The following is a 162,958-nucleotide window of genomic DNA, read 5'->3' as shown; positions in this document are numbered from 1 at the left end:
GAGGCTGGGCTGGTGGAATACATCCAGTACTACAACCAGGAGCGCATCAAACTGAAACTGAAAGGTCTGAGCCCGGTAGAGTACCGGGAGCGGGCCCAATCGGCCGCCTGACCCCGTCCAAGTCTCGGGGGTCACTTCACCTTGGGGGCTTGGCCGCGGCATCCATGCCGCGGACACCCCCGCAACCGGACCCACCCCGCCTTCGACAGTTCCCTGCGATCTGCCGGGACGGCGTGCTGTGCGGCTGCTGGTGGGTGTCGACCTTGGTCGACACGGTAGATCCACGCCATGCGTGGATGAGTCCAAACGCGCCGACCTTGGTCGACACGTACCGGATCAGAGGCCCTGCATCAATGCCATCTGCGCAGAATGCGGGGCTTCGTCGTGCGCCGGGGCACGCTTGTGGTAGATGCCGTCGGCATCCAGTTCCCAGGCGTTGAGGTTGTCGTCCAGGTAGTTCTGCAGCACCTCGCGGTAGACTCGCTTGGCCAGCTCCGGGTCGAGGATCGGGAAGCAGGTCTCGACCCGGCGCAGCAGGTTGCGCTCCAGCCAGTCGGCGCTGGCGCAGTACATCTCCGGTGCGCCGTCGTTGCCGAACCAGTAGACGCGGCTGTGCTCCAGGAAGCGGCCGACGATCGAGCGCACGCGGATGTTGTCCGAAATGCCCGGCACACCCGGGCGCAGGGTGCAGGCGCCGCGGATGATCAGGTCGATCTGCACGCCGGCCTGCGAGGCGGCGTACAGCGCGCGCACCACCTGCGGTTCGTTCAACGCGTTCATCTTGGCGATGATCCGCGCGGGGCGACCGGCGGCGGCGATGCGCGTTTCGCGCTCGATGCGGCCGAGGATGCCGGTGTGCAGGGTGAAGGGCGACTGCAGCAGGCGCTTGAGCTTCATCTTCGAGGCCAGCCCGGACAGCTGCTGGAACAGCAGGTGCACGTCGTTGCCGATGTCCGCATCGGCGGTGATCAGGCTGATGTCGGTGTACGCGCGGGCGGTGCCGCTGTGGTAGTTGCCGGTGCCCAGGTGTACATAGCGGCGCAGCTTGCGGCCCTCGCGGCGCACGATCAGCAGCATCTTGGCGTGGGTCTTGTAGCCGACCACGCCGTACACCACCTGTACGCCGGCTTCCTGCAGGCGATCGGCCAGGCCCAGGTTTGCCTCTTCGTCGAAGCGTGCGCGCAGTTCAACGACCACGGTCACGTCCTTGCCGTTGCGCGCAGCCTGGATCAGCGCATCGACAATCAGCGAATCCTTGCCGGTGCGGTACAGGGTCTGCTTGATCGCCAGCACGTTGGGGTCGATCGCCGCCTGCCGGATCAGGTCCAGCACCGCGGTGAAAGCATCGAACGGGTGGTGCAGCAGCAGGTCCTGGCGCGCCGCGGTCTCGAAGATGCCGTCGCTGTCGCGCAGCGTGCGCGGGGTCATTGGCGGGTACTTCAGGTCCGGCTGTGCGATCAGGTCGTACAACTGGATGATGCGGTTGAGGTTGACCGGGCCGTCGATGCGGTACACCGCGTTCTCGGTCAGGCCGAAGTTCTGCAGCAGGGTGCGCACGATCTCGCGCGGCATGTCCTGCGCGATTTCCAGCCGCACCGCCGGCCGGTAGCCGCGATCGACCAGTTCGTCGCGCAGTGCCAGCGCCAGGTTCTCCACCTCCTCCTCGTCCACCACCAGCTCGGAGTTGCGGGTGACGCGGAACTGGTAGGCCCCCTGGACTTCCATGCCCGGGAACAGCTCATCGACGAAGGTGGACAGCACCGAGGACAGGAACACGAAATTCTGCGACCCGCCGAGCTTCTCCGGCAGCTGGATGATGCGCGGCAGCGAGCGCGGCGCACGCACGATGGCCAGATGGCCGGCGCGGCCGAATGCGTCGGTGCCCTTCAGCACCACCACGATGTTCAGCGACTTGTTGAGGATCTTCGGGAACGGGTGCACCGGGTCCAGGCCCAGCGGCGACAGCACCGGCATGATCTCGTTGCGGAAATAGGCGCGCAGCCAGCGCCTCTGCCGATCGGTCCAGGAGTGGCGGCCGAGCACGCCGATGCCGGCCTCCATCAGCGCCGGGCGCAGCGTCTCGTTCCAGCAGCGGTACTGTTGGTCGACCAGTTGTGCCGCGCGGTCGTGGATGGCGTTGAGGATCGCCTGCGGGCTCATCCCGTCCGGTGCCGGTGGCAGGCCGAATTCCTGCGCGTGGCGGACGGCGGCGGCGCGGATCTCGAAGAACTCGTCCAGGTTGGTGCAGGAGATGCACATGAAGCGCAGGCGCTCCAGCAGCGGCACCTGCGGATCCATCGCCTGCGCCAGCACGCGGAAGTTGAAATCCAGCTGCGACAGCTCGCGGTTGATGTAGAGCGCCGGGTCGCGCAACGGATCGTTGTCCGGGCTCACGGGGAGGGGGAGGGATCCGAGGCTGCTCATGGCGTCATTCTTCGATGGAAGTCAGGGGGGCGGACTCGCGCGGGCGCACGTGGTCGGCATCGAAATGGCAGGAAAACACCGAGCCCTTGCCGACCTCGCTTTCAATCTCCAGCCGCGCGTGGTGCAGGCCGAGGATGTGCTTGACGATGGACAGGCCCAGGCCGGTACCGCCGCTTTCGCGGGAGCGGCTGCTGGAGACACGGTAGAAACGTTCGGTCAGGCGTGGCAGGTGGGAAGCCGGGATGCCGTAACCGGAATCGCGCACTGCCAGCACCGCGCCCTCGCCTTCGCGGCGGAACTCCACGGCGATGCGGCCACCGGCCGGCGTATAGCGCACCGCATTGGTGACCAGGTTGGAGAAGGCGCTATGCAGCTCCTTGGTGGAACCCTGCAGGTCGACGCCGGCCAGATCGTCGATGCTGATCTGGTGGCGGCCCTGGCTGTGCGCTTCGGCCTCGCGGCGTAGTGTGGCCAGCATCGGCTGCATGGCGACGGTCTCTTCCTCGCTGTGCTCCTGCGACTCCAGCCGCGACAGGGTCAGCAGGTCTTCCACCAGCTGGGCCATGCGCTGGCTCTGCTTGCGCATTTCTTCCAGCATCGGACCGGTGCCCGGGAAATCCTCCGGGTCCATCATGTCCAGGTAACCGTGGACCACGGTGAGCGGCGTGCGCAGTTCGTGTGAAACGTTGGCGACGAAGTCGCGGCGCACCTGTTCCAGGCGCAGCAGCTTGCTGACGTCGCGGGCGATCAGCAGCCAGTAGTCCGAAGAATACGGAATCAGTCGCAGGTTCAGGCGGATCGCAGGATCGACCGGTGAGGGCACGTCCAGGATCGGCTCGGCGTTGCGGCCGCCGGCCAGCCAGTGCGCCAGCGGCATCGGCTGCAGGCGTTCGACCAGCGCCTCGCCGAGGTCGCCCGGATGATGCAGGCCAAGCAGGGCGGTGGCCGCTTCGTTGAACCACTGCACGCGCTGGCTGTTGCGGTCCAGCACCACCACGGCATCGGGCAGCGCGGCGGCAGCGGCGCGGTAGCTGCGCAGCATGTCGAGCAGGCGGCGCTTGCGAACGCGCATTTCCACCTGGTTGCGGTACAGCAGGCGGTCCAGCTCGTTCCAGACGCCGGTGCCTTCCTCGGCGGTATCCCAGCGCTGGCGCGCGGTCAGCCGGCGCAGCACGCTGCGCAGCCGCCAGTAATGCCAGGCCAGGGTGGCCAGCGCGCCCAGTGCGATGCACAGCCACAGGTGACCCGTGAACCACCCCACCAGTCCGGAGAACAGCAGTACCGCGGCAACGGTGGCCAGGGTCTTCAACCAGGCAGAGCGGATGTGGCGGGGCATTGCGATCTCGTCGTTGAAGTGCGGCGGTTCACTGGGGTGAACCGAGGGTTATAGCAGAGTTGCCGGCGCCGGCACCCGCGGTGCGCGGCGTCGGCACGACGAGACTCAGGTCGCGGTGGAGAAGCGGTAGCCGGCGCCGCGCACGGTCTGCACCATGTTCTCGGCGTTGAACGGTTCCAGCGTCTTGCGCAGGCGGCGGATGTGCACGTCGATGGTGCGCTCCTCCACGTACACGCTGCCGCCCCACACATGGTCCAGCAGCTGGGCGCGGGTGTAGACGCGCTCGGGGTGGGTCATGAAGAAGTGCAGCAGGCGGTACTCGGTCGGGCCGATCGGCACCGGCTGGTCGTTGGCGAACACGCGATGGGCGGCGCCGTCGATGCGGATCGGGCCGACGGCCACGCTGCCGTCCTCGTCGTCCTCGCGGGCGCGGCGCATGACCGCACGGATGCGGGCCAGCAGTTCGCGCGCCGAGAACGGCTTGACCACATAGTCGTCGACGCCGGCTTCAAGGCCACCTACGCGGTCGTTCTCTTCACCGCGGGCGGTCAGCATGATGATCGGCACTTCGCGGGTCAGCGTTTCCTTGCGCCAGCGGCGGGCCAGGTCCAGGCCGCTGGTGCCGGGCAGCATCCAGTCCAGCAGGATCAGGTCGGGGACGCGATCGGCGATGGCGGTCTGGGCCTCACGGGCATCGCCGGCGTGGACCGGCTCGTAATCGCCCTTGCGCAGGGCGAAGGCGACCATTTCACGGATCGCGGGCTCGTCATCGACGATCAGGATGCGTTTCTGCACGAGGACACCGTAGGGCTCGGTTACTGGAGTGGTGTCAGTAGACTACGGTTTGATGACATGTTTGTGACTGCCTGGCCGGAACCGGTCGGGATTGCCATCGACCGGTCACGCAGCACTCAGCGGCGGTCCAGGTCCGGGTCCTGCACGCCCTGGCGGCGCAGCTCCAGCACGGTGGGGGTGATCGCCTCGATTCGCGCATCCACCCGCGCCCGGCCCACGTAGTCCAGCGCCGGGTTGCGCTTGAGGGCCTGCAGCTGCATCAGCGATTGCTCCGGTCGGCCGCTGAGGAAGGCGGCCTCGGCATAGGCCTCGCTGGCGCGCACGCTGTCACCGGCCAGCTCGCTGGCGCGGGCGTATCGCTGCTGGAAGACCGGATCGTTACCACTTTGCGACAGCAGGGGCCGCAGCATGGCCTGCGCGCGCTGGCCCGCCTCGCGGGTGCCCTGTTCGTTCAGGATCTCGGCGTAGGTCAGGGCCACGGGCCGGCTGTTGGGGTGCTCGCGCAGCAGCTGCTCGAAACGGGTGTTGGCCTGCGCGCCCAGCCCGGCACGCGATTCGGCCTCGCCCAGGCCCAGTGCCAGCCACAGGTTGTCCGGGCGGGTCTGCAGCAGGCTGGCCAGGGTCTGCCGGGCCTGCGTGGCACCGCTGCGGCCGCCGCGCATGACCGCCAGCGCCTGGCCATAGCGCTGGGCGTCGTTGAGACCGTCTTTCTGCCGCTTGGCCATGTCCGCGTATTCGCGCTCCAGCTCGGCGGTGGAATCGGCGCTCAGCACGCGCAGGCGCTCGCGCGCCCACTCGAAGTCGCCACTGGCGCCACGGGCCAGCTGGCCGACCGGAACGCGCAGCACGCTGCTGGGCAGCAAGGGGTTGTTTCCGCGCAGCAGCGGCTCGGCCAGGCCCGGGTCGGCTGGATTCACCCGCTCCCTGCGCTCGCCGCTGGGGGTGCTGGTGGTCAGCAGCACTGTGTCCTTCTTCATCTGCTCGGCGCGGGCCTTGGCCTCGCTGATGCGGGTGATGTTGACCGGGTGGGTGCGCAGGAACTCGGGCACGCTGTAGCCGCCCTCGTTGCCGCGCATCGCCGCCGACATGCGCTCGAAGAAGCCGGCCATGGCATCCACGTCGTAGCCACTGCGCGACAGGGTGCGGATGCCGAGGCGGTCGGCTTCCGATTCGTTGGAGCGGGTGTAGTTGATCTGCCGCTGCTGCATCAGGCCCATGCCGGAGCTGATCGCGGCCATCGTCGCGTTGCCGGAGGAGGTGCTGTTGCTGGCCTGCGCGGCCACCACCGCCGCCAGCATGCCGAGCAGGATCGGGATCTGGTCGCGCTGGGCGCGTTCGACCCCGCGCAGCACGTGCTGCTGGGTGACATGGGCGATTTCGTGCGACAGCACTGCAGCCACCTCGTCCTCGCGCTCGGCGGTCAGCACCAGGCCGGCATTGACCCCGATATAGCCGCCCAGCGTGGCGAAGGCGTTGATCTGGCGGTCCTTCATCACGAAGAACGTGTAGGGCTGGCGCGGCTGGTCGCTGTTGGAGCCAAGCCGGGTGCCCATGGTCTGCAGCCAGTCGTTCACCAGTGGGTCGTCCAGCAGGTAGCCGTAGTTGCGCAGCTCGCGCAGCATCATCGCGCCGTACTCGGCCTGGCGCGCCGGGGTCAGCAGCTCGCCGGCCGAGGAGCCGATGTCGGGCAGCTTCTCCTGGGCCTGGGCCAGCGGCATGGCCAGGGCCAGGGTAACGGCGGTAGTCAGCAGCAGGGCTCGCAAGCGGAAGGTCCTCGGGCAGGGCGCGCCAAGCGTGGCAGGGCAGGGGGCAACCATTCGTTAACCCACAGTGTTGCGGCGGTGGCGTGGAATTTCCAGCGCACCGGTACCATATGTAGACCGTCGATCCATCGTGGAGTTTCCCGTGACAGCCCAGACCGCCGGCGGCGCCCCCGCCATCACCATCTATTCCACCGCCGTCTGCCCGTACTGCGTGGCCGCCAAGAACTTCCTGAAGAGCAAGGGCCAGCAGTGGACCGAGGTCCGCATCGACCTGGACCCGGCCGAGCGCGAGAAGATGATGGCACTGACCCGCCGCACCAGCGTGCCGCAGATCTTCGTCGGCGACGTCCACGTGGGCGGCTACGACGACATGATGGCCCTGCACCGTGAAGGCAAGCTCGAGCCACTGCTGGCCGGGCAGGGCCAGGCATGAGCGCGGCCGACGACGGCAGCAAGGACCGCATCGCCGAATTCACCGACTTCCGCAAGCGCATGAACGAACGCATCCTGGGCGAACCGAACCAGGTGGTGCGGCGCTTCTTCGCACTGGACACGCAGACCTACCAGGCCGGCGCGCTGGACGTGAAGACCAAGGAACTGCTGGGCCTGGTGGCCTCGATGGTGCTGCGCTGCGACGACTGCATCAGCTACCACGTGGCCCAGTGCAAGGACGCCGGGGTAACCCGTGAAGAGTTCTTCGAGACCTTCTCGGTCGGCCTGGTGGTGGGCGGTTCCATCGTGATCCCGCACCTGCGCCGCGCGGTCGACTTCCTCGACCAGCTTGAAGGCGGCGCCAGCGCTCCGGCAGCGCACGAGCACTGAGCCTGCGGGAACCGGCCCATTGCGGACCTCCCGGTAGTGCCGGCCGCTGGCCGGCATTCCGTGAACCTGGCAGGGCCGAGGTTGCCGGCCAGCGGCCGGCACTACCGCCAGCGCGCTGGGGCCTGTCCCGCGATCCAACAGCCCAGGAGCCCCTTCTTGTTGAAGGGGCGCGCCGACAGGCGGGGGTAGAGGAAGAATGCGCGGGCAATTATGCCTGAGCCGGGCACTGGGACCATGGTCTATTTGGGACCTCGGCCCCGTCTCAGGCATAATTGCCGGTGAAACTTCCTTTGCGCCGGCGTTTCCGGGCACGTCCGGACGGCGTTTTTCCCCCTGTTCGGAACATCGATCAATGACGCAGAAAATTACGGTCATCCGCGGCGACGGCATTGGCCCGGAAATCATGGACGCCACCCTGTTCGTGCTCGACCAGCTCAAGACTGGCCTGGAGTACGAAGACGCCGACGCCGGCCTGGTGGCCCTGGAAAAGCACGGCGACCTGATGCCGGCGGTGACCCTGGAATCGATCGCGCGCAACAAGGTCGCGCTGAAGAGCCCGCTGACCACCCCGGTCGGTGGTGGCTTCACCTCGATCAACGTCAGCCTGCGCCGCCATTTCGACCTGTACGCCAACGTGCGTCCGGCCCACACCTTCCCGAACACCAAGTCGCGTTTCGACAACGTCGACCTGATCACCGTTCGTGAGAACACCGAGGGTGCCTACCTGGCCGAAGGCCAGGAAGTGTCGGCCGACGGCGAGACCGCCTTCTCCGGCACCCGCATCACCCGCAAGGGCTCCGAGCGCATCGTGCGCTACGCCTTCGAGCTGGCCAAGAGCACCGGCCGCAAGAAGGTCACCGCCGTGCACAAGGCCAACATCATCAAGTCGACCTCGGGCCTGTTCCTGAACGTCGCCCGTGAAGTGGCCGCGCAGTACCCGGACATCGAGTTCCAGGAAATGATCGTCGACAACTGCTGCATGCAGCTGGTGATGCGTCCGGAACAGTTCGACGTGATCGTTACGACCAACCTGTTCGGTGACATCATCTCCGACCTGTGCGCCGGCCTCGTCGGCGGCCTGGGCCTGGCCCCGGGTGCCAACATCGGCAAGGAGGCGGCGATCTTCGAAGCCGTGCACGGCACCGCGCCGGACATCGCCGGCCAAGGCAAGGCCAATCCGTGCGCGCTGCTGCTGGCAGCCGCGCAGATGCTGGACCATATCGGCCAGCCGGAAAACGCCGAGCGCCTGCGCAAGGCCATCGTGGCCACCATGGAAGCCAAGGATTCGCTGACCGGCGACCTGGGCGGTACCGGCACCACCATGAGCTTTGCCCAGGCCATCGCCAGCCGCCTGTAAGCGGCCGGTCGACCTCGGTTGGATCCACAGCGGGGCGCCTTCGGGCGCCCCGTTGCGTTTCTCCGCCGGTGTAGCGTCGAGCCATGCTCGACTGATCTTCGTGTCGGCAACCGCAGAAAGGCCGTCGAGCATGGCTCGACGCTACAGATGTGGCCTGTGCGAGCTTCGCACAGATCATGTGCCTCTGTGGGGCTGGTTCGTGCGCCAGGCGCTCCGCATCCTGTGCTCCACACCCATCGCAGGAATCCGCACATGAACCTCACCACCTTCGGCCTGGCCAGCCTGATCGGCATGGCCGCCACCGCCCCGGTTGCCGCCGTTGATCCGGCCCATCCCACCATCCGCCAGATGGCCGGCGCGCCGGTCGCGACCTCGCTGGATGCAGCGAAGACCGCCGTGCTGGTGATCGACTTCCAGAACGAGTACTTCGATGCCAGCGCCGCACCGGGCTTTGCCGGTGGCCGCATGGTCATCCCCGACGGCATGGCCGCACTGCGCCAGGCGAAGCGGGTGGTCGAATTTGCCGGCGCCAATGGCATCGGTGTGATCCACGTGCAGCATGTGCTGCCGGCCGGCGCGCCGCTGTTTGCGCAGGGCAGCGTCAATGCGGCCTTCCATCGCGACCTGCAGCCGCGCCAGGGCGAGACCGTGGTGCAGAAGGACAACGTCAGCGTGTTCGCCGGCGCGTCCGCCGCCGTGCTCGACCAGGTGCTGAAGAGCGCCGGCATCGACACGCTGATCGTCACCGGCCTGCAGACCCACGCCTGCGTGGCCGGTGCCGCGCGCGATGCGGCCGCCGCGCCGCGCGGCTATCGGGTGATCGTGGCCTCCGATGCCAGTGCCAGCCGTGACCTGGACCTGGCCGGCGGCCAGCGCATCAGCCATCGCGCGCTGCATGAAGCCTCTCTGGCCCAGATCGAGGACACCTTCGGCGATGTCATGACGACTGACGCGATCCTCGCACTGCCGGTGCGCAAGGCTGGCGACGGCGCTTGATAAGCTGGCGGGGCCCGCATGCCGTGGGCCCCGCCAGACGGAGCTGCCCGCCGATGGATCACTTCGCCGCCCTGCGTGCGCTGCGCGCCATCGTTGACGCGGGCAGTTTCACCGCGGCCGCTGAACGCCTGGGGACCACCCACTCGGCGATGTCCCGGCAGCTGCGCCAGTTGGAAGAACACCTGCAGGTGCGCCTGCTCGATCGCAACAGCCGTCGGTTGTCATTGACCGAGGCCGGGCGCGACTACTACCGCGAGGCGGCAACGCTGCTGGACCGCCTGCAGGAGGCCGACGACCGTGCCCGCGCCGGGCAGGCGCAACCCAGTGGCCGCGTACGGATCAGCGTGCCGCAGGTGGTGGCCAGCCAGGAGCTGCCGCACTGGCTGCCCTCGTTCCTGCAGCGCTACCCGCAGGTCACGCTGGACCTGTCGGCGGATGATCAGCTGGTCGATGTGGTGGGCGGTGGTTTCGACCTGGCCCTGCGCATTGCGGCTTCATTGCCGGACAGCCAGCTGGTCGCGCGCGAGCTGGCCAGCTGCCCGCGCATCCTGGTCGCGGCACCGGCCTACCTGGCTCGCCATGGCCTGCCGCGACAGGCAGCAGATCTCGAACAGCACACGCTGCTGGGTTTCAGTCCCACGCCGTCAATGCCGCCCTGGCAATTGCAGGGGCCGCGTGGCGCGAGCGTGAGCGTTGACGCCGGGCAGCGCCTGCGCGTGGATGCCACCCCCGCCCTGTATGCCGCCGCGCTGGCCGGAATGGGCATCAGCCTGTTCACCGCGTTGACCGTGCAGGAGGACCTGCGCGCCGGTCGTCTGATCCGCGTGCTGCCAGCCTGGCATGCCGGCCAGCGGCGCTATTTCGCGCTGTATCCGCATGCACGCGCGCTCGCCCCCAAGGTGCGCGCGCTGGTCGAGCACCTTGCGGCGCACTACGCTGCAGCGATGGGTTCGGCGGGGTAGCCGCGCGGCTGCAGCCGTGGTGGTGATAGCGTCGGTGACTCTGCGGGTTGCCCCGCAAAGGGCTGGGATCAGGCTGGGCGGAACATGCGGAAGCGCTGTTCGGCGCCGATACGGAAGTAATCGGCGGGGCCGCCGCCGCGCAGGATCGGTGCCGCCGCCGCGGTGTCGTAGATGCCATCGACCAGCAACCGTGCATCGATATGCACCGCCACGACTTCGCCCAGCACCAGCCAACCGTGGGTGTCCTGTCCGGCGGCATCGCGCAGGCGCACGATCTGGGTGCAGCGGCATTCCATGCTCACCGGGCTCTGTGCCACACGCGGTGGCGCGACCTGCGTGGATGCCAGCGGGGTCAGGCCGGCGAGGGCGAACTCGTCGACATCCGGTGCAACCGCGCGGCAGCTTTCGTTCATGGCCTCGGCCAGGTCGAAGGTGGCCAGGTTCCAGACGAACTCTCCGGTGGCTTCGATGTTGCGCAGCGAGTCTTTGCGGCCCTGGCTGGAGAAGCCGATGATCGGCGGGGTGTAGTTGAAGGCGTTGAAGAAGCTGTAGGGCGCCAGGTTCAACGTGCCGCCCGCGTCCTGGCTGGAAATCCAGCCGATCGGGCGCGGGCCGATGATGGCGTTGAACGGGTCATGCGGCAGGCGGTGGCCCTCCGCCGGGCGGTAGCTGTGAAAGGTGTCGGGCATGGGGGGGCAGGGGACGTGTGGGCCAGCTCGACTCTACAAAAAAGCCGCGACCCTTGCGGATCGCGGCCTGTCGTTTACGGCGTGGCTGGACTCAGCGCTGCTGGATCTTCGAGAGCAGGCGCAGGAATTCCACGTACAGCCAGACCAGGGTCACCATCAGGCCGAATGCGCCATACCACTCCATGTACTTCGGCGCACGCTGGGCCACGCCGGTTTCGATGAAGTCGAAGTCCAGCACCAGGTTCAGCGCGGCCACGACCACCACGAACAGGCTGAAAGCGATGCCCAGCCAGCTGGCGTCGTGGATCACCGGCACGTTGATGTTGAAGAAGCCCAGCACGAACGAGGCCAGGTAGAGCAGGGCGATACCGCCGGTGGCGGCGACCACGCCCATCTTGAAGTTCTCGGTGGCCTTGATCACGCCGCTGCGGTATGCGAACAGCAGGGCGGCCAGGGTGCCGAAGGTCAGCAACACCGCCTGGAACACGATGCCCGGGTACTTCATGTTGAACAGTGCAGACACGGCGCCCAGGAACAGGCCTTCAACCAGCGCGTACATCGGCGCGGTCACCGGCGACCATTCCTTCTTGAAGATGGTGATCAGTGCCAGCACCAGGCCACCGATCGCGCCACCGATGGCGTACAGGCTTGCGCTGCCGGAAATCTGGCCGTACTCGTCGACCGACTGGCTCCAGGCGAACGCTGCGGTCAGCACGGTCAGCAGCAGCAGGAGGCCGGTCTTGTTGGCGGTGCCGTTGAGGGTCATCACCTGGTCGGGGTGGGTCACCACCGAACCGCTGGCGAGATCAAGGAAGGTCGACTCGGAAAGAGCCGGGTTGCCGCTGCGCATGCGAGTTCTCCGTGCGAATGAAGGTCGGGACGGCCATCCGGCCGATGACTGCGAGCATAGCCGATGACCACGCATGGCGCCGTGGCAGGTTCATGACCGGTCTCGCCTGCGTTGACAGTTCGCGATGTGCTTGGCCACAATGAACGACTCCCCGGGCCCGGCCCGAGGGGATTGCAAGACCGGGGTATAGCGCAGTCTGGTAGCGCGCCTGCTTTGGGAGCAGGATGTCGGGGGTTCGAATCCCTCTACCCCGACCAATCCCACATCACGTCGGATTGGACACCGTTCCGGTTCGGGCGCCCGTAGCTCAACTGGATAGAGCACCGGCCTTCTAAGCCGGCGGTTACAGGTTCGATTCCTGTCGGGCGCGCCATCGGCGAGCACCGGGATCGCATCGGCGGATGTGAAGAAGTGCTTGCAAAAGGGTAAAGACTCCACCAGAATATCGGACTCGCTTCGGCGGACCGGAACTTCGGTGACAGTCTCCAGGCAAAGGTTTGAGGTTCCAGCGTCAGCGGTATCGGCGATGGAGTGAAAGTTTCAGTGGTGGCTGTAGCTCAGTTGGTTAGAGTACCGGATTGTGATTCCGGTGGTCGGGGGTTCGAATCCCCTCAGCCACCCCACTGATTCAACCGCATCGGCGCAGCCGAAACGGTATTGCAATAAACAGAAAGCACGCTACAATGTGCGTCTGAGTTTCACGGGCCGTTAGCTCAGTTGGTAGAGCAGTTGACTCTTAATCAATAGGTCCAAGGTTCGAATCCTTGACGGCCCACCAAGACGGAAGCCACCTGGTACGCCAGGTGGCTTTTTTCTTATTAGTGTGACCCTTTCGTTTCGATGGATCACAGGTTGCAGGGCCCCGCCTGGCGTGGATCTGCAACGCAGCGGGATCGCAGTGCTGGTTTCAACGATGTTGAAGAAAGTGCTTGCACCCTCCGAGCGGATCGGGTCATAATTCGCGCCCCGATTTCGGGCTGTTAGCTCAGTTGGTAGAGCAGTTGACTCTTAATCAATAGGTCCAAGGTTCGAATCCTTGACAGCCCACCAGACGAAAGCCACTTGGTTCGCCAAGTGGCTTTTTTCTTGCCTGTATGCCGGGTTGCGCTTCATCCACGCATGGCGTGGATCTACTGAAGCGATGCTGAAATCAGGGGCATACGCGTCATCAGTGTTTTCAATGCTGTGCGCTGCTTCTCAGCGCATCGCGTCCTGCATCGCACCCAATGGATCTTCCGCGCCGATGGCGCATGTACGAAGGAAGATGTTGATGGCTGGTATCAATCGATTGCACCGCACGCTGTGGGTTCCCTTCGCGCTGATGGCGCTGGCTGCCTGTGCGCCGGCCAATGATCCTGCGCAGACCGTCGAGCGCGATGCTGGCACGGAGAGCACTCCGGCGCGCCCGGTCGGTGACGCCCTGCAGATGCAGCCGGCTCAGCCTGCGGAAGGGGAGGTCCTGCCCGACGCGGTGGACGTGCAGCGCAATGCGGATGGTTCGGTGGATGTGCGCAAGGCCACGCCGGAGTCGGTGGCCCTGCGCCGTACCGACGACGGGGGCGTGGAGATCCGCAAAGTGGATCCTGCGGCCGGGCAGGGAGCCGATGCGGCGCCTGCCGAGGCCAGGTCGCAGCACTGAACCACCGCTGCCCCGGCTGAGCGGCCGCTCGCCGGGGCGGTCCCCGCGCGCCAGTCGCGAGGATGGCCATGTTCAGCTTTGTGCAGGCCTTCCGCTTCCTGCGCCCGCCTGCGACAATGAACGCCTGTGCCGGCCACGCGAAAGTGGCGGAATTGGTAGACGCCCTGGATTTAGGTTCCAGTGCCGCAAGGCGTGGGGGTTCGAGTCCCCCCTTTCGCACCAGTGCCGGCCTGTCCCCCGCCCTGATCGGGCCCCGCTGCCCCCCTTGACCGGCACGCGCTGGCAGTGCAGGCCGAATTGGGCGAAACTAAAGGGCTGCGGCAAGCAGGCGCGTCCCAGACGTCGTGTCCTTACAACCGTTTCATCCCAATCATCGAGCCGGGGGCGTGGGCCACCGGTGGCAGGAGTCAACATGCAAGCTTCGATCGAATCCACCGGCAACCTGGAACGCCGCCTGAGCTTCTCGCTGCCGGAAGACCGTCTGCAGAGCCACATCGTCGGCCGCCTGGGCGAAATCGCCCGTACCACCCGCATCAAGGGTTTCCGTCCGGGCAAGGTGCCGGCCAAGGTGATCGAGCAGCGCTTCGGCGCGCAGGTCCGTGGCGAGGCGCTGGACGGCCTGCTGCGCGAAACCTTCGACGCGGCCGTGCGCGAGCACGATCTGCGCATCGTCGGCAGCCCGCGCATCGACAAGGGCGACGAGGGTGAATTCTCCTTCGTGGCCACCGTGGAAGTGGTGCCGGACTTCGGCGACATCGACGTCAGCAAGCTGACTGTCGTGCGCCACACCGCCGAGATCACCGACGCCGACATCGACCAGATGATCGAGAACCTGCAGAACCAGCGTCGTACCTGGGCCCCGGTCAGCCGTGGCGCGCAGGACGGTGACCTGGTCGCGGTGGAAACCTGGTCGCAGGCCGGTGAAGAGCGCCTGCCGGCCGAAGGCACCGAGAAGGGTTCGATCGTGCTCGGCCAGGGCATGATGTTCGAGACCATTGAAAAGGGCCTGGTCGGCCTGGCCAAGGGCGAAGAGAAGACCCTGGACGTCGAGTTCCCGGCTGACTGGCGCGTGCCGGTGCTGGCCGGCAAGACCGTGCAGGTCACCGTCAAGGTCGCCGAAGTGTCCGAGCCGGTCGTGCCGGCGGTCGACGAAGCCTTCATCAAGAGCTTTGGCGTGAAGGGTGGCGATGTGGAGCAGTTCCGCAGCGACATCCGCGCCAACCTGGAGCGCGAGCTGAAGGGCGCCCTGATGAACCGCCTGCGCCGCGAAGTGGGCGAGCAGCTGATCGCCGCCTATTCGTCGGTGGAAATGCCGCCGCGCCTGGTCGAGAACGAAGCCCGCGCCATGCTGGCCCAGCAGGTCGAGCAGATCCGCCGCAACGGCCAGAGCGTCGGCGAGATCCCGGCCGATGCCCACGAAGGCTTCAAGGAAGCGGCCGCCAAGCGCGTGCTGGTCGGCCTGCTGGTCGGTGAAGTGGCCCGCATCAACGACCTGCGCCTGGAAGCCAAGCGCCTGAACGAAACGATGCGTCTGATCGCTTCGACCTACGAAGAGCCGGAGCAGGTCATTGAGATGTACCGCAACGACCCCCAGCTGATGTCTGGCCTGCAGAACCGTGTGATGGAAGAGCAGGTGATCGACTGGATCGCCGAGCGTGCCCAGCACACCGAAGAGAAGCTGTCGTTCCAGGACGCGATCCGCCAGTAAGCCCGGGCGGATCACCGGATGCCCCGTGCCTTTGCCGGCGCGGGGTTGTTGCCCCCCAAGATAGGTACCTCACGTAATGGACAACCGAACCAAAGCCCTGAACCTGGTTCCGATGGTGGTCGAGCAGACCAGCCGCGGCGAGCGTGCCTACGACATCTATTCGCGCCTGTTGAAGGAGCGCCTGATCTTCCTCGTGGGCCCGATCGACGATCACATGGCCAACGTGGTGGTGGCGCAGTTGCTGTTCCTGGAATCGGAAAACCCGGAAAAGGACATCAACATCTACATCAACTCGCCGGGTGGCGTGGTCACCGCCGGCATGGCGATCTACGACACCATGCAGTACATCAAGCCGAATGTGAGCACTACCTGCATCGGCCAGGCTGCCTCGATGGGTGCCCTGCTGCTGGCCGCGGGCGAAGCCGGCAAGCGCTATGCGCTGCCGAACTCGCGCGTGATGATCCACCAGCCGCTGGGTGGCTACCAGGGCCAGGCCACCGACATCGACATCCACGCGCGTGAGATCCTGACCCTGCGTTCGCGCCTGAACGAGGTGCTGGCCAAGCACACCGGCCAGTCGCTGGAGACGATCGCCCGCGACACCGAGCGCGACAACTTCAAGAGCGCCTTCGAGGCGCAGGCCTACGGTCTGGTCGACCAGGTCCTGGAGCGTCGTCCGGATGAGTCGATCCAGGCCGGTTGACCGGCCTTCACGGGGCCATGGAGGCCTCGTTCCTGCAGGGTCGGGCGGGACTGGTGTCCCCTCGGCCCTGTGCTATTCTCGAATCGAACCCCCGTTCAGCGGGTGGGGTAACTGGGTAAGCGAAGCATGAGCGAAGACCGCCAAGGTCGTTCCACGGACACCGGCAAGATCCTCTACTGCTCTTTCTGCGGCAAGAGCCAGCATGAAGTGCGCAAGCTGATTGCGGGTCCGAGCGTGTTCATCTGTGATGAATGCGTGGAGCTGTGCAACGACATCATCCGCGAGGAGCTTGAGGAAAAGGCGCAGTCGGCGCGCAGTTCGCTGCCGAAGCCGCGCGAGATCCTCGAGGTGCTCGACCAGTACGTGATCGGCCAGAACCGCGCCAAGCGCACCCTGGCCGTGGCCGTGTACAACCACTACAAGCGCATCGAGAGCCGGCAGAAGAACGATGACGTCGAACTGGCGAAGTCGAACATCCTGCTGGTCGGCCCGACCGGTTCGGGCAAGACCCTGCTGGCCGAGACCCTGGCCCGCCTGCTCAACGTGCCGTTCACCATGGCCGACGCCACCACGCTGACCGAAGCCGGTTACGTGGGCGAGGACGTGGAGAACATCATCCAGAAGCTGCTGCAGAAGTGCGACTACGACGTCGAGAAGGCGCAGCAGGGCATCGTCTACATCGATGAAATCGACAAGATCTCGCGCAAGAGCGAGAACCCGTCGATCACCCGCGATGTGTCCGGCGAAGGCGTGCAGCAGGCCCTGCTGAAGCTGATCGAAGGCACCGTGGCCAGCGTTCCGCCGCAGGGCGGCCGCAAGCACCCGCAGCAGGAATTCCTGCAGGTGGACACCAAGAACATCCTGTTCATCTGCGGCGGCGCGTTCGCCGGGCTGGACAAGGTGATCCAGGCCCGTTCCACCGACGTCGGCAGCATCGGCTTCGGCGCCAAGGTGAAGAGCAGCGAGCGCAAGCAGGAAGTGGGCAAGGTGCTGGCCGAAGTCGAGCCGGAAGACCTGATCAAGTTCGGCTTGATTCCCGAGTTCGTCGGCCGCCTGCCGGTGGTGGCGACCCTGGAGGAGCTGGACGAGCCGGCCCTGATCAAGATCCTGACCGAGCCGAAGAACGCCATCACCAAGCAGTTCAAGAAGCTGTTCGAGATGGAGAACGTCGAGCTGGAGTTCCGCCCGGACGCGTTGTCGGCCATTGCCCGCAAGGCGCTCAAGCGCAAGACCGGTGCCCGCGGCCTGCGCACCATCGTCGAATCGGTCCTGCTGGACACCATGTACGACCTGCCGTCGCAGGAAAACGTCAGCAAGGTGGTGGTGGACGAGTCGGTGATCGAGCACAAGTCAGAGCCGTACCTGATCTACCAGACCCCGGCGGCCCCTGAACAGAAGGCCGCAGGCGCCGAGTGATTCTTCCAGGTTGTTGATTGGAAAGGATTTTCAAGGAATGCCTTGCATCTGAAAGCCGATGGCCCCATAACGGGGCCATCGGCTTTTTTTGTCTCCGGAAGATGCCCTCCCGGAGGCGGTTTTCCCCCTTCCCTGGAGCCCCCATGGCCCGTTCCCCAAGTGAAACCCTCGACCTGCCGGTCCTGCCGCTGCGCGACGTAGTGGTGTTCCCGCACATGGTCATCCCGCTGTTCGTCGGCCGTGACAAGTCCATGCACGCGCTCGAACAGGCAATGGAGGCGGACAAGCGCATCCTGCTGCTGGCGCAGAAGTCGGCCGAAACCGACGACCCGCATGCGGCCGACCTCTACCAGGTCGGTACGCTGGCGCAGGTGCTGCAGCTGCTGAAGCTGCCCGACGGCACCATCAAGGTGCTGGTCGAAGGACTGTCGCGCGTACAGGTCACCCACGTCGACGAGCGCAACGGCTCGCTGCACGGCCAGGCGGTGGAGATCGAGGCCACTGACGAGCGCGAAGCGCGCGAGGTCGAGGCCATCGCCCGCTCGCTGATGTCGCTGTTCGAGCAGTACGTCAAGACCAACCGCAAGCTGCCGCCGGAGCTGTTGCAGACGTTGTCGGGCATCGATGAGCCGGCGCGCCTGGCCGACACCATCGCCGCGCACATCAGCGTGCGCCTGGCCGACAAGCAGCGCCTGCTGGAAACGCTGGCCGTGGGCGACCGCCTGGAAATGCTGGTCGGCCTGGTCGACGGCGAGATCGACGTGCAGCAGATGGAGAAGCGCATCCGCGGCCGCGTGAAGTCGCAGATGGAGAAGAGCCAGCGCGAGTACTACCTCAACGAACAGATGAAGGCCATCCAGAAGGAACTGGGTGACCTGGACGACGCACCGGGCGAGCTGGAAGAACTGGCCCGCAAGATCGCCGAAGCCGGCATGCCGAAGGCCGTTGAAGCCAAGGCGCGCAACGAACTGAACAAGCTCAAGCAGATGTCGCCGATGTCGGCCGAAGCCGCGGTGGTGCGCAACTACCTGGAGTGGCTGCTGGGCGTGCCGTGGAAGAAGCGCAGCAAGGTGCGCAAGGACCTGAAGGCTGCGCAGGACACCCTCGACGCCGATCACTACGGCCTGGAGAAGGTCAAGGAACGCATCCTTGAATACCTGGCGGTACAGTCGCGCGTGAAGCAGATGAAGGGACCGATCCTGTGCCTGGTCGGGCCGCCGGGCGTGGGCAAGACCTCGCTGGGCCAGTCCATCGCCAAGGCCACCAATCGCAAGTTCGTGCGCATGTCGCTGGGCGGCGTGCGCGACGAGGCCGAGATCCGTGGCCACCGTCGTACCTACGTCGGTTCGATGCCGGGCCGCATCGTGCAGAACCTCAACAAGGTCGGCAGCAAGAACCCGCTGTTCGTGCTCGACGAGATCGACAAGATGTCGATGGACTTCCGTGGCGATCCGTCTTCGGCGCTGCTGGAAGTGCTCGACCCGGAGCAGAACAACGCGTTCAACGACCATTACCTGGAAGTGGACCTGGACCTGTCCGAAGTGATGTTCGTGGCCACCTCGAACTCGCTCAACATTCCCGGCCCGCTGCTGGACCGCATGGAAGTGATCCGCATCCCCGGCTACACCGAGGACGAGAAGCTCAACATCGCCACCCGCTACCTGGTGCCCAAGCAGGTCAAGGCCAACGGCCTGCAGCCGGAAGAGCTGGAGATCGGCAGCGATGCCATCCAGGACATCGTGCGCTACTACACGCGCGAATCGGGCGTGCGCAACCTGGAACGCGAGATCGCCAAGATCTGCCGCAAGGTAGTGAAGGAGATCGCGCTGGCCGGCCCGCAGCCGGCGGCGAAGGCGAAGAAGGGTGCGAAGAAGAAGGCGCTGGTGAGCGTGTCCAGCAAGAACCTGGACAAGTACCTGGGCGTGCGTCGCTTCGACTTCGGCCGTGCCGAGGAAGAGAACGAGATCGGCCTGGTCACCGGCCTGGCCTGGACCGAGGTCGGCGGCGATCTGCTGCAGATCGAATCGACGCTGGTGCCGGGCAAGGGCCAGCTGATCCTGACCGGCCAGCTCGGCAACGTGATGAAGGAATCGGCTTCAGCGGCGCTGTCGGTGGTGCGTTCGCGCGCGGTCGGCTTCGGTATCGACAGCGACTTCCTGCAGAAGCACGACGTGCACCTGCACGTGCCCGATGGCGCCACCCCGAAGGACGGCCCGAGCGCCGGTGCGGCAATGGTCACCTCGCTGGTGTCGATGCTGACCAGGGTGCCGGTGCGTGCCGATGTGGCGATGACCGGCGAGATCACCCTGCGTGGTCGCGTCACCGCCATCGGTGGCCTGAAGGAAAAGCTGCTGGCGGCACTGCGTGGCGGCATCCGCACGGTCATCATCCCGGAAGAGAACCGCAAGGACCTGGCCGACATTCCGGCCAACGTCACCCGCGATCTGAAGATCGTGCCGGTGAAGTACATCGAAGAGGTCCTGGACCTGGCGCTGGAGCGTCCGTTGGCACCGAAGAAGGCGCGCAAGAGTGCGCAGCGTGTCACGGTGCGCAGCAAGGCCAAACCGAGTGGAAGCGCGCGCGTCAAGCATTGACGCGCGCTGTCCAATGGCCCGAAACCCGCGTCATTGCTGGCTTTCCAGCTTGCGTGGGGGTAGGGCCACTGGTATAAAAGCAGCACTCGCGAATGAGTGATCGCTGTCAGCGATGACTGAATCGGCGAACCGTTTCCACATGGTGGCCGCATGCAGAAGGCATGCGGTTGCTTCCCTGTCGAATAAGCGGAACCCACCGCCAAAGGAGTTGTAGAGAATGAACAAGACCGAATTGATCGATGCCGTTGCTGAAGCTGCCGACCTGACCAAGGCCGAGTCCAGCCGCGCTGTCGATGCCGTCGTTGCTGCCATCACCAAGGCGCTGAAGGACGGCGATGCGGTCACCCTGGTTGGCTTCGGTACCTTCCAGGTCCGCGACCGTGCTGCACGCACCGGCCGCAACCCGAAGACCGGCGACACCATCAAGATCGCTGCTTCGAAGAATCCGTCGTTCAAGGCTGGCAAGGCCCTGAAGGATGCTGTAAACTAAGCGGCTCGCTGGGGTGCTTAGCTCAGCGGTAGAGCGTCTCCTTTACACGGAGAGGGTCGGGGGTTCGAAACCCTCAGCACCCACCACAGCACCGCGGTAAAGTTTGAGTGTGGAGCGGTAGTTCAGCTGGTTAGAATGCTGGCCTGTCACGCCGGAGGTCGCGGGTTCGAGTCCCGTCCGCTCCGCCATTCAACGAGGCCTCCGGCCAAAAGCTGGAGGCTTTGTTTTCTTCCCGGTCCAGGCCGGCTGGAAAGCAAAAAAAGCAACAATGCGGAGCGGTAGTTCAGCTGGTTAGAATGCTGGCCTGTCACGCCGGAGGTCGCGGGTTCGAGTCCCGTCCGCTCCGCCACTACATCGAGGCCCCCGGCCTGAAGCCGGGGGCCTTGTCTTCTCCCCGGAAGGTTCGGGAAGAAGGCGAAAGGTTTTGCAAGAACGGAGCGGTAGTTCAGCTGGTTAGAATGCTGGCCTGTCACGCCGGAGGTCGCGGGTTCGAGTCCCGTCCGCTCCGCCATTGCAGAATTCTTAAGTCCCTGTGAAAAAACTTTGAAAAAAGTGTTCATCGGGCTGGGTTTCCAGGGAGTCTTCGGATATACTGGGCACCTGCAAAGTTTCAGCGCGGAGCGGTAGTTCAGCTGGTTAGAATGCTGGCCTGTCACGCCGGAGGTCGCGGGTTCGAGTCCCGTCCGCTCCGCCAACTCTAAAAGCCCTCGGCGCAAGCCGGGGGCTTTTTCTTTGTGCCGTCGGAAGCGGTGCGCAGGCCACGCCGGTGCTGCTTTTGGTCCCTGCGACGAAGCGGGTTACACTGCCGGGCTCGCCAATCAGGCCTTGTGATTCCTCACCATGCTGCAGAAACTCCGCGACAAGACCTCAGGCTGGATCGTCACCGTGATCCTGGGGCTGCTGATGATTCCGTTCCTGTTCGTGATCGACAACAGCTACCTCGGTGGCGTTGGCGCACAGAACGTGGCCAAGGTTTCCGCGCCGCCGACCTGGTGGCGTTCGGCACCGTCGTGGTGGCCGGTGCGCATGCTGTGGCAGCACCATGAGATCAGCGCGCAGGATTTCCGCACCCGCTTCGAGCAGGAGCGCATGCGTGAGCGCCAGCAGCAGGGCGAGAATTTCGACCCGCGCGCGTTTGAAAGCACTGAAAACAAGCTGGCCGTGCTCGATCAGCTGATCGACGAGCAGGTCGTGCGCCTGGTCGGCGAGCAGGCCGGTGTCGTGATCGGCGATGGCGCGGTGCGCGAGTACATCGCCACCATCCCGGCCTTCCTCGATTCGAACGGCAAGTTCAACGAGAACAACTACCGCCTGGCGCTTGCCGGTGGCAATCCGCCGCGCACGCCGACCCAGTTCCAGGAACTGGTGCGTGAGAGCCTGCAGCAGTCGGTGATTCCGTCGGGCCTGCAGAACTCGGGCTTCGTTACCCAGTCCGAGACCGAGCGCCTGCTGAAGCTGCTGGGCGAGACCCGCGATGTCGAGCTGGCCGCGCTGCCGGAAGTGCCGGCCGATACCGCGCCGGTGACCGACGCGCAGATCAAGCAGTGGTACGACAGCCATGGCAAGGACTTCCGCCAGGCCGAGAGCGTTTCGCTCGAGTACGTCGAGATCAATGGTGCGAACCTGCCGGCACCGACCGCCGCCGACGAAGCCACCCTGCGCAAGCGCTATGAAGACGAGAAGGCGAAGTTCACCACGCCGGAGCAGCGCCAGGCCTCGCATATCCTGATCACCGGCGACGGTGCCGAAGCCAAGGCGAACAAGATTGCCGCCGAAGCCAAGGCCGCCGGCGCCGACTTCGCTGCACTGGCCAAGGCCAACTCGGAAGACCCGGGTTCGAAGGGCCAGGGTGGTGACCTGGGTTGGGTCGAACGCGGCGCGATGGTCAAGCCGTTCGAAGATGCGCTGTTCGCTGCCAAGGCCGGTGACGTGATTGGTCCGGTCAAGACCGAGTTCGGCTATCACATCATCAAGGTTGCTGCGGTCCGTGGCGGCCAGGGCAAGTCCTTCGAGGAAGTGCGTGACACGCTGGCTGCCGAGCAGCTGAAGGCCGACGGCGAGCGCGGCTTCAACGAACTGGCCGGCCGTCTGGTCGACGCCATCAACAAGAGCCCGAGCGATCTGGCTGCCGCGGCCAAGGAAGTGAACCTGCCGCTGCAGACGCTGGGCCCGATCACCCGTGCCACCGCCAGTGGCATCGCCGCTGACCCGGGCGTGCTGCGTGCGGCCTTCTCCGACGTGCTGGTGCAGGACGGGACCGCCAGCGACCCGATCGCGCTGGGCGGCGCGACCAACCACAGTGTGGTCATCCGCGTGGCCGCGCACACCCCGGAACAGGCCATGCCGCTGGACAAGGCGCGCGAGCAGGTGATCGCCGCGATCCGTGCCGACCGTCAGCGCCAGGCCAGCGACAAGGCGGCCGATGCCGTGCTGGCCAAGCTGAAGGCGGGCGCCACCCTGCAGTCGCTGGCGGCCAGCGAGAAGCTGCAGCTGAGCCCGATGCCCGGCCTGCCGCGCAGCCAGCCGGTGCCGACCCCGGAAATCAACCGCGCGATCTTCAGCGCGCCGGTGCCGGCCGATGGCAAGCCGAGCTACGGCAAGGTCGATGTCAACGGCCATGCGTTGCTGTTCGCGGTGAACAAGGTGAACCCGGGCGACGTGAAGGAAGTGACCGCCGAGCAGCAGAAGCAGCTGAAGGACCAGCTGAGCCAGATCGATGGCATGGCTGCGGCCAAGGCCTATGTCGAGGCGATGCGCAAGAAGTTCGTGATCCAGACCACCGAAGCGAACCTGTAAGCCTCGCGGCGGGCAGGATCGAAGAAGGCCCGGCAATGCCGGGCCTTTTTTTGTCTTCGCGTCGTTTGTGGCGCGCTTGGCCTCTGGTAGTGGTCGAGCTTGCTCGACCGCCGTTTGTAAAGTCGAGCCGTGCTCGACTGCATCCGCTGGGCGCAGGCATGAAAAAGCCGAGCATGGGCTCGGCTCTATACGGGAGGCGCTTGGCCTGTGCGTCAATCCTCGACGCGCAGCACCGCGCCAGGCTTCAGCACGCTGCTGCCGCTCAGGCCGTTCAGCGACAGCAGGGCCTTCACCGGCATGCCGTAGCGGCGGGCGATGGTCCAGGCCGACTCGCCATCACGCACGGTGTGGCGGCGGCTGCGCGGACGGTCGGCGATCGCGGCGACGGTTCTGGTGACCTGCGGCGTCGGTACAGCGGCCGCCACCGGTGCGGTGGTGGCGACCAGCGCGGTCGCTGCCTCCGCTACCGTCGCATTTGCGGCCGAGACCGGCGCCAGCACGCGGGTGGTACCCGAGGGACGGCCACCGGAGGCCAGGGCCGGGTTGAGGCGGGCGATCCTGGCAGGGTCCAGGGCGCGCTGTGTGGCCCACTGCTGCACGCTGGTGCCCGCAGGCAGGGTGTGGTCCTTCAGCACCGGCACGGTGCGGTCCAGCGAGGCCATCACGCCAGGCTGGTCTTCCACGTCTTCCAGCACGCAGGCCAGGGCATGCAGCTTCTCGACGTAGGCATGGGTGACCGGCGACAGGCCGGGCAGCGCTGAAGGCTTGGCGTTCTGCGCGTTCATGCCAGCCTTGCGCATGGACTGCAGCACGCGGTACTCGCCGGCGTTGTAGGCCATCGTGGCCAGGCGCCAGTCACCGCCGAACATGCCGTGCAGGGTCTTCAGGTAGCGCACTGCGGCCTGGGTCGAATCGACCGCCGACAGGCGGCCGTCATAGCCGTTGGTCATCGGCACGCGATGGTTGCGCGCGGTGGTGGCGATGAACTGCCACAGGCCGGTCGGGCCGCTGCCATTGCGGGCATTGGGCCGGTAGCCGCTTTCCACGAAGGGAATCAGCGCGAACTCGGTGGGCAGGTCGGCCTTGCGCAGCTCTTCGACCACGTAGCCGAACAGGACCAGCGCATCATCATCCTGGTTGGCCAGGCGCGAGGGGGCGTGGGCGAACTGCTTCTGCCAGCGCGGGCTGGTGGCCTCGGCGTCGCAGCTGGGTTCGGCCAGTCCGTCGCGGAAGCTGGTGAAGATCTCCTGGCCGTTGCGCACCGAAGCGGCGGGCAGCGCAGCCGGATCCAGCGGCAGGGCCGCAGCGGCGGTCAGGTTCTGGCTGATGCCGGCGCCCAGCGACTGTGCGCCCGCGGTTCCGGCCAGCCCCAGGGCAAGGCCCAGGGCCAGCGGCAGACTTCGGCGCATCATGCGCGGAAGCCGTCTTTCCAGTGCCGGAGACCGGCCATCACGTCGGCGTCGTCAACGAGGTCACGGCCCAGGTGTGCCGAGACCGACGCACGGATCGGCGCCGCGTGCACACGCAGGAAGGGATTGCAGTCGAATTCGTTGGCCAGGGTTACCGGCAGGGTGGAACGGTCATCGCGGCGCATGGCCAAAGCCTCCTCTTGGCGCTGCCACAGGGCAGCGTTGGCGGGGTCGACATGCCGCGCGAAGACGGCATTTGACACGGTGTACTCGTGGGCGCAACAAAGCAGCAGTTGCGCGGGCAAGGTACCCAGCTTGCGCATCGATGCCAGCAGCTGGGACGGCGTACCTTCGAACAGACGTCCACAGCCCAGGCTGAACAACGAATCTCCGCTGAAAAGATGTTCAGCAGTGTGAAACGCGATGTGGCTGCGGGTATGCCCGGGCACGGATAGTACGTGGAACGTCCGGCCCAGTGCCTGAACGCGTTCACCTTCGCCGACCCGTTCGGTGGCCGTGGGGATGCGCTCTTCGACCGGCGCGATGACCCGTACACCGGGAAAACGAGCCTGCAGTGCGGGCACGCCACCGATGTGGTCGTCGTGGTGGTGGGTGAGCAGGATCGTGTCCACGCGCAGGCCCTGATCGGCCAGTGCGAGCACCGGCGCGGCGTCACCCGGGTCGATGACCACGGCAGTGCCATCGTCGGCGATCAGCGTCCAGATGTAGTTATCCGCAAATGCGGGCAGGGCAGTCAGTCGCATAGAATTGGACCATGCCCGCGCTGCAGAGCACCCGTCAAGCGAGCCAGACCCCGTGGTTCGACAGTGAGCCGGCGGCGGCGCTGCGCGTCCTGGAACGGCAGTTGCTGCTTCCGCAGCTGTCGGCGCTGCCCGCGCAGCCCTGGCTGTGGATCGCGCCGAGTGCGGCCTGGCTGGAGGATGCGCAGCTGGGTGGGCGCGGCCTGCGCCTGTACCGGCAGGGGGCGGGACCGGGCTATGACGGCGATACCCGCTGCGGGCTGCCCTTGCCCCTGGCCAACGAGAGCGTCAATGCGATCGTGCTGCAGCATGTCACCACCGGCGATGCCGACCTGCTGCTCGACGAGTGCGAGCGCGTATTGATGCCGGGCGGCCATCTGTGGCTGAGCAGCCTCAATCCGTTCAGCCCCTACCGCACGCACTGGCGGCAGCATGGGCTGGTGGTGCGTACGCCGCAGCGGATCCGCCTGCTGCTCGGCCGCCATGGCCTGGAGTGCGACGATATGCGCTACCTCGGCCCGCTCTGGCGCGGTGCCGGCAGCCGTCGCCCGGGGGGCTGGGCGCCATTGCGCGCGGCCTGCCTGTTCCATGCGGAGAAACGCACGCTGGCCCTGCCCGGGCCGAAACCGCTGCCGGTGCGCTGGCACGGCACCGTTGCTACCTGATTCTGGAGCTGTATTGAAAACCATCGAAATCCACACCGACGGATCCTGCCTCGGCAATCCCGGCCCCGGCGGCTGGGCTGCGTTGCTGCGCTACAAGGGCCACGAGCGCGAGCTCAGTGGCGGTGAAGCGCACACCACCAACAACCGGATGGAGCTGATGGCGGCCATTTCCGGGCTGGAGACGCTGACCGAGCCGTGCAACATCGTGCTCTACACCGACTCGCAGTACGTGCGGCAGGGCCTGACCCAGTGGATGCCCGGCTGGATCCGCAAGAACTGGAAGACCGCTGGCGGTGATCCGGTGAAGAACCGCGAGCTGTGGGAGCGCCTGCACGCGGCCACGCTGCGGCACCAGATCGACTGGCGTTGGGTGAAGGGTCACTCCGGCGACCCGGACAATGAGCGGGTGGATACCCTGGCCCGCAACGCGGCGATCCAGATCCGCGACGCCAGCCCGGTAAACTGAGCCCATGCGTCAGATCATCCTCGATACCGAAACCACCGGCCTGGAGTGGAAGAAGGGCAACCGCATCGTCGAAATCGGCTGCGTGGAGCTGTTCAAGCGCCGCCCGACCGGCAACAACTACCACCAGTACATCAAGCCGGACTGCGAGTTCGAACAGGGCGCGCAGGAAGTCACCGGCCTGACCCTGGAGTTCCTCGATGACAAGCCTGAATTCGCGCAGATCGCCGATGAGTTCCTGGCGTTCATCGATGGCGCCGAGCTGATCATCCACAACGCGGCGTTCGACCTTGGCTTCCTCGACAACGAGTTGTCGCTGCTGGGGCCGCAGTACGGAAAGATCGCCGACCGCTGCACGGTCATCGATACCCTGGCGATGGCGCGTGAGCGCTTCCCGGGCCAGCGCAACTCGCTGGATGCGCTGTGCAAGCGGCTGGGCGTGGACAACTCGCACCGTGCGCTGCACGGCGGCCTGCTCGATGCGCAGATCCTGGGCGATGTCTATATCGCACTGACCTCGGGCCAGGAAGAGATCGGCTTCGGCCTGGGCGATGACGATGGCGGCGGCGCCGGCGCGGCGTTGCAGGCTTTCGATACCAGCAAGCTGCTGCCGCGTCCGCGCGTGGTGGCTACGCCGTCGGAACTGGAAGCGCACGCTGCGCGGCTGGAACGGCTGCGCAAGAAGGCCGGCCACGCACTGTGGGATGGCCCGAAGGTGGAAGAGCCCGCCAGCGCGTAATACATCGAGGTAGTGCCGGCCGCTGGCCGGCATCGTCCTGATACGAGGTTCCCCGGGTGAGCCGGCCAGCGGCCGGCACTACCGCCTCCACGCACGGCGTGGCTCTACCGGTTAATGGCAGCGCACCAGGATCACGCTGATGTTGTCACGGCCACCGCCATCGAGTGCGGCGGCGACCAGCGTATCCACGCATTCCTGCGCGCTGGCATCTTCGAATGCCAGGGTGCGGGCGATGCCGCGGTCATCCACTTCCTCGGTGAGACCGTCGCTGCACAGCAGCAGCTGCATGCCCGGACGCAGCTCACCACTGGTGGTGGCCACGTTCAGGTGGGCTGGATCGGTCACGCCCAGTGCCTGGGTGACCACGTTGCGATGCGGATGCGCGCGCGCCTGTTCGGCGGTCAGGTTGCCCTGCGCGACCAGTTCCTGCACCACGCTGTGGTCCTGGCTGAGCTGCGCGAGCTGGCCGTCGCGCCACAGGTAGGCGCGGCTGTCGCCGACCCAGGCCACTTCATAGCGGTTGCCCTGCACACGCGCGGCGACCACGGTGGTGCCCATCGGCAACGTGTCGTTGCGCCGGCGCGAGGCGCGGATGATCTCTTCGTCGGCAGTGCGGATGGCCTGTGCCAGCGGTGCGCCGCGGCGGATCTCGCGCACGATGGTTTCGCGTGCCAGTGCACTGGCCACTTCGCCGCAGGCATGCCCGCCCATGCCGTCGGCCACCAGCCACAGGGCCAGCTCGCTGTCACCGTAGTAGGTGTCCTCGTTGAGCTCGCGGCGCATGCCGGGGTGGGTGAGGTGTCCGAATTCGATCATGGTAGGCAGGGCGGGGTATTGCCGGGGAGACAGGCATCATCGGGTGGCCGCAGGCATCCGGCAAGGCATGTGCCCAGGAAATTTTCAGTTCGTTGGCCGGAATGACTTGTCGTCGGCCTCACTTCCTCGTATGATGCGCGTCCCCGGTCCGCCGGGGACCACCCGGAGAGGTGGCAGAGTGGTTGAATGTACCTGACTCGAAATCAGGCAGGCGTTTATAGCGCCTCGGGGGTTCGAATCCCCCCCTCTCCGCCAGATAAAAGAAAAGGGCTGCCGAAAGGCAGCCCTTTTCTTTTATCTGGCGCGGGACACGACGCGCGTTTCGCGCGTCGCCCCACACGTTGCGTGGCAACGCGTGGGCCCCTCCCTTTGCCTGCCTCTCCCCGCCCCTGTCGGGGCAGCCCCTCAACAGAGGGACTTGTTTCACCCGGCGATTCCCTGTGTGGCGGATGCAAGTCATTGCCTGGATGAGTTCGGTGATCATCCCCTCGACTGGAGAGGGCTGCCGAAAGGCAGCCTTTCTTCTTTCATCTGGCGCGGGAACGCGACGCGCGTTTCGCGCGTCGCCCGAGACGTTGCGCCGCTCGTTGCCCGCTGGGTGCATCCACGCACGGCGTGGAAGGCAAGGCCATTCGCACAGGGTGGGGATCCATGCCCTGTGCGAATGGCGTGTGCTCAGAACGTGTAGCCCAGCCCCAGCTGTATGCCGTTCTGGGTCTGGCCGTCGCGCCGCTCGCCCACGTAATCAACCATCACCGACAGGCGCTTGCTGGCACGGCTGGTCACGCCCAGGTTCCAGGCCAGGACCTGCTCACCGACGGGCTGGCTGCTGGCACTGAACAGCAGGTCCGGGGCGGCGGCGAAGCCGTTGCTGTAGCGGGCCTGGGTATCGCCCAGCTCCTTCTGCCAGACCACGCGGGCCCGCGGGGTGATGCGCTCGCCGTTGTTGCCGTCGAAGGTCTTGAACAACTGCAGGCCGGCGCCTACGCGGATGCTTTCCAGGCTGCCACTGCGGCCGATGAGTGCGGCTGCGTCCTGGCCTTCGTTGAAGTGCGTGGCCGAGGTGCGCATGTAGTCGATCACCGGCAGCAGCGGCTGTATCACCAGGCCGTTGCCGGTGGTGAACGAGAACGCATGCTCCACGCGCGCGGAAATCGCGTCGTTGCTGTACTTCGCACGCAGCGGTGCCTGCAGGCCCTCGATCCCCTCGATGCTGCGACGGGTATCGTGGCGAAGATCGGTGTAGCGGACAGCGGCGGACAGGTAGCCGCGCGAATAGAGCGCGTCCACGTAGCCGCCGATATCCAGCGCGCGGACATCGCCGCTGAATCCTGCACCTTCGCTGGGCCTGGTCGACATGTCGGCCGCGGCAAGGCTCACGCCCAGTGTCACACGGTCGTCTGCCAGGCGGGTATCGGCACCAAGTGCGATGCCGCCGATGGTGTGGCTCAGGCCGGCGACGCCGGCATCACCCTCGATACGGCCGTGGCTGCCGAAGCCCCGCGCCCAGAAGCTGCGGTTGCGTCCGGCGTCGCCCGCATCACTGCCCGCATCCGCCGGTGCGACCAGGTGCATCGCCAGCTGGTTGAACAGGCGATTGCCGGTCATCGCAGATTGTGCCGAGGCCGTCTGTGCGGCCTGTGCAGCCAGGCCGTCCGCATCGCCACCGCTGCGTGATGCTGCCTGGTGCTGCTGCACGACGTTGCCGATGCTGCCGACCAGTGCGGAATCGGCCAGGCGCAGGCTGGCATGCCCGTCGCCACGCAGTGCTCCCGCCTGGCGCGCGATGTCATCGCGGTCAGCGAACTGCAGGGCGCCCAGCAGTCCGCTCATCGAGGAAGTGCGCTGTGCAGCCGCCTGTTGCAGTGCGATGCCCAGGCCGTCGCCGGACGGGGCATTGCCGAACAAGCGTGTGTCGTCGAAGGAGGGATTGGCGGTCAGCCACAGGCCACTGCCGGTCTGATTGACGGTGAAGCTGAGCAGTGAATTGTGGCGAGGGCGGAATACAGCGCCGGGAGCGGTGAGGTCCACCGCGCTGCCGGCCTCGCCACTGCGCTCGACGTACTGGAAGCGCCCTTCGATGAAGTCCGACACCGGCGCTGCGCGGGTCAGGGTATCGGGCGTAGCGGTGCGGCACCACAGGCCAGCGTACTCACCGTTCGACGCGCTGCAGGGGGCGATGGGCAGCTGCAGGGCGCTGGCATCCACCTGGGTTCCCACCAGGTGGTTCTGCTGCCCGGCCGGGAAGAACGCCTGCTTGACGTCCAGCGTCAGCCTGGCGGCGGGGGCAATGCTCAGCACGGCGCGGTTGATGTTGCCGAACAGGTTGTAGTCCCCCGTCTGCCGGTCCTCATCGACCAGGAAGTAGCGGGCTTCTTCCAGCGTCAGTGCCGGTGCAGTGCGCTGGCTGTCGACCTCGAAGGCCAGGTTCGCACCGTCATTGAGGTTGATGTAGCGACCCTTGCCGATCCGGAAGCGCTCGCTGGTGAACACGTCGTCGCCACCCGGTGCGAGTGCTTCCAGCGAGTAGGGGCGCATGACGATGCCGGACGGCGCGAGCGTTCCGCCCTCGTTGATGTCGATCGTGGCATTCAATGAACCGTGCCCGGTCAGCACGCCGCCGCGTTCGATCACGGTCAGGCTGCGCAGTGCGCCCTGCTGCAGTTCGATGCGCCCGCCATTGCGGGCGCCGATGGCTTCGGCGTGGTGGATCCAGCCATTCTGCTGCAGGCGCAGGGTGCCGCCATCGGCGACCACATACTGGGCGGCGGAAGCGGTATCCAGCGACCAGACCCCGCCCTTGCCGATACGGATCACACCGAAGGCGTCGTCCAGCCGGATGTCCGGGGCCGACTGCTGGAAGTAGCGCAGGTTGGCCAGCGCATTGGTGTAGCGCCCGCGCACGGCCAGGTTCGGATTGAGGTCTCCGCTCACGTCCTTGTCGACGGAAAGCACGTCGCCGGTCTGGACGTAACCGGCTTCGGTGACGACGCGATCACTGTAGAAGGTCACACCGGGATACGCGGTGCAGTTGCCTGCCGCGCTCTGGTCGCGGGTCGGGCAGAAGCGCGTGGCCACGGCCGCCACGTTCGGGTCGAAGTAGCGCAGGAAGCCCGACTGCTGGGTCAGTTCATAGTGCGCCTGGACGATGCGCGCTTCGATGACCGCGAAGTCGGTCGGGCCGAACATGTCCCGGTAGTACTTGATGTACTTGTCCTGCCCCGGGTACGGGGTAGGGCCGTTCGGGCCGGATTCGCCATGGATGCCCAGCACCGTCTCCGTGTAGTTGCCGTGCGCCGGCAGCAGGCCGAATTGCGTGACCTTGCGCTTCACGCCGGCAACGAAGGCGTCGGCGCAGGCCGAGTAGCAGCCGCCGTCCAGCACGGTATCCAGCCCATGCTGGCGGATGATGGCGCCCATGCCCACGCCACCGGAGGCGGCCCCGCCCGGCGAGTTGCGGAACACCACCTGGCGCAGCGGCGTACCACGGGCCTGCGCGGCGAGGATGTAGGCCTCCAGCGTCTGCGGATCGGTCGCCAGCACGTTGCCGGTGTAGTAGAGCGTGTCTCCATTCACGTGGAAGGCACTGGCATGGGCCTGCGGCGAGGCAGCGATGCCGAGAAGCGCTGCAACAAGGGCACTGCCGAGGGCGGTGGCGCGACGGGTGGGGAGGGCGGGATGTCGATGCATGCGGAGTTCCACGGAAAGGAGTGAAGTGCGGTTGCCGCCCCTTTTTCGCTGCATGAACACGCTGATGCGGCGTGGTTTCAACACGTTGCAGCGTGGGCAGGGCGGCGGGTCGCGCGCGCTCGGCCGTTGGATTGGCCGGGCGAGGAGGGCGACAGGCCGCCTCTCCAGACCGCTAACGCAGCTGCGGGGGGTTCTCCCCCAGTCATCGCGCTCGGCTGACCATGCAGGCGCCGGGGCGCAGCGTTTGCGCCGCGCGGGTTACCATGTATGCATCACCTGCTGGAGCCTTCCCCCATGAGCGCTGAAATCCTTGTCCCCGTGTCCTTCGGCGAGCTGCTGGACAAGATCTCGATCCTGCAGATCAAGTCCGAGCGCATCAGCGACGAGGGCAAGCTGGCCAACGTGCGCAGGGAGCTGTCGGCGCTGGAGCAGACCTGGATGGCGCACCCGGCGGCGGTGAAGGACATCGCCAAGCTGCGTGCCGAGCTGAAGGCGGTCAACGAGCAGCTGTGGGACATCGAGGACGACATCCGCCTGAAGGAAAAGGCGCAGGCGTTCGACCAGGGCTTCGTCGACCTGGCGCGCAGCGTCTACCTGCGGAACGACGAGCGTGCGCGCATCAAGAAGGCGATCAACCTGGCGCTGGGCTCGGCGTACGTGGAAGAGAAGTCCTACCAGGATTACGCGCAGCGCGCGTAATCCCGGCGGCCAAAAGGGGGGGGGCCACGTCACGCGTGGATGAAACCGAAGGGCGCAGGCCAACGCCCGGCCGGCCCATCACCCCAGATGATCGGCCACGTAACGCTCGAAAGCCGCGATGCCGTCTTCGACAGTGATCAGTTCCATCACATCGTCGAACTCGATCTTGGTGCCCCATTTCAGATCGGCGGCCTGCTTGGCCAGGTACTTGCGTGCGGCGTCGTCGTAGCGGTCCACGCAGTAGCGGCGGTCCGAGTACGGTCCGCTGCGGTTCGGGTTGCTGGCCGCATGCAGGCCCAGCACCTTGGCGCCCATCGCGTTGGCGATGTGCATCGGGCCCGAGTCCGGAGTCATCACCAGGTTGGCGCGGGCAAGCAGGGCAGGCAGCTGCTTCAAGGTGTCCTTCCCGACCAGGTCCAGCGCCGGCGTGAGCAGTTGTGCCTGGATGGCATCGGCCATGCTGCGCTCCAGTTCGCTGCGGCCACCGCACAGCACCACCTGCCAACCACGCTGCGCGGCGTGGTTGGCCACGGCTGCATAGCGGTCTGCATACCAGTTGCGGCGCACGTGGCTGGAACAGGGCGAGATCATCAGCACCGGGCGCCCATCGTCCTGCCATTGCGCAGCGGCCCAGTCATATGCGGACTGTGGCACGGCCAGGTCCCAGCTGACCTCGGTCTGGCGCAGGCCCAGCGGCTCGCAGAAGCTGCCGATGGCATCCAGCACATGAATGCCGGGGCGGTCGGGAATGCGCTCGTTGATGAAGAGCCCGTGCAGGTCCTTGGAACGGCTGCGGTCGTAGCCGATGCGGCGCTCGGCGGGAATGAACGCCGACAGCAGGTTGGCGCGGAACGCCACCTGCATCTGCAGCAGCGCTTCAAAACGCCCCGGTGGCAGCTGTTTGCGCAGCTCCTTGACCCCTGCCATGCCGCTCTTCTTGTCGTAGGCGTGGAAGGTGACGCCGGGCAGGCCATCGAGCAGTTTGTGGCCGACCTTGTCGATGATCCAGTGGATCGGCGTGTCCGGACGCGCAGCCTGCAGGGTGCGCACCAGGGGCACCACGTGGGTGACATCGCCGAGTGCGGACAGGCGCAGGAGGCACAAGGAGGAGGACGCTGATGCCATGTGTTGTTAGACTCAATGAAATGGTCGCATTCGACGCCAATGAAGCGCTGACGCCATGCCGCGAGGGTCGCGGCATCGGGGCCATTCTGTTCGACCGCGAGCGGCTGCGGCAAGCCGAGGTTGGCCTGTTCTCCCCCCAGCACTGGGGCAGCAAGGCCCGGCCGGTCGGCGAGGGCGGCCGCGGCAGCGCCTGGTTCATCGATGCGCCGTTCGGCGCCAGCGTGCTGCGCCACTACCTGCGCGGCGGCCTGGCAGCGAAGATCAGCCATGACCAGTACCTCTGGCGTGGCTCGGACCGGACCCGGAGCTTTGCCGAATTCCGCCTGATGCGCACCCTGCGCGAGAAGAAGCTGCCGGTGCCCCGGCCGATCGCCGCGTACTACATGCGCGAAGGCCTGCGCTACCGGGCGGCAATCCTGATGGAGCGGATCGAGGGCGTGCGCTCGCTGGCCGACCGTGCGCTGGTCGCCGGACGGGGCGCGCCCTGGGAAGAGACCGGGCGGCTGATCGCCCGCTTCCACCGTGCCGGCCTGGACCATGCCGACCTCAACGCGCACAACATCCTGTTCGATGGCAACGGCCATGGCTGGCTGATCGACTTCGACCGCGGGGTGATCCGCATTCCGGCCACCGCCTGGCGCGAACGCAACCTCAAGCGCCTGCTGCGCTCGCTGATCAAGCTGCGCGGCGAGCGCAGCGTGGAGGACGTGCAGAAGGACTACGCGCGGCTGAGGCGCGCCTATGACATGGCCTGGAACCGGGGCACCTGATGGGCTGGTCGTTGCGTTTCCTCGGCGTCGGCAACGCGTCGGCGGTCGAGCTGGGGTCGCCGATGTCGGTGATCGAGCGGGACGGGCGGCCATGGCTGACGATCGACTGCGGCGGCGAAGGCCTGACCGCGTTCAAGGCGCACTACGGGCACATGCCGCAGGCACTGTTCGTCACCCATGTGCACCTGGATCACGTGGCCGGTTTCGAGCGGCTGTTCGTCGATACCTTCTTCAGCACGCAGCGCCGCGGCAAGGTGCGCCTGTATGTGCCTGCCACCGTGGTGCCGCTGCTGCACAAGCGCATCGGTGACTACCCGAACGTGCTGGCCGAGGGCGGTGCCAACTTCTGGGATGCGTTCCAGTTGATCGTGGTGGGCGAGGCGTTCTGGCACGAGGGCGTGCGCCTGGAAGCATTCCCGGTACGCCACCACTGGCCGGAGACGGCGTACGGCCTGCGCCTGCAGGGCGCGCTGACCTGGAGTGGTGATACCCGGCCGATTCCGGAGATGCTGGCCCGCTTCGCCAATGACAACGAACTGATCGCCCACGACTGCGGCCTGCACGGCAATCCGTCGCATACCGGTGTGGACGACCTGGAGCGCGAGTACAGCGCGGAACTGCAGGCGCGGATGATGCTCTACCACTACGCCAGCGTGGCTGATGGTGTGGCGCTGGCCGCGCGCGGCCACCGCGTGGCGCAGCCGGGGCAGTGCGTGCCGCTGGCAACCCCGACTGCACCGCACGTGCTGGCGCAGGATCCGCCGTGAGCGGTGCCGGCCAGCCCGCCGACGCGACGCTGGCCGCCGGACTGGAGGTGCTGGAGCGCGCGCTGCATGCGCCTGCGGTGCGGGCCGATCCTGAGCGCCTTGACGCATTGCTGGACGAGGATTTCAGCGAGATCGGCAGTTCCGGGCAATGCTATGGCCGTGATGCAGCCTTGCAGGAGATCCCGTTGGAGCGCGCGCAGGTGCTGATCGAATCGGAACAGTACGCGGTGTGGTTGTTGGCCGACGGTCTGGCCCAGGTGCGTTATCGCAGCCGCCATTACCTCGACGGCCAGCCGCAAGGCTGGGTGCTGCGCAGCTCGCTGTGGCGCCGGCACGGGGATGGATGGCGCATGCTGTTCCACCAGGGCACGCCCGAGGCACGGTAGGACCGGGTCATGTCCGGCGAAGGGCGCCAACCAGGGGTGGCACCTGCCAGGGGCGGGGCGTCGCCGGAAAAGGCGATGGCCCCGCCGGCTGACCTCGGCGCCCGCGTCGATCGATACCGTTGCTGCCTTCCGGCCCTGGCGGGGTTTTCGACCTAGCGTCGCGAGGGGCCGACGGGGCCACCATAGAGACGTCGGCCGCCCGGAGGGCAGCCAGTTCACGGACCAGGGGAAGCAGCGCGCGATGCGCCAGAGACCACAGCCGGACTGCGCATCGGCTGGCCGATGGCAGACGCGTAGTCTAGCGCAGGCAGGTGCATCGACGCCAGCTTCACGCGCTGAATCCGCTGTAACCCGTTCCCGCCCATGGCGGCCCGGGCCACCCGCCGTTGCTAGAATGCCGGCCAGGAGGAACGGCCTCCCCCATATCGGGAATCAAAGACCAGGACGGCCTGGCCCTACCAAGAGGAGGGCCGTCATGGCCTGGATCTATCTGTTGTTCGCCGGCCTGCTGGAAATCGTCTGGGCCGTGTCCATGAAGCAGTCCGAAGGCTTCACCAAGCTCACCCCCACCGTGGTCACGATCGTCGGCATGATCGCCAGCTTCTGGTTGCTGGCGGTGGCCATGCGCAGCCTGCCGCTGGGCACCGCCTATACGATCTGGACCGGCATCGGCGCGGTCGGTGCGTTCGTGGTTGGCATCGTGTTCCTCGGCGAGCAGGTCAGCCCGATGCGGATCGGTGCAGCGGTGCTGATCGTTTCCGGCCTGGTGCTGATGAAACTCTCGAGCAGCTGAATGATTTACTTATGGCGGGGAAAGGAATCTCCGCTTGCAGCAGGTATATGCATTTTCGGCAAGACCATTTTGTCCGCCCGTTTTATTTGACGTACGTCATGAAAATAACGAGCGTGATTCACATGCCGCTGGCACCGACGGTCGCACAGTGCCGCCATTCGTCGGGCGAAACCGGGGAGTTTTCGCCTTGAGGGACACGCTGTCGTACCTGTCACCGGGTGCGACGGCGTGAAGATGTGAAGATTTTCAGGAGTTAATGTCTTCAAACCTTGTTTCCGTATCGGGAGCCGGGGTGGGCCGCATTGTCTCCAAAAAACCTGCCAGCTGTGCCATCCGGTCTTTTCATGGAGATTTACCGATGAACCGCATTTACCGTCTGGTTTTCAATCGTGCCCTTGGGGTAATGCAGGTTGCTTCGGAGGTCGCCCGGAATCCCGGCGGAAGCGCGGTCAGCGCAGGGCGGGTGCCGCGATTGCGGGCGCACCAGCTGGCGGTGGCTTTGGCCGCAACACTGGCCAGCGGATCGGCGTTTGCAGCGTGCACCGGCACCACAACCGTAAACTGCGACAGCACCACCAACATCAACAACTACTCCAACGCGACCAACGGCCTCACGCTGAACATCGCCGCGGGTGCATTGCTGCGTACGCCGCCGGTCGTAGGTGGCGGCAACGCAGCAACGCTGACCGGCGACAACGTGACGGTCAACAACAATGGCACGATCGATCCGAGCTCGATCATCCTCGCCTCGCCCGGCCTGGTCATCGGCAATGGTTCTGCCAACAACAGCGCGATCGTCGTCAACAACAACGCCAGCGGACAGATCAAGGGTGTCGTCAACATCGCAACGCTGCTGGGCTTCGGTGGACAGGCGCTGGTGGCACAGAATGTCAACGGCACCACCACCATCAACAACGCCGGCCTGATCAGCACGTCGCTGATCGGTGCAGGCAGCGTTTCCGACGCGACCACGGTGGTGACCTATGGTGGTGCAGCCGCCAATGTGACCAACACAGGCACCATCGACGGACGCGTCGGCCTGGGTGCTTCTGGCGGTAACACGTTCCTCAATGCGGGGGCGGTCAGTGGCAGCGTTCACCTGGGTGATTCAACCGGCGGCAACACCTTCACCGCAGTGTCGGGTTCCAGCGTTGTGAGCGGCGGCGGCAGCGCTCTTGCCGGCGTGATTACCGGTGTCACCGGGGTAAAGGTTGCGGCAGCGGGATCGGTCGACGCCGGTACCGGCAGTGGTGCGGCCAACAACACGCTGGTGTTGCAGAACGTCGTCAGCGGTCCGGGGTCCGGCATCGGCGGAGCGGTGACCACGCTGGGCTGGAACCAGTACCTCAACTTCCAGAAGCTCACCGTCAACAGCGGCACCTGGAACCTGCAGGGTGCGTGGGCGGGTGCGGGTACGACCACGCTCAATGATGGCCTGGTCAATTTCAACAATGCCGGTTCCTTCGGCACAGGGCTGTTCACCGCCAACGGCGGTGCCATCGCCTCCGCCACGGCCGGTCTGAACCTGGCCAACCCTTTCAGCCTTGGTGGCAATCTGTCCCTGGCAGGGACCAATGCGTTCAGCCTGGGGGGCTTGCTGTCCGGTACTGGCGGGCTGACGGTCAACAACACCGGCATCGTCACGCTCGGCGGCGCAAACCTGTTCTCCGGCGGCGTCAACCTCAATGCCGGCGGCCTGCTGCTGGGCAATGCGGGCGCGCTGGGCAGCGGCAACCTGACCGTGGGTGGCAGCGCTTCACTGGATACGACGTCGGGCTTCACCCTGGGCAACAATCTGGTGATCAATGGCGGGGGCTCGCTGAACCTGCTGGGCAGCAATGCGTTGTCATTGAACGGTTCGATCTCCGGTGCCGGCAACCTGACCAAGAGCGGCGCCGGCACCCTCACCTTGAACGGCGCCAATGCGCTGACCGGCAGTTTCAACCTGGCCGGAGGCGCGTTGGCGCTGGGCGCGGGCGGCAGCCTGTCACCCACCGGCGCGATCACGGTCGGCGTCGGTACCACCCTGGACCTGTCGGCGGCCGCCAACCAGACCATCGGTTCGCTGGCGGGCCTCGGCGGTTCGGTCAACCTGGGCAGCCACACGCTCACCCTCGCGGGGCTGGGCGATACCAGCTACAGCGGTACGTTCGCCGCAGGCACGGGTGGCCTGGTCAAGCTGGGCACCGGCGTGCAGACCTTGTCGGGCGTGAACAACCTCAGTGGCGGCGTGGCACTCAACGGCGGTGGCCTGCTGCTGGGCAATGCTGCTGCGCTGGGCAGCGGTGCGCTCAGTGTCGGCGGCAACGTGACGCTCGATGGAACCACGGGGGCGCTTGCACTGGCCAACGCGGTCAACCTCGGTTCGGGTGCCAGCCTCAATCTGCTCGGCAACCAGGCGTTGACGTTCAACGGCGTGATCGGTGGCACCGGCAGCCTGGTCAAGAGTGGTGCGACCACGCTGACCCTCAACGCTGCAAATACCTTTGGTGGTGGGCTGGCGCTCAATGCCGGTGGCCTGGTCCTGGGCAATGCCGGCGCGCTCGGAACCGGCGCGCTGAATGTCGGCGGTGCGACAACGCTCGATGCCAGCGCGGCGCTGAGCGTGGGCAATGGCATCAACCTCGGCGCAGGTGGCCTGCTGAATGTACTGGGCAGCAGTGCATTGACGCTGGGCGGCGCCATCGGTGGCACCGGCAGCCTGGTCAAGAACGGTGCAGCCACGCTTACGCTGGGTGGCGCAAATACCTTCACCGGCGGCCTGGCGATCAATGCCGGCAAGGTTGCGGTGGGCAGCGGCGGAAGCCTGGCCGCCGGCGGCGCGGTCAGCCTGGCCGGCGCTGGCAGCACACTGGATATCTCGCTGGGTGGCAACCAGACCATCGGTGCGTTGTCCGGCGTGGCTGGCAGCACCCTGGCGCTGGGCAGCAGCACGCTGACCTTCGGTGATGCCACCAACCAGACCTTCGCCGGCGTGATCGGCGGCACCGGTGGCCTGATCAAGCAGGGCACCGGCGTGCAGACGCTGACCAGCGCCAGCACCTTCAGCGGTGGGGTGAATCTTGCCGCCGGTGGCCTGGTGCTGGGCAACGCCGGTGCGCTGGGAAGCGGTGCGCTGACCGTCAGTGGCAACGGTTCGCTGGACGCCACTGCTGCACTGAACCTGGGCAATGCGATCAACCTCGGCGCGGCGTTGACCCTGCCGGGCAGCCAGAACCTGGCCCTGGCCGGCAACGTCACCGGCACCGGCAGCCTGGTCAAGAATGGCGCGTCGACACTGACCTTGAACGGTACCAACACCTTCAGCGGTGGACTGAGCGCAAACGCCGGCAGTCTGCTGCTGGGCAACAGTGGCGCACTCGGTACGGGAGTATTGGGCATTGGCGGCAGCGTCTCGCTCGATGGCGGCGCCCCGCTGAACCTGGCCAACAATGTGTCCCTGGGCGCGGGTGCCGCGCTGTCGCTGCCGGGCTCGCAGGCGATCACGCTGGGTGGCGTGGTGTCCGGTGCCGGCAGGCTGGTCAAGAATGGTGCCACCACGTTGACCCTCAACGGCGCCAACAGCTTCGGCGGTGGGCTGACCGTCAACGGCGGCGGCGTGTTCCTGGGGAACGCCGGCGCACTGGGCACCGGTGCACTGTCGGTGGGCGCCAATGCCACGCTGGACAGTTCAGTAGCGCTGAACCTCGCCAACGACCTCAACCTTGGGGCAGGCGCGGCGCTGGATCTGCTGGGCAGCCAGAACGTGTCGCTGGGCGGTCTCATCAGTGGTACTGGCAGCCTGGTCAAAAACGGTACGGCGACGCTGGCGTTGAACGGCGCCAATACGTTCAGCGGGGGCGTCGGCCTCAACGCGGGCCTGCTGCAGCTGGGCAATGCGCAGGCGCTGGGTACCGGCCAGCTGGAGGTGGGCGGCAACGCTTCGCTGGAGGCCACAACGGCGCTGGCGCTGGGCAACAACATCGGTCTCGCTGCCGGTGCCAACCTTTCCGTGCTGGGTAGCAATGACCTGACGCTGGCCGGTCCGGTATTCGGTGCCGGTGGGCTGATCAAGGACGGCACGGCGCGGTTGACGTTGTCGGGCGCTAATACCTACAACGGAGGCACCACCATCAACGCCGGCACGCTGGCGCTGGGCGCAGGCGGCAGTCTCGCTGCAGCCGGTGCGGTGAATCTTGCCGGTGCGGGCGCGACACTGGACATCTCCGCAGCCGGTGCGGCACAGACCATCGGCGCGTTGAATGGCGTGGCGGGCAGCCAGCTGGCGCTGGGCGCGCAGTCGCTGACCTTTGGCGGTGCCAGCAATGGCAGCTTTGCCGGTGTGATCGGTGGTACCGGCGGCCTGGTCAAGACCGGCACGGGCGTGCAGACGCTGTCCGGTGCAAACACGTTCAGTGGTGGCCTTGCGCTCAACGCGGGTGGGTTGGTACTGGGCGATGCAGGTGCGCTTGGTACCGGTGCGCTGGGTATTGGCGGCACCACCACGCTGGACAGCACGGTGGCATTGAATCTGGCCAACGCGGTGAACTTCGGTGCCGGCACCCAGCTCACCCTGGGTGGAACCAGTGACGTTGCATTCGGAGGCGTGCTGAGCGGCAATGGCAGCCTGGTCAAGAATGGTGCGGGCCTGCTGACCCTCAACAACACCAACACCTTCGGTGGCGGGCTGACCTTGAACGGTGGTGGCCTGGTGGTCGGCGCGAATGGTGCGCTCGGTACCGGTGCGCTGGCGGTCAATGCCAGCACCACGCTGGATGCAGGCACTGCAGTGACGCTCGGAAATGCGGTCACGCTGGGCTCGGGCGTCGCACTCACGCTGCCCGGCAGCAATGCGCTGACGCTGTCCGGCGTGGTAGGCGGCAATGGCAGCCTGATCAAGAATGGCGGCACCACGCTGACGCTGTCCGGTGCCAACACCTACACCGGCGGTACCACCATCAACGCCGGCACGCTGGCGTTGGGCACGGGTGGCAGTCTCGCCGCAGTCGGTGATGTCACGTTGGGCGCAGGCGCAGGCTTCGATATCTCCGGTGCCGGCGGCAACCAGACCATCGGCGCGCTCAACGGCGCGGGCGGCAGCACGCTGACGCTGGGCGGCAATTCGTTGACCTTCGGTACCGCCGGCAACGCCGCGTTCGATGGCGTGATCAGCGGCGGTGGTGGCCTGGTCAAGGTGGGCGCGGGCGTACAGACCTTGTCCGGCGCCAATACCTTCGGTGGCGGCGTGACGCTCAATGCAGGCGGACTGGTGCTCGGCAATGATGCGGCGCTGGGCACGGGCGCATTGACCGTCGGTGGTGCTGCCACGCTGGATACCACCGGCCTGGCAACGCTGGCCAACAACATTGCGCTCAATGCCGGGCTGACCGTAATCGGGACCAATGCACTGACGCTCAACGGCGTCCTTTCCGGTACCGGCAGCCTCACCAAGAATGGCAGCGCGACGCTGACGTTGAATGGCGCCAACACCTACACCGGTGGCACCAACATCAACGCCGGCACGCTGGCGCTGGGGGCCGGTGCCAGCCTGGCCGCGAGCGGTACCGTCAATCTTGCCACCGGCGCCACGCTGGACCTGTCGGCCGGCAGTGGCACGCAGCAGTTCGGCACGCTGGTCGGCAACGGTACGGTGAACCTCGGTGCCAACTCGATCGAAGTGGGCGGCGCCACCGATGGCACCTTCAGTGGCTCGATCGCAGGCACCGGTGGCCTGACCAAGGTCGGTGCCGGCATCGAGACGCTGACCGGTGCCAACACCTACACCGGCGGCACGTTCATCAACGCCGGTACCCTGGCGATCGGCCCCGGCGGCAGTCTGGCCGCGACCGGTGCGGTGACGCTCACTGCGGCAGGCACGGGCTTCGATATCTCCACTGCCGGCGCCAACCAGACCATCGGGGCGTTGAACGGCGTGGCGGGTTCGACGGTGAGCCTGGGGGCGCAGACGCTGACCCTGGGCGGCGTTGGCAACAGCATCTTCGATGGCGCGATCTCCGGCACCGGCGGCCTGGTCAAGAACGGCGCCGGCAGCCTCACGCTGGGCGGTGCCAACCTGTTCAGCGGTGGCGTCGCGCTCAATGGCGGCGCATTGGTGGTCGGCAACAACGCTGCGCTCGGCAGCGGTGCGCTGACGGTGGGAAGCAACGCGACGCTGGATGCATCGACCGGCGTCAGCCTGGCCAACAGCATCAACCTCGCATCGGGTGCCAACCTCGATCTGCTTGGCAGCCAGGCGCTGACCCTGGGTGGCGTGATCTCCGGCACGGGCGGGCTGATCAAGGACGGTGCGGCCACGGTGACCCTGAGCGGCGCCAACACCTACACCGGTGGCACCACCATCAACAGCGGCACGCTGGCGATCGGTGCTGGTGGCAGCCTCGCCGCGACCGGCGCAGTGAACCTGGCCGGTGCCGGCACGTTCGACATTTCGGCGGGCAACCAGGCCATCGGTTCGCTGGCCGGCGTCGCCGGCAGTACGGTGGCGCTGGGCGGCAGCACGCTGACCCTGGGCGGCACCGTGGACAGCACCTTCAGCGGTGCGATCAGTGGCAACGGCGGCTTGGTCAAGAACGGCGCAGGCGTGCAGACGCTCAACGGCGCCAGCACCTTCAGCGGCGGCGTAGCGCTCAACGCCGGTGGCCTGGTGGTCGGCAACAATGCTGCGTTGGGCACCGGTGCGGTGACGGTCGGAGGCGCTGCGACGCTCGATTCGAACACGGCGGTCACCCTCGCCAACAACTTCACCCTCAACAACGCGTTGACCGTCCTCGGCAGCAACAACCTCACCCTCAACGGCATCCTCAGTGGTACCGGCTCACTGACCAAGGAGGGTGCCGCGACGCTGACCTTGAATGGTGCCAACACCTATACCGGCGGTACTTTCATCAACGCCGGCACCCTGGCACTGGGTGCTGGCGCCAGCCTGGCCTCCTCAGGCACCGTCAACCTGGCCACGGGGGCGACCTTCGATCTGTCAGCAGGCAGCGGCACGCAGCAGTTCGGTACCCTGATCGGCAGCGGTACAGTGAATCTGGGCGCCAACACGCTGACGATCGGAGGCCCTGCCAATGGCACCTTCAGTGGCTCGGTGGCCGGCTCCGGTGGCCTGATCAAGGAAGGTTCGGGCACCCAGACGTTGACCGGCACCAACACCTTCACCGGTGGCACCACCATCAACGCCGGCACGCTGGCGATCGGTGCCGGCGGCAGCCTCGCGGCGACTGGTGCGGTGAACCTGGCCAATGCCGGTACCGCCTTTGACATCAGCGCGGGTGGTGCGCAGGCGATCGGTTCGCTGGCAGGCGTGGCGGGTTCGACAGTGGCGCTGGGCGGCAGCACGCTGACCCTCAATGGCGTGGGCAATACCACCTTCGCCGGCACCATCGGAGGGGCCGGTGGCCTGGTAAAGAACGGCGCAGGCATCCAGGGCTTGACTGGCGTCAACGTCTTCACGGGCGGCGTGACCCTCAATGCCGGTGGCCTGCTGCTGGGCAACGGCGGTTCGCTGGGCATCGGCGCGCTGACCGTAGGCGGCAACGCCAGCCTGGACGGCACCAGCGCGCTGACCCTGGCCAACAGCGTGCAGCTGGCCGGCGGTACGCTGACCCTGGCCGGCAGCAACGCGTTGACCTTGAATGGCCCGATCAGCGGTGCCGGCGGCCTGCTGAAGGATGGCGCGGCGACGGTTACCCTCGGCGGCGCCAGCAGCTACACCGGCACCACGACCATCAACAGCGGCACGCTGGCGGTGGGTGCGGGCGGCAGCCTGTCTGGCGCCAGCACGGTGAACCTGGCCGGCACCAGCACGCTGGACATCAGTGCCGGTGGCAACCAGAGCATCGGCGGCCTGGCCGGTGTTGCCGGCAGCACGGTGGCGCTGGGCGGCGCAACGCTGACCACCGGCGGCAACAACGCCAGCACCACGTTTGCCGGCGTCCTCGGTGGTACCGGCGGCCTGGTGCAGAGCGGTACCGGAACGCTGACCCTGAGCGGCGACAACACCTACACCGGTGGTACCACCATCAACGGTGGCAGCACGCTGCAGATCGGCAGCGGTGGCAGCACCGGTTCGGTGCTGGGCGACATCACCAACAACGGCAGCCTGGTCTACAACCTTGGCACCACGGCAACCGTGGGCGCCGTGGTCAGTGGCAATGGCGGTCTGACCCAGGCCGGCAGCGGCACGCTGGTGCTGACCGGCAACAACACCTACACCGGAGGGACCACCATCAATGCCGGCGGCACGCTGCAGATCGGCAACGGTGGTGCGACCGGTGCGATCGTCGGCGACATCACCAACAACGGCGCGCTGGTGTCCAACGTGGCCGGCAACACCACGCTCGGTGGCACCATCAGCGGTAGTGGCGGCCTGACCCAGGCCGGCAGCGGCGTGCTGGTGCTGACCGGCAACAACACCTATACCGGCGGCACCACCGTCAATGCCGGTGGCACCCTGCAGGTGGGCAATGGCGGTGCGACCGGTGCGATCACCGGCAACGTTGCCAACAACGGCAGCCTGGTATTCAACGTGGGCGGCAACACCACCGTCGGTGGCGCGATCAGCGGCAGCGGTGGCCTGACCCAGGCCGGCAGCGGCGTGCTGACCCTGGTCGGCAACAACACCTATACCGGTGGCACCACGATCAATACCGGCGGTACGCTGCAGGTCGGCAACGGCGGGGCAACCGGCGCCATCGCTGGAGACATCACCAACAATGGCGCGTTGATCTCCAACGTGGCCGGCAACACGCAGCTGGGCGGCACCATCAGCGGTACGGGGGGCCTGACCCAGGCGGGCAGTGGGTCGCTGGTGCTGACCGGCACCAACACCTACACCGGGGGTACCACCATCAACGCCGGCGGCACGCTGCAGCTGGGCAATGGCGGCGCGACCGGCTCGATCATTGGCGATGTCACCAACAACGGCACGCTGCTGTCCAACGTGGCCGGCAACACCACGCTGGGTGGCACCATCAGCGGCAGCGGCGGCCTGACCCAGGCCGGCAGCGGCACTCTGACCGTGACCGGCAACAACACCTACACCGGGCCGACCACGATCAATGCAGGCGGCACGCTGCAGGTCGGCAACGGCGGTGCGACCGGCGCGATCGGTGGCAACGTCACCAACAACGGCAACCTGGTGTTCAACGTGGCCGGCAATACCACGGTCGGTGGCGCCATCAGCGGCAGCGGTGGCCTGACCCAGGCCGGCAGCGGCACGTTGATCCTGGGCGGCAACAACACCTATACCGGTGGCACCACCATCAACACCGGCGGCACGTTGCAGGTTGGCAACGGCGGCGCCAGCGGTGCGATCGCCGGCAACGTCAGCAACAACGGCAGCCTGGTGTTCAACGTGGGCGGCAACACCACCGTCGGAGGCACCATCAGCGGCATTGGTGGCCTGACCCAGGCCGGCACCGGAACGGTCACCCTGACCGGCAACAACACCTACACCGGCGGCACCACCATCAATGCCGGCGGCACCGTGCAGGTCGGCAATGGCGGCGCCAGCGGCTCGATCACCGGCAACATCACCAACAACGGTGGCCTGGTCATCAACACCGGCGGCACCACCACGCTGGGCGGCACCATCAGCGGTGGTGGCAGCATCGTGCAGGCAGGCCCGGGCGGCCTGAACCTGGGCGGCAACAGCGGCGGCTTCAGCGGCACCGGCCAGGTCACCGGCGGTGGCCTGAATGTCACCGGCAACATCGGTGGCCAGTGGACCATCGGCAGCGGTACCACGCTGTCCGGTACCGGGACCATCGGTGGCACGGGTGGCGGCGTGACGGTGTCCAGCGGCGGCGTGCTGTCGCCGGGCAATGGCCCGGGCAACGGCAGTGGTGCGGGCAATGGCACCGGCACGATCACGGTGGGCGGTAACCTGACGTTGTCGCCGGGCAGCACGCTGGGCGTCGATCTGGGTGCCACCGGCAGCGATACGGTACAGGTGGGCGGCAGCGCCAACGTGGGTGGCAGCATCGTCAAGGTGAATACCATCTCGCCGAACACCAGCTACCAGCAGGGCCAGCAGTACACCGTGATCAACGCGGGTGGTGGCGTCAGCGGGCAGTTCGCTTCGGCGACCTCGCCGTCGGCCTTCCTGACCATCACCCCGGTCTATACCGCCAACACGGCCAACCTGCAGATCGACGTAGCGCAGACCGCGGCATTCACCACGGCGGCGAAGACGCGCAACCAGTACAACACCGCTGCAGCGCTGGACAGCCTGCCGCAGAGTGGTCCGGCACTGGGCCTGTACAACACGCTGCTGATGTATGACGCGGGTACCGCGCGTGCGGCGTTCGACCAGTTGTCCGGCGAGGTACATGCGGCCAGCCGTGCGGTGCTGCTGTACGACAACTACCTGGAAGAGGGCATCCGCCAGCGTCTCGGCAGCGAACTGCCGACCGTGCGTGGCGAGCGTGCCTCGGCCTGGCTGGCCGGCAGCGGCAAGGTGTTCCGCCAGGACAGTGACGGCAACGGCGACGACATCCGCTCCAACCGCAATGCACTGATGGCGGGCGTGGACTGGCAGCTGGGCGAACACGTGGTGCTGGGTGCGGCCGCAGGCAACGAGCGGCTGGATACGCGTCTGTACGATCGCAGCTCGCGGGCCCGCCTGCGCGGCAACACGTTCGGCCTGTATGCGCAGGGCCAGTGGAACAACGGCTTTGCGGTCGGTGGCAGCGTATCGCGCGGTGACTACCGCACGCGTACCACGCGTGAGGTGCCGCTGCTGGGCCAGACCCTGTACAGCCGCCAGGATTCGGATGTGACCATCGCGCAGGTGGAGGGCAGCTGGACCTGGACCCATGGCAGGACCCAACTGCAGCCGTATGTGCAGTTCACCAGGCACTGGGTCGACAGCGATCGTGCGGTGGAGCAGGGCGGCACGGCTGCGCTGGTGCTGGAAGGCGGCAAGGACACGCTCAATGTCAGCACCGTGGGCGTGCGCGGCCGTTGGGATGTGGGCAGCGGCGAGCGCTTCCCGGCGCAGCTGACGGTTGGCCTAGGCTGGCAGCATGCATCGGGTGATACCGATGTGGCCAGCCGCAACCGCTTCGCGGTGGGCGGCAATGCCTTCGACGTCTACAGCGCGGTGATGGCACGCAATGCGCTGGTCAGTCAGGTGGGCGTGGCGGTGGGCCTCGGCCGCAACAGCCAGCTGTCGATGTTCGTGCAGGGCCAGCACGGCGATGGCCGCCGCGACGTGGGCGGGCAGATCAACCTGCGTGTGGGCTTCTGAGGAGAGTGGGGCGACGTTGGATCCACGCCTGCGTGGATCCAGGGCGGTGCGGAGGGCTAGACCCTCCGCTCCATCTCCACAGCATCGATCCCGGCGCCGTGGCCATTGGAAACGATCCGCGTCACCTGGAAGCCCAGGCCAGCATAGAAGCCCTGGGTGTGCTGGCTGGTACTGAGCGTGATGCGCTTGATCGAGGGATCCGCTTCGGCCTGGCGCAGGCGTGCCAACGCCAGTTCCCGGCCCAGTCCATGCCGGTGCAGCGCGCGCTGTACCATGCCCCAGCAGAAACCGGCACTGCCGTCGCCGCGTCGCGACAGGCCGCCGCACGCCACGATGCTGCCATCTCGCTCGATGACCTGGAATGCACAGTCCATGGCCTGTTCTTGCAGGAAGCGCTCAAAGTCGCTGCGCTCTTCGGGCGCGAAGTAGGTGGGCACGTTGCTGTCGAAAATCGACAGGCAGGCGCTGGCATCGGCGGGGCGGTAGAGGCGGAGGTTCATGGAAAATGCCTTGGCGTTGCCCGGGCGCATTTCAACCGTCCAGACGTTGTCCTTCTCGAGGGGGGGTATCGCACGACGAGGCCGCAGGGGCGCCGAAGTGCTCCAAGGTACATGGAGCGGAGTCGATCTTCTCACGGATGATTTCGCCCACTTCGAATGACTGTGCGGAACACAGGCGCCTGCACCAGGCGGGTGCGTCAGTGGCGAGGCGCATGCGGCCGCGATGGCATGCAGCGGGGCGCGGCGGCTCCTGGGCTATGCTTTCGACACGTGGGACTGACCGCGCGGCAGGATCCGCCGGCCCCATTCGTCTTCCTGCCTGCAACGGAGCTGCCCAGCGATGCCCGACCCTTCTCTTTCCCGGACTGCCCAGGTCATGCGCGGTCTGCTGTTTGGCGCGGTGGGGCTGTTGATCCTTGCCGTGGCCGCCTTCGAAGTGACGCATCGCCTTGAGTTCCTGCAGATCGCGCAGGCCGTCGATGGCCAGGTCGAGCGCCTGAACGCGGGCGGATCGCATCCGCAGATTGCGTTCACCACCGCGACCGGCCAACGCGTCTCTTACCCGCAGGGTGGCATGATCTTCGGCTATGAGCCTGGACAGCCGGTACGCGTGCTGTACGATCCGGCGCAACCGCGCCTGGACCCGGTCCTGGACACGTTCGGTGCGCTGTGGGGAATGACGGTCGTGTGGATGCTGCTGGGGCTGGCGTTCGTCGGCGCCTGCGTGCGGGGACTGCTCCGGCGCAGGTGACTCGCAGCGGATCGCGCGCTGTCGGCGGGCGGACCGTTGGACCTGCCCCTGGCGGCAGGGCCTGTTCAGTTCGGTAGTATCTGCCGCGCTTCCCGCCAGCCAAATAAAAAAGCCGCCCAGTGGGCGGCTTCTTCATTTATCTGGCGGAGAGAGGGGGATTGTCGGGTGCATCCCTGCACCCGATCCCGATGCGCGTTGCGCCCCGGGACCAGCCTGCGGCTGTCCGGTTCTGCTCCTGCAGAACCGTCGAACCCCGGCGGGGCTTCTCACCACCCATCCCATCCGCCAGACAAACGCAAAAGGGCCACCCTGTGGGCGGCCCTTTTGCGTTTGTCTGGCGGAGAGAGGGGGATTCGAACCCCCGAAGCGCGGTTTAGACGCTTACACACTTTCCAGGCGTGCTCCTTCAACCACTCGGACACCTCTCCGGATCCCTGCCATCGGCAAACGCCTCAGCAGGGGCGCAGATTCTAGCGGGCTGCGCGGCACTTCACAAGCACCCCGGCCAGGAACCCGCGAAAGATGTGCCGGAGGCGAGGGGGGCTGGACAGGCATGGCACAATGGAACATCCGATGGAAAACGGTGGCCTGATGTCCTATCTCGTCCTTGCCCGCAAGTGGCGTCCAAAGCGTTTTGCCGAGCTGGTGGGCCAGGAACACGTGGTCCGTGCGCTCAGCAACGCACTGGACAGCGGCCGGGTCCACCACGCGTTCCTGTTCACCGGCACCCGCGGCGTGGGCAAGACCACCATCGCGCGCATCTTCGCCAAGTCGCTGAACTGCGAACAGGGCACCAGTGCCGATCCCTGCGGCCAGTGTGCAGCCTGTCTGGATATCGACGCCGGCCGCTACATCGACCTGCTGGAAATCGACGCCGCGTCCAACACCGGCGTGGACGACGTGCGCGAGGTGATCGAGAACGCGCAGTACATGCCTTCGCGTGGCAAGTACAAGGTCTACCTGATCGACGAAGTGCACATGCTGTCCAAGGCGGCGTTCAATGCGCTGCTGAAGACGCTGGAAGAGCCGCCGGAGCACGTGAAGTTCCTGCTGGCCACCACCGATCCGCAGAAGCTGCCGGTCACCGTGCTCAGCCGCTGCCTGCAGTTCAACCTCAAGCGCCTGGACGAGGACCAGATCCAGGGCCAGATGACCCGCATTCTGGCGGCCGAGGAGATCGAGGCCGACGGCAGTGCCATCGTGCAGCTGGCCAAGGCCGCTGATGGCAGCCTGCGGGACGGCCTGTCGCTGCTGGACCAGGCGATTGCCTATGCCGGCGGCGCGCTGCGCGAGGACGTGGTGCGTACCATGCTGGGCACGGTCGACCGCACCCAGGTGGCGGCGATGCTCGATGCGCTGGCTGACGGCGATGGCCCGCGCCTGCTGCAGGTGGTGGCCGCGCTGGCCGAATTCTCGCCGGACTGGAGTGGCGTGCTGGAAGCGCTGGCCGAAGGCCTGCACCGCATCCAGGTGCAGCAGCTGGTACCGGGTGCGGCCGTTGCCGAAGGCCTGGATGCCGCCGCATTCGCCGAGCGCCTGCGCCCGGAAGTGGTGCAGCTCTGGTACCAGATGGCCTTGAACGGCCGTCGTGACCTGCCGATGGCGCCGAGCCCGCGCGCGGGCTTCGAGATGGCCGTGCTGCGCATGCTGGCGTTCCGCCCGGCCGCGGCGGTCCCGCCGGTGCCGAAGTCGGTGGAGGGGGCAGGCAATGCGCCGGGTGGCAATGCTGCCGGTGGTGGCACCCGTGCGGGTACCCACGAAGCGACGCCGGCGACTGCCGCCGCTTCGGCAAGCCCGGCCGTGGTGGCGCAGGTGGCCGCTCCGGTGCAGGCCGCGCCGCGCGAACCTGAACCCGAACCTGAGCCGGCCCCGCAACCCGAACCGGACCCGACGCCGGAGCCCGAGCCGGTTCCGGTGGAAGAGCCGGTGTCACCGCCGCCGGTGAAGGCCGAAGCAGCGGCGCCGCCGTCCGTTGAAACAGAAGTGGGCGACGACCTGCCGCCGTGGGCCACCGACGAAGCCGAGGCACGTGACGAGGCGCTGGCGGCCGAGATGGCTGGGCCGGAAGCTGCCATGGTGGCGCCCTGGCATGAGCCGCCGGCTCCCGTCGCGGCTCCCAGCGAGCCTGCACCGCCCGAGCGCCCGTTCCGCACTGAAGGCATTGCCATCGCGCCGGTCGAGCCGGCGCCAGTGCAGGAGAATGCGCCGCTGGAAGGTGTGAGCGACCTGGCCAGCGCCGAGGACTGGCTGGATCTGGTCGCCAACAGTGGCCTGAGCGGCCCGTCGCGGCAGCTGGCCGCCAACGCTGCCTTCATCAGTTGCCAGCACGGGACCTTGAAACTGGGCCTTTCGCCCGGATTTGAATACCTGCGCTCGGAGCGCGCGCTGGCCGCCCTGGGCGAGATGCTGGAGAAGGCCCTCGGCCAGGCGCCGAAGATCGTGGTCGAGACCGTGGAAACCGAACACGTTCCGGCCGAGACTCTGCACCAGCGTGCCGACCGCCAGCGTAGTGAGCGGCAGCAGGTGGCGGAGGCCGTTTTCATGGACGACCCGGAAGTGCAGGTGCTGATCCAACAGCACGGTGCCCGGGTTGTTTCCGATTCCATCCGTTCTTTTGACGAGTAAGACACCATGCGCGGAAACATCGCCCAACTGATGCAGCAGGCCCAGAAAATGCAGGAAAACCTGCAGAAGGCCCAGGAAGAAATCGCCAAGATCGAAGTGACCGGCAGCGCCGGCGGCGGCATGGTCAGCGTGACCCTGACCGGTGCCAAGGAATGCCGCAAGGTGCGCATCGACCCGTCGCTGACCAGCGACCCGGAGATGCTGGAAGACCTGATCGCCGCCGCCTTCAATGATGCCTCGAACAAGATCGATGCCGAGTCGAAGTCGAAGATGGGGTCGGCCACCGCCGGCATGCAGCTGCCGCCGGGCATGAAGCTGCCGTTCTGATTTCCCAGGGGGCGCCTGCCGCTGCAGGTGCCCGCTCCAACCCTCGGTCGAGCATGGTTCGACTCTACAGACAGCTGTCGAGCGTGCTCGACGCCATGAAAGCATGCCGCCGTGTCCGCACCCCTGCTTGAACAATTGATCGACGCATTGCGGGTGCTGCCTGGCGTCGGCCAGAAGACTGCACAGCGCATGGCCTATCACCTGCTCGAGCGCGAGCGCGAAGGTGGCCAGCGTCTGGCCGAGACACTGGCATTGGCGGTGGAGCGAATCGGCCACTGCGTGCAGTGCCGCGATTTCAGCGAAACCGAGCTGTGCCCGACCTGTGCCAACGGCAGCCGCGAGCGCAGCCAGCTGTGCGTGGTCGAATCGCCGGCCGACCGCCTGGCCATCGAGAACGCCACCGGCTTCCGCGGTGTCTACTTCGTGCTGCAGGGGCGGCTGTCGCCGCTCGATGGCATCGGCCCGCGCGAGCTGGGCCTGGAGCAATTGGAGCGACGGTTGGCCGAAGGCGAGGTGCAGGAGCTGATCATCGCCACCAGCGCCACTGTCGAGGGCGAGGCCACCGCGCATTACCTGGCGCAGCTGGCGCGCGCACGCAAGGTGCAGCCGAGCCGTTTGGCGCAGGGCCTGCCACTTGGCGGTGAACTCGAATACGTCGATCGCGGCACGCTCTCGCACGCGTTCGGAACGCGCAGCGAATTCCGCGATTGAATGCCGGCCGGGCATCCCCCGGCGCGGCCGGCCTACAATGCGGATGACATCCCCGCCGAGGCCGACCATGAGCAACGAAACCCTCTTCAGCAAGATCATCCGTCGCGAGATCCCGGCCACCATCGTCTACGAGGATGACGAGGTGCTGGGCTTCAAGGACATCGCACCGCAGGCACCGGTGCACGTGCTGTTCATTCCGAAGAACGAGATCATTCCGACCCTGGATGACCTGCAGCCGTCGCAGGCGCACCTGATCGGCAAGCTGGCGCTGGCTGCCGCCGAGTATGCGCGCCGCGAGGGCTTCGCACAGGACGGCTACCGCATCGTGATGAACTGCCGCGAGCATGCCGGGCAGACCGTGTTCCATATCCACATGCACCTGCTGGCCGGTGCGCCGCTGGGGCATTTCGGTGCGCCTGGGCGTTGAAGCCCCTGTCCACGCCATGCGCGGATGAAAAAGGCCGCCCGAGGGCGGCCTTTTCCGTCATGCCTGTGCGGTGACGATCACCACCAGCCCCAGCGACCATAGCCGCCCCAGTACGGACCATACGGGCCCGGGCCCCACGGGCCATATGGGTAGGGCACCACGTCGACCTGGCGCTGTTCCGGCCACAGGTAGATCACATCGGCCGACAGCTTGGGCAGGCGGTAGTCGTACTCGCCGATGCGGGTGTTCTGGTAGCCGTCGATCTTGCCGATGAAGGTCACGTCACGACCGGCTTCGAACACGGCCGGGTCGTAGAAGCCGGCACGGCAGGCGATGAAACGACCGTCGCTGGCGTCGGACGAGGTGGTGTTCGGGCGGCCACTGCCATTGAGCGGGCGCGAGATGATCTGGAAGCAGGTCTCGCCCTGGCCGGGCTTGGTTTCGATGATGCGACCGCCCCAACGGACCGGCGTGCCGACCTGCTGGGTAGCGACCGAGTCGCGCGGGGAGACCAGGCTGAACTGTCCCTGCAGCGGCTTGGGGGCCGTGGCGCAGGCCGACAGGGCCAGCGTGGCCACAGCGGTGAGAAGGAACTTGGTGTTCATGGGGAGGCTCCGGAAGTCGGGCGATGCCTGCGCAGGTCCCGCAATAATGAAGCGAGGTCGGTGCAAGTTCCAGCGTAGCGCGCGTCGGCGAAACGCTGGCTGAGTGCGAGCAGGGCCGGGTCAGGGCGCTGCCGGTGTACCCGCTGGGCCCAGTCCTGTGCGGTTTCGTGCGGTTCACGGGCCAGGCCGAGGCGGGCGTAGCGCCGTCCGAGCCGGTGCCAGGCGCGCAGCAGCGGGTCGCGTTCGCGCTCGCCACGGGCCAGCAGCCAGGCCATCCACGCCAAGGCCAGCATCGTTGCCACCACGAAGCCAGCGACAAGTTGCGTGGGGCCCAGATCATCCAGCCCGAACGGCGTGAGCAGTTGCTGCTGGCGGCGTGCATCGAATGACAGCACCAGGTCGTTCCAGCCGCGGCGCAGCCAGTCGCCCATCTGCCCCAGCTGCTGCCAGCGTTGCTGCAGTGGCGTGTCCGTACCGGCCTGCAGGCGGTCGTCCAGTGTGTCCAGGATGCGTTCCGGTGCCACGGCTGCGGTCGGGTCAACCCGTACCCAGCCGCGCTGCGGCAGCCATACCTCGGCCCAGGCATGGGCGTCCATCCGCCGCACGATCCAGTAGTCGCCAAGGCGGTTGTAGGTGCCGCCGGCAAAGCCGGTCACCACCCGTGCCGGGACGCCGGCGTTGCGCATCAACACCACGAAGGCCGAGCTGAAGTGTTCACAGAAGCCGGCCTTGTAGCCGAACAGGAACTCGTCGATCGGGTCGCGCCCTGCCGCAGGGGTGTCCAGCGTGTACGAGAAGTCGGTGGTGATCCACTGCAGCGCGCGGCGCACGATGGCCTCGTCATCGCTGCCAGCCTGCTGCCGCCATTGCTGCGCCAACGTGGCGGTGCGCGGGTTGAAGCCACTGGGCAACTGCAGCGCGGCCCGTCGCAGATAGGGTGACAGCGTGCTGTCGAAGCGTTGTGGTGGCGCCGAATGCAACCGCCAGCGGCTCAGCGACGCCAGTGACCGCTCGCTGCTCAGGCTCATGTCCGCATCCAGCGTGCTGCCTGCAGGCGCGCGGCTGGGCAGGTCCAGTGCCACCAGCTGGCGGCGGTCGGTGGGTTCGTAGTCGATCTGGTAGTCCCAGCCCTGCGTGCCGGCCTCGACCACGGCCGCCGGCCGTCGCTCGCTGGCGCGGTCACGTGTCCAGCGCCGGCCATCGAAGGCGGTCAGTACCGGTCCTCGCCAGTAGCGTTGCATCGGCTCGGGTACCTCGCCGAAGAACTGCACGCGCAGCGCCGGGGCATCGTCGGCCATCAGGTCCAGCCACTGGCCGGGCTCCATGCTGTCGGACAACCCCGGCGTACCCACGGCGCGCTCGGGAACACCCCACAGTGGCGTGGCCAGGCGCGGGAACAGCCAGAAGCAGGCCAATGCCAGCGGCAGGCCGATCGCCAGCAGGCGGCCAACGCCGCGCAGCTGCCCTCGCAAGGGCAGCGGCGCGGCGTGGCCTTCATCCCCGGCCAGCCGTTGCAGGGCGAGCAGCGCGCTGATCCCCGCCAGTGCGGCCAACACCGTGGTCAGTGGTCCTTGGTCGAGCAGGAACGCCGCAAACGGGGAAAACAGCGCGAACCCGAGCAGGCTGCGGGCATCGCGCCGGCTGCGCAGTTCGCTGGACTTGATCGCCAGCATCGCTGCCAGCAGGGCGCAACCGGTATCGCGCCCAGGTCGGACCATCCCCATCTGCCAGGCGATGGCACCGAGCATGGCCAGCACCAGCAGCAGGCGCACCGGCATGGGCAGCACCTTCCGCCACGACAGGACCGCAGTCACGAGCGCTGCGGCCGCGATCACGCCCGCCAGCAGGGGCGGCAACTGCAGCAGCAACGGCAACAGCGCCAACGCCGCGCTGGCCAGGGTCCAGTTGCGGGCATTGCGGTCGAGCGCGGGCGTGGTCTCAGTCATGCGGCATCAATGCCAGTGCACGCAGGCACAGGTGGTGGTGGCCGGCGCCCTGGCCTGGCCCGAACGGCGGGTGTGCAGGCAGCAGCAGGGTGTAGCGGCGGCCTTCGCGCTCGGCCATGTCGACCCATCGCGCCAAACGCGCGATGCGTGCTTCATGGCCCAGCGGGGACAGCGTGCGCCAATCGAGGATGACTTCGATGCCAACCGGCTTTTCGTACTCGCGCACCAGCAGGCTGTCGCGGCGTGCCGAGTGCTTCCACGAAATGCTGCGTGGCGCATCGCCCGCACGATAGGGCCGTAGCTGATGCAGTTCCTCGCCACTGGCGTGGGCGCGCGTGTGCAGCGGATCGTTGCCGCTTTCCGGCAGTGCAGGGGCCAGCGCCTCGGGTTGCGGATAGACCAGCAGCGGTTGTTCCGGCCACACCCACGACCATGCCCGCACCAGGCCCAGTGGCTGGGTGGTGGAGAGGCGGATGCGCGGGAGCTCCAGCCAGCCGCGGCGTTCGCTGGGAACGTGCAGCTCCACTTCACCGCGGCCGTGTGCAGGCAGCGAGGTCCAGGCCTCGCTGTCACCCAGCTGCAGGTGCAGGCCGTGGCGTGCGCGCGGATCACGCAGTGACAGGTCCACGCGCAGGCGCAGTGGTTGCCCGGCAGGAACCGGCTCGGCGGAGATCGCGTCGATCTGTACGCCGGACAGCTGCAGGTGCGCGGCGATGGCGCTGGCGATCGCCGCTGCCGCCAGCAGCAGGGCCAGCAGCAACGCCGGGTTGTTGTTGTAGTTCAGTGCGCCCAGCAGCATTGCCGCCAGCAGCGCGGCGACGAACAGGCCGAAACGGGTGGGCAGCACGTAGATGCGATGGCGGTCCAGGCGCTGCGGCAGTGCTTCAGGCCTGCGCGGGCGTGCCAGCAGTTGCAGTCGTGCCCAGCGCGTGGCCACCCTCAATCCACCGCAACGGTCTGCAGGATGGCCCGTGCCAGTGCCGGCCCCGAGCTGGACTCGGCTTCGGCCACGAGGCGATGACCGGCCACCGCCACGAACAGGGTCTGCACGTCCTCGGGCACCACGTGGCCGCGGCCCAGCAGAAGTGCATGCGCCCTGGCCGCGCGCAGCAGCGCAAGGCCGGCACGCGGTGACAGGCCCACGCGCACGCCGGCGTGCTGGCGGCTGCGGGTCAGCAGGGCCTGCACGTAGTCGACCAGTGCATCGCTGGCATGGACCTGGCTGACGGCTTCACGCAGCGCGCGTACCTGGGTGTCATCCAGCTTCGGTACGGCACGTGCGATCAGGTCGCGGCGGTCTGTACCACGCAGCAGTTCGCGTTCGGCCTGCGCACTGGGGTAGCCCATCGCCAGGCGCAGCAGGAAACGATCCAGCTGCGAATCCGGCAGCGGGAAGGTACCGGACAGGTCCACCGGGTTCTGCGTGGCGATCACGAAGAACGGATCGGGCAGGGGATGGGTCTGCCCATCCAGGGTGACCTGCTGTTCGGCCATCGCCTCCAGCAGCGCGCTCTGCGTGCGCGGCGGCGCACGGTTGATCTCATCGGCCAGCAGCACGTGGGTGAACACCGGCCCCGGGTGGAACTGGAACTGGCGGCTGCCGGCCTCGTATACCGAAACGCCCAGTACATCGGCGGGCAGCAGGTCGGAGGTGAACTGCACGCGCTGGAAACTGAGGCCCAGGCTGCTGGCCAACGCATGCGCCAGCGTGGTCTTGCCCAGGCCGGGCAGATCCTCGATCAGCAGATGGCCACCGGAAAGCAGGGCGACGAAAGCCAGCCTGACTTCTGGCACCTTGCCCAGCACCAGTGCGTTTACCTGATCCTGTGCCTCCCGCAGGGCCTGGCGCAGTTGATCGGTTAGCATGCTGGGATTGGGGGACGAGGCTGGCATGATCGTCTCAGGTCTGGAATCCATTCGATTATCCATAGAGCAATGCAGGGCGAACAGCGCGCGCGGACAATATTTCTCTGGTTATGGACGCTGGTCACAGCGGCCAAGCTGGTAGTGGCTGCGCGGCTGCCACTGTTTGTTGACGAGGCGTTCTATTGGCAGGAAGGCCAGCATCTGGCCGCTGCGTATTCGGACCTTCCCGGACTGACCGCGTGGTTGGCGCGCCTGGGTGTGGAGATCGGTGGCCACCATGTGCTCGCGTTGCGCCTGCCGTTCCTGGCCATCGGCGCGCTGCTGCCGTTGCTGGTGGTGCGCACGGCCACGCGCTGGTTCGGCAATGTGGCCGGTTGGCAAGCGGGCAGCCTCACGCTGTTGATGCCGTTGTCGGCGACGCTGGGCCTGCTGGCGGTGCCGGATGTGCCCATGGCACTGGCCGCGGTGATCTGCCTGCACGCCGGTGCGCGGCTGCTGCACAACGTTGATGCATCGTCGGCGATGAAGCTTGCGCTGGGCCTGTCGATCGGTGCGCTCAGTCACTACCGTTTCATCGGTGTCATCGGCGTTGGCTTCATCGCGTTGCTGGCGCTGCCGCAGGGGCGGCGCATGCTGGCCGATCCGCGCGTATGGGTCGCGCTGGCGGTGGGCGTGCTGGCGTGGCTGCCGTTGCTGGCATGGAACGCGGACAACCACGACGCCGGCCTGAAGTTCCAGGTGGTCGAGCGCCATCCCTGGACGTTCGAATGGAACGGGCTGTGGTTCCTGGTGATCCAGCCCATGCTGGTCACCCCGATCCTGTGCATGGCGATGTGGAAGGTGGCGCTGGCCGGTACCCGCAGGGGCGGCGGCACGCGCGTGCAGTGGCGCTACTTCGGCCTGGTCGGGGGCGTATCCACGCTGGGCATCTTCCTGCTGGGCTTCTTCACCGACGTCGAGCGGATCAGTTTCCATTGGCCGCTGCCGGGCTACCTGGCCCTGCTGGTGGCGGTGCCGGTGGTGCTCAACGGCTGGCCACGCTGGCTGCGGCGCACCGGCTGGTGGCTGGCGGGCGCAGGCATGGTGCTGGCGTTCGGCTATTACCTGATGGCCTCCACGCCTGCGTTGCGCGAGCAGCTGGCAGGCAGCAAGTACTACCCGCGCAATTTCGCTGGCTGGCAGCCGTTGGCGATGGCGGTGCGCGAAGAGTTGCAGCAGATGCCGGCGGGCACGCGGGTGCTGGCGGGGAACTTCAAGGTGGGGGCCGAGCTGGGCTTCCAGCTCGGCAATGGCGATATCGAAGTGCTGCCGCATCCGCTCAACGACAAGCATGGGCGCACCGCGCAGCTGGCGCAGTGGGAACTGCTGCATGAGGGCAAGCGCTCGACGCCGATGCTGCTGGTGCTTTCACCCAGCGACCAGCGTTACCGCGATCTGCTGGCGCGCTATCACGCCATCTGCGGACAGGTGGGGCCGTTGCCGGCGCCGCGGGTGGTCAGCAGTGACCATGGCTTCCAGCGTTTCCTGCTGTTCCGGCTGCCGGCGCAGCGCGCGTCCGGGGCGTGCGTGACTCCGGCAATGGCGTGGCTGGATACGCCTTCCAACGGCGAAAAGGTGTCTGGCACGCTGGCGATCAAGGGATGGGCGTTCAAGGATGGTGTCGGCCTGGCACGGGTTGAGGTGCTGGTCGATGGCCGCTCGATGGGGGATGCGCGCTATGGCCGCGCATTCGACGTGCGCCAGACCTGGCCGGACAGCACCGATCCGCAGCATCCTGCGGTGGGCTTCGATGCTTCATTGGACACGAGCACGCTGGCGCCGGGACGGCATTGGCTGGGCCTGCGCCTGCACGGTCGCGATGGCAGCGTGGAGGAATGGCAGGAGCAGCCGTTCGAGGTTCGCGGGCGCTGAGGCGGAGCGCGGTCCAGGTGGTCGCGCGCCAGGTTGGTTGCGTGCTCCAGGTTGGTCGGGTGCTCCAGGTTGGTCGGGTGCTCCAGGTTGGTCGGGGGCTCCACGTTGGTAGAGTCGACTGTTAGTCGACTGCTCTTCCAGCCGCCGGCAAAACCCCGCGCTGCGCGCGATGGTCGACTGACAGTCGACGCTACCCGGCTCAGGTCCTACCCGGCCCATGTCCGGCCTGTTTCCGCGATCGGTGCCGGCAATCAGTGTGTCGCCTTCAGGGCACCGCGAACCGTGCCTGGCGCAGCAACCCGCACAGCGCGATCAGCGGCAGGCCGATCAGCGCGGTCGGGTCGCGGTTGTCGATCGCTTCGAACAGGCTGATGCCCAGGCCCTCGCACTTGAAGCTGCCGGCACAGTCCAGCGGCTGTTCGGTGGCCACGTAGCGTGCGATCTCCTCCTGGCCCAGCGCGCGGAAACGGACCTCGGTCAGATCCACGGCACTGAATGATTCTCCGTCTCGCGTGAGACTGATGGCGGTATGGAAGCGTACTGTCTGCCCGGACATCGCCGCCAGCTGCGCGCAGGCCGCCCCGGCCGTGCCCGGTTTACCCAGCGGCCGCCCGTTCAGGTCCGCCACCTGGTCCGAGCCGATCACCCAGGCGCCGGGGTGGCGGGCGGCGACTTCGGTTGCCTTGGCCGTGGCAAGGCGCGTTGCAAGGGCCAGCGGCGTCTCACCGTTCAACGGGGTTTCATCCACCTCCGGGCGCGCGCAGTCAAAGGGCAGGCCCAGCCGCTGCAGCAACTCGCGGCGGTAGCGGGAGGTGGAGGCCAGGACCAGTGACATGCGAGAATACCGGGGCAGGGTGCGGCAGTCTGGCCTGTGCGCAGCGCCAGCAGCAAGTGCTGTATGGCGGGCATTTGACAGCAGCCCCCCCGATCCTTAGTATTCAGCGGCTTATGTCCGCGAACGTGCCCGAATCGCTGGATGCTTGGCGGATGGTCGTAGCGCGAAGGCGCTTCGACGGCCAGGTTTCCCTGGCTGAATTGACCCGCCTGCAGGGGCTGGTCGCAGATACCGACGGCGAGTGTTCCTACTCGCTTGAATTCGGTCGCGACGAAGTCCTGCGGGTATCCTATGTGGAACTGACCATCGACACCGCGTTGCCGCTGACCTGTCAGCGCAGCATGCAGCGATTCCTGTTGCCGGTGAAGGTGACCCAGAGGCTTGGCCTGATCCGCGACGAGGACGAGGAATCGTCCCTGCCGGAGGAGTACGAGGCGTTGCTGGTGCCGGAAGACGGCCAGCTGCGTCCGCTGGACCTGGTCGAGGACGAGTTGGTGCTGGCGGTGCCGGTGGTTCCGCTGTCGCCCGACGGTGAAGCAGTCGACAAGGACTGGGCGCCGAGCGAAGAAGAAGCAAAGAAGGCCAATCCGTTCGCGGCATTGGCGGCATTGAAGAAACAATAGCAGCCGGATTGTCGTCGGCGGCTGCGGCGAAAGCGAAAGTGTGCTGGGCGCTGGCGTCCTGCGCGACGATACGACGAAGCAAAACGAACCGAGTTTGGAGCAATCCCATGGCTGTGCAGAAATCCCGTGTTACCCCGTCCCGCCGCGGCCAGCGCCGTTCGCATGACGCCCTGAGCGCCAAGCAGCTGTCGACCGACCCGACCACCGGCGAAGTGCACCTGCGTCACCACATCACTGCCGACGGTTTCTACCGCGGCAAGAAGGTCATCCAGACCAAGACCTCGGCCGTCGAAGAAGATTGATGTGCCGGGAAGGCCGCTGCCCCCGGGCAGCGGCCTTTGCCTTCTTTCCCGGGCGTGCCGGTGATCGGCGGCCCGCGCAACAGGAAACATGATGAGCAAGCGGATCTATTCGAGGATCGCGGGCACCGGTAGCTATTTGCCGGAAAAAGTCCTGACCAACGCCGACCTGGAAAAAATGGTCGAAACCTCGGATGAGTGGATCCAGTCGCGCACCGGAATTCGTGAACGGCACATCGCGGCCGAAGGCGAAACCACCAGCGACCTCGGCTACCAGGCCGCGTTGCGCGCACTTGAAGCGGCCGGTATCGACGCTTCGCAGCTCGACATGATCGTGGTCGGTACGACCACGCCTGACCTCATTTTCCCCTCCACCGCGTGCCTGATCCAGGCCAAGCTCGGTGTTGCGGGGTGCCCTGCCTTTGACGTCAACGCCGCCTGCTCGGGCTTCGTGTTCGCGCTGGGCGTGGCCGACAAGTTCATCCGTTCCGGCGACTGCAGGCACGTGCTGGTGATCGGCACCGAAACGCTGACCCGCATGGTCGACTGGAACGATCGCACCACCTGCGTGCTGTTCGGCGATGGCGCCGGCGCCGTCGTGCTCAAGGCCGACGAAGAAACCGGCATCCTCAGTACCCACCTGCATGCCGACGGCAGCAAGAAGGAGCTGCTGTGGAACCCGGTGGGCGTCTCGACCGGCTTCAAGGACGGCGCCAACGGTGGTGGCACCATCAACATGAAGGGCAACGACGTGTTCAAGTACGCCGTCAAGGCGCTGGACTCGGTCGTGGACGAGACCCTGGCTGCCAATGGCCTGGACAAGTCCGACCTGGATTGGCTGATTCCGCACCAGGCCAACCTGCGCATCATCGAAGCCACCGCCAAGCGCCTGGACATGTCGATGGACCAGGTGGTGGTGACTGTCGACAAGCACGGCAATACCTCGTCCGGCTCGGTGCCGCTGGCGCTGGACGCTGCGGTGCGTTCGGGCCGCGTCGAGCGCGGCCAGCTGCTGCTGCTGGAAGCCTTCGGCGGTGGCTTCACGTGGGGTTCGGCCCTGCTGCGCTATTGATAGTGCAAGTTACGACAATGTGAAGTTTTGTCGTTACGGCCCCTCTGGGGCCGTAACGCGTTTAAAGGAGTACACGTCATGGTTGAGCCCATCGTCATCGAAGGGCAGCGCGCCTGGCTGAAGCAGTACGGCAAGGGAAGCCGCGCAGTGGCCCTGGGCCTGCTCAATTTCGTTGCCCGCCGTTTCCATCTGGACGCCCTGCGGCCACCGCCGCACCGTGGTGGTGATGCCGCGCGAGAAACCGAAGCCCGTCGCCTGGGAGAACTGCAGGCGCAAGGCGTGAACGTGCCCGACGTGCTGGGCAGCGGCCACGCCGCGCTGGTGATCGGTGACAACGGCAGCTCGTTCAATACCTGCCTGCGCCAGGCCGATGAGGCCGGCCGCGACCGGCTGGTGATGGCGGCCATGCAGGCCATCGCCGAAGCGCATGCGCGCGGCGCCTATTTCGGCCAGCCGCTGCCGCGCAACCTCACCTGGGATGGGCAGAAGGTGGGCTTCATCGACTTCGAGGAAGATCCGCTGGAAGTGATGGATCTGTCCGAAGCGCAGGCCCGCGACTGGCTGATGTTCGGTTACGGCGTGGCCAAGTACTACGCCGACCGCCCCGAGCAGCTGCAGGCGATGATGGCCGAGGCGATGGGCGAGGCCCAGGCGCCTGTGCGCGAACACGTGCACGCGGTCAGCGGCCGCCTGCGCAGCCTGGCCCGGGTCTGCATGAAGCTGGGCCGTTCAGCGCGCGCGCTGGCGCATTCGATCTTCATCGCCCATGGCGCCAGCACGGCGGGCGTACTGATGCTGGTGGGCCTGTGCGTGGACTTCCTCGCCGACGGCGACCTGGACGTGCTGCAGCTGTTCTGCTGATGGCAGGTTCGCGCTGCTGGCAGGTTGGCGCTGCGGTAGAGTCGACTGTCAGTCGACTTCCGCGCGCAGCGCAGGTTTTCAGCGGCTGATCGAAGGGCAGTCGACTGTCACTCGACTCTACCTGGGCGGGGCACCGCACCGGATGCGGGGTTGTCCCGCGGCGGCGCTCCATACGCCTGCATACGCGCACGTACAGACGACACAGCGGATTCGCCCTTATCATGGCCCGCTTCGATTGCAACAAGCGGATGACCGCGTGACCGTATCCACCCTCGCTTTTGTCTTCCCCGGCCAGGGCTCGCAGTCTGTGGGCATGGTGGCCGAGCTGGCCGAACTGCACCCGCAGGTGCGTGAAGCCTTCACCGAAGCATCCGATGGTGCCGGCGTCGACCTGTGGGCGCTGTCCCAGGGTGGCCCGGAGGAAATGCTCAACCGTACCGAATACACCCAGCCGGCCCTGCTGGCCGCGAGCATCGGCGTGTGGCGTGCCTGGAACGCCTTGGGCGGTCCGCGCCCGTCGGTGCTGGCCGGCCACAGCCTGGGCGAGTACACCGCCCTGGTCGCCGCTGGCGCGCTGAGCCTGCATGACGGTGCGCACCTGGTGCGCCTGCGCGGCCAGCTGATGCAGGAAGCCGCACCGGCCGGTGTCGGCGCCATGGCCGCCGTGCTCGGCGCTGAAGACCAGCTGGTGCTGGACGTCTGCGCCGAAGCCGCGGGCAGCCAGGTGGTGGTGCCGGCCAACTTCAATTCGCCGGGCCAGATCGTGATCGGCGGCGACGCAGATGCGGTTGACCGCGCGCTGGCGCTGCTGGCCGGGAAGGGCGTGCGCAAGGCCGTCAAGCTGGCCGTGAGCGTGCCCTCGCACACCCCGCTGATGCGCGAAGCCGCCAACCGCCTCGCCGAAGTGATGGCCGGCCTGTCCTGGCAGGCGCCGCAGCTGCCGGTGGTGCAGAACGTGGATGCCCAGGTGCATGACGGTATCGACGCGATCCGTACCGCGCTGGTCCAGCAGCTGTACCAGCCGGTGCAGTGGACCGGATGCGTGCAGGCGCTGGCCGGCCGTGGCATCACCCGGATCGCCGAGTGCGGCCCGGGCAAGGTGCTGACCGGCCTGGTCAAGCGCATCGACAAGGCCATCGACGGCCGTTCACTGGCCACCCCGGGCGACTTCGAAGCCGCCCGCGAGGCATGGTCGGCCTGACTCCCCCTGTTCCTGCCGACCGTACCGGTGGCCGCTGCACGCGGTACGGGTACGGCGGCCGCCCCAGCCTGAGGAAAACATCATGAGCAAGCCCCTGCAGGGTGAAATCGCACTGGTCACCGGCGCCAGCCGTGGCATTGGTGCCGCCATCGCCGATCTGCTGGCCGCCCAGGGCGCCACCGTCATCGGCACCGCCACCACCGAATCCGGCGCTGCCGCGATCGGTGAGCGCCTGGCCGCCCACGGCGGCCACGGCCGTGCACTGAACGTGACCGACGCTGCCGCGCTGGACAGCGTGCTGGACGGCATCGCCAAGGAGTTCGGCCCGATCTCGATCCTGGTCAACAATGCCGGCATCACCCGCGACAACCTGCTGATGCGCATGAAGGACGAGGATTGGGCGTCGATCATCGACACCAACCTGACCAGCGTGTTCCGCACCAGCAAGGCGGTGATGCGCGGCATGATGAAGGCACGCAAGGGCCGCATCATCAACATCGCATCGGTGGTGGGCGTGACCGGCAATGCCGGCCAGGCCAACTACGCGGCCGCCAAGGCCGGCATCATCGGCTTCAGCAAGTCGCTGGCCAAGGAAATCGGTTCGCGCGGTGTCACCGTCAATGTGGTTGCTCCCGGCTTCATCGACACCGACATGACCAAGGCGTTGCCGGAAGAAGCGCGCACCGCGCTGATCAACGACATCGCCCTCGAACGCCTGGGTTCGCCGGAGGACATCGCCCATGCGGTGGCCTTCCTGGCCAGCCCGGCTGCCGGTTACATCACCGGCGAAACCCTCCATGTGAACGGTGGCATGTACATGCCGTAAGCAAGGGGCGCAGGGATTGCGCCGCAAGTGGTTGATCTGCTGAGGTTTTTGCTGCGATGCAAGGCCGCGCCGGTTTCCACTACACTATCCCACGGCCATCGCCTTTGATGGCGACCACTTTTGAACCACAACTCCATCTGGAGCGAGATCCCATGAGCACCATCGAAGAACGCGTCAAGAAAATCGTCGTCGAACAGCTTGGCGTCAAGGAAGAAGAAGTCACCAACAGCGCATCGTTCGTCGATGACCTGGGCGCTGACTCGCTGGACACCGTCGAGCTGGTGATGGCCCTGGAAGAAGAATTCGAGTGCGAGATCCCGGACGAAGAAGCCGAGAAGATCAGCACCGTGCAGGCCGCCATCGACTACGTCAAGGCCCACGTCAAGGCCTGATGTCAGACGGCAGTGCGCGTGCAGGTATTTCCTTGCCGCGCACCGCACCCCATGGGGCCGCTGTTGCGGCCCCGTGTGTTTGGGCATCACATCGAAGCAAACCGAGTTACCCGTAGAAATCATCCGGGTCAGGAGAAACAGCAATGAAGCGTCGCGTCGTCGTAACCGGCCTGGGTATCGTCTCGCCGTTGGGCAATGATCTGGCCAGCAGCTGGGAAGGCATCACCCACGGTCGTTCGGGCATCGGTCCGCTGACCAACGTTGCTGATGCCTACGTGGATCGGTTCACCACCAAGATTGCAGGTGAGGTCAAGGGATTTGACATCACCGCCGATAATGAACTGTTCGGCAGGTTCCGGGTCAGCGGCAAGGATGCCAAGAAGATGGACCCGTTCATCCATTACGGCCTCGGTGCCTCGTTCATGGCCCTGCACGATTCGGGCCTGGAGATCACCGACGCCAATGCCGAGCGCATCGGCGCCATCGTCGGCGCCGGCATCGGCGGCCTGCTCGGCATCGAAGAGCAGACCATCGAGTTCCACGAGGGCAAGAAGATCTCGCCCTTCTACGTGCCCAAGACCATCATCAACATGCTGCCGGGCCAGCTGAGCATCATCACCGGCCTGAAGGGCCCGTCGTTCTCGGCGGTGTCGGCGTGCGCGACCTCGAACCATTCGATCGGTACCGCGATGCGCATGATCCAGTACGGCGATGCTGACGTGATGGTGGTCGGCGGTGCCGAGCGTGGCTCGTCGCCGACCGCGCTGGGCGGCTTCTGCGCGATGAAGGCCATGAGCACCCGCAACGATGCCCCGGAACAGGCTTCGCGCCCGTGGGACAAGGACCGTGACGGCTTCGTGCTGGGCGACGGCGCCGGCATCCTGATCCTGGAAGAGTACGAGCACGCCAAGGCCCGTGGTGCGAAGATCTATTGCGAACTGGCTGGCTTCGGCGCCAGCTCCGACGCGTACCACATGACCGCACCGAGCGAGAACGGCGAAGGCGCCGCGCGCTGCATGGTCATGGCCATGAAGGATGCCGGCGTGACCCCGGAGCAGGTGGGTTACCTCAACGCGCACGGCACCTCCACGCCGCTGGGCGACCTGGGCGAGACCATGGCGATGAAGACCGCCTTCGGCGACCACGCCTACAAGATGATGGTCAGCTCCACCAAGTCGATGACCGGCCACCTGCTGGGTGCAGCGGGCGGCGTGGAAGCGATCTTCTCGGTGATGGCGCTGCAGGACAACGTCATCCCGCCGACCATCAACCTGCAGCAGCCGGGCGAAGGTTGCGACCTGGACTACGTGCCGAACGAAGCACGCCAGGCCAAGGTGGACGTGGTGATGTCCAATGGCTTCGGCTTCGGCGGCACCAACGGCACGCTGATCTTCAAGCGCGTCTGAGTGGTGTTGCGACGCCGCGCCACGCTCGACGTCGCATTGGTAGAGTCGACTGTTAGTCGACTGCCTTTCGATCCGCCGCGGTGATCGTTGATGGGAAAGCAGTCGACTGACAGTCGACTCTACCCATCGGCAATCCGACAAGCGGATCAACGCCGTGCACCACGGAGCCGCCGCAAGGCGGCTTCCGTGCATCTGAATTCCCGAACTGGCTGCCATGACCCACGCACCGCTGATCCACCCGCTGCCGCACCCGATCGATCTGCTGGCCCTGCAGCAGCACGACCCGGCGCGCTTCCCGCTGCTGATGGAATCCACCGCCTCGGGCACCGCCCAGGGCCGCTGGAGCCTGCTGCTGGTCGCGCAGGGCGATGGCCTGCGGCTGGATGCCGACGGCCAGGTGCGCGACCAGCACGACCTGGTGCAGCCCGGCACGTTCCTGCAGGCACTGGATCGCGCCTGGCAGCATGAGCGCCTGCCGCATGACGGCAGCCACAGCCTGCCGTTCCGCGGCGGCTGGGCGTTGATGCTCGATTACGAAGTGGCCAGCCAGATCGAACCAGTGCTGCCAGCGCGTGCTCGCGGGGACGGTCGCCCGACCGCGCTGGCGCTGCGCTGCCCGGCGGCGGTGCTGCATGACCACCACAACGATGCCAGCTTCGTCATCGCCGAAGCCGGCGAGCAGGCGTTGCTGGATGCGCTGGTGGCGATGGCCTCGGCCGCGCTGCCCGAAGCCGGGCAGGGCTGGCAGCCACCGCAGGCGGTCGGCGAGGACGCGCCGCAGCGTTTCACCGATGGCGTGCGCCGGGTGATCGAGTATCTGCGCGCCGGCGACGTGTTCCAGGTGAACCTGTCGCGGCGCTGGAACGCGCAGTTCGCTGCGCCGGTCAGCCCGCAGGCGCTGTACGCACAGCTGCGTCGTGCCAACCCGGCGCCGTTTGCCGGCCTGTTCAGCGCGCACGGCCGCCATGTGGTCAGTTCCTCGCCGGAGCGGCTGGTGTCGGTGCACGCCGGCCATGCGCAGACCCGTCCGATTGCGGGTACGCGGCCACGCTTCGAAGGCGACGACGATGCCGCGCGCATCCTGGAGCTGGTCGGCCACCCCAAGGAGCGCGCCGAGCACGTGATGCTGATCGACCTGGAGCGCAACGACCTGGGCCGCATCTGCCTGCCGGGCACCGTGGTGGTCGATGAGCTGATGACCGTGGAGAGCTACGCGCACGTGCACCACATCGTCAGCAACGTCAGCGGCTATCTGCGCCCGGAGGTCACGCCCGGCGAGGTGATCGCCGCCACGTTCCCGGGTGGCACCATCACCGGCTGCCCGAAGGTGCGCTGCATGCAGATCATCAGCGAGCTGGAGCAGGTGCCGCGCGGTGCCTATACCGGCGCGTTCGGCTGGCTGAACCGCGATGGCGACCTGGACCTGAACATCCTGATCCGTACCGCCGAAGTGGATGGCCACGAGGTGAGCTTCCGCACCGGCGCCGGCATCGTGGTCGATTCGGACCCGGACAAGGAGCTGGACGAGACCCGCGCCAAGGCCCGCGGCCTGCTGCGCGCGCTGGGCCAGCAGGGGTAGTGCCGGCGGGTGCCGTTGTTCCGGTGGGTGCCGACCGTTGGTCGGCACGGCTGCGTGGCCCCGGTCATGACCCCAATCCACCAGCACGGTATCCTGCACGACGGAATCGAGTTCAGAGGTAGTCCATGGCGGGAGCCAAGCGCGGGTGTCTGTTCGTGGTAACGCTGGTGGTGGTGCTGGGCGCCGTCGTGGCCGGCGTGGGCGCGTGGTTCTTCTACCAGCAGACGCGTTTCGCCGATGCCCCGATCACCCCGACTGCCGAGAGCGTGGTCATCGCCAGCGGCGATGGCATGAACAGCGTGCTGCGCAAGCTGCGCGATGCCGGCGTGGACGAGGGCCAGGACACCCAATGGCAGCTGCTGGCGCGCCAGCTCGACGCCGCCGGCAAACTGAAAGTGGGCGAGTACGCGCTCAGCGCCGACCTGACCCCGCGCGAGCTGTTGCTGCGCATGCGCGCGGGCAAGGTGCTGCAGCACCGCGTCACGATCGTCGAGGGCTGGAACATCCGCCAGCTGCGTGCTGCGCTCAAGCGCGCCGAGCCGCTGCTGCACACCACCGACAATCTTGATGATGCCGCGCTGATGCAGCGCCTCGGCTTCGGTGGCCAGCATCCGGAAGGCCGCTTCCTGCCGGAGACCTATGTCTACCAGCGTGGCGACAGCGATCTGGACGTGCTCAAGCGCGCCCATGCCGCAATGGAAAAGGCGCTGGATGAGGCCTGGGAAAGCCGTGCACCGGACCTGCCGATCAACACGCCCTACGAGCTGTTGACGATGGCCTCGATCATCGAGAAGGAAACCGCGCTGGCCAGCGAACGCCCGCAGATTGCCGGCGTGTTCATGCGCCGCCTGAAGATCGGCATGCGCCTGCAGACCGACCCGACCGTGATCTACGGCCTCGGTGCCGCGTATGACGGCAACATCCGCCGTCGCGACCTGACCACCGATACGCCGTACAACACCTACACCCGTGCCGGCCTGACCCCGACCCCGATCGCGATGCCCAGCCGCGACGCGCTGATGGCCGCCGCGCAACCCGCAGCGGGCGACGCGCTGTACTTCGTCGCCGTGGGCGATGGCAGCGGCGCGCACGTGTTCTCGCCCAGCCTGGACCAGCACAACGCCGCAGTCGCCCGCTACCTGCAGCAGCTGCGCCAGCAACGTACCCAGGAGACCCCGGCGCAATGAGTCCCGCGCTGCTTCGCCACCCGCGTTTCGTCAGCCTGGAAGGCGGCGAGGGCGCGGGCAAGACCACCGCCATCAATGCCATCCGTGACTGCCTGCGCAGCCACGGTCATGAGGTGGTACTGACCCGCGAGCCGGGCGGTACGCCGCTGGCCGAGCGCATCCGCGGCCTGGTGCTGAAGCCCGATGCCGAGATCGCCGCCGAACCGCTCAGCGCCGAAGCCGAGCTGCTGCTGGTGTTCGCTGCACGTGCGCAGCATGTGCGCCAGGTGATCCAGCCGGCGCTGCAGCGCGGTGCCTATGTGCTGAGCGATCGTTTCACCGATTCCAGCTATGCCTACCAGGGCGGTGGCCGTGGCCTCGATCCGCAGTGGATTGCCGATCTGGAGCGCCGCGCGGTGGGCCTGCTGCCGGGCCTGACCCTGCTGCTGGACGTGGACGTGGCCGTCGGCCGGGCACGCGCCAATGGCCGTGATCTGTGGCCGGACCGCATCGAGAGCGAACAGGATGATTTCTTCCAGCGCGTGCGCGAAGTGTTCCGCAGCCGTGCGCAGCAGGATCCGCAGCGCTTCGCGTTGATCGACGCCGGCCAGATACAGGCGCGCGTCGCCGCTGATGTAGTTGCGCGTGTCGAGCGCTGGCTGCAGGACGGGGAGGGCGCATGAGCACGTTTTCGCCCTGGCAGCAGCGCGCGTTCGACCAGACCGTGGCCGCGCTCGATGCGGGTCGCCTCGGCCATGGCCTGCTGATCTGCGGGCCGGCCGGGCTGGGCAAGCGTGAGGTGGCGTTGGCGTTGGCTGACCACGTGCTGGCGCGCGGGGATGCCGCGCACGCCACGCGCACGCGCCAGCTGATCGCCGCCGGTACCCATCCGGACCTGCAGCTGGTCAGCTTCATTCCGAACAAGAGCGGCGACAAGCTGCGTACCGAGATCGTCATCGAGCAGGTGCGCGAGATCACCGACAAGCTGGCGCTGACCCCGCAGTACGGCGTGGCGCAGGTGGTGATCGTGGACCCGGCCGATGCGATCAACCGCTCGGCCGCCAACGCACTGCTGAAGACGCTGGAAGAGCCGCAGCCCGGCCGCTACCTGTGGCTGATCAGCAGCGACCCGGCACGCCTGCCGCAGACCATCCGCAGCCGTTGCCAGCGCCTGGAATTCAAGTTGCCGCCGCAGCACGAAGCGCTGGCCTGGCTGCAGCAGCAGGGCCACAGCGAAGCATTGGCGCGCGAAGCGCTGGAGGCCGCCCGCGGCCATCCCGGCCAGGCCGACAACTGGCTGCGCGAAGACGGCCTGAGCCTGCGCCGCGAAGTCGGTCGAGATCTGGAACAGCTGGCCGCCGGCAAGACCGGCGCGGTGGAGCTGGCGCAGAAGTGGTGTGGTGACGACAACGCGGCGCTGCGCCTGCGCTTTGCCGCCGACCTGGCGCTGGCCCAGGCCAGCACCGATGCCTTGACCACGCCGGAGCGATTGCACAAGCTTGCAGCCTGGTTCGATGCGGCCAACCGCACCCGCGACCTGCTGCGCACCACGGTGCGTGCAGACCTTGCGGTGGTCGAGTTGCTGCTGGCCTGGAACAAGGTGAACGAGCGGCCTGCCGCAAGGGGAAATCGATGAGTGCCAGCAACGCCCGCCAGGGCATCCTGTCCCTGGCCGTGAAGGACAAAGCCGCGCTGTACAGCGCGTACATGCCGTTCGTGAAGAACGGCGGCATCTTCGTGCCCACGCCCAAGCGCTACTTCCTGGGCGACGAGGTGTTCCTGCTGCTGACCCTGCCCGATTCCAGCGAGCGCCTGCCGGTGGCCGGCAAGGTGATCTGGGTGACCCCGGCCGGCGCGCAGGGTAACCGTACCGCCGGCATCGGCGTGCAGCTGGCCGACGGTGCAGAAGGCGAGGGCGTACGCCACAAGATCGAGACCCTGCTGGCTGGGCTTACCGGCTCGGACAAGCCGACCCACACGATGTGAGGTGGCACGCCGGGCCTTCCTGTAGAGCCGAGCCATGCTCGGCTGCTTGCCCCGGAAAACACCCATGAACACGAATGTGAAAAAGTGTTGACGGCCTCTGAAAAGCCCCTATAATGAGCGGCTCAGCAACACACCGGGCGGTTAGCTCAGCGGTAGAGCATTGCCTTCACACGGCAAGGGTCACAGGTTCGATCCCTGTACCGCCCACCAATACAATCAAAGTGTTGCGACGAAACCGGCCTAGAGCCGGTTTTTTCGTAACTGCAGGGTAACAGCACCATGACTGCTACAGCGCGTAGTTCTTCTGTGGCAATTGCTGCCGTGGTTTTCGAAGGAATCACTGTTACGGATGCAGCTGGGAACCCTGCCCCTCTGGCTGTCGTAGATGACGCCGGCAATGTGCTTGCCAGTGGTTCCGAAGTTGCTAGAGCAGCTTGGGAAGCGAGCATCACCGCTTATCGAAACTACCTGGTCGGTCAAAGTCATTTACGGGTCCTCGTCCGACCGGATTGACGATACCGCTCCAGGCCAATGGGTCGTAAGGCCGCATAGTCAGCGGCAGGCATCCGAGCGACCGCTTCCAGCCAGTGGCGACCTGTCCAATTCCTTGCTTCAATCGGGACGCGCAATGAGGCGCTAAGGCAGGTTTGATGGAGCGAAGATGGCTGTCTATATGGTGGGTTACGACTTGAACAAGTCAGGCAAGAACTACGCGGATCTGATCGCTAAGATCAAAGAGATCAGCAATGGTTACTGGCATCATCTCGATTCGACTTGGTTGATTGGTCATAACGGTACTTCGGAGGCAATCCGAGACGCGCTGATACCCTTCCTCGACGGAGACGATGAGCTCTTGGTTGCCTTGCTCGCAAGCGGTGATTGGGCCTCCTACGGTATCAACCAAACTGGCGCTCAGTGGCTTCACGAGCACATGTGATCGTAGCCCTCACTCGGTACCACCGAGTGGGGGCTAAATCGCCGACTTCCCGGTAATTTACCGCTGGCGCAGCCTGCTTCCGAGGATGCAGGCTGGCCTCATGTCGCGTATGTTCAGTTCGCGGTACTTCGAATCCACGAGCCGACCAATCTATCTCCGCCGTTTCGCGGGCTGGCTGGATCTATCCACTTCTCTCAGAAAGTAGCCCTTTTAAGTTTTCTTAATGCATTGTCGTCTCAGTTGATGCCGCCGGATTCGTCGGGGGCCGTCGCGAATACACAGGAGTTGAACCTGATGAGCGATTTAGGTCGGGAGGAGTTTGAGGAGCAATGGGCCGCGCAGGTGGGGCGGTTCGCCATAGCTCTAGGGGAGATCGAGTGGGCGACGGACATTCTTCTCGCTGCCGCAGACTGCCCCTTAAAGAAGGATGAGTCGCTCGCTGTGCGGCTATGCTTGCTCAGGGAGAACATTGGCAACCTCAAACCGGGGATCGGCGCAGAGCTTGAGCGCGTCGTCGGGGAAGCTGATGAACTCCGTGACCGCCGTAACTCTGTCCTGCATTCCGGGATTGCCTTCAACATATTCACCGATGGCACTGCGGTTGCGATCAAGGCGTTTGTCAATGACCGGCGCGACAAGTACGAAGACATTGACTTGGATTCAATGCGATGCCTTGCGGCCCGAGCTCAGCAACTGAGCAAGGACTTCTGGGCTGTCGTGTTGAAGCAAACGGGAAATTAGCCTCTTCCCGTGATTTGCCAGCGCGTTATCGCCTATTGGCGATCGTCCACAGCAGCCCCCGGCCATGGACTGCCGCACGGCCCACTGGCTAGACATCGCGTTGAAGCAGTCCTGGGCATGCTCCTATGGGCGCCTCGCCACGGGAGAGATATCCACAGGCTTGTCCATGGCCGACGTTACTCCGGCAGTACTATTATCCGGCCAACCTCAGTTTGGGTCTGGCAATGCTAGCTGTGTACGTAGACGAAAGCTGCGCGGATGGTAGGAACCGTTACCTCATCCATGGAGCGCTGTTTCTTTGCGGGCAGCAGATCAGTGATCTGCGCGCTGCGATCGAAGCTACGGTCGCAGCTAGCCGCCTGTCAGATGAAGTGAAGTGGAGCGGTATCACCAGGGCCAAGCGGGAGCGCGAGCTCGCGATCGCTGACCAATATTTCGATGGAACCACTGATCAAGAACTTGCGGCCGGCCGTTGGTTTCAGTCGATGGTGATCGATCAGCATCAGTTGGACGTCCGGGGGTATCACGATGGCGACAGAGACGTCTGCTTCTACAAGTGCTTGTACAACCTTCTTGTAAAGCGCATCGCTCAGTACGCGTTGCCTGATGAAGACGTGCACGTCGTTCTAGATCAGCGCACGACGCTCAGATACGACTTGGAAGATCTCCGGGCAGTGTTGAACAACGCGCTAAGGCGAGACCTCGCTGATCGATCTCCTCACGTTCGCACCGTGATTTACAGAGACTCGCGCACCTGCCGACTACTTCAGCTGTCCGACCTTCTAACTGGTGCTGTTGGCTTCCATCAGAACCGTATGCATTTGGTGCCAACTGCATCTCCGCACAAGCGTGCTGTGGCAGAGCATATTGCCAGGCGGGCCAACTTGGAGTCGTTGCAGATCGCCAACAGTTGGTCGCCGCATATGGGCATCTGGACGCTTCGGATGGGTGAGCGCCGAATATAAAAAAAGGCCGAGCGATCTAACGGTTTCCCGTATCCACGTCCGTGGCACTCGGATCTCCGAGGGATTCGATCGGCTGGGCCTCAGGGTGAGTGTGGCATGTCCTGCCCTCAATGCAAACGGGCCGCGTTCAGCATTGCTGGGAGCGTTCTCGGCCGGGCGTAGCCGCGGCCATCCCGACGTCCCCCAGCAGCTCGCGCGCGATCATCGCAGTGGCATCCAGCAGGTCGTGTCCGCTGCCGGCCTGCACCACCACCGCCAGCAGGCTACGGCCCACCTCGGCACTACCGCTGGTCAGTTCCATCTCGCCTTCAAAGCACAGATCGGCCAACCATTCATGGGCCTGCTGCAGCCCGCGCTTGCGGACGCGGCGGAACTCCGCGAGCAGCTTCGCCTGGCCGGCCTCCTGCTCACCATCGGCCAGCAGGCCGATGGCACCGCCGTGCGCCGCGCGCCAGATGGCCGGCAGCGGGCGACCGTTCGCGTCCACCACGTCCGCCGAGAACTGCGCGCAGTACATTTCGTAGCGCTTGCCCGCCGTGCTGCGGGGCACGATGCCGGCCTCTGCCAGCAGGCGTTCGGCTTCATCCAGTGTGCTGAACTTCAGGCGCAGCAGTGCAGGGCGGCTCAGTTGTTGTGCCAGCGCCTGCTGGTTGGCGGCGAACCAGACGTTCCAGCCCACGCTTGCGCGGCCTTCCAGTGCGGCCTTGAAGTACTCCAGGTGTTCGGCGTCCATCGCTGTCTCCTGCGCTCCCTGCGGGATTGTAGCGGGAGCACATCCGGGCCGGTCAGGCATCGCCGCTGGACAGGCAATGATGTGCCTCGCGCACCAACTGTCGTGCGGCCACGATCAGTCCGTCGATATGGAAGGCGCCCAACTGTTCGTCCGGGCCGCCTTCGTTGCGCGCATGGTTGGCGGCCTGCAGCAGATCGAGCAATGCGCCGAGCCCAGATAGCGAGCGGCGCAACGAAGCGTGATTGCTGGCGCCGAGGGTGAGGCTGATGCACGGCTGTCCGTCATCACCGTCGGCATGGTTGATCGCATTGAGACGGGCGAAGAACGTGGCCGACTGCGCCGGAAGGTTCTGTTCGTTCAAGGCGCACTCGATCTCGCGTGCGAGGTCCCCGGGCACGTCGGCTGCGACGTCGCCGATCAGGGCGTTCAGGCGGGGATGGATGGCGGTGCGGTTGGTCATGGCGAAACCCTCACTGGCGTAGGGCCACCTTCCGGAGTGAAGGTGGCGGACGGTGCGGGTTGGCGTACCAAGGCTGAAAAGCTCACAGGGAGAAAAGGCCCGGCGGATCTTGCGATCCCCACGCACCGCCCGCCATTGAAGGCAATCGGTGCATTCTCTTTGCTGCGATCGATATCGCAACATCCTGTGAGCCTGTTCGTTTATTCGAGACGCCAATCCCGGCCAAGGCGTCTTGCCTCGGCACGGCGATCATCTGGCCGGGCAATCACATCGGTCTGTAAGGAAAGTTCTCAACCGTCCCTAGGCAGGCCAGACATCTCCCGTTGTGTGCCGTCCGACACCTGCGAGTAGTGCGGCCCATCACTGATGGCGCACATCGCCGGCCCTGCCGACCGTGCACATGACGACTCCGGAGGGATGCCGCCATGGCAATCGCGTCACCCCGCGCGCCGGAGGCGGGACCATGCCACGCATGGAGCCAGAGGGTTCCATCCCTGTGCTGTCCCGCCGCCCCGGGCAGGCGTACTCTCAGCCCGTTGCCGTGCCCATCCACTCTGGAGTGCCACCATGCCGCTCGCCCGCATCGATCTTCGCAAAGGTAAATCCGCCGACTACCTGCAACGTGTCGGCGAAGCCATCTACCAGGCCATGCGCGCGGTGGGCGTGCCGGAGAACGACCGCTTCCAGATCTTCCAGCAGCACGACGCCGGTACGCTGATCTACGACCCCGGCTATCTGGGCGTGGACCGCACCGACGATTTCATCTGCATCCAGATCACCTGGAACGAAGGGCGTACGCTGGAGCAGAAGAAGGCGTTGTACGCCGGCATCGCCGATGGACTGCACGCGGCGGTGGGCATCCGCCGCGAGGATGTGTTCATCAATCTTGTTGAAGTAAAGAAGGAGAACTGGTCGTTCGGTAATGGCGTGGCGCAGTACGTGAGTTGATGCGCGGAAAGCACCACGCATGGCGTGAATCTACACTTCGCTGCCGACCTGTTCGCCTTCGCTGGCCGGGGCATTGCTGGCCGCTTTTACTGCGTCGGCGCTGTTGGGTTGTTCGCATTCGATGCGCGTGACGTAGCCCTCGCTGCCGATACTGTGCTCGGCACGCTTGACCAGCCACTGGCCATCCACGCCCTCGCGGAACCCCTGCATCACCACCGTGGCCTCGGCCATCAGCGTCTCGCGGCCGGGCAGGGTGTAGCTGAGCGTCCGCGTCTGCCGTGCCTGTTCGCGATGCTTGGCGCGCGCCGCCGCTTCTGCGCTCTCCCGGTCGGCATAGGCCATGCGCAGGCGCATGATCGGTTCACCGCTGCCGACCTTCACTTCCTGGCGCTTGGCACTGCGCACGTCGCGGTAGTACGCAATGGTGGTACCGGCATCTTCGCGTGCGGCAAGGGTTACCCGGTAGTCGCTGCCATCGGCCGGGGTGAGGGTGACATCGGGAATGCGCTCGCCGCTGGCGCTGGTGGATTCGCCCCGCTTCACGAACACCAGGCGCCCGCCTCCGGGCTTGGCGATGGCATCGTGCTGTTTGGCCAGGCGCAGCAGAAGGTTCATGTCCGACTCCTGCGACTGCACCGTCAGCGGCAGCACGATGGTCGCCAGCGATGCGCTCACCGCTGCGTTCAGCCCATGCTCGCCGGCCATGCGTCGCACCATGTCGCCGATCGTGGTGCCCTTCTTCCAGGTGCGTGTCTTCTGCGTCTGCAGGTCGCTCTTGCCCCCCTTGCTGGTCTCGAACGGTGCCGCGCGGGCGCGCAGCGTCATGCTGCCGGGAAAGCCGGAGATCTCCACCTCGTCGCAGATGTACAGGCCTACGCGCCGCACTTCGCCGTCATAGCCGATGAAGGCCTCCAGTTCCGCGCCAACCGGTGGCAGCTGGATCGGATCGGACGGATCGTGGTCGGCCAGCTGCAGTTCCAGCGTGTCGGACGTGTTGCCGGTCTCGTCGGTGATGCGCAGCGACTTGAAGCGCGCCATGATCTTGTCGGTGATGTCCTGGCTGTTGGCCACCACGCGGAAGGCCGGTGTGATGTTCAATCCCACAGGGCGACTCCCTTGCGCTCGCTGGCCGGGCGCTGCACCTCCGGCAGGGTGATCGCTACGCCGGCAGGCAGTACCGGGCCGCGTGCGGCCAGGCCCGGGTTGGCATCGAACACCGCGCGCAGGATGGCCGGTGACTGCTCGCCATAATGCGCGTACGCGATACGGTCTACGACGTCGCCGTCGCGGGTGCTATACGTTCGTGCCATTGCTGTGCTTCCGCAGTGAAAGGGTGAATTCCTGTTTCAGGATCGCGCTGTCGGCGGTGAACTCGCTGGCGGTGGCATCGATCTTCTCGATGACCCACAGGCCCAGGTTGCCGCCCTTGCCGGTCAGCAGTCGATGAGGCGTGCCCTGCGCGGCCAGCTTGCGCAGCTGTGAGAGCTCATTGCCGGCGCCGCGGAACTGGTAGTAGATGACGCCCGGCAGGGTCATGCTGGCTGAGCCCGGTCCGGTGTACTGCAGGGCCGCCATCTGGCCGATGCGGTCCTGCGCCTGCCAGCGATACTCGTTGGATTGCTGGATCTCCCGGAAGACCGCGGTGTTGAGGCTGAACTTGAAGCCGCCCAGCATCAGCAGTACCGGGGCGTTGCCGGAGTCATTGGCTTTGAACTGCGACAGCAGCTTGTCCACAGTGCCGGTTACGAATTCGCGTTTCATGCTCAGTTCCTGTCTGCCAGGCCACCACGGGCGGCAACCGCGTTGCGACGTTGCAGCTCGTCGGCCGTGCGGCGCGCCACCGATTCGCTGGATTCACCGGGTTGCTGGTGGATGGTGATGTTGTTGGTCTGTTGCTGCTGCACGGTGGTCGGTGCGCGCATCGTGGGCGAGGGCATGTCCGGCGCACGGCGTCCCTGCGCGCCGCTCAGCTCGGCCATGCGGCGGTTCAGGCCATCGTTGTCGTTGGTGCCGACCGCGTACGCCACGCGCGCCATGTCGCCGATGCCACCACCGCCGCGCGCCTTCATGCCGCTGTAGATGTTGGCGGCGCCCACTGCGGTCTGCAGCCCGCCCTCGGCGACCTCCAGCGCTTTGTCGTTGGCAGCCCCTACGCCACCACCAAGCTTGTCCATGAACCAGCCGACGCCTTCGATGACTGGCTTGAGCTTTTCCAGGATGCGGTCGAACGCTGCGGTCGCCTTCTGGCTGATCGACTCCCAGATGTTGCCAAGGGTTTCGTTGATGAAGCCGGCGACGGTGCCGAGCATCTCGCCCAGCCACACCACCGCCCCCACCACGCCGCCGATGACCTGGATCACCAGCCGGAAGTTGGTCAGCAGCGTCTCACCCACCAGCGAGCCGATCTGGGCGACGCGTGACAATTCATTGCCGGTGTACTGCGCCGGTTCCAGCATCTTCGACAGCCAGTCCCAGGCCTGGCCGATCAGCCCGCTCATGACTTCCCAGGCGGGGCGCAGTGGTTCAACCGCGCGCATCAGTTCACCCATCGCTGCGGTGCCTGCACCGCTCAGGCCTTCCCAGACGCCGCCCAGGAATGCCTTGATCGGTTCCCAGTACTTGCGCACCAGCAGGGCGCCGGCGGTGATGGCGGCGACGGCAACGGCGATGGGGCCACCGCCGATGGCACCAATGGCAGTTGCGACGATGCGGAAACCCGATGCCAGGCGCATGGCCATCGGCCCAAAGCGCCCCAGCTGTGCCAGCAGGCTGCCGCCACGGAACAGCTGGATGGCCTTCTGCACGCCCAGGATCGGGCCCTGCAGGAAGGTCCAGGCATAGCGAGCGCCGAGTACCGCCGCGCGCATGCCCAGCATGCCGACCACGATCTGCGTGGTGTTGGCGATCAGCTTCGGGTTTTCCTGCACGAACGAGGTAACCCCGTTCAACAGCTCGGTCAGCTTGACCGCGGCCTCGCCCACCGCGGGCAGCAGCGCCGCACCGAACGCCTTGGACAGGTTGTCCACGGCGATCTTGGCGCCTTCGATCTTCTGCGGATCGGTCTGCATCGCGTCGGCATAGGCCGCATCGGTGGTACCCGCCGATCCATTCAAGGCCTTGTCGCGGACACGGATGTAGGTGTCCCAGTTCTCGATCATGGGCTGGACGAAGTTCTTCGCCTGTGCATCGCTGAACAGGATGCCGATCTTCTTCTGGTCGCCCGCAGTCGCCTGGATGATCCCCTGCATCGCAGCATCGAAGGGATTGCCGCCGCTGGTCTGTGCATCGCCGATGATCTTGCGCAGATCCAGGTTCAGGCTCTTCTTGGCCTTCTCCTGAATGTCCGGCGAGAGCACCTCGGACATGAAACTCTTCATGTTGCTGGCGGCCTTGTCGGCGCCACCTGCCGAGTCCAGCGTGGCTTCCAGTGCCGCACCCAGCGTAGCCGCCGCCGATGTGCCCTGCAGCTTCATCGCCTCGAACGAGGAACCCAGCACCGGCAGCACCTGGGCCATGTCCTTCAGGCCCAGGCTGCCCTGCTGGCTGTTCACCACCAGCACGTCCAGCGCGTTCTGCATGCGCGAGGGATCGATATCGAACGACTGCTGCAGGGCGGCCGCAGCTTGGGCCACATCATCGATGCTGGCACCGGTGACGGTGGTGGTCCGCCCGACAGCACCGAGGCTGGCCTGCGCGGACTGTGCGTCCATGCCGGCCGCGACCATCAGCTTGATCGACCGCTGCAGATCGTCGGCGCCCTGGTTGGTTGCACGCGATTGCTGCAGGATCGCCTGGCCGAGCGCACTCACCTGCGCGCGGCTGAGGTTGGCTGCCACGCCGATCTGCTGGTTCTGGCGGGCGAAGCCGGAGGCGTTCTCGACCGGCTTGGCCAGTGCGGTGACGGCGGTGCCGAGTGTGCCGCGCGCTGCCTTGAACGAGGCGCCGAGTTTCTCGCGCTTCTCCAGGTTGGCGGTGCGCTTGGCTTCGACACGCTCCAGCGCTTCCTGTGAGGCGCGCAGCGCATCGGCCTGCGCGCGCATGCGGGTGTATGCGGTGCCCGACTTCTTCATCGCGGCGAGCTTGAGCTCCAGCTTGCCGGCTTCATCGCCGAGGCGCTTCACGCCATCATTGGCGAAGGACAATGCGTCCTTCAGCGACTTGGACACCTCACCGCCGATCGTGATCGTTGTCGTTTGAACGTTACTGGCCATGTACCGGCAATCCCTGAATCCACCAGATGAACTTCGACACCCGCAGTGTCATGATTTCGCGCAGGCCCCAGCCGGTATGACCGGCCAGAGCAAGCACTCCCTGCCTGATCTGTGGCAGGGTCAGGTGGTAAAAAGCGCGACGCCTGCCTGCAGTCGTGCGTAGTCGCGCAACGGCATCTTGCGCACGTCGTCCGGCGAGATCTCGCACAGGTTGGCGATCATCCGCACCTCACGCTGGGCGTCGCTGCCCTTGTCGTCCTGGTAGCGCTCCATGTCTTCCACGGTCGGCTCGCGCATGCGCAGCACGGCGGTTTCCATGCCATTGACCTGGCGCGGACGGGTGAGGGTGATCTCGGCGAATCCATCGCGCTCGATGACGGTGTCGGTGGGGGTCTTGGTCTTGCTGGACATGGATGCGTTCCTGGAATGCGATGCGGTGCGATGGATGCGGGGGCGCGAGGCGCCCCCGGGTTCTTCGGTGCGGCGTGGGCTCAGATGCCCAGCGCGCCGCGGATGCCGGCCAGGACGTCGACGCCACCCTGGCGGGCGATCATGTTGACCACGTCGATCTCCTGCACGACCTGGGCACCATGGGTCAGCTTGTAGTAGCTCAGCGCCAGGCTGACCTTGATCGTGCCCTTCTCGCCGACCTTGGTTTCGCCACGGTCCAGCAGCTTCACCTTGCCGCGCATGTTGTGCACGACCTGGGTCACTTCGCCGTCGTCGCCTTCCAGTGCCTCGCGGGCGGTGAAGCCGTATTCCTTGCTTTCGATGACGTGGAACTTGCTCATGATCTCCGCGTCGTCGGAGGCGAACTCCACATCGGCGGTCAGCTTTTCATGGCCGAGCACGATCTCGGTCGGGGCCAGCATGCCGCCGGCCTGGAAGTCCTCGGTCTTCAGCGACAGCTTGGGGGCGGTGAAGGACATCACGCTGCCGGCATAACCCTTGCCGTCGACGTAGAAGTTGAAGTTTTTACGGATCTTGCGCGCCATGCTTAGAAGATCTCCGAGACGTAGTTGTTGTTCATGTGCATGCGGAAGGTCAGCTGCTCACCCGGGTAGGTCGGAGTGAAGTCGAAGTCCCAGTAGAAGCGGCCCTGGGCCACGCTGTCCGCTGCGTTCAGTTCCGGGTCGATCCAGCAGTTACCGCCGAGGATCGCGCCCTGGGTCTTCAGGCCGCGCAGGAAGGCATTGACGCCCTCGCGCACGTCATCGACATAGGTCTTGCTGATGCCGCGGTCGACGGCCCACAGGTGGGCGGCTTCCAGGCTGTCGGCGATGATGTCGGCGGTGCGCACCACGCACAGGAACTGCCACTTCGGATCGATGCTGGTGGTGCGGTTGCCCCACAGGCGGAAGCCCCCTTCGCGGATGACCGTGGCCACGTTGGCCTGGTTCAGCAGGTTGGCGCGGCTGGTGGCATCGGACAGGCCGAAGTCGATCGCACGCGCGGTACCGACCACGCCGTTGAGTTCCAGGTTCGACGGCGACGCCCACCAGCCGCGCTCGTTGTCGCTGCGGGCGATGGCACCGGCCACGGCACCGGAGGCATGGCGGGTGACGATGGCATCACCGGACTGCACCAGCAGCGCGGGGTCGACCACGTAGACGCGCTTGGAGCCGGTCAGGGCGGTGGTGGACTTGGCAGCGTCGTCGTTGCTGTTCGGGCCATCCTTGATGATCACCGCGCGCAGCTTGTCGGCGATGCCGAGCAGCTCGGCCACGACCGGGTTGGCCAGCACGGCCTCCGGCTTGGTCGGATCGGCCGGGTGCACATGGGTAAAGCCGGGTGCGACCAGGATGCGCGGCTTGACGCCGACGATGGACTTGGCGGCCAGCAGCGCATGCACGCCTTCGTAGGCGCCGGTCTGGGCGTTCACGCCGCCCAGCACGTTGGCCAGGGTGGCGCTTTCATTGGCGCCCTTCTCGACGCGGACGACGACGACGACGGCACTGGACTGGTCGAAGATCGTGTCGAGCGCACCGGGCAGGGTGCCGGCATCGGTGCCGGTGGTGGCCGACAGCTTGGCGGCCTGCGACGGCGAGGTCACCAGCACGGGCGTGTTGATGGGGAACGCTTCGGTGTCGGCCAGCGGTGCGGTGCCGACGATGCCGATCACGCTGCTGGAGGCGATGGCAATCGATCGGGCACCGGTATCGATGTTGACGACCTGTACGCCATGGAGAAATTCGGTCATTCGGGGTTCTTCCTCGGTGTGGGTGTGTGCCGGCTTGTGCAGGCGACGGGGTAATGTTCGGAGAATGTGGCGGTCGCGATAATTGCAGCGGTGGCCCGCTGTGCAATCAGTACCAGCCCGAAACGGCGACGTTGGCGTATACGGTTGAAACCTGAGCGGGGCTACCGGAACGACGGAGATGAACGGCTATCTCAACCGTGATGCTCTCGTACATGGAAGATGCCGCAGGAATGCTGATGGATACGGTTGCCGAGCGCGATGTCGCAAGTGAGGAGAATGACGGTGCGCTTGTGCTGAACGAAGCAGCCCCTGTGTTGCTGGCCGTGAACTGCACTTCGTACTGGCTGGGGTTTGCACCCGCCGGTGCCCAGCGACCGGAATCCACCTGGGCGGTGGCATCGTTGCCACCGCCGTAACTGTTGCTGTGGACGGTGAAGTTGCCGTCGGACAGCAGGCTGATCTGCACCGACGCCGTGACATCGCCGAATGAGTTTGTTTTGGCGCCATTGCCGGCTGAGTAGTCCTTGCCATGGAAGGGCGGCCGGTAGCTTGCGGTGCCCCGGGCCGCCCACAGGTTGGACACGTCCATTCCGTTGATGCGATGGCCTACGTCGGCACGCTTGCTGCCGTACTGGATGTGGGCATAGCGGCGGCTCAGGTCGCCGCCGCCGATACGGCGGCCCGAATCCTGCGCCAGTGGACCTTCAACGTACGGATCGAACAGGTCGTCAAAGTCGACACCGGAAGAGCGATATCCGCTGGGCATGTCAGCGCTCCGCTTTCAGTGCGCGCACTTCGGCGGCCAGTTCCTGGATGGCCTTGGCCATGACCGGCAGCAGCTGGTCGAGCTTGACCGATGCCACGCGCTCACCCTGGAACTCGACGCCTTCCAGGTCGACCGCTTCCGGCACCAGTTCGGCCAGCTGCTCGGCGACGAAGAACAGGCGACGGCGACCGTCGTCGTTGTATTCGGGCTTGTAGTGACCGGCCGCCAGTTCCATCTTCTCTACAACAGCCAGACCGTAGGAGAGTTCGCCATCGATGTTCTTCAGCTTGCGCGAAGATCCGAAGTCGTAACCACCCGTCGTAGTGAGCGCGCCGTTACCACCAAGGATCATTGCTGCACCCATGCTGTTCGGATAGGTGCTGATGCCCCACTGCATGGTGCCGGCGGCCATCCACCATCCACCCTGGATGGAGTTGTCCAGCATGCCGAATCCGCCGCCAAATGAACCCTCCGAAGTGAAGCCAAAACCTGTGATGCCGGTGGCGGGGTTAGTGAACTCCGGCGTAGTGGTCACTTGTCCCGAGTTGGACATGCGGATACCACGTCGCAACGAGGGGTTGTAGAAGTGGAAGCCGTTGCTGATCGCATGCATTTCCGCGAAGCTGCTGCTGTCACCGGTGACGGCTTCAATCGTTGTACGTGGATAGCCGTTGAGAGTCTGCGAGTGGAATCGGATGCCTGGCTGGGAATCGCCCGCAGCACGGAACAATGACGGCCCGCTCGCGAAAATTCCGGAGTTGAAGTTGTGCCGCGTGCCGTAGTAGTTCATCGGCACATATGCATCGACAGCTGGGTTGGTACCCATGATGCACGGGAAGCCGTCCCCGGAAACAGTGATGCGAACTTTATTGCTGGCTGCCGGGCCAGCGGTGATGTGCGAGAGATTCTTCAACTCGCCGGTCATCGTGTCGCCGGCTTTGCTTACCTTGCTTGCTGGATCGAAATTGCCGCTGGTCCAAACAGTGCCGCCCGCGTTGAGCATGGCGGTGTATCCGCCTGCCGCGTTGGCGAAAGTGAAGTTCGAGCCGTTCTTGAAAATGTAGGAGTTGGTATCGCCGAGCACGAGTACGCCGTCGTTGGCCACACCATTCCATCCATAGGAACGAAGCGAGTTTCCATTCACGCCGACGTGTCCAGTGAACGTCCCGCCACTCTTGTCCATCTTCGCTTCAGGCGCGAAGTTCCCGGCATGCCACATCATCGATCCATTCCAGCGCGGGCCATCACCATGCTTGATGGTTATCTCGCTGCTGGCGCTGCGGTCCGCGCTCCACACGCGCCACAGGCTGGAATTTCCCCAGCCGCCAATGAAGGACTGTTCGGCACCGGCGGCACCGAAGCCCAGCAACGGATACGTGCCGCTGATGAACTGCTGGTCGGTGAACGTGTTGCCGCCCCTGGACGCCTTGCCATCCAGTGCCGACTGCAGCCCGGTCACATCGGCAATCACATGCTTGTGGCCCACGGTGGCGAAGTCACCGGCCAGGGCGAACTCGGAGGCGTGCTTGCCGTCCAGGGTGTCGGCGTCCAGGCCGTTGCCATGCCCGGTGTCCTTCAGCGCGGCGCTCTTCAGTTCCAGCGCAGTGCGCGCCGCCGCGGTGTTCGCCGCAGACAGCAGCGTCTTCGCCAGCGCGGTCGGGGCGCTGGCGCCGAAGCGCTTGTCGGTGTACGCACGCACGCCACGCGGGGTCACCACGCGCTGGGTGTCGGTCGCATCTTCGGCTTCGGTGCTGGTGGCCAGCTCGACCACGCCGACGACCTCGGTGGTGGCCGGTGGATAGAGAAAGCCGGCATCGCCGAACTGAATCTGCGTCGTGTCGATCCCGCTGAAGCGGGTATCGGTGGCCAGCAGCAGCATCGATGCGGCCGACTTCTCCATGATCGGATCGGCCTGGCCGTAGCTGGCAAACAGGGTGCCGTCGGCCAGGTACAGGCCGAAACCGCGCAGCGTGTAGGAGGTGGCGCTGTCATCGCGGATGGTGACGTGCACGGTGTCATCGCCCACGGCCTGGCCGCCGAAGGTGGCGACGCGCTTGATCTCGCCGGGCAGTGCAGTGAGCCCCGCCGACGGCACGAAGGCGGTCGAGGTCAGGCCGATCTGGGTGATCAGGACGGCGTTGGTGCCGGTGTTCGGCGGATTGACCAGCTTGGCGAAGCCGGCATCGGTGATTTTCAGGCGCATGCGGGGGTTACTCTCCGATCAGTTGAAGGCGGCGGAAGGCCGTGGCGTGGGCGGCTGCAAGTGCGCCGATGGCGGCGTCGGCCTGCATGCCCTGGGTAAAGGTGAAATGCGAGCGCACCGGCTTGGTCCGGGTGATTTCGCCGATGACGTCCTCGACGAACATCGCCGTGGCGGACTGGCCATCCTGGTTGGCGATGGTCATCACCGCTTCGAAGGTGTGCGGCGCGCCCTTGGGCTGCAGCTGCCACCACTCGCGGATCAGCACCGATCCACCGAAGGCGGCCACCACGTCGCGCACGCTGCCGGCGGTGCCCTTGCGGCGCTGGATGGCGATGGCCGTGCGCACCCGTGCGCGTTTCACCGCTTCGGGCCAGTAGGCCTTCCATTCGTCCACCGACAGTGCCCAGGCCAGCCAGGGCAGCAGTGCGGTCGGACAGCGGTCGGCATCCCACAGCGCGGTGATGTCCACCGGCAACGGACGTGCAACGATGGCGCGGGCAAGCGCGCGCTCGGCATGGGTGGCGTTGGTGGGTAGCAGGTTTGCCGCCGAGGGCACCACCACCTGGGCGTCACCATCGATGACCTCGCCGGGCGCCGGTGCAGTGGCCAGGGTGACCCTGCTGCCCTCGATGACGCTGCCCTGCAGCGGCTGCCGCCCCCGTGCATCGGTGCGGTACACAGCCTGCAGGCTCGCCAGCGCGCCGCCGGGGTGGCGGAAGGTGCGGTTGCGGCCATCGATCGCGCCGCGCAGGCGCGCGTTGATCAGGCGCGTGCTCGGCTCATTCATCGGTGCCGCCGTGGGTCAGGGTCACGCCGGTGCAGTGCGTGGCCTGGGTTCGGTCCACCACCACATCTGCAGCCGGATGGACGATCTCCACGCGCTGCACGCCCTCGGCATGCAATGCGGCGAACAACCCCGAACGGGTGACATCGCGGCCGAGACGATGTGACTCGCTGATGTAGCGGTCCAGGCGGGTGCGCGCTTCGGCAAGCACGACCTGCGAATCCGGGCCGGCAAAGGTGAACAGCGTGGCGTCGACCGAGTAGGTGACGATCGTGGCCGGCTTCACCAGCACGTGGTCGGTCAGCGGTCGCACGTCATCGGCGCTCAGCTTCGCCTCGACGATATCCAGCAGCCCCTGGGTGGCGGTTCCATCCGCTTCGCGCGACAGCACCGAGACCACCACTTCGCCGGGGGCGGGACTGGTCGCACTGGCGTCGAGCACGCGCGGGTCCGCGCTCAGCGCATGGAATACATAGGCACCTTCCGGCCCCGCCACGCTGAACCCTTCCGGGCCCAGCTGGATGCGGCGGCGGAAGTCCTCATCGCTCTCATATCGCGGTGGAATGCCTTCCTGCGGCCTGCCCGGGTCGAGCACCTGGCGGGCGACGCCGAAGATCGCGGCGAGGTGGTCCAGGTCGCTGCCACCGGCATAGGCCAGCATCACGCCACGCGCGGCGTCGTTGACACGCTGGCGATCGAGCAGGCGCAGGTAGGTGCAGACCTCCAGGATCTTGAAGGCCGGGTCCGACGGCAGCAGCGCGTCGAAGGTGGGATCCAGGGCCTGCAGTGCGGTCAGCGATTCATCGAACATGGCTTCGAAATCGAGCACTTCGATGACCGCCGGTGCAGGCAGCTGGGACAGATTGACACTGGTGAACGAGCCGGATGCCACGGTTAGCGAACCTCGATTCCTTCGATGGTGATGGCCTCGCCGTCCGGCAGGTGGATCCCGGTCACTGCCAGGATCATCACGCCGGGGGCGGGGAGGGAGACGTCGACGTTCTCGACGTGGAGACGCGGTTCCCATCGCGCCAGCGCGTCGACGGTGGCCGCGATCAGGTCCATGCGCAGCGAGCGGTTGGTCGGCGCATCGATCAGTTCAAACACGCGTGAACCGTATTCGCGGCGCAGTACGCGGGAGCCAAGAGGCGTGGTGAGAATGTCACGCACGGACTGGTGGAGATGGGCGAGCCCATCCAGTGATTTGCCGGTGTTGGCGTCGATTCCTCGCATGGCCTCTATCGTCGTGGAGTGCGGGTTTTCAGGGCATTGCAGGCGTGGCCGCTCAGGGCTGCGCGGGCGTGGTGGGTGCGGTCGGACCCTGTGCGGTGTGCTTGTGTGCCTTCAGGCCGATGGCACCGGCCTTGACTTCGCCCGGTGTGCTGATGTCCTTGCCGGCGCTGATCGCGCCGCTGACATCCAGATCGCCGGTCGCCTTGATCGAGGGTGTATCGAGCACGATCGATTCGCTGGCGATCACCTGTGCATTCGCGCAGGTGACGATGACCTTGCCGCTGCCGACATGGACGTTGAGCGTGGTGGTTTCCTGGTCGTACTCGACGCTGCTGCCGTCGGCGAACTCGGTGCGCTGCCGCAGGCGCGAGTCGGCCGGCGGCGGAAAGCGGTCCTGGTACAGGCTGCCGAGTACCAGCGCCTGGCCCGGGTCGCCATAGGGGCACGCCAGTACGACCTGCTCGCCGGGTTCGGGTGCGCACCAGGTGCGTACGCCCGGTCCCGCGCCGCGTTCCAGCCAGGGAATCCAGTCGGTAAGCATGCCGTCGGCATCGACGCGAACGCGCCCGTTCGCCTCGTCCAGTTCGCGCACCACGCCGATCATCAGCAGGTTGCCGATCAGCCGCGCGTGTTCGGCGCTCATCGTGCGCGCTCCGGCAACGGCTGGTAGCGGGACTCATGGGCGCGGCCGATCTCCGGCGCGAAGCTGTAGGACGCCTGCGGCACCACGCCACCGGCGTCGTCCCACGGGTTGTCGCCCAGCGCGACCGGCAGTGACCACTCGACGATCCAAGTGCGCAGGCCCGGCTGTGCCGCCGCGGGGTCTTCCGGCAATGCTGCAATCACATCGATCGCACCGCTGGCAACGCCGGGGAAGCGGCCGAGCTGGTGCAGCCAGGTCGCCAGGGCGAGGGCCGCGTTGCGCAGCTGCAGCGTTGTGGTTGCATCGGTTGCCGGCAGCGCAATGCGCGCTTCGAAGCGCAGCGTGGCCTGCAGCAGGCCACTGCCATCATTGTTGTCCCTGCTGCGGTCACAGCGGGTCATCGCCAGCAGGCAGGCCGGCAGGGGCATCCCCTCAGCGTTGGCGTCGCGATGGAACTCGACGCTTGCAAACCCCGGAAAGCGTGCGCGGATAGCGGCTTCGATCGCGGCAATCAGCGGATCGAGCGTGGGAGGGAAGGAATCGTTCGCCATGTCAGCTCATGCAGGGAAGGGAAGAAGGGCGTGGCCCGTGCGGCGCGCGCGGTCTGCAGCCAGTGTTGCCATCACCGCAGTGGGGTGGCATTGCAGGCGTGGCCGTATCCGGCAGGCTTAGTGCGTGGGAGTGGCACTGCTGCCGCAGTCGGCGGGTGCTGCCGGCACGGCGCCATTGATGGTGATGCCGCGCTGGCTGCCGAGGCTGCACAGCAGCGCACTCAGCTGGTCGGCCAGCGCGTGGTACTGCTGTGCGACCGCAACGTGATTGCGCAGCAGCGCGTCATCGCTGGCTGCGTGCAGGTCCGGCAGGCGGGGTGGGGGAAGCAGCTGGGCAGGTGCGATGCTGAGGTCAGCGCGGCAGGGCGTGGCCGGCGTTGGCCTCGCGCCAGATGCGCACGAACTCAGCGTCAGCGTCGCCGCGATCACGACCAGGAGTCTTGGCATGGGTCTCGATGTCCCGTTGCAGGGTGTTGAACTGTTCGGTGTGCCGGGCCTGGTGGGCCAGGCGCTGTGATTCGGCCTGCGCGCCTGCGGCGCTGTTGGCGAGGGCCTGCTGGTTCGCGCGCTGGACTGCATCGGTGCGGGCCTCCTGCTGCGCTGCCCGGGTGGTGGCAACGGCAAGGTCCGCAGTGCGGTCGCGCAGGGTCCATCCCAGCCAGGCGCAGCTCGCGTGGCTGCCGGCAAGGACCAGCAACCCGATGCCCAACCTCAGTGCCGCGGGCGTCACTGCAGGGCTCCGCCGGCGGCACGGTACGCCGCGCGCAGTGTTTCCAGCGCGTGCTCCTTCTGGCCGTAGCCGGCGCCCGGCAGCGATGCCCAGATGCGCCGAGCCGCAGTGACGGCGGCATCGAAGCGGCCCAGCCGGATCAGCTCGTAGGCACCGCATTGCTTGAGCAGCGCCACGGCCGCGCGGTCCTGCGAAACCGGGCCGAAGTCAGGCAGGCCCAGTCGCGCGCGCAGGTCATCCCAGGTGCTGCGCAGGAACTGGTAGCGGCCGGCGGCGCTGGATTTGATGCCGTAGCGCGGCAGCGACACCAGCACGCGGGGATGGTCGCGGTAGTCGGTGAACAGCTGGCCACCGACGATGACGTCGTAGCCGCGGTCACGCGAACGCTGGCTGGGTATATCGGTGCCTTCGGACACCGCCAGCATGTCCAGGAACGCAGCAACGTTGGTGCCACCGAGGGCGCTGGCTGCAGCGGAGGTCATGCGGCGGCCCCCGGCTGCTTGCGCACCAGGGCCAGCAGGGCGTCTATCTGTACGCTCTGCTGGGCGATCTGTGCACGCAGGGCGCTGACTTCACCGCGCAGCTGCCCGATCTCCTGGGCCATTGCCTCGCGCTCGTGCATCAGCCCATCAGCGCGTGTACGTTCGGCCGCGAGCTGTTCCTGCAGGGTGCGCAGGGTGTTGCTGGTGGCTTCATCGGCGGTGCGGTCGACCTTGGCCGACGACAACCACTGGCGCAGCCACAGCGACACCGCGATCAGCACGCCCGAGGTCCCGCCCAGGTACTTGGCCCAATCCGGCACGCCGGCCAGCAGGTCGCTCTCGTTCATGCGCGTGCGTATCCCTTGAGCAGGGCCGGGTGGACAGCCGGTGGCAACGCGGTGCGCGCACCGCGCAGGGCGCGCTTGATGGTGGTCTGTGAGACGCCGTACTCACGCGCAACATGGTCGCGTGGCATGCCGCTGGCGACCGCGCGGGCAATCTGTTCACGGCGTTCGTGCGCGCCGGCAGCGAAGCAGGATGCCAGGAACAACAGTTCGCCGCCGAAGTGCGCGACCAGCCGCTGGGCGACGTCGTGGCCAAGGATGTCGATCAGCCGGTGCTGGTCGGGCAGGGTGGAGGGTACGTAGACGATGACGCGGTGACGGCCGGTGGTGCTGGAGGTGGTCGGCGGCCAGGCACGCACCAGCGTGAGGGCTGCGGATTCGCCGATGACCTCGGCCAGGGTCTGGATGCTGTCGGGCAGGGCGTTCATGGAGGATGTCTTCAGTGGCATTGATCTCCACTGTTGCCATCCCGCATGACTAATCAACACCTTTCATCTACTTTTATATCGGCGCGCTGAAGACGTTCAGTCGTGCGTGAGGAGTGGGGAGGAGCACGACACGCCTGCTTGCAGTGAGCCGAATCCGCTTGCTCTGGCCGCTGGTGTTTTCCTGTACATCCGTACTCGTTGTCCTCACCTGGCAGGAACAGAGGCAGATCAAGGGGATGGGGCAGGTACAGGGTGAGGACGGCCACCTGCCACACAGCCTCATGCGCCGTGTACTGGCCGGAAACGAAAAAGCCCCGGACGATGCCGGGGCTTCAGGACTGCAGGGGGCGCTGGATCAAAGATCGAACACCAGGTTGCCGCCGGTCTTGCGGGGGATGTACCCGGCGTCGCGCAGCCAGCGTGCCGCGTTGACCTGGTCCATGCGCTTGACCGGGAAGCGGTTGGCGAACATCAGGAAGCGCGCCACGGTGATCGACTCGCCCTTGCCCTTCAGGGCCGCAAGGGTTTCGACGAACCATGGCGCGGGCGGCTGCTGGCTGCCCGGGCGGGCCACGGTACGCGTCTGCTGGGCGCTGCCTGCGCCTGCCCGGGCAGTGGCCAGCGTGCACAGCGAGATGAAGATCGCATCCAGGCTCACGATGTCCTTGCTGCCCTTGGGCTGGGACTTGAACAACTCGATGGCCTTCAGGCGCGTCGACGTGAACTGTTCGACCTCCATGGCGTTTCCTCTTTGCGAAATGGGTTGGGGATGCAGGGTGACGACAGGTGTCGTCGGTGATGGGGGGATGACCTTACATCATTTTCGCCGATGATGGGTCGGGGCCTGCGCTGGGTTCGGGGGATGGACCGGATGGCGGGCCGGCATTCCGGATCAGATCACACCGCGCGAACGCAGCTGGTCCAGCGATCTGCGGACCAGATCGGCCGGGGTGCTGTCATTGTCGACTTCGATGTCGACCAGCTCATGCGGCAGCGGCTGCTCGCTGGCATGAGGGTCGCTGCTGCGATGGCCTGGGCGATTGACGCGGATCACGACACCACCACGACGCCGGATCGCGCGGGCCTCATTGGCGAAGCGGACGTCGGGTACCAGCCCGCCCTCGGGCAGGCGTGCGAACAGCGAGCGTACCCACAGCTCGGGATGGACGCGGTCACGCCCCCACTCGGTACCGGCGGTCTGCATCAGGTGGCGCGGGGTGAGTTCGGCCAGCCAGTCGATGGCGTCCTCCTTGCGGCTGTCCAGTTCGTGCAGGGAGAGCCCGAGGAGGGAGGCGACCAATTGCCGCAGTGGGGCCGCGAAGCTGTCGCATGGCAGTGACAACGCCGACGCCAGTCCATTGGCGAGTGTGTCCTTGCCCGAGCGCTTGCTGCCGGCGATGCCGATGTAGAGCGGCACACGAGAGCGTGGCGCCGGCCGCAGGGCGATGCTGCCCAGTGCAGGGCCGGCACGGAACGCGGCCAGTGTGTCGGCAATCAGGCGATGACCGCTGTCGAGGGAGGCGGGAATCATGCGGAATCTACTCCTGGAGAAATGCGGCAGGTGCCGGAGGATCAGGAATCGCGACCGGCGATGCTGCGGGCGCGGAGGATGCGCTGGGTGATGCGTCCGCCCCGGGCCGCTGCGGCGATCGGGTCAAAGCACAACATGGCGGTGCGGGTACGCCGGCCGGCAGCAAGGTGGTCGCGGATGGTCCGCTCGGACAGCACCGGTACCCGCTGTTGGATCTGCTGCACGGTCAGCTGCTCACCTTCGAAGGCATGCAGTCGGGGACGGGGCATGGCGGAAGCGCTCCTGGAAGGTGGCGGGCCGATACCTGCATCTTGCCCCTGTAGATGCTCCTAGTCAACACCTTCCATCTACTTTCAGTGTGGTGCGGTTGGGCGGGCGGGCTGGCGATCCACAGCCGCAATGCCGCTGCTGCCAGGCGCTCACGCTCAACCGGGCCGCGTGCGGCCAGGACACCCTCGAGATACTGTTGGCGGTGCCGGCGCGGACTGACCACCGTCCAGCGCCCGTCGGTGCCCACGCGCCGGTAGCCGTCCAGTTGCAGCAGGCGACGTGCTTCGCAGTGCAGGCGCCAGTCGCCGCTGCTGCTGTCAACGTCGCGACCATCATGGAGGCGCGGCATCTAGAACGGCCCTGCCGCGTGCTCGGCCAGACTGCGTCTGCGCTGTGGCATCAGCCAGACCTTGGCCCGCTCCTTGCCCACCACGCGGGTGCGCACGCCATGCCGCTTCACCACGTAGGCGGCGGCCTCGTTCACCTCGCGACGGTTGGGCCTGTCGATGCCCACCGCGATGACGATCTCTGTGGCGCGGTAATGCGCGCTCCAGTGTTCGGCAGGGAGCGACCAGTCGAAATGGCGATCGATCAGTTCGGCGATCGGCGAGATGGGCTCGTGTTCGCTGTTGGTGGCATTGAGCGCATCCAGTTCCTCGGCACTCAAGTGCCAGGTCTCGCCACTGCAGTACAACGCATGGGCCTCAGCCCAGACCTGCTGCATGTCGATCCGCGCCGGTTCGCCCAGCGCCACGGCGTGCACGGTCCACCAGCGGGTGTTGCCGGTGGCATCGCGGAGGAAGCGTTCGTCGTTGACACTGGCAAACAGGATGGTGCGCCGCGCATAGCGGGATTCGGTGCGCGCGTAGGGGCGACGGATCTCGTCATGGCTGCGCGAGATGAATGATTTCAGTGCCGCGATATCGGTACGGCGGAAGGTGGCATCGACTTCGCCCAGCTCGACGATCCATCTGGAGATGACCTGCTTGACGCTGTCCTTGTTGGCCGGATCCAGCACCACCCCGTCGGCGATCAGTTGCAGCTCTACCGGCGCCAGCTGCCGCGCCCAGCGTGTCTTGCCCAGGTTCTGTTTCGAAACGAACGTCAGCACGCCGCGCGCGACCACGCCATCGGGCTCAAACGCCGCGGCCACGCCGGAGATCAGCCAGCGCCGCATCAGGACTTCCTTCAGCACGCGGCCGTCGGCCATGTGCGTGGGCTTGGCTTCCTGCACGGTATCGAAGAACGCCTGCAGGCGGGACTGGCCATCCCACGGCCGTGAGGTGATCCAGCTGGCGACCGGGTTGTAGGGATTGGCTTCGGCCACCTGGCACAGGTTGGTCTCGAAGCTGGCGGTGGCCATGCCGGTGCGGTGCATGCAATCCATCACTTCGCCCGCCGCGACCTCCTTGGCGTTGTCTACGGTCGTCTGCAGCCCAGGGACCAGAATCTCCAGATCCTTGCGGATGACGTTGTAGCGCACGGTCACACCGGTACGACGGCACAGCTCGGCCAGGTTGCGGGCAGTTGGCAACGGCCGCCCGCGCGCGTTGGTATCGGGAAACGGGGTGAAGGCATCGAATGCGGACAGGTTGCCAGGCACCTGGTAGCGCGCGCTGGCCGATGACGGCGCATCGTCCAGTGCCACGTCGTCGCCCACTGCCGGCGGCATGGGGGGCAACAACTGGGCACGCACGGTGTCCAGCCCCTCGCGCAGATGCAGGTCGTTGAAGTCGGTAGGGCGGTCATCGTCGCCATGCAGCGTGGCGAACTCGGGCCAGACCACGCGGGCATCGATGTCCGCGGCAGCCTGCGTGGCCAGGGTGACGCCAGGGTTGTCCAGCGGCTGCCGCGTCCACTGATCGTTGTCGGCACACAGCACGAATGACCCGTCCGGCATGGCGCCGCGCCAGGCTCGGGCGACCGCGCCAAGGTTGCCTGCATCCCAGGCCACCACCACGCACCAGCCCGTGGCCTGGTGGATGGATCCGGCGGTGGCATAGCCCTCTGCAATGGCGATCGGTTGGCCGGTAACCGGCTTGCCGATGACATGGAAGCAGCCCTGCTTGCGGCCACCGGAAAGGAAGTCCTTGTCGCGGCCAAGTGCTGGATCCACGCGGGGAAAGATCGCCTGCAACGAGACGATACGGCCCGCGCTGTTCATCACCGGTACCAGCAGGGCGTTGTCGATGTGGCGGAAGACAAGGCCATCGCTGTTGCGCACCGGCCATGGCGCCACACGCAGGCCATGTGCATGGATGCCCTTGCGTACGAGATAGGGGTGGTGGGCATCGGCAGGAATGGCTCGGTTCCACAGCACGTTGGCCGCCCTGGCGGCGGCGTCCTCGCGTTCGCGCTGATGCCGTTCGCGCTCGCTGCGGGCCGCCTCCTGGCGTTGCCTGATGGCACGCTGCTCGGCGGCGCTCAACGCGGTCGGCGATTTCGCGCACCAGGCATGGCGGGTGCCGGTCCGCCAGCTGCCGAACTCGCCGGCCGGCACGTGGTCTCCAAACAACACCGCCCAACCATTGCGCGTGCCACGACGGTCGCCTTCCACATGGAAGCGCACCAGCGTGCCATCGGCGTTGAGCGCGTCGCGGCCGCGCGCGTCCGGCACGATGCCGTGCGCGTGCATGGCCTGCAGGAACGCGGGAACGATGTCCTGCGTGGGATGCGGTGTGTGCATTCGACAAGGCCCCTGGGAACGTGGATCGGTCCACCGCGGCCGATGGCGGCCAACGTGCTGTGCAGTGTCCGGCGTGCGCAGGTCACGCAGCGGCCGACCGACTCAGTGTGGTCAGGATGTGGTGGGAGTGGTGATACGGTCATGGTGTCGGAACGGGGCTTCATTTGCAACACCTTCCAACACCTTGCATCCCTGGCCGCGATGGCGCCACCCAGTACCCGTTGGATCTGCGATGGCGTTCGCAGATCACTGTGATCGTGCCGATGCGTCGCAGTTGGCGAGAACCGGTTTTCGGATGATGCGATCGCCGTCAACGAGGGCCCATCGTTTCTCTCCATCGCGCCTTCGGGCGCCCGTGCACAAGGAGCCTGCATGCCTGAAATCCACTGCAACCACGAACGCCGATCCGCCGCGGAATCCGCGTCGTTGACCGTCGTTGCGACGTTCTCAACCGGTGCGACCACCCCTCGATAAAATACAACCCGCATGACGGACACCATCGACGAAGCGCAGGAAATGGAAGCGCGCCACCTGCAACGCGCCCTGGCCCAGCACGCAACGCGGGCCAGCAACGTTGCCCCTCTCACTCCCATGGGGGAATGCCACAACCCGGACTGCAGCGAGGACTTCGACAACGATCCGGCAAGACTGTTCTGCGGGCCTGCCTGTGCCGAGCGTTTCGAAGCCATCCATCAACACCGCAACGCATAGGAACAGGGGACATGTCTCTGAACAGCAACGACGCTGGCTTCACCGAACGCATCGCCGGTTTATCGGCCGAGCTCGCCGTGCTGGTGAGCCTGGTGGAGAACCACATCCATCTGCAGCTGGCTGATCTGGCCGACTCGGGTGATGTGGATGCACAGGAGCGATTTGCGGTAGCCGATCCGGAGCGCTGGTTGGAGAACGCCCGCAACAGCCTGCAGGCGGGTTTCATGTTCCTGGAGCGCGCGGTGCAGCAACCGGCGCGGTTCTAGTCATCCGGTGCGGGGGCGGAAGGGGCCGGCCAGGCTGCCTTCCGTCCCCCTCGGGCAGTGGACGATCCCCTGCGCTGGAGGCTGCGTCATAACGTCGCACTGGCCGCCGGGCAACCCTGAACGTGGTCCAAGGTTGACCGCAGGCCCGTAGAATGGCCGGGTGCGTCGTTCTGTCCTCCACCGCCGGTTCCAGGCCCTGGCATGGCTAGCCATGCTGCTGGTGCTGCTTGCCCCGCTGGTGAGCCGCTGGCTGGCGCATGGTCACGTTGCAGCGGCTGTGCCGGTAGCGGCGATGGACCATTCCCAGCATGCGCAGCATGCGATGGAGGGCCATCACGACCACCACGCGATGGCGATGCAGCAGGGCGAGGTCTCAAAGAAGCCGCCCGCCGATCCACACGCCGCGCATGAGATGGGCGTGGACTGCGACTACTGCCTGATCGCCGCGCGGCTGATCACCCTGCTGGTGGCGGCATTGCTGCTGTTGGCACCGATGGTATCGATATGCCGTGCGCTGCGTGGTGCAGTGCAGGCGTTGCCGCAGCGGGTCAGCGGCACATTGGGAGCGCGCGGGCCACCGGCCTTCATGGCTGCCTGAGCCACACGCGCGGTGCATTGATCTTTTTTCATGAGGTTGCCGGCCACGGCCGGTGCCCGCACGCGCGTGTCTGTCCCTTTCTGATTGCTGCCCTGCCATTGCAGGGTGGCCTTGCATGCCGTGAACAGATGAAAACGAACCCCAACTCCGCGCGCCTGCGCCGGGCGACGCTGCCTGCCATGTGCGCGTTGCTCCTGCACACCGCCTCTGTACTTGCCGCCGATGCGGCACCACCGACCACGCTGGATACCGTGCGCGTGGTCGATACCCGCAGCGGCGAGCTGTCTTCCACCTCCAGCGCAGGCTCTGCGTTGGGCCTGAGCGTGCTGCAGACACCGGCCAGCCTGACGGTGATTTCGCGCGAGCAGCTGGAACAGCGCGGCGACACCAACCTCAATGATGCGATCAGCCGCGCCGGTGCGATCAGTGCGATGCCGCACCCGGGCAACGGCCTGAGTGCGCTGTCCAGCCGTGGCTTCACCGATGGCGCTTCCGTGATGCGCCTGTATGACGGGCTGCGCCAGTATGGCGGCGTGGGCATCACCTTTCCGTTCGATACCTGGTCCATCGAGCGCATCGAAGTGCTGCGCGGTCCGGCCCCGGTCATCCATGGCGATGGTGCCATTGGCGGGGTCATCAACATCGTGCCGAAGAAGCCGACGCGCGGTGCCATCGAGAACGAGATCAGCGTGACCGTGGGCAGCGAGGACACCGCACGTCTGGGCTTCGGCAGTGGCGGCGCGCTGACGCCCGAGCTGGCCTACCGGCTGGATGTGAGTGGCAACTACAGCGGTGGCTGGGTTGATCGCGGGCGCAGTAGTGATGCCACCTTCTCCGGCGCACTGCTGTGGCAACCGCGTGCGGATCTGCAGCTGTCGCTCACCCATGTGGAAGGCTATCAGCAACCGATGCGCTACTTCGGCACGCCACTGGTGGATGGCCGCCAGCTGGAGGCGCTGCGCCACCGCAACTACAACGTGGAAGACAGCGACATCCGCTACCGCGACCGCTGGACCCAGCTCGATGCGCTGTGGACGCCGAATGCAAGCGTCGAATGGCGCACGCGCCTCTACCAGATCGACAGCCAGCGCGATTGGCGCAATGCCGAAGCCTACGTCTACAACCGCGCTACCGGCTTGATCGATCGCTCAGGCAATACCGAGATCACCCACGACCAGGACCAGACCGGGTTGACCTCGACGCTGAGGGTACAGGGGAACATTGTGGGCCTGGCCAACAGCTTCGCCGTGGGCCTCGATGCCAACCGCGCGCACTTCAAGCACACCAACAACACCTATGCCGGCAGCTCGGGCCCGGTCGATCCGTTCGATCCGGTGCCGGGCCAGTTCACCAGCGACGCGCCGAACCTGCCGCGCTACCGTAATCGTGCCGAGCAGTACGCGCTGTTCGTGGAAGACCGCTTGGCGCTGAGCGAGCGCTGGTCGGTGCTGGGTGGGCTGCGCCACGACCGCGCGCGCATTGATCGTACCGATCTGATCAGCGGCCAGAACGCGTTCTCGAAGACCTACCGCAGCACCGGCTGGCGTGCAGGCACGGTTTTCGCGTTGCGGCCGACGCTGAGCCTGTATGCGCAGTACTCGCAGGCGGCGGACCCGGTCAGTGGCCTGTTGATGATCAGCCCGGCCAACGGTGCCTTCGACCTGGCCAAGGGCCGGCAGATCGAGGTGGGCCTGAAGCAGCCCTTCGATGGCGGCGAGTGGACGCTGGCGGCGTACCGCATCCGCAAGACCGGGCTGCTCAGCCGCGATCCGCTGGTGCCGGATCGCCGCGTGCAGGTGGGCGCACAGACCTCGCGTGGCATTGAGGCGTCCTTGAACTGGAACTTCGCGCCGCGCTGGTCGCTCGATGCCAATGCCACGGTGCTGAAGGCCGAGTTCGAGGACTTCCTGGAAACCACCGGTTCGCCGGCGGTGCTGGTGTCGCGTGATGGCAACGTGCCACCGAACGTGGCCGAGCGCCTGGCCAATGTGTGGCTGAGCTGGCAGTTTGCACCGGACTGGAGTGCGGCGGGCGGCGTGCGTTACGTCGGCAAGCGCTACGCCGACAACGCCAACACCTTGGAGCTGCCCGGCTACAGCACCACCGACCTGGCACTGACCTGGCAGGCGGCACCGCGCACGCGGCTGTCGGCGCGGCTGTTCAACGTGTTCGACAAGGCGTACTACGCCACCGCGTACTACACCAGCACGCAGTGGCTGCTGGGTGCGGACCGGCGCGTCGAATTCACCGTCGATCATCGCTTCTGAGGAGGCTGGCGATGACGTTGCGATCCACCGCCAAGCGCTGGACCTATCTGGTGCACCGCTGGCTGGGCATCGGCGGATGCCTGCTGATGTTGCTGTGGTTTGTCAGCGGCATGGTGATGCTGTTCATTGGTTACCCGAAGCTGACACCCGGTGAGCGGCTGGCGGCGTTGCCGGTGCTGGGGGATGCTCGCGATCTGCAGGGGCTGTCGGTACTGCCTGCCGTGGTGCAGGCCGAGCCGGAGGTTGTGGCGCTGACGACGCTGCGTGGCGAGCCTGCGTACGTGGTGCGCAACGGCAGCAACGTGGGCGCCTGGTCTGCCGTGACCGGCCAGGCGCTGCTGCCGGTGTCGGCACAGCGAGCCGAAGCATCCGCCGCACAGTTCGCGGGCGGCCAAGCCTTCGTCGGCGCGACACGCGTGGATGAAGACCGCTGGACGCATTCGCGTGCGCTGGATGCGCATCGGCCGCTGTACCGGGTTGAAGTGGGCGGCGCGCAGCCAGGGGATGTGTATGTGTCCTCACACACCGGCGAAGTGGTGCAGGACGCACCGCATATGCAGCAGCGCTGGAACTATGTGGGCGCCTGGCTGCACTGGTTGTACTTCCTGCGCATGCAGTCGGTGGACCCGGTCTGGACGTGGGTGGTGATCGTGCTGTCCGCGCTGTGCACGGTGGCGGCGATCAGCGGCATCGTGGTGGGTGTGTGGCGCTGGCGCTTCTGTGGGCACTACCGCACTGGCGCGAAGACGCCGTATGTCGAGCCCTGGATGCGCTGGCACCACCTGATCGGGTTGGTGGCAGCGGCATTCGTGTTCACCTGGATCTTCAGCGGCCTGATGTCGATGAATCCATTGGGCGTCTTCAGCAGCACGCGCGAGGCGATCGACAGCGGACGCTATCGTGGCGGCGCGGTAGCGGTGGATGGCGCGCTGGGTGAACCGGCGGCGCTGCTGGCGGCCGTCGACGACGCGCGCTTCAAGCCGGTGGAGATCCAGTGGCGACGCATCGGTGGTGAGCTGTTCGCGGTGTTGCTGGACGGGCAGGGCGAGACCCGCATTGTGTCCGGCAGTGATGGTCATCTGCAGGTTGCGCGGTTGCTGCCGGCCGCATGGCTGCAGCAGAAGGTGCGGGCGTTGTCGGATGCGCCCATGCAGGGGTACTGGGTCCAGCTCGCAGCGGATGCGTACTTCTACCCGCGTGCACCGGAAGCCATGAACGGCGCAGCGGTACGCCGCTTCCCGGTGGCGGTGGCTGATTTCGACGATGCCGAGGCGACGCGGGTCTACCTCGATCTGGCCACTGGCGACCCGTTGCTGACGATGGGGCGTCGCGAGCGCGTGGGTCGCTGGCTGTTCTACTTCCTGCACAGCTGGGACCTGCCGGCGATGCTGCGTCAGGACACCGCCCGGCTGGCGGTGTTGCTGCTGCTGAGCCTGGCTGGCGCTGCGTTGTGTGCAACGGCCACGGTGATCGGCTACCGCCGGTTGCGGATGAAACTGCGGCGCAGGCGGCGCTGATGCCTTGGACTAAACCCGCAGCCAACGTGTGGACACGGCCACCAGCAACAAGGCCGTGGCCACACCGATGAACGCAGCAATCAGACCGAAATGATTGGCGGCAAAGCCGATCAACGCCGGTCCGGCAAGGATGCCGGCAAAGCCCAGCGTAGAGACGGCCGTGATCGCCAGTGCACCGGGCATGTGGTTCTGATGGCCGGCCAGCGAGAACAGCGCCGGCGCGATGTTGGCGCAGCCGAGGCCGACCAGCACGTATCCGGCCAACGACATCTGCCACGGCGTGACCAGGGTCAGCACCAGCACGCCGGCAGCGGCGAGCAGCGCGCCGAACACGATCGCGCGCTGGCGGCCCACGCGTGCCACCAGTGCATCGCCGAACAGGCGCGCGACCGTCATGGTCAGGGTGAAGGTCACATAGCCGATGCCTGCCAGGCTGGCATCGACGCGACGTATATCGCTGAGGAACACCGCGCTCCAGTCGAGCATCGCACCTTCGCCGAGGAAGGCGACGAACGCCAGCACGCCGATGAACAGCACGATGCCATGCGGTAGGGCCAGCATCGGTGTGTCGTGTGGCATGCGTTCGCTGTGCCAGTAGGTCGCCGACAACAGCGTCACCAGCAGCATGGTGCCGACACCGATCAGCACCGATGCCAAGGGCGGCAACTGTGCGGACAGCAGCACGGTCATGCTGGCCGCGCCGAGGAAGCCGCCAATGCTGAAGAATGCATGGAAGCCAGACATCATCACTCGCCGTGCTTCGCGCTCGACGATGACGGCCTGCACGTTCATCGTGCAGTCCATCGCACCCACGGCCGCACCGAACACGAACAGCACCACGCCCAGCGTCCAGGCCGAACCCGCCAGCGCCAGGCCGGGCACGGTCAGGCAGATCAGCAGGCTGCTGGCCACCATCACCCGGCGGCAACCGAGGCGTGCGGCCAGCACGCCGGACAAGGGCATCGCCAGCAGCGAGCCGGCACCGAGGCAGAGCAGCACCAGCCCCAGCGTGGCGTCATTGATCCCGGTGCGCGCTTTGGCGAAGGGCACCAGGGTGGCCCACAACGCGGTGGCGAAGCCGGGAATGAAGAACGCAGCGCGGGTCGCGTGCTGTTCGGCACGCGCGCGGTTGGCAAGGGACATGAGCAGTACGGTCAGGGAGGCGTGGGGTGCACCGCGATACCGGCGGCGTGGAAGCGAGCCGCCAAGGCGGGCGGTGCGGTGGTGGTCAGCACCAGGTCGTCGATCTCGTCCAGGCTGGCGATCTGCCAGTTGCCGCGGGCACCGAGCTTTTCAGTGGTGGCGGCGACGATGACGCGGCTGCTGCAGGCCACCATCGCGCGCTTCAGCGTGGCTTCTTCCGAATCCATTGCCCACACACCGGTGTCGCCGTCCACCGCGCAGGGGCCGGGCAGGTACACGTCGGCACGCAGGCGCTGCACCTGGGCCAACGCCTCGGCACCGACCGCACCGCCACCGCTGGCCAGGCGCCCGCCGATCAGCTGCACTGAAGTGCCTTCGAGCATGCTGGCGGCGGTGGCGATCTGCGGGGCGTTGGTGATCACCGTCAGCCCGAGAGCGGCCGGCAGCTGCTGGGCGATCGCCAGGTTGGTCGAACCGGCATCGAGCAGTACCACTTGGCCGGGTTGCAGCAGCGCGCAGACGCGGGCGGCCAGTTCGGCCTTGTCGCCGCGGTCGCGGGTCAGGCGCTCGCGCAGCGGCCGTTCCTTGGGCGGCGGCAGTACGGCGCCGCCGTAGACGCGCTGGCACAGGCCCTGGGCGGCGAGCTCGCGCAGGTCGCGGCGGATCGAATCTTCGGAGACGGCATAACGGCGCGCCAGTTCGGCGGCGACCACGCGGCCCTGCTGGCGCAGCTCCTCGAGGATCTGCCGGGTGCGCTGGGCGGGTAGGGGGCTGGGGTCGGCGCTCATGCCGCAAGTCTGCACGTTCGTGCATAATCGTGCAACAACATGCATTGTTCGGGAGGGCACAGGGCGGCTGGACTGCCGGTGAACCCGCCCGCCCCGGGGTCTATGGATCGGCCTCGCGGCCCGGCATCATGGCGGGGCACTTGGCATGGAATCCCTGATGTCTCCCACCGTTCACCGCAAGCTGCGCATCGGCGCGGACCAGTACACCGGCCAGAAAGTGGTCGACCAGCAGTTCCACGAGTGCGATTTCTCCGGTGCGGACCTGACCGGCACCGAGCTCATCAACTGCAGTTTCTACGATGCCGACAGCCGCGCCGGCTGCCGGTTCAATGGCGCCACGCTGAAGGAAGCCAGTTTCCGCAGCTGCGATATCAGCATGTGCCATTTCAATTTCATCAAGGCGCTGGGCCTGGAGATCAGCGAGTGCCGTGCGCAGGGCGCGGATTTCAGCAACGCCAGCTTCATGAACCAGATCACCACGCGCAGCTGGTTCTGCAGCGCGTTCATCAAGAAGTCGAACCTGCGCTATGCCAATTTCTCGCGGGTAACGCTGGAAAAGTGCGAGCTGTGGGAAAACCGATGGGATGGCGCGAATGTGAGTGGCGCCAGCTTCGCCGGCTCGGACCTGTCCGGCGGCCAGTTCGAGGGCGTCGACTGGAACAGCGCCAACTTCACCGACTGCGACCTGACCAACTCGGAGCTGGGTGAGCTGGACCTGCGCAGCACCAACCTGCGTGGCGCCACGCTGGACGTGCAGCAGGTGGCGCTGTTGATGCAGCGCATCGGCATCACGGTGGTGCCGTAGGCATCAACCGGTGTACGCCACCCAGCCCTTGAAGCTGAAGCCGGCATAGAACAGCTCCACACCATCGAAGCCGGCCTCCTGCAGCAGCGCCACTTCCTGTTCGGGGGCCAGCAGCGGCAGCCGCTCGGCAATGGCCTCGATCGCGTGCTGTGCATCGGCGTGGGCAACGCCCGAGGCTTCGGCGAACGCTGCGTAGCGCTGCAACCAGCGCAGCTTGCCGGCCGGTTCCTGCGGTACGCTGTGGTGGGCCACAACCAGCGGCGCGCCGGGCTGCAGGCGCCGGTGCAGCTCGCGCAACGTGTGCAGGCGCTGCCCGGCATCGAGGAAGTGCAGGGTCAGCAGGCAGCTGGCCCCATCGAAGCGCAGATCGGGCGCATCGTCGATGTAGCCTTCCAGCAGCTGCACGCGCGGCATCAGCGGACCCAGTGTCTGCTCGGCCAGGGCCAGCATCGGCGCGGCCGGATCCACGCCCAGCAGCTGCCAGCCCGGCTGCGCCTCGGCAAAAGCCCTCAGCTCCAGCCCGCCACCGGCGCCCAGCACCAGCACACGGCCCTGCGCGGGAACGCGTTCGGCCAGCAGCAGGCGGCTCATCTGCTGCAACGCGAGGAAACCGGGCACCTGGCGCAGCGGCGCTTCGGCATAGCGGGCCACCGCCTGCGGGTCGGAGAACGTGGACATGCGCGGATTCCTGCGGCGGGGGACATACCACTGTAGCGCGGCGCGCAAGAGGCATTGCGCGCCGCTGCCACACGGGCAGGACAGGGCTCAGGCCGCTGCTGCCTCAAGCACGTCTTCCAGCCGCACCTCGCCGAGGAAGCCACCGCTGCTGGTTGCCGGCTGCTGCGCTTCGATGGCGTGGGCGAACTGCACGCCGGCGTCGTCCTGCAGGCGCTCGAACAGCTGCTGCACCCTGGGGAACTCGCGACGATCGACCACCTGGTGATAGTCGTTCCAGCGCGCGATGCCGGCGAAGTAGGCATCGGCAAAGCTGCGCTGTTCGCCCAGCAGCCACGGGCCCGTGCCGATCATCTGCTCCAGCGCCTGGTGGGCGTGGCGCACCTTGGTGGTGCCATAGGCACGCAGCGCCTCGCCGTCATCGCCTTGCGCATGCTCCAGTGCGTGCCAGAGCGGCGCGTAGGCACCGAAGAAACTGGTGTTGAGATAGGCCAGCCGGTGGTTGAGGCGATCGAAGCCGGGCGTGCCCTGTGCGAAGCCCAGCCCCTGCCCGATGCCGTTCGCGGCCAGATGGTTGAGGATGGCCAGGCTCTCGCTGAGCAGCTCGTCCTGCGCGGTGCGCAGGGTCGGGGTTTCACCCAGCGGATTGAGGCGGCGGTAGTCTTCGCTCTGCACCTGGCCGGGCATGTCGATGCGGCACAGGTGATACGGCTGGCGCAGCCATTCCAGGGCGACGATGGAGCCGAACGAGCAGCCCGAGGGCACGCCGTAGAAGAGGATCGGGGTCATGGCAGGTTTCCGGTTCAAGCCGCGATGCGGCGGGTGAGGAAAGCGTGCCTGCGTGGACATTGCCCAGGAAGCCGCTTGAATGGCATCCTGAAGTCCACATCTGTGGACGTTGCGCATGCTCAACCTCAACGATCTGGCCCTGTTCGTGACGGCGGTGGAGCAGGGCGGGTTCGCTGCAGGCGGGCGCCATCTGGGCCTGCCGCGCTCGACCCTGAGCAAGCGCGTGGCGCTGCTGGAAGAACAGCTCCAGGTGCGGCTGCTGCAGCGCAGTTCGCGCCGCTTCGCATTGACCGAGGTCGGTCAGGAGTTCTTCGAGCGCGCACGCGCAGCGTTGTCTGAGGTCGAGGCCGCCGAGGCCATCGTCCGCGACCGCCAGGCCGAACCCAGCGGCACCGTGCGGATCAGCGCTTCGATTCCGGTGGTGCAGGGCGAGCTCGCCGCGTGCCTGCCCGCGTTGGCCCGCCGCTATCCACGGCTGCGTATCGAAGTTGAAGTGAGTGATCGTTTCATCGACCTGGCGCAGGAAGGCATCGACATCGCCCTGCGCAGCCACTTCGGTCCGCTGCCGGATTCCGGGTTGGTGCAGCGCATGCTCGGTAGCGAACGCATCGTGCTGGTGGCGTCCCCTGGTTATCTGGCAGCCGCGCCGGCAGTGGACACGCCCGAACAGCTACGCGCGCATGCCGGCCTGCTGACCGCGCGCCATGCAACGCGCTGGACGCTGCACGGCGCCGACGCCCGCACCGTGCAGGTGGAGCCGCAGGTGGCGCTGGTCGGCAATGAATCGCAGCTGCTGATCGCGGCGGCAGAAGCGGGTCTTGGCATCACCGTACTGCCACACAGCCTGTGTGCTGCGGCCATTACCGCCGGCCGCCTGCAGCAGGTGCTGCCGGCGTGGCATGCCGGCGAAGTCACCACCAGCGTGCTGCTGCCGCATCGTCGCGGCCAGTTGCCGGGCGTGCGCGTGGTGGTGGATGCGCTGGTCGCGCATTACCAGCTCAACGCAGCGCGCGCGCCAGTACCTGCCAGATCCTCGGGTCCTGGCACTGCGAAACGTTGAAACGCACATAGTCGGCCGCGCGCTGCGATTGGCTGAAGGCATTGCCCGGCGCCAGCACGATGCCTTCGCGCAGGCATTGCCGCGCCAGTGCGGCGGCGTCGCGGCCATCGGGCAGCTGGCACCACAGGAACAGGCCGGCTTCCGGCTGCAGCCACGGCGTGATACCCAGCGTCTGCAGTTTCCGCAGTGTGTGCCGGCGTGCATCGGCCAGCCGCGAACGTATCGACTGCATGTGGCGGCGGTAACCGCTGTCGGTCAGCGCGATGTGCATCAACTGCGCGGCCAGATGGCCACCACCGAAGCTGGTCGCCAGCTTCAGGTCGGTCAATGCCTCTATCCAGTCGTGGCGCGCGGCGATGTAGCCGCAGCGCGACGCTGCCGACAGCGTCTTGGAGAAGCTACCGACGTGGACCACCCGTGACAGCCCATCGAGCGCGGCCAGCCGCGGTGCCGGCTGCAGTTCGAAGTCGGCGAAGATGTCATCCTCGATGATGATCAGTTCGCTGCGTTCGGCCAGGCCCAGCAGGCGGTGCGCGGTGCTTGCGGAAAGCACCGCGCCGGTCGGGTTGTGCAATCCGGAATTGGTGATGTACAGCCGCGGCGAATGTGCCTGCAGGGCCTGCGCGAACGCCTCCAGGTCCGGGCCGCTGTGCGTGTACGGCACGCCGATGGCCTGCACCTGGTGCGCCTTCAGCAGCGCGTGGTAATTGAAGTAGCTCGGGTCGTCGACCAGCACGCAGTCGCCGGGCTTGAGCAGGAAACGGCAGAGCAGATCGACCGCGTGCGTACCGGATTCGGTCAGCAGGATCTGCTCCACCGGTGCATCGATGCCAAGCGTGGCGCTGCGCCTTTGCAGCAGCTGGCGCAACGCGGGCAGCCCGAGCGGGGCGGCGTAGTCCACCAGTTGCATGGCATCGGCACGCGCCAGTCGGCGCAGGCCGCGGCGCACGCCATCGTGATACAGCCAGTCACTGGGCATCCAGCCGCACCCTGGCTTGAGGTCGCCCGCGGGCGTTTCCAGCGATTGCCGTGATACCCACAGCGGATCCACCGTGCGATCCAGCCGTGGCTCCAGTTCGGCCAGCGCCAGCGGTGCGGCCGGGCCACTGACGTAGAAGCCCGAGCCTGCGCGCGCACTGATCAGGCCTTCGGCCGCCAGGCGCTCGTAGGCCTCGACCACGGTGGAGACCGAAACCCCCATCGTCGCAGCCTGCGCACGAACCGAAGGCAGGCGTGAGCCGGGGCCATCCACCCGTGCACTGATGCGGGTGCGGACGGTCTGGATGACCGATTCGATGCGGGTAAGCGGGCGCGGCATGGTGGAACCGTAGTGGAAGTGTGGGCAGTACAGTTACTTGCGACTGTACTGGATTGTAGCTGGGGTCTTCCCGCGCCGGATGCTTCCATGCAGGTCCAGCCGGGCATCGTCCGGCACCTTCAGGAGTACAGGCGTGGAACGGTCGGCGAGTGGTTGGATCAATGGCTTCATCGGTGTGGTGATCTTCGCCGGCTCCCTGCCGGCCACCCGCTTGGCGGTGCTGCAGCTGGACGCCGGATTCGTCACCGCTGCACGCGCCACCATTGCCGCCGTGCTCGGCCTCGGCCTGCTCCTTCTGCTGCGCCAGCCGTGGCCGCGGCGCAGTGACCTGCCCGGGCTGATAGTGGTCAGCCTCGGGGTGGTGGTCGGCTTTCCGCTGTTGACCGCACTCGCGCTGCGTCACGCATCGTCGGCGCACACCATCGTGTTCCTCGGTCTGTTGCCGCTGAGCACTGCGGTATTCGGCGTGCTGCGCGGTGGCGATCGACCGCGCCCAGCCTTCTGGTTGTTCTCGCTGCTTGGCAGTGCCTGCGTGGTCGGCTATGCGGTGCGCAACGGCATCGAGGCATCGTTGCAGGCCGATCTGCTGATGCTGGCGGCGATCGTGGTGTGCGGGCTGGGCTATGCCGAAGGTGGTCGGCTGGCCCGTCATCTCGGCGGTTGGCAGGTGATCAGCTGGGCGTTGCTGCTGGCCTTGCCGGTGATGCTGCCGCTGACGGTGCTGATGCGCCCGTCCTCGTTCACTGCGGTCGGTGCCTCGGCGTGGTGGGCGCTGGGCTATGTGGCAGTGTTCAGCATGCTGATCGGCTTCCTGTTCTGGTACCGCGGGCTGGCGCAGGGCGGCATCGCCGCCGTCGGCCAGTTGCAGTTGCTGCAACCGTTCTTCGGCCTTGCCCTGGCCGCGCTGCTGCTGCACGAATCGGTCAGCCTCAGCATGGTGCTGGTGACCGTGGTCGCGGTGATCTGCGTCGCCGGCGCGCGCCGCTTCAGCCGCTGAACGAAAAAGGGGACGGAGGGGATTAAGTCGTTTCAGGCACGGTAGGGCGAGTTACGACTTAATCCCCTCCGTCCCCTTTTCCGGTGATAGCGAGAGCGTATCGTGGCCGATGGTCAACGGTATTGGCGGGGGCGGTGAGCTTGGCTGAAGCTGTGCGCATGAAGCCGATTTCGCATATTTCCTTCAAGGGCCGGGTGGGCCTGGTGACCGGTGCCGCGGGTGGGTTGGGCCTGGCCTACAGCCGCCTGCTGGCCGAGCGCGGTGCGCAGGTGGTGATGCAAGACGTCGGTGCCGGTACCGATGGCCGCGGCGCCGATCCACAGCGCATCCTGCGCAGCGTCGAAGCGCTGCAGCGGCAGGGTTTGCCAGTGCAGGCCGCAAATGGTCCCATCGATCATCGCAGCGGTTGCCATGCGCTGGTGCAGGAACTGCTGCAGGCGCACGGCCGCATCGACTTCCTGATCCACAACGCGGGCTGGGTCGAGTACCAGCCACTGGAAGCGATCGAGGACGATGCGTTGGAGCAGATGCTGTGCCTGGCGGCGAAGACGCCGCTGTGGCTGGCGCAGGCGGCGTGGCCGGCGATGCGCGCGGCGGGCGGTGGGCGCATCGTCATCACCACGTCTGATCGCGCGCTGTATCCGCAGTACGCACAGCGCGGGCTGTCCGCTTACGCGATGGGCAAGCTGGCCGCGCTTGGCCTGGTCAATGTGCTGGCGCTGGAGGGCGCCGAGCATGGCATCGTGGTCAATGCGGTTTCGCCGGTGGCAAAGACGCGCATGTGGGGCATCGAGGGTGAGCCCGATGAGCTGCATCCGGAAGCTGTTGCGCAAGGTGTGGCCTATCTGGCATCCACGCGCTGCCAGGACGGCGGCTGGGTGCTGCGCGCAAGCAATGGCCAGTTCCACGCACTGCGCCTGCAGGAGGCCGAGCATGTGGCGTACCCAAGGGATCTGTGCGCGGTCAGTGCCGACAGCATCGAGTCGGTGGCGCTGCAGTGGCCGGCCATCGCCCGCGCCAGCGTCGACGTGCGTGGCTGAGGGCGTACCCTAGGCGGATTCCCACTGCCTGCTTCGAGATGATCGACCTGCGCCTGCTTCGCCAGTATGTCGCCGTGGCCGAAGAACTGCATTTCCACCGCGCCGCCGCCCGCCTGCACATGTCACAGCCGCCGCTGACGGCGGCGATACGACGGCTGGAAGACGAGCTCGGAAGTGAACTGATCGTGCGCGGCAACCGCACGCTGGGCCTGACCGTGGCCGGGCAGACCTTGCTGGTGGAGGCGCGGGCAACGCTGCAGCAGGCCGAGCAGGGGTTGCAGCGCACGCGCGAAGCTGCAGCGGGGCAGTCCGGCAGCCTGCGCGTAGGCTATGTCGGCAGTGCGCTGTATGGCCGCCTGCCAGGTTTGATCCGCCGCTTCCGCCAGCAGTACCCGCAGGTGCAGTTGCACCTGCAGGAAGCCACGTCGCGCCAGCAGCAGTTGTGGCTGCGTGAGCAGCGCATCGACGTTGGCGTGTTGATTCCACCGATTCCCGCCGCCGAGCTGGTACTGCACGACTTCGACCATGACCGCCTGGCGATTGCGCTGCCGCGCGCTCATGCGCTGGCCGACGCGCCGGAGGTCAGTGTGGCGATGCTGGCTGAAGAACCGTTCGTTTCATGGCCGGCGGGCGAGGGCATCGGCTTCCACGCGCAGGTGCTGGGCCTGTGCACTGCGGCGGGATTCACCCCGCGCGTCGTGCAGGAAGCGCAGGGCATGCATGCGGTCCTGTCGCTGGTGGCGGTGGATGCCGGCGTGGCGATCGTCCCGGCCAGCATGGCCAGCTTCCGCCCGCAGGAGATCGTCTATCGCGTGCTGGAGGACGAAGCAGCGCGTTTCGACCTGCCGTTCTGCATGCGGCCGGAACAGCCGTCGCCGGTGCTGCGCAATTTCCTGCAGACAGCGGGCACCAACTGATTCTGTGGACCTGCTACGCCTTGTCGCCTTGGAACAGATGCGCAACGGCATAGTCGATGAACACCCGCAGGCGTGCGCTGGGATGGCGCCCACCGGGCCATAGCAACGAGAACTGCCCCTGGTGCGTGGGCAGTGCTGGCAGTACCCGCTGCAGGTGGCCATCGGCCAGCGCGTCGGCTGCGAGGAAGTCAGGCATCCAGGCCAGGCCCATGCAACCGATCGCAGCGGCCAGCACGGCCTCCATGTTGTTGCAGGTCATCGCGGTGGGAAGGCGCGCTCCAGCATCGCCTTCGATGCCCGGCAGCTGCCACGGGTGCAGCTTTCCGGTGGTGGGGTAACGGAAGCGCAGCGCGGTATGCAGGCGCAGCTCGCTCACATCACCGGGCGTGCCGTGCGCCTGCAGATAGCCCGGCGCCGCACAGAGGATGAAACGGAAGCCGCCCAGCCGCCGTGCGGTCAGGCTGGAATCGGCCAGTTCACCGCTGCGTATCACCGCGTCGAGGCCTTCGCTGACCACGTCGACGATGCGGTCGTTGAAGTCCAGTTCCAGCTGCACCTGCGGATAGCGTTGCTGGAAGCCGGGCAGCACCGGCAGCAGGAAGCGGTACCCGATGGTGGGCAGGCCGATGCGCAGCAGCCCGCTGGGGGCATGCTGTCGCTGCGCCAGGTCCGCCTGTGCTTCGGAAAGCTCGTCCAGTGCACGCCGACAGCGCTGCAGCAGCAGTTCGCCTTCGTCGGTGAGATGCACGCGGCGGGTGGTGCGTTGGAACAGCCGGGTGCCGAGCTCCTGTTCAAGGCGGGCGATGCGCTTGCCGACCGCCGACGCGGACAGGCCAAGTGCACGCGCAGCACCCACGATGCTGCCGGCCTCCGCGGTGCGGACGAAGGCGAGCAGGGCAGAAATGGAGTCCATGCGGGGCATGATTACGGAACATTGAGACGCAATCAATGTCCATCGAGCCTGTTTTTCAGGAATAGCGGCCTGTCCATCATCAATGCCCCTGATGGATGGAGGCCCGCATGGCCCCGGTTTCGATGCTCCCTGTACCTGTCCAGACGCAGCAGCGCTGGACCCTGCTTGCCGTCTGCCTGGCCGCACTGGCGTTGCCGTTGTCCTTCTCTGCCGGTGCCGTCGCGGTGCCCGCGCTGGCCCGTTCCGTGGCGTCGTCGCCGAGCGTGCTGGCCTGGGTGACCAACGCCTTCATGCTCACCTTCGGCAGCCTGCTGCTCGCTGCCGGTGGCCTGGCCGACCGCTATGGCCGGCGGCGGTTGTTCCTGCTGGGCACAGCAGGCTTCACCGTCGCCACGATCGTCGTCTGCCTCGCGCCCACGCTGCTGTGGCTGGATCTGGCGCGTGGGTTGCAGGGCGTTGCCGCCGCAGCGGCGTTGGCGTCCGGCACGGCTGCGCTCGCGCATGCCTGGCAGGGGCCGATGCGTGGCCGTGTGTTCGCCCTGCTGGGCGCCACATTCGGTGCGGGGTTGGCGCTGGGGCCGCTGCTTGCGGGTCTGCTGCTGCAGGCATTGGGATGGCGCAGTGTGTTCGCCGTCGGCGGCGTGCTGACATTGGCCGCCTTCGTACTGGGCGCGCGTGTGTTGCTCGAAAGCCACGGTGAACGCGGGCGGCTGGATGTCGGCGGCATGCTGGGCTTCAGCCTGATGCTGGCAGCGTTGACCCTGGCCCTGCTGTGGCTGGGCGAGTTCGGCCTGCATGCCGTGCGCGTGCAACTGGCGCTGTTGGCGACGCTGCTGTTGGGCGCAGCGTTCATCTGCATCGAACGACTGCACCGCTCACCCCTGCTGGACCTCTCGTTGTTCTCGCAACCGGCGTTCCTCGGTGTCCAGCTGCTGCCGGTCGCAACCTGCTTCGGCTACGTGGTGCTGCTGGTGGTATTGCCGCTTCAGTTGATGGGCGTGCACGGCCAGAGCGCGACCCTGGTGGGGCTGCAGATGCTGGCCCTGTCCGCGCCGATGCTGGTGCTGCCGATGCTGGCTGCGCGCTGGGCGGAGCGCGTTGGAAGTGCGCGGCTGTGCACGCTGGGACTGCTGGTCTGTGCCTCTGGCCTGTACCTGTTGTCGCGCCATGCATCGCAGCCGTCGCCTTCGCAGTGGGTGCCGTGGCTGATGCTGGTCGGTGCAGGGACGGCCTTGCCATGGGGGCTGATGGATGGGCTGTCAGTGAGCGTGGTGCCGGTACAGCGTGCGGGCATGGCCGCCGGCATCTTCGGGACCGTGCGTGTAGCCGGTGAAGGCATCGCATTGGCCGCAGTCACTGCCTTGCTCGCGCTGCTGATCGGCCATCAGCTGCAGGGCGCGTCGCCGGCATCGCTGGCGCGTGCCGGTGCCTATCTGGCCACCGGGGCGCGGGAACAGGCGCAGGCACTGCTACCGGCGATGAGCCGCATGCAGCTGCAGCACGCCAGTAGCGAGGCGCTGGCAACACTGCTGCGTGTACTGGCGCTGCTGACCGCCGCATGTGCTGCGTTGTTGCACCTGTTGCTGCGGAAACGTAAAGACGCGTTGGTCGGGCGTACTGCGTAGCAGGCTCATCGCCCGCCTTCGCCGTCATCCCGTTGTCGTGTCCCGCTCACGCTGCCTATGCCCACCCGGGCCTAGGCTTGGTCGTCCCCGTCCCCCACGGAGACCTGCCATGTGGCTGCTCGATCATCTCTGGCCTGGCCGTCGACCGCTTCCTCCCCCGGCCGCGGATGCGCCACCGGCACCGCCGCGCCGGCCCTGGCTGAAACGCCCGGCGCGGGCCGGGCGCAGCGGCATGGCGCCCTGGCAGAAGGTGGCCACGCCGCCGCGGCGCACGCGCCACTAGCCGGTGCGGTCTGATGGGTGGTTGACCCCATCGCTGACCGGGATCACCCCCAACGCGAACGGGTCGATGCCCTCCAGGCAGGCCACGTTGTAGCCGTACTGGTCGGGGTTGGAGCGGCGCCGGTGATGGGTGTAGATGCCGCACACGCCACAGAAGTAGTGCTCGGCCACATGGGTGTTGAACTGGTACATCTGCAGGTGGTTCTGCCCGCGCAGCACCTGCAGGCCCTGGCGGGGGACGCTGGCGGCGATGGCGCCCCGGCGCCGGCACATCGAGCAGTCGCAGCGGCGGGGATCGACGATGCCGTCCGGCAGGTCCAGCAGCAGCTCGACGGTGCCGCAGTGGCAGGTTGCGCGGTGCTGGGGTTGGACCGGAACGCCGGCCACGGAAGTGATGCCCATCATTGCTCCTGTGTGATCCGTCTGGCCGCGGGGGCCGCCGCAGACGGTGCGCCGATGTGCCTGAACGGGCCGTAGATGCCACGGTGAACCCGCTTGTGGCTAACTATGCGGCTTCAGGACCGCGACAGGATGCCAGTGAAAGCCGCAGGACGATGGATGACAGGAAGTGCCATGGCGCTGCTGGCGCTGTGGGTGACCGGGCTGCTGGCCTATCAGTTGCCGGGGCCGGGCTGGCTGGCTACCGGCGTCGCCGGGCTGTGGCTGCTGGTAGCGCTGTGGGTGTCGTGGCGGGTCGCGCGGGGCCGTGCCTCGCGCCGCCTGGGCCTGGCGTTCGGGGCATCGCTGGCGCTGGCCGGCCTGTGGTGGCTGCTGCTGACCCCGCGCCAGGACCGCGTGTGGGCCGATGACGTGGCCCAGCGCCTGCACGTGGTGTCTTTCGATGGCCGCCACGTCGTGCTGGACAACGTGCGTGATTTCACCTGGCGCAGCGAAACCGACTACGACGCCCGCTGGGTGCGCCGCGAGTACGACCTGGACCAGTTGCGCTCGGCCGATCTGGTGCTGTCGTACTGGATGGGCCCGGCCATCGCCCACACCCTGATCTCGTTTGGTTTCGAGGACGGTCGCCACGTGGTGTTCTCGCTGGAGATCCGCAAGGAGCGCGGTGAATCGTTCTCGGCGCTGGGTGGCTTCTTCCGCAAGTTCGAGATGACCCTGGTAGCTTCGGAGGAGACCGACATCATCCGCACCCGCACCAACGCGCGCGGCGAGGACGTCTATCTCTACCGCCTGCATGGCATGGACCGTGCGCAGCTGAAGGAGCTGTTCGCAGCGTACATCGCGCAGGCACGCGAACTGGATGCCAAGCCCGGCTTCTACAACACGCTGACCAGCAACTGCACCACCATCGTCTTCGACCTGGCCCGGCACATCGCACCGCGCCTGCCGCTGGATTACCGCCTGCTGCTGTCCGGTTACCTGGCCGAGTACGCGCAGGAGGTCGGCGCGCTCGCTCCAGGTGTGCCGTACGCCGAGCTGCATGACAAGGGCCGCATCACCCAGCGTGCGCTGGACCTGGGCAGCGGCGACCACTTCTCCACCGTAATCCGCCAGGGCGTGCCCGGCACCGAGCAGGACCCGCAGCAATGACCCGATTCCTCCCACGCCGCTGGCAGCGCCTGCTGCCGGTGTTGTTCGCTGCCTTCCTGCTGCTGGGTAGCAGCGGTTGCGCGATGGTTACCGTCAAGCAGGTCAAGTCCAGCGATTCGCTGGTCAACAAGCGTGCCGACGTGCTCAACACGGGCAAGCTCAGCCCGGCCGCGCGCGAGACGCTCAGCGCGGCAGGCCTGGACGAGTCGCAGTGCGAAAAGGACTTCCTGGTCTGCCGCAGCACGCTGCTGATGACCGACGACCTCAATGTCGAGCAGCGGTTGTCGGCGCTGTCCGAACTGTGGGTGAAGGCCGCGCTGGCGATGACGCCGAAGAAGACGGCTGCCGGCGATCCGCCGATGAGCGATGCGGCGTTGGATGCCTGGCTGGAAGCGGCGCGCTATGCCTATGCCTACCTGTTCTACAGCGGCCGCTCACCGTCCGACCGTGCCTTCGAGGACCGCCAGACGCAGGTGCGCGACTATTACAACTACGCGGCCGAGAAGGCGGCAGTGGTGCTGTTCGTGCGCGCACGCGCCGCTGCGCTGGCCGGCGAGGACTACACGAAGCCGCTCACGGTCGGCAGCTGGTCGCTGGCCTCCAACTACCAGCAGCTGAACCTGAAGAGCATTCCCGCGCAGCTGGTGCCGGCCGGCACGGTCAGCTTCGTCGGCCTGCGCAGTACCTATCGCCGCGATGGCTTCGGTGCCGAGCTGGTGATGGTGATGGACCCGCCGAAGCTGGTTGCACCGGTGATCGCACCCGAGGGCCCCAAGGCCGAGACACCGCAGGAGGATGAGGACGACGCACGCCGTGGCCGCCGTCATCGCCATGACGATTCGGTGCCCGAGTTCAGCGAGATGTCTTCGATCAACGTCACCGCACTGCTGCGCTTCGAGGGCAGCAACCTGGACGATGTGATGCGCACGCGCCGGGTCGAGCTGGACGCTTATTCGCCCGAAGCCACCGAGCGCATCACCCTGCATGGCGAGCAGGTGCCGCTGGCCGGCAACTTCACCGCCGCCTATGGCCTGTGGCTGGCGCAGAGCGGTTTCGCCCGGCAATCGCTGCGCACCCTGTTCGGCATGAGCGAGGGCATCGGCGAACCGCACATCTACCTGATGCAGCCGTGGGACCCGAATCGTCGCATCATCTTCATGCTGCACGGCCTGGCCAGCAGCCCGGAAGCCTGGGTGAACCTGGCCAACGAGATCATGGGCGACCCCGAGCTGCGCCAGCAGTTCCAGGTGTGGCAGGTCTACTACCCGACCAATGCGCCGATCGCGTTGAACCGCTACGAGATCGCCAATGCATTCAACGACACGCTGAAGCACTTCGATCCCAACGGCAGCACGCGTGCATCGAAGGACATGGTCTACATCGGCCACAGCATGGGCGGCGTGTTGGCGCGCCTGCTGGTCAGTGACTCGGGCGACGTACTGTGGAATGACCTGCTGGCCAACTACGACCTGAAGGGCGAGCGCCTGAAGCGGGTGCAGAACAAGCTGGGGCCGTTGCTGCATTTCAAGGCGCAGCCGAACGTGGAACGCGCGATCTTCATCGCCGCGCCGCACCAGGGCACCGACATTGCCGGCAACAAGGTCGGGCGCCTGATCGGTCGCCTGGTACGCCTGCCGCTGACCATCCTCGGCAAATTCGAGGATGTGTTCCTGGCACTGGCGCAGGCCGAACAGCAGGTCGATGGCACGGCCAAGCCGAAGATTCCGAACAGCATCGACAACCTCAAGGCCAGCGATCCGTTCGTGAAGGCCGCCGCACAGCTGCCGATCGAAGCGGGCCTGAAGTACCACTCGATCATCGCCCAGCGCAAACCGGAACTGCCGGTGGACAAATCCGATGACGGGCTGGTGCCGTACTGGAGTGCGCACCTGCCGGGTGCATTGTCCGAGAAGGTGATCATCTCCGGCCACAGCGTGCAGGAGACCCCGCAGGCGGTGCTGGAAGTGCGGCGCATCCTGCATCGGGACATCGATGATGTGGGGGCCGGTACGCGGTAATGCCGGCCCCTGGCCGTCATCATCTGGACATTCCAGCGTTCGTGAGGTTGCCGGCCAGCGGCCGGCACTACCGCGATGCGCGGCGGCGCTACACCCGTCGCGCGATCACCGTGGCCAACAGCGCAAGGCCGAAGGTGATGGCCAGGCACAGCAGGTAGCCGGTGTGCGGGGTGCTTTCCACGAACAACGCGAACAATGCGCCGGAGACCGCCAGCGCGGTGGTCACCGACAGGGCCTCGCTCAGCTGCAGTGCCGAGGTGTTGGCACCTTGCTCCCGCGGCGCCGACAACGACAGCGTCAACACCGACAGGCTGGCGTAGATCATGCCCATACCGAAGCCGGTCACGGCCCAGCCGAGCAGCGACACCGGCAGTGGCACTACGTTGAACAGCACGGCCAGCGTGGCGGCGATGCCGACCGTCATCATCATCGTGCCGGCGCGCAGCAGCTGCTGGCGTGACCAGCCACGCTGCTGGTGGCCCTGCAGCCACGAGCCGGCGAACCAGCCCAGCGCACCGAGGCTGAGCACTGCGCCGGCCCAGCTGGGCGAGAGCCCGCGTTCGCGCTGTAGCAGCAGGGGCAGATAGGCCTCGCAGGCGAAGAACGCCGCCGCAGCGATGCCGCGCAGTGCGATCACGCTGGGCAGGCCACGGCGCAGGATCAGGGTTCCGGCCGGCAGCAGCCGATGCACACAGAGCAACAGCGCCAGCATCGCCACACCGATGCAGAGCAGGGCAGGCAGGCCCTGTTGCTGACCGCCGAAGTACAGCAGCAACGCGGCCAGCGAGGCACCACTGGCCCAGCGCACCACGTTGCCACGCCCATCGTCGGCGGTGCTGGCGGGACTGGGCTGCATGCGTGCCAGCGCGGGGCGCAGCAGCAGTGCCGCCGGTATCGCCAGCAGTGGTACCGCCAGGAACACCCAGCGCCAGCCGAGATGCTGCACGATCAGCCCGCTCAACGCCGGGCCGACCATCGAAGGCACCACCCAACCGGCCGAGAACGCGGCGAACACCTTCGGTCGCAGGTGTTCGGGGTAGCTGCGGCCAACCATCACGTACAGCGAGACCGAAATCGCGCCCGCGCCCAGGCCCTGCATCAGGCGCCCGGCCACCAGCATGCCCATGCGCGTCGCAAAGCCGGCCAGCAGCAGGCCCAGCACGAAGCAGCCGAGGTCGTGCCAGAGTGGCCGCGCAGGGCCGTGGCGATCGGCCCAGCGACCGGCCAGGGTCATGCCGATCACACTGGTGGCCAGGGTGCCGCCAAAAGCCAGCGCGTACAGGCGCAGGCCATCGAGTGCTTCGGCCACGGTGGGCATCGCGGCCGCGACGGCCAGTGCTTCGAAGGCGTGCAGCGCGACCAGCGCGACCATGCCGATGGTCGTGGCGCGGTAACGCGCGGACAGGATCGACGTTTCAGCCGGCAGGCCGGTGTCAGTGGGAGAGAGGGTCGGGGTCATACAGGTCAGATACGGGCCGCGCTTGTCAACTGGCGGCGAAGATAGCAGCATGCCACCTCAACTGTAGTTGAGGTCAAGCAATGGCATCCCAGGAACTCAGCGTTGGCGAGGTCTCCCAGCGCAGTGGCGTGGCCGTTTCCGCGCTGCATTTCTACGAGCGCAAGGGGCTGATCAGCAGTCTGCGCACCTCGGGCAACCAACGCCGTTACAGCCGCGACGTGCTGCGCCGGCTGGCGGTGATCCGCGTGGCGCAGCGGGTGGGCATGCCACTGGAAGCGGTCGGCCGCGCCTTCGAGAGCCTGCCTGAAGGCCGCGCGCCGACCAAGGCCGACTGGGCCAAGCTGTCCGCGCGCTGGCGCACCGAGCTGGAAGAGCGCATCCACATGCTGCAGCTGCTGCGCGATGAACTGACCGGCTGCATCGGCTGTGGCTGCCTGTCGCTGCAGCATTGCCGCCTGGCCAACCCCGGCGATGTGCTTGGCGAACGCGGCGACGGCCCGATGCGCTGGGAATGACCCGCGAAAAGGGGACGGAGGGGATTATGTCGTTTGTGCATTGACGACTTGATCCCCTCCGTCCCTTTTTTCTTACCAGACCGTGATCGTCTCGCCGCTCTGGATGCCTTCCACTGCACGCTTGAAGGCCAGCGCCGCGCGCTGCGCGCTCACCGCTTCAAAGCCCGGGAAGTAGGGTCCGTAGGCCGCCATCGATTCGATCAGCACGTTCGGGCTGACCACGTTGATGCGCAGGCCACGCGGCAGCAGTTCCAACGCGGCGGCACGCACGAAGCCTTCCAGCGCGGCATTCACCGAGGTGGCGTTGACGCCATCGCGGATCGGCTGTGCACTGACGATGCCGCTGGTCAGGGTGATCGAGCCGCCGGCGTTGAGATGGTGCTGCGCCGCCAGTGCCAGCCGCACCTGGCCCAGCAGCTTGTCCTGCAGGCCGAGGTTGAACTGCGCCGGCGTCATGTCCTGCAGCGGACCGAAGTGCAGCTTGCCGGCGGTGGAAATCACCGCATCAACCGGGCCGGTACGCGAGAACAGTTCGGCGACGCTGGCGTCGTCGGTCAGGTCCACGCGCAGTTCGCCACTGTTGCGGCCGGCGGCGAGAATCTGATGCTGTTGGCCGAGCTGGCGGGCGACTGCCTGGCCGAGGGTGCCGCTGGCACCAACGAGGAGGATCTTCATGGCCGTTCCTTGCGTGAGGGAGTGAACGCAGTCTGCGCCGTCACAGCGGGGTTAGGTAAGCGGCGTATGCTTTGCAGATTCCTAACTCCGGATTAGCAATGGATACCCTTCGCTGCATGCAGGCTTTCGTCGCGGTAGCCGAGTGCGGCAGCTTTGCAGGGGCCGCTGAACAGCTGCAGGTCTCGGCGGTGATGGTCGGCAAGTACATCCAGCAGCTGGAGGCGCACCTGGGCACCGGGTTGCTGCAACGGAACACCCGCCGCCAGCGCCTGACCGAAGCCGGCAGCGCCTACCTGGCCGGGTGCCGGCAGGTGCTGGAGCAGGTGCAGCAGGCCGAGGCCGACGTGGCTGGACTGCAGGTGCAACCGCGCGGGCTGCTGCGGGTCAGCGCACCCACCACCTGGGGCAGCTGCGTGCTGGCGCCACAGCTCGCCGGCCTGCTGCGCGCGCAGCCGCAGCTGAACGTCGAACTGGATCTGAGCAACCGCCGTGTGGATCTGATCGAGGACGGCTTCGACGTGGCGATCCGGGTCGGGCCGCTGCCGTCGCAGGAGGTGGTGGCGCGGCCGCTGCCACCGTATGCGATGAGCCTGTGCGCGGCGCCGTCCTACCTGCGCCGGCGCGGCACGCCGCGTACGCCCGCCGATCTGGAAGGGCATGACTGCCTGAGCCATCTGGCCTGGCGCGGTGGCCACGGCTGGCAGCTGGCCAACGGTGAACAGGTGGACTGGGAAGCGCGCCTGACCTGCAATGATGGTGTTGCACTGCGCGAAGCCGCCGTGGCCGGAGCCGGGCTGGTGCTGCAGCCGACCGCACTGCTGGCCGGGGAGATTGCAGCCGGGCGGTTGAAGCCGCTGCTGCGCGACTACCTGCCCGAACCGCGGCCGATGCACCTGATCTACCTGCCCGACCGCAGACCGCGCCCGCGGTTGCAGTGCTTCGTCGATTTCGTCATGACGACGTTGGGGCAATGAGCATCCACGCCATGCGTGGATGATGGTGGGTGCCGACCGTTGGTCGGCACACATCGGGGGCAATCATTCACCGCAGACAGCAGAGCACCGTGCATTCCAGCGGCGACAGGTATCAATAGATCCACGCCATGCGTGGATGATGGTAGGTGCCGACCATTGGTCGGCACACATCGGGGTCAATCATTCACCGCAGACAGTTCCTGCCCACGCACCTGCGCAGCGCGCAGTGCCGTATCCACCAGAGCCTCGAAGCCACCGGCCTGGAAGCTCTCGATCGCGGCCTGGGTGGTGCCGTTGGGCGAGGTCACGCGGCGGCGCAGTTCCGCCGGGCTTTCACCAGCCTCATCCAGCATGCGCGAGGCACCCAGCAGGGTCTGCACCACCAGCGTGCGCGCGGCGTCGGCCGGCAGGCCCTGGGCAATACCCGCCGCTTCCATCGCTTCGGCCAGCAGGAACACATAGGCCGGGCCGCTGCCGGAAACGGCAGTCACTGAATCCATCAGCCCCTCGCTGTCGATCCACACCGTGCGCCCGGCACTGGCCAGCACCTGCTCGGCCCGCGCGTGCTGCTGCATGTCCACCGACGGTGTGGCGAACAGGCCGGTCACACCTGCGCCGAGCAGGGCAGGGGTGTTCGGCATCGCGCGCACCACTGCCAGGTCGCCCCCCAGCCAACGCTGCAGCTGCGCACTGGTGATGCCGGCGGCAATCGACACCACCAGCGGTCGGCTCGCCTGTGCCAGCGCCTGCAGAGACTGGCAGACTTCGCGCAGCACCTGCGGCTTCACCGCCAGCAGCCAGGTGCCACCCTGCGCGGCGGCATCGCTCGCGTTGTCATGCACCTGCACGCCGAAGTCGGCGGCCAGCGCCTGGCGCAGTTCGGCCACCGGTTCGGCGACGTGGATGTGCGCGGCCGGCACGCCCTGGCGGATCAGGCCGGCGATCAGGCTGCGCGCCATGTTGCCGCCGCCGATGAAGGTGATGGAATCAGCTGCCATGGAAATCTCCTTGAAAAATCAGGCCGGGCGCGGGCGCGCGCCGAACAGGGCGGTGCCGATGCGCACCAGGGTGGCGCCCTCGGCGATGGCTTCGGCGTAGTCGCTGCTCATGCCCATCGACAGCGTGTCGATCTGCGCGTGCTGGGCAGCCAGCGACTGGAAAAGTGTGCGCATGCGCACGAATGCATCCCGACGGCGCTCGGCTTCGGGCCATGGCGCGGGAATCGCCATCAGTCCGCGCAGGCGCAGGGTGGGTTCGGCGGCAATCGCTGCGGCCAGTGCATCCACTTCTTCCGGTGCACAGCCATGCTTGCTGGATTCGTCGTCGATGTTGACCTGGATCAGCACGTTCAGCGGGCCTCGCGCGGCCGGGCGATGGCGTGCCAGCGCGGTCACCAGCTTGGGGCGGTCCACGCTCTGCACCCAGTCGAAATGGCTGGCCACGGCCTCGGCCTTGTTCGACTGCAGGTGGCCGATCAGGTGCCATTCCAGCGCCAGGTGCTGCAGCGCCTGCATCTTGGCCAGTGCTTCCTGCACGTAGTTCTCGCCGAAGGCGTGCTGGCCCTGCGCGGCCAGCGCGGCCACGGCCTCGGCCGGCTGGGTCTTGGACACCGCCAGCAGGCGTGGGTCGGGCCTGCCAGCGGCCTCGGCGGCGGCATGCAGGTTGCTCAGGATCTGGGGCAGGGAAGTGGCCACGTAACGCGTTCCGTTGAATCAGGAGGCTATACTGCCGCCCGGGGAAAGATCCTTCCAGTCGAAGCCGTTATTGGGGAGTAGCCGCTCATGGATATCGCCGAACTGCTGGCGTTTTCCGTAAAGAACAAAGCGTCCGACCTGCACCTGTCCGCAGGCCTGCCGCCGATGATCCGCGTCGACGGCGACGTTCGCCGGATCAACATCCCAGCCCTGGACCACAAGCAGGTCCATGCGCTGGTGTACGACATCATGTCCGACAAGCAGCGCCGCGATTACGAGGAATTCCTCGAAGTGGACTTCTCCTTCGAGATTCCATCGCTGGCGCGCTTCCGAGTGAACGCGTTCAACCAGAACCGCGGTGCCGGTGCGGTGTTCCGTACCATTCCGTCCGAGGTGCTCACCCTCGAGGACCTGGCCTGCCCGCCGCTGTTCCGCGAAGTGATCCAGCAGCCGCAGGGCCTGATCCTGGTGACCGGCCCGACCGGTTCGGGCAAGTCGACCACGCTGGCGGCGATGATCGACTACATCAACAAGAACGAATACGGCCACATCCTCACCGTCGAGGATCCGATCGAATTCGTGCATACCTCGCAGAAGTGCCTGATCAACCAGCGCGAAGTGCACCGCGACACGCATGGCTTCAATGAAGCACTGCGCTCGGCGCTGCGTGAGGACCCGGACATCATCCTGGTGGGCGAACTTCGTGACCTGGAAACCATCCGCCTGGCACTGACCGCGGCGGAAACCGGCCACCTGGTGTTCGGCACCCTGCACACCAGCTCGGCGGCCAAGACCATCGACCGCATCATCGACGTGTTCCCGGCCGGCGAAAAGCCGATGGTGCGCTCGATGCTGTCCGAGTCGTTGCGCGCGGTCATTTCGCAGGCGCTGCTGAAGAAGGTTGGCGGCGGTCGTACCGCAGCGTGGGAAATCATGGTCGGCACCCCGGCCATCCGCAACCTGATCCGCGAGGACAAGGTGGCGCAGATGTACTCGGCCATCCAGACTGGCCAGCAGTACGGCATGATGACCCTGGACCAGCACCTGCAGGACCTGGTCAAGCGCAGCCTGATCACCCGAAACCAGGCCCGTGAGTACGCCAAGGACAAGCGCCTGTTCGAGTAAGGCGGGGCAGTAACGGGGCAGCGTGCACCAGTGCGCCGCTGTTCCCGTGTTGTTTCCTCCACCGACCGTTACCTGGTAAACCGCTTTCCGGGAGCCTGCCGTGAACACCACCGCGACCACCATCGATTTCACTTCGTTCCTCAAGCTGATGGCGCACCAGCGCGCCTCGGACCTGTTCATCACTGCGGGCATGCCGCCGGCGATGAAGGTCAACGGCAAGATCTCGCCGATCACGCAGACCCCGCTCACGCCGCAGCAGAGCCGCGACCTGGTCCTCAACGTGATGACCCCGGCGCAGCGCGAGGAATTCGAGAAGACCCACGAATGCAACTTCGCCATCGGCCTGTCCGGTGTCGGCCGCTTCCGCGTCAGCTGCTTCTACCAGCGCAACCAGGTCGGCATGGTGCTGCGTCGCATCGAGACGCGCATTCCGACGGTGGAAGAACTGAGCCTGCCGCCGATCATCAAGACGCTGGCGATGACCAAGCGCGGCATCATCCTGTTCGTCGGCGCCACCGGCACCGGTAAATCGACGTCGCTGGCAGCGATGATCGGTTACCGCAACCAGAACTCGACCGGCCACATCATCACCATCGAAGATCCGATCGAGTTCGTGCACAAGCACGAGGGCTGCATCATCACCCAGCGCGAAGTCGGCATCGATACCGACAGCTGGGAAGCCGCGCTGAAGAACACCCTGCGCCAGGCGCCGGACGTGATCATGATCGGTGAGGTGCGTACCCGCGAAGGCATGGACCACGCCATCGCGTTCGCCGAAACCGGCCACCTGGTGCTGTGCACCCTGCATGCCAACAACGCCAACCAGGCGATGGACCGCATCGTCAATTTCTTCCCGGAAGACCGCCGCAACCAGCTGCTGATGGACCTGTCGCTGAATCTCAAGGGCGTGGTCGCGCAGCAGCTGGTGCCGTCGCCCGATGGCCGCTCGCGCAAGGTGGCGATGGAGATCCTGCTGGGCACGCCGCTGGTGCAGGACTACATCCGCGACGGCGAGATCCACAAGCTGAAGGAAGTGATGAAGGACTCGGTCCAGCTGGGCATGAAGACCTTCGACCAGAGCCTGTTCGAGCTGTACCAGGCCGGCGAGATCAGCTACGAGGACGCGCTGCGTTACGCCGATTCGCAGAACGAAGTGCGCCTGCGCATCAAGCTCAGCCAGGGCGGCGACGCACGCACGCTGTCACAGGGCCTGGATGGCGTGGAGATCTCCGAGATCCGGTGACCTGCAGATCTGTAGAGTCGACTGTCAGTCGACTCTCGCGCGCAGCGCGGGATTTTCCCGGCCGGTGAAAGAGCAGTCGACTAACAGTCGACTCTACCGGGCGCGTTGGCGATTGATGAATTCCAGTCATGACCAACTGCAACGCTGCCCATTCAATCGGCAGCCCCTGCAGGCGTATCGTCAGCGTTCCCCCTCTGGAGCACGACGATGCAGACACGTGAACTCGGCCGCAGCGGCCTGAAGGTTTCCGCCCTGGGCCTGGGTTGCATGGGCCTGACCCATGCCTATGGCCAGCCGGTCGAGCGCAGCCAGGGCATCGCCCTGCTGCACGCGGCCGTTGAACGCGGCGTGACCTTCTTCGACACCGCCGAAGTGTACGGCCCGTACACCAATGAAGACCTGCTCGGCGAGGCCCTGGCGCCTTACCGCGACAAGCTGGTGATCGCCACCAAGTTCGGCTTCAGGGATGCGCGCACCGATACCGGCCTGGACAGCCGCCCCGAGAACATCCGCGCCGTGGCCGAAGCCAGTCTCAAGCGCCTGCGCACCGACCATATCGACCTGTTCTACCAGCACCGTGTCGACCCGAACGTGCCGATCGAGGACGTGGCCGGCACCGTGCGCGACCTGATCGCCGAGGGCAAGGTCGGCCACTTCGGCCTGTCCGAGGCCAGCGCCACCACCGTGCGCCGTGCGCACGCGGTGCAGCCGGTCACCGCCGTGCAGAGCGAGTACTCGCTGTGGTGGCGCGAACCGGAGCGCGAACTGCTGCCGACCCTGCAGGAGCTGGGTATCGGCTTCGTGCCATTCAGTCCGCTTGGCCGCGGCTTCCTCACCGGCACGATCAACGCCGACACCACCTTCGACGCCAACGATTTCCGCAACAGCGTGCCGCGTTTCGAAGTGGAGGCGCGCCGCGCCAACCAGGCGCTGGTGGATCGCATCAGTACGATCGCGGCAGCACGCGGCGCGACGCCGGCGCAGGTGGCGCTGGCCTGGCTGCTGGCACAGGCGCCGTGGATCGTGCCGATTCCGGGCACCACCAAGATCCACCGCCTGGAAGAGAACCTGGGCGCGGCTGACCTGCAGCTGGCGCCGGAAGAACTGCAGCGCATCGCGCAGGCGCTGGATGAAGTGTCGATCGTCGGTGAGCGCTACAACGCCCAGCGTGCGGCGCAAGCCAAGGGCTGATCACCGGGTGCGGACCGAGGTGGGTGCGGACCGTTGGTCCGCACACCTCATCCAGCCATCGGCCCGCGCAGCGCATCCAGCACCGTGCGCATCGCCACCGTGACGTGGCGGCGCGACGGGTAGTACGCGTAGTAGCCATCGAAGTGCGGGCACCAGTCGTCCAGCACCGACTGCAGGCGGCCATCGTCCAGCATCGGCTGCACCTGGTCTTCCGGCAGCCAGGCCAGCCCGCTGCCGGCCAGCGCGGCAGCACGGGTCATGCCCATGGTGTTGAAGGTCCACTGGCCGCTCACGCGCACGCTCAGTTCGTTGCCGTCCTGGCCGAAATCCCACGGCATCAGCCCGCCATGCGTGGGCAGGCGCAGGGTCACGCAGTTGTGGTCTGCCAGCTCGTCCGGATGGCGTGGGACCACGTGCTGGCGGAAGTAGCTGGGTGCACCGACCACGCGCATGCGCAGCGGCAGGCTGATCGGCACGGCGACCATGTCGCGCGCCAGGCGTTCGCCGAGGCGGATGCCGATGTCGTAGCGCTCGGCCACGATGTCGGCCAGCCCGTAGTCGGCGGTCAGTTCCACCTTGAGGTCCGGATACTGCTGCAGCAGCGGCGCCAGCCGTGGCCACGCGATGTACTCGGCGGCATGGCCGGTGGCATTGATGCGGATGGTGCCGGCCGGGCGTTCACGGTATTCGGCCAGCGCGGCCAGTCCGTCCTCGATCTCGGCCAGGCGCGGGCCCAGGGTGTCGAGCAGGCGGGCACCGGCTTCGGTGGTGGACACGCTGCGGGTGGTGCGGGTCAGCAGGCGCACGCCCAGGCGCTGTTCCAGGCCGCGCATGGCATGGCTGAGCGCGGACTGGGACACGCCCAGCTGGGCGGCGGCCTTGGTGAAGCTGCCCTCGCGGGCAACGTGGACGAAGGCCTGCAGGTCGTTGAGGTTTTCGCGGGGCATGACGGGATGATACGGCTCCCGGATTGAACGGACCTGTCGATTTCCGGCTCCCCTGTTCGTCGTACCGGTACATCCAACGCAAGGAGCTTCCGCATGAGCACTGAAAAGCCCAAGGGCCCGGCTTCGTACTTCCCCTCCATCGAGAAGACCTACGGGCAGCCGGTGGCGCACTGGTTCGGGCTGCTGGCCGGGAAGAAGGGCCTGAAACACATGGAACTGGTCAGCTTCCTGAAAAGTGAGCATGGGCTGGGCCATGGCCATGCCAATGCGCTGGTGGCGCACCATCTGGCCGGCAAGGGCTGAGCAGCGGCGGGCCGGAGATCGGGCGGGGCGCATTCAGCTGAACGATTTCATCTGCAACTGTCATGCAGATCGTGTCTAATACCGCTCCCCACCTGCTGTTCCCCACCCGTATGTCCCTTCCCTCCCATGGCCCCGCGCCGTGCGACGACGCTGACGGCCATCTGGTCACCGCCGGTCCGCTGACCCCGCCGCCCGACAGCGCCGGCACCACCGCCGACGAAAAAGCGCTGCGCCACTCGATCGCCGAGGACGTGCAAGGCATGGTGCTGGCCACGATGGTGGCTTCGCTGGGCCTGGCCATCTTCGCCAAGGGCGGGCTGATGATCGGCGGCATGGCGGGCATGGCGTTCCTGCTGCACTACTCGATGGGCTGGAACTTCGGCCTGGTGTTCGTGCTGGTCAACCTGCCGTTCTACTGGGTGGCGCTGCGGCGCATGGGTTGGGAATTCACCCTGAAGACCTTCGCTGCGGTCACCGCCTGTGGCGTGTTGACCGACCTGCTGCCGCGCTGGATCGACTTCTCGCACATCAACCCGCTGTATTCGGCGATCGTCGGCGGTGCGTTGTCCGGCCTGGGCATCCTGTTCTTCATCCGCCACCGTGCCAGTCTCGGCGGCATCGGCATCCTGGCGGTGTACCTGCAGCGCACCCGTGGCTGGAGCGCGGGCAAGGTGCAGATGTCCTACGACGCCTGCCTGATGGTGGCCGCGTTCTTCGTGTTGTCGCCGTCGAAGGTGCTGTACTCGGCCATCGGCGCGGTGGTGCTCAGCCTGGTGCTGATGTTCAACCACCGCCCCGGCCGCTACATGGGCGTGTGACCGTTCAACGGGGTTGCCGGCCAGCGGCCGGCACTACCGGAACCCACGCGTGGCAAGGCCGGGCCATGCCCGGCGGATATCCATCAGCGGGCGGCGGCCTTCAGCCACGGCGGCGACAGCGTCAGCAGCCGCGCATGCACCGGGCAGTCCTCGGCATGCGCACCGGGCAGGTAGCCCAGGCTCATCAGGAACTCGCCGGTGATCTCGCCGCCGGTGAAGCGGAAGGTCTTCTTGAACAACTTCACCCAGTCGGCCTTGCTGCGCGGGTGGTGCGCATCCAGCCACGACGCGAAGCTGCCGTGGCTGGCCCGCAGCTGCTGGATCACCTGTGCGTTGTGGATCGCCGCCAGCACCTTCAGCCGGTTGCGGATGACGCCCGCGTCCGACAGCAGGCGCTCGATGTCCTGCTCGGCGTACGCCGCCACGCGGTCCACATCGAAGCCGTCATAGGCCGTGCGGAAGCCCTCGCGCTTCTTCAGGATCGTTTCCCAGCTCAGGCCGGCCTGGTTGATCTCCAGCACCAGCCGTTCGAACAGCTCGCGCTCGTCACGCTGCGGAAAGCCGTATTCGTTGGCGTGGTAGTAGTCGTGCACCGGATGGCCCGGGGCGATGAGGCAGTAGCCGCTCATGGGGAAGGCTCGTTGGATTCGGATTCGGGATCGATGGCCAGCGCAGGGTGCCCGCCGATGGACAGCATCGGCCAGCGCGGTGGCACGAGCGTGAGTTTGCCGTCACGCAGGGCCTGGTTGATCGCCTCGGCCTGGCCGCTGACGGTGCCGAACAGCGAACCGGCCCGGCGCCAGTGGGCATCCCTGCCACGTGCGTACAGCACGCAGTCCGGCCCACGGTGGGTGTACAGCTCGCACAGCAGCACTTCGCCAGTGCCATCGCCGTCCAGGTCGCGATGGACGATCAGGCAGTCGCGCTCGCTCTGGGCGCAGGATTCGCCATCGATCGCGCGCGTGGCCAGTGCCTGCCACCAATCGTCCGGTGGCGAGCTGGATCCCTTGGCCAGCTTCAACGCGCGCTGCAGGGCGACGACGTCCTGCGGCCCCTTGTCGAGGCGGTGGCCGTCATCCCAGCGCGAGGTACGTGCCAGCGCGGCAGCGATCACCTGTGGCGCGTTGGCATCGGCGGTGATGGCTGGATCACGCTGCAGCTCGCGCAGCGCCCGCACGCCGCGGTGGCCAAGATCGAAGCGCAGCACGTTGACGTCACTGCTGGTGATCGCGGGCGGGTCCGCACGCAGGCGCGCCAGCTGGCTGGACAGGGTCAGCCGCACCGGGTCCAGCAGCGGCGAGTTGCCCAGCAATGCCAGTGCCAGCACCGCCCAGCACATCCAGCGGTTGACCGGCTCCAGCATCTGCAACCAGCGGCGCTGCCGGCGCAGCACCGCCAGCGCGTAGCCCACGGCATAGCCGGCCACGGCCACTGCGACAAGTACCGCCCAGAACCGGTCCACGGTCCAGCCGTACTGCACCACGCGCAGCCCCAGTGCGTACAGCGCCAGTGCGGCGTAGACCGGCAGCGCCAGCAGGCTGGCTTCAACCAGCCGGCGCAGCAGCAGCGGGTAGGGGGCGCTGTCTTCCCCCTGCTGGTAGACCGCATTGGTGAACGTCACCAGCAGCAGCGACAGCACCAGCAGCAGGCCGGCGGCCGAGCGGGTCTTCCACAACGGTTCCAGCCCGGTAAGCGGCAGGCTCAGCACGAACAATACGGCGATGAACGAGAGCAGCGGCAACAGCCCACGGCAGATCGCGAACAGCACCTGGCGGGTGATCTGGATGGCGCGGTGCTGGGTGCGCCCGATCAGTACGCCGAACCCGGCCAGGCTGCCGGTGGCCAGTGCGATGAACGCGTCCTGCCGGAACAGGTCGCGGAAGACGGTCACGTCGAGCAGCTGGAACAGCGCCGACCACAGCCACAACAGCAGCCAGGTCAGCCCGGTGAACAGTGCCGCCAGGGCCAGGGTCAGACCATTCTGCCAGGCGCGCTCGAACAGCTCGGGGTAACTGGCACGCCAGTGCCCGTGCTGCAGCTGGAACTGCCACCAGGGCAGGACCACGAACACCGCAACGGCCATGCCCAGGGTCAACGGAAGCTGCAACGCGCCCGATTCCAGTGCGGTCTCGCCATTGAGGTTCCAGCCGATCCAGGCGGCCAGCGCCAGCACCACCGTCGAGCCGAGCACGGCCTGCAGCCACAGGCGGCGCTGGCCCAGCTCCACCAGGCTCAGCGCCACCGCGCTGGGAATGGCCAGCACCCAGGCGTACCAGCAGTAGCGCCAGCCGATATCGCGGAACGGCCACGCGTCGGACAGTTCCTGCGCGGCATACAGCATCAGGCCCTGCAGCAGGGCAAGCAGGACGATGGCGCTGCGTGCCGGCAGGGTCAGGGGCGTTGAAGACTGCATCGATGACCTTCCATGGCAAAGCACCATCCTAGCCCATCGCAGTTCGACGCCATCGCGCGACCATCCCGCCCCCAGCAGGTAGAATAGGACCATGCCTGTAACGCCGACCTCCCTTGCCGATCACCTGCTCGTCGCGCTGCCGTCGCTGCTCGACGCGACCTTCGCCCGCAGCGTCGCGCTGATCTGCCAGCACGACGAGAACGGGGCGATGGGCGTGCTGGTCAACCAGCCTTCCGAGTACACGCTGGGTGAAGTGCTTGCACAGATGGACATCACCACCGGTGATGGCGACCTGCAGGCGCGCATGGTGCTCAACGGCGGCCCGGTGCATCCCGAGCGCGGCTTCGTCATCCATGACGACGCGCGGGCGTGGGATTCCAGCCTGACCGTGGGCGACGGCCTGTACCTGACCACCTCGCGCGACATCCTCGAAGCGATGGCGCGCGGCGAAGGCCCGGCCAATGCCGTGGTCACCCTCGGCTGTGCCGGTTGGGGCGCAGGGCAGCTGGAAAGCGAGCTGTCCGAGAACAGCTGGCTGACCGTGCCGGCCGATGCCGAGCTGGTGTTCCAGATGCCGCTGGAGCAGCGCTGGCAGGGTGCGGCCTCGCGCATCGGCGTGGACCTGTTCCGGCTGACCGACTACAGCGGCCATGTCTGAGCCCATCACGCCCGCGCCGGATTCTGCTGCCCCGGCGATCCGCCGTGATGGCACCGTTCTGGGTTTCGATGTCGGCTCGCGACGGATCGGCGTGGCCATCGGCAGTGCCTTCGCCGCGCATGCGCGCGCGGTGGCCGTGGTCGATGTGCACGGCAACGGCCCGGACTGGACCGCGATCGAACGCCTGCTCAAGGAATGGAAGCCCGACGGCCTGGTGGTCGGCGACCCGCTGACCCTGGACGGCCAGGACCAGCCCAACCGCAAGCGCGCGCAGGGCTTCGCCCGCCAGCTGCGGGAGCGCTTCAAGCTGCCGGTGGTGATGATCGACGAGCGTTCCAGCTCGGTCGAGGCCGCACGCCGCTTCGCCGTCGAGCGCGCCGAAGGGCGCAAGCGCCGCCGTGATGCGGCTGCCCTCGATGCCGTCGCCGCAGCGGTGATCATCGATCGCTGGCTGTCGTCGCCGGACGACGCCACCCCCATTCCCTGACTGCCCGACACCGCCATGACCGCCCAGCAAATCGATGCCTCCGGACGCCTGCGCCACCTGCTGACCCTGGAGGGCCTGCCGCGCGAAACGCTGCTGCAGCTGCTCGACCGCGCAGGGCAGATCCGCGATGCCGCAGTGGGCCGCGTCGGCAACAAGCGCCACGTGCTGGCCGGTTCGGCGGTGTGCACGCTGTTCTTCGAACCGTCCACGCGCACCCGCAGTTCGTTCCAGCTGGCCGCGCAGCGGCTGGGGGCGGACGTGCTGAATTTCGACGCCTCGACCTCCTCTACCCGCAAGGGTGAGACCGCCTGCGACACGCTGCGCAACCTGGAAGCGATGGGCGTGCGCGGCTTCGTGGTGCGCCACCCCGATGACGGCGCCGTGGCCGCACTGGCCGATGCGGCAGGCGAGGGCACCGCGCTGATCAATGCCGGTGACGGCCGCAGTTCGCACCCGACCCAGGGCCTGCTGGACATGCTGACCCTGCGCCAGGCCAAGGGCCCGGATTTCTCGAAGCTGAAAGTCGTGATCGTCGGCGACGTGAAGCACTCGCGCGTAGCCCGTACCGACCTGCATGCGCTGCGCACGCTGGGCGTGGGCGAGATCCGCGTGTGTGGCCCGCAGTCGCTGCTGCCGGACGACGAGACCCTGAAGGGCTGCGTGGTCGGCGATGATTTCGACGCGATGCTGGAAGGCGTCGACGCGCTGATGATGCTGCGCCTGCAGCGCGAGCGCATGGAAGAAGGCCTGGTGCCGTCGCTGGAGCAGTACCACGCGCAGTACGGCCTGACCAACGAACGCCTGGTGCGCGCGGGCAAGGATGCCGCGGTGCTGCACCCGGGCCCGATCAACCGCGGCGTGGAAGTGACCGACGAGGTGGCCGACGGCCCGCAGTCGTGGGTGCTGCGCCAGGTCGCCAACGGCGTCGCCGTGCGCATGGCCGTGCTGGAAACCCTGCTGGGCTGACCTGCCCGGGTGGGTGCCGACCGTTGGTCGGCACGGTTGATCTGTCCTTATCCGATCCGGTGGGTGCCGACCGTTGGTCGGCACGGTTGATCTGTCCTTATCCGATCCGGTGGGTGCCGACCGTTGGTCAGCACGGTTGATCTGTCCTTATCCGATCCGGTGGGTGCCGACCGTTGGTCGGCACTGAACCGTCAGTGCGGTGAAGTGCGGGCCTAGCCATTGAATGGTTCCGGGCCTACCTGTACTGACGTGATTGCCCGATAGAACCGGAGTAGCGGCAGGCGCACGCTTGGGCCCATGAGCCGCGCACGCCTACGCCTTGGCCGCCATTCCCTTATCGGACAATCCTACATCCTGACCACCGTCATCCAGGAGCGTCGACGCTACTTCGATGATGCCACTGCGGCACAGGAGGTGATGGATGTGTTCCGTCGCATTGATGCTGAGGGCCTGACGCACTCACTTGCCTATGTGGTCATGCCGGACCACATCCATTGGCTTGTGGAGATCCGTGCGTTCTCGCTGGACTACATCATGCAACGCTTCAAATCGAGCAGTGCATTGCGGATCAACCGCATGCTGGGTAGGACAGGACCATTCTGGCAATCGAGCTATCACGATCACGCCATTCGTTCTGAAGAATCACTGTTTCGCCATGCGATGTACATCGTCGCCAACCCGGTCAGGGCGAACTTGGCGAGCTGCGTGGGAGAGTATCCGTATGCCTGGTGCCGATGGGAGATCGATGAGAGGTACCAGGCAATGGATTACCCCGAAGCGGAGAGGTAGTGCCGACCAACGGTCGGCACCCACCCATACCCAAGCCGACCAACGGTCGGCACCCACCCATACCCAAGCCGACCAACGGTCGGCACCCACCAATACCCAAGCCGACCAACGGTAGGCATCCACCAACAGGTGTTTCCCAGCAGAAGCTGCGCTTCAGCGCTTCTGCGCGAACAGCCATTCCCACATTGCCGGGTCGGCGTAGGTGGCGTCCCAGGCATTGTGGTTGCCTTCCGGGTATTCGGTGTAGCGCACGTCGCGTGCGGCGGCGCGCTGGAATGCGGCATGCAGTCTGCGGTCGTCGTCCGGCGGCACCACGTCATCCAGTGCGCCGTGGAAGATCCAGATCGGCGTGTGCTGCAGGCGCTGGGCAATCACCGCGTACGGGTCCGCTTCGTGCGCGACCTGCTCGACGAACAGGGTCGGGCGTACCGCACGCGGGGCGAGCACCGCGCCGCACACGGGGACGATCGCGGCAAAGCGGCGTGGGTCATCCAATGCGATGTTCCAGCTGCCATAGCCGCCCATCGACATGCCGGTCAGGTATTGCCGCGCCGGGTCGGCGCCGAATTCGGCGATCGTCGCGTCCAGCGCGGCCACTGCCGTACGGTTGTTGCGGCCGCTCCATTCCTCGTGGCCCGGCACCTGTGGGAACACCACCAGGGCGGGGAAATCGGGATGTGCACGCAGGTAAGGCCCCAGTCCGGCGTGGGTCTGCTTGACGCCATCGGCGCCGCGCTCGCCCGAGCCGTGCAGGAACAGGACGACCGGAAGGTGGGTGGGAGCGGCGGCCTGCACGCCGGCCGGAATGAACACCTGGTAGTAAGCCGTTTGCCCGTCTACCTTCACCGCACGTGCTTCGAAGCGGCCACGCGCGTTGTCCGGCAGCGAAGTGCAACCGCTCATCATCAGAAGGGCCAGCAGTGGCAGCCAGCGCGACAGCAAACGGACCATGGGATTTTCCGAAGCGGCGAGATCGCCTGCATCGTAGTCCGCCGACGTCGGCCCGGCATCGTGCGCCGCGTCACTGCGGGCGCGGGAAGCTGGCGATGATCTCCAACTGCTCCTGTGCCTCGGCATTGCCCTCGGCGGCGGCGGCCTGCACCTGCGCAATGTCCGGGTGCAGGACCACCAGCAGTGGGTTCTCGCAGACCGGGCAGTCGTACTCGGTGGCGTCCTCGTCCAGCTCCATCTCCATGGCACGCGAGCTGCCCTTCCATTCGCAGGCCGGGCAGGTGTGCTGGTGGTCGCGCCAGCCGGGCTGGAAGTAGTTTTCGATTGTCGTTGCCATGGGGGGATCCAGTTGGGATCGGGTCAGAGCGCCGCGCAGCGGGGATCCGACCCTCGAGACGGTCAGTGCAGCAGCACCAGGGTGGCCAGGCCGAGGAAGGTGAAGAAGCCCATCGAATCGGTCACGGCGGTCAGGAAGATGCCGCTGGCCAGCGCCGGGTCGAAGCCGAAGCGTTTCAGCGTCAACGGCACCAGCACGCCGGCCAACGCAGCAAACAACAGGTTGCAGGTCAACGCGATGGCGATCACTGCCGACAACCCGGGCGAGTGGAACCAGGCGAGCACGATCAGGCCCAGCACCGAACCCAGCATCACGCCGTTCAACAGCGCGACCCGTACTTCCTTCCACAGCAGGGTGCGGGCGTTGGAGGCGCCCACCTGGCCCAGCGCCAGGCCGCGCACCATCAGTGCCAGCACCTGGGTACCGGCGTTGCCGCCGAGGCCGGCGACGATCGGCATCAGCACCGCCAGCGCCACCAGTTTGTCGATGGTGCCTTCGAAGTGGCCGACCACGCTGGAGGCCAGAAAGGCCGTGCACAGGTTCACCGACAGCCACATCAGGCGGCGGCGCATCGCGCGCCAGACCGGGCTGAACAGATCTTCGTCCTCGTCCAGACCGGCGGCGCCCAGCGCCTGGTGCTCGGCCTGGCCGCGGATGATGTCGACCACGTCATCGATGGTGATGCGACCAATCAGGATGTTGTTGTCATCCACCACTGGCGCGGAGATCCAGTCATGGTCGGAGAACTGGCGGGCGACTTCCTGGTCACTCTCGCCGACGTCGATGGCTGGCTGCTCGTCGTCGATCAGGCGATTGATCGGGGTGGTGTCCTCGTGGGTCACCAGTGCCGCCAGCGACACGCGGCCTAGGTACTGATGGCGGCGGCTGACCACGAACAGGTGGTCGGTGTGGTCGGGCAGTTCACCGCGCAGGCGCAGGTAGCGCAGCACGACGTCGACATTGACGTCGGCGCGCACGGTCACAACGTCCGGATTCATCAGGCGACCGGCGCTGTCCTCGGGATAGGACAGGACCTGTTCCAGGCGCTCGCGGTTCTCGCGGTCCATCGACTTGAGGACTTCGTCGATGACCGTGTCCGGCAGGTCTTCGACCAGGTCGGCCAGATCGTCGATGTCCAGGTCTTCGACCGCGGCGATGATCTCGTCCGGGTCCATGTCCGCGAGCAGGCTTTCGCGCACGTCGTCGCCGACGTGGACCAGCACCTCGCCGTCGTCTTCCGGATCAACCAGTCCCCACACCACCTCGCGCTTGCCCGGCGGCAACGATTCGAGCAGGTTGCCGATCTCGGCCGGGGCCAGGGTGTTGACCAGGCGACGCACCGGGCCCAGCCGGCCGCTGTCCAGTGCATCGGACAGCATCCGCAGTTGGCGCGCAGTCTTGTCGTGGCGTACAGCTTCAGCCATCGCAGCTCCCGCGGGGATAAGAAAAGCCGCGATCCCGGCAAGGATGCGGCAACAGGGGTGTTCAGCGCGTCATTATCGCAAGGCGATGTTTCAACGCATAGCCGCCGGGTGGCGGGAGTGCCGGCCGCTGGCCGGCAACGTATTGGCCTTCAACGAGACGGGGTCAGATCCCTTTTCCCGCGGAAAAGGATCTGACCCCAGGCGTGCATGCCCGGCGAGCGGGGGGTATCAGGCCGTTTCGGCCACCAGCGCCAGCCAGCACTCGATCGCGCGGCGGTCGCGCGCGGCCAGCAGCTTCGGTGCGCGCGCGCGCAGCATGGCCAGGTCGGCCTCGCGGACCGCGCGGCGTACTTCCAGCAGCGTGCCCGGGTGCAGGCTGAACTCGGTCAGGCCCAGTGCCAGCAGCAGTGGGGTCATCCGCGCATCGCCGGCCATCTCGCCACAGACCGCCACCGGGATGCGGTGGCGCGCGCCGGTCTCGATCACCATCTGCAGCAGCCGCAGCACCGCCGGGTGCAACGGCGAATACAGCTCGCCCAGTGCTTCATTGTTGCGGTCGGCCGCCAGCAGGTACTGCACCAGGTCGTTGGTGCCGATCGACAGGAAATCGACCAGGTCGATGAAGCTTTCCAGCGCCAGCGCCGCAGCAGGGACTTCGATCATCGCGCCCAGTGGCACGTGGTCGGACACCGTGTGGCCTTCGCCGCGCAGCTGTTCGGTCAGCTTGAGCATGCGGCGGCGCACTGCCAGCAGTTCCTCCCGGGTGCTGACCATCGGCACCAGCACCCGCAGCTTGCCGTAGGCCGAGGCGCGCAGGATCGCGCGCAGCTGGGTGTCGGCTACCTTCGGCCGTGCCAGCGACAGGCGTACGCCGCGAAGGCCGAGCGCCGGGTTTTCTTCGTTGCTCAGGGTCAGGCCGGTGCGGTCGGCCTTGTCCGCGCCCAGATCAAGGGTGCGGATGGTCACCGGTCGCCCGCTCATGCCCAGTGCCGCATCGCGGTAGGTCTGGAACTGTTCTTCTTCATCCGGCAGCTCGTTGCGCTGCAGGAACAGGAATTCGGTGCGGTACAGGCCCAGGCCGTGGGCGCCCAGCGCATGCGCCTGGGTCACGTCCTCCAGCGACTCGGCATTGGCCAGCAGGGCGATGTCGACCTGGTCGCGGGTGCGGCTGGGCTTGCTGCGCAGGCGGCCGAGCTCGCGCTGTTCGCGCGCGTGTTCCTTCAGTCGTGCGCGGTAGTCGCGCAGATTGTCGGCCTGTGGATTGGCGGTGATGCTGCCGTCGGCGCCGTCGATGATCAGCACGTCGCCATCGGCGATGCGGCTGAGCAGCTGCGGCACGTTGACGATCAAGGGCAGGTGCAGGCTGCGCGCAAGGATCGCGCTGTGCGAGAGCGCGCTGCCGGCGGCGGTGACGATGCCGACCACGCCTTGCGCCTGCAGCTGTGCCAGTTCGGAGGGCGCGATGTTGTCGCAGACCAGGATCTCGCCGGCCAGGCCTTTCACCGCTGGCGGGCGTTCGGGCTGCAGGAAGGCATGAATGCGGCCGATCACATGGTCGAGGTCGTCCATGCGGCTCTTCAGGTAAGCATCGTCCATGCCGTCGAAGACCTTGGCCAGGCGGTCGCGCTGCAGGCGCAACGCATAGCCGGCGCTGTACGGTCCGCTGCGGATCAGTTCGTCCAGCCCATACAGCAGCTCGGGATCGTCCAGCAGCAGCGCATGCAGGTCGAGGAACTCACCCACTTCCTGGTTCAGCGCTCCATGCAGGCGCTGGCGCAGCTCGTGCATCTCCGACCGCGCGGCGTCCACCGCGCGATGCAGGCACGCCAGCTCGGCCTCGACCTGGTGGGCGGCAACGCGCTGCTCGGCCACTTCCAGTGCATGCGGCAGGCGCACGCGGGCGCGGCCCATTGCCGTGCCGCGGGCGGCACCATGCCCGGCCAGCAGCAGTACCGGCCGCTGGCCGGAAGGGGGTTGGCCGGCGCGTGCGCGTGGCACGCTCAGCTGTCCTCGTCGAAACGGCGTTCGAACAGGCCGACCACCGCCTCCATCGCGGCGGCTTCGTCCTCGCCGTTGATGCGCACGGTGACCGGGGTGCCCTGGCCGGCGGCCAGCAGCATCACGCCCATGATGCTCTTGGCGTTGATCTCACGGCCTTTGGCGGCCATGGTCACGTTGCAGCGGAACGGCGCCAGGGTCTGCACCAGCTTGGCGGTGGCCCGGGCATGCAGGCCCAGGCGGTTGCTCACGGTGAGTTCTCGTTCAAGCATCGTCGACTATCGCTCCATTACGGGTACCCGCCGCGGCTGTGGCGGGCAGTTGATCCAGTCCCTGTTCCGGATAATTCATCACCCGCAGCAACATCGGCAGGCTCAGCGCCGACACCCGGCGAACCGGGGTCCCAAGCCGGGCCAGCTGCCCGGCAAGGTTGGCAGGGCTGGCGCCGTACAGGTCGGTCAGGATCAGCACACCATCACCCCCGTCAACCCGCCGCAGGGCGGCCGAGGCGAGCGGGAGCAGGGCGTCCAGGTCTGCGTCGAACGGTACTTCGAAAGCTTCGGTTTTCAGCGGCAACTGCCGCAGGAGCCGGGTCGCCACGTCAAGCAGGGCGGTCCCGACCCCAGGATGTGTTACGAGGAGAATGCCACAGGTCATTACTGCACGTTAACAGGTCAAGGTGAATTGGCGATAGCAGCAGGAGAGGGGCACTGTGTCCCGTATTCAGCGTTGCTCCCAGGGGAGGCCTTTTCCGTTGAGAGAGAGATCCGACCCCATCCGTTTTTCGATGCCTGACAGCGATTCATGCACGCATGGCGTGGATCCATCGTGTCGACCAGGGTCGACACCCACCCGCAGCAGAAATCTGTCAGAGGTGGGGCGGTGTGGGTCTGCAGGACCGTTGGCGCCATGGATGGCGCCATCGAGCCCCCAGGGGTGAGGGCGCTTTGCTTGCGAAGCACTGCTTCGCAAGCGCCCGAACGCCCAGCCGCCAGCGGCTGGGCCGGACCGCGGAGCGGGGTTCACGGCGTGTCCTGCAGACCCACACCGCCCCGCCATCCCACGGAATGCCGCTTCTGCTGTTGCTGTTGCTGTTGCCGGCCAGCGGCCGGCACTACCGGCGGGTGCCGGGCGCAGCCCGGCCGACCCCCCTCAATCCTGTTCGCGGTGGTACGTCGCCACGTCTTCCCAGCCCATCTCGCGGGCATGCCGGGCCAGACGCTCGGCCAGGAACACCGAGCGGTGCTTGCCGCCGGTGCAGCCGAACGCCACGGTCACATAGCTGCGGGTGCCATCACTCAGCTTCGGCAGCCAGGTATCGAGGAAGTCCATCAGCTGGGCCAGGTAGCGCTGCACGTCCGGCTGCGCTTCCAGGTAGTCGCGTACACCCGGTTCGCGACCGCTGAGCGCGCGCAGGTCCGGGTCCCAGTGCGGATTGGGCAGCACCCGCGCATCGAACACGAAGTCCGCTTCGGCCGGCACGCCGCGCTTGTAGGCGAACGATTCGAACAGCAGCGACAGGCCGGTGGCATGGTCCATCGTGAACTCGGTGATGATCCGCCGCCGCAGCTGATGCACGTTGAGGCTGCTGGTGTCGATCACCGCATCGGCCTCGCGGCGCAGCGGTGCGGTCAACTCGCGTTCGCGGGCGATGGCTTCAGGCAGCGACAGGCCCAGCTGGCTCAGCGGATGGCGGCGACGGGTGTCGGCGTAGCGCTTGAGCACGGCCTCGTCGCTGGCCTCGAAGAACAGCACCTTCACGTCCACGCCGGCGTCGGCCGCCAGCTGCCGCCAGTCGCCCAGCTGGCTCAGGTCGGCCTGGCCGCGAACGTCGATGCCTACGGCCAGACGCCGTGGTGCGCTGCCGTCGTGGTTGGTCAGCAGGCTGCGCACGAAGTCGGGGAGCAGATTGATCGGCAGGTTGTCCGAGCAGTAGTAATCCTGGTCCTCGAAGGTCTTCAGGGCGACGGATTTACCCGAGCCGGACAGGCCGCTGACGATGATCAGGGTCGGGGCGGAGGGGGTGACGGTGCTCATGGACAGGCTCTTCGAAGGGCAGGGAAATCAGGGTGTTCGCCGTTCCAGCAGGTTGCTGTGACGGGCGATGAACATGGCTGCCGGGTCGATGCCCTTGGTGCGCAGGATGTGCAGGCGGGTGGCCGCCTCGGTCAGCACGGCCAGGTTGCGGCCGGGCATCACCGGCAGGGTGATCAGCGGTACGTCCAGGTCCAGCACATGGCGGGTGCCCGAATCGCCGGTCAGGCGCTCGTAGCCATGCGGGGTGGGTTCGGTCATCGGCTTGGTCAGGTGGACGATCAGCCGAAGGTACTTGTTCTTCTTTACAGCCGTGTCGCCGAACATCTCGCGCACGTTCAACACGCCCAGGCCGCGCACTTCCAGCAGGTCCTGCAGCAGCTCCGGGCAGGTGCCATCGAGTACATCGGGTGCGATCTGGGTGAATTCGGGGGCATCGTCGGCCACCAGGCGATGGCCACGGCTGAGCAGTTCCAGCGCCAGTTCGCTCTTGCCGGATCCCGCTTCGCCGGTGATCAGCACGCCGATGGAATAAATCTCCATGAACACGCCATGCAGGATCACCCGCGGCGCCAGCGTACGCGCCAGGTGGTAGGACAGGTGGTTGAGCAGTTCGTGGCCGCGCTTGGGCGACAGCCACAGCGGCGTGCCGGATTCGTCCGCGGCAGCGCGCAGGTCTTCCGGGCAGGCCTGGTTGCGGGTCAGCACCAGCGCCAGCGGGTGCGACTGCATGATCTTTTCGATGGTCTCCCAACGCTGGCGCGGTTCCAGCGCATCCAGCCAGGACAGTTCCTCGGTGCCCAGGATCTGCACCTTGTTGGGGTAGATCGCATTGAGATAGCCGGCCAGCGACGGACGCCGCGAGACCGTGTTGCCGGCCTCCAGCTCGCGCTTCTCGCCGGACTTGCCGGCAGCCCAGCGCAGCCCCAGCCGCTCGCGCTGCTGTTCGAACAGTTCACGGGCGGTGATGCTGGTATTCATGCGGCACTCGCAGGTGGGGTCATGTCCAGCGCCTCGCGCAGCGCCCGGGCATCGCCCGCTTCGCGCAGGGCCTGGCGGATGTCCGGCGCCGAGAACAGCTCGGCCAGCTCGGACAGCAGCATCAGGTGCTGGTGGGTGTAGTGGGCGGGGACGGCCATCGCGAACACCAGGTCCACCGGCTCCTCGCCACCGAAATCGACCGGGGTGGCCAACCGCAGCAGGGCGCCGCGGGGGCGGTCCAGGGTTGGCGCGCGGCCGTGGGGAATGGCGATGCCGTGGCCGATGGCGGTGCTGCCCAGCGCTTCGCGCTGGCACAGGTTCAGATAGATCTGTTCGGCGTTGGCCTGGCGGCAGGCCAGCAACCCGGCGGCGGCCTGCAGGACGCTGTCACGGTCGGTGGCCGTGCAGAGCTGGGTCTGCACGGCCGCCAGGAGGTCAGTCAGGGGCATGTCTGCGGGGAACGGTGGCGATCAGCCACCATTGTCGCCCACCGGCAGCGGTGCGTGCTGCTGTTTTTTCTCCTTGTGCTTGATCACCAGACGGTCAAGCTTGTCCGCAAGCAGGTCGATCGCGGCATACATCGTCTGGGCATTGGCCTCGGCGTGCAGGGTCTGGCCGGGAATGTTGAGGCTGGCGTCGACGTGGTGTTCGGTCTTCTGCAGCTTGAGGGTCACCCGCGCTTCGCAGTGCTGGTCGAAGTGCTTTCCGATCCGGGCCAGCTTCTCCTCAACATAGGACTGCAGGGCCGGGGTGACTTCGACATCTTTGCCAAACGTTTCGATGCGCATCGGGTTTCTCCTGTGTTCGGATGTGCCAATGAACCTCTCCGCCGGGCGCGGCGGCGCGTCAAGCGATTCTGACCCTTTCGTGCGAGGCGGAAATGTTCATGGCTTCACGATACTTCGCCACGGTGCGTCGCGCTACTGGAATTCCCGACGATTTGAGCAGGTCAGCCAGCTTGGCGTCAGAAAGCGGCTTGCGCGGGTTCTCGTCGTCGATCAGGCGCCGGATCATCGCCTGGATGGCGGTGCTGGACGCTTCGCCACCGCTCTCGGTATCGATGCCCGAGGCGAAGAAGGCGCGCAGCGGCAGGGTGCCTCGCGGGGTACGCACGTGCTTGCGGGCGATCGCGCGCGAGACCGTGGATTCGTGCAGGCCGAGCTCGGCGGCGATCTCGCGCAGGGTCAGTGGACGCAGCGCCTGCTCGCCGAATTCGAGGAAGCCGGCCTGCTGCAGGATCAGGCTGCGCACGACGCGCAGCAGGGTTTCACCACGCTGCTGCAGCCCTTTCAGCAGCCAGCGCGCTTCCTGCAGCTGGGCACGCAGGTAGCCGGCATCGGCGTCGCCACAACGTCGGATCAGCTGTTCGTAGCCGCGGTGGATCACCACCTTCGGCCCGGCATGCGCGGCCAGCGCTGCGCGCCATACGCCGTTCTGCCGCCACACCACCACATCCGGCACCACATAGGTGTCCTGCGACAGCGGCGCGATCTGCGTGCCCGGGCGCGGGTCCAGCGAACGCAGCAGCGCCACGGCAGTCTCGACCTCGTCCAGCGGCAGCTTCAACTCATGGGCGAGCCCGGTGACGCCGCTGCGCGGCAAACGTTCCAGGGGTCCTGCGGCAATCTGTCGCGCCAGGAGCAGGCCGGGCGTGTCGCCGGCCAGCACATCCAGCTGCAGCAGCAGGCATTCGCCCAGCGTGCGTGCAGCCACACCCACCGGATCGAAGCGCTGGATGCGGTGCAGCACGGCGAGGATCTCGCCCTCGTCGGCGTGGATCGCCGGCAACAGGGTTTCAGCGATGGTGGCCAGCGGCTCGCGCAGGTAACCATCGTCGTCCAGTGCATCGATCAGCGCGGCACCGATGCTGCGATCACGCGAGGACAGATGCGACAGATGCAGCTGCCACAGCAGATGGTCGGCCAGTGTTTCGGTTTCGGCTACGCGCTCGGCGGCGCTGCCGTTGTCGTCGTCATCATCGAAGCTGCCACCGCTGCCGGTCGTCGTCCAGTCCAGTTCGGTCGGCGCCCAGTCGTCGCCCTCATCGCTGCGCTCTGCAGGCGCTTCGTTGTCGTTGCCATCGCTGCCTTCGTTGGCGGCGCTGCTGTCGTTGCTGTCGGCCCAGTCCAGCAGTGGGTTGCTTTCCACTGCCTGCGCGATCTCCAGCTCCAGTTCGGTGGCCGACATCTGCAGCAGCTTGATCGCCTGCTGCAACTGGGGCGTGAGCACCAGTTGCTGTCCCAACGATGTCTGCAGCCGAGTCTTCATGCCTGTGCCGAAAGGAAGGAAAGGGACCCGGCGACTGCTTCACAGCTTGAAGGAATCCCCGAGGTAGACGCGGCGTACATCGGCGTTGTCCAGGATCGCCTCCGGCGAACCCTGGGCCAGCACGCTGCCCTCGGCGAGGATATACGCGCGGTCGCAGATACCCAAGGTCTCGCGCACGTTGTGGTCGGTGATCAGTACGCCGATGCCACGCTGCTTGAGGTGGGTGACGATGCGCTGGATCTCGCCGACCGAAATCGGGTCGACACCGGCGAACGGTTCGTCGAGCAGGATCAGGCGCGGTTGTGCGGCCAGTGCGCGGGCGATCTCGCAGCGGCGGCGTTCGCCACCGGACAGGCTGGCGCCGAGCTGGTCGGCGACATGGCCCAGCTGCAGTTCGTCGAGCAGGCCGTTCAATTCGCGCTCGCGGCCGGCCGAGTCCAGGTCCTCGCGCAGTTCCAGCACCAGGCGGATGTTGTCGGCCACGGTAAGCTTGCGGAACACCGACGGTTCCTGCGGCAGGTAGCCCACCCCCTGCTTGGCGCGGGTGTACATCGGGTCGCCGGTGATGTCCTTGCCGTCGAGCACGATGCTGCCGGCATCGGCGGCCACCAGACCGACGATCATGTAGAAACAGGTGGTCTTGCCGGCACCGTTGGGGCCGAGCAGGCCGACCACTTCACCCGCATCGAGGGTCAGGCCGAAGTCCTTGACCACTTCGCGCTGCTTGTACTTTTTGCGCAGGCCCTTGGCGACGAGCATTACTTCCTGCTCCCGGCCGGCTGTGCCGGCGTGGTGGCCTTGGGCTGTGCCGCAGGCGCGGCCGGGGTCTTGTTCTTCGGCGGGATGACGGTACGCACGCGGCTGCCGTCACCACCGGAGTTCATCTCGCCGGTGCGGGTGTTGTAGACCATGCGCTGGCCGGCATTGGTGCCGCGCGCGCTGGTGACCTTGTAGTTGCCGGTCAGGGTGATGATCTCGGTCTTGATGTCGTAGTCGATGCGATCAGCCAGCGCATCCATCCAGGTGCCGTCATCAAGCTGCTGCTTCATCTTGGCCTGCTTGCCGGTGAACACCACGCGCACGGCCTCGCCGTCCTTGAGGTAGATCTCGGCCTCGGACGAACGCAGGTCCAGCGTGCCCTGGGTGATGATCACGCCCTGCGACAGTACGGTCTTGCCGTCGCCGGTGAGCATGCCGGACTGGGCGCCGGAATCGATGTGCATGTCTTCGTTGCGGTCGGTGGACTTGGCGAAGGCGGCGCTGGGGACAAGAAGATCGAGCGCGAGTACGGCGGCAAAGGGAATCTTCATCGGGGTCCGTTCTACCGGTGGGGGCCTGCCGGGCGGGCCGGGGGCGGAGGGTGGGGCTGCCGGCCCTGCGCCTGTCCGGAGACGTCGCGGGCTGGCGGCGGAATCAGCGTCTGGGCGTGTAACGGCCCTTGGACTGGCTGAGGAAATGATACGTGTTGTTCTTCGAATCCACTTCGAAGCCGACGCCGGACTGTTCCATGCCCGGGCGGGTCATGGTCACCAGGGCGTCGGTACGGGCGCGGTTCTCCTTCGGGAACACGTCCAGGTGGTCGGTGCGGAAGGTGGTCGGCACCACACCCGGGCCCGCCGGGCTGTCGCCGGCAACCTTGCCGCGCAGCTTCATCTCGTCGCCCTTGGCGCTGAGCCAGCCAGTCTCGGCACGCAGCGTCCAGTGCTTGCCATCCTTGTCCGGCATCTCGAACAGCGGGGTGGCGATGTTGATGGTCTGGTCGCCGCGCTGGCGTTCCAGCCGCGGTGCGCGCAGGGTGGTCGATTCCTTGCCGTGCTCATCCAGGGCAACGATCTGGAAGTCATGCAGGATGTAATCCACGCCGATTTCCTGACCCCCCGTGGCTGGACCCTTGTCGCGGTTGCGCAGCGCCGCCCAGCTGCTCAGCAGGGCGGCCAGCAGCAGGCTGATGCCGAGCACGGTGCGCCAGTTCAAGGTGGGCAGGTTCATGCGCCAAACCTCGCCAGCACCGCATCCGCGCGGCCCTGGGCGGCCAGCAGGATGTCGCACAGCTCGCGCGCGGCGCCACGGCCACCCTCGGCGCGGGTCTGCCAATGCACGCGTTCGGCGATCCACGGATGGGCATTGGCCGGGGCCACCGCAAGGCCGACCGCACCCAGCGGCGCCAGATCGGGCAGGTCATCGCCCATGAACGCCACCTGTTCCAGGCCGATCCCGTGCTGCGCACACAGCGCCTGCACGCTGGCCAGCTTGTCGCCCACGGCGATCTGGGTGTCGATGCCGAGGTCGGCGCCGCGCTTGAGCGCGGACTGGCTGTTGCGCGCGGTGATCAGCACGGGGTGGATACCGTGCTGCTGCAGCAGTTTCAGGCCCAGGCCATCCTGCACGAAGTACGCCTTGCTCTCGTTGCCGTCCTTGTCGTAGTACAGCCGACCGTCGGTGAGGGTGCCGTCCACGTCGAAGCAGGCCAGGCGGATCTGGGCCGCAGCGGCATGCAGGTGGGCGGGGAAGGCGGGCAGGGGGGACCAGGGCATCAGGGCGGCAGGCTCGTTATGGGCGGGTGCAGCGTTACAGACTGAATGGGGTCTACGGACTGTCGGTTAAACCACCCGGGCCCGCAACAGGTCATGAATGTTCAGCGCGCCAACCGCGCGGCCCTGGTCATCAACCACGATCAGGCCGGTGATCTTGTGGGTCTCCATCAGGCGGGCGGCCTCGACCGCCAGCTGGTCGGCGCCGATGGTGCGCGGGTTGCGGGTCATCACGTCGGCGATCTTCGCCGTACGCACGTCCAGCGCGCTGTCCAGCGCACGGCGCAGGTCGCCATCGGTGAACAGCCCGATCAGCACGCCGTCGGCGTCGACCACGGCGGTCATGCCCAGCCGCTTGCGGCTCATTTCCACCAGCGCCTCGCTGAGGCTGGCGTCGGCGCCCACGCTGGGCAGGTCGTCGCCGGTGTGCATGACGTCGGTGATGTGCAGCAGCAGGCGACGGCCGAGGCTGCCGGCCGGGTGCGAGCGGGCGAAGTCATCGGCGGTGAAGCCACGCGCGTCAAGCAGGGCCACGGCCAGCGCATCGCCCATCGCCAGCGAGGCAGTGGTGCTGGAGGTCGGCGCCAGCGCCAGCGGGCAGGCTTCGGCCGGCACGCTCACGTCCAGGTGGATGTCGGCGGCGGTGGCCAGGCTCGATTGCGGGCGGCCGGTCATGGAAATCAACACGTTGCCCTGGCGCTTGAGCACCGGCAGCAGCATCAGCACCTCGTCGGACTCGCCCGAATAGGACAGGGCCAGCACCACGTCGTCTTCGGTGATCATGCCCAGGTCACCATGGCCGGCTTCACCGGGGTGCACGTAGAACGCCGGCGTACCGGTGGACGCCAGGGTGGCGGCGATCTTGCGGGCGATGTGGCCGGACTTGCCCATGCCGGTGGCGACCACCCGCCCGCGGCTGGCCAGGATCGCCTGGCAGGCCTGCTGGAAGGCCTCGCCAAGGCGGTCGGCCACGGCATCCAGCGCCTGCCGCTCGATCTCGAACACGCGGCGGCCACTGGCAACCAGGCCGGCAGGGTCGACGGAACGGGGGGGCAACAGGGATTCGGCCATGCGGACGCCACGCAGCGGAAGTAGAATGGACCCACATTTTATTAGGAAAGCCCGTTGGACGCCGACACCATCCGCAATCTGATCGAAACCGGCCTGCCCGGCGCCCGCGCCGACGTGCAGGGCGACGATGGCGTGCATTTCGAAGCGACCGTGGTCTGCGAGGCCTTCGCCGGCAAGATGCCGCTGGCCCGCCACCGCATGGTGTATGCCACCCTGGGCGACCTGATGGGCGGCGCGATCCACGCGCTGGCGCTGAGAACCGTGACCCCGGCCGAAGCCGGCTGAACCGCAGAAGATCCCGAATACATGGCCAAGATCGTTGTGACCGGCGGCGCTGCGCTGCACGGTGAAGTGAGCATCTCCGGCGCCAAGAACGCCGTCCTCCCCATTCTCTGCGCGACCCTGCTGGCCGATGAGCCGGTGGAGATCACCAACGTGCCGCACCTGCACGACGTGGTCACCACGGTGAAGCTGCTTGGCGAGCTGGGCGCCAAGGTCACCATCGACCAGGGCACGCTGTCGCGCGGCAGCGCGATCGTGGTCGACCCGCGTCCGGTCAACCAGCACGTCGCACCGTATGAGCTGGTCAAGACCATGCGCGCCTCGATCCTGGTGCTGGGCCCGCTGCTGGCCCGCTTCGGCGCCGCCGAAGTGTCGCTGCCGGGCGGCTGCGCGATCGGCTCGCGACCGGTCGACCAGCACATCAAGGGCCTGCAGGCGCTGGGCGCCGAGATTGTGGTCGAGAACGGCTTCATCAAGGCCAGCGCCAAGCGCCTGAAGGGTGGCCACTTCACCTTCGACATGGTCAGCGTCACCGGCACCGAGAACGTGCTGATGGGCGCGGTGCTGGCTGAAGGGACCACCGTCCTCGACAACTGCGCGATGGAACCGGAAGTGACCGACCTGGCGCACTGCCTGATCGCGCTGGGCGCGAAGATCGAAGGCCTGGGCACCGCCCGCCTGGTGATCGAGGGCGTCGAGCGCCTGTCCGGTGGCCGCCACGAAGTGCTGCCCGACCGCATCGAGACCGGCACCTTCCTGGTGGCCGCGGCGATGACCGGTGGCAAGGTCACGGTCAACCGTGCGCGCCCGAACACCATGGACGCGGTGCTGTCCAAGCTGGTCGAGGCCGGTGCGAAGATCGAGACCACCGACGACAGCATCACCCTGGACATGCAGGGCAGGCGGCCGAAGGCGGTCAACCTGACCACCGCGCCGTACCCGGCATTCCCGACCGACATGCAGGCGCAGTTCATGGCACTCAACTGCGTGGCCGATGGCGTGGGCGTGATCAACGAAACGATCTTCGAGAACCGTTTCATGCACGTCAACGAACTGCTGCGCCTGGGCGCGGACATCCAGGTTGAAGGCCACACTGCCATCGTGCGTGGCAGCGAGCACCTGAGCGGCGCACCGGTGATGGCGACCGACCTGCGTGCGTCGGCCTCGCTGATCTTGGCCGGCCTGATGGCCAGCGGCGATACCACCATCGACCGCATCTACCACCTTGATCGCGGCTACGAGAACATCGAAGAGAAGCTGTCTTCGCTCGGCGCCACCATCCGGCGCGTGCCATGATCCTGCGCGGCAAGTTCAGCCCGCGTCGCAAGGCGCTGCTGGCCCTGGTGCTGATCGTGCTGGCGTGGCTAGGCTATGCCTGGTACGCCAACATCGCCATCACCCAGGGCATCGAGCAGAAGGACATGGACTGGAACGGCGACGGCACGGTCACGCGTGACGAGATCATCGAGTCGTTCTATGCGGTCGCGGTGAACGACAGCCAGGACGGCAACCGTCATTGCCGCACCTTTGTCTGGCGCAGCACCGGTGAGCAGATCCGCGTGGACTGCCGCACCGAGTTCAAGCCGGCGGCGGCCGAGGAAAAGAAGTAAGAAAAACGCCCGCGAAAGCGGGCGTTTTCTTTTCGCGGGGCCCGGGGTCAGAGCCCATCCCCGAGGGGATGAGATCCGACCCCGGCACTCAGTTCATCGCCTTGATGGTCAGGTCCAGCGCATCGCGGCCGCTCTCACGCTGCAGCATGCGCGCCGGCACCGGGAAGTCCGGCACGATCCAGGCGATCAGCTCCTTGTTGCCATCGGCGCGCGAGACCTTGGTCGCCTCGTAACTCTTGCCGGCCACGGTGATCGATTCCTTGCCGATCACGCGGTAGGTCATGTTCTTGATCCGGCCTTCGTCCACCATGCGATAGGTCAGCGGCTTGCCGGCGGCCAGGTCACGGGCGATCGCCAGGTTGATCAGCAGCGCGTCCATGTCGCCTGCTTTCAGCGCGATGGGGCCCGCACGGTCCGGCTTGATGTCGCCGGTCCAGGTGGCCTGGTTGCTGGTCCAGTTGTAGTTGGCCTGCACGTTGCGCTTCTTCACCAGCAGTGCCGAACGATCCTGGCTGCTGAGCGGGCGCAGCTGGCCACGCACTTCCTCGAACACCGTGCTCTGGCTGAGGTCGGCCAGCTGGTTCTTCACCTGCAGGCTGTAGCGCCATTTGTTGCTGCCTTCGCTGGCCAGGGTCATGGTGCCGTTGGCCTGCATGCCCATGTAGCTGGCCAGGTAATCCGCCTTGAACGGTTCCAGGGCCATGGCCGGCAGGCTGGCCACGGTCAGGGCAGCGGCTGCGATCCAGGTGAGGGGGCGGGTCAGGGTATTCATGCTCAGACTCCTTGGTATTCGATCAGGCGCAGGTCGACGCGGTCTTCGCCGTCTTCGCGTTGCAGGATGCGCACCGGGGTGGGGACACCGTTGGCGATCCAGAGAATGGTTTCGTTTCTGCCACCGTTGGTCCGGTAGACCCGCAGCGCGTTGTAGGACAGGTCGCCGACCTCGACGTTCTCGGTCTGCGGCGCGGCCTGGTAGTCGTGTTCGCGGACCTTGCCCATGTCCACGTAGCGGTAATGCATGGTGGCGCCCGGACGCGCATCGCGCATGATCGCCAGGTTGATCAGCAGCGCGCTCTGGTCGCCGGCCCGCAGCGGGATCGGCTGCGCGCGCTCCTTCTTGACGTCGCCGGTCCATTGCGCGGTGCCGGCCTGCCAGTTGTAAGTGCCCACGGCCTTCTTGCCCAGGAACAGGCCCTTGCGCACCGTGCTCTGGCTGAGCGGTGCGTAGACGCCACTGCGCTCCTCGAACACCGTGCTCTGCTCGATGTTCAGGCCGAGCACGCTGGCAAAGCCGCGGCGGCCGACCACCTGCATGTCCACGCGCCACTGGCTGCCGCCGGTGTGGGTGACCTGCATGCTGGCATCACCCGCTTCCTTGCCCTTGTAGAAGGCCTGGTAGGTGGCGGTGAACGGCTGCAGCGGCGGCGGCTCCCAGGCCAGTGCCGGCAACAGCGGCACACTGGGCTCGTTCGGTGGCAGCGCAGCGGGTGTGGGCGGCGGCGAAGCCGCAGGCGGCTGCGCCTGGCCCCAGCCCACAGCGGGAAGCACGGCAAGCGACAACAGCAGTGAAGTGGACAGCAGCGTCGTGGTCTTCATGGAGGACAGGAACCGCGGGAGGGGGCAGGATGCCAGCCCCGCAGTCAGCGGGGCGTGTGCAAGAGCGTTACCGGTTCAGGTTTCCGGCGGAATCTAGGGCCAAGGGGCTAAACAGGGGGTGACCGTCCAGCCAGGGCTGACCCTCCCGTTCAGCCAGGCGGCCCTCGCACAGCAACTGCAGTGTGGCGATCAGCAGCGGATGCTCCACCGCAAGCACGCGTGCGGCCAGCGCCTGCGCGTCATCGCCGGGCCGCACCGGCACGCGGGCCTGCGCCAGCACCGCGCCGGCATCCAGTTCGGGGACCACCAGGTGCACGCTGGCGCCATGCTCGGCGTCACCGGCCTGCAGCGCCCGCGCGTGGGTGTCCAGGCCCTTGTGCAGCGGCAGCAGCGACGGGTGGATGTTGACCAGGCGGCCATCGAAACGCTGCACGAAGGCCGGACCAAGGATGCGCATGTAGCCGGCACAGACGATCCAGTCCGGCTGTACCGCGGCAAGCGCATCGCCGAGCGCCTGCTCGTAGCTGGCGCGGTCGCTGAATTCCTTCGGTGCATGCGCCCAGCGCAGGCCGGCATCGACACGCAGCAGGGCCTCTGCGGCGGGGCGGTCGGAGAACACGCCGACCACCGCGGCCGACAGGCGGCCGCTGCCGATCGCGTCGAGGATGGCCTGCAGGTTGCTGCCGCGGCCCGAGGCGAGCACGGCGATGCGGGTTGGGGCGGTCATTGCAGGGAACTCCGGCGGATCAGAGGCCAGGTCAGCAGGCTGCCGACGGTCGCCATCAGCATGTCGGCATGCGCATCCCACATGTCACCCTGCTGGCCGTTGTAGGCTTCGGCGGCATCCGGCGACAGCGCCAGCGCGATGGCCCATTCGAACCATTCGTAGACCAGGCTGGCACACATCACCGTCATCACTGCCAGGGTGAAGGCCTGGCCCAGGCGCAGCGCCGGCCACGCGTGACGGGCCAGCTGCAGCAGTGCGGGAGTGAAGCAGACGCCGAACAGGAAGTGGATGAGGCGGTCGAAATGATTGCGCTGCCAGCCGAAGGCCGCATTCGGCGACCAGCCGGTCAGCATCTGCGCCCAGGCGTCGTAGGGCACGTTGGAATACAGCCAGCGCGCCGCCACGCAGTGCAGGGCGATGAAGCCGCAGATGGCGATGAAGGCGCCGTTGCCCAGCCAGCCGCCGCGGCGGTCGACCCACAGCAGCGCGGCCAGACCGACCACGGTCAGCGTGCTGTGCAGGGCCTGCTCGGTGGGCCACAGCGGGTGGATCCAGCTGATCGCGAAGACAGCCAGTACGGCGGCGAAAGCCCACTTCTTCGGGCCCGGGAAGCGGCGGGTGGTGGGCGAAGCGGTCGTCGGGAGGGCAGGCGCGGACATGGGAAATCGATCAGGATAGGGCGCGGCGTCTGCCGCCAGGTTCAGGCACTGAGGTGATCACCGCGGTCGAACAGCGCAGCCATCTCCGGCTTGGACAGGAACACCCAGGCATAGGCGGCCAACGCCATGCCCAGTGGTCCAGCCAGCACGCCCAGCCACGCCGCGCGCTGGCACCAGGCCAGCCCGGTGCGATGTGACAGCTGGCGCGCGGTGTGCAGCTGCACGAACCCCAGCACGGCGGCCAGCACGGCGATGGACGCATAGACCGTGGTCAGCATCCAGGCATCCTCCAACCCGCGCGACTGGGCCACCCAGCCGCTGAGGCCGAGGAACGCCACTGCGGCGACCCAGTGAAAACCGGCCAGGGCGTAGAACAGCACTCTCAGTGTCTGCAGATGGCTGGTCAGCTGCAGCTGCGCCAGGGTCTGATGCGGCAGCGGCGGTGGATTGCCGGAGGCGGTCATGCGGTCGCGGCGGGAAGGTCGAAGGCGGCCTTGACCTGCGGGCGCAGCAGGGTGATCAGGCTGAACACCCCCAGCACCGTGCCGACCGGCGTGAACAGGCAAGCCAGGCCAGCCGCGATCAGGCACAGCAGATGGCGACGGCGGCGGGACAGGCAGCGGCCGGCATAGGCCACGAACGCGCCCAGCGTGATGCCACCGAACACGACGACGCAGCCGAGAACGGTGAACACCCAGCCCATCAGGCGCTGTTCCTCCAGCGAGGAGGGCTCGCCGCCGGACTTCATCGGCAGGCTGCCGGTCAACGCGGCGATGCCGATCACGATGTGCAGGATGAAGATCAGCGAGAACAGCACGATCAGGCCACCGACCACGTAGTGTGCGATGGCCAGCATGCGCAGGTGGTCGGCATCCTGCGCGCTGAACAGCGGTACCGCCGCCAGCGGCGGCGGCACGGGGGCGGGCGACAAAGGGGGCGTTGCGTCCATGCGGGGCTCCTGGGTTGCCGGCGTCAGCCGATGTGGACGCGTTCGGCGCCTTCGGCGGTGACCACCTGGCCGATGGTCCAGTGCTCCAGGCCCTGCGCCTTGACTGCATCGGAAACGGCAGCCACCTGGTCCGCTGCGACGATCAGCACGAAGCCGATGCCGCAGTTGAAGGTGCGCCACATCTCGCTGTCGGCCACCGCGCCTTCCTTCTGCAGCCACTGGAACACCGGCGGCAGGGTCCATGACGACGCCTGGATGTCCAGGCCGAGGCCGTCGGGCACTACGCGGATGATGTTCTCGGTCAGGCCGCCGCCGGTGATGTGGGCCATGCCATGGATGGCCTCGCCGTGCGACTTCAGCAGCGACAGGATCGGCTTCACATAGAGGCGGGTCGGTGCCATCAGCGCATCGACCAGCTTCACGCCGCCTTCCAGCTCCAGATCGGCCGGGCGACCGGCGCGGTCGTAGATGCGGCGCACCAGCGAGTAGCCGTTGGAGTGCGGGCCGGAGGAGGCGATGCCGATCAGCACGTCGCCGGCGGCCACGCTGGCGCCGTCCTTCAGCTCGCTCTTCTCCACCGCGGCGACCGTGAAGCCGGCCAGGTCGTATTCGCCGGGGGCGTACATGTCGGGCATTTCAGCGGTTTCGCCGCCGATCAGCGCACAGCCGGCCTCGGTGCAGCCGTTGGCGATGCCGCCCACGACCGCTGCGGCGGTGTCGATGTCCAGCTTGCCGGTGGCGAAGTAGTCCAGGAAGAACAGCGGTTCGGCGCCCTGCACCAGCACGTCGTTCACGCACATGGCGACCAGGTCGATGCCGATCGTATCGTGGCGGTTCAGCTGGTGGGCCAGCTTCAGCTTGGTGCCCACGCCGTCGGTACCCGACACCAGCACCGGCTCGCGGTACTTGTTGGACAGGTCGAACAGGGCACCGAAGCCACCCAGGCCGCCCATCACTTCCGGGCGGAAGCTGCGCTTGACCAGGGGCTTGATCCGCTCGACCAGCGCATTGCCGGCGTCGATATCGACCCCCGCGTCACGATAGGTGAGGGGGGAGGGGGCGGAAGACGGGGTGTTGGTCACGGGCGTCGGCGCTGGCAGGGGTTGAACGGGCGATTTTAACAGGCCGCATTGGCGCAAAGGCCGTATTCGGGCAACAATTCCCCCGGATACGTCGAGCCAATGGATGTCCTGATGCGCCGCAGCCTGATTCTGACCCTGCTCCTTGCGCTGAGCCTGCCGGTGGCCACGATGGCCCAGAGCGGCCTTCGCACCGAGGGTGATGTCGCCACCGCCAGTGGCGCGTACGAGGCCGAAGTGCCCGTCAACAGCCAAGCCGAGGCCGATCGCAACGGCGCCCTGGCCCGCGCCCTGAGCGTGGTACTGGGCAAGCTGTCCGGCGACCGCAGCGTGATGTCCCGCCCCGGCGTGGTGCAGGCGCTGCGCAACGCCAAGGACTACGTGGCCAGCTACGACTACAAGCAGGACCAGAGCGTGGGCGCCAGTGGCGCCCCCAGCTTCCGTACCCTGCTGGTGGCCCGCTTCCGCGAGGATGATGTCGACTCGCTGGTGTCGGCGCTGGGCCTGCCGCTGTGGCCGCAGCCGCGACCGAAGCCGGTGCTGTGGCTGGCTGTCGACGATGGCAGTGGCCCGCGCCTGGTCAGCGTGCAGCAGGCCAACGCCGCCCGGCCGTTGCTGAACCGCGCCATCGAGCGGGGCTACAAGCTGGGCCTGCCCAGTGGTGGCGCCGCCGAACAGGCGCTGGCGGGTGCGATCTGGCGCCAGGACAGTGCCGCCGTGGCCCGTGCCTCCTCGCGCTACTCGCCGCCGATGCAGCTGATCGGCAAGTTGTACCGCGCCAATGGCGGCTGGCAGGCGGACTGGGTGTTCGTCGACAACGGCCGTGAACTGAACAAGTGGACCAGCAAGGACGCCAACGCCATGCGCGCGATGGCGGCCGGTGCCGACGGCGCCGCCGATGCGCTGGTCAAACGCTATGCCAAGGCCGGCGCCGCCGTCGGTCAGGCCGGGACCTACCGTGTGGTGGTCACCGGCATCAACAGCGCCGACGACTACCTGCGTCTGGCCGCCGGCCTGCGCGAGGTGCCGGTGGTGCGCAATGTCACCCCCCTGCATGCCTCGGCTGGCCAGCTGGAGCTGAACCTGGAGATGACCACCGGCCTGGCCGGCTTCAACCGCATGCTGGGCGACAACGGCGTGCTGGCGCCGAGCGCTCCGCTGCCGGCCCTGCCCGCTCCGATCGACGACACCACCGGTACCCCGGTGGCCGCCCCGGTCAGCAACGAGTACCGCCTGCGATGACTCTGACCCCGGAAGCGGAAATCGCGCAGTTCCTGCGCCGCCTGAAATACATCCTGTTCGCCGGCCTGATCGGCTGGGTGGTGTGGCTGCTGGCGCCGATCCTGACCCCGTTCGTGCTGGCGCTGGCGCTGGCCTGGCTGGGTGACCCGCTGGTGGACCGCATCGAGGCCACCGGTCGCTCGCGCATGACCGGCGTGGTGCTGGTGTTTGCGGCGATGGTGCTGGTGATCGTGGCGCTGCTGCTGGTGCTGGTACCGATGATCGAGCGCCAGATCACCACCCTGATCGCGGTTGCCCCGCAGGCACAGGCGTGGCTGATGGAGAAGGGGATTCCCTGGTTCGAGCAGAAGACCGGCCTGGAAGTGATGCAGTGGCTGGACCCGGACCGCCTGATCGAATGGGTGCGCAGCCACTGGCAGCAGGCCGGCGGCTTCGCCACCACGTTCATGGGGTACGTCTCGCGCTCCGGCTTCGCGATGGTGACCTGGGTGGTCAACATCCTGTTGCTGCCGATCCTGGCGTTCTACTTCCTGCGTGATTGGGACAAGCTGGTCGAGCGCGTGGCGTCGGTGATTCCGCGCAACCACATTGGCACCATCAGCGCGTTGGCGCGTGAGTCCAACGAGGTGCTGGGTGCGTTCATCCGCGGCCAGTTCCTGGTGATGCTGGCACTGGGCGTGATCTATGCCGGCGGCCTGTCGCTGGTCGGCCTCAAGCTGGGCCTGCTGATCGGCCTGATTGCCGGTCTGATCAGTTTCATCCCGTACCTTGGCGCGACCACCGGCGTGCTGATGGCGGTGATCGCCGCGCTGGTGCAGGCACAGGGCTTCGACCTGAAGCTGCTGATCCTGGTCGGCGTGGTGTTCACCGTGGGCCAGCTGCTGGAGAGCTACGTACTGACCCCGCGCATCGTCGGCGACAAGATCGGCCTCCACCCGGTGGCGGTGATCTTCGCGGTGATGGCCGGCGGCCAGCTGTTCGGCTTCCTCGGCATGCTGCTGGCGCTGCCGGTGGCGGCGGTGACCAACGTGCTGCTGCGCTACGCGCACCAGCGTTACCGCCAGAGCGAGCTGTACGTGGGCGAGAAGCCGGCAATCGTGCTTGACGGCGTGGTCGATGCGCCCCATATCATCGTTCCGAACGAAAAAGGCCCCGACCTGAAGTGATGGGTGTGCCGCAACTGCCGCTGGCCCTGCATTACCCGCGGGACCAGCGCCTGGAGACCTTCATCGGCGCGCCGGATGGCGCGCTGGCGCAGCTGCGCGCGATCGCGGTGGGTGCCAGCCACGATTGGGTCTACCTGGAAGGTGCGGCGGGCACGGGCAAGACCCACCAGGCGCTGGCGATGTGTTCCAGCGCCGAGCAGGCAGGGCGCCTGCCGACCTATGTGCCGCTGGCCAGTGCCGCCGGCCGCGTGCGTGCGGCGCTGGACGGGCTGGAAGCGCGCGAGCTGGTGGCGCTGGACGGCCTGGACGAGGTTGCCGGCAACCGCGACGACGAGATCGCGCTGTTCGATTTCCACAACCGCGCGCGCGCCGCGGGCGTGACCGTGCTGTACACGGCGCAGAAGGCCCCGGAAGCGCTGGGCCTGGTGCTGCCGGACCTGCGTTCACGGCTGGGCCAGTGCGTGCGCGTGCTGCTGCAGCCGCTGGATGAGGAGGGGCGGGCAGCGGTGCTGCGCGAACGCGCGCTGCGACGCGGTCTGGCGATCGACGAGGCATCCATCGAGTGGCTGCTGTCGCACACCGGGCGCGAGCTGGGTGGGTTGATCACGCTGCTGGACTGGCTGGACCGCGAGTCGCTGGCGGCGAAGCGGCGGATCACCGTGCCGTTCCTGCGCCAGGTGCTGGAAGAAGGCCGGCCCCGCTACTGAGGGTGGGGTTTGTTTGCAGGGCTGCGCCCTGCACCCGCAGAAGCAACGTCAACGTCTAAAGCTGGCCATCTCCGTGGGATGGCGGGGTGGGTCCGGTTGCGGGGGACGCTGCAAGTACGTCCCTGTAAGCTCGGTCGCCGCATCCATGCGGCTCACGCCCCCGCAACCGGATCCACCCCGCCTTCGACAGGTTCCCGCGATCTGCCGGGACTGCGTACTGCACTGCTGACTGCTGACTGCTGTTGGTGGGTGTCGACCTTGGTCGTCACCAGAGCAAGCGCAGCGAAGCGACCCGCTTTTGCTTTTCTTTCTTTCTTCCGTGGCTGGACGCCCACGGAAACTGTCTGAGGCCGGGCGGGGTGGGGTGCGCAGGGGCGTGAGCCGCATGGATGCGGCGACCGAGCTTACAGGGACGTACTTGCAGCGTCCCCTGTGCAGCCCACCCCGCCCGGCCAGCTCACAATGACAGTCGACTAACAGTCGACTCTACGCGACCGGCCACGAGGGGCTCAGCCGTTCGCCGCCAACTCCACATCCAGCGCGCGCAGGCGATCCACGGTGCCGACATCGGTCCAGCGCCCGCGATGGTGCTGCCCGGTCATCAACCCCTGCGCCATGAAATGCTTCTGCAGCGGCACCACCGAGAACTTCGGCGGCAGCCGCTCGCTGCCCGGCGCCTCGCCGATCACCGTGCGCCAGTCGGCCACGATCGAAGGACGGTACACGCCGATGCCGGCATAGGTCAGGCACGGGCCTTCGCGATCGTGGTGCAGCACCCCCTGCGTATCGAGGCGGTAGTCACCGTCCGCGTGCTGAACCGGATTGTCGACCAGCACCAGGTGCGCCTGGCCCCGCGGCTCGCGCGGCAGCGTGGCGAAATCGAAATCGGTCCAGATGTCGCCGTTCACCACCAGGAACGGGGCATCGCCCAGCACCGGCAGGGCGTTGAGGATGCCACCGCCGGTCTCCAGCGGGGTCGCTCCTTCGTACAGGAAATGCAGGTGCAGGCCCCATTGGCTGCCATCGCCCAGCGTCGCCGGGAACTGTTCGGCCAGCCATGCGGTGTTGACCACCACCTCGCGCACGCCGAGTGCGGCCAGGCGTTCCAGGTGCCAGACGATCAACGGCTTGCCAGCCACTTCCAGCAGCGGCTTGGGCGTGTGCAGGGTCAGCGGGCGCATGCGCTCGCCGAGGCCGGCGGCAAAGACCAGCGCCTTCATCGGGCCACGCGCATCGGTGCACCCAGCTCGGCCAGCGCCGGCTTGATGCGCTCGTCCAGCAGCTGCTGCAGCGGTGCCAGTTCCCGATAGCGCGGCAGTACTTCATCCAGATAGGTGATGAAGCGCGGTGCGTCGTCGAGGTAATGGCCCTTGTTGTCGCGGTAACGCAGCCGGCAGAACAGGCCCAGGATCTTCACGTGGCGCTGGATGCCCATCCAGTCGGCATCGCGCAGGAAGGTGGCGCGGTCGGGCACCGGCAGACCGGCGTCGCGGGCGCGCTCGTGATACTGCGCCAGCCACTCGTCCACACGCTCCAGCGGCCAGCTAAGGAACGCGTCCTTGAACAGGCTCATCGCGTCGTAGGCGATCGGGCCGCGCACCAGGTCCTGGAAATCCAGCACTGCGGGACCATTTTCGACCGGCATCAGATTGCGCGGCATGTAATCGCGGTGGGTCATCAGCTGGGCCTGGCCCAGCGCGTTGTCCATCAAGCGGCGGTGTACCAGCTGCAGCCCTTCGATCTCGCCGCAGTCCAGCTCCAGGTTCAGGTGGCGCTGCAGGAACCATTCATCGAACAGGCCGGCATCGCGCTGCAGCAGCGCCTCGCCGAACTGGCCGAAGTCGGCCGGCACCGGGATCGCCTGCAGGCGCAGCAGCTGTTCGATCGAACGACCGAACCATTCATCGGCATTGCGCTCGTCGAGGATCCTGGCCAGGGTCGGGCCGCCGAGATCTTCCAGCAGCAGGAAGCCGGCATCCAGATCCTGCGCCAGCAGCGCGGGCACGCGCAGGCCGTTGTCGTGCAGCAGGCCGCGCATGCGCAGCCACGGCCGCGGATCTTCCAGTCCCGGCGGTGCATCCATCACGATGTGGCTGCCACCGGTGCTGGTGGTACGCCAGTAGCTGCGCATGCCGGCATCGACCGAGGCGCGTTCGACCACCGCGCTGGCATCATCGAGCTGGGCACGGGCCCACTGCAGGCGCTGCGCGCTGCGCTGGGGATCGGAGGCGGGTTCGGTCATGCAGGCATATCCGGGCGCGCCGGGCGCGCCAACGTCGGGAACAGGAAGGGAAGGAGGGACGGGGTCAGCGACGGCCGCTGAACAGGCGCAGCACGGCCAGCACGGCCACCGCACCCACTACCGCACCGAGGAAACCGGCCGGCTCACCGGGGGCGTACCAGCCCATGTACTGGCCGAACCAGCCGGCCACCAGGGCGCCAAGGATGCCCAGCACGATGGTCAGCAGGCAGCCCATGCGGTTGTTGCCGGGCATGAGGAAACGCCCGAGCAGGCCGACGAAGAAGCCGACCAGGATGATGTAGAGCCAGCTGCTGCTGCCGAACAGACCATTCATGCGCGCGATTTCCGCCAAGGGTGGACGCAGCCTAGCAAGGCCAGGCTGCGTCCGTCACGGGTGCAGGATCAGCAGCAGCCGTGGTCGCCGTGGCGGGTGCCGCTGTCGGCAGCCACCGGCGAACCGCTGGTCTCGCCGCGCAGGCTGGCCGCGTAGTGCTCGCTGATCACCTTGGACACGCAGGCGGTGACCTTCTTGCCCATCGGGATGTGCAGGAACTCGTTCGGGCCGTGCGCATTGGAGTGCGGGCCGAGCACGCCGGTGATCATGAACTGCGCGCCCGGGAACTTCTCGCCCAGCATGCCCATGAACGGGATCGAGCCGCCTTCGCCCATGTACATCGCCGGCTTGCCGAAGAAGGCCTGGCTGGCGTCGTCGATGGCCTGGGTCAGCCACGGCGCCATGGCCGGGGCGTTCCAGCCGGTGGAGGCCTTTTCCAGGTCCAGGGTGACCTGCGCGCCGTTCGGCGGGTCGCGCAGCAGCACTTCCTTCAGCAGCTCGCCGCAGGTCTTGCCATCGGCCGTCGGCGGCAGGCGCAGCGACAGCTTCACCGAGGTCTGTGGGCGCAGCACGTTGCCGGCCGATTCCAGCGGCGGCATGCCACCGACGCCGGTGACCGACAGCGCCGGGCGCCAGGTGCGGTTGAGCACCAGCTCGGTGAGGTCCTCGTTCATCGGGCGCAGGCCGTCGACCATCGGGAACTTCTCGAAGATCTCGGTATCCACCACTTCGGCGGCGCGCTTGGCCTGTTCCAGGCGTTCGGCCGGGATCTCGACGTTCATGCCGTCGATCAGGATGCGGCCGGTCTCCTGGTCTTCGATGCGCGAAAGGATCTGGCGCAGCAGGCGGAAGCTGGACGGGATCACGCCGGAGGCATCGCCGGAATGCACGCCTTCGTTGAGCACCTTCACGGTGAAATTGCCGCCGGTCAGGCCGCGCAGCGAGGTGGTGCACCACAACTGGTCGTAGTTGGCGCAGCCCGAATCCAGGCAGACCACCAGCGACGGCTTGCCGATGCGGTCGGCGAGGTGGTCGACGTAGGCTGGCAGGTCGTAGCTGCCCGACTCTTCACAGGCTTCGATCAGCACCACGCAGCGCGCGTGCGGCAGGCCTTGGGCCTGCAACGCCAGCACGGCGGCCAGCGAGCCGAAGATGGCGTAGCCGTCATCGGCGCCGCCGCGGCCATACAGCTTGTCGCCGCGCAGGACCGGGGTCCACGGGCCGAGGTCGTCGTCCCATCCGGTCATTTCCGGCTGCTTGTCCAGGTGGCCGTAGAGCAGGATGGTGTCGTCGCCGGTCTCGGCGCCGGTGGCCGGAATTTCCAGGAAGATCAGCGGGGTACGGCCTTCCAGGCGCACCACTTCAACCTTCAGGCCAGGCAGCTGCTGGGCCCTGGCCCAGTTCTCCATCAGCGTGACCGCCTGTTCCATGTAGCCGTTCTGCACCCAATTGGCGTCGAACATCGGCGACTTGTTGGGAATGCGGATGTAGTCGACCAACTGCGGGACGATCTCGCTGTCCCACTTGTCATTGACGAATTGGCCGAGCTTGGCGCTGTCCATCTGAAACTCCGGTTGCATGGGCTGATCCGGCCATTCTACGCCTGTGCCACGGGTAGGGTTTTTCCTACATCACGTCGGGTATTTGGCTGGCTTACGGAAATCCGGGAAACCGATAGGCTGTGTGCATGTGGTGACGGACACTGTTCCTACCGACGGGATTGCCGGTCGGGGCGGCCAGAATCACAAGGAGATACACGTTGTGCCTTGGTTTGTCGTGTTGAGGGCACTGGTGCTGGTCATGGGGATCGCTGGGGCGCATGCCGCCGAACCGATCGACATCAACCGCGCCGATGCCCAGGCGCTGCAGCAGGGATTGACGATGGTCGGAGCCGCCAAGGCCGAGGCGATCGTCGAGCACCGGCGCAGACACGGCCCGTTTCATCGCGTCGAGGACCTGACGCAGGTGAAGGGGATAGGGAAAGCAATCGTCGAACGGAATCGACAGCGGATCACCGTAGGCAACAGGTTGTTGCCGGCGGATCCGGTACCCGGATCGGTACCGGTGCGAACCGTACCGAGGCGCTGACAGCAGGAATCGTCGGAACCGGCAGGAAGCTGGTTCAGCGGTCACGGACAGGACGGCCGTGACCACCGACCGCCGCAGGACGCGGCACCAATCACCAGGATGGTGGCATCACAGACCTGTGGAAGGGGCTGAGATACAAACAGGACAGACGCGGCCGCGTGCAGGATGCAACGCTACCCCCACAGCGCAGGATGCGAGGGGGCGGCAGCAGGCCGACAAGGACGTAACGATTGCCCGGTACGACACATGGCTGTGTCGCCGGGCAGTTTCATTTCCGGCGCCTGGTTTTGCCGCGGCCACCACGGGCCGATGGTGTACGGTGGCCGCACCGCATGGAAAGGACCCCCGCTGGATGCTCCCGCTCCGCCCCACCACCCTGATGCTCGCCCTTGCACTGGCCCTGCCGCTGCTGGCCCATGCCGCTGCGCCGACAGCGGCTGGCAAGCCCACGGCTGCCGCAGCCAGCAGCGCTGAAGTGCGCGGGCCGACCGACCTCAAGCCGGGCGAATACCTCTGGCATCCGGAAATCTCGCCGACCGGTCCGATCGTGCTGGTGGTCAGCCTCGATGAGCAGCGCGCCTACGTCTACCGCAACGGCATTGCCATCGGCCTGACCACGATCAGCTCGGGCAAGGCCGGGCACGAGACGCCAACCGGCGTGTTCACCATCCTGCAGAAGGACAAGGACCACAGGTCCAACCTCTACAACAGCGCGCCGATGCCGTACATGCAGCGGCTGACCTGGGACGGCATCGCCCTGCATGGCGGCAGCCTGCCCGGGCATCCCGCCTCGCACGGCTGCGTGCGCCTGCCGCAGGCCTTCGCGCAGAAGCTGTTCAGCGAAACCCAGCGCGGCGATACCGTGGTCGTGGCCGATGCCAAGAGCTCACCGATGACCCTGGCCTATCCGTCGGTGCTGGCGCCGGTGAACGCGCGCGGTCAGGCGCTGCCGGAGGCCGAGGGCGGAGCCCCGGCACAGGCCTGGTGGGACGACAGCGCGGCGCCGGCCGGGCAGGTCGGCATCCTGGTCAGCCTGCACGACCAGCGCCTGTACGTGCTGCGCGATGGCGTGATGATCGGCGAGTCGCCGCTGAAGGCTGACGCCCTGCCGGCGTTCCAGGGCACCACGCTGTTCGTGATGGGGCAGGGTTACAGCGACACCCCCAGCCCGCTGGACGTGAACCAGCGCCTGCACCAGTGGACGGCCTACCCGTTGCTGGGCCAGGACCGTGCCCAGGCCACGCCGGACCTGCTGGCCACGCCCTCGCTGCCGATGGCGCTGCCGCCCGATTTCGCCCGCCAGCTGTACCAGGTGCTGGTGCCGGGCACGACCCTGCTGGTGACCTCGCTGCCGGCGGTCCGCCCAAGCCCGGCTGAATCCGGAATGCAGCCGGTCTTGGAATCCGAGCCGCCAGGGTCCACCCTCAAGGGCAACTGAGTGCCCTCGTTGTGCCCATGACTGCATCCCGCCTGTGCCGGCTGGCCGCGTTCGGCCTGCTGGCGACCTCGGCCAGCGCCCCGGCGCTGGCACAGACGCCCGCCCTTGCCACCAGCGCCGATGATCTGGCTGCCCTGCTGTCGCGCAGTGCGCCCAAGGCCGACCGCCACGTGTTGCAGCTGGCGGCGCATGCCATGCGCTGTGCGCTGCAGCGGCCGGAACTGGGCATCAATGGTGATCGCCTCAGCGTGATCGACTATTCGCGCCCGTCC

The 162,958-nt window shown here is 66.8% G+C and carries 160 protein-coding genes, 14 tRNA genes, 1 other RNA gene and 1 pseudogene (1 of these 176 only partly in view); 91 read left to right on the top strand and 85 right to left on the bottom strand.

The features are described from left to right. Window positions 1-111, top strand: a 111-nt coding sequence (locus AC5P9F_RS03475; RefSeq protein WP_495201421.1) for an IS3 family transposase, incomplete at its 5' end; no start/stop codon positions are given. A gap of 225 nt (window positions 112-336) precedes the next feature. Here AC5P9F_RS03475 and ppk1 read toward each other — a convergent pair. The 4 genes from ppk1 to AC5P9F_RS03455 form a co-directional block, all read right to left on the bottom strand. Next, window positions 337-2,424 carry a polyphosphate kinase 1 gene (gene ppk1, locus AC5P9F_RS03470; protein WP_005408256.1) on the bottom strand — a complete coding sequence of 696 codons (2,088 nt, stop codon included), beginning with the start codon at window positions 2,422-2,424 and terminating at the stop codon, window positions 337-339. A gap of 4 nt (window positions 2,425-2,428) precedes the next feature. Next, window positions 2,429-3,760 (bottom strand): phosphate regulon sensor histidine kinase PhoR, encoded by a 1,332-nt coding sequence (phoR, locus tag AC5P9F_RS03465; protein WP_005408257.1) that lies wholly within the window; start codon window positions 3,758-3,760, stop codon window positions 2,429-2,431. Window positions 3,761-3,865: 105 nt separating this feature from the next. Further along, window positions 3,866-4,555 (bottom strand): phosphate regulon transcriptional regulator PhoB, encoded by a 690-nt coding sequence (phoB, locus tag AC5P9F_RS03460; RefSeq protein WP_005408258.1) that lies wholly within the window; start codon window positions 4,553-4,555, stop codon window positions 3,866-3,868. Window positions 4,556-4,671: 116 nt separating this feature from the next. Then, a complete protein-coding gene (locus AC5P9F_RS03455; protein WP_005412370.1) occupies window positions 4,672-6,318 on the bottom strand; it encodes a M48 family metalloprotease in 1,647 nt (548 codons plus the stop codon). Between the two features lie 142 nt (window positions 6,319-6,460). On the opposite strand from AC5P9F_RS03455, the gene grxC reads away from it, so the two are divergent. From grxC to AC5P9F_RS03430, 5 genes are all read left to right on the top strand, one after another. Beyond that, a complete protein-coding gene (grxC, locus tag AC5P9F_RS03450) occupies window positions 6,461-6,751 on the top strand; it encodes a glutaredoxin 3 (RefSeq protein ID WP_004154541.1) in 291 nt (96 codons plus the stop codon). After that, window positions 6,748-7,140 carry a carboxymuconolactone decarboxylase family protein gene (locus tag AC5P9F_RS03445; protein WP_005412372.1) on the top strand — a complete coding sequence of 131 codons (393 nt, stop codon included), beginning with the start codon at window positions 6,748-6,750 and terminating at the stop codon, window positions 7,138-7,140. The genes grxC and AC5P9F_RS03445 overlap by 4 nt, the downstream gene beginning before the upstream one ends. 352 nt (window positions 7,141-7,492) lie before the next feature. Then, window positions 7,493-8,497 carry an isocitrate dehydrogenase gene (locus AC5P9F_RS03440; protein WP_099530089.1) on the top strand — a complete coding sequence of 335 codons (1,005 nt, stop codon included), beginning with the start codon at window positions 7,493-7,495 and terminating at the stop codon, window positions 8,495-8,497. A gap of 252 nt (window positions 8,498-8,749) precedes the next feature. Then, window positions 8,750-9,493, top strand: coding sequence for a cysteine hydrolase family protein (locus AC5P9F_RS03435; protein ID WP_044569566.1), 744 nt, complete (start codon window positions 8,750-8,752; stop codon window positions 9,491-9,493). 53 nt (window positions 9,494-9,546) lie between these two features. After that, window positions 9,547-10,455 carry a LysR family transcriptional regulator gene (locus AC5P9F_RS03430; protein ID WP_012479263.1) on the top strand — a complete coding sequence of 303 codons (909 nt, stop codon included), beginning with the start codon at window positions 9,547-9,549 and terminating at the stop codon, window positions 10,453-10,455. A 68-nt stretch (window positions 10,456-10,523) separates the two neighbouring features. Here AC5P9F_RS03430 and AC5P9F_RS03425 read toward each other — a convergent pair whose 3' ends face one another. Both AC5P9F_RS03425 and AC5P9F_RS03420 read right to left on the bottom strand, forming a co-directional pair. Then, window positions 10,524-11,144, bottom strand: coding sequence for a flavin reductase family protein (locus AC5P9F_RS03425; protein WP_012479264.1), 621 nt, complete (start codon window positions 11,142-11,144; stop codon window positions 10,524-10,526). A 91-nt stretch (window positions 11,145-11,235) separates the two neighbouring features. After that, window positions 11,236-11,994: a Bax inhibitor-1/YccA family protein gene (locus AC5P9F_RS03420; RefSeq protein WP_012479265.1), complete on the bottom strand. Its 759-nt coding sequence runs from the start codon at window positions 11,992-11,994 to the stop codon at window positions 11,236-11,238. A 180-nt stretch (window positions 11,995-12,174) separates the two neighbouring features. On the opposite strand from AC5P9F_RS03420, the gene AC5P9F_RS03415 reads away from it, so the two are divergent. The 18 genes from AC5P9F_RS03415 (at window position 12,175) to AC5P9F_RS03330 (ending at window position 23,340) form a co-directional block, all read left to right on the top strand. Beyond that, window positions 12,175-12,251, top strand: a tRNA-Pro gene (locus AC5P9F_RS03415). 39 nt (window positions 12,252-12,290) lie between these two features. Beyond that, a tRNA-Arg gene (locus AC5P9F_RS03410) sits at window positions 12,291-12,367 on the top strand. A 173-nt stretch (window positions 12,368-12,540) separates the two neighbouring features. Then, window positions 12,541-12,617: transfer RNA gene (locus AC5P9F_RS03405), tRNA-His, on the top strand. A 79-nt stretch (window positions 12,618-12,696) separates the two neighbouring features. After that, window positions 12,697-12,772 (top strand) — tRNA-Lys (locus tag AC5P9F_RS03400). A gap of 196 nt (window positions 12,773-12,968) precedes the next feature. Continuing rightward, window positions 12,969-13,044, top strand: a tRNA-Lys gene (locus tag AC5P9F_RS03395). A gap of 220 nt (window positions 13,045-13,264) precedes the next feature. Further along, a complete protein-coding gene (locus AC5P9F_RS03390; protein ID WP_012479266.1) occupies window positions 13,265-13,633 on the top strand; it encodes a hypothetical protein in 369 nt (122 codons plus the stop codon). A gap of 137 nt (window positions 13,634-13,770) precedes the next feature. After that, window positions 13,771-13,855 (top strand) — tRNA-Leu (locus AC5P9F_RS03385). A gap of 190 nt (window positions 13,856-14,045) precedes the next feature. After that, the gene (gene tig / locus AC5P9F_RS03380; protein WP_012479267.1) at window positions 14,046-15,341 is read left to right on the top strand and encodes a trigger factor; all 1,296 of its coding nucleotides are present in this window, start codon (window positions 14,046-14,048) and stop codon (window positions 15,339-15,341) included. Window positions 15,342-15,417: 76 nt separating this feature from the next. Continuing rightward, window positions 15,418-16,044 (top strand): ATP-dependent Clp endopeptidase proteolytic subunit ClpP, encoded by a 627-nt coding sequence (gene clpP, locus AC5P9F_RS03375; protein WP_004146318.1) that lies wholly within the window; start codon window positions 15,418-15,420, stop codon window positions 16,042-16,044. A gap of 126 nt (window positions 16,045-16,170) precedes the next feature. Then, window positions 16,171-17,460 carry an ATP-dependent Clp protease ATP-binding subunit ClpX gene (gene clpX, locus AC5P9F_RS03370; RefSeq protein ID WP_004154600.1) on the top strand — a complete coding sequence of 430 codons (1,290 nt, stop codon included), beginning with the start codon at window positions 16,171-16,173 and terminating at the stop codon, window positions 17,458-17,460. 143 nt (window positions 17,461-17,603) lie between these two features. Next, a complete protein-coding gene (lon, locus tag AC5P9F_RS03365) occupies window positions 17,604-20,054 on the top strand; it encodes an endopeptidase La (RefSeq protein ID WP_088436039.1) in 2,451 nt (816 codons plus the stop codon). 217 nt (window positions 20,055-20,271) lie between these two features. Beyond that, window positions 20,272-20,544 carry an HU family DNA-binding protein gene (locus tag AC5P9F_RS03360; RefSeq protein WP_005408270.1) on the top strand — a complete coding sequence of 91 codons (273 nt, stop codon included), beginning with the start codon at window positions 20,272-20,274 and terminating at the stop codon, window positions 20,542-20,544. Window positions 20,545-20,555: 11 nt separating this feature from the next. Continuing rightward, window positions 20,556-20,630 (top strand) — tRNA-Val (locus tag AC5P9F_RS03355). 25 nt (window positions 20,631-20,655) lie between these two features. Further along, window positions 20,656-20,732: transfer RNA gene (locus AC5P9F_RS03350), tRNA-Asp, on the top strand. Window positions 20,733-20,816: 84 nt separating this feature from the next. Further along, window positions 20,817-20,893: transfer RNA gene (locus AC5P9F_RS03345), tRNA-Asp, on the top strand. 85 nt (window positions 20,894-20,978) lie between these two features. After that, a tRNA-Asp gene (locus AC5P9F_RS03340) sits at window positions 20,979-21,055 on the top strand. A gap of 106 nt (window positions 21,056-21,161) precedes the next feature. After that, window positions 21,162-21,238: transfer RNA gene (locus tag AC5P9F_RS03335), tRNA-Asp, on the top strand. Between the two features lie 146 nt (window positions 21,239-21,384). Beyond that, entirely contained in the window at window positions 21,385-23,340 is a 1,956-nt protein-coding gene (locus AC5P9F_RS03330; protein ID WP_005408271.1) for a peptidyl-prolyl cis-trans isomerase, read from the top strand. A gap of 212 nt (window positions 23,341-23,552) precedes the next feature. Here AC5P9F_RS03330 and AC5P9F_RS03325 read toward each other — a convergent pair whose 3' ends face one another. Further along, entirely contained in the window at window positions 23,553-24,752 is a 1,200-nt protein-coding gene (locus AC5P9F_RS03325) for a lytic transglycosylase domain-containing protein (RefSeq protein WP_099485206.1), read from the bottom strand. Continuing rightward, complete coding sequence (gloB, locus tag AC5P9F_RS03320; protein ID WP_114618859.1) at window positions 24,749-25,513, bottom strand: hydroxyacylglutathione hydrolase; 765 nt, start codon at window positions 25,511-25,513, stop codon at window positions 24,749-24,751. The genes AC5P9F_RS03325 and gloB overlap by 4 nt, the downstream gene beginning before the upstream one ends. Window positions 25,514-25,524: 11 nt before the next feature. On the opposite strand from gloB, the gene AC5P9F_RS03315 reads away from it, so the two are divergent. Genes AC5P9F_RS03315 through dnaQ form a run of 3 tightly spaced genes read left to right on the top strand, consistent with a single transcriptional unit; the run spans window position 25,525 to window position 27,377 of the window. Then, window positions 25,525-26,175 (top strand): class I SAM-dependent methyltransferase, encoded by a 651-nt coding sequence (locus AC5P9F_RS03315; RefSeq protein WP_005408274.1) that lies wholly within the window; start codon window positions 25,525-25,527, stop codon window positions 26,173-26,175. A gap of 13 nt (window positions 26,176-26,188) precedes the next feature. Then, a complete protein-coding gene (rnhA, locus tag AC5P9F_RS03310) occupies window positions 26,189-26,641 on the top strand; it encodes a ribonuclease HI (protein WP_005408275.1) in 453 nt (150 codons plus the stop codon). A gap of 4 nt (window positions 26,642-26,645) precedes the next feature. After that, the gene (gene dnaQ / locus AC5P9F_RS03305) at window positions 26,646-27,377 is read left to right on the top strand and encodes a DNA polymerase III subunit epsilon (RefSeq protein WP_005408276.1); all 732 of its coding nucleotides are present in this window, start codon (window positions 26,646-26,648) and stop codon (window positions 27,375-27,377) included. Window positions 27,378-27,488: 111 nt separating this feature from the next. Here the strand turns inward: dnaQ and AC5P9F_RS03300 are convergent, their stop codons facing one another. Continuing rightward, window positions 27,489-28,193 (bottom strand): PP2C family protein-serine/threonine phosphatase, encoded by a 705-nt coding sequence (locus tag AC5P9F_RS03300; RefSeq protein WP_005408277.1) that lies wholly within the window; start codon window positions 28,191-28,193, stop codon window positions 27,489-27,491. Window positions 28,194-28,357: 164 nt separating this feature from the next. On the opposite strand from AC5P9F_RS03300, the gene AC5P9F_RS03295 reads away from it, so the two are divergent. Next, a tRNA-Ser gene (locus tag AC5P9F_RS03295) sits at window positions 28,358-28,448 on the top strand. A gap of 420 nt (window positions 28,449-28,868) precedes the next feature. On the opposite strand, the gene AC5P9F_RS03290 is transcribed toward AC5P9F_RS03295, so the two are convergent. Beyond that, the gene (locus AC5P9F_RS03290) at window positions 28,869-31,883 is read right to left on the bottom strand and encodes an autotransporter outer membrane beta-barrel domain-containing protein (protein ID WP_197638097.1); all 3,015 of its coding nucleotides are present in this window, start codon (window positions 31,881-31,883) and stop codon (window positions 28,869-28,871) included. 294 nt (window positions 31,884-32,177) lie between these two features. Here AC5P9F_RS03290 and AC5P9F_RS03285 point away from each other — a divergent pair, with 294 nt between their 5' ends. Then, window positions 32,178-32,582: a DUF6165 family protein gene (locus AC5P9F_RS03285; protein ID WP_005408281.1), complete on the top strand. Its 405-nt coding sequence runs from the start codon at window positions 32,178-32,180 to the stop codon at window positions 32,580-32,582. Between the two features lie 78 nt (window positions 32,583-32,660). Here AC5P9F_RS03285 and AC5P9F_RS03280 read toward each other — a convergent pair whose 3' ends face one another. After that, window positions 32,661-33,707 (bottom strand): glycosyltransferase family 9 protein, encoded by a 1,047-nt coding sequence (locus AC5P9F_RS03280; protein WP_099484873.1) that lies wholly within the window; start codon window positions 33,705-33,707, stop codon window positions 32,661-32,663. Window positions 33,708-33,727: 20 nt separating this feature from the next. On the opposite strand from AC5P9F_RS03280, the gene AC5P9F_RS03275 reads away from it, so the two are divergent. The 3 genes from AC5P9F_RS03275 to AC5P9F_RS03265 are packed head-to-tail and all read left to right on the top strand — an operon-like array spanning window position 33,728 to window position 35,630. After that, on the top strand, window positions 33,728-34,477 hold the full coding sequence (locus AC5P9F_RS03275) for a 3-deoxy-D-manno-octulosonic acid kinase (RefSeq protein WP_111198292.1): 750 nt from the start codon (window positions 33,728-33,730) through the stop codon (window positions 34,475-34,477). Next, a complete protein-coding gene (locus tag AC5P9F_RS03270) occupies window positions 34,477-35,244 on the top strand; it encodes an MBL fold metallo-hydrolase (RefSeq protein WP_164225267.1) in 768 nt (255 codons plus the stop codon). Before AC5P9F_RS03275 ends, AC5P9F_RS03270 begins: the two co-directional genes overlap by 1 nt. Beyond that, on the top strand, window positions 35,241-35,630 hold the full coding sequence (locus tag AC5P9F_RS03265) for a nuclear transport factor 2 family protein (protein WP_164225268.1): 390 nt from the start codon (window positions 35,241-35,243) through the stop codon (window positions 35,628-35,630). Before AC5P9F_RS03270 ends, AC5P9F_RS03265 begins: the two co-directional genes overlap by 4 nt. Window positions 35,631-35,708: 78 nt before the next feature. Here the strand turns inward: AC5P9F_RS03265 and ffs are convergent. Further along, window positions 35,709-35,805: signal recognition particle sRNA small type (ffs, locus tag AC5P9F_RS03260), an RNA gene on the bottom strand. 300 nt (window positions 35,806-36,105) lie between these two features. Here ffs and AC5P9F_RS03255 point away from each other — a divergent pair. Both AC5P9F_RS03255 and AC5P9F_RS03250 read left to right on the top strand, forming a co-directional pair. After that, entirely contained in the window at window positions 36,106-36,423 is a 318-nt protein-coding gene (locus tag AC5P9F_RS03255) for a DMT family transporter (protein ID WP_005408286.1), read from the top strand. 358 nt (window positions 36,424-36,781) lie between these two features. Beyond that, the gene (locus tag AC5P9F_RS03250; protein ID WP_308680071.1) at window positions 36,782-47,674 is read left to right on the top strand and encodes an autotransporter-associated beta strand repeat-containing protein; all 10,893 of its coding nucleotides are present in this window, start codon (window positions 36,782-36,784) and stop codon (window positions 47,672-47,674) included. A gap of 56 nt (window positions 47,675-47,730) precedes the next feature. Here the strand turns inward: AC5P9F_RS03250 and AC5P9F_RS03245 are convergent, their stop codons facing one another. Next, window positions 47,731-48,174, bottom strand: coding sequence for a GNAT family N-acetyltransferase (locus AC5P9F_RS03245; protein WP_033835198.1), 444 nt, complete (start codon window positions 48,172-48,174; stop codon window positions 47,731-47,733). A gap of 340 nt (window positions 48,175-48,514) precedes the next feature. Between AC5P9F_RS03245 and AC5P9F_RS03240 the strand changes: the two genes are divergently transcribed. Continuing rightward, window positions 48,515-48,925: a DUF3592 domain-containing protein gene (locus AC5P9F_RS03240; protein ID WP_239498936.1), complete on the top strand. Its 411-nt coding sequence runs from the start codon at window positions 48,515-48,517 to the stop codon at window positions 48,923-48,925. 335 nt (window positions 48,926-49,260) lie between these two features. On the opposite strand, the gene AC5P9F_RS03235 is transcribed toward AC5P9F_RS03240, so the two are convergent. Further along, window positions 49,261-49,353, bottom strand: a tRNA-Ser gene (locus AC5P9F_RS03235). Between the two features lie 163 nt (window positions 49,354-49,516). On the opposite strand from AC5P9F_RS03235, the gene dnaX reads away from it, so the two are divergent. The 4 genes from dnaX to AC5P9F_RS03215 all read left to right on the top strand — a co-directional run bounded on the left by dnaX (window position 49,517) and on the right by AC5P9F_RS03215 (window position 53,015). Further along, complete coding sequence (gene dnaX, locus AC5P9F_RS03230; protein WP_165931272.1) at window positions 49,517-51,550, top strand: DNA polymerase III subunit gamma/tau; 2,034 nt, start codon at window positions 49,517-49,519, stop codon at window positions 51,548-51,550. Window positions 51,551-51,556: 6 nt separating this feature from the next. Further along, window positions 51,557-51,877, top strand: a complete 321-nt coding sequence (locus AC5P9F_RS03225; RefSeq protein ID WP_005408298.1) for a YbaB/EbfC family nucleoid-associated protein — start codon at window positions 51,557-51,559, stop codon at window positions 51,875-51,877. Between the two features lie 111 nt (window positions 51,878-51,988). Continuing rightward, entirely contained in the window at window positions 51,989-52,588 is a 600-nt protein-coding gene (recR, locus tag AC5P9F_RS03220) for a recombination mediator RecR (protein ID WP_005408299.1), read from the top strand. A gap of 67 nt (window positions 52,589-52,655) precedes the next feature. Further along, window positions 52,656-53,015: a histidine triad nucleotide-binding protein gene (locus AC5P9F_RS03215; RefSeq protein ID WP_005408300.1), complete on the top strand. Its 360-nt coding sequence runs from the start codon at window positions 52,656-52,658 to the stop codon at window positions 53,013-53,015. Window positions 53,016-53,092: 77 nt separating this feature from the next. Here AC5P9F_RS03215 and AC5P9F_RS03210 read toward each other — a convergent pair whose 3' ends face one another. The 4 genes from AC5P9F_RS03210 to AC5P9F_RS03195 are packed head-to-tail and all read right to left on the bottom strand — an operon-like array spanning window position 53,093 to window position 57,459. After that, window positions 53,093-53,620 (bottom strand): Slp family lipoprotein, encoded by a 528-nt coding sequence (locus tag AC5P9F_RS03210; RefSeq protein WP_005408301.1) that lies wholly within the window; start codon window positions 53,618-53,620, stop codon window positions 53,093-53,095. Next, window positions 53,617-55,566 carry a transglutaminase TgpA family protein gene (locus AC5P9F_RS03205; protein WP_060380412.1) on the bottom strand — a complete coding sequence of 650 codons (1,950 nt, stop codon included), beginning with the start codon at window positions 55,564-55,566 and terminating at the stop codon, window positions 53,617-53,619. Before AC5P9F_RS03205 ends, AC5P9F_RS03210 begins: the two co-directional genes overlap by 4 nt. Further along, window positions 55,559-56,503 carry a DUF58 domain-containing protein gene (locus AC5P9F_RS03200; protein ID WP_005408303.1) on the bottom strand — a complete coding sequence of 315 codons (945 nt, stop codon included), beginning with the start codon at window positions 56,501-56,503 and terminating at the stop codon, window positions 55,559-55,561. Before AC5P9F_RS03200 ends, AC5P9F_RS03205 begins: the two co-directional genes overlap by 8 nt. A gap of 2 nt (window positions 56,504-56,505) precedes the next feature. After that, complete coding sequence (locus tag AC5P9F_RS03195) at window positions 56,506-57,459, bottom strand: AAA family ATPase (RefSeq protein WP_005408304.1); 954 nt, start codon at window positions 57,457-57,459, stop codon at window positions 56,506-56,508. A 42-nt stretch (window positions 57,460-57,501) separates the two neighbouring features. Between AC5P9F_RS03195 and AC5P9F_RS03190 the strand changes: the two genes are divergently transcribed. Then, the gene (locus tag AC5P9F_RS03190) at window positions 57,502-59,343 is read left to right on the top strand and encodes a glycosyltransferase family 39 protein (RefSeq protein ID WP_012479285.1); all 1,842 of its coding nucleotides are present in this window, start codon (window positions 57,502-57,504) and stop codon (window positions 59,341-59,343) included. 265 nt (window positions 59,344-59,608) lie between these two features. Here the strand turns inward: AC5P9F_RS03190 and AC5P9F_RS03185 are convergent, their stop codons facing one another. Beyond that, entirely contained in the window at window positions 59,609-60,178 is a 570-nt protein-coding gene (locus AC5P9F_RS03185; RefSeq protein WP_059033317.1) for a Maf family protein, read from the bottom strand. A 113-nt stretch (window positions 60,179-60,291) separates the two neighbouring features. Between AC5P9F_RS03185 and AC5P9F_RS03180 the strand changes: the two genes are divergently transcribed. The 17 genes from AC5P9F_RS03180 (at window position 60,292) to AC5P9F_RS03100 (ending at window position 74,232) form a co-directional block, all read left to right on the top strand. Then, a complete protein-coding gene (locus AC5P9F_RS03180; RefSeq protein ID WP_049397145.1) occupies window positions 60,292-60,801 on the top strand; it encodes a YceD family protein in 510 nt (169 codons plus the stop codon). A gap of 107 nt (window positions 60,802-60,908) precedes the next feature. Next, window positions 60,909-61,103: a 50S ribosomal protein L32 gene (gene rpmF, locus AC5P9F_RS03175; protein ID WP_005408308.1), complete on the top strand. Its 195-nt coding sequence runs from the start codon at window positions 60,909-60,911 to the stop codon at window positions 61,101-61,103. Between the two features lie 91 nt (window positions 61,104-61,194). Next, complete coding sequence (locus AC5P9F_RS03170; protein WP_005408309.1) at window positions 61,195-62,172, top strand: beta-ketoacyl-ACP synthase III; 978 nt, start codon at window positions 61,195-61,197, stop codon at window positions 62,170-62,172. A gap of 78 nt (window positions 62,173-62,250) precedes the next feature. Next, on the top strand, window positions 62,251-63,033 hold the full coding sequence (locus AC5P9F_RS03165) for a BUD32 family EKC/KEOPS complex subunit (protein WP_005408310.1): 783 nt from the start codon (window positions 62,251-62,253) through the stop codon (window positions 63,031-63,033). A gap of 256 nt (window positions 63,034-63,289) precedes the next feature. Beyond that, on the top strand, window positions 63,290-64,234 hold the full coding sequence (gene fabD, locus AC5P9F_RS03160; RefSeq protein ID WP_049419366.1) for an ACP S-malonyltransferase: 945 nt from the start codon (window positions 63,290-63,292) through the stop codon (window positions 64,232-64,234). Window positions 64,235-64,316: 82 nt separating this feature from the next. Beyond that, complete coding sequence (gene fabG / locus AC5P9F_RS03155) at window positions 64,317-65,060, top strand: 3-oxoacyl-ACP reductase FabG (protein WP_005408312.1); 744 nt, start codon at window positions 64,317-64,319, stop codon at window positions 65,058-65,060. Window positions 65,061-65,212: 152 nt separating this feature from the next. Further along, complete coding sequence (gene acpP, locus AC5P9F_RS03150) at window positions 65,213-65,452, top strand: acyl carrier protein (protein ID WP_005408313.1); 240 nt, start codon at window positions 65,213-65,215, stop codon at window positions 65,450-65,452. Between the two features lie 143 nt (window positions 65,453-65,595). Continuing rightward, window positions 65,596-66,858 (top strand): beta-ketoacyl-ACP synthase II, encoded by a 1,263-nt coding sequence (gene fabF / locus AC5P9F_RS03145; protein ID WP_308680104.1) that lies wholly within the window; start codon window positions 65,596-65,598, stop codon window positions 66,856-66,858. Between the two features lie 214 nt (window positions 66,859-67,072). Next, the gene (locus tag AC5P9F_RS03140) at window positions 67,073-68,437 is read left to right on the top strand and encodes an aminodeoxychorismate synthase component I (RefSeq protein WP_308680106.1); all 1,365 of its coding nucleotides are present in this window, start codon (window positions 67,073-67,075) and stop codon (window positions 68,435-68,437) included. A gap of 125 nt (window positions 68,438-68,562) precedes the next feature. Next, window positions 68,563-69,624, top strand: coding sequence for an endolytic transglycosylase MltG (gene mltG / locus AC5P9F_RS03135; RefSeq protein WP_049403323.1), 1,062 nt, complete (start codon window positions 68,563-68,565; stop codon window positions 69,622-69,624). Beyond that, on the top strand, window positions 69,621-70,286 hold the full coding sequence (gene tmk, locus AC5P9F_RS03130) for a dTMP kinase (RefSeq protein WP_111117991.1): 666 nt from the start codon (window positions 69,621-69,623) through the stop codon (window positions 70,284-70,286). The genes mltG and tmk overlap by 4 nt, the downstream gene beginning before the upstream one ends. Next, on the top strand, window positions 70,283-71,239 hold the full coding sequence (locus AC5P9F_RS03125; RefSeq protein ID WP_005412451.1) for a DNA polymerase III subunit delta': 957 nt from the start codon (window positions 70,283-70,285) through the stop codon (window positions 71,237-71,239). The genes tmk and AC5P9F_RS03125 overlap by 4 nt, the downstream gene beginning before the upstream one ends. Beyond that, the gene (locus tag AC5P9F_RS03120; protein WP_005412452.1) at window positions 71,236-71,589 is read left to right on the top strand and encodes a PilZ domain-containing protein; all 354 of its coding nucleotides are present in this window, start codon (window positions 71,236-71,238) and stop codon (window positions 71,587-71,589) included. Before AC5P9F_RS03125 ends, AC5P9F_RS03120 begins: the two co-directional genes overlap by 4 nt. A 135-nt stretch (window positions 71,590-71,724) precedes the next feature. Next, window positions 71,725-71,799, top strand: a tRNA-Val gene (locus AC5P9F_RS03115). A 451-nt stretch (window positions 71,800-72,250) separates the two neighbouring features. Then, complete coding sequence (locus AC5P9F_RS03110) at window positions 72,251-72,526, top strand: hypothetical protein (protein ID WP_059033322.1); 276 nt, start codon at window positions 72,251-72,253, stop codon at window positions 72,524-72,526. 294 nt (window positions 72,527-72,820) lie between these two features. Beyond that, window positions 72,821-73,267, top strand: a complete 447-nt coding sequence (locus tag AC5P9F_RS03105; protein WP_279702530.1) for a hypothetical protein — start codon at window positions 72,821-72,823, stop codon at window positions 73,265-73,267. 224 nt (window positions 73,268-73,491) lie between these two features. Further along, window positions 73,492-74,232: a DUF3800 domain-containing protein gene (locus AC5P9F_RS03100; protein ID WP_279730616.1), complete on the top strand. Its 741-nt coding sequence runs from the start codon at window positions 73,492-73,494 to the stop codon at window positions 74,230-74,232. A 127-nt stretch (window positions 74,233-74,359) separates the two neighbouring features. On the opposite strand, the gene AC5P9F_RS03095 is transcribed toward AC5P9F_RS03100, so the two are convergent. Beyond that, the gene (locus tag AC5P9F_RS03095; RefSeq protein WP_279702532.1) at window positions 74,360-74,965 is read right to left on the bottom strand and encodes a hypothetical protein; all 606 of its coding nucleotides are present in this window, start codon (window positions 74,963-74,965) and stop codon (window positions 74,360-74,362) included. Between the two features lie 52 nt (window positions 74,966-75,017). Then, window positions 75,018-75,425 (bottom strand): hypothetical protein, encoded by a 408-nt coding sequence (locus AC5P9F_RS03090; RefSeq protein ID WP_279702533.1) that lies wholly within the window; start codon window positions 75,423-75,425, stop codon window positions 75,018-75,020. A 567-nt stretch (window positions 75,426-75,992) separates the two neighbouring features. Here AC5P9F_RS03090 and AC5P9F_RS03085 point away from each other — a divergent pair. Next, complete coding sequence (locus AC5P9F_RS03085; RefSeq protein WP_005408320.1) at window positions 75,993-76,373, top strand: tautomerase family protein; 381 nt, start codon at window positions 75,993-75,995, stop codon at window positions 76,371-76,373. A 30-nt stretch (window positions 76,374-76,403) separates the two neighbouring features. On the opposite strand, the gene AC5P9F_RS03080 is transcribed toward AC5P9F_RS03085, so the two are convergent. The 23 genes from AC5P9F_RS03080 to AC5P9F_RS02970 all read right to left on the bottom strand — a co-directional run bounded on the left by AC5P9F_RS03080 (window position 76,404) and on the right by AC5P9F_RS02970 (window position 95,435). After that, entirely contained in the window at window positions 76,404-77,477 is a 1,074-nt protein-coding gene (locus AC5P9F_RS03080; protein ID WP_279702534.1) for a phage late control D family protein, read from the bottom strand. Further along, the gene (locus AC5P9F_RS03075; protein ID WP_005408322.1) at window positions 77,468-77,683 is read right to left on the bottom strand and encodes a tail protein X; all 216 of its coding nucleotides are present in this window, start codon (window positions 77,681-77,683) and stop codon (window positions 77,468-77,470) included. Before AC5P9F_RS03075 ends, AC5P9F_RS03080 begins: the two co-directional genes overlap by 10 nt. Next, window positions 77,667-78,134, bottom strand: a complete 468-nt coding sequence (locus AC5P9F_RS03070) for a phage tail protein (RefSeq protein ID WP_005408323.1) — start codon at window positions 78,132-78,134, stop codon at window positions 77,667-77,669. The genes AC5P9F_RS03075 and AC5P9F_RS03070 overlap by 17 nt, the downstream gene beginning before the upstream one ends. Window positions 78,135-78,136: 2 nt before the next feature. Next, entirely contained in the window at window positions 78,137-80,584 is a 2,448-nt protein-coding gene (locus AC5P9F_RS03065; RefSeq protein WP_308680111.1) for a phage tail tape measure protein, read from the bottom strand. A gap of 120 nt (window positions 80,585-80,704) precedes the next feature. Beyond that, entirely contained in the window at window positions 80,705-80,995 is a 291-nt protein-coding gene (locus AC5P9F_RS03060; protein ID WP_005412456.1) for a phage tail assembly protein, read from the bottom strand. Window positions 80,996-81,075: 80 nt separating this feature from the next. Continuing rightward, window positions 81,076-81,579 carry a phage major tail tube protein gene (locus AC5P9F_RS03055; protein WP_005412457.1) on the bottom strand — a complete coding sequence of 168 codons (504 nt, stop codon included), beginning with the start codon at window positions 81,577-81,579 and terminating at the stop codon, window positions 81,076-81,078. Between the two features lie 2 nt (window positions 81,580-81,581). After that, entirely contained in the window at window positions 81,582-82,784 is a 1,203-nt protein-coding gene (locus AC5P9F_RS03050; protein ID WP_111173609.1) for a phage tail sheath C-terminal domain-containing protein, read from the bottom strand. Between the two features lie 106 nt (window positions 82,785-82,890). After that, complete coding sequence (locus AC5P9F_RS03045; RefSeq protein WP_111173608.1) at window positions 82,891-83,550, bottom strand: hypothetical protein; 660 nt, start codon at window positions 83,548-83,550, stop codon at window positions 82,891-82,893. A gap of 1 nt (window position 83,551) precedes the next feature. After that, the gene (locus AC5P9F_RS03040; protein ID WP_111173607.1) at window positions 83,552-85,753 is read right to left on the bottom strand and encodes a tail fiber domain-containing protein; all 2,202 of its coding nucleotides are present in this window, start codon (window positions 85,751-85,753) and stop codon (window positions 83,552-83,554) included. Window positions 85,754-85,760: 7 nt separating this feature from the next. Further along, window positions 85,761-86,309, bottom strand: a complete 549-nt coding sequence (locus AC5P9F_RS03035; protein WP_239502330.1) for a phage tail protein I — start codon at window positions 86,307-86,309, stop codon at window positions 85,761-85,763. A 223-nt stretch (window positions 86,310-86,532) separates the two neighbouring features. Further along, on the bottom strand, window positions 86,533-87,429 hold the full coding sequence (locus tag AC5P9F_RS03030; RefSeq protein ID WP_049459408.1) for a baseplate assembly protein: 897 nt from the start codon (window positions 87,427-87,429) through the stop codon (window positions 86,533-86,535). Between the two features lie 2 nt (window positions 87,430-87,431). Beyond that, window positions 87,432-87,770, bottom strand: a complete 339-nt coding sequence (locus tag AC5P9F_RS03025) for a GPW/gp25 family protein (protein ID WP_005408332.1) — start codon at window positions 87,768-87,770, stop codon at window positions 87,432-87,434. Window positions 87,771-87,822: 52 nt separating this feature from the next. Beyond that, on the bottom strand, window positions 87,823-88,413 hold the full coding sequence (locus tag AC5P9F_RS03020) for a phage baseplate assembly protein V (protein WP_100437956.1): 591 nt from the start codon (window positions 88,411-88,413) through the stop codon (window positions 87,823-87,825). Continuing rightward, window positions 88,410-88,964: a hypothetical protein gene (locus AC5P9F_RS03015; RefSeq protein ID WP_099527123.1), complete on the bottom strand. Its 555-nt coding sequence runs from the start codon at window positions 88,962-88,964 to the stop codon at window positions 88,410-88,412. The genes AC5P9F_RS03020 and AC5P9F_RS03015 overlap by 4 nt, the downstream gene beginning before the upstream one ends. Before the next feature lie 352 nt (window positions 88,965-89,316). Continuing rightward, window positions 89,317-89,694, bottom strand: a complete 378-nt coding sequence (locus AC5P9F_RS03010) for a hypothetical protein (RefSeq protein WP_024956106.1) — start codon at window positions 89,692-89,694, stop codon at window positions 89,317-89,319. Continuing rightward, window positions 89,691-90,176, bottom strand: coding sequence for a glycoside hydrolase family 24 protein (locus tag AC5P9F_RS03005; RefSeq protein WP_099527124.1), 486 nt, complete (start codon window positions 90,174-90,176; stop codon window positions 89,691-89,693). Before AC5P9F_RS03005 ends, AC5P9F_RS03010 begins: the two co-directional genes overlap by 4 nt. Further along, window positions 90,173-90,523: a hypothetical protein gene (locus AC5P9F_RS03000; RefSeq protein WP_043033662.1), complete on the bottom strand. Its 351-nt coding sequence runs from the start codon at window positions 90,521-90,523 to the stop codon at window positions 90,173-90,175. Before AC5P9F_RS03000 ends, AC5P9F_RS03005 begins: the two co-directional genes overlap by 4 nt. Continuing rightward, a complete protein-coding gene (locus tag AC5P9F_RS02995) occupies window positions 90,520-90,948 on the bottom strand; it encodes a Mor transcription activator family protein (protein WP_227860074.1) in 429 nt (142 codons plus the stop codon). The genes AC5P9F_RS03000 and AC5P9F_RS02995 overlap by 4 nt, the downstream gene beginning before the upstream one ends. A gap of 355 nt (window positions 90,949-91,303) precedes the next feature. Beyond that, on the bottom strand, window positions 91,304-91,687 hold the full coding sequence (locus AC5P9F_RS02990; RefSeq protein ID WP_033835195.1) for a hypothetical protein: 384 nt from the start codon (window positions 91,685-91,687) through the stop codon (window positions 91,304-91,306). A gap of 153 nt (window positions 91,688-91,840) precedes the next feature. Then, the gene (locus tag AC5P9F_RS02985; RefSeq protein WP_049451083.1) at window positions 91,841-92,479 is read right to left on the bottom strand and encodes a deoxynucleotide monophosphate kinase family protein; all 639 of its coding nucleotides are present in this window, start codon (window positions 92,477-92,479) and stop codon (window positions 91,841-91,843) included. Between the two features lie 41 nt (window positions 92,480-92,520). Beyond that, window positions 92,521-92,748: a hypothetical protein gene (locus AC5P9F_RS02980; RefSeq protein WP_099527126.1), complete on the bottom strand. Its 228-nt coding sequence runs from the start codon at window positions 92,746-92,748 to the stop codon at window positions 92,521-92,523. After that, complete coding sequence (locus AC5P9F_RS02975) at window positions 92,706-93,098, bottom strand: DUF7696 family protein (RefSeq protein ID WP_423164583.1); 393 nt, start codon at window positions 93,096-93,098, stop codon at window positions 92,706-92,708. Before AC5P9F_RS02975 ends, AC5P9F_RS02980 begins: the two co-directional genes overlap by 43 nt. Then, window positions 93,099-95,435, bottom strand: coding sequence for a VapE domain-containing protein (locus AC5P9F_RS02970; RefSeq protein WP_495231887.1), 2,337 nt, complete (start codon window positions 95,433-95,435; stop codon window positions 93,099-93,101). Between the two features lie 486 nt (window positions 95,436-95,921). Between AC5P9F_RS02970 and AC5P9F_RS02965 the strand changes: the two genes are divergently transcribed. The 5 genes from AC5P9F_RS02965 (at window position 95,922) to AC5P9F_RS02945 (ending at window position 100,794) form a co-directional block, all read left to right on the top strand. Continuing rightward, window positions 95,922-96,146: a hypothetical protein gene (locus tag AC5P9F_RS02965; protein ID WP_005408344.1), complete on the top strand. Its 225-nt coding sequence runs from the start codon at window positions 95,922-95,924 to the stop codon at window positions 96,144-96,146. An 11-nt stretch (window positions 96,147-96,157) separates the two neighbouring features. After that, window positions 96,158-96,412: a hypothetical protein gene (locus AC5P9F_RS02960; protein WP_012479313.1), complete on the top strand. Its 255-nt coding sequence runs from the start codon at window positions 96,158-96,160 to the stop codon at window positions 96,410-96,412. 211 nt (window positions 96,413-96,623) lie between these two features. Then, the gene (locus tag AC5P9F_RS02955; protein ID WP_099527128.1) at window positions 96,624-97,010 is read left to right on the top strand and encodes a DUF2946 family protein; all 387 of its coding nucleotides are present in this window, start codon (window positions 96,624-96,626) and stop codon (window positions 97,008-97,010) included. A 128-nt stretch (window positions 97,011-97,138) separates the two neighbouring features. After that, on the top strand, window positions 97,139-99,277 hold the full coding sequence (locus AC5P9F_RS02950; protein WP_495231886.1) for a TonB-dependent receptor: 2,139 nt from the start codon (window positions 97,139-97,141) through the stop codon (window positions 99,275-99,277). Window positions 99,278-99,288: 11 nt separating this feature from the next. After that, a complete protein-coding gene (locus AC5P9F_RS02945) occupies window positions 99,289-100,794 on the top strand; it encodes a PepSY domain-containing protein (RefSeq protein WP_164225275.1) in 1,506 nt (501 codons plus the stop codon). 9 nt (window positions 100,795-100,803) lie between these two features. Here the strand turns inward: AC5P9F_RS02945 and AC5P9F_RS02940 are convergent, their stop codons facing one another. Next, window positions 100,804-101,937 (bottom strand): MFS transporter, encoded by a 1,134-nt coding sequence (locus AC5P9F_RS02940; RefSeq protein ID WP_164225276.1) that lies wholly within the window; start codon window positions 101,935-101,937, stop codon window positions 100,804-100,806. A gap of 11 nt (window positions 101,938-101,948) precedes the next feature. Then, window positions 101,949-102,725, bottom strand: coding sequence for a DeoR/GlpR family DNA-binding transcription regulator (locus tag AC5P9F_RS02935; RefSeq protein WP_012479318.1), 777 nt, complete (start codon window positions 102,723-102,725; stop codon window positions 101,949-101,951). A 157-nt stretch (window positions 102,726-102,882) separates the two neighbouring features. On the opposite strand from AC5P9F_RS02935, the gene smqnr reads away from it, so the two are divergent. Further along, entirely contained in the window at window positions 102,883-103,530 is a 648-nt protein-coding gene (gene smqnr, locus AC5P9F_RS02930) for a SmQnr family pentapeptide repeat protein (RefSeq protein ID WP_164225277.1), read from the top strand. Between the two features lie 3 nt (window positions 103,531-103,533). Here the strand turns inward: smqnr and AC5P9F_RS02925 are convergent, their stop codons facing one another. Further along, on the bottom strand, window positions 103,534-104,208 hold the full coding sequence (locus AC5P9F_RS02925; protein WP_164225278.1) for a class I SAM-dependent methyltransferase: 675 nt from the start codon (window positions 104,206-104,208) through the stop codon (window positions 103,534-103,536). 87 nt (window positions 104,209-104,295) lie between these two features. Beyond that, window positions 104,296-104,994 carry a glutathione S-transferase family protein gene (locus AC5P9F_RS02920; RefSeq protein WP_308680127.1) on the bottom strand — a complete coding sequence of 233 codons (699 nt, stop codon included), beginning with the start codon at window positions 104,992-104,994 and terminating at the stop codon, window positions 104,296-104,298. 115 nt (window positions 104,995-105,109) lie between these two features. On the opposite strand from AC5P9F_RS02920, the gene AC5P9F_RS02915 reads away from it, so the two are divergent. Next, entirely contained in the window at window positions 105,110-106,054 is a 945-nt protein-coding gene (locus AC5P9F_RS02915) for a LysR substrate-binding domain-containing protein (RefSeq protein ID WP_164225279.1), read from the top strand. On the opposite strand, the gene AC5P9F_RS02910 is transcribed toward AC5P9F_RS02915, so the two are convergent. Continuing rightward, on the bottom strand, window positions 105,993-107,372 hold the full coding sequence (locus tag AC5P9F_RS02910; protein WP_164225280.1) for an aminotransferase-like domain-containing protein: 1,380 nt from the start codon (window positions 107,370-107,372) through the stop codon (window positions 105,993-105,995). The genes AC5P9F_RS02915 and AC5P9F_RS02910 overlap by 62 nt on opposite strands. Window positions 107,373-107,505: 133 nt before the next feature. Here AC5P9F_RS02910 and AC5P9F_RS02905 point away from each other — a divergent pair, with 133 nt between their 5' ends. The 3 genes from AC5P9F_RS02905 (at window position 107,506) to AC5P9F_RS02895 (ending at window position 110,326) form a co-directional block, all read left to right on the top strand. Then, complete coding sequence (locus tag AC5P9F_RS02905) at window positions 107,506-108,369, top strand: DMT family transporter (RefSeq protein WP_164225281.1); 864 nt, start codon at window positions 107,506-107,508, stop codon at window positions 108,367-108,369. A 158-nt stretch (window positions 108,370-108,527) separates the two neighbouring features. Further along, window positions 108,528-109,409 carry an SDR family NAD(P)-dependent oxidoreductase gene (locus AC5P9F_RS02900; RefSeq protein WP_111722882.1) on the top strand — a complete coding sequence of 294 codons (882 nt, stop codon included), beginning with the start codon at window positions 108,528-108,530 and terminating at the stop codon, window positions 109,407-109,409. Window positions 109,410-109,447: 38 nt separating this feature from the next. Then, a complete protein-coding gene (locus AC5P9F_RS02895) occupies window positions 109,448-110,326 on the top strand; it encodes a LysR family transcriptional regulator (RefSeq protein ID WP_107431419.1) in 879 nt (292 codons plus the stop codon). Between the two features lie 13 nt (window positions 110,327-110,339). On the opposite strand, the gene AC5P9F_RS02890 is transcribed toward AC5P9F_RS02895, so the two are convergent. Next, on the bottom strand, window positions 110,340-111,239 hold the full coding sequence (locus tag AC5P9F_RS02890; RefSeq protein WP_164225282.1) for a LysR family transcriptional regulator: 900 nt from the start codon (window positions 111,237-111,239) through the stop codon (window positions 110,340-110,342). Between the two features lie 107 nt (window positions 111,240-111,346). On the opposite strand from AC5P9F_RS02890, the gene AC5P9F_RS02885 reads away from it, so the two are divergent. After that, entirely contained in the window at window positions 111,347-112,864 is a 1,518-nt protein-coding gene (locus AC5P9F_RS02885) for an MFS transporter (protein ID WP_043033790.1), read from the top strand. A gap of 279 nt (window positions 112,865-113,143) precedes the next feature. On the opposite strand, the gene AC5P9F_RS02880 is transcribed toward AC5P9F_RS02885, so the two are convergent. Beyond that, the gene (locus AC5P9F_RS02880) at window positions 113,144-113,548 is read right to left on the bottom strand and encodes a GFA family protein (protein ID WP_033834825.1); all 405 of its coding nucleotides are present in this window, start codon (window positions 113,546-113,548) and stop codon (window positions 113,144-113,146) included. Between the two features lie 171 nt (window positions 113,549-113,719). On the opposite strand from AC5P9F_RS02880, the gene AC5P9F_RS02875 reads away from it, so the two are divergent. Next, window positions 113,720-114,697, top strand: a complete 978-nt coding sequence (locus AC5P9F_RS02875) for an Lnb N-terminal periplasmic domain-containing protein (protein ID WP_100437964.1) — start codon at window positions 113,720-113,722, stop codon at window positions 114,695-114,697. Next, the gene (locus AC5P9F_RS02870; RefSeq protein WP_012479329.1) at window positions 114,694-116,715 is read left to right on the top strand and encodes an esterase/lipase family protein; all 2,022 of its coding nucleotides are present in this window, start codon (window positions 114,694-114,696) and stop codon (window positions 116,713-116,715) included. The genes AC5P9F_RS02875 and AC5P9F_RS02870 overlap by 4 nt, the downstream gene beginning before the upstream one ends. Window positions 116,716-116,803: 88 nt before the next feature. Here the strand turns inward: AC5P9F_RS02870 and AC5P9F_RS02865 are convergent, their stop codons facing one another. Further along, window positions 116,804-118,225: an MFS transporter gene (locus AC5P9F_RS02865; RefSeq protein ID WP_180872216.1), complete on the bottom strand. Its 1,422-nt coding sequence runs from the start codon at window positions 118,223-118,225 to the stop codon at window positions 116,804-116,806. Between the two features lie 29 nt (window positions 118,226-118,254). Here AC5P9F_RS02865 and soxR point away from each other — a divergent pair, with 29 nt between their 5' ends. Beyond that, window positions 118,255-118,689 carry a redox-sensitive transcriptional activator SoxR gene (gene soxR / locus AC5P9F_RS02860; protein ID WP_005415534.1) on the top strand — a complete coding sequence of 145 codons (435 nt, stop codon included), beginning with the start codon at window positions 118,255-118,257 and terminating at the stop codon, window positions 118,687-118,689. A 72-nt stretch (window positions 118,690-118,761) separates the two neighbouring features. On the opposite strand, the pseudogene AC5P9F_RS02855 reads toward soxR, so the two are convergent. Beyond that, a pseudogene (locus tag AC5P9F_RS02855) lies at window positions 118,762-119,391 on the bottom strand (short chain dehydrogenase); the annotation flags it as partial. Window positions 119,392-119,462: 71 nt separating this feature from the next. Here AC5P9F_RS02855 and AC5P9F_RS02850 point away from each other — a divergent pair. After that, window positions 119,463-120,338: a LysR family transcriptional regulator gene (locus tag AC5P9F_RS02850; RefSeq protein WP_060381038.1), complete on the top strand. Its 876-nt coding sequence runs from the start codon at window positions 119,463-119,465 to the stop codon at window positions 120,336-120,338. Between the two features lie 176 nt (window positions 120,339-120,514). Here the strand turns inward: AC5P9F_RS02850 and proC are convergent, their stop codons facing one another. Both proC and AC5P9F_RS02840 read right to left on the bottom strand, forming a co-directional pair. Beyond that, on the bottom strand, window positions 120,515-121,336 hold the full coding sequence (gene proC, locus AC5P9F_RS02845) for a pyrroline-5-carboxylate reductase (RefSeq protein ID WP_060381039.1): 822 nt from the start codon (window positions 121,334-121,336) through the stop codon (window positions 120,515-120,517). 18 nt (window positions 121,337-121,354) lie between these two features. Next, complete coding sequence (locus AC5P9F_RS02840; protein WP_049397192.1) at window positions 121,355-122,032, bottom strand: YggS family pyridoxal phosphate-dependent enzyme; 678 nt, start codon at window positions 122,030-122,032, stop codon at window positions 121,355-121,357. 87 nt (window positions 122,033-122,119) lie between these two features. Between AC5P9F_RS02840 and AC5P9F_RS02835 the strand changes: the two genes are divergently transcribed. From AC5P9F_RS02835 to AC5P9F_RS02825, 3 genes are all read left to right on the top strand, one after another. Next, window positions 122,120-123,157 (top strand): type IV pilus twitching motility protein PilT, encoded by a 1,038-nt coding sequence (locus AC5P9F_RS02835; RefSeq protein ID WP_004147099.1) that lies wholly within the window; start codon window positions 122,120-122,122, stop codon window positions 123,155-123,157. Window positions 123,158-123,257: 100 nt separating this feature from the next. Beyond that, window positions 123,258-124,400, top strand: a complete 1,143-nt coding sequence (locus AC5P9F_RS02830; protein WP_005408369.1) for a PilT/PilU family type 4a pilus ATPase — start codon at window positions 123,258-123,260, stop codon at window positions 124,398-124,400. A gap of 207 nt (window positions 124,401-124,607) precedes the next feature. Beyond that, a complete protein-coding gene (locus AC5P9F_RS02825) occupies window positions 124,608-125,591 on the top strand; it encodes an aldo/keto reductase (RefSeq protein WP_114618884.1) in 984 nt (327 codons plus the stop codon). Window positions 125,592-125,638: 47 nt separating this feature from the next. On the opposite strand, the gene AC5P9F_RS02820 is transcribed toward AC5P9F_RS02825, so the two are convergent. Next, window positions 125,639-126,538 carry a LysR family transcriptional regulator gene (locus tag AC5P9F_RS02820; RefSeq protein ID WP_133050767.1) on the bottom strand — a complete coding sequence of 300 codons (900 nt, stop codon included), beginning with the start codon at window positions 126,536-126,538 and terminating at the stop codon, window positions 125,639-125,641. A gap of 93 nt (window positions 126,539-126,631) precedes the next feature. Here AC5P9F_RS02820 and AC5P9F_RS02815 point away from each other — a divergent pair, with 93 nt between their 5' ends. Then, complete coding sequence (locus AC5P9F_RS02815) at window positions 126,632-126,841, top strand: DUF4287 domain-containing protein (RefSeq protein ID WP_005412490.1); 210 nt, start codon at window positions 126,632-126,634, stop codon at window positions 126,839-126,841. Window positions 126,842-126,951: 110 nt separating this feature from the next. Then, a complete protein-coding gene (locus AC5P9F_RS02810; protein WP_024956077.1) occupies window positions 126,952-127,659 on the top strand; it encodes a YitT family protein in 708 nt (235 codons plus the stop codon). Window positions 127,660-127,742: 83 nt separating this feature from the next. On the opposite strand, the gene AC5P9F_RS02805 is transcribed toward AC5P9F_RS02810, so the two are convergent. Then, window positions 127,743-128,288 carry a DNA-3-methyladenine glycosylase I gene (locus tag AC5P9F_RS02805; RefSeq protein ID WP_012479338.1) on the bottom strand — a complete coding sequence of 182 codons (546 nt, stop codon included), beginning with the start codon at window positions 128,286-128,288 and terminating at the stop codon, window positions 127,743-127,745. Then, window positions 128,285-130,072 carry a DUF4153 domain-containing protein gene (locus AC5P9F_RS02800; protein ID WP_060380163.1) on the bottom strand — a complete coding sequence of 596 codons (1,788 nt, stop codon included), beginning with the start codon at window positions 130,070-130,072 and terminating at the stop codon, window positions 128,285-128,287. Before AC5P9F_RS02800 ends, AC5P9F_RS02805 begins: the two co-directional genes overlap by 4 nt. A 91-nt stretch (window positions 130,073-130,163) precedes the next feature. Between AC5P9F_RS02800 and AC5P9F_RS02795 the strand changes: the two genes are divergently transcribed. The 4 genes from AC5P9F_RS02795 to AC5P9F_RS02780 all read left to right on the top strand — a co-directional run bounded on the left by AC5P9F_RS02795 (window position 130,164) and on the right by AC5P9F_RS02780 (window position 132,972). Further along, window positions 130,164-130,730: a YqgE/AlgH family protein gene (locus tag AC5P9F_RS02795; RefSeq protein ID WP_062606624.1), complete on the top strand. Its 567-nt coding sequence runs from the start codon at window positions 130,164-130,166 to the stop codon at window positions 130,728-130,730. Then, window positions 130,723-131,217: a Holliday junction resolvase RuvX gene (ruvX, locus tag AC5P9F_RS02790; RefSeq protein ID WP_005408378.1), complete on the top strand. Its 495-nt coding sequence runs from the start codon at window positions 130,723-130,725 to the stop codon at window positions 131,215-131,217. The genes AC5P9F_RS02795 and ruvX overlap by 8 nt, the downstream gene beginning before the upstream one ends. Before the next feature lie 15 nt (window positions 131,218-131,232). Beyond that, the gene (locus AC5P9F_RS02785; protein WP_308680139.1) at window positions 131,233-132,183 is read left to right on the top strand and encodes an aspartate carbamoyltransferase catalytic subunit; all 951 of its coding nucleotides are present in this window, start codon (window positions 131,233-131,235) and stop codon (window positions 132,181-132,183) included. Between the two features lie 297 nt (window positions 132,184-132,480). Continuing rightward, window positions 132,481-132,972, top strand: a complete 492-nt coding sequence (locus tag AC5P9F_RS02780; RefSeq protein WP_099484775.1) for an REP-associated tyrosine transposase — start codon at window positions 132,481-132,483, stop codon at window positions 132,970-132,972. A gap of 153 nt (window positions 132,973-133,125) precedes the next feature. Here AC5P9F_RS02780 and AC5P9F_RS02775 read toward each other — a convergent pair whose 3' ends face one another. From AC5P9F_RS02775 to AC5P9F_RS02700, 16 genes are all read right to left on the bottom strand, one after another. Further along, the gene (locus AC5P9F_RS02775) at window positions 133,126-133,923 is read right to left on the bottom strand and encodes a carboxylesterase family protein (protein WP_099484776.1); all 798 of its coding nucleotides are present in this window, start codon (window positions 133,921-133,923) and stop codon (window positions 133,126-133,128) included. Between the two features lie 70 nt (window positions 133,924-133,993). Next, complete coding sequence (locus tag AC5P9F_RS02770) at window positions 133,994-134,260, bottom strand: hypothetical protein (protein ID WP_005408382.1); 267 nt, start codon at window positions 134,258-134,260, stop codon at window positions 133,994-133,996. 62 nt (window positions 134,261-134,322) lie between these two features. Next, on the bottom strand, window positions 134,323-135,684 hold the full coding sequence (gene mgtE / locus AC5P9F_RS02765; RefSeq protein WP_005408383.1) for a magnesium transporter: 1,362 nt from the start codon (window positions 135,682-135,684) through the stop codon (window positions 134,323-134,325). A 228-nt stretch (window positions 135,685-135,912) separates the two neighbouring features. Beyond that, window positions 135,913-137,682: a phosphoenolpyruvate--protein phosphotransferase gene (gene ptsP, locus AC5P9F_RS02760; protein ID WP_111173787.1), complete on the bottom strand. Its 1,770-nt coding sequence runs from the start codon at window positions 137,680-137,682 to the stop codon at window positions 135,913-135,915. Between the two features lie 2 nt (window positions 137,683-137,684). Beyond that, complete coding sequence (locus tag AC5P9F_RS02755) at window positions 137,685-137,954, bottom strand: HPr family phosphocarrier protein (RefSeq protein WP_005408385.1); 270 nt, start codon at window positions 137,952-137,954, stop codon at window positions 137,685-137,687. Continuing rightward, complete coding sequence (locus AC5P9F_RS02750) at window positions 137,947-138,339, bottom strand: PTS sugar transporter subunit IIA (RefSeq protein ID WP_005408386.1); 393 nt, start codon at window positions 138,337-138,339, stop codon at window positions 137,947-137,949. The genes AC5P9F_RS02755 and AC5P9F_RS02750 overlap by 8 nt, the downstream gene beginning before the upstream one ends. A gap of 495 nt (window positions 138,340-138,834) precedes the next feature. After that, complete coding sequence (rapZ, locus tag AC5P9F_RS02745) at window positions 138,835-139,719, bottom strand: RNase adapter RapZ (protein ID WP_005408387.1); 885 nt, start codon at window positions 139,717-139,719, stop codon at window positions 138,835-138,837. Between the two features lie 27 nt (window positions 139,720-139,746). After that, window positions 139,747-140,697, bottom strand: a complete 951-nt coding sequence (hprK, locus tag AC5P9F_RS02740; RefSeq protein ID WP_005408388.1) for an HPr(Ser) kinase/phosphatase — start codon at window positions 140,695-140,697, stop codon at window positions 139,747-139,749. Then, a complete protein-coding gene (locus AC5P9F_RS02735; protein ID WP_005408389.1) occupies window positions 140,694-141,146 on the bottom strand; it encodes a PTS sugar transporter subunit IIA in 453 nt (150 codons plus the stop codon). Before AC5P9F_RS02735 ends, hprK begins: the two co-directional genes overlap by 4 nt. 21 nt (window positions 141,147-141,167) lie before the next feature. Beyond that, window positions 141,168-141,485 (bottom strand): ribosome hibernation-promoting factor, HPF/YfiA family, encoded by a 318-nt coding sequence (hpf, locus tag AC5P9F_RS02730; RefSeq protein ID WP_004147311.1) that lies wholly within the window; start codon window positions 141,483-141,485, stop codon window positions 141,168-141,170. Between the two features lie 58 nt (window positions 141,486-141,543). Beyond that, a complete protein-coding gene (locus tag AC5P9F_RS02725) occupies window positions 141,544-142,965 on the bottom strand; it encodes an RNA polymerase factor sigma-54 (RefSeq protein WP_111173710.1) in 1,422 nt (473 codons plus the stop codon). A gap of 39 nt (window positions 142,966-143,004) precedes the next feature. Next, a complete protein-coding gene (gene lptB / locus AC5P9F_RS02720) occupies window positions 143,005-143,724 on the bottom strand; it encodes an LPS export ABC transporter ATP-binding protein (RefSeq protein WP_005408391.1) in 720 nt (239 codons plus the stop codon). Further along, window positions 143,724-144,275, bottom strand: a complete 552-nt coding sequence (gene lptA, locus AC5P9F_RS02715; protein WP_164225759.1) for a lipopolysaccharide transport periplasmic protein LptA — start codon at window positions 144,273-144,275, stop codon at window positions 143,724-143,726. The genes lptB and lptA overlap by 1 nt, the downstream gene beginning before the upstream one ends. Before the next feature lie 103 nt (window positions 144,276-144,378). Further along, window positions 144,379-144,954: an LPS export ABC transporter periplasmic protein LptC gene (lptC, locus tag AC5P9F_RS02710; RefSeq protein ID WP_012479345.1), complete on the bottom strand. Its 576-nt coding sequence runs from the start codon at window positions 144,952-144,954 to the stop codon at window positions 144,379-144,381. After that, window positions 144,951-145,499, bottom strand: a complete 549-nt coding sequence (locus AC5P9F_RS02705; protein ID WP_005408394.1) for a KdsC family phosphatase — start codon at window positions 145,497-145,499, stop codon at window positions 144,951-144,953. Before AC5P9F_RS02705 ends, lptC begins: the two co-directional genes overlap by 4 nt. A gap of 66 nt (window positions 145,500-145,565) precedes the next feature. Beyond that, complete coding sequence (locus AC5P9F_RS02700) at window positions 145,566-146,567, bottom strand: KpsF/GutQ family sugar-phosphate isomerase (RefSeq protein ID WP_049459900.1); 1,002 nt, start codon at window positions 146,565-146,567, stop codon at window positions 145,566-145,568. Window positions 146,568-146,621: 54 nt separating this feature from the next. On the opposite strand from AC5P9F_RS02700, the gene AC5P9F_RS02695 reads away from it, so the two are divergent. Genes AC5P9F_RS02695 through AC5P9F_RS02685 form a run of 3 tightly spaced genes read left to right on the top strand, consistent with a single transcriptional unit; the run spans window position 146,622 to window position 148,459 of the window. Continuing rightward, the gene (locus AC5P9F_RS02695) at window positions 146,622-146,852 is read left to right on the top strand and encodes a BolA family protein (protein ID WP_111174462.1); all 231 of its coding nucleotides are present in this window, start codon (window positions 146,622-146,624) and stop codon (window positions 146,850-146,852) included. 21 nt (window positions 146,853-146,873) lie between these two features. After that, entirely contained in the window at window positions 146,874-148,145 is a 1,272-nt protein-coding gene (murA, locus tag AC5P9F_RS02690; protein ID WP_005408397.1) for a UDP-N-acetylglucosamine 1-carboxyvinyltransferase, read from the top strand. Further along, window positions 148,142-148,459 carry a hypothetical protein gene (locus AC5P9F_RS02685; protein WP_005408398.1) on the top strand — a complete coding sequence of 106 codons (318 nt, stop codon included), beginning with the start codon at window positions 148,142-148,144 and terminating at the stop codon, window positions 148,457-148,459. The genes murA and AC5P9F_RS02685 overlap by 4 nt, the downstream gene beginning before the upstream one ends. A gap of 88 nt (window positions 148,460-148,547) precedes the next feature. On the opposite strand, the gene AC5P9F_RS02680 is transcribed toward AC5P9F_RS02685, so the two are convergent. From AC5P9F_RS02680 to purM, 7 genes are all read right to left on the bottom strand, one after another. Continuing rightward, window positions 148,548-149,231 (bottom strand): DUF3108 domain-containing protein, encoded by a 684-nt coding sequence (locus AC5P9F_RS02680; RefSeq protein ID WP_005408399.1) that lies wholly within the window; start codon window positions 149,229-149,231, stop codon window positions 148,548-148,550. A 2-nt stretch (window positions 149,232-149,233) separates the two neighbouring features. Next, on the bottom strand, window positions 149,234-150,055 hold the full coding sequence (locus tag AC5P9F_RS02675; RefSeq protein WP_005412504.1) for a DUF3108 domain-containing protein: 822 nt from the start codon (window positions 150,053-150,055) through the stop codon (window positions 149,234-149,236). A gap of 67 nt (window positions 150,056-150,122) precedes the next feature. Then, window positions 150,123-150,782: a phosphoribosylglycinamide formyltransferase gene (purN, locus tag AC5P9F_RS02670; RefSeq protein WP_012479348.1), complete on the bottom strand. Its 660-nt coding sequence runs from the start codon at window positions 150,780-150,782 to the stop codon at window positions 150,123-150,125. After that, the gene (locus tag AC5P9F_RS02665) at window positions 150,779-151,441 is read right to left on the bottom strand and encodes a DUF2238 domain-containing protein (protein WP_099561331.1); all 663 of its coding nucleotides are present in this window, start codon (window positions 151,439-151,441) and stop codon (window positions 150,779-150,781) included. The genes purN and AC5P9F_RS02665 overlap by 4 nt, the downstream gene beginning before the upstream one ends. 41 nt (window positions 151,442-151,482) lie before the next feature. Further along, a complete protein-coding gene (locus AC5P9F_RS02660) occupies window positions 151,483-151,905 on the bottom strand; it encodes a hypothetical protein (protein WP_005412507.1) in 423 nt (140 codons plus the stop codon). Then, window positions 151,902-152,390, bottom strand: a complete 489-nt coding sequence (locus tag AC5P9F_RS02655; RefSeq protein ID WP_150359536.1) for a hypothetical protein — start codon at window positions 152,388-152,390, stop codon at window positions 151,902-151,904. The genes AC5P9F_RS02660 and AC5P9F_RS02655 overlap by 4 nt, the downstream gene beginning before the upstream one ends. A gap of 23 nt (window positions 152,391-152,413) precedes the next feature. Further along, complete coding sequence (gene purM, locus AC5P9F_RS02650) at window positions 152,414-153,472, bottom strand: phosphoribosylformylglycinamidine cyclo-ligase (protein WP_005412508.1); 1,059 nt, start codon at window positions 153,470-153,472, stop codon at window positions 152,414-152,416. A gap of 99 nt (window positions 153,473-153,571) precedes the next feature. Between purM and AC5P9F_RS02645 the strand changes: the two genes are divergently transcribed. From AC5P9F_RS02645 to hda, 3 genes are read left to right on the top strand one after another with little or no spacing between them, the layout of a single operon-like run. Next, window positions 153,572-154,711, top strand: coding sequence for a DUF2066 domain-containing protein (locus AC5P9F_RS02645; protein ID WP_005412509.1), 1,140 nt, complete (start codon window positions 153,572-153,574; stop codon window positions 154,709-154,711). Further along, window positions 154,708-155,877: an AI-2E family transporter gene (locus tag AC5P9F_RS02640; RefSeq protein ID WP_005408407.1), complete on the top strand. Its 1,170-nt coding sequence runs from the start codon at window positions 154,708-154,710 to the stop codon at window positions 155,875-155,877. Before AC5P9F_RS02645 ends, AC5P9F_RS02640 begins: the two co-directional genes overlap by 4 nt. Then, window positions 155,877-156,584, top strand: coding sequence for a DnaA regulatory inactivator Hda (hda, locus tag AC5P9F_RS02635; protein ID WP_005408408.1), 708 nt, complete (start codon window positions 155,877-155,879; stop codon window positions 156,582-156,584). Before AC5P9F_RS02640 ends, hda begins: the two co-directional genes overlap by 1 nt. 509 nt (window positions 156,585-157,093) lie before the next feature. Here hda and murU read toward each other — a convergent pair. The 4 genes from murU to AC5P9F_RS02615 form a co-directional block, all read right to left on the bottom strand. Further along, window positions 157,094-157,804 carry an N-acetylmuramate alpha-1-phosphate uridylyltransferase MurU gene (gene murU, locus AC5P9F_RS02630; RefSeq protein ID WP_087803686.1) on the bottom strand — a complete coding sequence of 237 codons (711 nt, stop codon included), beginning with the start codon at window positions 157,802-157,804 and terminating at the stop codon, window positions 157,094-157,096. Next, the gene (locus AC5P9F_RS02625) at window positions 157,801-158,826 is read right to left on the bottom strand and encodes an aminoglycoside phosphotransferase family protein (protein WP_099596944.1); all 1,026 of its coding nucleotides are present in this window, start codon (window positions 158,824-158,826) and stop codon (window positions 157,801-157,803) included. The genes murU and AC5P9F_RS02625 overlap by 4 nt, the downstream gene beginning before the upstream one ends. 64 nt (window positions 158,827-158,890) lie before the next feature. After that, entirely contained in the window at window positions 158,891-159,160 is a 270-nt protein-coding gene (locus AC5P9F_RS02620) for a GlsB/YeaQ/YmgE family stress response membrane protein (protein ID WP_099498037.1), read from the bottom strand. A gap of 68 nt (window positions 159,161-159,228) precedes the next feature. Beyond that, window positions 159,229-160,722 (bottom strand): M20 family metallopeptidase, encoded by a 1,494-nt coding sequence (locus tag AC5P9F_RS02615; protein WP_308680633.1) that lies wholly within the window; start codon window positions 160,720-160,722, stop codon window positions 159,229-159,231. 199 nt (window positions 160,723-160,921) lie between these two features. Here AC5P9F_RS02615 and AC5P9F_RS02610 point away from each other — a divergent pair, with 199 nt between their 5' ends. The 3 genes from AC5P9F_RS02610 to AC5P9F_RS02600 form a co-directional block, all read left to right on the top strand. Next, a complete protein-coding gene (locus AC5P9F_RS02610; RefSeq protein ID WP_024958219.1) occupies window positions 160,922-161,248 on the top strand; it encodes a ComEA family DNA-binding protein in 327 nt (108 codons plus the stop codon). 352 nt (window positions 161,249-161,600) lie between these two features. Further along, window positions 161,601-162,686 (top strand): L,D-transpeptidase, encoded by a 1,086-nt coding sequence (locus tag AC5P9F_RS02605; RefSeq protein WP_087803688.1) that lies wholly within the window; start codon window positions 161,601-161,603, stop codon window positions 162,684-162,686. Window positions 162,687-162,703: 17 nt separating this feature from the next. Beyond that, a protein-coding gene (locus AC5P9F_RS02600) for a murein L,D-transpeptidase catalytic domain family protein (RefSeq protein ID WP_005408415.1) crosses the window boundary here: on the top strand, window positions 162,704-162,958 show its beginning. Its footprint extends 471 nt past the window's final position; only the first 255 of its 726 coding nucleotides appear in the window; it begins with the start codon at window positions 162,704-162,706; the stop codon falls past the right edge of the window.

The organism is Stenotrophomonas sp. YJH_SMC_4 (assembly GCF_059371575.1).
This window is presented reverse-complemented; position numbering and strand designations above follow the sequence as displayed.

Bases quoted from the DNA above. Each gene is read 5' to 3' on its own strand.
- ppk1 (WP_005408256.1), bottom strand. From the start codon at position 2,424: ATGAGCAGCCTCGGATCCCTCCCCCTCCCCGTGAGCCCGGACAACGAT.
- phoR (WP_005408257.1), bottom strand. From the start codon at position 3,760: ATGCCCCGCCACATCCGCTCTGCCTGGTTGAAGACCCTGGCCACCGTT.
- AC5P9F_RS03445 (WP_005412372.1), top strand. From the start codon at position 6,748: ATGAGCGCGGCCGACGACGGCAGCAAGGACCGCATCGCCGAATTCACC.
- AC5P9F_RS03440 (WP_099530089.1), top strand. From the start codon at position 7,493: ATGACGCAGAAAATTACGGTCATCCGCGGCGACGGCATTGGCCCGGAA.
- AC5P9F_RS03435 (WP_044569566.1), top strand. From the start codon at position 8,750: ATGAACCTCACCACCTTCGGCCTGGCCAGCCTGATCGGCATGGCCGCC.
- AC5P9F_RS03430 (WP_012479263.1), top strand. From the start codon at position 9,547: ATGGATCACTTCGCCGCCCTGCGTGCGCTGCGCGCCATCGTTGACGCG.
- AC5P9F_RS03425 (WP_012479264.1), bottom strand. From the start codon at position 11,144: ATGCCCGACACCTTTCACAGCTACCGCCCGGCGGAGGGCCACCGCCTG.
- AC5P9F_RS03420 (WP_012479265.1), bottom strand. From the start codon at position 11,994: ATGCGCAGCGGCAACCCGGCTCTTTCCGAGTCGACCTTCCTTGATCTC.
- AC5P9F_RS03390 (WP_012479266.1), top strand. From the start codon at position 13,265: ATGGCTGGTATCAATCGATTGCACCGCACGCTGTGGGTTCCCTTCGCG.
- tig (WP_012479267.1), top strand. From the start codon at position 14,046: ATGCAAGCTTCGATCGAATCCACCGGCAACCTGGAACGCCGCCTGAGC.
- clpP (WP_004146318.1), top strand. From the start codon at position 15,418: ATGGACAACCGAACCAAAGCCCTGAACCTGGTTCCGATGGTGGTCGAG.
- clpX (WP_004154600.1), top strand. From the start codon at position 16,171: ATGAGCGAAGACCGCCAAGGTCGTTCCACGGACACCGGCAAGATCCTC.
- lon (WP_088436039.1), top strand. From the start codon at position 17,604: ATGGCCCGTTCCCCAAGTGAAACCCTCGACCTGCCGGTCCTGCCGCTG.
- AC5P9F_RS03360 (WP_005408270.1), top strand. From the start codon at position 20,272: ATGAACAAGACCGAATTGATCGATGCCGTTGCTGAAGCTGCCGACCTG.
- AC5P9F_RS03330 (WP_005408271.1), top strand. From the start codon at position 21,385: ATGCTGCAGAAACTCCGCGACAAGACCTCAGGCTGGATCGTCACCGTG.
- AC5P9F_RS03325 (WP_099485206.1), bottom strand. From the start codon at position 24,752: ATGATGCGCCGAAGTCTGCCGCTGGCCCTGGGCCTTGCCCTGGGGCTG.
- gloB (WP_114618859.1), bottom strand. From the start codon at position 25,513: ATGCGACTGACTGCCCTGCCCGCATTTGCGGATAACTACATCTGGACG.
- AC5P9F_RS03315 (WP_005408274.1), top strand. From the start codon at position 25,525: ATGCCCGCGCTGCAGAGCACCCGTCAAGCGAGCCAGACCCCGTGGTTC.
- dnaQ (WP_005408276.1), top strand. From the start codon at position 26,646: ATGCGTCAGATCATCCTCGATACCGAAACCACCGGCCTGGAGTGGAAG.
- AC5P9F_RS03300 (WP_005408277.1), bottom strand. From the start codon at position 28,193: ATGATCGAATTCGGACACCTCACCCACCCCGGCATGCGCCGCGAGCTC.
- AC5P9F_RS03290 (WP_197638097.1), bottom strand. From the start codon at position 31,883: ATGCATCGACATCCCGCCCTCCCCACCCGTCGCGCCACCGCCCTCGGC.
- AC5P9F_RS03285 (WP_005408281.1), top strand. From the start codon at position 32,178: ATGAGCGCTGAAATCCTTGTCCCCGTGTCCTTCGGCGAGCTGCTGGAC.
- AC5P9F_RS03280 (WP_099484873.1), bottom strand. From the start codon at position 33,707: ATGGCATCAGCGTCCTCCTCCTTGTGCCTCCTGCGCCTGTCCGCACTC.
- AC5P9F_RS03275 (WP_111198292.1), top strand. From the start codon at position 33,728: ATGGTCGCATTCGACGCCAATGAAGCGCTGACGCCATGCCGCGAGGGT.
- AC5P9F_RS03270 (WP_164225267.1), top strand. From the start codon at position 34,477: ATGGGCTGGTCGTTGCGTTTCCTCGGCGTCGGCAACGCGTCGGCGGTC.
- AC5P9F_RS03255 (WP_005408286.1), top strand. From the start codon at position 36,106: ATGGCCTGGATCTATCTGTTGTTCGCCGGCCTGCTGGAAATCGTCTGG.
- AC5P9F_RS03250 (WP_308680071.1), top strand. From the start codon at position 36,782: ATGAACCGCATTTACCGTCTGGTTTTCAATCGTGCCCTTGGGGTAATG.
- AC5P9F_RS03245 (WP_033835198.1), bottom strand. From the start codon at position 48,174: ATGAACCTCCGCCTCTACCGCCCCGCCGATGCCAGCGCCTGCCTGTCG.
- AC5P9F_RS03240 (WP_239498936.1), top strand. From the start codon at position 48,515: ATGCCCGACCCTTCTCTTTCCCGGACTGCCCAGGTCATGCGCGGTCTG.
- dnaX (WP_165931272.1), top strand. From the start codon at position 49,517: ATGTCCTATCTCGTCCTTGCCCGCAAGTGGCGTCCAAAGCGTTTTGCC.
- AC5P9F_RS03225 (WP_005408298.1), top strand. From the start codon at position 51,557: ATGCGCGGAAACATCGCCCAACTGATGCAGCAGGCCCAGAAAATGCAG.
- AC5P9F_RS03215 (WP_005408300.1), top strand. From the start codon at position 52,656: ATGAGCAACGAAACCCTCTTCAGCAAGATCATCCGTCGCGAGATCCCG.
- AC5P9F_RS03210 (WP_005408301.1), bottom strand. From the start codon at position 53,620: ATGAACACCAAGTTCCTTCTCACCGCTGTGGCCACGCTGGCCCTGTCG.
- AC5P9F_RS03205 (WP_060380412.1), bottom strand. From the start codon at position 55,566: ATGACTGAGACCACGCCCGCGCTCGACCGCAATGCCCGCAACTGGACC.
- AC5P9F_RS03195 (WP_005408304.1), bottom strand. From the start codon at position 57,459: ATGCCAGCCTCGTCCCCCAATCCCAGCATGCTAACCGATCAACTGCGC.
- AC5P9F_RS03190 (WP_012479285.1), top strand. From the start codon at position 57,502: ATGCAGGGCGAACAGCGCGCGCGGACAATATTTCTCTGGTTATGGACG.
- AC5P9F_RS03185 (WP_059033317.1), bottom strand. From the start codon at position 60,178: ATGTCACTGGTCCTGGCCTCCACCTCCCGCTACCGCCGCGAGTTGCTG.
- AC5P9F_RS03180 (WP_049397145.1), top strand. From the start codon at position 60,292: ATGTCCGCGAACGTGCCCGAATCGCTGGATGCTTGGCGGATGGTCGTA.
- rpmF (WP_005408308.1), top strand. From the start codon at position 60,909: ATGGCTGTGCAGAAATCCCGTGTTACCCCGTCCCGCCGCGGCCAGCGC.
- AC5P9F_RS03170 (WP_005408309.1), top strand. From the start codon at position 61,195: ATGAGCAAGCGGATCTATTCGAGGATCGCGGGCACCGGTAGCTATTTG.
- AC5P9F_RS03165 (WP_005408310.1), top strand. From the start codon at position 62,251: ATGGTTGAGCCCATCGTCATCGAAGGGCAGCGCGCCTGGCTGAAGCAG.
- fabG (WP_005408312.1), top strand. From the start codon at position 64,317: ATGAGCAAGCCCCTGCAGGGTGAAATCGCACTGGTCACCGGCGCCAGC.
- acpP (WP_005408313.1), top strand. From the start codon at position 65,213: ATGAGCACCATCGAAGAACGCGTCAAGAAAATCGTCGTCGAACAGCTT.
- fabF (WP_308680104.1), top strand. From the start codon at position 65,596: ATGAAGCGTCGCGTCGTCGTAACCGGCCTGGGTATCGTCTCGCCGTTG.
- AC5P9F_RS03140 (WP_308680106.1), top strand. From the start codon at position 67,073: ATGACCCACGCACCGCTGATCCACCCGCTGCCGCACCCGATCGATCTG.
- mltG (WP_049403323.1), top strand. From the start codon at position 68,563: ATGGCGGGAGCCAAGCGCGGGTGTCTGTTCGTGGTAACGCTGGTGGTG.
- tmk (WP_111117991.1), top strand. From the start codon at position 69,621: ATGAGTCCCGCGCTGCTTCGCCACCCGCGTTTCGTCAGCCTGGAAGGC.
- AC5P9F_RS03125 (WP_005412451.1), top strand. From the start codon at position 70,283: ATGAGCACGTTTTCGCCCTGGCAGCAGCGCGCGTTCGACCAGACCGTG.
- AC5P9F_RS03120 (WP_005412452.1), top strand. From the start codon at position 71,236: ATGAGTGCCAGCAACGCCCGCCAGGGCATCCTGTCCCTGGCCGTGAAG.
- AC5P9F_RS03110 (WP_059033322.1), top strand. From the start codon at position 72,251: ATGGCTGTCTATATGGTGGGTTACGACTTGAACAAGTCAGGCAAGAAC.
- AC5P9F_RS03105 (WP_279702530.1), top strand. From the start codon at position 72,821: ATGAGCGATTTAGGTCGGGAGGAGTTTGAGGAGCAATGGGCCGCGCAG.
- AC5P9F_RS03100 (WP_279730616.1), top strand. From the start codon at position 73,492: ATGCTAGCTGTGTACGTAGACGAAAGCTGCGCGGATGGTAGGAACCGT.
- AC5P9F_RS03095 (WP_279702532.1), bottom strand. From the start codon at position 74,965: ATGGACGCCGAACACCTGGAGTACTTCAAGGCCGCACTGGAAGGCCGC.
- AC5P9F_RS03090 (WP_279702533.1), bottom strand. From the start codon at position 75,425: ATGACCAACCGCACCGCCATCCATCCCCGCCTGAACGCCCTGATCGGC.
- AC5P9F_RS03085 (WP_005408320.1), top strand. From the start codon at position 75,993: ATGCCGCTCGCCCGCATCGATCTTCGCAAAGGTAAATCCGCCGACTAC.
- AC5P9F_RS03075 (WP_005408322.1), bottom strand. From the start codon at position 77,683: ATGGCACGAACGTATAGCACCCGCGACGGCGACGTCGTAGACCGTATC.
- AC5P9F_RS03070 (WP_005408323.1), bottom strand. From the start codon at position 78,134: ATGAAACGCGAATTCGTAACCGGCACTGTGGACAAGCTGCTGTCGCAG.
- AC5P9F_RS03065 (WP_308680111.1), bottom strand. From the start codon at position 80,584: ATGGCCAGTAACGTTCAAACGACAACGATCACGATCGGCGGTGAGGTG.
- AC5P9F_RS03060 (WP_005412456.1), bottom strand. From the start codon at position 80,995: ATGTCCAGCAAGACCAAGACCCCCACCGACACCGTCATCGAGCGCGAT.
- AC5P9F_RS03055 (WP_005412457.1), bottom strand. From the start codon at position 81,579: ATGGCGCGCAAGATCCGTAAAAACTTCAACTTCTACGTCGACGGCAAG.
- AC5P9F_RS03050 (WP_111173609.1), bottom strand. From the start codon at position 82,784: ATGACCGAATTTCTCCATGGCGTACAGGTCGTCAACATCGATACCGGT.
- AC5P9F_RS03045 (WP_111173608.1), bottom strand. From the start codon at position 83,550: ATGCCCAGCGGATATCGCTCTTCCGGTGTCGACTTTGACGACCTGTTC.
- AC5P9F_RS03040 (WP_111173607.1), bottom strand. From the start codon at position 85,753: ATGCGCCTGAAAATCACCGATGCCGGCTTCGCCAAGCTGGTCAATCCG.
- AC5P9F_RS03025 (WP_005408332.1), bottom strand. From the start codon at position 87,770: ATGCGAGGAATCGACGCCAACACCGGCAAATCACTGGATGGGCTCGCC.
- AC5P9F_RS03020 (WP_100437956.1), bottom strand. From the start codon at position 88,413: ATGAGCGCCGAACACGCGCGGCTGATCGGCAACCTGCTGATGATCGGC.
- AC5P9F_RS03015 (WP_099527123.1), bottom strand. From the start codon at position 88,964: ATGGCGAACGATTCCTTCCCTCCCACGCTCGATCCGCTGATTGCCGCG.
- AC5P9F_RS03005 (WP_099527124.1), bottom strand. From the start codon at position 90,176: ATGACCTCCGCTGCAGCCAGCGCCCTCGGTGGCACCAACGTTGCTGCG.
- AC5P9F_RS03000 (WP_043033662.1), bottom strand. From the start codon at position 90,523: ATGAACGAGAGCGACCTGCTGGCCGGCGTGCCGGATTGGGCCAAGTAC.
- AC5P9F_RS02995 (WP_227860074.1), bottom strand. From the start codon at position 90,948: ATGAACGCCCTGCCCGACAGCATCCAGACCCTGGCCGAGGTCATCGGC.
- AC5P9F_RS02990 (WP_033835195.1), bottom strand. From the start codon at position 91,687: ATGGAGGTCGAACAGTTCACGTCGACGCGCCTGAAGGCCATCGAGTTG.
- AC5P9F_RS02985 (WP_049451083.1), bottom strand. From the start codon at position 92,479: ATGATTCCCGCCTCCCTCGACAGCGGTCATCGCCTGATTGCCGACACA.
- AC5P9F_RS02980 (WP_099527126.1), bottom strand. From the start codon at position 92,748: ATGCCCCGTCCCCGACTGCATGCCTTCGAAGGTGAGCAGCTGACCGTG.
- AC5P9F_RS02975 (WP_423164583.1), bottom strand. From the start codon at position 93,098: ATGCCGCGCCTCCATGATGGTCGCGACGTTGACAGCAGCAGCGGCGAC.
- AC5P9F_RS02970 (WP_495231887.1), bottom strand. From the start codon at position 95,435: ATGCACACACCGCATCCCACGCAGGACATCGTTCCCGCGTTCCTGCAG.
- AC5P9F_RS02965 (WP_005408344.1), top strand. From the start codon at position 95,922: ATGACGGACACCATCGACGAAGCGCAGGAAATGGAAGCGCGCCACCTG.
- AC5P9F_RS02960 (WP_012479313.1), top strand. From the start codon at position 96,158: ATGTCTCTGAACAGCAACGACGCTGGCTTCACCGAACGCATCGCCGGT.
- AC5P9F_RS02955 (WP_099527128.1), top strand. From the start codon at position 96,624: ATGCTGCTGGTGCTGCTTGCCCCGCTGGTGAGCCGCTGGCTGGCGCAT.
- AC5P9F_RS02950 (WP_495231886.1), top strand. From the start codon at position 97,139: ATGAAAACGAACCCCAACTCCGCGCGCCTGCGCCGGGCGACGCTGCCT.
- AC5P9F_RS02945 (WP_164225275.1), top strand. From the start codon at position 99,289: ATGACGTTGCGATCCACCGCCAAGCGCTGGACCTATCTGGTGCACCGC.
- AC5P9F_RS02940 (WP_164225276.1), bottom strand. From the start codon at position 101,937: ATGTCCCTTGCCAACCGCGCGCGTGCCGAACAGCACGCGACCCGCGCT.
- AC5P9F_RS02935 (WP_012479318.1), bottom strand. From the start codon at position 102,725: ATGAGCGCCGACCCCAGCCCCCTACCCGCCCAGCGCACCCGGCAGATC.
- smqnr (WP_164225277.1), top strand. From the start codon at position 102,883: ATGTCTCCCACCGTTCACCGCAAGCTGCGCATCGGCGCGGACCAGTAC.
- AC5P9F_RS02925 (WP_164225278.1), bottom strand. From the start codon at position 104,208: ATGTCCACGTTCTCCGACCCGCAGGCGGTGGCCCGCTATGCCGAAGCG.
- AC5P9F_RS02920 (WP_308680127.1), bottom strand. From the start codon at position 104,994: ATGACCCCGATCCTCTTCTACGGCGTGCCCTCGGGCTGCTCGTTCGGC.
- AC5P9F_RS02915 (WP_164225279.1), top strand. From the start codon at position 105,110: ATGCTCAACCTCAACGATCTGGCCCTGTTCGTGACGGCGGTGGAGCAG.
- AC5P9F_RS02910 (WP_164225280.1), bottom strand. From the start codon at position 107,372: ATGCCGCGCCCGCTTACCCGCATCGAATCGGTCATCCAGACCGTCCGC.
- AC5P9F_RS02900 (WP_111722882.1), top strand. From the start codon at position 108,528: ATGAAGCCGATTTCGCATATTTCCTTCAAGGGCCGGGTGGGCCTGGTG.
- AC5P9F_RS02895 (WP_107431419.1), top strand. From the start codon at position 109,448: ATGATCGACCTGCGCCTGCTTCGCCAGTATGTCGCCGTGGCCGAAGAA.
- AC5P9F_RS02890 (WP_164225282.1), bottom strand. From the start codon at position 111,239: ATGGACTCCATTTCTGCCCTGCTCGCCTTCGTCCGCACCGCGGAGGCC.
- AC5P9F_RS02885 (WP_043033790.1), top strand. From the start codon at position 111,347: ATGGCCCCGGTTTCGATGCTCCCTGTACCTGTCCAGACGCAGCAGCGC.
- AC5P9F_RS02880 (WP_033834825.1), bottom strand. From the start codon at position 113,548: ATGGGCATCACTTCCGTGGCCGGCGTTCCGGTCCAACCCCAGCACCGC.
- AC5P9F_RS02875 (WP_100437964.1), top strand. From the start codon at position 113,720: ATGGCGCTGCTGGCGCTGTGGGTGACCGGGCTGCTGGCCTATCAGTTG.
- AC5P9F_RS02870 (WP_012479329.1), top strand. From the start codon at position 114,694: ATGACCCGATTCCTCCCACGCCGCTGGCAGCGCCTGCTGCCGGTGTTG.
- AC5P9F_RS02865 (WP_180872216.1), bottom strand. From the start codon at position 118,225: ATGCTGCTATCTTCGCCGCCAGTTGACAAGCGCGGCCCGTATCTGACC.
- soxR (WP_005415534.1), top strand. From the start codon at position 118,255: ATGGCATCCCAGGAACTCAGCGTTGGCGAGGTCTCCCAGCGCAGTGGC.
- AC5P9F_RS02850 (WP_060381038.1), top strand. From the start codon at position 119,463: ATGGATACCCTTCGCTGCATGCAGGCTTTCGTCGCGGTAGCCGAGTGC.
- proC (WP_060381039.1), bottom strand. From the start codon at position 121,336: ATGGCAGCTGATTCCATCACCTTCATCGGCGGCGGCAACATGGCGCGC.
- AC5P9F_RS02835 (WP_004147099.1), top strand. From the start codon at position 122,120: ATGGATATCGCCGAACTGCTGGCGTTTTCCGTAAAGAACAAAGCGTCC.
- AC5P9F_RS02825 (WP_114618884.1), top strand. From the start codon at position 124,608: ATGCAGACACGTGAACTCGGCCGCAGCGGCCTGAAGGTTTCCGCCCTG.
- AC5P9F_RS02820 (WP_133050767.1), bottom strand. From the start codon at position 126,538: ATGCCCCGCGAAAACCTCAACGACCTGCAGGCCTTCGTCCACGTTGCC.
- AC5P9F_RS02815 (WP_005412490.1), top strand. From the start codon at position 126,632: ATGAGCACTGAAAAGCCCAAGGGCCCGGCTTCGTACTTCCCCTCCATC.
- AC5P9F_RS02810 (WP_024956077.1), top strand. From the start codon at position 126,952: ATGTCCCTTCCCTCCCATGGCCCCGCGCCGTGCGACGACGCTGACGGC.
- AC5P9F_RS02805 (WP_012479338.1), bottom strand. From the start codon at position 128,288: ATGAGCGGCTACTGCCTCATCGCCCCGGGCCATCCGGTGCACGACTAC.
- AC5P9F_RS02800 (WP_060380163.1), bottom strand. From the start codon at position 130,072: ATGCAGTCTTCAACGCCCCTGACCCTGCCGGCACGCAGCGCCATCGTC.
- AC5P9F_RS02795 (WP_062606624.1), top strand. From the start codon at position 130,164: ATGCCTGTAACGCCGACCTCCCTTGCCGATCACCTGCTCGTCGCGCTG.
- ruvX (WP_005408378.1), top strand. From the start codon at position 130,723: ATGTCTGAGCCCATCACGCCCGCGCCGGATTCTGCTGCCCCGGCGATC.
- AC5P9F_RS02785 (WP_308680139.1), top strand. From the start codon at position 131,233: ATGACCGCCCAGCAAATCGATGCCTCCGGACGCCTGCGCCACCTGCTG.
- AC5P9F_RS02780 (WP_099484775.1), top strand. From the start codon at position 132,481: ATGAGCCGCGCACGCCTACGCCTTGGCCGCCATTCCCTTATCGGACAA.
- AC5P9F_RS02775 (WP_099484776.1), bottom strand. From the start codon at position 133,923: ATGGTCCGTTTGCTGTCGCGCTGGCTGCCACTGCTGGCCCTTCTGATG.
- AC5P9F_RS02770 (WP_005408382.1), bottom strand. From the start codon at position 134,260: ATGGCAACGACAATCGAAAACTACTTCCAGCCCGGCTGGCGCGACCAC.
- mgtE (WP_005408383.1), bottom strand. From the start codon at position 135,684: ATGGCTGAAGCTGTACGCCACGACAAGACTGCGCGCCAACTGCGGATG.
- AC5P9F_RS02755 (WP_005408385.1), bottom strand. From the start codon at position 137,954: ATGCTTGAACGAGAACTCACCGTGAGCAACCGCCTGGGCCTGCATGCC.
- AC5P9F_RS02750 (WP_005408386.1), bottom strand. From the start codon at position 138,339: ATGACCTGTGGCATTCTCCTCGTAACACATCCTGGGGTCGGGACCGCC.
- rapZ (WP_005408387.1), bottom strand. From the start codon at position 139,719: ATGAGCACCGTCACCCCCTCCGCCCCGACCCTGATCATCGTCAGCGGC.
- hprK (WP_005408388.1), bottom strand. From the start codon at position 140,697: ATGAATACCAGCATCACCGCCCGTGAACTGTTCGAACAGCAGCGCGAG.
- AC5P9F_RS02735 (WP_005408389.1), bottom strand. From the start codon at position 141,146: ATGCCCCTGACTGACCTCCTGGCGGCCGTGCAGACCCAGCTCTGCACG.
- hpf (WP_004147311.1), bottom strand. From the start codon at position 141,485: ATGCGCATCGAAACGTTTGGCAAAGATGTCGAAGTCACCCCGGCCCTG.
- AC5P9F_RS02725 (WP_111173710.1), bottom strand. From the start codon at position 142,965: ATGAAGACTCGGCTGCAGACATCGTTGGGACAGCAACTGGTGCTCACG.
- lptB (WP_005408391.1), bottom strand. From the start codon at position 143,724: ATGCTCGTCGCCAAGGGCCTGCGCAAAAAGTACAAGCAGCGCGAAGTG.
- lptA (WP_164225759.1), bottom strand. From the start codon at position 144,275: ATGAAGATTCCCTTTGCCGCCGTACTCGCGCTCGATCTTCTTGTCCCC.
- lptC (WP_012479345.1), bottom strand. From the start codon at position 144,954: ATGAACCTGCCCACCTTGAACTGGCGCACCGTGCTCGGCATCAGCCTG.
- AC5P9F_RS02705 (WP_005408394.1), bottom strand. From the start codon at position 145,499: ATGCCCTGGTCCCCCCTGCCCGCCTTCCCCGCCCACCTGCATGCCGCT.
- AC5P9F_RS02700 (WP_049459900.1), bottom strand. From the start codon at position 146,567: ATGGCCGAATCCCTGTTGCCCCCCCGTTCCGTCGACCCTGCCGGCCTG.
- murA (WP_005408397.1), top strand. From the start codon at position 146,874: ATGGCCAAGATCGTTGTGACCGGCGGCGCTGCGCTGCACGGTGAAGTG.
- AC5P9F_RS02685 (WP_005408398.1), top strand. From the start codon at position 148,142: ATGATCCTGCGCGGCAAGTTCAGCCCGCGTCGCAAGGCGCTGCTGGCC.
- AC5P9F_RS02680 (WP_005408399.1), bottom strand. From the start codon at position 149,231: ATGAATACCCTGACCCGCCCCCTCACCTGGATCGCAGCCGCTGCCCTG.
- AC5P9F_RS02675 (WP_005412504.1), bottom strand. From the start codon at position 150,055: ATGAAGACCACGACGCTGCTGTCCACTTCACTGCTGTTGTCGCTTGCC.
- purN (WP_012479348.1), bottom strand. From the start codon at position 150,782: ATGACCGCCCCAACCCGCATCGCCGTGCTCGCCTCGGGCCGCGGCAGC.
- AC5P9F_RS02665 (WP_099561331.1), bottom strand. From the start codon at position 151,441: ATGTCCGCGCCTGCCCTCCCGACGACCGCTTCGCCCACCACCCGCCGC.
- AC5P9F_RS02660 (WP_005412507.1), bottom strand. From the start codon at position 151,905: ATGACCGCCTCCGGCAATCCACCGCCGCTGCCGCATCAGACCCTGGCG.
- AC5P9F_RS02655 (WP_150359536.1), bottom strand. From the start codon at position 152,390: ATGGACGCAACGCCCCCTTTGTCGCCCGCCCCCGTGCCGCCGCCGCTG.
- AC5P9F_RS02645 (WP_005412509.1), top strand. From the start codon at position 153,572: ATGGATGTCCTGATGCGCCGCAGCCTGATTCTGACCCTGCTCCTTGCG.
- AC5P9F_RS02640 (WP_005408407.1), top strand. From the start codon at position 154,708: ATGACTCTGACCCCGGAAGCGGAAATCGCGCAGTTCCTGCGCCGCCTG.
- hda (WP_005408408.1), top strand. From the start codon at position 155,877: ATGGGTGTGCCGCAACTGCCGCTGGCCCTGCATTACCCGCGGGACCAG.
- murU (WP_087803686.1), bottom strand. From the start codon at position 157,804: ATGAAGGCGCTGGTCTTTGCCGCCGGCCTCGGCGAGCGCATGCGCCCG.
- AC5P9F_RS02625 (WP_099596944.1), bottom strand. From the start codon at position 158,826: ATGACCGAACCCGCCTCCGATCCCCAGCGCAGCGCGCAGCGCCTGCAG.
- AC5P9F_RS02620 (WP_099498037.1), bottom strand. From the start codon at position 159,160: ATGAATGGTCTGTTCGGCAGCAGCAGCTGGCTCTACATCATCCTGGTC.
- AC5P9F_RS02615 (WP_308680633.1), bottom strand. From the start codon at position 160,722: ATGGACAGCGCCAAGCTCGGCCAATTCGTCAATGACAAGTGGGACAGC.
- AC5P9F_RS02605 (WP_087803688.1), top strand. From the start codon at position 161,601: ATGCTCCCGCTCCGCCCCACCACCCTGATGCTCGCCCTTGCACTGGCC.